This window comes from Micromonospora aridisoli (assembly GCF_056150025.1).
The window spans coordinates 283,273-513,958 of sequence record NZ_JAXCFK010000005.1 but is presented as its reverse complement, the minus strand read 5'-3'; the positions used below and the strand labels follow the sequence as shown (position 1 = coordinate 513,958).

Sequence of the window (230,686 nt, the reverse complement as noted above, 5' to 3'; positions counted from 1 at the left end):
CCCTACGCGGGGTGACCCGCGCCACCCCGACATGCCACGACGAGGCCCCGGGCGATGCTGCCCGGGGCCTTCGGAAACGGAGCGGGGAGGGGCTACCAGGAACCGGCGGTCGGGCCGGCGGATCCGCCCCGGCGGCGCAGGTACTTCTCGAACTCCTGGGCGATCTCGTCCCCGGTCAACGGGGTGATGCCGGCATCGCCGACGCGTTCCTCCAGCTCGCGCACGTACTCGCCCAGCTCGGCGTCCTGCTCGGCGGCGCTGCGCACCCGCTGCTCCCACTCGGCCGCCTCCTCGGCCAGGTCGGCCATGGGTACCGGCAGGTCGAGCACCTCCTCGACCCGGTGCAGCAGGGCGAGGGTGGCCTTCGGGCAGGGCGGGTTGTTGGCGTAGTGCGGCACGTGGACCCAGAACGAGACGGCGTCGACCTCGGCGCGGGTGCACGCGTCGTGCAGGACGCCGACGATCCCGGTGGGCCCGTCGTAGCGGGTGGGGGTGAGCTGGTAGCGGCGCGCCGCGTCGGCGTCGGAGGCGCTGCCGCTGATCGGCAACGGCCGGGTGTACGGCACGTCGGCCAGCAGGGCGCCGAGCAGCACCACCCGCTCGACCTCGAGGCTGTGGCAGATCTCGAGGACCTGCTCGCAGAAGGTCCGCCAGCGCATGCTCGGCTCGATGCCGCGGATCAGCACCACGTCCCGCTCGGTGCCGGCGGGGCTGGCGACGGTGAACCGGGTGGTGGGCCACTCCACGCGGCGGGTCGCGCCGTCGGACATGGCGATGGTGGGCCGGCTGACCTGGAAGTCGTAGAAGTCCTCCGGGTCCAGCTCGGTGACGGGCCGGGCTTCCCACACCTGTTCGAGGTGCTCGACCGCCGCGGTGGAGGCGTCCGCCGCGTCGTTCCACCCCTCGAAGGCGCAGATGGCGACCGGGGACCGCAGCACCGGCAGCCCGTCGAACTCGGTCACGCCGTCACCTCCTGCTCGTCACCGGCGGTCCCGGGAGCGGCCCCGGTCGTCCGCCGACGGTGCGTGGTGGTGTCGCTGTAGTCCTTCACGTCAGTCAGCCTACGTGCCGTGTCCGGACCCGGCCTGTCGGCCGCGCCGGATCGGCCGGGCCTCGGTGCCGTCGTCGGGGAGCGCCGACACCGACCGGCAGTCCACGGTCTGGGGCATTGGCCACCAAAACGGACAGCGTGATCCCGATGACACAATGTGGGATCGGACGGTACGTCGGGGTGCGGGCCCGTCCCGCCGCACTAACCTGAGGTCGTGCGGACTTCGTTGCTCGATGCGCTGGCAGACCGGATCCTCGTCACCGACGGGGCGATGGGCACCATGCTCCAGGCCGCGGATCTGACCCTGGACGACTTCGAAGGTCTGGAGGGGTGCAACGAGATCCTCAACGTCACCCGGCCGGACGTCGTCCGCGGGGTGCACGAGGCGTACCTGGCCGCGGGCGCGGACTGTGTGGAGACGAACACCTTCGGTGCGAACCTGCCGAACCTCGCCGAGTACGACATCCCCGACCGGATCTGGGAGCTGTCCGAGGTGGGGGCGCGGCTGGCCCGGGAGGCCGCCGACGCGTACTCGACCCCGGAGCGGCCCCGTTGGGTGCTCGGTTCGATCGGCCCGGGTACGAAGTTGCCGACCCTCGGCCACGCCTCCTACGCCAGCCTCCGCGACGCCTACCAGCAGAACGCCGGCGGTCTGATCGCCGGTGGCGCGGACGCGCTGATCATCGAGACCTGCCAGGACCTGCTCCAGGTCAAGGCGGCGGTGATCGGATCCAAGCGGGCGATGGCCGAGGCGGGCCGCACGGTGCCGATCATCTGTCACGTGGCGGTCGAGACCACCGGCACCATGCTGCTGGGCAGCGAGATCGGTGCGGCGCTGACCGCCATTGAGCCGCTCGGCGTGGACCTGATCGGCCTCAACTGCTCGACCGGGCCGGCCGAGATGGGCGAGCACCTGCGCTACCTCTCGCAGCACTCCCGCATTCCGGTGTCGGTGATGCCCAACGCCGGTCTGCCGGTGCTCACCCCCGACGGGGCGTACTTCCCGCTCGGCCCCGAGGAGATGGCCGACGCGCTGGAACGGTTCGTCGTCGACTACGGCGTCGCGCTCGTCGGCGGCTGCTGCGGCACGACCCCCGAGCACATCCGGGTGCTCGCCGAACGGATGCGCGACGTCCGCCCGGTGACCCGCGAGCCGCGTACCGACCCGGGTGTCTCCTCGATCTACCACCATGTGCCGTTCGCGCAGGACGCCAGCGTGCTGATGGTGGGGGAGCGGACCAACGCCAACGGCTCCAAGGCGTTCCGCGAGGCGATGCTGGCCGCCGACTGGCAGTCCTGCGTGGAGATCGCCCGTGGCCAGGCACGGGACGGTTCGCACCTGCTCGATCTCTGCGTCGACTACGTCGGCCGTGACGGCACCACCGACATGCGCGAGCTGGCCGGCCGGTTCGCCACCGCCTCGACCCTGCCGATCATGCTGGACTCGACCGAGCCGGCGGTGATCGAGGCCGGGCTGGAGATGCTCGGCGGCCGCTGCGTGGTCAACTCGGTCAACTTCGAGGACGGCGACGGCCCGGAGTCCCGCTACGCCCGGGTGATGCCGGTGGTCGCCGAGCACGGTGCCGCCGTGGTCGCGCTGCTCATCGACGAGGAGGGGCAGGCCCGTACGGCGGAGTGGAAGGTACGCGTCGCCGGTCGGCTGATCGAGGACCTCACCGGCCGGTGGGGTATGCGCCGCTCGGACATTTTGATCGACGCACTGACCTTCCCGATCGCCACCGGTCAGGAGGAGACCCGTCGCGACGGCATCGAGACCATCGAGGCGATCCGGGAGATCGCCCGTCGCTGGCCGGGCGTGAACTTCACCCTGGGCATCTCTAACGTCTCCTTCGGACTGAACCCGGCGGCCCGGCAGGTGCTCAACTCGGTCTTCCTGCACGAGTGCGTACAGGCGGGGCTGACCTCGGCGATCGTGCACGCCAGCAAGATCCTGCCGATGTCGAAGATCCCCGACGAGCAGCGCGAAATCGCCCTCGACCTGGTCTACGACCGCCGCCGCGAGGGCTACGACCCGGTGCAGCGGTTCATCGAGGTCTTCGAGGGCGTCGATGCCGCGTCGGCGCGCGCCACCCGGGCCGAGGAGCTGGCGGCCCTGCCGCTCAACGAGCGGCTCAAGCGGCGGATCATCGACGGGGAGCGTAACGGCCTGGAGGCAGACCTGGACGCGGCGATGGCCGCCGGCACCGCCCCGCTGGCCATCATCAACGACATCCTGCTGGACGGCATGAAGGTCGTCGGTGAGCTGTTCGGCTCCGGGCAGATGCAGCTGCCGTTCGTGTTGCAGTCCGCCGAGGTGATGAAGACCGCCGTGGCGTACCTCGAACCGCACATGGAGAAGGCCGACGACGGCGGCAAGGGTCGGATCGTGCTCGCCACGGTCAAGGGCGACGTGCACGACATCGGCAAGAACCTGGTGGACATCATCCTGTCCAACAACGGCTACGAGGTGGTGAACATCGGCATCAAGCAGCCGATCTCCGCCATCCTCGACGCCGCCGAGCAGCATCGCGCCGACGCCATCGGCATGTCGGGCCTGCTGGTCAAGAGCACGGTCATCATGAAGGAGAACCTGGCCGAGATGGCCACCCGCGGGGTCGCGGAGCGCTGGCCGGTGCTGCTCGGCGGGGCGGCGCTGACCCGGGCGTACGTCGAGGACGACCTGCGCTCGATGTTCCCCGGGCAGGTGCACTACGCGCGCGACGCCTTCGAAGGGCTGTCCCTGATGGACCGGGTGATGGCCGCCAAGCGTGGCGGGGCCCCGGTGGTGGACGCCGAGCGGGAGGCGGCCCTGGCGGCCCGACGGGCGCGGCGGGAGCGGCAGCGCGCGGTGGTCGCCGAGTCGCTGCCGGAGCTGCACGACACCTCGGTACGCTCCGATGTCGCGGTCGACGTGCCGGTGCCGACCGCGCCGTTCTTCGGCACCCGCGTGGTCAAGGGGGTGCCGTTGGCCGACTACGCGGCGCTGCTGGACGAGCGGGCCACGTTCATGGGCCAGTGGGGGCTGCGTGGTGCGCGCGGCGGCAAGGGCCCGTCGTACGAGGAGCTGGTGGAGACGGAGGGCCGGCCGAGGCTGCGCTACTGGCTGGACCGACTGATCGCCGACCAGGTGCTGGAGGCGGCCGTGGTGTACGGCTACTTCCCGGCGTACTCCGAGGGCAACGACCTGGTGGTGCTCGACGAGAACGGGCACGCCGAGCGGGCCCGGTTCACTTTCCCGAGGCAGCGACAGGAGCGGCGGCTGTGCCTGGCCGACTTCTTCCGGCCCCGTGGCGAGGAACTGGACGTGGTGGCGCTGCAACTGGTCACCGTGGGTCAGCCGGTGAGCGAGTACGCGGCGAAGCTGTTCGCCCGCAACGAGTACCGCGACTACCTGGAGGTGCACGGGCTGTCGGTGCAGCTCACCGAGGCTCTCGCCGAGTACTGGCACAAGCGGGTGCGGGCCGAGTTGACGCTGCCCGACGGCCGTACCGTCGCCGACGACGACCCGGCCGACCTGGCTGGCCTGCTGCGCACCGACTACCGGGGCTGCCGGTACGCGTTCGGCTACCCGGCCTGTCCGGACCTGGAGGATCGGGCGAAGATCGTCGAGCTGCTCGGCGCGGAGCGGATCGGCGTGCAGCTGTCCGAGGAGTTCCAGCTGATGCCGGAACAGGCCACCGACGCCATCGTCGTCCACCACCCCGAGGCCAGCTACTTCAACGCCAAGTGACCGCCGCGGGTGCCGTGACCTGCACTTCCGGCACCTGCGGTAGGCGTTGGCCGTTTCACCGGGGCAGCGGGGAGCCTCGGCGGCTAGCCGGCCGGAGACGGTGGGAGCTGCCGGATGGTGTCCCCTGGCTTGATCGTTGCGCCGACGACCACTCGGGCGTTGAGGCCGCGTAGTCGCATCCGCTTGCCCTCGTCGGTCCAGACGATCTTGTGGGCGTCGCGTCCGAACCGGGCGGCGAACTTGGCACATCCGGTGTGCGGCTGGTCGGTCACCTCGATCACGGCCCGATCGCCGATCGCCAGGCGTGAGCCGGCCGGCAGGGCGTCCATGCTCAGGTCGAGATCGACGTAGAGCTGATCCCCTGCGAGCGCCCAGGCGTCCCGGTCGGGACCGGCGATCAGTTCGACGAAACGGGAGTTGATGACGTTCAGCTGCATGTCGGGGTGCGGTGACCGGTCGGCCGTTCGCGAGCTGGGTCGTTCACCCCAGGTGTCACCGACCAGGCCGGCGATGGGATCCAGTTCGGCCTGGGACAGCACCTCGCGGGCGTCGACGGCCGGCCGGCGCACGGCCAGCGCCAGGGTGCCGACACCCCGTGGGGACTGCTGCACCAGGTGCAGTCCTTCCAGGATCTCGTCCATGGCACGATGACGTACGGTGATGGTGTTCTCCATGGTCCGACTCTGCTCCACGGCCATGGGCTGCGTCCAAACAGTTCTCGAAGCACGAGATCGGCTCGCCGTGCCCGGGGGAGCCTCGCCTGGACACCTGGAGTGCGGACGTGAATGGGTCAGCACCGATCCTGCTGCTCGATCTCGACGGCGTGTTGAATCCGTTCGCCGCCCCGGAGTGCCCTGACGGGTACCAGGAACGCGTGTTCTTCGAGGGTGAAGGTGCCGAGCGCTACTGCGCGGCCCATGGCGGCTGGATCCGCGAGCTGGCGGCTGCCGCAGAGGTGTGGTGGGCGACCGGTTGGGGTGAGCACGCCAACGAGCTCTACCTTCCGTTGCTGGGAGTCGAACCGCTGCCGGTGGTCCGTTTTCCGCCGGTGCCGTTCGAGCCCGAGCTCAAGGTGCCGGCGATCGACGCCGTCGTCGGTGACCGGCCGGCGGCGTGGATCGACGACAATCACACCCCGGCGGGCCGAGCGTGGGCCGACAACCGTGCCGCGCCCACCCTGCTCGTGTCGATCGATCCGGCGATCGGGTGGACCCGCGCCGACGTTGACCGGGTGCTCGCCTGGGCGGAGGGGCTGCCTCGCTGAGTCCAGTTCCCCCGGCCTTCCGGGGCGCGGGACAGCCGGCCCGGGGAGTCGGCGTTCGCCGGGGAGAATGTCCGAGGTCGGCGATAGCGTCCCTGCCATGAGCGTGCTCGACCGCCGTGTGCTGAACCGGGCGCTCCTGGCCCGCCAACTCCTGCTGCGGCGGCACGACATGCCGGTCACCGACGCCCTCGAGCGCCTGGTGGGGTTGCAGGCGCAGGAGCCCCTGGAGCCGTACGTCGGGTTGTGGAGCCGACTGGCCGGCTTCCAGCCGTCGGCGCTGGCCGAGCTGCTGGTGAGCCGCCGGGCGGTCCGCACGCTGCTGATGCGCCGCACCCTGCACCTGGTGACCGCACGCGACTGTGTCGCGTTGCGACCCGTGCACCAGTCGATGCTGGTCTCGCGCATGTGGTCGACGCTGCGCCGGACGCTGCCCGGCGTCGACCTCGACGAGCTGACGAGACTGGGCAGGCCGTTGTTCGAGGAGCGGCCACGCCTGCTGACCGAGGCGGCCCGCGCGATCGCCGATCGTTGGCCGGGGGTGCAGCCGCGCTCGTTGGGTGACGCGCTCAGCACGCTCGTGCCGCTCGTGCAGGTGCCGCCCCGTGGTGTCTGGGGTGAGCGCGCCGGCGCGTACAACACCACGATCGAGGCGTGGCTGGGCCGTCCGTTGGCGCCGCCGTCGCCGTCCTCCGTCGATGCGCTGGTCCTGCGTTATCTGACCGCCTTCGGCCCGGCGGCCAGCGCTGACATCCGCGCCTGGTCGGGGTTGAGCGGGCTGCGGGAGTCCGTCCAACGGTTGCGGCCGTCGTTGCGGACGTTCCGCGACGAGCGAGGCCGCGAGCTGTTCGACGTGCCCGACGGTGTGCTGCCCGATCCGGAGACCCCGGCGCCGCCGCGCTTCCTGCCGGCGTTCGACAACGCGGTGCTCGGCTACGACGACCGCAGCCGCGTCATCGATGCCGAGCATCGCGGGCTGAGCGTCACGGGTGCCCGTCTCCTGCTGGTCGATGGCCGGGTCTCGGGCACCTGGGCGGTCTCGGTCGACGACGGCGTGGCTACGTTGCGGGTCACGCTGTTGCGCGCTCTGGCGGCCGGCGAGCGCGATGCAGTTGTCGCCGAGGGCGAGAGCTTACTGAGCATGTTCGAGCCTCGGCCACGATCCGCGAATCAGGTTTCGATCACGGACGCCTCGTAGGCATGATCATGACGCCCGTGACACCGTCGTCGTGCCGCTAACGCCCGCGGGTCTTCCGACGGGTGGTGAGCCAGTCCACGGCGAAGTCGACCAGCGCTCGCTGACGCATCAGCCGGCATTCGGCGCCGCCCACCTGCCCGGTCCGGGCGCTGCCGGTTCCGTCGAAAGCGTCACCGACCTGATCGAAGTCGCTCTCGTCGGTGTCGACGTCCTGCCACTGCGTCCAGGCTCGCCCGGCGGAAGTGCGGATGGCCGAACCTTCCCGCCTGCGTGGTGGGTCGGGCAGCCGGTACTCGGCCAGGTGCAGGGAGGTGTTGCTGCGGTGTCCGACGCCCAGCAGCAGGACGTCACCGTCCAACCGGTACACGGCGCCGACGGGGGAGTGCTCGCCCAGCATCTCGTCGAGTCGATGCCCGGCCACGACGGATTCGGCGGCCGGGCCGACGGCCGCGAACGACACCTGTGGGTGGTCGCTGCGGCATGCCCCCGGCCAGGTACGCACCGTCTCCGCGATCACACCCATCCACCGGCTCGGCGTGACCGCCGGATCGAACCCGGGCATGTGTTCACGGATCATCGGCCACCACGACTCCGGTACGGGCGGATGCCGCCAGCCGGCGGGATCGGTGTTGTCCGGGGTGTGGGTCGGCACCACCAGCGTGCCGTCGGGACCCAGCGCGTCGAGTAGTGCCTGGACCACTGCGACCGGGCCGCCGCAGACCCAGCCGAGTGCCTTGAGGGAGGAGTGCACCAGCAGCACCGACCCGCGTCGCACCCCGAGCGACACCAGGTCGTCGGCGAGTGCGGCGCGCGTGCGCGGCAGATCAGTCTCGATCAGTAGACCCTACTGTCGCGGGCCGACGGTTGTCTGTGCCGGGTGAAAGGGCATCGCCCGGATCCGGGGCCGGACGGTAGGGCCAGCTCGCATCGGCACCCCTAGACTGGGTACCGCGATCGGGCCGGCCGCGCGGTCCCGGGACGAGCCGGCTCGGTCGACGGACCGATGCGTCGTCGGGCAGCCATGCGGGGTCGGGTATGAAGGACGTTCGAGTCACCCATGTCGGAGGCCCGACGGCGCTCATCGAGGTGTCCGGTTGGCGCATTCTCACCGACCCGACCTTCGACCCGCCGGGCCGCCGGTACTCGTTCGGATGGGGCACCAGCTCGCGTAAGAGGACCGGGCCGGCGCTGCGACCGGACGAGATCGGGCCGGTGGACGCGATCCTGCTCAGCCACGACCATCATGCCGACAACCTCGACGACCGGGGACGGGACCTGCTGGCCGAGGCTCCGGTCGTGGTCACCACGCGGTCCGGGGCCCGTCGTCTCGGCGGCCGGGTCCGGGGGCTGCGGGCCTGGGACGAGATGGTGCTTGAGGACGGGGACCGCCCGCACCTCAGGGTCACCGCGACGCCGTGCCGGCACGGTCCGGCGCTGAGCCGCCCCGTCGTCGGTGAGGTGATCGGATTCGCGCTGGAGTGGGCCGGTCAGGAGCACGGCGTCCTCTGGATCACCGGTGACACCGTGCTCTACCCCGGGGTGCGTGAGGTGTCGCGCCGGATGACCGTCGACACGGTGCTGCTGCACCTGGGCGCGGTGCGGTTCCCGATCACCGGCGGGCTGCACTACAGCCTCACCGCGGCCGACGCCGTGGAACTCTGCCGGCTGGTCCGGCCGCGCACCATCATCCCGGTGCACTACGAGGGCTGGTCGCATTTCTCCCAGGGTCGGCAGGCGGTCGAGCGTGCCTTCGCCGCAGCCCCGGACGGGCTCGGCGAGCGGCTGCGCTGGCTGCCGTTGCCGACAGCGCCGGCCGACTGATCCCCGGCCCCGGTCAGCCGGCGTCCTGCCGGCCGCCGATCGGTCAAGCACGGGACGGGACGGGTCGCGTACCCCCTCGGGTGTGACGATCGTTGCACGAACACGCCGGCACACCATCTGGTGTCTTGCGTTGGTGGGCGACCCATATATGGTGTCACCCGTAGCTGGTTCGGGCGCCCATCCGGGGCGGCCGAGGCAACAGGGAACCCGGTGCGAGTCCGGGACTGCCCCGCAGCGGTAAGTGGGAACGACCGCCGTCACACAGCACTGGGCCCCGGCCTGGGAAGCGACGGCCAGTAGGAGCGCGAGCACGCCCACGAGTCCGAAGACCTGCCAGCACGCCGCCCGCACTCGCGGGCGGCGGCCGTAGGCCGCGCGGGACGGCCGACGCCCTCGACGGACCGCGCCCTGCGCGCGGATCCCGTGGCGTCCTCCCGTGCGTTCGAGGCCCTTGAGCAGACGGCGCGAGGAGAGAGACGTGACGGTCGTGCGGGAGATGCCGACGTCCGACCCAGGTGTGTCGGAGCAGCGGCGGCACGTGATGCAGGTCCGCAAGCGCGACGGCGCCACGGAACCGGTGGACGTCAACAAGATCGTCCGGGCGGTGGAGCGGTGGGTGGACGACCTCGACGAGGTCGATCCACTGCGGGTGGCGACGAAGACCATCAGCGGCCTGTACGACGGTGCCACCACCGCCGAACTGGACAAACTGTCCATCCAGACGGCCGCCGAGCTGATCGGTGAGGAGCCGCAGTACTCGAAACTGGCGGCGCGGCTGCTGGCCGCCTACGTGGACAAGGAGGTCCGCGGGCAGCAGGTGGCGAGCTTCAGCCAGTCGATCCGGTACGCGCACGGCCTGGGGCTGATCGGGGACGCGACCGCGGCGTTCGTGGCCCGCAACGCGCGCAAGCTCGACGACGCGGTGGACCCGGACGGTGACCTGCGCTTCGAGTACTTCGGACTGCGCACGGTCGCGGACCGGTACCTGCTGCGGCATCCGCAGACCCGCCTGGTGGTGGAGACGCCGCAGTACTGGCTGCTGCGGGTCGCCTGCGGACTGTCGCGGACGCCGGGTGAGGCGATCGGGTTCTACCGGCTGATGTCCAGCCTGGCGTACCTGCCGAGTTCACCGACGCTGTTCAACTCGGGCACCCGGCACACCCAGATGTCGTCGTGCTTCCTGGTCGACTCGCCGCGCGACGAACTCGACTCGATCTACGAGCGTTACCACCAGGTGGCGAAGCTGTCGAAGTTCTCCGGTGGCATCGGCATCTCGTGGTCGAGGGTCCGGGGTCGTGGTGCGTTGATCCGAGGCACCAACGGCAGGTCCAACGGCATCGTGCCGTTCCTCAAGACGCTCGACGCCGGGGTGGCCGCGGTCAACCAGGGCGGCCGTCGCAAGGGCGCCGCCTGCGTGTACCTGGAGCCGTGGCACCCGGACATCGAGGAGTTCCTGGAACTGCGGGACAACACCGGCGAGGAGTCCCGGCGTACCCACAACCTGAACCTGGCCAACTGGATTCCCGACGAGTTCATGCGGCGGGTCGAGGCGGACGAGGACTGGTCGTTGATCGACCCGTCCGACGCGCCCGAGCTGCCGGACCTGTTCGGCGAGGCGTTCGACGAGGCGTACCGGGCGGCGGAGAAGAAGGCCGTCCGGACGGTCAAGGCCCGCGACCTGTACGGGCGGATGATGCGCACGCTCGCGCAGACCGGCAACGGGTGGATGACGTTCAAGGACGCGGCGAACCGGCTGTCTAACCAGACCGGCGCGCCCGGCAACACGATCCACCTGTCGAACCTGTGCACCGAGATCCTCGAGGTCAACAGCGACACCGAGACCGCGGTGTGCAACCTGGGGTCGGTCAACCTGGGCGCGCACGTCACCGCCGACGGCGTCGACTGGGACCGGCTGCGCGAGACGGTACGCACCGCGGTGGTGTTCCTCGACCGGGTCATCGACATCAACTACTACCCGGCCGAACAGACGGCGGTGTCGAACCCGCGCTGGCGTCCGGTCGGGCTCGGGCTGATGGGCCTGCAGGACGCGTTGTTCACGCTGCGGCTGCCGTTCGACTCGGCGCGGGCGCGGGAACTGTCCACCCGGGTGCAGGAGGAGATCTTCCTGACCGCGCTGGAGACCTCCGCCGGGCTCGCCGAACGTTTCGGCCCGCATCCCGCGTACGCCGAAACCCGCGCCGCGAAGGGCGAGCTGCACCCGGACCTGTGGGGCGCGGAGGTGTCGCAGCCGCAACGGTGGGCCGCCCTGCGCGAGCGGATCGCCGCCCACGGCCTGCGCAACTCGCTGCTGGTGGCGATCGCGCCGACCGCCACGATCGCGTCGATCGCCGGCTGCTACGAGTGCATCGAGCCACAGGTGTCCAACCTGTTCAAGCGCGAGACGATGTCCGGTGAGTTCCTCCAGATCAACACCTACCTGGTGGGTGAGCTGAAGGCACGCGGACTGTGGACGGCACCGGTACGTGAGCAGATCAAGCGGGCCGAAGGGTCGGTGCAGGGCATCGCCGAGCTGCCCGCGGACGTGCGGGAGCTGTTCCGCACCGCGTGGGAGCTGCCACAGCGGGCGCTGATCGATCTAGCCGCCGCCCGTGCGCCCTTCATCGACCAGTCGCAGTCGCTGAATCTGTTCCTGAGCGCTCCGACCATCGGCAAGCTCTCCTCGATGTACCTGTACGCCTGGAAATCCGGGCTCAAGACCACCTACTACCTGCGGTCGCGTCCGGCGACCCGGATCCAGCAGGCCACCGTCGCCATCAAGCCGGTCGTCGCGGTGAGCGACGACGAGGCGTTGGCCTGCTCCCTGGAGAACCCCGAGAGCTGCGAGGCGTGCCAGTGACCACTGTTTCCGAAACCAGCACCAGCGCGGGGCAGCGGCACATGCTGCTCGACCCCGGCATGGATCTCACGCTGCGGCCGATGCGCTACCCGCAGTTCTTCGACCGGTTCAAGGACGCGATCAAGAACACCTGGACGGTCGAGGAGGTCGACCTGCACTCCGACCTCGCCGACCTGGCCAGGCTGTCCCCGGCGGAGCAGCATCTGGTGTCGCGGCTCGTCGCGTTCTTCGCCACCGGCGACACCATCGTCGCCAACAACCTCGTGCTCAACCTCTATCAGCACGTCAACTCCCCGGAGGGCCGGCTCTACCTGTCCCGGCAACTGTTCGAGGAGGCGGTGCACGTCCAGTTCTACCTGAACCTCCTCGACACCTACGTGCCGGACGAGCGGGAACGGTTCGCAGCGTTCGCGGCGGTGGAGAACATCCCGTCGATCGCCCGCAAGGCCGAGTTCTGCTTCAAGTGGATCGACTCCATCTTCGAGCTGCGGGAGTTGCGGACCCGTGAGGACCGGCGGGCGTTCCTGCTGAACCTGATCTGCTTCGCCGCCTGCATCGAGGGGCTGTTCTTCTACGGCGCCTTCGCCTACGTGTACTTCCTGCGTTCCCGGGGTCTGCTGCACGGCCTGGCCTCGGGCACCAACTGGGTGTTCCGGGACGAGTCGATGCACATGGCCTTCGCCTTCGACGTGGTCGACACCGTACGCGCCGAGGAGCCGGACCTGTTCGACGCCGAGCTGCGGCGGCAGGTCCGGGAGATGCTGGCCGAGGCCGTCGAGTGCGAGGTGCAGTTCGCCGCGGACCTGCTCGAACAGGGTGTGTCCGGGCTTTCCCTGGCCGACATGCGCGAATACCTCCAGCACGTCGCCGACCGCCGGTTGGCACAGTTGGAGATCGAACCGCTGTACGGGTCGAAGAACCCGTTCGCCTTCATGGAGTTGCAGGACGTGCAGGAGCTGTCCAACTTCTTCGAGCGTCGGGTGTCGGCGTACCAGGTCGGGGTCACCGGCACGGTCGCCTTCGACGACGACTTCTGACGAGCGCTAGACGGCTGCGCGGGTGGGCCGCCGCACCGACGCCGGGCGGGCCGTGCCCGTCCGGCGTCCGGCGGCGTGGTTCACACCCGGCCGGCGATCAGGTACTGCATCCGGTGCTCGTGGTTCGGGGCGACGCCGAAGCGTCGGTCCAGCTCGAAGATCGACGTCAGCGGTGTGGTCGTCACCCCGGTGAGACCCGCCCGTTCCAGCACGGCCACGGTCTGGTTGATGGAGGTCGCCGTGGCCAGCGGCAGCGCCGCCCGCACCTGGCTGTCGTAGTGGTCGGCGAAGCTCTCCGCGGCATCGTCGAGGCCGCCGGGGAACCAGGTGCTGTCGACCACCGCGACCGTGCCGCCGGGACGCAGCAGGCGGGCCCAGTTCGCCACCGCCGTCTCGGGGTCGCGCAGCGTCCACATCAGGTAACGGCTGACGACGGCGTCGAAGCTGGCGGCGGGGAATTCCGGACGTACCGCGTCGCCGTGCCGGATGACCGGACCGCCCGGCATCCCGGCGGCGTGCCGGCGGGCCTGGGCCAGCATGCCCTCGGCGAGGTCGATGCCGGTGACCCGGTGCCCGAGGCCGGCCAGCACCATGGCGACCTGCCCGGTTCCGGTGCCGACGTCGAGCACGTCCAGCGGCGCCGGCGGCAGGGCCTCCGCCCAGATCTGCGACCAGGCCCGGGTGTCGGCGGCCAGTCGGTCGGGGCGCTGCTGGTACTCGTCGTAGCCGGGCGCGCGCCCGGTCCAGTAGGCGTTGATGCGCTCCTGCGCGCTGAGCCGATGATCCGCTCGCTCGGTCATGCGGCACTCCTCTCGACGGCGGGCTGACCGCTCGGGTGGTACAGCAGGTGGATGGCGCCGTCGAGTTCGAGGCGCTGGATGCCGATGCCGTAGACGGGTTCGAGTACGGCGGGATCGAGGACCTCGGCGGTGGTGCCGGCGGCGGCGACCCCGCCCTGGCCGAGCAGCACCAGGTCGTCGCAGTAGCGGGCGGCGAGGTTCAGGTCGTGCAGCACGACCACGGAACAGGTGCCGAGGTTCCGCACCAGACGCAGGATCTCGTGCTGGTAGCGGATGTCGAGATGGTTGGTGGGCTCGTCGAGCAGCAGGTGGGTCGCCTGCTGGGCCAACGCGCGGGCGATGAGCACCCGCTGGCGTTCCCCGCCGGAGAGTTGGGCGAACGCCCGTGACCCCAGGTGGGCGGCGCCGACCCGGCTCAGGCAGCGCGCCGCGATCTCGTGATCCGTCCGGCCCGTGCGCTGGAACGTGGACAGGTGCGGGCCGCGGCCCAGCAGCACCAGCTCCGCCACCGTGAGGGCGGTGTCGCCGCCGGTTTCCTGCACGACCACGGCCAGCCGGCGGGCGGCCTCCTTCGACGGTAGGGCGGACAGGTCGTCGCCGTCGACGAGGACCTGCCCGGTACCGCTGCGCAGCGCGCCGTAAAGCAGCCGCAGCAGGGTGGTCTTGCCGCTGCCGTTGGGGCCGATCAGCCCGAGCACGCGGCCGGGGCGGGCGGTCACGCTGACCCCGTCGATCACCGGGTTCGCGCCGTAGTGCCAGGAGACCCGGGTCGCCTCGATCACGCGTCGGCCCTGAACCGCTGCACGATCCGCTCCAGGCCGTCGATGGAGAGCGGGGTCGGCGGCTCGGTGAAGTTGAACAGCTGGGTCATCACCTCGCCGTTGCGGACGGCGTTGAGTTTCTCGGCGCCGGGCAGACCGGTCACCGCCTGTTCGACCGCGGCGGGATCGCCGTCGCTGTGGAGCAGGATCAGCACGTCGGGGTTGCGTCCGAGCAGTTCCTCGACGGTGACCTCGAAGACCCGCTGCGGGGTGTCGCCGAAGACGTTGCGGAGGCCCGCCGCCGCCAACTGCGGGTGGGCCATGCTGGCGATGCCGTACGCGTACGTGGTGCCGCCGCCGACGGTTGGGTACAGCACCGCCGCGGTACGTCCGGACGCCGTGCCCGTCCCGGCCTGGATCGTCGCCATCCGCTCCTTGAGCGCGCCGACCGCCGTGGCCGCCTCCGCCTCGCGGCCGAACACCCGGCCGTAGGTCTCCATCTGTCGGTAGATGTCGTCGAAGCTCGGGGTGGTGGTGTTGTCCGGGCACATCGCCGGCTCCTCCAGCAGCGGGATGTCCACGGCCGAGAGGGTGTCGCGGGACAGGTTGTCGACCTCGCCGAGCACCAGGTCGGGCTCCTGGCCGATCACCACCTCCTTGGAGATCTGCAGGTGACCGCTGGTGTCGGTCTTGTCGGTCAGCAGGGGAACCCGGTCCAGTGCGGCGAGCGTCTCGGCGTCGTAGTACTCCCTGGGGTACTGCCCGGCCCGGGCGGTGACCCGGTCCATGACGCCGAGCGCCTGCAGGTACGGCACGGCCGCGCTCTTGAGCAGGACGACCCGCTCGGGCGCGGCGTCGAAGGTCACCTCGACGCCGCAGTTGGTGACGGTGACCGGATACCCGGGGCCGGTCGCCACCGGCTCGTCGGTGGCACCGCCGCAGGCGGCGACCAGCAGCGTGAGGGCGGACGCGGCGGCGGCGACGCCCAGACGGGTTGCCTTCATCGGTTCTCCTCGGCTCATCGGGCGCTCAGGCGCCGGTGGCGTGCAGACGACGGATCAGGATCAGCAGGAAGGGCGCACCGAGCAGGGCGGTGATGATGCCGATGGGGATCTCCTGCGGGGCCAGCAGCACGCGGGCGAGCACGTCGGCCCAGACCAGCAGGATGGCCCCGAGCAACGCGGCGACCGGCACCACGCGCACGTGCGGTGCGCCGACGATGCGGCGGGCGAGATGCGGCACCACGAGGCCGACGAAGCCGATGCTGCCGGCGGCGGAGACCAGCACGCCGATGGCGAGCGACACCAGCACGAGCAGCCGGAGCCGGAACCGGTCGGGTGACACGCCCAGGGTCTGCGCGGTCTCGTCGCCGATGGCCAGCACGTCGAGCCGTCGCCCGACGACGGTCAGGTAACCGATCATGCCGACGAGCACGATCGCGGCGACCAGCAGCAGGGCGTTCCACCGGGCCAGCCCGAGGGAGCCGAGCAGCCAGAACATCACCGATCGGGCGCCCTCGGCGGAACCGGAGGCGAAGATCAGGAAGCTGGTGGTGGCGTAGAGCGCGTATCCGACGGCGACGCCGGAGAGCAGCAGCCGGATCGAGGTCACCCGCCCGCCGCTGCGGGCGATCAGGAAGACCAGCAGCGACGCGGCGAGCGCGCCGAGGAAGGCGCTGGTGGACAGGGCGTACTGCCCGAAGCCGACGCCCGCGCCGAACAGGATCGCCGCGGCGGCCCCGCTGGAGGCGCCGGAGTTGATGCCCAGCAGGTACGGGTCGGCCAGCACGTTGCGCACCATGGCCTGCAACGCCACCCCGCACACGGCCAGCCCGGCACCGACCAGCATGCCGAGCAGCACCCGGGGCAGCCGGACCTGCCAGACGATGGCCTCCTGCGGAGGTGTCCAGGTCACCTCGCCGGGCAACCCGACGAGGTGGTGCCCGATGATCCGGGCCACGGTCGCCGGTGGGATACCGACCGCCCCGGACCCGACCGCGGCCACCCCGGTGAGGATCAGCCCGACCGTCAGGGCGAGCAGCCAGATCCCGGTGCGGCGGCGCTGCGCCGCGACGCCGAGCGGGTCCTGCTGCTTCCGCCGTAGGGCGGTGGCGGTCACCGTACCCCCAGTGCACTCACCTTGCTCTTGCAAATCCTTGGCAACAAGCTAACAGTAAGATCAGGGGAGGGGAAGGCGGATGAGTCGTTGCTCACCGCAGGTTCGCACCGATCGGATCGGCATCACCGCGCCGTCAACGGCCCCAGTCGCGGGCCACGTCGAACGGATCTCCTGCCCTGAACTCGGGCGGATCGTGCATGAGGAAGTCGCGGTGGCTGATGTTCCACGCGTAGGCGCCGGCCATTCCGAAGACGAGGACGTCACCGACCGCGATCGGGCCGCTGGCGACGTCCCGGGCCAGCACATCCTTCGGGGTGCAGAGCTGACCGACGACCGTGACCGGGCCGCCGTCGGTACGCGGCCCGTCGCCGCCCCGGGGCACCACCACGTACGGCTGCGAGTGCCCCTTGGCCGCCGGGGTACGCAGATGGTGGGTGCCGCCGGCGACGATCACGAACCACCGGCCCTGGGACCGCTTCACGTCGACCACCTCGGTGACGTACGACCCGCAGTAGACCGCCACGGCGCGACCGGGCTCGATCCGGAGCCGGACCGTCGGGTGCTCGTCCAGCACCTCGCCGAGCAGCCGTCCGTAGCCGGGCCAGTCGAATCGGTGGTCCGGGCGGCTGTAGTCCACGGCCATGCCCCCGCCGACGTTCACCTCCTCGGCCCCCACCTGCCGTACCGCCCAGTCGGTCACCGCGCGCGCCACCACCGCGGCGGTCGGCGCGTCGAGACCGCTGGCCAGGTGGGCGTGCACGCCGTGGACCCGGACACCGTCCGGCGGGTCGGCGGCGAGTCGGACCGCCTCCTGCGGGTCCATCCCGAACGGGCTCGCCTGCCCACCCATGACCAGGACCGCGCCCGGCGTCGCGACCGGCAGGTTCACTCGCAGCAGCACGTCGACCGTGCGCCCGGCGGCCCGGGCCAGGGCGGCCAGGCGGTGCAGTTCGGCGGCGGACTCGACGTGTACCCGGCCCACCCCGGCGGTCAGCGCGGCCGCGAGATCCGCGTCGGTCTTGCCCGGCCCGGCGAAGGCGGCCGCCCGCCGGTCGGGCAGCACGGCCGCGAGATGACGCAGCTCGCCGCGACTGGCCGCCTCGAAACCGTCGACCGTGGCGGCGAGGGTGCGCAGGATGCCGGGATCGGGATTGGCCTTGACCGCGTAGAGCAGCCCGACCCGGGCGGGCAGCGCCGCCCGGACGGTGGCGGCGTGCGCGGCGAGGGCGGCGAGGTCGTAGACGTACGTCGGACGGGTCATCCGACGCCGCCCAGCGGATTGGGCACCGCCACGTAGGGTGCCTGCTGGTCGGGTGCCCGGTGCCAGCGGACCAGCAGGTTCGCCTTCGTCGCGAGCGGAGCGCCGGCGAGCAGCGGGGCCAGCTCGGCCGGCTCACCCAGGCGCGCGTACGTCGCCTCGACGGCCCGGCGGACCGTCCGCCACAGCCGGGGCTCGACGCCGGGGTGACCGTCGGCGAGCGCACCGGCGAGACCGGCGAGATGGTTGACGAAGAGGCAGTAGATGACGCGGCGGGAGGACTGCGCGGGAGTGTAGGCGGCCTGCCGGGGAACCCGGTCCGGCCAGCTCGCCAACCGGCCGCGGTCCAGCTTGAGTCCCTCCAGGTCACGCAGGATCAGGCGGGTCGGGCGGCCGTCCGGGTCCAGCACCACCAGCACGTTCTGCAGGTGCGCCTCGTGCACCACACCGTGGTCGAGCCACAGTCCCAGGACGGTGGGGACCAGGAGGTCGACGTAGACCCGCCACCAGTCGAGCGGGTCCGGCACGGCCAGCGGCGCGGTGGCCAGCGCCGCCGCCAGGGTCACCCGCTCGCCCGGCCGCAGATGCTCGCGCACCCCGGTGCGCAGGATCGTGCCGTACGCCTCGTCCGCGCCCGGCAGGTCGACGGTCCGGTAGCCGGGCTCGCGCAGCAACCCGACCCGCGCGGGAAGGGGCACGGTGGACAGGAACCGGGTCAGCGCCACCGCCCCGGCCAGCTCGTAGCGGGCATTCTTGCGCAGGCAGTTGGTGATGCGTACGTGCAGGCTGGTCTTGAGGAAGAGGTCGACCGAGGAGGCGTAGAGGGTGCGGACACTCGCGGTCGGCCGCACCGGCACGCCGGCCGGACCGATCCGGCGCAGCCTCGGGTCGGCCGGCGGCACCAGCGAGAGCTGCCACGGGTGCACCGGCAGCAGGTGGTGCCCGGGTGGCGCGGCCGGCGGTTGCAGCGGTGCGATCAGCTCGTCGAAGGGCCCGTCGCCCGCCACCAGGTCGGTGGGCACGGCGAGCCAGCTCAGCCGGAAGGCGCTGCGCAGCTCCGGGGCGTAGCGACACCAGCTCGCCGGATCCCCGCTGCGCCACTTCGGACTCGGGTGGTGCGGGTGCCCGTGCACCAGGGACTGTTCGGAGTCGACGTAGCCGTCCACCACCGGGTCGCCGATCGGGGTGGGGTCGCTCGACGGGCGTCGTCGCAACAGGGTGGCCAGCGCGTCCCGGCTGCCGAGCACCTGTTCGACGAACTCGTCGTTGGCGAGCCCGGTGCGGGCGGTCAGCTCGGCGGCGAGCAGCCGGGCCAGCCGCGCGCCGTCGACCGGTGTGTCGACTGCCGGCGGACCCGGCACGGCCGGGGTGGTCGTTCCCGCCGTCGGTCGGCAGTGGACCGGACCGGTGTAGCGGTGCGCCAGCACGGGGGAGACCCGCGCCAGCCGGCAGGAGAGCGTCAACCCGAGGTGTGGCAGCCGGATCTTGAGAAGCTCACCGACGGTCTCGGCCGCACCGTCGGGCGCGGCGACCTCCCGCAGGTAGCAGGAGAGCAGGGTGTGCGCTGCGGCCAGGTCGGCGCAGTGGTCCGCGGGCCGGGCGGCGGCCTCGGCCGTCCGAGGCGTCACGAGGCGCTCCGCAGGTAGTTGGGGCCGGTGCGGAGGTAGTACTTGTTCACGTCGGTGCAGCCGAGCCGCTGCTTGGGCAGCAGCGTGCCGGCGGTGAGCATCGCCTTGACCGGCAGCCGGTCGGCGGTGAGGACCCGGTCGACCAGCCGTCGCGTGCCGGGTGTGTCGCCCCACCTGTCGCGGGCGGCGCGCAGCCGGGGCGGGAGCGCCTCGGCGGGGGAGGGCACCTCGACGCCCTGCTCCGCCAGGGCGAGCAGGGGTGCCGCCGCGGCCAGGTGCAGGGTGATCGTGACGAACATGTCGGCCAGCTCCCCGGGGTGGCGGATCCACATCCGCTCGTCGCGCAGCCGCACCTGGTCCGCGTACCGGGGATCCAGCCGGGCACCGTCGTTGTCCTTGTAGAGCAGCCGGAGCGGACCGGTGTCCGGCAGGACCAGGTGGATGTTCTGTGGATGTGCTTCCAACGCCACTCCGTACCGTAACCACAGGCAGACGTGCCAGTCGAGCAGGAGATCCAGATAGGACCCGAGCAGCCGGGCCGGTTCGTCACCGCCGATCCGCTGGGCGACCGTGCCGGCGACGGGGTCCGCCGCCGCGAGTGCGGCCACCGGCACCACGGTCGCCCGGTCCAGGCCGGCGGGCAGCCGGCGCAGCAGAAAGGACCGCAGCTCGTCGCCGTCGCAGTGGCCGTGGGTGCCCTCGTCGACGTGGATGATCCGGTCGGCGAACCGGGGCTGCGCCGCGGCGATGCGGCCGAGCAGCGCGGCCACCTCGGCTCCGTCGGACATCGAGTCGGGCGCGAGGGTACGGCGGTTCCGGGCGCCCAGGCTCGCGGTCGGCAACGGCAGCTTCAGATGTGTCGTCGGATAGCTGTCGAGGGCGACGGTCCGCATCGACAGGGTGGGTCGCACGGTCACGACCGGGTGGTCCAGCACCGGCAGGGCCGACCGGTCGGCGGTGAGTGGATGCACCGGCAGCAGGACCTGGCCGGCCCGGCCCGGCGTCGGCCACCAGGCGGGCAGCCGGCCGTTCAGCCGTAGGGTCCGCGCCGGTACGGGCAGCCAACGCAGGGCGAACGTGGGGGCGTGCTCCGGCGCGTACCGGAGCAGCTCGGCGCCGTCGAGGCCGTGGCGGCACCGGTCGGTGGGGTAGACGGCATGGCCGGCGTGCGCGGCGAGCACGTCGTCCAGGAGCGCGCCGCCGAGGCCGGTGGGCGAGCCGACCCGGGCGGCGGTGATCCGGGCGTACGTGTGGGACCGGGTCGCGGTGGCCAGCCGTCGGGCGAGCAGGTCCTGCCGACATTCGTCGGTGAAGGTGCGCCACCCCTGCTCGGCGTCGGGGTCGTCGTGCGGCGCGAGCAGCTCCAGCAGTTCCGCCAGGGTGCCCACCCGACGGGGCGTCCGGCGGGGTGGATGCACGTGCAGCTCGGCGCGGGCGAGCCGGACGGCGTGCTGGAAGCCGTCGGGACGCACCGGCAGTCGTAGCCGGCCGGTGGGGTGCGGTGCCTGCCACCAGCCGTGGCCGTCGGGCCCGCCGCGGCTGCTCAGCCCGAGATGGTCCTCGCGCAGCAGGGCGTTCAGGACGCGGTGGAACAGCTCCTGCTCGTCGGGGTCGGTCACGGGGCGATCACCCAGTCGAGTTCCGCGCGGAACTCGACGAGTGCACGTGCGACGGCGGCCGGATCCGACCCGATGCCGTGCAGGACGGCCAGGTAGTCGCGGTTGGTGCCGGTCCAGCCGGCGGTGCTGCCGACCGCACGTAGCGGGCGGCAGCCGAGCCGCACCCCGGCGCGTACCGCGTCGACGGGGCCGGGGGCGGCGACCAGCATGCCGCCCCGGTCGGCGCAGACGTACTCGACCCGGGCGGTACGTGTGATCGCGGCCGGGTCGGGCACGCCGAGACCGGCCACCGACTCGCCGAGGTGCAGCCGGATGACGTACTCGAACAGGGGTACCCCGAGCAGGTCGGCGAGGATGAGGTCCATCCGGTCACCGATCAGCCGGTCGTTGACCTCGATGAGGCGGGGCCGGCCGTGGTGCACGACGAACTCGGTGTGACATGCGCCGAACCGTACGCCGAGCGCGTCCAGTTGGGCCCGCAGCCCGGCGGCCGCCGCCGGGGAAGCGGGCGCCCACTCCAGACACAGCTCGGTGAAGGTGGGCGGCGCGCCGAGCGTCGTACGCCAACCGCCGAGCCCGGTCAGCGTCTCGCCGTCACCGAGGGTGTCGTGGGTGTGGACGTCGCCGGACAGGTACTCCTCCACCACCAGGAACACGTCCGGGCGGCGACGGCGGATCTCCGTCACCCGCCGGGCCAGGTCGGCCTCGTCGGCCACCAGGTAGGCGTCCTCGCTGGCGACGCCGTCCCGGGGCTTGACCACGGCGGGAAAGACGTCGAAGGTGGCCGGGTCTTCCGGGGCGAGCACCCGGGCGCGGACCACGTCGAGGCCGGCCTCGGCGACGGCGCGCCGCATGGCGGCCTTGTCCTTGCAGCGGCGGGCCGCCTCGGGGTCCTTGCCGGGCAGACCGAGTCGGCGGGCGGCGATCGCGGTCGCGGCCTGGAGATGATCGCTGTTGGAGAACAGACCCACCGCGGCGGGCCCGCACCGGACCGCCTCGGCGACGGCGTACGGGTCCCGCACCGGGCAGCCCCGCACCGGCACCGCGTCGGGCCAGTCGTCGGGCCGGTCGGTCAGCACGGTGACCGGCAGACCGAGAGCGTCGGCGGCCGGCAGGAGGCCGTCGAGCACGGCGTCGGTCGGGTTGAGGGCGGTCAGGTACAGCATCGGAGGCCGGCTCGGCGGTGGCCGGTCACCGCGCGCGCCAGTAGGCGAGCGCCTCCACCTGCTCCTTGCCGACGCTAAGCCCTCGTCTCAGGTGTTTGACGATGCTACGGGTGCTGGCCGCCTCGCAGGCCACCCAGTACAGGGCGTCTTCGCGGCCGGTGCCGAGTGCCGTGGTGACGGTGTCCACCAGGTGAGCGCCGTCGTCGCGGCGCGGCACCCACACCACCTCGTCGTGCGGGCGGCTGCGCAACGGCAGATTCCGTTCGCCGTCGTGGGCGTACTCGAGCCAGACCGTCGCCGACGCGGGCCCGGCGGCGTCGAGCAAGCTGTTGATCGCCGGTAGCGACGCCGCGTCGCCGACCAGATAGAGACGGGCGGGTGCCGGGTCGGGCAGCGTGAACGAACTGCCCTGCACGGTCGCCTCGATGGTGTCTCCCGGACGAGCTTCGGCGGCCCAACGCGCCGCGCAGCCATCGTGCAGGGCGAACACGAGATGGAATTGTCCGCTGTCGGCGTCCGGGTCGACCAGCGTGTAGGCCCGCTGGTGCGGGCGGCCCGCGTTGTCGAACCACAGCCGGATCCACATGGTGGGGTGCACGCCGCAGGTGCGCAGCAGGTCACCCCCGTCGATGAGTAGCCGCTGGTAGCGGTCGCCGACCGGCTCGTTGTCGAGGACGGTGAGTTGGAAATTCCTGCCACCGAAGGCCTTGAGTACGAGAGCTTCCCAGTTGCGTTTCACGTGGTCCTCCACCGTGGATACGTTCGGCTGCCGAAGAGCGTTTCCATCGGCGACGGCATCCCCGGTAGCGGGACGGTCCGTCGCCGGTTGCATGGCTTGTCAGGGCCTGGGATAGAGCGGCAGCGCGCAGACGGCGAAGGTGCGGCCCGGCCACTCGACGGCGAGGTCGGGATCGTCGGACGCGCCCAGGTCACGCCACCACAGCGTCTCCGATGGCAGCGGGCAGCCCAGCACCGTACCCACGAGCCGACCGTCGGCGTACCCGAGCGCCGCCTCGAAGCCGGGAGCCTCGGCGGTCCAGCCCAGCCGTTCCTCCACCGACGGCACGCGGTGGTCGAGCAGGTCCAGGTCGGTGGCGTGCACGCGACGGTAGATCTCGGCGAGCGCCTCGACATCGACCTCGCCGGTGGTGACGACGGTGCTGTCCAGATCGCCGATCGCCTCGGCCACAGCAGGCGACGACATCAGCCCTCCCCGGAGTTTGGTTAGGCATACCTAACCAGGCGATCGGTGACCGGGCAAGTCCCGCCGCGGGTGCGTTCCCGGCCCGAGCCGGTCAGGACGGCCTGATGCCATCTCGCGGCATCCAGGGGCGGGTGGGCTGAAGCACGGCGTCGCGCAACGCGTCCCGACGCAGGTGGGCGATCCGCTGGTAGTCGGGATCGGCGAGCATGCGGCTGAACGCCCGGCGGGTCGGGTAGCGCACCAACAGAACCGCGTCCCACTGCTGACCCGCCGTGGCGACGAGCGGGTCGTCGCCGTCGCCGGCGTAGAGAACCTCCACCCCGTAGCGTGGTGCGACGGTCGTGGCGAAGGCCTTCGCGTACTGCTGGTACCGCGCGCGGCCACCGTCGACGAACCGCAGCAGGTTGAGCATGACCACCGGGTCGTCGGGTCCGGCGGCGAGGAAGCCGTGGGGTAGACCCTCGCTGCTGTCCGCCGTCATCGCTGCCTCCGATCTCGCGACTGGAAGCAGTATTCCGGCGTCGATGGTGGGATCGTCAATGGAAACCAACGTGGGATTTTGCACTAACAGTGCATCTGGTTGATCGTGTTTCGCCATGGGAACGGCAGGCGTCAGCCCGCCGTCCGCAGCTCGGTCAAGAGCTTCTCGACCCGGGTACGGATCTCGTCGCGGATCGGGCGGACCGCCTCGACACCCTTGCCGGCCGGGTCGTCGAGCTTCCAGTCCTCGTAACGCTTGCCCGGGAAGACCGGGCAGGCGTCGCCGCAACCCATGGTGACGATCACGTCGGAGGACTCCGCCGTGGCGTACTCGAGCAGCTTGGGCCGCTGGTCGGTGATGTCGATACCGACCTCCCGCATCGCCTCGACGGCGGCCGGGTTGATCCGGTCGGCGGGCGCGGAGCCGGCGGAGCGGACCTCGACGGTCTCTCCGGCGAGGTGGCGCAGCCAGCCGGCGGCCATCTGTGAGCGGCCGGCGTTGTGGACGCAGACGAACAGGACGCTGGGCTTGTCGCTCATCGGATGCCTCTCGTGTGATGCGGGTCGTGGGTGGCGGGCTGGATGCGTGGAGGTCATGGGCGGTGGCTCGTGGCCGCCTGGTCGTCGGCCGGCACCACGACCTGGTCGGCGGCGGCGCCGGCGTCGGGGTAGAGGGCCGCCAGCAGCCCGACACCGACGGCGAGGCCGGTGACCTGTGCCACCACGAAGCCGGGCACCGAGGTGGGGGCGATGCCGGCGAAGGTGTCGGTGAACGCCCGACCGACGGTGACCGCTGGGTTGGCGAACGACGTGGACGAGGTGAACCAGTAGGCCGCACCGATGTACGCGCCGACGGCCGCCGGTGCCACCGGAGCCCGACCCGAGCGGGCGAGCGCGAAGACGAGCAGGACCAGACCGGCGGTGGCCACGATCTCACCGAGCCACAGGTTGCCGCCGCTGCGGTCCCTACCGGCGAAGCTGATCGCGGCGAGGCCGAACATCAGGTTGGCCAGCACCGATCCGGCGACGGCCCCCAGCACCTGCGCCGCCACGTAGCCGGCGAGCTCCCGGGGGGTGAGGCCGGTGCCGGATCGGCGGCCGAGCAGCCAGTCGGCGGTGGAGACGACCGGATTGAAGTGGGCTCCGGACACCGGCCCGAACATCAGGATCAGCACGCCGAGAGCGAACGCCGTGGCGATCGAATTCTGCAGCAGTTGCAGACCGACGTCGTCCGGAGACAGCGCGGTGGCCATGATGCCGGAGCCGACCACGGCGGTGACCAGCAGGGCGGTTCCGGTGAACTCGGCCAGCAGGCGCCGCCAGAGTGCGATGATCATCGGTTGTGCTTCTCCTCGGTGGGCGGGTGCACCGGCTATCGGGTGGGGACGTTCAACTCGTCGAGGAGGCGTCGTACCCGCCGCTCGATCTCGTCGCGGATCGGTCGGACGTCGTGCACGTCGAGACCGGCCGGGTCGGCGAGCTCCCAGTTCTCGTAGCGGGTGCCGGGGAAGACCGGGCAGGCATCACCGCAACCCATGGTGACCACCACGTCGGCGGCCCGGACCACCTCGTCGGTCCAGGGCTTCGGGAACTCGTCGGAGATGTCGATGCCGCGTTCGGCCATGGCTGCCACGGCCGCGGGATTGATCTCGGTGCCCGGTTCGCTGCCGCCGGACCAGGCCACGGCGCCGTCGCCGGCCAGGTGGGTGAGGAAACCGAGGGCCATCTGCGAGCGGCCGGCGTTGTGGGTGCACAGGAACAGCACGACGGGCCGGCCGTCGCGGTGGTGGCCCTCGACCCGGGCCAGTGCCTGGAGACGCTGCCGGGCGAAGCGTTCCGCGAGCAGCGGGAGGTAGTGGGGGATCCGGCCGTCGACGGCGAACTGGTCGTAACTGCTGTGCAGGAAGCGCTCGATCGTCTCGGCGCCGTACGTGCCGTGGAATTCGGCGGCGAGACGGGTGGCGGCCGTGCGGAGGGCCAGGTGCTGGTCGACCGAGAGGTCGGGGCGCGGGCTGCGGGCGAGGTGGGTCATCGTGGGTCTCCGGGTAGGACGGCGGGCGCGAGCCGGGCGACCCGGTCGGCGAGGTCGGCGTAGGCGGACTCGAACGCGTCGTCGGTGTCCACCCGGACCGGGTCGGGTACCGACCAGTGCAGCCTGGGGCGTAGCTGGTCGGTCAGCCCCTCGTGGGCGTTGTCGCAGACGGCGACGATGAGGTCGTCGCTCCGTACGACGTCCGCGACGTGAGCGGTGCCGGTCGGGTCGAGGTCGAGATGATGGCGATGGGCCACGGCGACCGCGCGGGGGTGGACCCGGGCAGCGGGGTGGGTGCCGGCCGAGGCGGCGGCACCGCGGGTGCGATGTCTCCACAACGCGGCGGCCAGCTGTGAGCGGGCCGAGTTGTGGGTGCAGACGAAGACCACCCGGTTGACGCCGGCCAGTCGAGGGGTGGCCAGGGCGGCGAGGGTCTCGGGGCGCAACTGGAGGTAGGTGCGGCGCCGGTCACCCTCGGACCGGACCCGCACCACCAGGTTGGCCTGGGTGAGGACCTTGACGTGGTGGGCGACCAGGTTCGTCGGCATGTCGAGGCGGTTGGCGATCTCGCCGGGAGAGGCGTCGCCGAGGGTGAGCGCATCCACGATCGCCAGGCGCGCCGGATCGCCGAGCGCCGCATGGGTACGCGCCCGCGCCGCCAGGGAAGAAAGCTCAACCTCCATAGAGTCAAATATCGCTGACTAATCTCGGACTGTCAACCGGGCGGCCGGCCCCCCACCACCCCGAGGTCGATCAACCGGGCAGGCCGCGATCCCGAGGCGGGATCGGGTCGTGGTACGCGCCGGGGCGGCCGGAGTAGCGCCGGCCGTTCAGATAGGGCGACGCGTTGGCCGTACAGCCGTGCAGTCCGAGCGTCTGCTGCTGCATCACCGGCGCGGGCCGGCCCCGCCCCGGACACCGCTCGTGGCCCAGGCCGAGCCGGTGCCCGACCTCGTGGTTGATCACGTACCGCCGGTAGACGGCAAGGCTCGCGCCGTAGTCCGGCACACCCTTGACCCAGCGGGCCACGTTGATGACCACCCGATCACCGTTACGGCAGGAGGTGTAGCCGTCCGGTACGTCCTGGCACAGCACGTCCCGGGTGCCCGGGGTGGCCAGGTAGACGGTGAAGTCCGCCCGCTGTCCTGGCCCGACCCGACGCAGCCGCCAGGTCCCGTCGGCGGTCCAGCCCTGCGGATCGGACAGCGTCCGGGTGACCTCGTCGGCGAACCCGGCCACCGGCAGGCCGCGGATGTCGCGCTCCACCGCGACCCGGTACCGCAGCAGGCGACCCGGACCCGGCGCGCTCGGCGGCTCTTCGTCGGCTACCGCCCACCGTCCACCGCCGTGGGCGGGATAGCTCACCACGCGCGGCGGGGCCGAGGTGCCGGCGACCGGTCCGGCCGCGGTGACCGGCGGCGGCGTGACCGGTCCGATCGGCGCCCCCGTGGCCGGGGGGTCCGGCTGGGCGGGCGGCGGTGGGGTGCAACCGATGAGCACTCCGGTGAGCAGCAACGCTGGCAACAGGTGCGCACGGCCGCGCCCGGGCCGGGCCCGCGTAGTGTTCGGCGACATGCTTCCTCCCTCGGTGCGCGCCGCCGATCGGTGGCGCGCAGGAGGAAGGACGAACGACCGGTCCGAAGAGTTGATCTACCGCAGTCTCAACCTTCTGGGCCTCCCGCCCGTCCTGTCCGGCGTGAGGTGTGCACGAGGTGGCCATGGCCCGGGGTGACGCGGAGTTCGCGGAGTTCGCCCGGGCGGCGTCCGGGCGGCTGGTGCATGCCGCCTTCCTGATGACCGGTGACCATCACCAGGCCGAGGACGCCGCGCAGACCGCCCTGGTCCGCACCTACGCGGCGTGGAGCCGCGTACGCGACGACGACGCCTACGGGTACGCCCGCACGGTGCTGGTCAACCACCTCGTCGACCGCTGGCGGCGGCCGATCCGCGAGTACCCGAGCGACGACATCCCGGAGCGGCGTGGCGGCGACATCGCCGACGAGGTGGCCACCCGGCGCTGGCTGCTCGGTGTGCTCGCTTCCCTCACTCCCCGGGAACGGGCCATCGTCGTGCTGCGCTACTACTTCGACCTGCCGGAGGCACAGGTGGCCCGCGAACTCGGCGTCTCGCTGGGCACGGTCAAGAGCACCGGTTCCCGGGCCCTCGGAAAGCTGCGTACGGCCGGCGCGCAGCCGCAGGCCGTCGAGGGGAGGCACCGGTGAACGAGGTGGAACGCCTCCGTGCGGCCATGCGGGCGACGGAACCGGACGGATGGGAGTCGCTCGACCTGGACGCGGTGATGCGACAGGGCCGGTCGTTGCGTCGCCGCCGCCGGGCCGCTACCGGTGCCGCCGCGCTGCTGTCGGTGACGCTGGTCGCCGTCGGCGTCACCGCCGCGGTACGGTCCGCTCGTCCGCCCGGGCAGCCGCCACCGCCGGCACCTGCCGCCACCGCGCCGCCGACCTCCGCCGCCGTGACCTCCACCCCTCCTCCCGGCGCCGAGAACCGGAAAGTGCTCGGGGCGGTGGTGACCAGCGGCATCAGGTACGGCGACGACGAGCGGGTCTTCTACTTCGTCCGGGTCGAGCTGCCCCGGGCGCGGGACGTCACGATCGGGCTGGTCGCCGGTCGCCGGTCGGACGACGGCACGTTGATCCCGGACTACCTGGTCAACGACGTCGAGGGCAGTGATCGTCGGCCCGGGTTCCACGAGATCGGCTACGAACCGTCCCCCCTCGGGTCGAAACTCGCCCCGGTGCCCACGTTCGGGTACTTCGTGGGCCCCGCTCAGCAGATCGTCGGAACCGTCGACGGTCGCCGGGTCACCGCCCGGATGAAACAGTGGAGCGTGGACACCGACGTGGTGATCTTCTGGTTCGATCCGCAGACGTTGACACCGGGGCGGCGACTGGACGGCATCGTGGCCCGCGACGCGCGGGGCCGCCTGCTCTGAGCCGCCCGTGACCGGGCACCGGGTAGCTGGACGGGTCGATTCCCACCATCCTCAGACGCCGGTGGCGTCCGATGGGCCCGCCACCTCGCGGCGAAAGTAGTCCGCCAACCGTTCGCCCGCGCGGTGCAGGTCGACGACCACCTGCCGGCACTCCCGGACCAGGTCGGCGTCGGTGTAGCGGTCCGCGCCGACGAGCCCGCCGTCGACGTCGTAGCGCAACTCGTAGAGCGTCTCGTCAGCCACCGTGACGAGTTCCGGCAGCGGCTCGCCGCCCTCCAGCGGCGTCACCTGCGACGGCCCGACGACCCGGATGTCGGTGCCGCACTCCGCCCGGACCCGCAGCACGTGCAGGTTCCATCGCACGTACTCGCTCAGCGGCGGCTCCACCACCCGTACCCAGTGCAGCGTGATTCCGTGCCGAGCCATCCGTCGGTGCTCGGCGGCGATCTGCTCTCGATCCACCTCGAGCAACCGCATCGACTCGGGCCAGTCGCCCCGGTCGAACGCCTCCCAGACGCCGTAACCCGGTTCGAGGAAATGCTGCCGCCGTTCCAGTTTCCAGACCTGAGCGCCGTCCACGGCCCAGAACCGGTCCCAGAAGTCCTTCAGGTACTCGTCCCGCCCCAGCCGCCTGCTCTCCGCCTGATCGAGCAGCTCACGCATGGGCTCACCTCCCGTCTCGCCGAGCGGTGTAGAGCAGTTGGCGGTTGAGGTTCGCCAACTCCACGAGGTCCGGACCGACTCAGTGGAGTCGACCGACGTCGCTGGCGGCCAACGTAGCCGGCGTCGACGAAGCGCTGCACGGCGGCGCGAACGCTCGTGGCCGGCTCCTCGGGATGCACCGTCCGCACCCGACGCACGATCTCGTCCGCGCTGCGGCTGCCGTCCATGCTTTCGAGCAGGCTCCAGATCGCACCGCTGGGATCCGCCACCTCGGCGGCTGTGCCGTACGTCGGGCCGCCGATCCGGATCCGGCCGTCGGCGATCCGGTAGGGGGCGTGCTCCGGTTTGACGCGTGGACGCCGCATGGCCTCTCCCCGTGTGCCACTTCGGCTGACTACGTCCTGCCAATCCAGCCTGCCGACGGCCGGCACGCTTGTCAACGCATCGAGGCCGTTCGCTCCGTCCGCCGGGACCGGTTCGGCCGGCGGCGGAGAGTCCGCCGGCCGCAGCGCTCCATCGGGGCTGGTCTCCGGCCCTTCGGGCTAAACTCCGGTGCGGGACGATCGCCCCTGCTCACACCCGCTCCCACGGCCCGCCACGCGGTGGGCCGCCCGCTCGTCCGCGAGCCTCGGAAGGGTCATGACCAGGACGTACGATGTGCCGCTGCTGATGCTGACCGTGGCGACGGGGGCGATCGACGGGGTCAGTTTCCTCGCCCTGGACCGGGTCTTCACCGGCAACATGACGGGCAACGTGCTCTTCATCGGGCTTGGTCTCGGCGGCGCTCCCGGCCTGTCGGTGTCCAACAACCTGGTGGCCCTGCTCGCGTTCGCCGTCGGCGCGATCCTCGCCGCCCGGGCGACCAGTGGGGCGCCGGGTCCGTCGCGGTTGCCCCGTTCCGGCGTGGTGGTGCTGACCGTTGGCGCCGGTCTGACGCTCGCACTGGCCGCGCTGTGGCTGGTCACCAGCACTCTCGGCGACGTCGAGGTGCTGGTCATGACCGGGTTGCTCGCGGTCGTGCTCGGTGCGCAGGCCGCGGTGGTGAGGCACGTCGGGATCCGTGATCTCTCCACGGTGGTGGTGACGATGGCCATCGTGAATCTCGTGGCGGACAGCCGGATCGCGGGTGGTGTCGGGCGGGCGTGGGTGCGGCGGTTCGCCGCGATCATCGCGATGGGCCTGGGTGCCCTCGGCTCCGCGATCCTGACCCTGCGGGTCGACGCGTGGGTGGCGTTGCTCGCGTCCGGGGTGGTGATGGCGGTCGGCACGGCGATGATCGCGGTGGTGCGCCGGCGGGAGATCAGCGCAGCCGACGACGGCCGCTGAACCAGTCGCGGGAAACCCGGGCGTTGAGGGCCCAGACCACCCAGGCCAGCAGGCCCAGGCCGACGATCGTGATCGCGCCGAAGAGGCCCAGCGAGGCGGCGGCCAGCAGACCCGCCAGGGCGTACGCGGGCCAGGGTGCCCAGCGTCGGCGAGCTGCCAGGCTGACCGCGACCAGTCCGCACGCGGCGGCCATCACGGCGAAGAAGACGACGGCGCCGAACGAGCCGGTCGCGGCCAGTAGCCGGTGCACCGTCGCGAGGGTGAACAGCAGTGACAGCAGCGCGAAGGCGAGCACGGTGACCCGTACCGGGGTTGGCGTCGTGCGGGGCCGGAGCATCTCCCCGTAGCCGCCACCGGGCGTGGGTACGACCATACGGACAACGATGGACGTCGACGTCTGCCGGGGCGCGCCACTGTCGGTAAGCCGACAACGGACGGGGGCGCTCTAAGCTTCGGCCCATGGCGAGGTACTTCGACGTGCACCCGGACAACCCGCAACCGCGCATCATCGGCCAGGTGGTCGACATCGTCCGCGCGGACGGGCTGATCGCCTACCCCACGGATTCCTGCTTCGCCCTGGGCAGTCAGCTGGGCAACAAGGACGGCATGGACCGGATCCGCGAGATCCGCCACCTCGACAGCGGTCACCACTTCACCCTGGTGTGTCGCGACTTCGCCCAGCTCGGGCAGTTCGTGCAGCTGGACAACGCGGTGTTCCGGGCGGTCAAGGCGGCCACCCCCGGCCAGTACACCTTCATCCTGCCGGCCACGAAGGAGGTGCCCCGGCGGCTGTGGCACCCCCGGAAGAAGACCGTGGGGGTACGCATCCCCGCGCATCCGGTCACCCGCGCGCTGCTCGACGCGCTCGGCGAGCCGCTGTTGTCGAGCACGCTGCTGCTGCCCGGCGACGAGGAACCGTTGACCCAGGGCTGGGAGATCAAGGAGCGCCTCGACCACGCCGTGGACGCGGTGGTGGACGCGGGTGACTGCGGAACCGATCCGACCACGGTGGTCGACTTCTCCGACGGTGAGCCGGAGATCGTCCGGGTGGGGGCCGGCGACCCGACCCGTTTCGCCTGACAGCGGCGGCTTCCCCCGGCCGCGCCGTCGACGGCCGGACGATGGCTGGCCGCCACGCCCCCGTACCCCGTGGCGGCCGTCACCCCGTCTGATCCCAACACGGCCGCCCTCCCGTCGCGCGAAGTCCAAACGATTCCGTACGGGGGAGTGTGCATCGATTGTTATCGTCGCCAATCGTGGGTGTCATGAAGGCTGCCGCGTCCGATGGGCCACCCGACCCGGGGTCGGCCCACAGCCTCGACGAGCTGATCGGTTACCTGCGGGTACTCAAGCTCTGGGCGGGTGATCCCTCGTACGAGACGATCACCCGGCGGGTCAACGAACGGTGGCGGGCCGAGGGCCGTCCCGCCGACGAACTGGCCCGTCGGGGCACCGTCGTGGACTGCTTCAAGACCGGCCGTCGGCGGATCAACGCCGACCTGGTGCTCGCCGTCGTGCGGGCGTTGCACGACGAGACGGGCTACCTCGCGCACTGGCGACAGGCCCTACGGGTGAGCCTCGCCGAGACGACCGCGGCCGCCCAGGTGCGCGTGCTCGACCGACTTCCCGGCGACACGGGAGCCTTCACCGGCCGTCAGGTGGAGCTGGCGCGGCTCAGCGAGATGGCTGCGGCGACCGGCGGGTCGGCGGCGGCCCCGGACGAGGCCGGGCGCGCCGGGGAGGTCTGCGTGCTCGCCGGGATGGCCGGGGTCGGTAAGACACACCTGGCGGTACACGCCGGCCAGTCGCTGGTCGACGAGGGCCGCTTCGACACGACGCTCTTCGTCGACCTGCGTGGCTACCACCCGGATCCGGGGCAGCCGCCGGCCGAGCCCGGGGCGGTGCTCGACGGCTTCCTGCGGCTGCTGGGCATGTCCGGCCACGAGATTCCGTACGGCCTGGCCGAGCGGGCGACGGTGTTCCGCGAGCGGCTCGCGGGGCGGCGGGCCCTGGTCGTGCTCGACAACGCGGCCGGTGCGGAGCAGGTGCGCCCGCTGCTGCCGCGCTCGGCCGGGACCCTGACAATGATCACTTCCCGTCGCCGGCTCGCCGACCTGGACGAGGGTGTCCATCTCGACCTCGACCTGTTCACCGCGGAGGAGGCGGAGCGGCTGTTGATGCGGTCGGTCCCCGGCGTGGCGGTGGGCAGCGACCCGTCGGCGCACCGGCGCGTCGCGCTGCGCTGCGGGTACCTGCCGTTGGCGCTGAGCGTGGTCGCCGGCCAGATGGCCACGCGGCCCGGGTGGACGGTCACCGACCATGCCGACCGGCTGGACGAGCGGCACCGGCACCGCCGGCTGGACAGCGGGGTCGAGCTGGCCCTGCACCTGTCGTACCAGCATCTTCCCGAGCAGCGGCAGACGCTGCTGCGGCGGATGGCCGCCCATCCCGGCGCGGACCTGGACGAGCACGGCGCCGCCGCCCTGCTCGACACCGACCCGGCCGTCGCCGCGGCGCACCTGCGTCATCTCGCCGCCGAGTACCTGGTCGAGCAGCCCGTCGCCGGTCGGTACGCGTTGCACGACCTCGTCCGCGCCTACGCGGGGGAGCGGGGTCGCGAGGAGGACCGCCCGGCGGACCGTCGTGCCGCCCTGACCCGACTGCTCGACCACTACCTGTACAGCGCGGCGGCGGCGATGGAGGCGTTGTATCCGGCCGAGCGTCATCGTCGGCCGCCCCTGCCACCGCGGTCGCCGGTCGGGCCGCCGCTCGACAAGCCGAGGACCGCCCTGCGCTGGTTGGACGCGGAGCGGGCGACGCTCGTGGCGGTGTGTGTGCACGCGGCCCGCAACGGTTGGCCGCAGCACGCCGTGTGGCTCGCCGGCACCCTCTACGTCTACCTCGACAACGGCGGGTACCCGGCCGACGCGATCACCGTGCACACCGAGGCCGAGCACGCGGCACGGCAACTCGGCGATCCCGTCGCCGAGGCGACCGCCCTGACGAATCTCGCCGTGGTGTGCTGGCAACTGGGCCGTTACCCGGAGGGGATCAGCCATCTGGAACGGGCACTGCCGCTCTTCCGCGCCGCCGGTGACGGGCGTGGGGAGGCGCGGGTGCTGGGCAACCTGGGGGTCGTGCACAGCGCGGCCGGCTACTGGGAGCGTGCCGGTGGCTATCACGAGCTGGCGCTGGACCGCTTCGTCCAGATCGGTGACCGGGTCGGCGAGGCGAACACCTTGACGAACCTTGGTGCCGTCCACGAGCGGTTGGGCCGTCCGGGTGCGGCGGTCGAGCAGAACAGCCGCGCCCTGGCGATCTTCCGTGAGCTGCGGCATCTCGGCGGCGAGGCGACCGCGTTGAACAACCTGGGCGACGCCTACGTCGCGCTGGGCCGGTTCACCGACGCGGTCGAATGTTACGAACCGGCGCTCGCCCTGTTCCGCGACATCGGTGAACGGTACGGCGAGGCCTGTGTGCTCAACGGGCTGGGGCGGGCGTTGACCGGGCAGGGCGCACGGGACGAGGCGATCGCGCGGCACGTCGAGGCGTTGGCCCTGGCCACGGAGATCGACAGGCCCGAGGAGCAGGCCCGTGCCCGTGGCGCGCTCGCCCGCCTCGGCGAGCAGGCCGAAGCGTAGACGCCACCGACCGCCGCCTCCCACCAACAACCGGTCCATGATGTGTTTGCGGTCGAGTGACCGGTGCAGCGGCGTGTCGACTCACTCGACGACAGACGATCGAGGTCCATCCCGGCGCTTTCGTCGGCCTGGGCGAAAGTTCGGTCTTCGACTGCCGAACTATCGACGTCGGTGGTGGTGACGACTACGCTCCCAGGGCAACGACCGTCGATGCGAGGGGTGTCATGTCCCGTCGAACCGGAAGGCCCTCCTATCTGCTGACTCCCTCCGCGCGGCAGACGCGGACGAGGACGTGGATGATCGCTGTCGCCGCGGCGGCGGTCCTGGTGGCGGCACCGGTCGGCGGCGTGGTCGGGCACGCCGTGGGCCGGCCGGACCCGACCGAGGCGAGTGTGGCGCAACTGCGCCAGGCGGACGCCGAGCGGGACGCGCAGCAGATCGTCGAACTCACCGAGATGGCCCACCGCACGGGCGAGGAACTTGCGCCGATCATTCGTGCCGTCAGGCAGGAGGCTGAGGCCGGGCGCACCCCGGACCGGGCGCAGGTCGACCAGTGGCAGCAGACCATGCGGCGGCTGACCGCCCAGTTCGCCGATCCGCCATCGGGCATGACCGCCACGAACGTGGCCCGTGGGGGTCTGCGCAGCGCTGTCGATCAGGTGGCCGTCGCGGTCGACTCCGTCGCTCTGGCGCTGGCCGGTCCCGCCACCGGGCGCGCGGAGCGGATGACGCTGGCGGCGCGGCAGGCGACCCTCGCCGTCACCACGTGGTCGGTGGCCGCGACACAGCTCGACCAGATCAACATCGATGCCGGCCACGGTCACCAGCACGTCCACCTCGACGTCGGCGAGGTGGAGGGTGCCCTCGGCCCCGATGGCACGGCCGAGGGCACCGGCGGCTGACCGCCCGCCGTGGCGGCTGCCGCAAACGGCGGTCGCCGACACTGATCAATTGCCGGGGCCGAGGTCCGATAGACCGGTGCCCGCGTTCGCGTCGACGTCGACACTTGCGAGTCGGTATCGCATCCGATGCATAATGGGCAACGGGCTGAGCGCGTCGGAGCAAGGACCAAAGTGATCTGCCGACTTCAATGGAGGCACCTCCATGGCGTTGATTCCGGCGGCTGGTACAGGTTGCAGTGAACCGGCGACCCCGCCGCCACGAGTTGGGTCCCCCAAGGCGGTCAATTCCGAGGTCGAGTGGGACGGCTTCGACCCGCGCGCCTACGTCCAGCACAACTACTCCGTGCTGCGCGACGATGATCGCGAAATTCTCTGTCGGATCAGAGACTTCTTCGCGGACGCGAAGATTTCCCAGGCGGACTGTGTCGACGTGGGATCCGGTGCCAACCTTTACCCGGCGCTGTCCCTTCTGCCATTCGCGCGCAGGGTCGAACTCTGCGAATATTCCACGGCGAATGTGCGCTGGTTGCGAAACCAGATAAGCGGCTATGACGAGTGCTGGGACGCGTACTGGCAGGTGTGCGCGGAGCACTCGGCGTACGCGGCGCTCGCCGATCCCCGCGAACGCCTGGCGCGGGTGGGCCGGGTCTCCCAACTGAGCGTCTTCGACCTGCCCAGACGGGTCTGGGGCGCGGGCACCATGTTCTTCGTGGCCTGCTCGATCTCGGCGGACCGGGGCGAGGCGGAGCGTGCGATCGGCCGGTTCCTGGAGGCGTTGCACCCGGGCTCACCCTTTGCCGCCGCGTTCATGCTCGGTTCGAACGGCTACCGGGTCGGACAGCACTGGTTCCCGGCCGTGCGGCTGCACCGCGCGGAGGTCGTCGCGAGCATCGCGGCCGGCGCGTACGACGTGGACATGCACGAGGTGCGGCCCACGCCGTCGCTACGGGACGGATATCTGGGCATGCTGGTGGTGACCGGGCGTAGCCGTGGCTGACCTGACGCCCTGAACTCTTCTCGATCTCCCCCGGGGCGGTCGACCCACGGCAATGCCGGACTTCGCGCGGACTCACCACGCGCTCCGGAGCCGGTCGGGTTCATTGCCGAGGGTCGGATTTCCGCATCGCTCCCCGATGGACGCTCGGCCGGCCAGCTGCCCTGGAAGATCGGTACGCACGGGCGTACAGGTGACGCTTCGGCAGGGATACGATGATGGGTGCACGGCATCGTGGGTCATCGTGGGCCAGGCAATATCAGCAGCTCCGTTTCGACGACTACAGCAGACGGTGGTGGACCATGCGGATGCAGCCGCGCCAGGAGATTCTCGACATCTGGCGGGCCACGGTGCGTAGTTGCCTACGCAACGACGAATGGGACTGGGGCGGCCGGAGCGGGTCCAATTCCATCAGCGACGCGGAGCAACTGCTGACCCTGCTGCTGCCGGCGACGAAGATCCCGGTGTTGTCGCTGGACGATCCGGACCGCATCGACGAAGAGGTCATCGAGGCCCTCGGCGCTATCGGCGGCGCGATCGAGATTCCACGCCGCCTGGTCCGGATCATGACCGAGTACTTCGTGCGCTACACGGACGACAGCGGTGCGCCGACCTTCGGTGGCGGCAGCTACCTGACCCCTGTCGAGGGTGGTCCGGACCTCACCGAGGAGCAGCGGTCGATGGACATCGTCGACTCGTTCGCGGTGTCCGTTACGCTGACCCTGGCCACCATCGGTTTCGTCAAGATCTACCGGCCCTCCACGAAGCGACCCGACCTGCGGGCGCAACTGGACAAGTTGGAGGAGATGGCCAGCGTACGACTCACCGCGGCCATGGTCGGGCTGCTGCGCAGCTTCAGTACCTCCGTCTTCGCCGCGACCGACGAGTTCGGCATGCGGTTGTGCGACATGGTCAATCAGGACGAGTTGCCACGCCGCGAGGTGGTGGCCGCGTTGCGCGAGCAGTTGCGGGACACCATGGCGAGCCTGCGTAACGTCGTGGTCGGATCCGGTCAGGTCACCGAGGACCTGGACAACAGCGAGATGCTCTTCGAGTGCGGCTGGTCCTGGGGGACGATCGCCGGGGCCGAGAAGGTGGCGACGAGCGATCCCATCGGCCCGCAACGGGACGGCTCCGCGGAGAACGCACCCTACCTCTACTTCACCGTCATCGCGGTGGACGCCATCGACGATCTCAACTCCGAACGTACCCGTCTGCTCGGCCTGCTCAACGAGGAACAGCAGCGACTGTTCCGGATTCTTCAACTGCGTTGGGAGTTGACCCGTCGGTACTGGGCGACGGTGGCGACCTTCGGCAACCGTCGTCGGTGGCCGATCGAGGACATCCCCTGGCGTACCACCGACGGCGACCGGACCGACTACTACACCCTCCAGGCCACCTCGCTCGCGGTGAAGGGCCTGGTAGCCAGTGGGCGCGGTGGTGACGAGGAGTTCGGGCGGATCGCCAACGTGCTGGTGGAGCTGGCTCAGCGAGGCCGCATCACCCGGCGCGCCTCGCCCAACGAGGCGGCACTGGTCGTGCACGCACCGGGCAAGCAGGTGACTCTCAATGACGCCGAGTCGAAGCCGATCATGACTTGGAACGTCAACGAGTTCTCGACGGTGCTGCTGCAGCGGGCCACCACCGTCGCGGGGCTGCTGAACAATGCCCGGCGACGCAGCGAAGTGCTCGAACTCGCGGACGAGGTGTGGGAGCATCTGCTGCTGCGGCGCATTCCCGAGGGTCGGCACCAGGGGCTGTGGGACCACACCGGGGGAGCGTTCGCCGGACTGGCGCCGCTACCCGAGGCGCCCTCGTGGTACCTCACCGAGCGTGTGGTGCAGGCGCTGGTCAACGCCGGTCAGCTGCTCTGGGAGCGGCCGTTCCCCCGGGCGGGGAGCCTCGCCACGTACGCGCAGAACCTCATCGACGAGGCCGAGTACGTCTTCGACCGTGAACTGATGAGCGGCACGTTCGCCGGTGAGGCGATGCAGCGCACCATGCGCAGCATCCGGGCGACCCTGCGCCGAGCACAGTCGCTGGTGGACGAGCAGCCCGGTACGTCCGCCGCGCTGGCGAACACCCTGCTGCTCCAACTCAACGACATCACCACCGGCCAACAGAAGGCCAGCGAGGGGATCTAGATGCTGGTCTTCGTCACGTCGCACAAGGGTGGCACCGGACGCTCGGTGACCGCGGCGAACATCGCCTACCGCAGCGCCCTGTCCGGCCGCTCCACCTGCTACCTGGACTACGACTTCGGGTCGCCGACGGCCGGCATCACCTTCCAGATCCCACAGGCGACCAACGGCATCGAGGGTGCCGGCCCCAACGGGGGCGGCCTGCACCGATACCTTCGGGGCGAGATCCCGTCACCCGAGCAGTTGGACGTGTGGGGCACCTCGGAGCGGGTCAGCCTGCGGCAACGACCGACCGGGTCCGGCTCGCTGGTGCTGCTGCCCGGGCAGCGGAACGGCAGCGAGTTCGGCTTCACCGACGACATCGGCCGGCGCTGCGCCGAACTCTTCCTGCGGCTGGAGGAGGAGTTCGACCTGACCCTGGTGGATCTGAGCGCCGGTCGGTCGTACGCCAGCCAGATAGCGCTGGCGGCCACCGCCAACCGGACCTTGCGCAAGGTGACCGTACGGTGGCTGGTCTTCCACCGGTGGACGCCGCAGCACGTGATGGCGGCGGCGGACCTCGCCTTCGAGGCCGGTGGGATCCTGGCGATGGGCAAGGAGTACGGCCACGAGCCGGACCGGTTGCGGGAGTCGCTGCGGTTCGTACGGACCGCGGTGATCGATTCACGGGGCCCGGAGGTGGGTCACCTCGACCTGGCGCAGCAGGCCTTTCTCCGCAGGTGCGACGCGGAACTGGCGGAACTGGCTCGTAGGCGGGGCACCGGCCGGACCACGCTACTCGGCGCGGTTCCGCTGGACCCGCTGCTGCAGTGGCGCGAGCAGCTGATCTCGGACAATGACGTACAGACCAAGATCGCCAACGCCAGGACCGTGGACGCCTTCGTGGAGCTCACCGAGCGGCTCTTCGACGAGACGGCATGGGAGACCGTGTGATGAGCGTGGATGTCAGGTTTCAGGAGGCAGCCGCGGTGCGTCGTACGGAGAGCGTGCCGTACTCGCATCTGTCGGTGGAGTTGGGGCACGTCTACGCCGAGGATTTCGGCGACGGGTGCCGGGACCTGCGTCGCAAGTTCGCCCGGATCGCGGACTGGGCGCAGGCGATTCCGGCGGTGGCCCGCCGAGGGCTGCGTCCCCATCGGCAGCCCAGGATCAGCACGTGCTTCCTGGTCGACGACTACTTCCACCGGTTCGCCACCCCGCGCGAGGTGATTCCCCAGGTGCAGCAGGCTGCGGCGGAGCACGGGCTGGTGCTCGACTACGTGGCCCGCGAGTCGAGCTTCGCCCGCCACGACGATGTGGAACTGGCCCGGCTGGTGGTGGACACGCTGGTGGTGGAGCCGCCGCGACACACCACGGGAAGCCGGCCGCCACTGAGCGAGTCCGGCTGGCTGTCCAACGGCAAGCGTTCGCCGGGGCACGTCGACGCCCCCGCGATGACGCTGCCACTGCCGTGGTCCCCGCCGTTGCAGTCCGGCGACGCCCAGCACTCCATCTTCGTCGACGTCGAACTGTGGTCCGACGAGCCGGACCGCCGGGTGTGGGCCTGCGCGTTGCTCGCCTCGGTGTGGCAGATGACCAGGTTGGGTGTGCTGCGGCACCGCGGTCAGACGGTCACCCAGCCGTACCGGCTGTCGCCCGACGAGCCGTTGCCGACCGACTGGGACCGGCTGCCCGCGATCGTCCAGCTGAACCCGGACGCCACGCCGTTCTGCGGGTACCGCACGGTGACGTTGATGGACACCCGGTACCTGCCGGTTGAGCTGGCGGTGCGGACCATTCTCGGTCAGGTGGCGGTGCCACCCGCGGTCGCGCGGCAGGTCGCGAAGCGGGCCGGCAGTGAGGGTCTGGAACTGCCCGACGAACTGGTCGACCGGCTGAGCTACGTGTTCATCGGGGAGTGAACGCTGGCCCTATCCGCGTGGTGCCTGCGCTCCCCGGCCGACCCGTCGGTCCGTCGGGCCGGTGGCGGCGGTCGAGAACGGTTCGTCCAGCGGGGCGTGCGCGCAGGACTGGCTGAGCGCCGCCCGGCCGGCCAGGTCGCGCAGGATGGCCATGTTGCCGACGGTGATCTGGTCTCGGATCCAGTTCACCGACGACTGCCACTGCCGGCTGAATCCGGGCACCTGCTCGAGCCGGTCCCAGATCGGTCGCAGTCGCGGGTCGACCCGGGCTCCCGGCAGCCACAGGTGCAGCAGGTGCTCCAGCACCGGCCGCAGCCGGTCGATGTGCTCCTGTGTCGAGCCGGCCCGGGTAACCGCCGCCTCCACCAGAGCGGACAGCATGGTGAGCAGCCAGTCGTGCAGGGCGAGATCCTCGCAGAGGCCGGCGACCGCCGCCGGCACGTCCTGCGGACTCACCGTGAGTCGTACGGTGCGCAGTGTCGGCGAGTCGACCGCGACGTCCGCGGTGGCGCTCTCACCCGGCTGCTGGTGGACCTGCGCGGTCCAGCGCAACCGGGTACGCGCCGCCCGCAGCGGCGGTCGCCGGTCCAACAGGTCGGACATCTGCACGCTGTCGAGCACCCGGCCGGTGATCGCGTCCAGGTTCAGCACGTCGGCCGCGTTGCCGTGCAGGAAACCGTTGGCCAGATCGTCAGCGTCGAGCTTGCCGACCGTCTCCAGCACGCCCGAGTTGGCCAGGTAGTGCGACCATGGTCGGCGTCGCTCCCCGGCGACGACCTGGATGATGGAGGAGGCCTGCACGATCCGGCCCCCGGTGATCACGGCCCGGGTGACCACCGCGCCCACCCCGCGCAGTTGGCGGTTCTTGGCGCTCGGCAGCCAACAGTCCACACCGGTGCGGACGTCGGGTGAGACCGCGTACAGCGACGGGCGTCGCGAGGTCAGCACGGCCTCGCCCTCGACGAGGCTGAGCACCTCGGCGCTCTGGTCCTGCGCCAGCGCCGTGCTGTGCTGCAGCAGGCTGGTGTGCACCTCGCCCACCGTGAGCATGGTTCCTCCGCATCGGCACCACGGGGGACACCGGCGGGCACCGGCCTGCGGCCGATGACCGGGTCCGAATCCGTCCCGCGGCCATCATAGGCCCATCCGTGGTGGCAAGGCCGATATGTGCCGGTGGCGCCGTGCGCGGGACCGTTGGATGTGACGACGGCTGATATTTTAAGAATGCGGTCGCCAGCCACCCCTGGAGTTTGCCGTCGATGAAGGTCTACATTTCGGCCACCCAAAAGGACCTGCTGGAATACCGTGCGGCCGTGCACGCGGTGGCGCGCCGCCTGGAGATCGAGGACGTCGCCATGGAGGCGTACGGGGCCGACGTCCGCCCGCCGCTGGAACGCTGTCTGACGGACGTCCGTCGATGCGATCTCTACGTGGGCCTTTTCGCGTGGCGCTACGGCTACCGGCCGCCCGGCCAGGAATCCTCCATCACCGAACTGGAATACCGCGAAGCGCTCGCGGCCGGCAAGCCCTGCCTCATCTTCCTGCTGGCCGAGGACACGCCCTGGCCGGTGGACATGATCGACCGCAACGGCGACTGGCAGCAGATCGTGGCGTTGCGGCGTGAGCTGAAGGAACGCCACCTGTGCGCCTTCTTCTCCAGCGTGGACGACCTGTCGGCCAAGGTCACGGTGGCGCTGGCCGATGTGCGCAGCGGCCGGTCACCGGCCCGTGAACCCGGCGACCCCGACACCCATCTGCCGGAGGCGGTACGCAGCCAGTACCACAAGCAGCTCCGGTTGCGGTATGAGGCGGTGCCGCTGGACGCGGTCTCGCCGCGGCCCACCATCGGATACCTCACCGTCGGGCTCTCCAATGTCTTCGTCGAGCCGCGCGTGCACGAGGACGCCCGCCCGGAGATGCCGCTGGCCTGGTGGCGTTGGGCGGGCTCCGGCCCGGACGGAGACGGCGGGGCGCTGCCCGGTGTGGTGGACCCGAAGGACGTGGAACGGCTCTGGGAGGAGTACGCGGCCAAGGAGGCGTCGGCGCTGTTCGACGTGGTGTGCGACCCGGCCCGACGGGCCATCGTGCTGCTCGGCGACCCCGGCTCCGGCAAGTCGGCGGCCGCGCGGTACCTCGCCCTGGCCCTGGCCGGTGTCTGTGAGGAACCCAGGTTGGCGGCGCTGGACCGGTATCTTCCCGTCCTGATCGAGCTGCGGTCCTACGCGGCGCATCGCGGTGACGGCCGGTGCGACGGCCTGCTGGACTACGTCGGTCACCGGCATCAGCAGGGGCTGGCCGGTGTCGACCGCGACGTGCTGGAGGCGTACCTGCGGCAGGGCGGGCAGGCCCTGTTCCTCTTCGACGGGCTGGACGAGGTGTTCGATCCGGCCCAGCGGGAGGAGATGGCCGCGCAGATCGCCACCTTCGCCAACGAGTACCCGGGGGTGCGAACGGTGGTCACCTCGCGGGCCGCCGGGTACCTGCGGCACACCTTCGCCAACGCCGGCTTCGACCACTTCACCCTGGAGGATCTCGACGACGAGCAGATCGCCCGGTTCCTCGGCAACTGGTACCGCTACGTGATGTCGACCCCGTCGGTCGAGGCGGACCGGCAGCGGCGGCAGATCCTCGACGTGGTGCGGCGGTCCCGGGCGATGCGCGAGATCGCCGGCAACCCGCTGCTGCTGATGCTGATGGCGATCGTCGGCCGGGACCGTCCGTTGCCCCGTAACCGACGGCGGCTCTACGCACACGTCACGGACGTGCTGATCTCCGAATGGGACGTGACCAAGCAACTGCGGGAGAGCCACGGCGACGTGCCGCCGCTGGACCCGCAGGCGAAGCTGCGGCTGTTGCGTCATCTGGCCTTCTGGATGCAGTGCCGCGAGTCCGGGCCGGCCGGCAACTACATCGAGTCGGACGAATTGTCGCGGATCTTCCGTGACCACCTGGTCGAGTTCTACGGTTTCGAGAACGAGCGCGCGCACGCCATGGCGTACTCGATGATCGACAAATTGCGTCAGCGAAGTTTCATTCTGGAACGGTACGGGTTGCGACTGTTCGGGTTCGTGCACCGTACCTTTCTGGAATTCTTCTGTGCCGAGGAGATCGTGGACAGGTTCGATCATGACCCGGACACCTGGGGGATCGACCAGCTGCGTGCGCTGTTCCGCGAGAACTGGGCAGATCCGTCCTGGCGGGAGGTGTTGCGGCTGGTGGCCGGCGCGCTGCCCACCGACGCCGCCGACGACCTGGTGACCGTGCTCGCCACCGAGGTGAACCGCCCCTGGCCACCGTTGAACCTGCCCAGTCCACCGTGGAACCTGGTGCTGGCCGCGCAGTGCGTGGCGGAGGCACCGCGGCCGTCCGGGCTGGCCGGCGCCGGCGAGGCGGTGCTACGTCAGGTCGTGCTGCTGATCGAGCACGGCATCTCCACCGACGACCCGAACCTCGTCGAGGTCACCGAGCAGGAACTGCTCTCATCGATCCGGGCGCTCGGGGCGCAGTGGCCGGGCCGTGCCGCCTTCCTGCACTGGTACCGCCGACGTGGCGTGCACACCAGCTGGCGCAGCGGCTCGACGTTCGCCACCCGGGCGGCGGCGGCGCTGTCCACCGCGGACGAGCAGTTGGAAGAGCTGCTGGTCCGGGAACTCGGGCAGGGCCGCGAGCGGCAGGCGCGGATAGCGCTGGTCGCCGGCCTGGCCGAGACCGCCGGCCGGGTGGACAACACCGGCCGCAGCCGGCGTCACTGCCAGGAGCTGCTGCTCGCGCAGGCGCGGGCGGAGGGCTCGACCGCGGTGCGGCAGGCCGCGGTACGCGCACTGGTCGCCAACTTCGGCAGCGGCGGCGACCTCGTCGAGGTGCTACGCGACCTCGCCGGCTCTCCCGACGCCGCGGTTCGTGCCCTCGCGGTGCAGTCCCTCGGCGGGCGGGCGGAACTGGCCGAGGACGTCCGGCGACTGCTGCTGACCCGGGCCACGGAGGACCGGGACACCGGCGTGCGGCGGGCCGCCGTGGGAGTGCTCGCCGGACGCTGCACGGACCTGCCCGACGTCACCGGGACGCTGCACCGGTTGCTGGCCGCCGACACCGACCCGGGCGTGGTGCAGTCCGCGTTGCGCTGCCTGCTCACCCTCCCCGAGCAGAGCGAGACGGCCCGCGGACGGGCACTCTCGCGGATCGCCGGCGACTCCCACGACGAGGTCCGACGCTGCCTGGTGTGTGAACTGCTGCCCGGCAAGGGTGACGCGGAGGGCACCGAGCTGCTGCTCAAGCTGGCCGGCTCGGACGCCTCGGCGCGGGTCCGGGCGGTCGCGGTGCAGCGACTCGTACTGGTCAATGACCCGGACGGGCGGTGCCGGGACCGGCTGGTGGACCGGATCGAGCAGGACGAGGACGCGTCGGTGCGGGCCGCGGCCGTGACGGCGTTGACCGACCGGTACCGGGTGGACGACAGCGGGTGGGTGGTGGCGGCACGGGCGGCGCGCTCGGACGACGACGCGACGGTCCGGCTCGCCGCGGTTCGTGCCCTGGCCGAGGCGTACCCGGACCACCGCACCGGCGAGCTGCTGCGGGAACGGGCCCGCCAGGATCCCACCGCCGGCGTCCGCCTCGCCGCGGTCGAACTGCTCACCGGCCGCCCGTTGCTCGGGCACTCCATCCGGGAGCTGCTCATCAGCCGGGCCGCCCGGGAGCGGGACCCGATCGTCCGGCTACGCGTCACCCGTAGTCTTGCCCGCCTCGGTGAGCCGCTCGACGCGGAGGTGCGGGAGTGCCTCGCCGAGCAGGTTCGCCGGGACCCCGATCCGAACGTGCTACGGGCGGCGGCACAGGCGCTGGCCCGCGACGGTGAGACCGACGGGCTGGTCGAGACGCTGTCCCGGCGGGCTCGCCGGGACAGCTACGCCGGCATCCGACTCGCCGCCGTGGAGACGCTCAGCGCGTACGGCAGGCCGGACATGGTGACCGACGTGCTGCTGGAGTGCATCGAGTCCGACACCGACCCGGCGGCGTTCGACGCGGCGGTGTGCTGCCTGATCGCACGGGGTGAGACCGCGATGGCGGTGACGTTGCGCCTGATGCGCCGGCTGGCCGATCAGGATCCGGCGATCCGCGCCCGCATCGCCGCCGCCCTTGGCGAGCATTTCGGCGGTGATCCAGAGGTACGGGTGCTGTTGGTGGGGCTGGTGCGCGACGATCCCGCGCTGGAGGTGCGGCGCCGGTCCGCGGAACAGCTCGCGGCCAACCTGGCCGACCGGACCGGCGTGCGGGAACTGCTGATGCGGCTGGTGGACGACGAGGACTGGGAGATCCGCCGCACCGCCCTGCTCGCGCTGGCCCGACACTACGGCGAGGACACCCGGACCCGACCGATCCTCGTCCGGCTGGCCGGCCAGCCGGACCTCACGGTACGCAGCCTCGCCGGCCAACTGCTCGCGACGCTGCCCGGCACCGGCCCGGAGGACTTTCCGTGACCGGTGGCCGGCTGGCGCACGCCGAGGCGGTGGGCAGGGACGGCAACCACCGGGCCTCAGGTGCCGGTGCCGGCCGGCGTCGCTCCGGCTGGGTAGACCCGGGTCTCGGCGGCCTTGACGGCGGCCCAGAGCCGCTGCCCGGGCGCCAGTTTCAGGTGGGCGGCGGCGGCCGGGGTGATGTCGGCTGCCACCACGACCGGGCCGTCGAGTTGCACGCGGAGGTTGTCGCCGTGGCGTTGAATGCCGGCGATGGTGGCCGGCCAGGTGTTGCGTGGGCTGCCGTCGGGGCGGCTCGGGTGCAGCGCCACCGCTGACGGTGCGAAGGCGACGAAGACGCCGCCGTCGTGCTGATCGGCGGTGATCAGCTCGAATCCGTCGGAGAGCAGGACACGGTGTCCGTCGGCGTCTCCGCGGTAGAGGTTGAGACCGACCAGGCGGGCGACGTAGTCGGTGCGAGGTTGGGCGGTGACGGTGGCGACGTCGCCCTCCTGCACCACGCGTCCGTGTTCGATGATGACGAGCCGGTCGGCGAGGACGACGGCGTCGATCGGGTCGTGGGTGACCAGCAGTGTCGCGCCGGCGTGACCGGCGAGGTGGTGTTGTAGCTGGGCGCGGGTGTCGAGCCGGGTGCGGGCGTCGAGGGCGGCGAGTGGCTCGTCGAGCAGCAGGAGTGCTGGTTCGACGGCGAGGGCGCGGGCCAGGGCGACCCGTTGGGCCTGTCCACCGGAGAGTTGTCGCGGTTTGCGTCGGGCGTGCTCGGTAAGCCCGACCCGGGCCAGCCACTCCGCTGCCCGCTGTCGGGCCCGGTGCCGGTCCAGGCCCTTGCGGCGTGGCCCGAAGGCGATGTTGTCCAGCGCGGTCAGGTGGGGGAAGAGCAGGTAGTCCTGGAAGACCACGCCGATCGGGCGCTGCTCGGTCGGCGTCCAGATGCGGCTGCCCGGATGGTCGAGGTGGCGACCGGCGAGGCGGAGGTGCCCACCGGCCAGGGGGATCAGGCCGGCGAGGGCACGCAGCGCGGTGGTCTTGCCGGCGCCGTTGGGTCCGAGGAGGGCCACGACCTCGCCGGGACCGATGGTCAGCGGCAGGTCGAGTCGGAACGCGCCACGGTCCACGACGAGGTGGGCGTCGAGCACCGCCCCGTCGGGCCGCGGATCCGTGCCGGGCATGCCCGGATCGACGGTCATGGGCTGCTGAGCCAGCGGTCGCGGAGGCTGGCCAGGATCACGACCGAGACGACGAGCAGGACGAGACTGAGTACGATCGCCGCCTCCAGGTCGGTTTCGAGGGCGAGGTAGACCGCGAGCGGCATGGTCTGGGTACGGCCGGGAAAGTTTCCGGCGAAGGTGATGGTGGCGCCGAACTCACCGAGCGCCCGGGCCCAGCACAGCACCGCTCCGGCGGCGACGCCCGGCGCGACCAGCGGGAGCGTGACATGGGTGAAGGTGGTCCACCGTCCGGCGCCGAGGGTCGCCGCCGCCTCCTCGTAGCGGACGTCCGCGCCACGCAGCGCGCCCTCGACGGCGATCACCAGGAACGGCATGGCGACGAAGGCCTCGGCCAGGACCACACCGGTCGTGGTGAACGGCAGGGTGACCCCGAAGGTGCTGTCGAGCCAGCTGCCGACGATGCCCCGGCGGCCGAAGACGAGCAGCAGGGCGACGCCACCGACCACCGGTGGCAGCACCAGCGGCACGGTGACCAGGGCGCGCACGAGGCGACGGCCCGGGAAGTCGACGCGGGCCAGCAGCCAGGCGAGGGGTATGCCGAGGACGAGGCAGAGCAGCGTGGCGAGGGTGGCGGCCTGCACCGACAGCCGCAGCGCGGTGAGCACACCGGGCTCGGTGAGCCGCTGCGGCAGCGTGCTCCACGGCGTACGGATCAGCAGCCCGGCCAGCGGCAGCACGAGAAAGAGCAGGCCGAGCGCGGCGGGCACAAGCAGTGCCAGGGGTACCCGGCCGGTGCGTCTGGGGCGTGCCGGCGCGGTCCGGCCGGACCGCCAGGCCGCGGCGTCGAGCCGGGACATCGGCTACGGGGCCTGGAATCCGGCGGCGGCGAGGACCGCCTGGCCGGCGTCGGAGAGCACGTGGTCGACGAACGCCCGCGCGGCCGGCCGGTTCGGTGCGTCCCTGAGCACGACGATCGGATACTCGTTGATCGCCCCGGCCGACTCGGGAAATTCGATGCCGTCCACGTCGCCGTCGGCGGACCGCGCGTCGGTCCGGTAGACCAGGGCCGCGTCGACCTCGCCCAGTCTCACCTTGGACAGCGCCGCCGTGACGTCCTGTTCCAGGGTGACCGGGGTGAGGCCTACCCCGGCGGCGTCGAGGGCCTTCTTCGCCGCCGCGCCGCAGGGCACCTGCTCGGCGCAGAGCGCGACCTTGACGCCCGGCCGGTTCAGGTCGACGAGGCCGGCCACTCCGTCCGGATTGCCCTTCGGCACCGCGATCACGAGCTGGTTCCGAACGAAGACGCTCGGGCTGCCGTCGCCGTTGCCGGCGTCGGTGACTGTCGTCATGTTCGCCGGAGCGGCGGCGGCGAACACGTCCGCGGGCGCACCCTGGTTGATCTGCGTCGCGAGAGCGGAGCTGCCGGCGAAGCTGAAGGCGACCCGTACGCCCGGATGGGCCACCTCGAAATTCTCGCCGATCCGGGTGAACGACTCGGTCAACGACGCGGCGGCGAACACCGTGACGTCGCCGCTAACGGCGTTGGCGCCGCCATTCGGTCGCGGGCCGGCGCTCTCGTTCCCGCCGCAGCCGGCCAGCCCCGCCATGATGACGGCGGTGAACACGGCCAGGAACCGTCGCGTCGTCACGAGCCGTTCCTCCTGCTGTCCGCGTTGGCCGGCGGTCTCTCCACGACGACGGTGGTCGACTTGATGACCGCGATCGCCACCGAGCCGACCGCCAAGCCGAGGTCGTCGACCGCCTCACGGCTCATCAGCGACACCACCCGGAACGGACCGGCCTGGATGTCCACCTGGGCCATCACGGCATCCTTGACCACGGCTGTGACGATGCCCCGCAGCCGGTTACGGGCCGAGGACTCCTCCGCCCGGTCGTCGGGGTCGCCGGCCTGCGACCGGACGAACGCGGCGAGATCGACACCGTCGATCACCCGATGTCCCTGCTCGTCGCGGGCGGCGGTGAGACGACCGGCATCGACCCAGCGCCGCACCGTGTCCGCGCTGACGCCCAGCAGTTCGGCCGCCTCGCCCATGCGAAACGTCGTCACGGCGCTCACCCTACCGGACGCATCCGCCAGCCTGGAGGTGGGCGAGACATCGAATCTGCGTGCCGCTCACGCCGTCGGCAGATGGTAGGTGCGGATCAGCAGGTGGCCGGCGAACGCGATCCGGTGGAAGCTCCCGGGCGGGGCGACCGAGAGTCAGGTTTCTTCTGGACGACGGCTGCCGATCGACGGCCGCTGTTTCACGAAGATTTCGGATCAGTCTCGGCCAAGGTCTTGACGATCTATGTTAGCGCTAACAGCATGGAGGCTCCCGTAACGCTCGCGTCTGGAGCCCCTCCATGCCGGTGCCTGACGGCCCTTCCGCCCCACGCCCGCGACGAAGGATCCCCCTGGTGACGGCCGGCGTGCTCGTCTGCGCCGCCGCGATCTCCCCAGGTGGCGTGGCCCACGCCGCCGACGAATGGTCACCCCGGTCGTCGTACACCTCGACCGACCGTGGAGACGGCACGTACAGCGTGCCGTTGCTGCGCTCCGACGTGCCGGACATCAGCGTGGAGCGGGTCCCGGCCGCCGAGAACGACGAGGGGCGGGACGTCTACTACATGATCAGCACGACGATGCACCTCAGCCCGGGTGCGCCGATCATGAAGTCCCACGATCTCGTGAACTGGGAGATCGTCAACTACGTCTTCGACCGGGCCAGCGTCGGCGACTCGTTCTCCCTGCGCAACGGGCAGAACTCGTACGGACAGGGCCAGTGGGCCTCGTCGTTGCGTTACCACGACGGCGTCTTCTACGTCGTGTTCAACACCAACAACCTCGGTGGCGCGTATCTCTACCGCACCGACGACATCGAGAACGGTGCGTGGCAGCGTACGGCACTCGGCCGGGGCCTGCACGATCCCTCGCTCTTCTTCGACGTCGACGGCACGCCGTACATCTTCTACGGCTCCGGCGGAACCAGCGCGGTGCGGCTCAACGCCGACCTCACCGCGATCACCCGCGACTATCCGAACATCTTCACCGCCAGCGACTACGCCGGTCGGCCCTTCATCGGTGGGTTGTTCGAGGGCGCGCAGTTCCACCACATCGACGGCTGGTACTACGCGGTCATCATCACCTGGCCGTCCGGGCAGGGCCGGCAGGTGGTCATGTTCCGCTCGCGGGAACTGCTCGGCCGGTACACCTCGGTCGGTGGCGTGAACACCTACGAGGCCCGGGGCGTGCTCAACTCCAACGGGTTCGCGCAGGGCAGCCTGGTGCCGATCGCCCGCGACGGCGGCGGTACCGACTGGTACGGCATGTTTTTCCGGGACACCTTCCCGATTGGTCGCATCCCGGCACTGATCCCCGCGACGTGGTCCGACGGCTGGCCGACCTTCGGTGACAACGGGGTCGTACCGGTGGACGGTGTCTTCGCCAAGCCGATCCGGCTCAGCCCGGCCGAGGAACTGTTCGAGCGGCAGAAGAGCATCGTCGTCTCCGACGACTTCGCCAACGACGCGCCCCACAAGCCGTACCTGGACGAGCAGTGGTCGGCACCGCCGGGCGTCGAGGAGGAGATCGCGCCGAACGGGTCCCGGCTGGACCTGGCGTGGCAGTGGAACCACGCCCCGGACAACCGGTACTGGTCGCTGACGGACCGGGACGGATGGCTGCGGCTCACCGCCGGCAAGGTGGTCACCGGCGGGTACGTCTACACCAAGCTCGCCAACCGCGCCGAGTTGGCCTGGTTCGAGGAGGCCCGGAACACCCTGTCGCAGCGGACGTTCGGCCCGCGGCAGTCGGTGGAGACCAGGATGGACATCTCCGGGATGAGGGACGGTGACGTCGCCGGGCTGGCCGCCTACAACCGTGGCTTCTCGTACGTCGCGGTCAAGCGGACCGACGGCGTCAACACCCTCGGAGTGGTGAACCGGGGGCAACCGTTCGCCGTCGACCTGGACCAGGCGACGCTGGAGAGCTTCCTACCGGGCAGCACCGTCGCGTTGGGCGACGCGACCGAGGTGCACCTGAAGGCCGATCTCGACTTCGCGTCGCCGACGGGTCAGCTCTGGACGACCTTCCACTACAGCCTCGACGGGCAGCAGTGGCACCAGTTGGGCAGCCGGGTCGGCCCGCAGACGCTGGACGGCAGCCTCGCCCACTTCATGGGGCACCGCGTCGGCCTGTTCAGCTACGCCACGCAGCAGACCGGCGGACACGTCGACTTCGACCACTTCCTGCTCAGCGACACGCTGACCGCACAGGGCCGGCCGCTGGACACGAGCCGACTCGACGCCGCCATCGCGTACGCCGGGACCCTGGACGAGGCCGACCACCCGGCCGGGGCCTGGGCCACGATGCTCGCCCGGCTCGCCGAGGCGCAGGCGGCGCGGGCCGGCGGCTTCGGTACCCAGAACCAGATCGACGCGCCGGAGCGGGCCCTGAGCTACCAGCTGGCCCGGCTCGGCGTACTGCGGGCCGACCGGATGGAACTGCCGGTGACGGTCGATGCGCAGACCCGCTGCGTGGGTGGCAGCGCGTACGTGGCCGTGCGGGCGCGGAACGACCATGACGCCCCGGTGGACATCGTGCTGGAGACCGCGTACGGCCATCGGTCGGTGCCGGACGTCGCTCCCGGCGCCCATGCCTACCAGCAGTTCAACACGCGAGACGCGGCGGTGCCGGCCGGCACCGTCACCGTCCGGGTCACCGGCGCGGTCGACGGCCGGACGGTGACCACCGTGCGTACCGCGAACCACCCGGCCACGCGCTGCTGACCCCACTCGTCCCGGCGGCCACGGCGAGACACGTGGCCGGCGGCGGCACGAGACCCCCGGATCCACCGAAGTGATCAAGGAGGACTGTCAGTGACACATCAGGTGCGAAGGACGGCCGTACGACGGGTCGTCGCTGTCGCCACGGTCGGGCTCATGCTGGCCACGGGGCTCGTCGCCGCGTCGCCGGCCCAGGCGGCCGACACCGACCTCATCGTCAACGGCGGATTCGAGGACGGTCTCACCGACTGGTTCGTCAACAACGGCAACGCGACCGACAGCGCGACGCTTTCGCTCACCGCGGACGCCTACTCAGGATCGAGCGCCGTGCTCGTCACCAACCGGGCGACGACCGGCTCCGGCCCGATGCAGAACCTCAGCGGACGGGTCCAGGCCGGGCAGACCTACACCCTGACGGCCCGGATCAAGTACGAGAACCCGAGCGGGCCGGCGACGAAGCAGTTCTTCGCCACGATGCACTACGGCGCGGCGACCTACACCAACCTGGTCAGCGTGGTCGCCACGAAGGGGCAGTGGGCGCAGTTCAACGGGACCTTCACCATCCCGGCCGGACAGAACGTGTCGACGGCCCGGTTGTTCTTCGAGACGCCGTGGACCAGCACGCCGTCGTCGGACCCGGATCTGCACCTGATGGACTTCAAGCTGGACGACGTGTCGGTGGTCGGTGCCGCGCCGCCGCCCGCGCCGTCGAAGACCATCGAGGTGGTCGGCAAGCTGCCCGGCGAACACAACCCCTTGATCGGGCACAAGTTCGGCGCCGACGGGTTCGGCTTCGTGCACGACGGCCGGGTGTACCTGTACCTGACCAATGACACCCAGGGCTACGCGCCGGACCCGGTCACCGGCGTCTCGCCGGGGATCAACTACGGCGACATCAACCAGATCACGGTGATCTCCTCGGCGGACCTGGTGAACTGGACCGACCACGGCGAGATCCAGGTTGCCGGCCCCAACGGCGTGGCACCGTTCACCAACAACTCCTGGGCACCCGGCATGGCCCGGAAGGTGGTCGACGGTCAGGAGAAGTTCTTCCTCTACTATGCCAACGGCGGCGGATCGAGCAACGTGATCACCGGTGATTCCCCGCTCGGCCCGTGGCGTAGCGAGCGCACCAGCACGCTGATCGACGGCCGTACGCCGGGTGCCGAGGACGTGGCGTGGAAGTTCGACCCGGCACCGTTCGTGGACTCCGACGGAGAGCCCTACCTCTACTTCGGTGGCGGTCCCGCGTTGACGAGCATGCCGCCGGCCGAACGCTTCAACAACCCGAAGAACCTGCGGGCGATCAGGCTCGGTGACGACATGGTGTCGACCGAGGGCCGGGCGGCGGTCGTGGACGCCCCGGTCGCCTTCGAGGCGGCCCACGTCTTCGAGCGCGACGGCAGGTACTACCTCTCGTACTCCTCGCACTTCGGTGGCAACGACTTCGGTGGCAACCAGACCCCGTTGCCCGGGTATCCGGGCGGTGGACAGATCGGCTACCTGATCTCCGACGACCCGATGGTGTGGCCGAAGGAGACCTACGCGGGTGTGCTGTTCCCGAACCAGTCGCAGTTCTTCGGCGCCGGCACCGGTGGCAACAACCACCAGTCGGTCTTCGAGTTCGAGGGCCGGTACTACTTCACGTACCACGCCCCGACGCTGAACAAGCGCATCAACGGCAACACCACCCAGGGGTACCGCAGCCCGCACATCCAGGAATTGACCTTCAACCCGGACGGCACGATCCAGCAGGTAGTGGGGACCTACGCCGGTGTCGACCAGGTCCGCGACTTCGACCCGTACCGGGTGTTCGAGGCGGAGACCTTCGGTTGGAGCAAGGGTGTCGCGACCCGGAAGGTCGGCGGTGGATCGACCCAGTTCGGCGACGCGGCACCGAATCTGGTGGTGACCGACATCGACAATGGCGACTGGACGGCGTTGTCGTCGGTGGACTTCGGAGACGGCGCCGGCAGTGTGTCGGCGAAGGTGCGACCGCTGGCGACCGGCGGGACCATCCAGGTTCGGCTGGACGAGGTCACCGCGCCGGTGGTCGCGACCATTCCGGTCGACGCGCCGCTGGGCGAGTGGACGGAGCTGACCGCGCAACTCGACGGTGTCGCGGGCGTGCACGACGTGTACTTCACCTACGCCGGGCCGGCCGGTGCCGACCTCTTCGAGCTCGACACCTGGGCCTTCGAGGCGGCGGCCGGCGCGGAGGTGCCGGTCACGGTCAGTGCCCAGGCACGGTGCGTCGGCGGCAACGCCTACGTGGCGGTCCAGGCGCGCAACGACCACGACGCGCCGGTGGACCTGGTGCTGGAGACGGCGTACGGGCAGCGGTCGGTCTCCGCCGTCGCGCCCGGCGCCAACGCGTACCAGCAGTTCAACACGCGAAAGTCGGCGGTGCCGGCGGGTGTGGCGACCGTCCGGGTAACCGCTGACGGCACCAACGCGGCGACCGTACGCACCGTCGAGTATCCCGGCGTCACCTGCGGCGCCTGACCCCGAGCCCTTCACCAACGACAACGGAGCGTCGGAATGAGCACATGGAACAGCAAGCGGCTGGTCGCGGCGGGAGCCGCGGGCATCCTCCTGGTCGGACCGGCGGCGGTGTCGTCGCCGGCCCTGGCCGAGCCGGGTGGCAGCGGGGAGGTGGAGGTCACCGTCGACATCGAGGAGATCCGGGAACCGGGGGTGCTGGCGCTGTCGGTGGCCGGTGACTCGGTGGCGCTGACCGAGGACGGGTCGACGCTGCTGGTACGCCAGTTCGTGGGCACCCTGCCCACGGTCACCGTCACCGACACGCGCACTGCGGATGAGGTGCCGGAGGGCGCGGCGTGGGCGGTGCTGGGCAGCGCGACCGATTTTGTCGGCAGCGCCGGTCAGCAGCCCATCGGTGCCGGGCATCTGGGCTGGCAACCGCGACTGATCGACGGTGGCGACACCGGCCTGGTCAGCGCGGGCGAAGAGGTCGTGACGGTGTTGGACGAGCCGACGCAGCCGGGGAACAACGTGGGTCTGGTCGACCAGGAACTGCTGGTGTCGACGTTCGACTCGGGTGCGGTGGCCGGTGACGCCTACTCGGTCGACGCGGACCTGTTCCTGCGCACCCCGGCGGATGTCGCGGCCGGCTCGTACACCGCGACGGTGACCCTGTCCCTGTTCGAGTGACCGCTGGTCCGGGGGTCGCCGCTCGGCGACCCCCGGACCGCGCCTCTTCCAGCCTCAGAGGACTGTGATGATCCGATTCCTGGCCCGGTCGACGGCCGTTCTCGTCGCGGTGTCGGCCATCGTGGCGAGCACGCCCGTCGCGGGGTCGGCGGAGCCCACCGAGGCGACCGTGACGTGGGCTGTGCAGCCGGCGGACGAGCGGGGCCCGGACGGTCGCCGGTGGATCGAACGCACCCTGGACCCCGGTGCGGTGGTGACCGAGCACCTGGCGGTACGGAACTTCAGCGATTCACCGGTGGTGTTCGCGTTGCAGGCCGCCGACGGGTACCTGACCGACAAGGGACGGTTCAACATGTTGTCCTCCGGCCAGAAGTCGGTCGACAGCGGCACCTGGATCACGCTGCCCGAGGCGGTGACCGTCGGAGCGAAACAGACGAAGGTGGTGCCGTTCACCATCACCGTGCCGCCGGACGCCACGCCGGGGGACCATCCCGCCGGGGTCGCCGCCACGGTGACCAGCACCGGCGGGACGGTGGCGGTGCAGAGCCGGGTCGGGTTCCGGGTGATGCTGCGGGCCAGTGGCACGGTCACCGCCGCGATCGCCGTCGACGATCTTGCCGTCAGCTACGAGCCGTCCTGGAACCCCTTCACGGCCGGCCGGGTCCGGCTGACCTACATCGCCAGGAACGAGGGCAACGTCGCGGTGACCGGCGACAGCGGCGTCCGGGTGAGTGAGCTGTTCGGGCTCATGAACCGAACCGCGTCGCGCGAGGTGCCGGAACTGTTGCCGGGCGACGGCCGGCGGATCGAGGCCCGGGTCGGCGGGATCTGGGGACTGGGACGGCTCACCACCACGATCGAGGTGAACCCGTCCGTCGTGTCCGGCGAGCCGGCCGATGCTCAGCTCCGGCCGACCACCGCCAGCGTGACCGTGTGGACGGTGCCCTGGTCACACCTGCTTCTCACCGTACTTGTCGGTTCGTTGCTGCTGATCTGGCGGAGCGTCACCCGCCGACGTCGTCGGCGGCTCGCCCGGCTGCTCGCTCAGGCTCGCGACCAGGGCCGGGCAGAGGGCCGGACGTCGGTGCTCACCGGCGACTGACGGGGAGCGCCGTCCGCATCGAAATCGGTCAGGGCGGCCGGAACTTTTCCCATCTGAACAAAAAGATGATGGCCTATTGCGAAAAGCCGCCTCGTCGCGAGGATGATTCGATGCGTCGTCACCCTCCGGCTCCCGGCCGCCCGGCAGCCGGTCTGCTCGCCCTGATCCTCGCTGCCGGAGTCGTCCTCCTCGGCCCCGGCACGCCCGCCTCGGCGCACGGCACCCTGGCCACGTCCACACCGGCCGACGGTGCCACCGTCGCCGAGGCGGTGACGACCGTGCAGCTCGAATTCACCGAGCGGGTCCGCGACGACGCGTACTTCACCGTCACGGCCCCCGGGGGCGGACGCGTCGACAACGGCTGGACGCACGGGGCTCCCCGCCCACTGGACCGGCCGGTGCGCGAGTACTTCCTGGTTGACGGGGTGTTCGAGCCACGCGAGTACACGACCGGCCATCCCGTGGTGGTGACGCTCGCGCACCTGCCCGCGGCCGGCCAGTACGTGGTGAGCTACCTGTCGGTGGCCTCGGACGGTGACCCGGTGCGCGGCACCGTCACCTTCCGCTACACGGGCGCGCCGACGGCCGCGCCCTCCGGCTGGCAGCCACCCACCGGTCAGCCCGATCCGACGTTGCTGGCCGCCGCCGAGCAACACGGCAACGTCGGGCCGCAACCGGTGCCCGGGACGACGGCCGGTGGCGCGGCAACACCCGCCGTGACGGCGGCACCGGACCCGTCGTTGGCGGCCGCGCCGCCCGCCGCGAACGAGCCGGCGGCCGGCGGTCGGCTCGGCTGGGCCACCGTGGTGGTGGTCGTCGTGGCGGTCGCCGGCCTCCTCGCGTGGCGACTCCGACCGGCCCGCGTACCGCAGGGCCGGAAGGCGGGACGCCGGCCCGGCGCCTCCCGATCCCGAGGGGGACCGGCCGCCAGACCGGACGGTCGCCGCGCCCGGTCGGCCGCCACGGGCAAGGGACGCCGGACGGTGGCCCCGGCGGTTGGCCCGGGCACGAAGGCTGCCGCCGTGTCGACGGCGGCCTCGGCGCGACGGGACGTGACCGCGGCACCGGCGGCGACGACCGTAGCCGCGAATGCCGACGCCGGGACGGTCACCTCCGCGGAACCGGCGGACGGAATCGTGGCCGTGGGCCCGCGACGGCTCGGCGACACGCGCCTCGCGCTGCTGGTCGGCGGACTGGTGCTGACGCTGCTGGCCGGCTTCGCCCTCGGGCGGATCGGCACCGACGTCCGCACCTCCGCAGCCCCCGCTCAGGACACGGCGCCGGGCGACGGCACGCGGGACGCGGGACAGATGGTGTCGGCCGGTGACGGACACCAGCATGAGCCGGGCACCGGCCCCCACACACATCCGGGTGACGGCCAGGACCAGGCGACCGGTACGACCGTGAGCGTCGCCGGGTACACGCTGAAGCCGGTGCTCCGCTCCCAACCCGCCGGCGCGACCCGCGACTACCGGTTCCGGGTGGTGGGGGTCGACGGGCAGGCGGTGACCCGCTTCGCGATCGTGCACGACAAGCCGCTGCACCTGATCGTGGTCGGCCGCGACCTGAGCGGGTACCAGCACCTGCACCCGACGATGGCGGCGGACGGCACCTGGAGCGTGCCGCTGAAACTCACCCGGGCCGGCGGTTACCGCATCTACGCGGACTTCTCCGTCACCACCGGGGACGGCCGGCAGCTACCGCTGGTGCTCGGCGTCGATCACGAGGTGCCGGGCGGCTACGAACCGGCCGGGCTGCCCCCGCCGCAGCCGCAGGCGACGGCCGGGCCGTACGCGGTGTCCATGGTCGGCACACCCACCATCGGCATGACCGTTCCGCTGCTCTTCCGTGTCGACCGGGACGGTGCGGGCGGGCCGGCACCTCTGGAGCGCTACCTGGGCGCGTACGGGCACCTGGTCGTGGTGCGCGAGGGCGACCTGGGCTACGTGCACGTCCATCCGGAGCCGGAGCTGGTCGACGGGGCCGTCAGGTTCTGGCTGACCGCCCCCAGTACCGGCCGCTACCGGGCGTTCTTCGACTTCCAGGTCGACGGGAAGGTGCACACCGCCGCGTACACGATCAATCTGGCCTGAAGTGCTCCCCGGCGCGGGAGCCCGCCGGCGCCGGATCACCGGTGGCCAGGGCGGCACCGAGCGGGGTGTGCCAGTAGAGCACCTCCCGCCCCGAACGGCGTTTGGTCACCATGCCCGCGTCGAGCAGCACCCGCAGGTGGTCGCCGACCGCGCCCAGGGACAGTCCGGTGAGCGCGGCGAGGTGCGAGGTGCTCAGCGGCGTGCCCAGCCGGACCAGGATGGCGGCGCGGTTCGGGCCGATGAGTCTGTCCAACCCGTCCGGCGCGGGCGGAGGCAGGTCGGCGAGGATGCCGGTGGCCGGGTAGACCATGCCGAAGCGGTTCTGGTCCCACACCACCCAACCGCGGGCACAGTGCGCCGGAACGAACACCAGCTGCTCGGCCCGGTCGAGCGGCAGGGGCGCCGCGGGGTGGTCGTTGACCTGGAGCCAACCGTCGCCCAGCCACCGCATACCGGGATTGAGCTCCGCGAGGAGCCCCACCCACCCCTGGCCGCTGAGCCGCGCGGTACGTGCCACCACGTCGGCCCGCAGCCGGCGTTCCCGCTCCGGCCACTCGGGACGTACCGCGTGGGTCCAGACCCAGTCGAGCAGGCGCACCGCCTGCTCGGCCAGCCCGTCGTGGCACAGCACCTCGGCCAGCGGCCCCGGTCGGGTCGCCCGCAGGTCGGCGCGGATCTGCTCGTCGGAGCGGGCGGCGACGACGGCCAGTTCCTCGGCGAAGGTCGGGGCAGCCGTCGCGGGGGGCAGGGTGAGGAAGTCGGCGATCCACCGCGGCGCGAAGGAAGCCGCCAGCAACTCCGGAAGCACCGGCCACCGGCCCAGCATCCGCTGGTAAGCCGTGAGATGGGGCCGCCGCCAGGAGTGCTGCCACGGGTGGCGGGGGCTGTGCAGCGCCTTGAGCGCCGCCACCGTTTCCGTCATCGGTGAGATGACGAAGCGGCTGCCCGCGAGCAGATCCACCGGCACCCGCCACACCGACATGTTTCGCCCCCAGCCGTAACTCTACGCCGTCCGGCTCGACGCCCCGACGATCGTCGGCGTGAGGACGTACTCGGAGCTGTTCTCCGTACCCGAATTCCGCAGTCTCTTCGTGGCCAACTGCGCCGGCATCGCCGCGCACACCACCTCGGCGCTGGCCCTCGGTTCGCTGACCTACGCCGTGACCGGCTCGGCTCTGCTCACCGCGCTGAGCATGTTCGGCGCACCGCTGGCCAGCGTGCTCGGCAGCCTGACCCTGCTCTCCGCCGCGGACAGCCTGCCGCCGCGTCGGGCGCTGACCCTCGCCGCGCTGGTCGGCCTCGCCGGCGCGGTACTACAGGCCGTTCCCGGCCTGCCGCTGTGGGTGCGTTTCGCGGTGATCCTGCTCGTCGCCTACGTCGGCTCGGTCACCGGCGGTGCCCGCTGGGCGTTGATCAACGACATCCTGCCGGCCGGGGCGTACGTGCTGGGCCGGTCCACGCTGAACGTCAGCGTCGGCGTCATGCAGATCGCCGGGTTCGGTGCCGGCGGGTTGCTGCTGGTCTGGCTGAGTCCGTACCAGGTGTTTCTGGTCGCCGCCGTGCTGCGTGCCCTGGCCGTCGCGGTGACCCGGTTCGGGCTGCGGGAGCGACCGGCGCGGGCCGGGGAGCGGACCTCGGCGGCACGCACCAGGCGGGTCAACCGGGAGCTGTGGGCGGATCCGCGCCGCCGGTCGCTCTACCTGAACCTGTGGCTGCCCAACGGGCTGGTCGTCGGCTGCGAGGCGCTGTTCCTGCCGTACGCGGGTGAGCGGGCCGGCTTCCTCTTCGCCGCCGGCGCCCTCGGCATGCTCGCCGGTGACGTGCTGGTGGGACGCTTCCTGCCGGCCGCCGCGCGGCAGCGGTGCGTACTGCCGCTGCGGCTGCTGCTCCCGCTGCCCTATCTGCTCTTCCTGGTCCGGCCGGAGCTGCCGCTGGCGATGCTTCTCACCCTGGTCGCCTCGGTCGGGTTCGCGGTCTCGTTGCCGTTGCAGGAGCGGCTCATCGCCTGTTCCCCACCGCAGGCCCGAGGTCAGGTGCTCGGCCTGCAACAGAACGGGATGTTGGCCGGGCAGGCGGTGTTCGCGGCCCTGGCCGGTACGGTCGCCGACCTGCTGCCGACCCACCGGGCGGTGGCCGTGATGGCCGCCCTGTCGCTGGTCGCCACGCTGCTGCTCACCCGGGGCCTGCGGCCGACCGCGCCGCGGCCGATCGGATGCAACCGATCGGCCTCCGCCGACGTCCGACCGGCATGAGGATTCGTCGAAGCGGGCGGCTCGCGGTCGTCCCCTTGCTGTTGCTGACTTCCGCGGCTTGTGGCCAGCAGACCGACGCCACCGGCTCGGGTGGGGCGGACTCACCCGAGCGGTCGTACTCCGCCGACGCGGTGGTCTTCCGGATGGATCACACCGGTGGCTTCGTCACGCCGGCGATGCTCGCCACCCGCCTGCCCGCGATCAGCGTGTACGGCGACGGTCGCGTGATCACGCAGGGGCCGGTCACCCTGATCTATCCAGGGCCGGCGTTGCCCAACCTCCAGGTGGGCACGATCAGCGCCACCGAGGTGGAGGAGCTGCTCAAGGCGGCCCGCGCGGCGGGTGTGGGCGGCCCGGCGGACCTCGGCACGCCGTCGGTGTCCGACATGCCCTCGACCCGGTTCACGGTGCTCGGCGACTACGGGGTCGAGGAGTTCGAGGTGTACGCCCTCGCCGAGTCCGGCGGCGCGGAGCCCGGCCTCACCGCCGAGCAGCGGGCGGGCCGGGACAAGCTGCGGGAGTTCGCCGAGTCGCTGACCGCCGAGTCCGGTCCGCTCGCCGCCGCGCAGGGCAACGCGCGACCGTACGCGCCGACCGCCGTCGCGGCCGTCGCCGAACCGTGGGTCGCCAACGACGAGGTCGGCGAGCAGCCCGAGGTCGCCTGGCCAGGGCCGGCGCTGCCCGGAGCCGAGCTCGGCAAGGGGGTGGGGCTGGGCTGTGTCACGGTGACCGGTGACGAGGCCCAGCAGCTGCTCACCGCCGCCGCGACGGCGAACGCGGCCACCCCGTGGGCCTCGGACGGAAAGCGGTGGACGGTGACCCTGCGACCGCTGCTGCCCGACGAGACCGACTGCGGCGACCTGGCGACCAACCGCTGAGCCCGTTCCGGGCGGCCGGTCACCGGCCGCCCGGCAGGCCGACGACGCCGGCCGGCTAGGCTGCCGCGCGATGAGCAAGCTGTCTCGCATCCTGGTCTACGGGGTCCACGGCTCCGGCAAGTCCACCCTCGCGCGGCTGCTGTCCCAGCGACTCGGGTTGCCCTGGTACCCGGTCGACGACCTGCTCTGGGAACCCAACTGGGTCGAGGTGCCGGTGACGCTGCAACGCCGTCGGATCGAGGCGATCTGCCGGCGGGACCGCTGGATTCTCGACGGGGCGTACCACGGCTGGCGTGACGTGCCGTTGTCCCGCGCGGACCTGGTCATCGGCCTGGACTACCCGCGCGGGCTCTCCTTCCGCCGACTGCTGCGGCGCACCCTGCGGCGACTGAGGACGGGGGAGGAGATCTGCAACGGCAACCGAGAGTCGTTGGGCAGCGTGCTGTCCGCCGAGTCGGTCCTGGTGTGGCACCTGACCGGGTACGGCCGGGAACGGCGTCGGATGCGCGCCTGGCATGCCGACCCGGCCGGCCCGCCGGTGCTGTTGCTCGACTCTCCCGAGGCCCTCGAACGCTGGCTGGCCGGTCTACCGTCCCGGTGAGAGGTCGACCAGCCGGTCCACCACCCGCCGCTCGGCCAGCCGCTCGGCGAACTCGACCGGATGCCGGTCGGGCATCGTCTGCACCTCGGTCACACCGAGCGCCGCGTACTCGGCCACCTCGGCGACGAACACGTCGACGTCGTCCAGCGGCGGGCGGGTGACCAGCACGGTCTTGGTGACGCTGTCGTAGTCACGTCCCTCGGCGACGCAGTGCTCCCGCAGCACGTCGAGTTTGCGCGCCACCTCGGCCGGGCTGGTGCCGAAGAGGTTGCACAGGTCGGCGTGGCGGGCCACCAGCCGCAGGGTCCTCCTCTCCCCGCCACCGCCGATCATGATGGGCGGGTGCGGTCGGCTGATCGGCGCTGGCACGTTCAGCGTCTCGGCCAGTTGGTAGTGCCGGCCCTCGAAGCGGCCGTTGTCGTCACTCCACATCTGCCGGCAGATCCGCAGCGTCTCGTCGAGCCGCTCGAAGCGTTCGGCCACGGGGACCACCGGCACACCGAGGCCGCGTTGCTCCCGCTCGTACCACGAGGCACCGATGCCGAGCCGGGCACGCCCCCCGGAGAGTACGTCAAGCGTGGTGACGATCTTGGCGAGCAGGCCCGGATACCGGTACATCACGCCGGTGACCAGGACCCCGAGGGTCATCCGTTCGGTGCGCGCCGCCAGGTAGCCCAGCGTGGTGTACGCCTCCAGCATCGGCTCCTCGGCCGACGCCATGCCCTCCATCTGGAAGTAGTGGTCCATGACCGTGAACGCCGAGAATCCGGCCTCCTCGGCGATCTCGGCGGTCCGTGCCAGCGTCGGAGCGATCTCCGACGGAGTGTCCGGTGTGGAGAACTTCCAGTAGTGCAGGCCCAGCCTCATCGCCTGTCCTCCCCGTTGGTCGTCGACCACCCAGCGTACGGCGGCGGTGGCGGGATATGTACCTGTGCGGCAGCGGGCCGCGTGGCACCATCGTTCGGTGAGTCACCGAGGTCAGCCGATGTACGAGCCGTTCGCGGCCGAGTTCGAGGCCCACGCCCGCGACAGCGCCTACAACGCCCACTACGACCGACCCGCGGTGCTCGATCTGCTCGGCGACGTCACGGGTGCCCGGCTGCTGGACGCCGGTTGCGGGCCAGGGCTGTACGCGGAGGAACTGCTGGCCCGGGGTGCCGCCGTCACCGCGTTCGACGCCAGCCCGGAGATGGTGAGGCTGGCCGGGCTGCGCCTGGGTGGGCGGGCCGACGTGCGGGTGTGGGACCTTGAGCGGCCGCTGACCTGGTTGCCGGACGCGACGCAGGACATCGTTCTCATGGCCCTGGTGATCCACCACGTCGAGGATCGGCCGGCGGCGCTGTCCGAGTTGCACCGGGTGCTCCGCCCGGGCGGTCACCTGGTCGTCTCGACCACCCACCCGACCTGCGACTGGCTGCTCACCGGGGGCGGCTACTTCGACCGGGTGTGGGTGGAGGAGACCTGGCAGACGCGGTGGCGGGTGCGCTACTGGCGGCAGCCGCTGGAGGCGTGGTGCCGGGAGTTCACCGACGCCGGATTCCTCATCGAGCGGCTGGTCGAGCCGCAGCCGGCCGGGACCATGGCCGCCCGCCATCCCGAGGCCCACGACAGGCTGGCCCACTCGCCGGGTTTCATCGCGTTCCGGCTGCTCAAGCCGTGACGCCGGGGTGCGAACCTGTCCCGGACGCGGCAGGGGACCGCTGCCGCGTCCGGGACGGTTCCGATCAGGAATCGCCGCGGGGCGCTAGAGGTTGCGCTTGTTGAGCAGCAGGTTCGGGGTGCCGGAGAGGCTGCCGGTCACCACCCCGCTCACCCCGTTCGACACGATCCAGTTGTGCACCGTGGCCTGGCTGGCGTCGCCGTAGGTCGCCTTGTAGAGCGCGGCGGTGCCGGCGGCGTGCGGGGTCGCCATCGAGGTGCCGTTCAGGCTGGACGTGGTCGAGGTGGGGTAGGTCGACACGATGGCCGACCCGGGAGCGTAGATGTCGACGCACGATCCGGTGGACGAGTAGCTGGCCCGCGCGTCGGTGTTGGTGGTCGCGGCGACCACCAACGCGGCGGAGAGGTTGCGCGGCAGCCGGTCGCACGAGTTGCCACCGGTGTTGCCGGCGGAGGCGGCCAGGAAGACCCCGCTGTTCATCATGTTCGTCAGGGCGGTGGCCAGGGTGGAGCTGTAGGTGTAGTTCCAGGAGGCGTTCGCCACCGCCGGCTTGTTGGCGTTCCTGGTGACCCAGTCGACCGCGCCGATCGCGGCGGAGAGGGTGCCGCCACCGGAGCAGTTCAGCCACTTCACGCCGTACAGCCGCACGTTCTTGGCCACGCCGTGGCTGGTGCCACCGACGGTGCCGGCCACGTGCGTGCCGTGCCCGTTGCAGTCGGTGTTGTTGCTGTCGATGGCGTTGTAGGCGAACTGGGCGCGTCCGCCGAAGTCCGGATGGTTGGCCTGGATGCCGCTGTCGATGATGTACGCGTGCACGCCGGTACCGGTCGAGTTGTAGGTGTAGCTGCTCGACAGCGGTCGGTTGGTCTGGTCGATCCGGTCGAGGCCCCAGGACGGCGGGTTGCTCTGGGTGGCGTCGACCACGTCGTACTGGAGCACGTCACGCTCGATGCTCAGCACGTTGGCGTTGTGGGCCAGCTCGGTGACCTGGGCGGTGGTGAGCCGGGCGGCGAACCCGTTCACCGCTCGCTGGAAGTAGGCGGTGGGTGCGGCCTTCAGCGCCCGGGCCGGGACCGTCGCGTCGGTTCCGGGCTTCATCGTGACGACGTACGCCCCGGGGATGACCGTGACATCGCTGGCCGCTCGGGGGGTGGTGATCGGCAGGGCGGCGGCCCGGTAGGGTCCGCCCGCGGCCATCGCGGGCTGCGGCAGCGCGAGCAGGGTGGCGGCGACGGCGGCCGTGGTGATGCCGGCGGCGACCGTGACGCGCCGCAGGCGCGGTAGGCGTGCTTGTGACACAGAGCCTCCTCAACAGCGGACCATCCGGGGGGATGATCAAGAACGCTGAACGGAGGTTATATAGATCAACCAGAAAATATAAGTATGGGAATGTAACAAGTTCGTTCCTTGCTCCGTTCGTGGCGCGCGCTCGGCTCGACGGTGCGTGGGGGACGCGGCGGACGCGCCGGAACCGACCGGGCTACGGTGAGCGGATGGATGAGCTCGTGGCCCTCTACCTGGAGGGTGACACCTCGGGGACGGTCACCGGCGCCGCGCCGCGCAGTACCGTGCGTGCCGACAACCTGCCGCACGCCGCGACGGCGGTGCTGCTGCGGGACGAGCGGGACCGGGTCTACGTCCATCGCCGTACCGACACGAAGGACGTCTACCCGGGCATGCACGACGCCTTCGCCGGAGGCGTCGTGCTGGCCGGTGAGGATCCGTCCGAGGCGGCGGCCCGGGAGCTCACCGAGGAGCTGGGCGTCACGAACTGCGAGATCCGACCCTGTCTGCGCTACTGGTACGCCGACCCGCGCACCAACTACCTGGCGTTCGTCTTCGAGGCACGCTATGAGCGGAGCCGGTGCGGCCCGGTGGTGCACCAGCCCAGCGAGGTGGCCGACGGCTGGTGGCTCGACCTGGCCGAGCTGGTCGCCCGGCTCGCCGATCCGACCTGGCCCTTCGTCCCGGACGGCCGGGTCACCCTCGACCACTACCTGCGGCGGTAGCTTCGGGAATCGTCCCGAATGCGGCTGGCGCAGCGATGAAGATGGGACGATGTGGCGGATCTTCCGAGGGCGGATCGAGGCGACCGGGGAGACGCACCGAGCGACGCTGTACGAGATTTTCTTCGATCTGGTGTTCGTCTTCGCGCTCACCAGGATCACCGCGTACATGGCGGGTCAGGCGTCCCCGCTGACCCTGCTCAAGGGCCTGATCGTCCTGCTGCTGCTGTGGATCTCCTGGCTGATCTACGCCTGGCTCGGTAATCAGGCCCGCGCCGACGTCGGGCTGATCCGGGCCGGCACCACGGCCGTCATGGGTCCCATCTTCCTCATCGCCGTGATCGTCCCGGACGTCTGGAACTCCACGCCGGGCCCCCGATTGATCCTGGTGCTGGCCTACCTCGTGGTACGGGCGATCCACCTGGCTCTCTACCGCCGGGCGGCCGAGGGTGATCGACGGCTGCACCGGACGATCCGCATCTACACGATCACCACCGCACTGTCCTGGGTTCCGCTCGCCCTCGGCGCCGTGCTCGGCGGTTCCGCGCAGCTGCCGCTCTGGGCCGGTGCGCTCGCGATCGACTTCTCCGGCGGGCTGATCGCCTCCATGCTGAGCGGGTGGCCGTTGCACAGCTCGGAGCACTTCACCGAACGGCACGCGCTTGTGGTGATCATCGCGCTCGGCGAGACGCTGATCTCGGTCGGTGCCGGCATCGGATCCGAGATGATCAACGCTTCGACCCTGCTGGCCGCGGTGTTCACCCTCGTCGTCACGGTCTGCCTGTTCCGGCTGTACATGGTGAACTCGGTGGTGGCGGGAGAGGCGCTGATGGTCGAGCGCGGCCCGCGACGGGACCGTCTCGCCGCCAACGCCTACAGCGGGATTCATTTCGCGCTGATCGCCGGCACGATCTATCTGGCGCTCGGGGTCCATGAGGTGATCGCGGCTCTGGCGCATGACCAGCCCTGGCACGCGCCCGGGTCGCGCCTGGCATGGACTCCGGCCGTCGCGCTGTTCGGTGGGGTGGCGCTGTATCTCGCGGGCCGGGTCGCGTTCCTCGGACTCAGCGTCCGATCGGTGACCCCGGCGCAACTGCTCGCACCCGTCGTCGCGGTGGCGCTCCTGCCGGCTGGGCGGTACCTGCCCGGCCTGTTCGCCCTGGGCCTGCTCGCCGTCTTTCTGGTCGTTCTCGTCGGCTACGAGTACGCCTTCGGAGCCGGCCGCCGTCCGTCGTCGCCCTGCGCAAGGTAAATGCATTTACATCTTGCGATGTTATCGCTCACTGGTTACGTTCGGTGGCAGGAGCGAAGGGCACGCTCCGACGTCCCCGCCGGTCCGCGACCGGGCGAGTCGAGGCGCATGACGCACGGCTGACAGCACCGCGGGCCCTGTCGGGGACGTGTCACGCCGCCGGTCCAGGGCGGCTGACGGCGCAACGCGGAAGCCGTGACACACGTCGGAACCTGTCGTCCCGGGTCACCCACCTGACCTGACCACCCGGGGCGTCGCACCGTACCCAGGCGCGACCCCGCGGTACGCCGGCCGTTCCCGGCGAAACCACCCACCGCGTCGCGCCGCATCGCCGCGCGTCCGGACGGACGCGGAATGGAGTACCCACAATGTCCAGGCGTAGATCGATCTTCGGGCCTGTCGTGCTCGCGACCCTGATGGCGCTGGCCGCCGCCGGCACCGCAGTGAGCGCGAGCCTCGACGGCAGCGCCCACGCCGCCCAGCCGGGCGTCATGGCCGCGACCGCCGGTTGCGGCAAGTCTCCGACCCTGCGCAGCGGTACGCACACCATCCAGAGCAGCGGAAAGAGCCGCAGCTTCATCCTGCGGGTGCCGGACAACTACAACAACAACAACCCGTACCGGTTGGTGCTCGGATTCCACTGGCTCAACGGCTCGGCCACCGACGTCGCCACCGGTCAGACCGTGCAGCGCGACACCTGGGCGTACTACGGACTGCTGCCCCTGTCGAACAACAGCACCATCTTCGTCGCACCGCAGGGCCTCAACAGCGGTTGGGCCAACTCCGGCGGCGAGGATGTCACCTTCGTCGACGACATGCTCCGACACATCGAGGCCGACCTCTGCGTAGAGACCACCCAGCGCTTCGCGCTCGGATTCAGCTACGGCGGCGCCATGAGCTACGCCCTCGCCTGTGCCCGGCCGAACGTCTTCCGCGCCGTCGCCGTCTACGGCGGTGCCCAGCTGAGCGGATGCAGCGGCGGTACCCAGCCGGTCGCCTACTTCGGAGCGCACGGCATCCGGGACAGTGTCCTCAACATCTCCAACGGGCGGACGCTGCGGGACCGGTTCGTCCGCAACAACGGCTGCACGGCGCAGAACCCGCCGGAACCGTCGCAGGGCAGCCTCACCCACCGCAGCACCACCTACTCCGGCTGCGCCGCCGGCTACCCGGTGGTCTGGGCGGCCTTCGACGAGGGACACATCGCCGCACCGCAGGACGGCGCCCCCGGTGACAGCGGCTCCCGTACCTGGCTGCCGGGCGAGACCTGGCGCTTCTTCACCCAGTTCGGCGGCGGCACCACCCCGCCCCCGAACCCGACCACCCCGCCCCCGAACCCCACCACGCCGCCGCCGAACCCCACCACCCCGCCGCCCGGTGGCGGGGCGTGCCGGGTCGCCGCCACGGTCAACGCCTGGAACAACGGCCTGACCGAGGAGATCACGATCACCAACACCGGCAGCTCCACGATCAACGGTTGGTCGCTGGTCTTCACGCTGCCCGGCGGTCAGAACATCACCGGCGGCTGGAATGCCAGCTACTCGCCGACCTCCGGGCAGGTGACCGCGCGCAACGTGTCGTACAACGGCACCATCGCGCCGAACGCGTCGGTCAGCATCGGCTTCCAGGCCACCCACACCGGTAACACCGCCAGACCGAGTTCGTTCACCCTCAACGGGTCGGCCTGCACCATCAGCTGACCCGCACAGCCGGCCGGCACGAGTTCCGCCGGCAGGCGTCCTGCCCGCCACATGTGTCGATCGAGTCCGGCGCAGGTGGACGGCGATCCGGCAGACAAGACGCACACCGACGACTGGCTTCGGGTGGTGTTCGGTCTCCACTGGTCGAGCGTCACCGACGTCGCCTGGTGGACGGTCTCGGATCTGACGAGCACTGTCGTCGGCGCCGTGCTGACGGTGGTCCTCGCCGCGCGCCTCGGCGGGCGGGCAGTGACGACGGCACCGGCACGCCAGACCGCACCGCCATGCCACGATTCCCGGGAGGTGGCGAAGGTCGCGCGTACCGCCGCACCGGCGCACCGCCGTCCGGCGCTGTTCTGGAGCACCGCCGCGCTGGTCGCCGCCGTCGGTCTGGCGCTCGTGCCGCTGCTGCCCGGGGCCACCGTCCTCGCCGCGACGGTGGTCCGTTCGCTGCACGTCGCCGGCCTGGCGCTGCCGGCCGGTGCCCTCGCCGTTCGGACTGCGAATGTCGCTCGCTCGAGCTAGATCGGGAAGCGGCCGTTGCGCCACTGCCAGTGCCGACCGGCCTTCAGGTGGTCGATGACCGCGCGTTGGAGCGCGGTGTGGCGTGGCAACTGGTCGAGCGGGGTGGTCAGGCTGCGGAACACGAAGCGCAGCACCTCGACGTCGGCGTCTATCCCTTCCGGCTCCTCGTAGGGTTCCAACTCGAACCGGCGCTGGAACCGGACGATGTTGGAGTCCCCGGGCAGGTACTCCTGCAACTGCGGGTCGAGCAGCCACGAGCCACAGGCGAAGTCCGTGTAGTGCTCGTCGGGGAAGTGGCGTGGAAAGAACGCTCGGGCCAGGTCGAGCGACGCATCGATCGCCTCGGGGGTCATCGGCCCCGACTCGGGGATGTGCAGGCTGATGGCGCTGCCCCCGCGGTGGTGCTGTAGCCGGCCCAACTCGTAGACGCCGCCGCGCGCGTGCAGCGTCAGCCAGCTCTGCATCACCGGCCAGCCCTCGCGGTTCATCCGCCGGTCGATCGCGAGATTGCGGCCCAGGTCCGCGAGGGTCACCCAGGACACGGACTCGGGAATCTCGTGGTCGCGGTGGTACCCCAGGACCACGTCGACCAGGGCCAGGTACGCGTAGACGTAGAGATGCCGCCAGGCGGGACCGCGGTCGCGGGGTAGCGCCGGACCGGGTGGTAGCCACTCGTGGCCGCCGAGATCGGCACGGACCAGGGCGATCGAGCGGTCGAGCAGCCAGCGCAACTCCGGGGTCCACAGCGGGGACCCGGCTTCGGGCCAGCCCGCCATGATTTCGGCGGCGTCGTCCGGCCGCACCGCGAGCCGGTCGAGGAGCGCGGGCGCGTCGGCCCTGGCGGGCAGCGGAGCCGATGCCCGGTCGCCGGCAAGCCGGTGCACTCGTTCGATCTCCTCGACGGGTACCCCGAGCCGGGCGGCGATGTCGTCCAGATCCACGCGGACGACCCTAGCGACCGGTGGGGCCGGCGACAGGCCCGAACCCGCGATCACGGTCGGGACCTCGCTCAACCTGTCCGGAATTCGGCGGACCGACCGCGATGATCGGGGTGGGGGCCACCACGTCGGAACCAACCGCCAGCCAGGAAGACGGGCATCTCATGGATAGTGGGCGCGGTCCCGTGCGTCTGTGGTGGTGAATGAGGCGTACCGGACGGAGCATGAGCGGTTGGACGACAAGGCGAGAGCCAGGTTCGGCGAGTTCGCGCAGAGCCGGAGCGCCGCCCTGATCAGGGCGGCCTACCTGCTCACCGGCGACCAGCATGCCGCCGAGGATCTGGTGCAGTCGGCGTTGGCCAAGACGTACGTCAAATGGCCGACGATCCGGCACGAGGACCCCGAGGGGTACGTGCGCGCGGTGATGTACCGCGAGCGGGTCAGCTGGTGGCGGCGCCGGGGACGACTACGGGAGACGCTGGTCGGCTCGCCGGTCGAGCGGGAACACCCGGACGACAGCGACCACGCCGACCTGCGGCTGGCCATGCGGGCGGCCCTGCTGCGCCTTCCCGTGGCGCAGCGCGCGGTGCTGGTCCTGCGGTACTACGAGGACCTGCCCGAGCAACAGGTGGCCGAGGTGCTCGGCTGCTCGGTCGGGACGGTCCGCAGCCGGACCCACCGGGCGGTCACTCGGCTGCGCGAGGTGCTGCCCGGTGCCGAACTCGCGCTGGAGCTGAAGCGATGAACACCCCGTTCGACGACCTCATCCGATCCACCCTTACCGATCTCGCCGAGGAGGCAGTTCCGATGAATCTGGCAGATCCCGCCGTCGACCGGGCGCGCAGGCGTCGTACCCTCACCGTCTCCGTGGGGGTGGCAGGCGTCGTCGCCGCCCTCATGGTCGGCACGCCGCTGGCGTTCGCGGCGGTGAACCGGGACGCCCCGCCGCCGTCCGCTCCCGTCGACCAGCCGCCGGTGGATCTCCCCAGTCCTGTCCCGGTCAGTCCGGTCCCGTCGCCGCCGGTGGACCTGCCCAGTCCCGTTCCGGTCAGTCCGGTCCCGTCGCCGCCGGTGGACCTGCCCAGTCCCGTTCCGGTCAGTCCGGTCCCGTCGCCGCCGGTGGACCTGCCCAGTCCTGTCCCGGTCAGTCCGGTCCCGTCGCCGCCGGTGGACCTGCCCAGTCCCGTCCCGTCGCCGCCGGTGGATCCGAAGGGTCCGGGCACGGGCTCCTGACTCCAGGAACCGTCAGCACGCGGTCCGGCCCTGGACACAGGTCGGCCAACGCCGGTCTTGCCGGACGGATCGTCAACCGTCCGGCAACGCCGCGTCGGCTGGCGGGTCCAAGACCCGGACGGATCAGCGCCGCCAGGCCGACCAGAGTTCGGCGTACCGGCCGCCGGCCGCGACCAGCTCCTCCGGGCTGCCGAGTTCGACGATGCGGCCGTGCGACATCACCGCGATCCGATCGCAGGCGTGCGCCTGGCTGAGCCGGTGGGCGACCACGACTGCCGTGCGGCCGCGGATCAGGGCGGCGCTTGCCTGGTCGAGCTGCCGCGCCCCGGCGCTGCCCGCTTCGGCGCTGGCCTCGTCGAGGACGACGATCGGCGGGTCGAGCAGCGCGATCCGGGCCAACGCCACCTGTTGCGCCTGACCGGCCGTGAGCGGGTGCTCGCCGTCGCCGACCCGGGTCAGCAGCCCGTCGGGCAGCGCGGTGACCCAGTCGTCGGCTCCGACCAGCCGCAGGGCGGCGTGCAGCTCCTCGTCGGTGGCGTGCGGGGCGGCCAGCCGAAGGTCGTCGGCGAGGGGGCCGGCGAAGACGTGGACCTCCTGGGTGACGACACCGACGGTGTGGCGCAGCTCGGTCGGGTGCAGCTCGTCGATCCGACGGTCGGCCAGCCACACCTCGCCCTCGGCGGCGGGGAAGACGCCACCGAGGATGGCCGCGAGGGTCGTCTTGCCGGCCCCGCTCTCCCCGACGATCGCCAGCGACTCGCCCGCGGCGACCTCGATCGAGACGTTCCGCACGACGGACGGGCCGCCCGGGTAGCGGTGCCACACCGCCTTGGCGGTGATGCCCGTCGGTGACCATGCGGAGACCGGACCGGTCGGCCGGACCGCGGGCACGTCGAGCCCGGCGATGCCGACGAGCCGGGCGAGCGCCGCACCGGCCGACTGGATGTCGTTGAACGAGATCAGCAGCATGCCCAGCGGACCGAAGAGCCGATGGAAGAGCAGCGCGGCGGCGGTGACGTCGCCGACGGTGCTGTCGCCCGCGCGTACCAGCAGGAAGCCGGCGAGCAGCACGGCGGTGAGCCCGATCGCCTCGGCGTAGTTCATCGTGTTCGCGAACCAGAGGAATCCGCGTACGGCCCGCAGCCGCGCGATGAGGGCGGAGCGGGATGCCTGGTCCACCCGCCGGCTCTGGCGCTCCTGCATCCCGTACGCGTGCACGGTGCGGGCACCCGTGAAGGTGGTCAACAGGCTCTGCGTACGGACCGCCGCGGCCTCCCGCTCGGCGGCGTACAGGCGCTTGGCCTGAGGCACGAACCGGCGCAGGCTCATGACGTACACCGGGAAGACGACCAGGAACGCCCCGGCGATGCGCCAGTCGAGGCTCGCGAAGCCGCCGAAGGTGATGACGACGGTGACCAGCGCGGTGAAGATTCCGGCCGCCAGGCGCACCGAGTCGGTGACCCGCTCCACGTCCTCGGTGACCCGGGAGGCGACGTCGCCGGCCCCGGCGCTCTCCAGCCGGGTCGCGTCCATGCGCAGCGCCCGGTCGAGCACCTCCTCGCGGAGGTCGGCGCAGGCGCGCATGCCCCACTCGGTGACCAGCCAGTTGGCGGCGCCGGTGAGTACCGCGGCGGCCAGGCCCGCGCCGAGGATCCACGCCGAGGTCAGCAGCAGTGCTCCGACGGTGTCACCGGCCACCACCAGGTCGACCAGCCGGCCGAGCAGGATCGGCACGACGACCGCCGCCACGCTCGCCGCCGTCGCCGTCCCGACGGAGGTCCAGGCCAGCACCGGGTAGCGCCGCAGCGCCCGCCAGAAGGCGTTGAGGGTCACCCGGCCGGTGGCGACCGGCAGGATGGTGGCGGTGGGGGTCATCGCAGCACCAGCTCCGCGTACGAGGAATCGGCGAGCAGGTCGCGGTGGCGCCCGACGGCCACCACCCGGCCGGCGCGGAGGAAGACGACACGGTCGCACCGGTCGAGCAGCGGTGCACTGGTGGTGACCAGCACGGTCGCCCGGCCGTCGCCGGTCCGGAAAGCGCGTAGCCCTTCGGCGATGGCGTGTTCGGTGACCGCGTCGATCGCCGTGGTCGGGTCGCGGAAGACGGTGACCGGCCGGTCGGCCAGCAGCGCGCGGGCCAGGGCGAGCCGTTGCCGCTGGCCGCCGGAGAGGTTCAGACCGTGGTCGACGATTTCGCGGTCCAGCCCGACGCCGTCGGCGAGGAGGTCGTCCACGGCGGCCGCCGCCATGGCGTTGTGCAGCGCGGCGTCGTCGCGGTCGTCGCCGGTCTGCAGCACCTCGCGCAGCGTCGTACCGAACAGGTCGACCCCGTGTGGCTCGACCAGCACGGTCCGCCGCAACGAGGCCAGGTCGAGTTCCCGCGTCGGCGTGCCGCCCAGCGTCACCTCGCCCCGGTCCGGCGACCGCGTGCCGCCGAGCAGGTCGGTGACGTCGTCGGCGGTGCCGGTCTCCCCGGTGACGATGCCGAGCAGCTCACCGGGGGCCACGGCGATGTCGACGCCGTCCAGACCCGCCGTGTGCGCCCGGTCGAGGGCCAATGTGCCCGCCTGGGCCGGACGTTCCCCGGACGGGGCCAGCTCCGGGGCGGCGAGCACCTCGGCCACGCGGGCCGCGCTGGCCCGTGCCGTCGCCAGCCGGAAGACGCAGTCGGCCAGATTGAGCACCGGATCGGCGAGGAACGTGGCCAGTCCGACCACCGTGATGAGCTGCCCGACCGTGATCCGCCCCTGGAGGGCGAACGAGCCGGCCAGGGCGGCCACGGCGGTGATCAGCAGACCGGTGGTGAAGGTGGAGGCGCCGATGAACGTGGCGCCGGCCTTGACCGTGCCGATGCCGGCGCGCAGCGACGTGCGGCTTGCCGTGCGGTACCGGCGGACGGCCTCGTCGACCCCACCGAAGCCGCGCAGCGGTCGCAACCCGTGCAGCAGGTCCGACGCCGTGGCGGCGGCCCGGCCGACCGCCTGCTGCTGCGCCGAGGTGCGGCGGCCCACGACCGGACCGAGTGCGTTGAGCCCGAGCACCAGAATCGGCACGCCCACCACCAGCCCGAGCCCGAGCGACCAGTCGATCCGCAGCAGGACGATGGTCGACACGGTCAGGCCGACGAGCGCGCTCACCCCGCGACTGCCCAGTTCGAGCAGTTCGGCGGTGGCCTGGGTGTCGGAGGTGGCGATCGACAGCAGTTCCCCGCTCTGGCGTCTGGTCCGGATGCCCCGACCACCGACGACCCGCCGGACCACCCGCATCCGTAGCTCGTGCGATTCCTCGACCACCGCCTTGGAGAGGAACCAGAAACCCGACCGCCAACCCATGGTGAGGGCGGTGAACAGCGCGAATATGCCGAGTACGGACCAGACCATCGCGGAGGTCGACCCGGTCCCGACGGCCTGGTCGATGACCAGGCCGATCGCCACCGGGACGAGCGCCTCACACACCTGATGCAGCGACCAGAACGCGGCGCACAGGGCCGTGTCCCGGCGCTGGCGCCAGAACATCCGGCCGATGAGTCGCCCCGTGGTCTGTGACATACCCCTGCCTCACGTTCGAGTTAGGGTAGCCTAACCGGCGGGCCGGGGTTCAGGCGTCGGCGGGGTGGGGCAGGGGCCCGTCGAGGCCGGCCCAGGAGCGCAGCAGCCGGCCGCCGATGGAGTCGGGTGGTCCCGAGCCCGGACCGTCCACGACCCGCTCGACGATCTCGGCGCGGGTGAACCACCGGGCCTGCGGCAGTTCGTTCCCGTCCACGGCGATGGCTCTCGCCGATCTCGACGGACCCGGCGAGCAGGGAGAAGCCATCCGCGCCGGCGCCGTGATGGCGGGCAAGCAGACAGCGTGGCTGCGGACCGGGGCCTTCCACCAGCACGATGACGGCCGGCTCGATCCGGGGAAACAACTGCCGACCACAGTCGGAGCTCCGGCACACCCGCAGGTGGCCGGCGTCGGCGCTGATCGTGGGCGCGCCACAGGTGCCGCAGTTCCTCGCGTGCCGGTTCCAGTCGAGCAGGCCGCGCGCGTACGCCAGGGTGGCGGCGAGTGGACCGGGCAGCGTGGTGGCGAGTCCGCGCAGGTCAGCGCTGGCCTGTGCGCTGGTCAGGCGCAGCAGGTCGGCGACCCGGGCCGGGTCGGTGCGCAGGCTCGCGGCCCGGTCGTGCGGTGTGGCGGTGTACGCGAGCCCGTGGAACACCATGCCGCCGATGGTGCCTGACGGCTCCGCGACCGGTGGCCGCCGCCACGCCGCCCGACCCCGTGGGCCGTGACACACGACGTCGCGCGGGAGCCCGGGCGGGCCCGCGGCGTAACGCCGCCGCCGGACGTCAGGGCAGGATGGCGTCGACGTAGCCGCCGTCCACCCGCACCGCCGCGCCGGTGGTGGCCGAGGCCAGCGGCGAGGCCAGGTAGACGACCAGGTTCGCGATCTCGGCCGGCTCGATGAGACGTTGCAGCAGCGACTGCGGGCGGTGCCGGAGCATGAACTCCCGCTGCGCCGCGTCCCACGGCAGGTCGTCACCGACCAGCGAGCGGACGAACTGTTCCACTCCACCGGTGTGGGTGGGCCCGGCGATGACGCTGTTCACGGTGACACCCGAGCCGGCGGCCTCCTTGGCGAAGCCGCGGGACACGCCCAGCAGGGCGGTCTTGGAGACACCGTAGTGGATCATTTCGGCCGGGATCGCCACCGCGGAGTCGCTGGCGATGTACTGGACCCGGCCCCAGCCGCGCTCGCGCATTCCCGGCAGGTACGCCCGGGTCAACCGGATCGCCGCCAGCACGTTGACCTCGAAGTACCGTCGCCAGTCGTCGTCGCTGATCTCCAATGCGGGCTGGGCGCCGAAGATGCCGAGGTTGTTGACCAGGATGTCGACCCGGGGAAGGGCCTCGACCGCAGCGATCGCCCCGTCGGCCGTGGTCACGTCGGCGGGCACCGCGACGAAGTCGCCCTCGCCCAACTCGGCCAGGGCCCGGTCGACCGAATCCGACGAGCGCCCGTTGACTCCCACTCGGGCTCCGGCTGCCGCCAGCCCGGCGGCGATGGCCCGGCCGATGCCCTGGGTCGAACCGGTGACGAGCGCCGTCCGGCCAGCAAGATCTATTCGCATACCGGCCATTCTGCCCAACCGGAACGGTACCGGCAGCAGCTCGCGTCGCGTGCTGCGGCCCGGCCGCGTCAGGGCAGCGGCGACGCCGGTCGTGCCGGGCCGGTGTTCGGTGACCACGGCCACGGCAGGTCGCCGTAGGCGGCCTCCACCAGCAGCCGCTCGACGCCGCGCAGAAACGGCTCCACCCGGTCCGCCGGGAAGTACCGGGTGTCGGCGGTCACGACCAGTTCCACCGCCCCGGGGGCGTCGAGCACCTGGAGGCGGCAGCGCCACGGGAACCGTTCCAGCTCCGTCAACCAGCGGAACCGGGTACGGGACACGACCGCCCGCAGGTCGGCCTCGGCCAGGCGGATCGCCTCGGGATCGACGTCCCGCGACAGCCGGGCGTCGTTGAGATAGCAGTACCCGGCCAGGAAGCTTCGGTGATCGTGGCCCAGGTCGGTGAAGGCGCGCTCCCAGTCGGCCGGGTCGTAGTAGGCGTGCCGGTAGGCGTCGAGGGCCGCGCCGCGCGCCCGGCCCAGGAGTTCCGAGAAGCCGGGCCGGTCGGCCAGGTCGAGCCGGCAGAGCCCGATCTGGTTGAGGCTGCCGATCGCCGAGTCGTGTCCGGGCTGGAAGCGGTTGTTCGCCATCACCACGATCCCGCAGGACCGGGGTCCGGTGTCGCCGGTGAGTACGGCGGCGGTCGCCGCCAGCAGCGCGTCGGCGGTGCTGACCCGGTGCCGGACCGCCACCAGCTGCGCGGCGTGGTGCACCGCCGGGGAGACCAGCGAGCCCCGCCGGTGGCGAGCGGGCGTGCCCGGTGTCACCGCGTCGGAGAAGCTCGGCGTGAGTCCCGCCAGCCGCCGGACCCAGTAGTTGACCGCCCGCTGCGAGCGTGCCCGCTCGACGTCGCCCTCCCGCTCGGCCAGGTCGAGCACCTGCAGCCCGGCGGGGGTGGCCACCGACCCGTGGATCAGCAGACACCGCAGGTCGTGCAGGACGATCTGCGCGGCGTGCACGTCGACGGTCGAGTGGCTGAACACCACCACGACCTGTCGCACCCGGTCGTCGACGGTGACCAGCGCGACGCGTAACGGCCACTCGACGACGTGGTCGAAGCGGGTGGCGTGCAGTCGGGTGCTCAGCTCCGCCGCGGCGGACCGGCCGTCGGGATCCTCCGTCGGACGCGCCACCCGGTGGACGACGACGGGAAGTTCGCCCGCCGCCGTGGTCTCCTGGTGCACCTCCTCGTCGCGACGACGGAACCGGGTGCGCAGCGACTCGTGGTGGGCGAGCAGCGCGCCGACCGCCTGCACCGCCCGTGGCACGGCCACCGCCGCCGTCGCGGGAACGGTCAGGGTACGGGGGAGGCTCAGTGCCCGGTACGCGGCCGGGGACTCGAACTCGTCGACGTCGCGCCACATCGCCCGCTGGCCCCAGGTCAGCGGGGCGCTGGCGGCACGTCCACCAGCGAACCGCGCGTACCGCACCTCCTCGGTGTCGCTGGCCGGCACGGCGGGTTGGACGGCACCCGAGGCGGCGGCGTCGACCGGTGACCACGGCCACGGCACGTCGCCGAAGGCCGCTCTGACCAGCAACTCCTCCAGGCCTCGGAGGAACGGCTCGACGGAGTCCAAGGCGAGGTGGCGGGTGTCGACGGTGAGCGTGATACCCACCCCGTCCGGCTCGTCGACGACATGGGCCAGCAGGTGCCAGGACGCCTGGTGCAGGCCGGCCGTCCAGGAGAAGGTGCTGTGGCTCATCGCGGCCCGCAGGCGGGCCGGGGTGGTCTCGGGCACGCTGGCGACGCCGCCGACGGGCAGCCGCACGTCGTTGAAGTAGTGGTGTGGCAGGAAGGCCCGGTCGTAGTCGACACCCTGCTCCTCGAATGTCCGGCGCAACGCGGCCGGGTCGTAGTAGGCGTGCCGCAGGCCGTTGAGGGAGGCGGTCCAGACGCGCGACAGCACCTCGGTGAAATCGGGACGACCCGACAGGTCGACGACGCAGAAGCCGATCTGGCCCAGATTGGCGACGGCGTCGCCGTACTCGGCGCGGAACCGGTTGTGCGCCATGGGAAACAGGCCGGCCAGCTCGCGTCCGGAGGCCGCGACGGCCATCGCCTGGTAGGCGGCCGCCAGCACGGCGGAGACGCTGACCCGCTGCCGGGCGGCGATCATCCGGGCCGCCGTGTCCACGGCGGAGGAGACCAGCACGCCCCGGCGCAGCGGGGGGTCCAGACCCGGCCCGGTCGGGGTCAACGGCGCGGCGGGCAGTCGGTGGAACTCCCGTAGCCAGTGCCCGACCGCGCGCTCGGACCGGCGCCGGTCGGCGCCGTGCTGCAGCCGGGCCACGTCCGCCGACTGGAGGCCGGGCGGCGTGGGCAGGCCACCGCGCAGCAGGAGCAGCCGCAGGTCCCGCAGCACCAGCTCGGCGGCGTGCGCGTCCACGGTGGTGTGACTGAAGACCAGCACGACCTGTCGTACCCGGTCGTCGACGGTGACCAGCGCGACCCGCAGCGGCCACTCGGCGGTGTGGTCGAACGCCACGTCGCCGAGCCGGGCGGCGGCGTCCCGGGCGGCCCGGGTGCCGTCGCCGTCGCCGGCACAGAGCAGCAGCGGCAACACTCCGGCCGCGACCGTCTCCTGGTGCGGCTCGCCGTCGACCACGCACAACCTGGTACGCAGCGCGGAGTGCCGGACGACCAGGGCGCCCACCGCCCGCACCGCGCGGGCCACGTCCACACCGGCCCGAGCGGACACGGCGACCGTCCGCCGGAGGTTGAGGAACCGGTGGTTCGAGCCGAACCGGGTGATCGACCGCCACAGCACCTGCTGGGCCCAGGTCGGCGGCGCGGTACCGGCGTCCGCGCCGACGAACTCGGCGTGGGCCAGCGGGTCCGACGCCCACTCGGCAGGGACGACCACATCGGCGAAGCGCATTCCCGACGGTACGACGATCCGTTTCGACACCGGATCGATCGATCGAGTCTTACACAGTGGACCGATCAGCCGATCCACCGTGTTGCATGCGCCATGCAGACTACTGACTCCCGTCCGTCATCGGAGTGAGGCGCTGCGTGACCAACGTTGACGTACCGGCCCGGAGTGCGACCATCTCGCTGAATACCACCAATCCGACAATCAACCCCCGGCTGTCGTTCGGCCAGGAACGGATCTGGTTCACCGAACAGCTCACCCCCGGCACGGCCGCTTACGTCATCCACGCGACGGTACGACTGCGTGGCCCCCTGGACACGGACGTGCTGAGAGCCGCCGTCGACGCCACCGCCGCCCGGCACGACAGCCTGCGCATGCGGTTCACCGAGAACCCCGACGGTGAACCCGTCGGGCACGTCCTGCCGTCGGTACGGGTGCCGGTCACCGTCACCGCCGCTACGTCGGAGACCCACGCCCGTGAACTGGTCGCCGCCTCGGTGCACACACCGTTCGACCTCACCGCCGCGCCGCTGCTACGGGTGCTCGTCCTCCGGCTCGCCGACCGCGACCACCTGGTGCACGTCGCGATGCACCACATCGTCAGTGACGGCTGGTCACTGGACCTGCTCCTGCGCGAGATCGCCGCCACCTACGGCGCGCTGCGCGACGGCGGCACGCCGCCGGAGGCCCCCGCGACCAGCTACGTCGACTACGCGGCGTGGCAACGCGCCCGCCTCGACGGCCCGGCGAGCGGCGACGGGTTCGCCTACTGGACCGCGGCCCTGGCCGGCGTGCCCCCGCTGGAACTGCCCACCGACCGGCCCCGACCGGCCGTGCAGTCGTACGCCGGGGACACCTGCCGCTTCACGCTCGACGGCGAGCTGACCGCCGCGCTGCGCCGGCTGAGCCGGACCCACCGGGCGACGCTCTACATGACCCTGCTCACCGGCCTCCAGGCCGTGCTGTTCCGCTACAGCGGCCAGCGGGACTTCGCCATCGGATCCCCGGTCGCCGGCCGGGTGGTGCCCGAACTGGAGAACCTCGTCGGCCTCTTCGTCAACACCCTCGCCCTCCGCGCCGACCTCTCCCCGGTCGCCGCGACCGCCGACATCCCGGCGACCGAACCCGGCTTCGTCGACCTGCTGCGACGCACCCGTACCACCGTCGTACGCGCCCTGGCCCACCAGGAGATCCCGTTCGAGCGCCTGGTCGCCGAACTCAACGTGCCCCGCGACGTCAGCCGTGCCCCGGTCTTCCAGGTGCTGTTCACCCTGCAGAACTACGCGCAGGAGGGCGGCCGCTGGCCCGACGGGGTGAGCGCCGAGGGCGTCGGCACCGACGCCGCCAGCGCCCGGTTCGACCTGTCGCTGTACGTCGGGGAGAGCGCGGACGGCCTACGCGGCATGTTCGTCTACAACACCGACCTGTTCGACGCGGCGACCGTACGGCGGATGGCGGCGAGTCTCGAGACGCTGCTGCGGGCCGCGGTCGCCGACCCGGAGCTGCCCGTGGTCGACCTCGACCTGCTCACTCCCGCCGAACGGGACCGGACGTTGGCGCTCGGCCGGCCCGAGCGCGACGACGTCCCCGGGGTGACCGGCCCGGCGCGTACGCTGGCCGACCTCATCATCCCGCACGTCGCCGCCACCCCAGACACCCCGGCCGTGACCTGCGGTCCGGACACCATCTCCTACCGGGAGCTGGACCGCCGGGCCAACCAGCTCGCCCACTGGCTGCGTACCCGGGACGTCGGCCCGGACCGGCTGGTCGGTGTGCTGCTGGAGCAGTCGGTCGAGCTGGCCGTGACCCTGCTCGGAATACTGCGGGCCGGCGGGGCGTACCTGCCGCTCGACCCGGAGCAGCCCACCGGCCGGCTCGGCCTGATGCTCGCCGACGCCCGCCCGACCGTCGTGCTGACCAGCGGCGAGCTGCGCGACCGGCTGCCCGGCGCGGTGACGGCGGTCGACCTGGACGAGATCGACATCGGGAGCGGACCCACCGAGCGCCCGTCGACCGCCACGACCGCCGACGACCTCGCGTACGTGATCTACACCTCCGGCTCCACCGGCACGCCGAAGGGCGTGGCCGTGGCGCACCGGCAGGTGCTGCGCTACCTGGACGGGGTCGCCGACCGGTTCGCGGTGGCACCGGCCGCCCGGTACGGCCTGTTGCAGTCGATGTCCTTCGACTTCAGCGTCACCGTCTTCTATCTCGCCCTGGCCACCGGCGGCACGGTGCACCTGCTGCCGCGGCGGTGCACCGGCGCGGAACTGGCCGAGGCGTTGCGCCGCCACCGCATCGACTACCTGAAGATCACCCCGTCGCACCTGGCGGCCCTGGCGGTCGACGCGGAGCCGGACGGACTGCTGCCGGCCCGTGCGTTGATCCTCGGCGGCGAGGCGTCCGACCTGGAGCGGATCCGCCCCCTGGCGGCCGCCGGGCGGGCCCGGGTGTTCAACCACTACGGTCCCACCGAGGCGACCGTCGGCGTCGCCACGTACGAGGTGACCGCCGACGCGCCGGGTGCCGGACCGGTGCCCATCGGCCGGCCCCTGCCGTACGCCCGGGTGTACGTGCTCGACGAGCGGATGCGTCCGGTGCCGGTCGGGGTCCCCGGCGAGCTGTACCTCGGCGGCGACCGGCTCGCCCGGGGCTACCTCGGCCGGGACGACCTGACCGCCGAGCGGTTCGTGCCCGACCCGTACGGCCCGCCGGGCGCCCGCCTCTACCGCACCGGAGACCTGGGCCGCTGGCGTTCCGACGGGCAACTGGTCTTCCTGGGTCGCCGGGACCACCAGGTGAAGATCCGTGGCTACCGGGTCGAGCTGGGTGAGATCGAGACCGCGCTGCGGGACTGCCCCGGCGTGCGGCAGGCGGCCGTGCTGCTGCGCGAGGACCGGCTGGTGGCCTACCTGGAGTCGGCGCCGGACGAGGCCGCGCCGGAGCCGACGCTGTTACGACGCCGGCTGGCCGACCGGCTCCCCGAGCACATGCTGCCCAGCCGCTGGGTCCACCTGGAGCGGTTGCCGTTGCAGGCACACGGCAAGGTGGATCGGCAGGCCCTGCCCGCACCCACCGACGAGCCGCCGAATGGCGAGCGGGTGCCGCCCACCGGACCGGTGGAGACCCTGGTGGCGCGGATCTGGCGGGACGTGCTCGGCATCGGCGAGGTCGGCGCCACCGACGACTTCTTCGAGCTGGGCGGGCACTCCCTGCTCGCCACCCAGGTGGTCGCCCGGCTGCGGCGGGAACTGCCCGCCGTCGTGGGCGGGGCCGCGCCGGCGGTCAGCGTGATGGACCTGTTCCGCCATCGCACCGTACGCGAACTGGCCGATCTGGTCGCCGGGTCCGGGACGGGCGCGGGTGGCCTGCTGCACGAACTGACCCCGTCGGTGCCCGTCGGGGAGCGGACCGCGACCCTGGTCTGTGTCCCGTACGGCGGCGGCAGCGCGGTCGTGTACCAGCCGTTGGCCGACGCGCTGCCGCCCGGGTACCGGCTGTTCTCGGTGGCGGTGCCGGGACACGACATCGGCCTCGCCGACGACCCGGCACCCATCGACGAGGTCGCCGCCGACGTCGTCGCCGAGGTGCTGGAACGGGTGTCGGGGCCGTTGATCCTGTACGGACACTGCGGTCCCGGTGGAGCCCTGGCGGTGGAGGTCGCCCGGCGGTTGGAGGCCGCCGGGCGGGATCTGGTGGCCGTCTATCTCGGCGCGGTCTTTCCGTTCGGTCGGCCCACCGGTGGCCTGCTCGGCCCGCTGCTGCGGCTGAGGCTGGCCGAACGGCTTCGCAGCGACCGGATCTACCGCACCTGGTTGCAGGCGCAGGGCACCAACATCGGTTCGCTCGCTCCGGACGAGGTCCGGTTCCTGATCCGGGCGATGCGCCACGACGCTGAGGTGTCCGAAGAGTACTTCACCGACCTGATGCGGCAGCGGGTGACGCCGCTGCGCGCGCCGATCGTCTCGGTGGTCGGCGAACGTGACCGCAGCACCGACTTCCACGAGGAACGCTACCGGGAGTGGCACTTCCTCAGCGACCGCACCGCGCTCGCGGTGATCGACGAGGCCGGGCACTACTTCCTGAAGTACCGGGCCGCCGAACTGGCCGAGATCGTCACCGGCGTACACCGGCAGCTCGATGCGCCGGCTCCCGCGATCGGCCCGGTTCCCGCCGACAGCCCGCCGGAGGTGCCGTCCACCGTGCCCGGCGCGGACGCCGCACCGCCGCCCGGCAGCGGCCTGCGCACCGCGACCGCCGCGCCACCGGCCTGGCAACTCGCCGCCGTGTCCCGGCGGGACGGCGACGAGCCCACGACACCCGGTGCGAAGACGGCGGTGGGTGCCGCACCCCCGCCGAGCCTGCGCCGCTTCGGGATGGTCGCCGCCGGTCAGATCGTCTCCGGCATGGGCACCGCGCTGACCACCTTCGCCGTTCCGCTGTGGATCTACACCCAGACCGGCTCGCTCGCCCGGTTCGCCCTCTTCGCCGTGCTCGCGCTGATGCCCGGCCTGCTCCTCGCGCCGCTGGCCGGCGCGCTGGTCGACCGCTTCAGCCGGCGGCGCGTCCTGGTGGCCGCCTGCGCCGCGGCCGGGAGCGCGAACGCGGTGATGGCCGCGCTGGTGCTGGTCGACCGGGTAGAGGTGTGGCACTTCTACCCGTTCACCGCGTGGCTGTCGGTGGCGTTGGCCTTCCAGCGCCTCGCCTTCGTCTCGGCGGTGCCGCAGCTGGTACCCAAGCGCTTCCTCGGCCATGCCAACGGCCTCGCCCAGACCGCCGTCGGTCTCACCCAGTTCACCGTGCCCCTGCTCGCCGTGGCGCTGCTGCAGGCCGTCGGGCTGCGCGGCATCCTGCTCATCGACGTCGCCTCGTACCTGTTCGCGCTCGGCGTGCTGGCCGTCGTGAAGTTCCCCCGCACGCTGGCGTTGCAACGCCGGGAGAGCATCGGCGCGGAGATCATCGCCGGGCTGCGCTACTCGCTGCGGCGGCGGGAGTTCCGCGCCATGCTGGCGTTCTTCGCGGCACTGAACTTCTTCCTCTTTCCCGTGCTGTTCCTGATCTCCCCGCTGGTACTCGGCTTCGCCGACCTCGACCAGGTCGCCCAGGTGGCGCTGACCGGCGGGGTCGGCGCGGCGACCGGTGGACTGGTCATGCTCGTCTGGGGTGGCCCGCGCCGACGCCGGATGCGGGCGGTGCTGCTCGGCACCCTCGGCATCGCGGTGGCCGCCGTGATCACCGGACTGCGGCCGAACCTGCTGCTCATCGCCGCCGGCGCCTTCGGCATGTACCTGGCGCTCGGCATCGTCAACGGCGTCTACAACACGATCATCCAGACCAAGGTGCCGCCCCGCGTCCACGGCCGGGTCTTCGCGCTCAACCAGATGGTCGCGCAGTCCACCCTGCCGCTGGGCTGGGGATTCGTCGCCCCCGCCGCGGCCCGGGTGGCGGAGCCGATGCTGCTCGCCGACGGCGCGTTGGCCGGCACCGTCGGCGTGGTCATCGGTGTCGGACCGGGACGCGGACACGGGCTGCTCTACGTGCTGTTCGGCGTCTGCATCGCACTCACCGCGCTGGTGTCGCTGGCCACTCCCGTGCTCGCCCGGTTCGACGACGAGGTCCCCGACGCCCCACCGGACGACCTCGTCGGCCTTGAGGAACGCCGCACCAGGGTCACCGGCGCGGACGGTGACCCGGTGCCGGCCGCGACCGCGACCGGAGAGCGGGTGGGTCGCCGGTGACCGACGCGAGCACCGCTCCCCGGACCGTGCCCGACCTGCTCGACTGGCGTACCGCCGTGCACCCCGACCGGGTGGCGGTCGAGGTGCACGGCGTGGCCACGCTGACCTTCGCCGAATGGTCCGCCGGTGCGCGGACCGTCGCCGCCGCCCTGGTGCGCCGAGGGCTGCGCCCCGGCGACCGGGTCGGCCTGCTGTTCGGTGCCCGGGACTGGACGCGGTTCGCCGTGGCGTACTGCGGGGTGTTGCGGGCCGGTGGGGTCGCCGTGCCGCTGTCCGACCGGCTCGCCGCCGGACAGCTCGGGTACGCGCTGACCCACTGCGCGGCCACCGCCGTGGTGCACGGCGACGGTACGCCGGCACCGTCGGTGCCGACCGGAATCGTGGTCCACCCCTGTGGCGAACTGCTCGCCGAGGTGCCGACCGTCACCACGTCGAGCGCCCCGACCCCGACCGTACGGCCCGCCGACCTCGCGCAGATCCTCTACACCTCCGGTACCACCGGACGACCCAAGGGGGTGGCGGCCAGCCACGCCAACCTCACCGCCGGCGCGCCGAACCATCCGCGCCGACTCGCGCTGGCCCATTCGGACCGGTTCCTGCACGCCTTCGCCATCGGCACCAACGCCGGGCAGACCATGCTGCTCAACGCGCTCACGGCCAAGGCCGCCGCGCTCACCCTGCCCCGCTTCACGCCGGTCCGGTTCGCCCGGCTGATCGAGGCACCCGGCACCGGAACCCTGTTCGTCGTCCCGTCGATCGCCCATGAACTGCTGGATTCCGGGGCGCTGAACGGCCGGGACACCAACGGCGTACACCTGATCGGCTCCACCGCCGCGCCCCTGGCCCCGGCGGTCGCCGCCCGGCTGGCCGTGGCCTTCCCCGCGGCCACGATCGTGAACTACTACACCTCGACGGAGGCGGCACCGGCCCAGACCACCATGGTCTACGACCCGTCCCGGCGGGAATCGGTGGGCCGGCCGGTCGGTGGCCAGCTCATGGTCGCCGACGCCGACGGCGAACCACTGCCCGCCGGCACGACCGGCGAGGTCTGGCTGCGTGCGCCCCACCCGCGCTCCTACTACCGCGACGACGCCGCCAACCGGGCCACCTTCCGGGCCGGCTGGGTCCGGATGGGTGACATCGGGCGCATCGACGCCGACGGCTACCTGTATCTCACCGACCGGCACCAGGACGTGATCAAGACGGGTGCGTTCAAGGTCTCCACCCTTGAGGTCGAGGCGGCGCTGCACGAGCATCCGCTGGTCGCTCAGGCGGCCGTCGTGGGCGTACCGCATCCGGTGCTCGGCTCGGCCGTCGCCGCGGCCGTCGTACCGCGACCGCAGGCCGACCCGGACGGCCTCTCGCTGCCCGCGCTGCGCGGCTTCCTCGCCGCCCGGCTGGCCGACTACCAGTTGCCAGCCCGGCTCCTGCTGCTGGACCGGTTGCCGCGCAACGAGGGCGGCAAGGTGCTCAAACGGCAGCTCACCGACCTGTTCGACAACTGACCACCACCAGCACAACCATGGGAGCGCATGTGGGCACCGCCGAGGCGACATACGCACAGCACGCCGTCTGGTTCACCGAGCAGGCCGGGGTCGCCGGCACCGCCTACCACATGGCCCTGGGCATCCGGTTCGCCGCCGGACTCGACCGTCGGGCCCTCGTCGCCGCGTGCGCCGCGCTGACCGAGCGACACCCGATCCTGTCCGCGCGGGTCGCCGGGGACGACGACGGCACCCCACGCCTGGCACCCGCCGACGCTCGCCCGCCGGTCACCTCCGGTGAGCTCACCGACGCGCGGATCGCCGAGGAGATCGCTCGCCCGTACGACCTGCGGACCGGCCCGTTGGCCCGGTTCACCCTGCTGGCCGGCACCGACGGCTCCCACCTGCTGCTGGTCACCGCCCACCACCTGGCCTTCGACGGCATGTCCAAGGACGTGCTGGCCCGGGACCTGGCCGCCGCGTACGCCGCCGCCCGCGACGGTGGTCCGCGCCAACCCGCGTTCCCGGTCGACGGGTACGCCGGGCTCGCCGCCGCCGAGCAGCACCGCGTCGCCGCGGACCTGCCCGCCGCCCGCGCGTACTGGGCGCGGCACTGGACCGGTCAGCGGGACGTGGTCCTGCCGGGCCTGCGCCGCCTGCCGACCGGTGCCGAACCGGGTGTCGCCGTGAGCGTCGAGCTGCCCACCGCGGTGGTCGACGGGGTCGACCGGGTCGCCGGATCGCTCGGGGTGACCCGCTTCGAACTGCTCTTCGCCGCGGTGCACGCGTTGCTCGCGCGCTACGGCAACGGAGCCGTCCCGATCGGAGTGTCGCTGTCCACCCGAACCCCGGACCAGGCCGACCGGATCGGGTTGTTCGTCAACGAGCTGCCGGTCACCGCCGACCCGGCCGAGGGCAGCTTCGCCGACCACGCGCGTGCCGCCCGGACCCGGCTGCGCGAGGTGTACCGGTATCGGGCGGTGCCGCTGGCCCACGCGGTCTCCGGTCTGCGACCGGCACCGGCGCTGACCCCGGTCAGCATCGGCTACCGGCGGCGCGCCGCCGATCCGGTTTTCCCGGGCGTGGCCAGCGAGGTGGACTGGACCCTGTTCTGCGGCGCCGCCCGCAACGCCCTGCACGTGCAGATCGTGGACGGGCCCACCGGTCTCACGGTGAGTCTCCAGCACAGTCCGGCGGCCATCGACACCGACGCCGTACGCCGGATCGGTGGTCACCTGCGCACCCTGCTGGCCGCGGCGGTCGCCGACCCCGGTCGGTCGGTCACGGACCTGCCGATCCTGCCCGCCGAGGAGTTCGACCAGGTCACCACCGGATGGAACGACACCACCCGGCCGTACCCGGAGTCGACCGTGACCGCCCTTTTCGCCGCCCGGGTGGCGGAGGCCCCGGACGCGCCGGCCCTGGTCGACGGCGACCGTACGCTGAGCTACCGCCAGCTCAACACCGCCGCCGCGCGGCTCGCCGAGGTGCTGGAGCGGCACGGCGTGGGACCGGGCGCGCTGGTCGCGGTCGCGTTGGACCGATCCTGGCAGGCGGTGGTGACCATGCTGGCGGTGCTGCGCCGCCGCGCCGCCTACCTGCCGATCGATCCCGCTCATCCGCCGGCCCGTCAGGAGATGGTGCTCGCCGACGCCGCCCCGGCCCTGGTCGTCACACGCACCGCCGACGCGACCGCGCGGCCCACCCTCGCCCTCGACCGGATCGACCTCCTCGACGGGCCGGACCCGGCGCGACCCGTGGCGGAACCGGCCGCGCACGACCTGGCGTACGTGCTCTACACGTCCGGTTCGACCGGGCGGCCCAAGGGGGTGGCGGTGCGCCACGGCGCGCTGGCCAACATGCTGCTCGGCGTGCGTGACCTGCTGGGCAGTGGTCCGTCGGACCGGTGGCTGCACCTGACCTCGCTGTCGTTCGACATCTCCACCGTGGAGGTCTTCCTACCGCTGGTCACCGGTGGCCGGGTGATCGTCGCCTCGGGAGTCGGCGCGTTGGACGGCCCGGCCGTGCTGAGGCTGCTCGCCGCCACCGGGGTGACCCACGCGCAGGCCACCCCGTCCGGCTGGCGGGTGCTGCTGGAGGCCGGCCTCGGCGGGTCCGCCGCGTCCGGCGACGACACCGCGCCGCGGCCACTGGTCGCGGTCGCCGGTGGTGAGGCACTGCCGGTCACCCTCGCCCGTGACCTGCGTGCCCGCACCGCCCGCCTGGTCAACGGGTACGGGCCGACCGAGGCGACCGTCTACGCCACCATGGCCGACATACCGGCCGAGGCTTCCGAGGTCACCATCGGACGACCGCTGTCGAACGTGCGCGCGTACCTGTTGGACTCCGGGCGTCGTCCGGTGCCGGTCGGGCTGCCGGGCGAGTTGTACCTGGCCGGTGCCGGGCTGGCCGACGGCTACCGGGGACGGGACGACCTGACCGCCGAGCGGTTCGTGCCCGACCCGTTCGGGTCGACCGGTGACCGGCTCTACCGCACCGGTGACCGTTGCCGGTGGCTGCCTGACGGGCGGATCGAGTTCCTCGGCCGGCTCGACGACCAGGTCAAGGTCAGGGGGCACCGGATCGAGCTGGGCGAGGTGGATGCCCGGTTGCTCGACCATCCGGACGTGGTCGCAGCGGCGACGGTGCTGCGGGACGACGCCGGTGAGGCGTCGTTGGTCGCGTACGTGGTGGGCCGGGCCGGTGCCGTCGTGGAAGCGGCCGAACTGCGCCGGCACCTGGCGCTGAGCCTGCCGTCGGCCGTGCTGCCCACCGCCTACGTCCCGCTCGACCGGCTGCCGCTCAGCCCGAACGGCAAGGTCGACCGGGCCGCGCTGCCGGCTCCCGGCCGGGCGGTGGCCCCGGCCGGCGTCTGCGCCGAACCGGCGGGCGCCCCGGCCCCGACCGCCGCAGCGCGCCCGGCCACCGGTGACGCCGACCTGTCCGACGTCGCTGGCGACCCGGTGGAGTCGCAACTGCGACTCATCTGGCAGGAGGTGCTCCGCATCCCCGACATCGGGGTGCACGAGGACCTGTTCGACCTGGGTGGACACTCGCTGCACATCACCCGGATCAGCGGCCGGATCCAGCAGCGGCTCGGCGTGGAGGTGCCGCTGGACGCCTTCTTCGACACCCCGACCATCGCCGAGATCGCCGAGATCGTCCGGCGGTCCGGAAAGGAGTTCTGAGCATGGCCACCACCGACCTGCGCGAGCGGATCGCGGAGCTGGTCAGCGAGGCCACCGGCGGTGACGTCACGGCGGCCGACGTGCTCGCCGGTGAGTCGATGATCGCTCTCGGCGTCGACTCGCTCGCGTTGCTGCGGCTGGTCGACGCCATCGAGCTGGAGTACGGCGTCGAGGTCGAACTGGCCGGCGCGGGCCGCCCGGTCGACAGCATCGACGACCTGGTGGTGCTGCTCGGCGATCAGGGCGACGGCGCCAACGGCGGCCACGCCAGCGAAGCGTGAGCGGATCACGCTGAACCCGCCCGACGGGCGGCTCAGCGTGTGCGTGCGGCGGTCAGTTCGCCGTGCAGGTGGTCGTCGGTGTGCTGGGCGCACCGGTCGCCGAGCCGAGGAACCCGAACGTGGTGCTGGCCCCTGCGGCGAGACTGCCGTTGTAGCTGACGTTGCGGGCGGTGACCGTCGAGCCCTGGCTGGTGACGGTCGCGTTCCACGCCTGGGTGACCGTCTGTCCGGCGGGATAGGTCCAGGTCACCGTCCAGCCGGTGATCGCCGAGCTGCCGGCGGTGACCCGTACCTCTCCCTGGAAGCCGCCGGACCACTGGTTGGTCACCGTGTACGTCGCGGTGCAGGCGCGTCCGCCGGGCGGTGGGGTGGTCGGTCCCGGCGGCGGCGTGGTCGGCCCCGGCGGCGGCGTGGTCGGCCCCGGCGGCGGCGTGGTCGGCCCGGGCGGGGGAGTGGTGGGCGGGGGAGTGGTGGACCCGCCCCAGCCTGCGGTCGAGTCGAGCCAGGCGGCCCGGCGCAGCATCCAGTCCCGCATGTACTGGACCTGCCCCTGCCAGGTCGGTGAGGTCGGCGTGATGAACGGCCCGATCATTCGCGTGCTCAGGTTGGGCCAGCGCTGGAAGTTGCGTTGCGCGCCATTGGTCAGCGGCCCGGTGAGGGCGTTGATGCGGGACTGCAACGACGCGTCGGAGAGCGGGCCACGGCGCAGCGTCTGCCAACGCACCCGCACCTGGTTGACGAAGGCCGGATCACGCAACAACTGCGTGAACCAGTCGTTGGCGACCGGCTGGCGGGTCTGCTGGTACTGCCAGCCGGAGGTCTGGTCGTTCTGGAAGAAGCCGCCGACTCCGAAGCTGAGGTCGTAGTCCCAGAGCGGACCGGCGAAGATCTTGGTGTCCCGGTCCTTGTAGAAGTACGCGCTGCGGATGTACGAGTCCATCTCCCGGCTCAGCTCGTTGATGATGAGCTGGTCGACGAACGAGTCCACGTCGATGTACGCCCGGTAGCCGGTGACCGGGTCGGCGAAGTTCGGTGCTCGCAGCACGTTGTGGAACTCCTGGATGTGGTTGCGCAACCAGTCCCGTTGCTCGGGCTGCAGCGGCGACGGGTCGGCGACCTCCAGGTAGTTCCAGCAGGTCGCCGCCGGGCCGGTGCAGGGCAGGGTCGGCTCCTCGGCGGCCATCCACTCGAACTTCCAGATGTAGCCGCCGGTGATCCTCGGCAGCGTCCGGTCGTCGGCGCGCAGCTGCTTGAGATCCAGGCGGTTCTTCGAGTTCTTGATCGTCTCGACGATCATGTAGACGCCCATGTAGTCGTCGGCACCGACCGGGCCGGCGTCGGTGTTCAGGTAGAACTCGGCGAAGGCGTAGCGGGGGGCGGGCAGACCCATCTGCCGCCCGAGGTCGTAGACGAACGCCTCCCGGATCAGGGCCTTGTCGCTGAACGGCCCACGCAGCACCCAGTCCGAGTCGGCCGGCATGCCGAGCACCGGATAGTCGGCATCGTCGTTGGTGTTGTCCCGGAACTCCAGGCGGTACGGCGTCTTGTCGAACATCGCCGAGGACTGTCCGCGCAGCCGGACCCCGGCCCGGGTGGCCACGGCGGGAGCAGCGGCCAGCGAGGTGGTCCCGCCGCTCGGGTCGAAGATCATGGTGGCGGCGTCGACGTACTCCCGATTGGGTCGGCCGGTGCCGTACGAGTCGACCAGGATCACCGGCAGGTCGTGCGCGGTGCTGGTGTTGCGCGCGACGTACATGGCGGTGCCGGGCGCTCCCGACGCGGTCTGCCCGACGAAGGCCTGGGCGCGCAGCTGCGTCGTACGCGTCAGGCGCAGCGGTCCGGAGTAGAGCGACGACTGCGCGTTCGGCAGGCGCCCGTCGGTGGTGTAGCGGATCTGGGCGCCACTGACCGTGGTGCTCAGCGACACCGACACCTCGCCGGAGAAGGTTCCACTGGGTACGGAGAAACGGATGTCGCCCACCAGGTCCTCGGCGGCGGCAGCGGCCGCGACGGCGTCCGCCGCTGTCGTGCCGGCGGCGGGACCGGTGGCCCGGTCGATCTTGTTGGTGGAGCTGGTGGACGTGCCGGCGACGGGCTCGGCACCAGCCGGTGCCGGTGACGGGAGCAGAAGCCCGGCGACCAGCACGGCGACGGCCGCGATCCCCGCTGTGCGCAGGGCTGCCGCCGAGGTGCCGGCGCTGCGGTCGGTCAGACGCACGATGCCTCCTGAACGGGACGGTGGGTGGTGGAGGTCGGTGCCGTGCCCACCGACGAGGTGGTGCGGAAGTGACGGCGCAGGGTCCGGCGCCACGGTGAGTCCGGCAGGTCCGGCCGCAGCGCCGCCAGGCCTGTCGCGTACTTGGAGATGCGGGCTGGCCGCAGCCCTCGCTGCCACAGCATCCGGTCTGCCGGCGAGGCGGCGAAGCTGGTCTTGGTCTCGACGATGGCCAGGTCGGGCAGGTGCAGCGAGGTGTCGCCGGCCTGCCAGGCGAGCCCGGTGTCGATGGTGACCCGGCTTTCGGTCTCCGGCAGCAGCAGGGTCGCCCGTCGGTAGGTGGTGACCAGGACCGGGTCGAGAGCGTTGCCGGCCGGCGGGCAGACGGCCTCCCGCACGAGTGCCTCGTCGACGAAGTCCTGACCGGGACGCACGGTGGTGCGGTCGTGCGGGTCGTACGGCAATCGGTGTTTGGTGATGCTGCCCCGTGCGCCGCTGATCTTGACTTCGAGCCAGCACTGAGCGGAGTCGAGGTAGGTGCGGGTACGCACCTTGAAGCGCCGTCGCCGCCGGTAGGCCGCACAGTGGTAGCTGGCCAGCATCGGGGTGTCGAAGTACACCGACTCGTAGCGGAAGCTCCGCTCACCGTCGATCTCCAACACCCGCGCGTGCGGGGTGAGCTGCTCCAGCAGGTTCGGCAGCCGGCCGAGCGGGACGAGGTACTTGCGGTCCACCCTGGTCTGCAACGCGGCCCGGTCGACGAGTTCGGCCAGCCCGATGGTGGCCATGCCCGTCAGCGGCGAGGTGATCGGCGGGAAGCTCATCGGTGGGCTCCCGCCTGGGCCGGCATGGCGGCGGTGGCCGCGGCGGGGCGGCCCTTCACCGAGTATCGGACGTCGACCACGGTGGTCTCGTTGACCAGGTCGAGCCGCTGCACCGTGGCGACGTGCACTCGCGCGCCGAGCAGTTGTTCCAACTGGGCGACGAGGGTGACGTGATCGGTGACGGCCGAGTCGAGCACCATGATCTGATGCCGGTAGTGGCGTAGCAGCCGGGGATGATCGCCGAGGAACATCACCACGATGATGAGACCCATCAGGCCGGCACTGAGCCAGACCGAGGTGGTGCTCAAGGCACCCAGGATTCCCAGGGCCAGGGCGGAGAAGTAGTACGCGACCTCGTGCTGGTCGAGCTCCGTCGAGCGGAGGCGGATGATCGACAGTACGCCGAACAGGGCCAGCCCGAGCCCGAGCCCCGCGCCGACGTTGCTGGCGCTGAGCGCGCTCGCCACCGCGAGGACGCCGACATTGACGCCGAGGTAGGCGACGACGAGGTCGCGACGGCGATGCCTCGGGAAGTAGAGCCCGAAGACGAGCAGCGCCACCGCGCAGATGTCGATCGCGAACAGGACGAGCTGCGACATCTCGTGTCTTCCTCCTGGGTCGCTGCCGCGTCGGCCCGCACCGTCGCCTCGCCGGCGGACGAACCGAGGGCGGGAGCCGAACGCGACCGGAAATCCCGGTAAACTTACGACAACTGTTCCGAGAACAGTAATGCTTTACATCGAAGTACGTCAATGCCAATCTGGCTCAACCTGGACTTTTGGCGCATCGATATGCCTTCGCCGGCGGCCGTCGGTGACCGATGGCGCTGGTCAATGCGGGGTTGAGCGAAAGCAAACGACGCATCGATCAACAATGAACGGACGGCGAACGACGTACGGGTGCCGTGTTCGCCGGGGTGGTGGCTCCGTCGCGGGTTCCGGCGGTTGGCGGGGCCGTCACCACGGCGGAGATCCTCCGCCTTCGTCGTCCCGGTCTCGGCGGATCGGTCCGTGGGTGGGTCGCTGCGGCGGGTGGTGCCGCGCTGGTCCACGGTCGGGTCCGTGGACGATGATCGGTTGGTAACTGTCGAGACGTATTGACATGTTTCGCTAACAGGATCGAAACTTGCCGGGGACAGCTATCGATGTATATCGATAACTCTGTTCGCCTCCTGTGCGGCCTGACCGGAAGGGGACTTCAGTGACCAGCACGTGGGGCCGGTCCCAACTCCGGTCGGCGATCGTCGTACTGGCGGTGGCGACACTCGCCCTCGCCGCGACGACCTGGGCGGTGTCGCGGACAACCGTGGCCCGGGCCGCCGTCGGGCTGGCGGCGGTCGCGCCGGTGGAGGACGAGGGCGTCGACTGTCCGGTCCCGAATCCGGGCTCACCCCCGGCCATCTCCCGACTGCCCGACCCATTCCGCAAGCTCGACGGAACCCGGATCTCGGCGAAGTCCGACTGGCGCTGTCACCGGGCGGAGACCAAGCAGCTCGCACAGCGGTTCGTCTACGGCGAGAAGCCGGCCCGACCTCAGACCGTCAGCGGTACGGTCTCGAACACCAGCATCACGGTGAACGTGGCGCACAACGGGCGCACCGCCAGCTTCTCCGCGAGTGTTCAGCTGCCCAGTGGCGGCAGCGGACCGCATCCGGCAGTGGTGGTGCTCGGCGGGTTCGGAGCCGACACGGCCACCATCCGCTCCGCGGGCGCCGCCGTGATCAACTACGATCCCCTGGCGGTGGGTCGGGAGGGCACCCCCCGCAACAACAAGCAGGGCGCCTTCTACAGCATCTACGGCTCGTCGAGCGGCACCGGGCTGCTGGTCGCCTGGGCGTGGGGCGTGAGCCGGATCATCGACGTCATCGAGCAGTCGGGCGGCACCATCCTGCGCGCCGACGCGACCGGTGTCACCGGCTGCTCCCGCTACGGCAAGGGTGCGTTCGTGACGGGCGCGTTCGACCAGCGCATCGGGTTGACCATGCCCATCGAGTCGGGTAGCGCCGGCTCGCCCATCTTCCGTGGCATCCCCGGTGAATCCGGCGCCCAACCGCTGAGCAGCGCATACGGCGAGCAGCCGTGGCTGGGCGACGCCTTCGGCTCCTACACCGGCAACCCGGCGAACCTGCCGGTCGACACCCACCAGACGGTGGCCATGGTGGCGCCACGGGGACTGCTCATCATGGACAACCCGCACATCGACTGGCTGGCCGCCCGGTCCTCCAGCGTCGCGGCGCTCGCCGGGGCGGAGGTCTACAGGGCGCTCGGCGCAGGCGACAACATCAGCTACTGGTCCGACGTCCAGGACGGCACGCACTGCGCCTCGCGGCCGGAATGGCGTACCCCGTTGCAGCAGCACATCCAGAAGTTCCTGCTCAAGACGGGTAACTCGGCCGGCGTCTTCCGGATCTCCAGCCGTAAGGCAGGCAACCTGTCCGAGTGGCGGGACTGGTCGACGCCGACCCTCGCCGACGGCCCCACCACCCCGCCCACCACGCCCCCGACCACCCCGCCCAGCACGCCCCCGACCACTCCGCCTCCGGCGAGCGGCGGCTGCTCGGCCTCGGTGTCGGTCAACCAGTGGACGGGCGGTTTCGTCGCCACCGTGCGGGTCACCGCCGGCTCGTCCCGGATCAACGGGTGGACGGTGGCCGTCACGCTGCCCTCGGGTGCGAGCGTGACCAACGTCTGGAATGCCGAGCGCAGCGGCACCGGCGGCGCGGTCACGTTCGGCAACGTCAGTTACAACGGGGTCATCGCCGCCGGCCAGTCCACCGAGTTCGGCTTCCAGGGCACCGGCACCGGCACCGGGATGACCCCCACCTGTACCGCTCGGTAGCCTCCGGCCGCCCGGGGCCCGCCGGCCCGGGCGGCCGATGTGAGCGCTCACTGAAGCAGAGCCAAGCGCCCCACCTGGGCTGCTCCGGAACTTTCGGCGAAGTTTCCGGAAATCATTGACGTACGTGAAACCTCGTTGAAATACTTCGGCCCAGTAAGGCCGATGCGATCCTTTGGTCGGGAATCTCATCGTCGTTCCCATTCACCCCACAAGTCCGGATTCATGCTGCCCGAAACCGGGCCACCGGACCCGGAAGGAGTGTCAGATGGCCAACTCTTCCCGAGCGCCTGGACGTCCGAGACGTCTGCGCGTGGCGCTCGTCCTCTCGGCCGTCGGCATGCTGGCCGCCGCGGGCGCCGTGGTCCTGCCGGGCAGTGCCAGCGCGGCGAGCACCCTCGGTGCCTCGGCGGCTGAGCGCGGCCGGTACTTCGGCACGGCCGTCGCGGTGAACAGGCTCAGCGACTCGGCTTACACGACCATCCTGAACCGCGAGTTCAACCAGGTCACCGCCGAGAACGAGATGAAGATCGACGCGCTCCAGCCGAACCAGGGGCAGTTCAACTACGGCAGTGCCGACCGGCTCGTCCAGCACGCCCGCAGCCAGGGCATGCAGGTCCGGGGACACACCCTGGCCTGGCACTCGCAGCAGCCCGGCTGGATGCAGAACATGTCCGGCACCACGCTGCGCAACGCGATGCTCAACCACGTGACCCAGGTCGCCACCCACTTCCGGGGACAGATCGCCTGGTGGGACGTGGTGAACGAGGCGTTCCAGGACGGTTCGAGCGGTGCCCGCCGTGACTCGAACCTCCAGCGAACCGGCAACGACTGGATCGAGGCGGCCTTCCGCGCCGCACGTCAGGCCGACCCGAACGCCCAGCTCTGCTACAACGACTACAACATCGACAACTGGAACGACGCCAAGACCCAGGCCGTCTACCGGATGGTCCAGGACTTCAAGAGCCGCAACGTTCCGATCGACTGCGTGGGCCTGCAGTCGCACTTCACCGGTGGCTCGAACTACCCGAGCAACTACCGCACCACGCTGTCCAGCTTCGCCGCCCTCGGCGTCGACGTGCACATCACCGAGCTGGACATCCGCAACGCGCCGTCCGACGCGTACCGCAACGTGGTCAACGACTGCCTGGCGGTCGCGCGCTGCAAGGGCATCACCGTCTGGGGCATCCGCGACTCCGACTCGTGGCGCTCCAGCGAGAACCCGCTGCTGTTCAACGGCAGCGGCCAGAAGAAGCCGGCCTACGACGCCGTCCTCGCGGCGCTGAACAACGGCACTCCGCCGCCGAGCGGCAACCCGACGACGCCGCCGCCCAGCGGCAACCCGACCACTCCGCCGCCGAGTGGTGGGTGCACCGCGTCGATCACGCCCGGCCAGGTCTGGGGCGACCGCTACAACACCTCGGTGACGGTCAGTGGGGCCAGCACGTGGTCGGTGGTCGTCGCGATCACCGCGCCGCAGAAGGTCTCCTCCACCTGGAACGGCAACCCGACCTGGGACAGCAGCGGCAACGTGATGACGATGCGCTCCAACGGCAGCGGCAACACGTTCGGCTTCACCACGATGATGAATGGCAACTCCAGCGCCCGGCCGCAGATCAGGTCCTGCACCGCAGGCTGATCGGTTCGTGCCACACCGGCCGTGCGGGTTCGCCCCGCACGGCCGGCCCTCGTTCGGTCACGGCGTCGTCGGCGCACCCGGCGCGTCGGTCGCCGCGGGCTGGTAGTCGAACCAGTCGAAGGCGGCACTTCCGTCGGTGACGTAGAGGCCGAAGACCCGGCCGGTGAAGCCGGCGGCGACCTCGGTGGACAGATAGCGGCCGTCGAGTTCGGCAAGCACCACCGGGCCCTGCTCGGTGTCCACCGCGAAGGTGACCATGTCGCAGGCGGAGGGACGTACGCCGAAGGGCGCGCCCGGTGCCGCCGCCTGGTCGGCGGCGGTGGCCGTCGGCGGCAGCAGGTTGTGTGTCCTGGTGGAGATGGTGAGCGTGACCGGCCCGGCCGGCACCTGCCGCTCGCCGAACACCTGGCGGAACGGACCGACTCGGCCGATCATCCGTACGGTGCCGCCGGCGACCTCCAGGTCGTAGTGGTGGGCTTCGTCCAGGCGCAGGGTCAGCCCGGCCCGCCCGGTACCAGGATCGACCCGGACGGCGGCCCGGCAGTCGTGATGCAGTTGCCGGTGGGCGACGAGCGTCGCGCCGGCGCGGTCGAGGGTCGTACCGTCGGCGTGCAGGGTCAGCCATCCCGGCCGTTCGGTGAGCGACAGGCTCGTCCTCGGCCGATGACGCAGGGAGATCCAGCGCGGCGACAGCTCGCCGCCGTCGAAGTCCTCGCGGTACCCGCCAGCGGCGGGGGCGGGGGCGAGCGCGGGTGGGCTGCCGGCGGGGGCGGCCATGACCTCCTCGACCGGGTCTACCACAGGCCAACCGTCCACCCACCGCACCGGCGCCAGAAAGGTCTCCCGACCGAGCACGTGGTACGGCGGCCACTGGCCCTTGGCACGAATGCCGAGCAGAACCATCCACCAACTGCCGTCTCCGGCCTGGACGAGGTCGGCGTGGCCGGTGGCCTGCACCGTACGCTTCATGCCGCGATGGGTGAGGAAGGGGTTCACCGGTCCCGGCTCGAACGGCCCCCGGATACTGCGGGACCGGGCGATGGAGATCGCGTGCCCGGTGTGGGTCCCGCCTTCGGAGACGAGCAGGTACCACCATTCGCCGATCCGGTACAGGTGCGGGGCCTCCGGGTACTGCCCACCGGTGCCGGACCACATCGGCACCGGCCCCTCCAGCACGGTGCCGGCCTGCGGATCGACGCGATAGGACTCGACCCCCGACACGGTCAACCAACAGTCACCGTTGTCGTCCCAGGCCAGCGACGGGTCGACGTGCGGCAGGTCGAAGTAGACCGGGTCCGACCACGGTCCGGCCGGGTCGACGGCGGTGACGAGCAGGTGCCGGCCGAGGGTGACGTCAGTGGTGATCAGCCAGAACCGGCCGTCGTGGTGCCGGATCGTCGGCGCGAAGATGCCGCGCGAGGCGTGCGTGTCCGGCGGGAGCCGCAACTGGCCGGGGCGGTCGAGCACGTTGCCGATCTGCCGCCAGTTCACCAGGTCCCGGCTGTGGAAGATCGGTACGCCAGGAAAGTACTCGAAGCTCGAACAGACCAGGTAGTAGTCGTCGCCGACGCGGCAGATACTCGGATCGGGATGGAAGCCCGAGAGCACCGGGTTCCGGAACGTGGTCGAGGGGGCTTTCATGCCGACCGATGCTATGCACCTCGGCGCCGTCGGCGTCAGCTCCGGACGGGGCCCGATCAGCCGCAGCCGATCGATTCGGTGATCGCCGAGTAGGCCGGCCCCTGGGGGCGTGGGCACAGTTCATTGACTGCCGTCTGGCTGCCGTCGTACCGTCGCAGCGTCAGCCATCGATGATGGGCAGGGCGACCGAGCCGGCGCCGCGTCCCCCGGGCGACTTCCAGGGCAGGGTCGCCGGGCGCGATGGGCCCGCGACGGCCGAGGCCAGCGCCGCAGGCACGGTCCGGCCACGCACACGCCGCTGCCGGCTGCCGCCTCAGTACGTGGTCACAACCTGCCCGGCAGGATTCGGTTGTGAACGCGAACAGTCCCGGTCGCCCGGATGGCGGCCGGGACTGAAGGAGAGAGCAATGGTGAAACGGAAGCGCATCGCCCTGCTCGCCGCCGCGGCGGCCAGCACCGTCGTCACCGCCGCCGTCGGAGTCGCTGTCGCGCACGCCGCAGCGGTCGGCTGCGCGGTGCGGTACACGGTTTCCGCGCAGTGGCAAGGCGGCTTCAATGCCGACGTGACCATCACCAACCTGGGTGACCCGGTGTCGTCGTGGCGACTCACCTGGTCCTACGCCTCGGGGCAGCGGGTGGCGCAGGCGTGGAACGCCACCGTGACCCAGAGCGGCGCGCAGGTGACCGCGACCAACATGTCGTACAACGGGGTGATCGGCACCAACGGCACCGCGAGCTTCGGTTTCGGCGGCTCGTGGAGCGGCAGCAACCCGGTGCCGACCTCGTTCGCGCTCAACGGGGTGACCTGCACGGGATCCAGCAACCCCGGCCCGACGCCGACGCCGACCCTGACCACCCCGCCGCCGATACCCGACTGGACCCCGGTCGGCCCGCTGTGTGACAGCGACGCTGTGATCGACATCGGCAGGTACTGGATTCCCAACAACCAGTGGGGCGCCACCGGCGCGACGGGCAGCCAGTGCATCTGGTCCCACGGTGGGCCGGGGAACCCGATCCGGTGGGGGACCAGCTACGACTGGAGCGGGGATCCCGGCAGCGTCAAGTCGTACGCAGCGGCGATCCTCGGCTGGCACTGGGGCTGGCGGCGGTCCAACACCGGACTGCCGGTGCAGCTCTCGGCGGCCCGCGACGTCAACACCCACTGGCAGTTCACCGTCACCGCCAACGGCGCCTCGAACATGAACGTCGCGTACGACATGTGGTTCCACCCGATGGCGAACCCGGGCTCGGAGGACCAGCCCACCGACGAGCTGATGATCTGGCTCTACCGCTCCAACGCCTCCCCGGCCGGCAGCCGACAGGGCACCGTGACCATCGCGGGCACCACCTGGGAGGTGTGGCGCGGTCGGGTGGGCACCTGGAACGTCTACTCGTACGTGCGAACCGCCAACACCACCAGTGCGAGCCTCAACCTCCGTGACTTCACCGACGACGTGGTCGCCCGAGGCTGGATGAGCAGTGCGAAGTACCTGACCAGCGTCCAGGCGGGTCCAGAGATCTTCACCGGCAGCGGCGAGGTCAACACCTCGTCCTACTCGGTCACCGTCGGTTGACCCCGGCGCGACGGTGCTCATCGAAGTACGTCATTGACCGCTACCGTTAACACTCTTTAAGATTTGGCTTCCTCGAGGAACCAGCACCCGTACGCCACGGCCGGTCATCGGCGGCTCAACAGCGACCGGCCGTGGCGGCACGGCACCGTCACCTGCCAACGGGAAGGCCCTCGATGTCCTCACCACGCCCCCGGCCCCGCTCGGCCCTGGCCGCCGGCCTGCTCGCGCTGATCACCGCCGGCGCGACCCTCGCCTTCACCCCGACCCCCGCGCAGGCGGTCGCCCTACCCAACAACTTCAAGAGTGTCGGCTACCTGCCGTCCTGGACCGGCAACGTCAACTCGGTGCAGTACCACAAGCTCACCCACATCAACTACGCGTTCGTGCTGCCCAACAGCAACGGAACCCTGCGGGCGGTGGAGAACCCGAGCAAGCTCACCTCGCTGGTGCAGCTCGCGCGCGCCAACAACGTCAAGGTCTCCATCGCCATCGGCGGCTGGAACAACGGTGACGACTCGGCGTTCGAGGCCCTCGCGGCCAACGCCAGCACCCGCACCACGTTCGTCAACAGCGTGGTCAGCTTCGTCAACCAGTACGGCCTCGACGGGGTCGACATGGACTGGGAGTACCCCGACCCGGGGACCTCGGCCAACAACTTCAGCCTGCTCATGTCCCAGCTCAGCAACGCGCTGCGGCCACAGGGCAAGCTGCTCACCGCGGCGGTCGTCGCCGAGGGCTACTACCGCGACGGCGTACCCACGGCGGTCTTCAACCACGTCGACTTCCTCAACATCATGGCGTACGACGGCGGCAGTCCACACGCCAACTACGACTGGTCGATCAACGCCGTGAACGGCTGGAAGGCCCGAGGCCTGCCCGCCAGCAAGGCCGTCCTCGGCGTGCCCTTCTACAGTCGGCCCGGCTACTACACCTACGCGCAACTGGTCGGCATGGACCCGGCCAACGCCAACCGGGACTGCACGACCGCGGGCGGCGCCCAGCAGTGCTACAACGGCATCCCGACGGTCAAGCGCAAGACCCAGTGGGCCATGGCCAACGCCGGCGGCATGATGAACTGGGAACTCACCCAGGACACGACCGGGTCGACCTCGCTGGTCAGCGCGATCTACGACACCGTCATGGGTGGTGGCACGCCCCCGCCCAGCGGCCGGACCGGCCCGATCACCGGCATCGGTGGCAAGTGTGTCGACGTGGCCGCCGCTGCCACCGCCAACGGCACCGCCATCCAGCTCTACACCTGCAACGGCACCAACGCGCAGCGCTGGACCGTGGCCACCGACGGTACGCTGCGCGCCCTCGGCAAGTGCCTGGACGTGACCAGCGCCGGCACCGCCAACGGCACCCCGATCCAGCTCTGGGACTGCAACGGCACCGGTGCCCAGGTCTGGCAGGCCCAGTCGAACGGCACGCTGCGCAACCCGGCGTCGAACAGGTGCCTCGACGCCACCGGCAACAGCTCCGCCGACGGCACCCGGCTGCAGATCTGGGACTGCTTCGGCGGTGCCAACCAGGTCTGGCGCCTGCCCGCCTGAGGCACCCCACGAAAGCGTCCCGTCCGACGGCCGGCCAGTCCTCACTGGCCGGCCGCCCGGCGCTGACCCCCCACGCCGACCGATCGAGCCCCCTGACCGCGCCCCTGACCGCGCCCCCGACACATCCTGACCCGCCCACCCCCTGCTCTGCTTCAACCCACGCACCGCTGTGGTGACCCCGACGGGGGGTGCCGGCCGGGCGTCGAGGCGACAACTTCCCTGTTGTTGTCGCCTCCGCGGGCGTTGAGGCGACACTTTCCCTGTTGTTGCGGTCTGGACGACCGTGGCGGCGCGGCGCGGCGCGGTCGGGGTGGTCGGGGTGGTCCCGGGGGGTGTCGAGGGCGGTAGGGAGTGGGCGGGGTTATGCGGTCAGGATGCCGCGCGCCTGGGTGAGGCTGCCGACGGTTTCCCGCAAGGCCGCGACGATCGCCGTTTCGAGCTCCGGTCGCAGCCTGGTCACCGGCACGGAGACGCTCACCGCGTCGACCGCCGGCGACCCCAGCGGTACGGCCATCGCGAAGCACCGGATGCCCTCGGCGTTCTCCTCCCGGTCGACGGCGTGCCCGGTGATTCGCGCGGTCGCCAGGTCGGCGTGCAGGTCCTCGCGGTCCGTGATCGTCTGCGGGGTGAGCTTGGGCAGTGGCCAGTTCAGCATCCGGTCGACCTCGTGGTCGGGATGCTCGGCCAGCAGCGCCTTGCCCAGCGCGGTGGCGTGCGCGGGCAGGCGGCGACCGATCGCGCTGTAGAGACGCAGTCGATGCACCGACTCGCGCTTGGCGAGGTAGACGACCTGGTCGCCGTCGAGTCGACCGAGATGCACGGCCTCGCCGAAGCGCCGGGACAACTCGTCGAGGACACCGGTGAGCAGGCCGACGCGGTCGTCCCCGTCGAGGTAGGCGGCACCGACCCGCAGCGCCCGCAGGCCGAGCCGGAACCGGGTGCCCGTCTCGTCGGTCTGCACCCAGCCGCGGCTGGTCAGGGTACGCAGCAGGCCGTGCAGGCTGCTCTTGGGAATGCCGAGCGCGCGGGCCAGGTCGCCCAGCGCCCAGGGGTGGGGCTGATCGGCGAGCAGTTCGAGCAGGTCGAGGGTGCGCCCGGCCGACTTGACGGGCTGGAAGTCCTCGGGCGCGGTGGACACGGGGTCACTCTAGCGAAGGGCCGAGGACTCCAGTAGGGTCACATACGTGACCAGTGTTCACAGTCTTGAACAGATGTCCGTCGGTCCCGTGCTGCCCGTGGTGGTGCTCGAACACGCACGGCACGCTGACCCACTCGGTGACGCCCTGGTCAAGGGCGGTCTGACGGCGGTCGAGGTGACCCTGCGTACCGCCGCCGGGCTGGAGGCCATCGCGGCGCTCGCCACCCGCGGTGACCTGACCGTCGGTGCCGGCACGGTGCTGACCGGGGAGCAGGCCGAGCGGGCGATCGCCGCCGGCGCCCGGTTCGTGGTGACCCCCGGTTTCGCGCCGGCGGTGGTCCGAGCCTGCCAACAGGCCGGTGTGCCGGTGGTGCCCGGCGCCGCCACCGCCACCGAGATCCAGATGGCGCTCGACGCAGGCCTTGACGTGGTCAAGTTCTTTCCCGCCCAGCAACTCGGCGGCGCGGCGATGATCAAGGCTTTGGCGGCCCCGTTCCGCGACGTCCGGTTCATCCCCACCGGCGGCATCACCGCCGCGGTGATCGCCGAGTACCTCGCCCTTCCGGCGGTCCTGGCGGTCGGCGCGAGCTGGATGGTCGCGACCGACCTTGTCGCCGGTGAACAGTGGGACGAGATCACCGCCCGGACCCGGGAGGCACTGACCGCGGCCGGAGGTCCGGCATGAGCGAGCGGCGGATCGTGTCACCGCGGCCGAAGGACGACTGCCGCTACGACCTGGTCTCGCTCGGCGAGGTCATGCTGCGCCTGGACCCGGGTGAGGGTCGGGTCCGCACCGCGCGGCACTTCCGGGTCTGGGAGGGCGGTGGCGAGTACAACGTCGCCCGGGGCCTGCGCCGCTGCTTCGGACTGCGGACCGCGATCGTCACCGCGTTCGCCCGCAACGAGGTCGGCCTGCTGCTGGAGGACCTGATCCTCCAAGGAGGCGTCGACACCAGTCTCGTCACCTGGCTGCCCTACGACGGGATCGGCCGCGTCGTCCGCAACGGGCTCAACTTCACCGAGCGTGGCTTCGGCGTACGCGGCGCCGTCGGCACCTCCGACCGGGGCCACTCCGCCGCCAGCCAGCTCAAGCCGGACGACGTCGACTGGGACCACCTCTTCGGCACGCTCGGGGTCCGCTGGCTGCACACCGGCGGCATCTACGCCGCCCTGTCGGAGACGGCCGCGCGGACCGCCGAGGCCGCGATGACCGCCGCTCGCCGGCACGGCACGATCGTGTCGTACGACCTGAACTACCGGCCCAGCCTCTGGAAGGCCGTCGGTGGCCAGGACCGGGCCCGAGAGGTGAACACCCGGCTCGCCAGGCTGGTGGACGTGATGATCGGCAACGAGGAGGACTTCACCGCCTGCCTGGGCTTCCCGGTGCCGGACACCGACATCCACAGCGGCGCGCTGGACGCCGGCAACTTCAAGGCGATGATCGAGGCGGTCGTCCAGGCGTACCCCAACTTCCGGGTGGTGGCGACCACCCTGCGCGGCGTGGACAGCGCGACCGTCAACGACTGGGGCGCGGTCGCCTGGGCCGGTGGCGCGTTCGCCGAGGCCACCCACCGGCCTGGTCTGGAGATCCTCGACCGGGTCGGCGGCGGCGACAGTTTCGCCTCCGGGCTGATCTACGGCCTGCTGGAACGCGACGGTGACCTGGCGCTCGCGGTGGAGTACGGTGCCGCCCACGGCGCGCTGGCGATGACCACTCCCGGTGACACGTCGATGGCCAGCCTGGCCGAGGTGGAGGCGCTGATGCGGGGAGCCGGCGCTCGGGTACAACGCTGACCCCCGCCCGGGCGGTCCGGATTCTGCTCAGGGAAGCAGATCGGTCCGCGCGGCACCGGTCGCCGGATCCAACGGGTAGGACAGGTGCTGGTGGACGAGTTGCCAGCCGTCGGCGCGTCGCACGAACACCCGGGTGCCCCGCGACCAGCCCTCGACGGCCTCGCCCTCCGGCGCGGCCGTCCGCACCCGGTTCAGGCCCCAGGCCACTGCGAGGTCACCGTCCACCATGGTCGTCAGGTCGGGCACGTCCCAGCTCACCTCACCGTCACCGGCCGCGTCGAGACCGGCCCGGCAGACCTCACGGACGGCCGGCTCGCCGACATACCGCAGCGGCTCCTCGTGCTCGTACGACACCACGTCGGCGGCGATCGGCTCCATCAGGGCGTCGAGATCCTTGGCGGCCGTCGCGGCGAACCACCGCCGGTGCAGCTCGCGCAACTCACGCTCATCGGCCGCCCGATTCCGGTCCGGTGTCGGGTCGAGCGCGAACGAGTGGTGCTCGTGGGTGACCACCCAGCGGCCGTCCGTCCGGCGCAGACCCAGCGTGAGGCGCAACCGTCGGTCGGGGGTCTCGGCGAAGTCCTCCGGTGTGCCGCAGCGCAGCAGGGCGTACGCGAACGCCACGTCGTCGCCGGCCGTGACGTCCAGCGACTCGATCTCGAACAACGCTCCCTCGGCCTGCCACCGGAAGAACGGCGGCCACGTCTCCCGGTACGCGTCGATTCCCCGTACGCCCCGCTGCGGGGGCGGTACGTCGAACATCACCACGTCCTCGGCATGGTCGGCGAGCACCGTGTCGAGGTCACCCTGGTGCACCGCCTCGGCCCAGCGTTCGATCAGGTCGCGGATCTGTTCCTCATTGGTCGTCATGGCCGGCTGGTCCTTCCGGGTCGATCTGTTCCGTCACACCTACAACCCGGGCCGGAGCGCGAACTCATCGCGGTCCGACGAATTCGTCCTCGACAAGTCGGGCGGGCAGGCCGAAGGCCGGGAACGGAGCCTCGAGGAAGGAGACCACCTCGGCCACCCGGTCGCCGTCCACCGCCAGCAGGTCCAGGCCCGCCGGCAGGTAGCCGCCCCGGGCCCGGTCCCAGAGGTACGTGCCGAACGCGAGCTGTCCGTTCGCCCAGGTCGGCAGGAACCGCCAGCGGTGCGACAGCACCGCCTCGACGAGGAAGCCCCGGATCGTCCCGCGGCCCTGGTACCAGACCCGCTGTGGCGGCATCGAGTACCGCGCGTCCTGGGTCAACATCGCCACCAGAGTCTCGACGTCACCGGTTTCCCAGGCGGCCGCGTACCGGATGGCCAGGTCACGCTGCGCCGCGTCCCCGACTGTGCGCAGGGCCTGTTGCTGGGTTCGGTCCGGCAGCAGGTCGGGGAGCACCGCGCGGGCCCGCCGCAGTGCGCTGTTGACCGCCACGACTGTGGTGTCCAGCAGGTCGGCGACCTTGCCCGCCGGATAGCCGAGCACGTCACGCAGCAGTAGGACGGCGCGTTGCCGGGCCGACAGGTGTTGCAACGCGGCCACGAACGCCAACTCGACGCTCTCCCGGGCGAGCACCCGGGCCTCCGGACTCAGGCGCTGTGTCCAGTCCATCAACCTGTCCGGGTAGGGCTCCAGCCACGCCACCTCGGCCGCCGGCTCCCGGTCCGGCCGCAGGTCGACCGGCAGTTCCCGCCGCCCGCGCCGCTCGATGAGCGTCAACGCCCGGTTTGTTGCGATCTTGTAGAGCCACGGCCGGATCGAACCGCGGTCGTCGAACCGCGCCAGCCCACGCCACGCCCGATCCAGGGTGTCCTGCACCGCGTCCTCCGCGTCGTGCAGCGAGCCGAGCATCCGGTAGCAGTGGGCCCGCAACTCGTCGCGTAGCGGCCCGACGAGACGGCCGAACGCGTCACCGTCACCGGCCCGCGCCGCCGCCAGCCACTGATCGCTCGGCTGCTCGTACCCAGGCTCTCGATCGGGATTCACCATCCTGACGGTACGCCGACAGCGGCCTCCGTCAGCCATCACCCGGACGGGGTGTCACGTCCTCGCCGCGAGCTGTCCGTCGACCGCGCGACCGGGCTGCGCTCCACCCTCGGCACGGTCCGGCAAGTGGCGTCGCGGTGCCCGCGCACCGGAGGTTGCTGGCATGCTGTCGCTGTGTCCATCACACCGAACTCCGTCGAGGACGTACACGACCAGCCGCTGCGGGCCCAGTTCGAGGTCTTCCTCGACCAGCACCGCGCGATGCTCAACAGCTGCCTGGACGGGCTGACCGAAGAACAGGCGCGCCGGTCGTTGGTGCCGTCCCGGACCACCCTGCTCGGGCTGGTGAAGCATGCCACCTTCGTGGAGAAGGTCTGGTTCGACGAGGCGGTCAGCGGTCGGTCACGTGCCGAGATCGGCATCCCCGCGACACCGGACGAGTCGTTCGTGCTCGACGACGCCGACACCATCGACGGCGTCCAGCGGGCGCACCGGGAGGCGTGCGCCGCCGCCCGCCGTGCCACCGCCGACCTCGACCTGGACGACCTGCTGACCGGCAACCGTCGCGGGCCGCTGCCGCTGCGCTGGGTCTACCTGCACGTGCTGCGTGAGCTCGCCCAGCACTGCGGGCACGCCGACATCCTCCGCGAGCAGATCCTCGCCGAGTAACGCCGCGAGCCCCGATCACCCCACATCCGCCGGGCCGGGGGCACGGGACGTTTCGGCCATGGGAGGATGCGCCCTGTGTTGATCGCTGCTGACCTGCGGCGACCGGGGGACCGGCTCGTCGGGTGGGTCGTCGGCACCCCGGATCGGCCAGGAGCGCCGGGGAACGGTTCGGCTGGATCGGACTGCCGGCCGTGCGACCGCTGACCAGGCGGCCGGTCTGGCAGCGACGTGGTGACCGGTTCCGGCATCCGGCGCAGATGATCGCGGTGGGGTTCGCCACGACGATCACGGTGGGGACCGGCCTGCTGTCCCTACCGTGGGCGACCCGTTCGGGAGAGCCCGCGGACCTGGTGGACGCCGTTTTCACCGCCACCTCGGCGGTGTGCGTCACGGGCCTGGTCACCGTCGACACGGGCGGCTACTGGTCCGGCTTCGGGCAGGCGGTCATCCTGCTCCTCATCCAGATCGGCGGCCTCGGGATCATGACCCTGGCCACGCTGTTCACGGTGCTGCTGTCGCGTCGACTCGGGCTACGCGCCCGCTTCCTCGCGCAGGCGGAAACCAAGAGCCTCAACCTGGGCGACGTACGCGGCGTGGTGCGCCGCATCGTCGTCTTCAGCCTCGTCAGCGAGGCGGTGGTGGCCACGCTGCTCACCATCCGGTTCGCCACCGCCTACCAGCGTCCGTTCGGTACCGCGCTCTACGAGGGCGTCTTCCACGCGATCTCCGCGTTCAACAACGCCGGCTTCTCCACGTACGCCGACAGCCTGATGGGTTACGTGACCGACCCCTGGATCACCCTGACCGTCACGGCGGCGGTCATTCTCGGCGGGCTGGGCTTCCCGGTCGTGTTCGAACTGGCCCGCACCTGGCGACGCCCTTCGTACTGGTCGGTGACGACGCGGATCACGGTCGCGCTCACCGCCGCCCTGCTGGTCTTCGGCACGGTGGTGTTCACCCTCGCCGAGTATTCGAATCCCGCCACCTTCGGCCCGCTGGGCGGGCCGCAGAAACTGCTTGCGGGCTTCTTCGCCTCCGCGATGACCCGTACCGCCGGGTTCAACAACGTCGACATCGGCGCCATGCGCCCGGAGAGCCTGCTCGCCAGCGACGTGCTGATGTTCATCGGTGGCGGTAGCGCGGGCACTGCTGGCGGCATCAAGGTCACCACCTTCGGACTGCTCGCCTTCGTTCTGTGGTCGGAGATGCGCGGCGAGACCCAGGTCAACGTGGGCCATCGCCGGATCCCCGCCAGCAACCAGCGGCAGGCACTGGCGATCGTCCTGCTCAGCGCCGGTGCGGTGGCCGTGGCCACCTTCATCCTCCTGGCCATCACCCCGTACCGGCTCGACGCGGTTCTGTTCGAGGTGGTGTCCGCCTTCGGCACCGTCGGCCTGTCCACCGGCATCACCGGTGACCTGCCGGCGCAGGCTGACGTGCTGCTCGTACTGCTGATGTTCGCCGGTCGTATCGGACCGCTCACCCTGGCGTCCGCGCTGGCGCTGCGCGACCGTAACCGGCGTTTCGAACTACCCGAGGAGAGGACGATCGTTGGCTGACATCCGTAACGAGCCGGTCGTCGTGATCGGCTTGGGCCGCTTCGGCAGCGCTCTGGCCCTTGAGCTGGCCAAGCGCGGCACCGAGGTGCTCGGCATCGACAGCCAGCCGAAGACCGTGCAGAGCCTGGTCGGGCAGCTTCCGCACGTGATAACCGCGGACTCGACCGACATCGAGGCCCTGCGGCAGCTCGGCGTGGGCGACTTCCACCGGGCGGTCGTGGCGATCGGCACCGACATCCAGGCCAGCATCCTGACCACCAGCCTGCTGTCGGAACTCGGCATCCCCGACATCTGGGCCAAGGCCATCAGCGGACAGCACCGCAACATCCTGACCCGCGTCGGTGCCCACCATGTCATCGCGCCCGAGCACGACATGGGTGAACGCACCGCCCACCTGCTCACCGGCCGCATTCTGGACTATGTCGAGGTGGACGCGGACTTCGCCGTCATCAAGACCAAGCCGCCGCACGACGTGGTCGGCATGCCGCTGCGTGAGTCCCGCCTGCGCAGCCGGTGGGGGGTGACGGTGGTCGCGGTGAAGCCGGAGGCGACGGTCGGTGGGCGTCCGACCGGCTTCACGCACGCGACTCCCGACACCGTGCTGAGCTACGGCGACCTGATCCTGGTCGTCGGACCGGTCGACAACGTCGAGCGGTTCGCCGCCGCGGAGTGAGCGCCGTGTCTACGACCACGACGGCGGCCCGGATGCTCGGGGAGGCCCGTCGGGTCGTGGTCTTCACCGGTGCCGGCATGTCCGCCGAGAGCGGGGTACCCACCTTCCGGGACGCCCTCACCGGACTGTGGCGGCACTACGACCCGCAGCAGCTCGCCACTCCGCAGGCGTTCCGGGACGACCCGGAGCTGGTGTGGGGCTGGTACGAGTGGCGGCGGCGCACGGTCCTGCGGTCCCGGCCGCACGACGGGCACCGGGCGGTGGCCGCGATCGAGGCACGTCTCCCCGGGACGGTCGTGGTCACGCAGAACGTCGACGACCTGCATGAGCGCGCCGGGTCCGTCGCGCCACTGCACCTGCACGGCAGCCTCTTCGCCCCGCGCTGTTCGGCCTGTGCGCATCCCGCGTACCTTCCGGGCGAGGTCGAGGAGCCGTCCGAGGGCCGGCGCAGCGCGCCGCCGCTGTGCGGGCAGTGCTCAGCGCCGGTCCGGCCCGGCGTGGTGTGGTTCGGCGAGGCGCTGCCACAGCCGACTCTGGACTCGGCCGTGGCGGCGGCCGCGTCCTGTGATCTGCTGCTGACCGTGGGCACCTCGGGCCTGGTCTATCCGGCTGCTGAGATACCCCAGGTCGCCGCGCGGTTCGGTGCCGCGGTGCTCCAGGTCAATCCCGAGCCGACACCGCTCGACGCGGTGGCCGAGGTGAACCTGCGCGGCCCGGCCGCCCTGATGCTTCCCGCTCTCGTCCGGGCCGCCTGGGGTGCCGACGGGACCTGACGCGTCTGCGGAACCGGCGTGGCGGCGGCCGCGATCTGGCATTCCCCCGGTGCGCCCGGCTTGTCGCCGTGGCCTGTCGGACCTGACCGCTATCCTCACCCCCCGTGACGTCACAGCTGAACGAGATGCCGGCCGACCTGCTGGAGCTGTTCGAGGGCACGGACGGCGGCCGAACGCTGCCCGTGCCGCTGCCGTCCGGCCGGACGGTACGCGGCGACGAGGGTGACGCCGACCGACCCACGTTGTGGCTCAGCGACGCCCCGGCGCCGACCGGGCTGTGGGCGCGGTTGCACGCGGCGCACCGGCACTCGGGGCTGTGGCCGTTGCTGCTGGACGGTTACCACGGTGATCCGGCGCGCCCCTGGGACGACGGCGAGTTCTGGCCCGATGGGGCGTCGTCGCCCACGGAGCACGATCCGGAAGGGCTGCTCGCCGGTTGGTGGGCCAGCCAGACCGCTCCCTACGACGGCGATGACCAACTGTCCAACGACCGGCGGATCGCCGTCACCGCCCCGTACGGTCAGGACTGGCCCGGGCTGGCGTCTCCCGCCGAGCCCCGGGTGGCGCCGGAGCGGCACGCCGACCACTGGGCCGAGCAGCTGTCGCTGGCCCAGCCCGCGATGCGTCTCGGCCTGGTCGCCGCCGAGCGGGGCAGCGACGCCCTGGCCGTACTCGGCTGGCAGGGCGCGGTCAACCACACCAACGACCCGGCGCGGCTGTCCGCCGTGCTGCGCAGTTGGGAGGACCGGTTCGGGGTCCGCGTGATCGGAGTCGGCTTCGCCGAGCTGTATCTGAGTGTCGCCGCGCCGCCGACCGGGATCGACGAGGCGCTGCGGGTGGCCGCCGAGCACTTCGCCTTCTGCCCGGACAACGTGTGGCAGGGGCAGCGTCCGTGCACCCTCGCCGCCTACGCCGACCGGATCGTCGACGCCCCGACCTGGGCGTTCTGGTGGGACTGACCGGCCGGCTCAGTGCGCGAGGTCGTCCTGACGGGACAACGTCAGGGTGACCAGGAAGGCGGCGTGGTCGGTGGTCCGGTTCATGCTGATCGACCTGCTGTCCCGGATCGTGACGTCAGCGGTGGCCATGAACTGCTGCACCCCGCCGTCGTGCAGGTGCAGGTGGTCCGCCGGCACGCAGGACCGCACGTCGGGCGTGCCGCCGTGGCGCAGGTTGAGGTCACCGCTGACCACCGTCGGCTGGTAGCGGTGGCGGTCGTGCAGCTGTGGGATGGCGGTGCCGAGCAGGTGCCCGCACTGGGCCAGCGCCAGGGTTGAGCTGGTGTAGGCCAGGTGGGTGGTGCAGGCGTAGAGGACGGTGGTGGCGTCGAGGCAGAGCCACGCCCGCTGCTCGGGGTCGGCCGGGTCCTGCGCCGGATAGATCCCGGCGTGGACCTCGTGTCCGTGGTAGGGCGCCGCGATGTGCACCAGCACCCCGACGCCGTACTGCTGCCCGTTGACGCAGCGGTACGGCTCGCCGTTGCGACCGTTGCGGGCCGGTTGGAAGGCGGCCACCACCGTGCCGTCGTGCGTTTCCGCCATCACCCGTTCCAACGCGTCAACGTCGTCGGAGCAGATCTCGTTGAGGGTGACGATGTCGGGCGCCTCGGCGCGGATCACCTCGGCTGCGCGGGCGACCGAGCGGCCGGTGTAGCAGCCGGTGGCCATGCCGCTGTTGCAGAGGTTGAGCTGGAGGACCCGGATCCGGGTGGTGGTGCCGGTCGGGTCGGCCGGGGAGCAACCGGTCAGCAGCCCGGCGAACGTGATCAGGGCGACGACGGCGACCACCGACCGTGGTGTGCGGAAGCGAGGAGAAAGCATGCACCAGCCCTGGGCTCGCGGAGGGGCTGAAAGTGTATCCGCACCACCGCGCCGGAGAGCCGCGTCCGTCACGGTGCGCGACCGGGGGCCGTCGGGTGCGTGACGGCCGGTGTGCCCGGTCGGGCCGCGCGGCCCGACCGGGCACATCCGGGTCAGGGCGCCCAGGGGGCCGCGATGTTCCAGGTGCTGTCGGCGGCCCAGAGCGCGGGCGTGTTGTACGCCGCCCCGCCGGCGCCGTTGCTCAACCAGACCTCCGAGTTGTGGTGGCGGAGGAACGAACCCCGGTAGTTGTACGACTCCAGGGACACGCCACTGCCGGCGAGCCCGGTGCGGGCGCACCAGGTGGCGTCGGCCCGCAGCAGTGCGGAGCCGTCGTTGGGCGAGTTGCGCACCCGGGACTCGGCGTGGCGCAGGAACTGGCCCGGGTAGTTGACCGACTCGAAGGAGTAGCAGGACGGGTCGGCCAGCCCGGCCCGGATCGTGTAGGTGGCGTCGTTCTTCAGCAGGTCTGGGCTGCTCGCGCTGACCACCTCGGTGTAGGCGAGGCTGTTCTGGTGGCGCAGGTACCGCTGGGTATGGCCCGGCGTCGTCACCTGCAGCGACCGTCGGACGTTCAACGGCAGGGCGACCGGTTGTCGGGGGCCGATCGATCGGGAGGCGGCGATCAACGCCTGGTTCGCCGCCCGGACGCGGGCCTGATCCATCTTCACCACCCGACGGTCGTAGGTGAGGAAGCCGTTCAGCTCGCCCTCCAGATCGGTGATCTCGGTGTAGACGGAGGCACTCAGACCCGTGCCGATCATCAGGTTCTGGGTGCCCTGGACCAACCCGACGTACCGATCGGTCAGGGCCGTGGCGTTGGGCTGCCACTCGTAGGCGAAGAAGCCGCCGCTGGGGCTGTACTCGTGGCCGGGTGTGCGCAGCCCGAGACCGCCGAACTCGCCGAGCACCGCGACCCGGGAGGCGGACGGGGCGGGCGAGGCGGGGCCGAGGTAGACGTGCCAGTCGTCGATGTCGCCGTTGCCCGGGTCGCCGAGCGACTGGCAGCAGTTGTGTCCGCTGTGGGTGTTCACCAGCCGGGTCGGGTCCTGGTCCTTGACGTTCTGCCCGACCCGCCGGGTGTCGCCGAGGGCCCGCTCGCCCCACCCCTCGTTGTAGACGGTGTAGGCGACCACGGACGGGCTGCTGCGGTGCTCGTCGACGATCTCGCGCGCCTCCTGCTCGAACTGGGCCTGCTGCGCGTCGGTGGCGTCGATGTCCTGGGCGGTCAACGACGGGATGTCCTGCCAGACCAGCAGGCCGAGCCGGTCGGCGTGGTAGAACCATCGCTGTGGCTCGACCTTGATGTGCTTGCGGACCATGTTGAACCCGAGGTCCTTGTGTTTCTGCAGGTCGAAGGCGAGTGCGGCGTCGGTGGGCGCGGTGTAGAGGCCGTCGGGCCAGTAACCCTGGTCCAGGGTGCCGGCCTGGAAGACGAACTCGCCGTTGAGCAGTGGGCGAAGAACGCCGCCGACCATCCCGGTGGTGATCTCGCGCATCCCGAAGTAGTGGGTGGTCCGGTCCACCTGCGTGCCGCTGGCGTTGCGCAGCGTCACCCGCAGGTTGTAGAGGAACGGGTCGTCGGGCGACCAGCGGCGGGCACCCGGCACCGGCACCCTGAACTCGGTGAAGCCGCCGCTGGCGGAGCCGACCACCGTGCCGCCGTGCAGCGCCTCGGCGAGCACGCTGTGTCCGGCGACGGTGCCGCTGGTGTGGACCCGCACCCGCAACGTGTTGTCGGCGAGGCTCGGGTACGTGTCGACACGGCTGATCGAGGCGGTGGGCACCGGTTCCAGCCAGACGGTCTGCCAGATGCCGGAGACCGGCGTGTAGAAGATGCCGTTGGGGGTCTTGGTCTGCTTGCCGATCGGCGGAAGGCTGCCGTTCTGCCGGCTGTCGGTCGGGTCCCAGACCTTGACGACGAGCTCGTTCTGGCCGCCGCGTAGCTGCGCGGTGATGTCGAAGCTGAACGCGTCGTAGCCGCCGCGGTGTCCGCCGACCTGTACGCCGTTGACCCAGACCGTTGCCTGCCAGTCGACCGCGCCGAAGTGCAGCAGGGTGCGGCGCCCGGACCAGCCGGCGGGCACGGTGAAGGTGCGCCGGTAGAACAGGTAGTGGCGGTTGTCGTTCGCCGCGCGCCGTACCCCCGACAGGGCGCTCTCGACCGCGAACGGCACGTTGATCCGTTCCGGTAGGTCGGTGTTGAACTGCGGGGCGTCGTCGGTGGCGGACTGGCGCAGCTGCCACTCGCCGTTGAGGTTGAGCCAGTCGGGTCGGGTCATCTGCGGTCGCGGGTACTCCGGCAGCGGGGTGCCGGTGAGTGCCTGGCTGGTCCAGGGTGTGGTCAGCGGCGGCGTCTTCGGCGGCACGGCCTGGGCGGCGGAGACGGGTGCGAGCAGGCCGGCCAGCACGATCAGTACGGCCAGCGGGGACAGGATGCGAGCGTGGTGGGTCATACCGCCTCCGGTGTGGACGGACGGTCGCGAACGGGGTGGTGGGCCGAGGCGACTGCGGTGGCAGAGGCATCGAGGTATGCCTCTATAACGTTATAGAGGCCACCTCGGCGATCGTCAATAATTGGTCGTCGACGCGGAATGAGGGTGGTACGTGGGCGTGACTCTGAAGGCCATCGCCGAACGGGCCGGGGTTTCCCTGGCCACGGTCTCCAACGTGGTCAACGGGTACCGTCCGGTCGGCGAGCGCTCCCGGCGGCGGGTGCAGCAGGCCATCGAGGAGTTGGGCTACACGCCCAACCTCAGCGCCCGGCACCTGCGTCGCGGCCGTACGGGTCTGATCGCGCTGGCCATTCCCGAGTTGACCAATCCGTACTTCGCGGAACTGGCCGAGATCGCCATCCAAGAGGCCGGCAGCCTCGGATACACGCTCGTGATGGAGAACACCGCCGCCGCGTACGACGCCGAGCTGTCGTTGCTCAACGGTGCCCAGCGGCACGTCATCGACGGGCTCATCTTCAGCCCGGTGCGCGTCGGACGCGACGAGGTGCTGGCCCGGGCCAGCGACACCCCGTTGGTGCTGATCGGCGAGGGGGTCCACGACGTCCCCTACGACCACATCGCCATCGACAACGTCGCCGCCGGCCACCTGGCGGTCCGGCACCTGCTGTCGCTGGGGCGGCGGCGCATCGCCTTCGTCGGTGCCCGCCACGGCGACGAGAGCCACGCCGCCCACCTGCGGCTGCGCGGCTACCGGGAGGCGTTGAGCGAGGCGGGCCTACCGTACCGGCCGGAGTTGGTGGCGCTGACCGCCGGATTCGGCCGGCGCGACGGCGTACGCGCGATGCGCGACCTGCTGGCCCTCGGCGAACCGCCGGACGCGGTCTTCGGCTATAACGACCTGATCGCCATCGGCGCGGTACGCGCGGCTCTGGAGGAGGGCCGCCAGGTGCCCGCCGACCTCGCGGTGGTCGGCATCGACGACATCGAGGAGGGTCGGTTCGGCACGCCCAGCCTGACCACCATCGCCCCGGACAAGGAGCGGATCGCCCGGCTGGCGGTACGCCGGCTGGTCGCCCGCATCGAGGGCGCGCAGCCGACCGGGCCGCTCACCCCGCTCACCCCGGCCACGCCGTTCCGACTGGTCGCCCGGGAGAGCACCGGGTTCAGGTTCGCAGCGGGTACGGGATGAAGGTGCTGCGGTTCTCGTCCACGTCCAGCTGCCGGCTGATCGGCGGGGCGGCCCGCTGTGGGCAGGTCATCCGCTCGCAGGTCTTGCAGCCGGGTCCGATCGGTGTCGCGGCCTCCGCCGCGTGCAGGTCCATCCCGGTGGAGTAGACCAGCCGGCTGGCGTGCCGCACCTCGCAACCCAGCCCGATCGCGTACACCTTGCCCGGCTGCCCGTAGCCGCCGTGGTGTCGGGTGATGGTCCGGGCGATCCACAGGTACCGCTGCCCGTCCGGCATCGCGGCGACCTGGGTCACCACCCGGCCCGGCGCGCCGAACGCCTCGTAGACCGTCCACAGCGGACAGGTGCCGCCGGTACGGGAGAACGGGAAGCCGGTGGCCGACTGGCGTTTCGACATGTTGCCGGCCCGGTCGACGCGGACGAAGGAGAACGGCACCCCGCGTGCCCGGGGCCGCTGCAACGTGCTGAGCCGGTGGCAGACCGTCTCCCAGCCCATCGCGTAGTGCTGGGTGAGCAGGTCGATGTCGTAGCGACGTTGCTCGGCGGCGGCCAGGAAGTGCTCGTACGGCAGGATCAGCGCGGCGGCGAAGTAGTTGGCCAGCCCGACCCGGGTGAGGATCTGGGTCTGTGCGTCGTCGAACTCCTCCGACTCGACGATTTCGTCGATCACGTCGGCGAACTCCAGCAGCGCGATCTGCGCCGCCATCCGCATCGCCTCCTGCCCGGCGCGTAACGACGTGGACAGGTGCAGCGTGCGGGTCTGCGGGCGGTACCGGTGCAGTTCCCCGCCGAGCGCGGCGGCGTCCTCGCGGGTGACGCGTACGCCGTGCCGCTGCGCCAGCCGGTCGCGCAACAGGGCGCGGACCTCGCCGCGGCGCAGCCCCATCCTGACCGCCAGCCGTTCGGCCTCCTCGTCCAGGTCCGGTACGTAGTTCTGCCGTCGGTAGAAGAACTCGGTGACCTGGTCGTGTGGGCTGCGGCCGATCCGCTCGCGGTCGCCGACCAGCTCGGCGAGCTGCTCGTCGGCCTGTTGGTAGCGGCGGTGCAGCTCGATGACCGCCGCGGCGACCTCCGGCAGCCGGGTGGCCAGTTCGGTGAGTTCGGTCAGCCCGGCCCGCCCGGGCAGCGCCTCCCGCAGCCCCGCGACCAGCCGCGGGGTGTCGTGCGCGGCGAACACGGTCGGGTCGACGCCGAACAACTCGGTGATGCGCAGCAGCACCGGCACGGTCAACGGCCGGGTGTCGTGCTCGATCTGGTTGAGATAGCTCGGGGAGATGCTCAGGTGCCGGGCCAGCTCCGTCTGGCTGAGCCCCCGCTCCTCGCGCATCCGGCGCAGTCGGGCCCCGGCGAAGGTTCTGGCCACCGTCCGCACCTCCCTGCTGTCGCGCTACGGATCCGGCCACATTAGCACTGCTGCGAATGAGCGCTTTCACAACTTCGCAAAACCGCCTGTTGACTTTTCAATAATTGGCTATTTCCGTCTCTCGACCACCTCCGGCTTGCCATGTGACCGTGGGCTGCACACCCGGCGGCTCGGCGTCTGGCGCAGCGTCACCAGGTGACGACGCAATTCGAAGGGAATGAGATAACGATGGTTACCGCGGTCGAGCAGTTGCAGCACGAATGGGACACCAACCCGCGCTGGCGGGGTGTGCGACGCAGCTACCGCGCCGAGGACGTGGTGCGGTTGCGTGGCGCGATCCAGGAGGAACACACCCTGGCCCGGCACGGGGCGAACCGGCTGTGGCGGCTGCTGAACAGCGAGGACTACATCCACGCCCTCGGCGCGCTCACCGGCAACCAGGCCGTGCAGATGGTCCGGGCCGGACTCAAGGCGATCTACCTCTCCGGGTGGCAGGTGGCCGCCGACGCGAACCTGGCCGGGCACACCTACCCCGACCAGAGCCTCTACCCGGCCAACTCGGTGCCCGCGGTGGTGCGCCGGATCAACAACGCCCTGCTGCGCGCCGCACAGATCACCACCGCCGAGGGAGAGACCTCCGGCATCGACTGGCTGGCGCCGATCGTCGCCGATGCCGAGGCCGGCTTCGGCGGCGTGCTCAACGCGTACGAGCTGATGAACGCGATGATCGCGGCCGGTGCCGCCGGGGTGCACTGGGAGGACCAGCTCGCCAGCGAGAAGAAGTGCGGCCACCTCGGCGGGAAGGTGCTCATCCCCACCGGCCAGCACATCCGCACCCTGGAGGCGGCGCGGCTGGCCGCCGACGTGGCGGGCGTGCCGTCGGTGGTCATCGCCCGCACCGACGCCCAGGCCGCCACCCTGCTCACCACCGACGTCGACGAGCGGGACCAGCCGTTCGTCACCGGTGAGCGCACCGCCGAGGGCTTCTACCGGGTCCGCAACGGCGTCGAGCCGTGCATCGCCCGTGGCCTGGCGTACGCGCCGCACGCCGACCTGCTCTGGATGGAGACCAGCACGCCGGACCTGGAGGTCGCCCGCCGCTTCGCCGAGGCGGTCAAGGAGCAGTACCCGGACCAGCTGCTCGCCTACAACTGCTCGCCGTCGTTCAACTGGCGCAAGCACCTCGACGACGCGACCATCGCCAAGTTCCAGCGCGAACTGGGCCACATGGGGTACAAGTTCCAGTTCATCACCCTGGCCGGATTCCACGCCCTCAACTACTCGATGTTCGACCTGGCCCGAGGGTACGCCACCGACGGCATGTCGGCCTACGTCTCCCTGCAGGAGCGGGAGTTCGCCGCCGAACCGGCCGGCTACACCGCGGTCAAGCACCAGCGTGAGGTCGGCACCGGCTACTTCGACCTGATCAGCACGGTGCTCAACCCGGCCGCCGAGACCACCGCGCTGCGCGGCTCCACCGAGGAGGAGCAGTTCTCATGAGATACGAGATCATCGGCCCGATGGCCGAACGCTTCGACGAGGTCCTCACCGGCGAGGCGCTCGACTTCCTGGTCGCGCTGGACAGCGAGTTCGCCGCCCGTCGGGTGGCGCTGCTGGACACCCGCCGCGCCCGCCGCGACCGGTACGCCACCGGGCAGCTGCCCGACTTCCTGCCGGAGACCGCCAGTATCCGGGACGACCCGAGCTGGCAGGTGGCACCGCCCGCGCCGGGCCTGGTCGACCGGCGGGTCGAGATCACCGGGCCGCCGGACCGGAAGATGACCATCAACGCGCTCAACTCCGGCGCCAGGGTGTGGCTCGCCGACTTCGAGGACGCCACGGCCCCGACCTGGCGCAACGTCATCAGCGGCCAGCTCAACCTGATGGACGCCCTGGACCGCCGGATCGACTTCACCGACGCCCGCGGCAAGCGGTACGCCCTCGGCGAGGAACTGGCCACGATCGTGGTCCGGCCGCGCGGTTGGCACCTGGTGGAGAAGGGGATCGTGGTGGACGGGCGGCCGATCTCGGCCAGCCTCGTCGACTTCGGCCTGTACCTGTTCCACTGCGCCCGGCGGCAGCTCGACGCCGGCAAAGGCCCGTACTTCTACCTGCCGAAGCTGGAGAGCCACCGCGAGGCGCGGCTGTGGAACGAGATCTTCGTCTTCGCCCAGCGGTATCTCGGGCTGCCCCAGGGCACCATCCGGGCCACCACGCTGATCGAGACGATCACCGCCGCCTTCGAGATGGAGGAGATCCTCTACGAGCTGCGGGAGCACTCGGCGGGCCTGAACGCCGGCCGCTGGGACTACATCTTCAGCATCATCAAGAACTTCGGCCAGTGGCCGGACTTCGTCCTGCCGGACCGCGCCGAGGTCACCATGACCGTGCCGTTCATGCGGGCGTACACCGAACTGTTGGTGCGCACCTGCCACCGGCGTGGCGCGCACGCCATCGGCGGAATGGCCGCCTTCGTGCCGGCCCGCGACCCGCAGGTGAACGAGGTCGCGCTGAGCAAGGTCCGGGCGGACAAGCAGCGCGAGGCCGGTGACGGCTTCGACGGCTCCTGGGTGGCCCATCCCGGCCTGGTGGCGACCTGCCGGGAGGTCTTCGACGGGGTGCTGGGCGAGCGTCCGAACCAGCTCGACCGGCGCCGCGACGAGGTGACGGTCACCGCCGCCGAGCTGTTGTCGGTGGACAAGACCCCGGGACAGGTCACCGAGGCGGGGGTGCGGGCCAACGTCGCGGTGGCGTTGCGCTACATCGACGCCTGGCTCGGTGGCGCGGGCGCGGTGGCGCTGTGGAACCTGATGGAGGACGCGGCCACCGCCGAGATCGCCCGCTGCCAGCTGTGGCAGTGGCTGCACCACGGCACCCCGCTGGCCGGCGGGGGATCGGTCACCGAGGAACTGGTCCGTTCGATGCTCGACCAGGAGCTGGCCACGGTGACCGAAGGGCGTGCGGACGCCGAGCGGGAACGCGCCGAGCAGGCCGCGCGGATCGTCGAGGAGACGGCCCTCGGTGAGGACCTGCCGGCGTTCTTCACCACCAGCGCGTACGCCCGGCACCTGCGGCCCACCCGGGAGCCGGCCCTGGCAGCTGCCTAGATAGGTCCACGATCGCGGTCCCTGGCCGGCTGTGGCCCGACCAGGGACCGCGGCGGGCGCCCGGCGCGGCGCCCAGCCGCGGTGGCCATCACCATCCGTAGGCATCCGCTCCGCCCCGCGCCTTCCACCCTGCTCGCTTTGCTCTGCTTCAACCCACGCAACGGTCACACGAAGTGACTGACCGTCAAGCCGGGCTGACGTCATCAGCACGGAGAATGTCCAGCTCAGTCGCGCGTGCGTTGGTTGAAGCAGAGCAAAGCACGGCAAGGGTACGGTGGTCAGGTGCGCGCGGTGGTCGCGGAAAGTGACGGTTCGGCAGCGAGTCTGCTGTTACTCACGGTGAGGTTCAGCCGTCGATGCGGGTGATGTTGCGTATCTTGTTCGACGCGTCCAGGGCGGCCACCTTGTACGCCTCGGCCAGGGTCGGATAGTTGAACACGGTGTCGACCAGGTAGTCCACCGTGCCGCCGCAGCCCATCACCGTCTGGCCGATGTGGACGATCTCGGTGGCGCCGGTGCCGAAGACGTGCACCCCGAGCAACCGGCCGTCCGCCGGCGAGACGAGCAGTTTCAACATGCCGTACGAGTCGCCCACGATCTGGCCGCGCGCCAGCTCGCGGTAGCGGGCGACGCCGACCTCGAACGGCGTCGCGCTGTCGGTCAGTTCCTCCTCGGTCTTCCCGACGAAGCTGATCTCCGGGATGGTGTAGATGCCGATCGGCTGCAAATCGTGCATCGGGCGGTCCGGCTCGCCGCAGGCGTGCTGCGCGGCCAACCGTCCCTGCTCCATCGACGTCGAGGCCAGCGCCGGGAAGCCGATCACGTCACCAACGGCGTAGATGTTGCTCACCGCGGTGCGGTAGTTGGCGTCGACCTCGATGCGGCCGCGCCGGTCCGCCGCGAGCCCGGCCGCGGCCAGGTCCAGCCCGTCGGTCTGGCCCTGCCGGCCGGCGGAGTACATCACCGTGTCCGCGACGATCTTTTTGCCGCTCTTGAGGACGCACAGCGCGGCGGTCTGGTGCTTCTCGACCGAGGCCACCTCCTCGCCGAAGCGGAAGGTCACCGACAGGTCCCGCAGGTGGTATTTCAGCGACTCGACGACCTCCTCGTCACAGAAGTCGAGCATCCGTTCCCGCCGCTCGACCACGGTGACCTTCGTGCCGAGCGCGGCGAACATCGAGGCGTACTCCATGCCGATGACGCCGGCACCCACCACGACCATGCTGCGGGGCACCGCCTGGAGGTTGATGACGCCGTCGGAGTCCACGATGGTCCGGTCGTCGAAGTCGACGCTGTCCGGCCGGGCCGGCCGGGTGCCGGCGGCGATGATGGCCTTGTCGAAAGTGATCTTGGTTTCGCGCCCGGAGCCGCCGTCCACCCAGACCGAGTGGGCGTCGGCGAATCGCCCGGTGCCGGTGATGACCGCGACCCGGTTGCGCGCCAGCTGGTTACGGATGACGTCGGTCTGCCTGTTGATCACATGCTGGGTCCGGGCGGCCAGGTCTCTGACCGTGATCTCGTCCTTGACCCGGTAGCTGCTGCCGTAGAGGTCTCGTTGGTTGAGGCCGGTCAGGTAGAGCACGGCCTCGCGGAGGGTCTTGGACGGCACGGTGCCGGTGTTGATGCACACCCCGCCGAGCATGTCGCGCCGCTCCACCAGACCGACGCGTCGGCCCAGCTTGGCGGCGGCGATGGCGGCCTTCTGACCGCTGGGCCCGGAGCCCAGCACCAACAGGTCGTAGTCATACACGATCACCAGCGTCGCAAGATGTGGCGGTCCGCGCCAGCCCTGTCGGGCATGCGGCAGGCGACGTTAACCAGCTTGGAACACGAACGGCTCCGCCCGACCGGCAGCAGGGTCAGGTGCCGGCCGTGGTCCCGGCGAGAGCGGCCGGACCCACCTGGAAGTCAGGGTCGATCTGCCGGGTGAGGTCGATGCCGGCGCGCTCGTTGGCCCAGGCCTCGGCGTTACGCCGGTGGAACTCGTGGGCCCACCGGGTGAACGCCGCCCAGTCCTGCGCGGTGCCGTCGACGGCGTCGGTCATCTGGCTCAGCACGGCCCGGTTGGCCTCCTCCAGGTCGTGCAGTGGGCCGACGGTGCCACGCTCGGCCCGCCGCACGTACGCCGACCGGCTCATCCAGGTCAGCAGGTCGTCGCCGACGTGCTCGTGGAGGAACTCCACATCGGTCGCGTCCTCGACCTTGTTGCCGATCACGGACAGGGCGACTCCGTAGTCGCGGGCGTAGCCGGCGTACTGGCGGTAGACGCTGACGCTGCGCACCGTCGGCTCACAGACCAGGAAGGTGCGGTCGAAGCGGGTGAACAGACCCGAGGCGAACGAGTCGGCGCCGGCGGTCATATCGACGACCACGTACTCGCCGGGCCCGTCGAGCATGTGGTTCAGCAACAACTCGACGGCACCGACCTTCGAGTGGTAGCAGGCCACTCCGAGGTCCTCGGCGCTGAACTCGCCGGTCGCCGCCAAGCGCACGCCACTGACCATGGCGACGCAGTCCGCGTAGATCGGGTTCTCCTCCACCACCCGCAGCAGTCGTGAACCACGTCCCGGTGGGGTGGTCTTCACCATCTCGGCGGCCGAGCCGATGCGCGGGTTGTCGCCGCGCAGGTACTCCTTGATCGCCGGCAGGTGCTCGCCCAGCGGCCTGGTCGTCGGGGTGTCGTGGGCCGGGCCGCCGAGGGCCACCGCGAGATGCTGGTTGATGTCGGCGTCGATGGCCAGCACCGGCCGGCCCTGGGCGGCGAGGTGACGGGCGTGGAGCGCGGCGAGGGTGGTCTTGCCGCTGCCACCCTTCCCGACGAAAGCGATCTTCATCGGCGCCCCTCCACCCAGATGCTAACGGTAACCGTTTCCATGAGTGGCATGGTAGCCGGTCGCTACCGCGCGCGGCGTCGAACCCGACCAACTCGCCGGTGCCGGCGTGTCCCGCCGCTGTTCGTGACTCGCGGCGAGGTCGAGCACGTCGGTGGCCAACCGGCGGATGTTGGCCAGCCCGACCTCGGGTCCGCCGCCGGCCTCCACCATGAACAACAGATGGCGTACGCCCGGCAGGGCCGCCGCCCGTGCGACCGCCCCTCGGCAGCGGCCGGGTGAGCCCACCGGATGGATCTCGACCAGCCGGTCGACGTAGGCGGCCGGATCCCGTTGCCCGGCCGGTGCGCCGTCCAGGCGGACGTACTCCCGGGTGCCCGCCAGCAGTGGGGGGAGCCCGGCGCGGACCATTCGCGCCGCCGCGGCGTCCGTCTGCGCGACCTGGGCGAGATGGGCGCTGGCGTGGTCGATGCCGGCGAGATCATGGCCGTTCGCCTCGGCCACCCGCGCGTAGCGGTCGAGCAGTTCCGCCTTCTCGTCGAGGTCGGCGTGCAGGCCGAGCAGCAGCGGCAGCCCGTGCCGGGCGGCGAGTTCGACCGTGCCGGTCGAGGTCGCCGCGACCCAGACCGGCAGCCGGCCGCGGGGCCGGGGCACCACCGGGACGGCGCGGAACGGGAAACGGTCGTTGCCGGCCACCGTCGGCTGTCCGGACAACCACCCGGTCAGCAGCTCCAGCGACTCCGGGAAGCCGTGCGCGAACCGCTCCGCTCCGGTCCCGAACACCTCCAGGTCGACCCAGGGGCCACCCCGGCCGACGCCCAGCCGGAACCGGTCACCGGACAGCTCGTGCAGCAGCGCCGCCTCCTCGCCCAGCGCCACCGGGTGGCGGTTGGACAGGATGCACGCGGCGGTGCCCACCTCGATGCGGCGGGTGGCCCCGAGCAGGTGCGCGGCGAAGGTGATCGCCGAGGGGCACACCCCGTAGGAGATGAAGTGGTGCTCGGCGATCCACACCCCGGCGAACCCGACGGCCTCGGCCTCGCGGCCGTAGCGGTGGGCGGTCGCCAGAGCCTCGGCGTGGCTGTCGCCGGGGCGTCGCCCGGCGAGCAGGAACAGGTGCGCGCGTACGCCCTGACCGGCCCGCCGGGCCTCGCTGGAATCAGCAGTCACGCAGCTCGGGGGACTGGTTGAGCAGTTGCCCCCGCACCGAGATGAACCGGCGGTAGGTGTCGGAGTCGACGGCGGCCGGTCGGAACGCCGCGATCCGGTGGCAGTTCTGGAAGGCGAGCTTGACGCCGAAGTGACGCTCCAGGCTGGACCGGATGGCGTCACTGGCCAACGCGCGCAGCAGTTGGCCCCGCTCCGCCTCGCTGGGCGGGGGCACCTGGTTGTCGGCGAACTCGGCGTCGGAGGACGCCAACTCCGCGGCGACCCGGCTGACGGTCTGCCAGGCGTACGGCAGTGACTCGCGGACGCAGGCCACGAACGCCTCGTCGTCGACGGGTCCGGACTCGGCGGCCCGCAGCAGGCTCGGCGGCACGGTGAGAGACATGCTCCTCCTCAGCTAGCGATCACGGTTGTCATTACCGCTACTGTGTGAGCACATCACGTCACTGTCGGCGGTGTCAATGCTCGCCGCGTCGGGTCGCGGAACGGTAGGTTAGGTCTGCCTAACAGGAGGTGCCATGGGGGTTCGCGGCGCGAGTGCGGGACGTGACCAGAGCGGACCCCGGCTCGTCGAGCGCCGCCGGATTCGGGCCCAAACCGCCCGGATGTACCGGCAGGCGTGTGCGTCGCCGCGCGCCCCGACGCCAGCTGACGAGAGCGGGCACACTGATCCGTCCGAGGAACCGACGGTCAGGCGAGGGCACGCAGCCGGGCGGCGAGGTCGTCCTGAAAGAAGTCGAGGAAGCCGTCGGGATCGGGTCCGGCGTTCTGCAGCACGATGTGGTCGAAGCCCGCGTCGACGTACGTCCGCACCGCCTTGACGTGCACCTCCGGGTCGGGCCCGACGGCGAACTGCTGCCGGATGTCGTCCTCGGTGACGGTGCGGGAGGCCGCGTCGAAGTTGACCGGGTTCGGCAGTTCGCTCATCACCTTCCAGCCGGTGACCGCCCAGCGGCTGGTCTCCCAGGCCGCCGCCACGGCCTGCCGCTCGTCGGTGGCCCAGGCGAGCGGGACCTCGGCGTAGCGCGGGCCCTGGCCGCCGAGTCGCTGGTAGGTCTGCACGAGGTCGGCCTCGGGTTCGGTGGCGAACAGGCCGTCGCCGAGTTCCGCGGCGATCGCCGCGGACGCCTCACCGCTGGCGGCGACGGCGATGACAGGGAGTTGCTCGGGCAGATCGAACACGCGGGCGTCGTCCAGCTGGAGGTGCTTTCCCTCGTACGACCGGTAGCCGCCGGACCAGAGCAGTCGGATGATCTCCAGCGCCTCACGGAGCCGTTCGTGTCGTCCCCGTACACCGGGGAAGCCCTGGCCGACCACGTGTTCGTTGAGGCGTTCGCCCGCGCCGACCCCGAGGGTGAACCGGTTGTCGGAGACCAGGGCGAGCGTGGCGGCGGCCTGCGCGATGATCGCCGGGTGGTAGCGCACGCTCGGGCAGGTGACCCCGGTCGCCAGGGCGATCCGGTCGGTCCGGGCGGCGATCGCGCCGAGCACCGTCCAGGTGAAGGACGAATGGCCCTGGCTGTCCAACCAGGGATGGAAGTGGTCGCTCATCTCGACGAAGTCGAACCCGACCTGCTCGGCGCGCACCGCCTGCCGGATGATCTCCTGAGGTCCGAAGCCCTCGCTGGACAGCTTGTATCCGATCCGCATCAGGTCTCCCGATCATGAACCCGGCCCGTCTCTGCCACCTTTGCACTAGTTGGATCGGGTAAGGGGCAGGTTGGATTCACGTCACCCCGCCGCCCGCCGGGTCGATCGCCGGACCGGGATCTCCAGCACGACGGCGGTGGCCCCGTCGCCGTCGGTCATGTGGTCCTCGGTGGTCGGGCCGGCGGGGGAGAGGCGGTGCCGGTGCAGCCAGGCGAACATGTCCTGGCCGGCGCGGACCACGCCACATCCCTGAGGAACCACGGCACGGATGACGGAGCGGGCCGGCAGGGTGAGTGCGCTGCCCTGTCCGTCAGTCGTCACGGCCACCTCGAAGGCGCCAGTGGGCACGCCGGTCAGCCAGGTGACCAGGGTCGACGACGGACCTGCGCAGAGCGCCGGCAGTTCGGCCGCGTCGGCCACCCGCAGGTGGCGTACCCGTAGCCGACGCGGGCCGACGCGGGTCTGCTGCGGTAGGAGCGGGCTGTCCGTGGCGAGCCGGTCCTCGGCCGCGGCCACGGTCTCGTCCAGGGTGGCGATGTCCCGGCGCAGGGCCGTCACCGTCTCGGTCAGCGCCTGGCGCAACTGCGTGTCCGGCGCGTCCGCCAGCTCGGCGATCCGGCGCAGCGACAAGCCGAGTCGTTGCAGGCCCCTGATCCGCTCCAGCCGGGTCAGTTCGACCACTCCGTACCACCGGTAGCCGGTGCTCGGATCCACCGCCGCCGGCCGGAGCAGGCCGACCGTGTCGTAGTGGCGCAGGGTGCGTTCCGACACCCCGGACATCCGGGCCAGCTCTCCGATGCGCCACATGAGTCCTCCTCGTGGCTTGACCTTGCCGCTGCGTCAAAGTCCTAGCGTCGGCGCCCATGAGATGGGTTCACCAGACCGATCCGGCCCGGCTGGCCGGTGCCCTGCTGCTGACCTCGCTGACGGCCATGATTGCCGGTGCGGCCATCGTCGTGCCATCCGGACTGACCCTGAATCCGGCCGAGCCGACCGCCACGCTGGCTGCCGTGCACGCCCGGCCCGGACTGCACCTGACCGAGCTGGCCCTCGACGTCGTCGGCTGGCTGGCGCTGACCGGCGCGGCCCTCTCGGCGCTGGCCGCCGTCGCCCGGACCGGGCGGTACCCGCTGGTGCTGCCCGCCGGGCTGTTGGCCGCTGCCGGCCTGGCCGGCCTGCTGCACGACGCGGGGAACCTGGCGGTCACGCAACTGTCGACCGACCCCACCGACCCGTCGGTCGTCGCCGCGGCCACGGCGATCCTGCTCACCGCGAAGTGGACCGTCAACCTGGCCGGGCTGCTCTGGGTCGCCGCCACGGCGGCCGCCGTGGTCTGCGTACCGATGGCGACCGTCCTGCGGCGCGCCGGCGCGTTCGCCGCGCTGTCCGGCCTCGCCGCGGTCGTCCTGCCCTGGACGACGGGCGTGGCCGGGCCGTCGGCGGCGCTGGAGCAGGCCGGCTACGCCCTGCACCTGCCGGTCATGATCTGGTACGCGATGGTCGGCTGGCGTCTGCGTCAGGGATGCCGGTGAGCCGGCACAGGGCGGCGAAGCCGTCCTCGGTGCCCGGCCAGTGCCGGCGCGCCCTGGTGAGCGTCCCGGCGCAGGGCGAGCACTACACCCGACGTCCGCTGCACACCGTGCGCGAGCTCGGCCTCCCGGTGGTCGCCTCGGAACGGCTGACGTACGGCGCCATCGAACGCGTCCACGCTCGTCGCGCGGAGGGGCCGACAAAAACGTAACCGATGGGTTACGCTTTCTCGGTGGACGACGTGGCCGGCGCGATCGCCGATCCGGTCCGGCGGCGCATCCTCGAACTGCTGCGCGAACGCCGGCTGCCGGCCGGGCGGATCGCCGAGGAGTTCGAGATCAGTCGACCGGCGATCAGCCGCCATCTACGCGTCCTCCGCGCCAGCGGCCTGATCCGCGACACCGTCGTCGGCCGCCAGCGGCTCTACGAGCTGGATCCGACCCGGTTCACCGATCTGATCCGGTGGCTGACCCAGTTCACCCGGACCGACCTCTGGAATCGCCGACTCGACGCTCTGGAGACCGAGGTCCACCGTGCCCGCCGCGACCGCCGCACCGGCGGCTCGCCATCCGCCCCGCAGGAGCGCACCGCATGACCCGCATACCCACCGGTCGACTCTTTGGCGCCGAGAACGGCGTCGATCTGGTCCTCACCCGTACGTTCCGCGCCCCGATCGACGACGTCTGGGCCAGCCTCACCGAACCGGAGCGTACGGCGCGCTGGTTCGGCCCCTGGGAGGGCGACGCCGCGCCCGGCCGCACCATCCGGGTGCAGATGGCCCTCGAGGAGGGAGCGCCCTGGTCCGATCTGCGCATCGACGCGTGCGAACCGCCCCGTCGGCTGGCCGTGTCGATGCGCGACGAGTACGGCAGCTGGGTGCTGGAAATGCTGCTCACGTCGCAGGGCGAGCGGACCGAGCTGCGCTTCGTCCACCACCTCGACGACCTCACCGGCATCGGTGGGGTGGGGCCGGGCTGGGAGTACTACCTCGACTGTCTGGTGGCCGCCCGCGACGGCACCGCGAACCCGGCGTTCGACGACTACCACCCGCCCATGAAGGCGTACTACGAGCAGCTGCGGCCAGCGTGACCAGGAATACCTGACCGCGCGACATTCGACCTGTTTTGCTCGCTCTGTCCCGGGTACCGCCCCTGGCATATGGCTCTCGTGCCCCAGGAGGTACCCGTCGAGATGAATGCCCGCAACCCCGCCAAGGCGGTCAAGGATGTCGTGGAGGCCGCGGCGGACAAGGTGAGTGACGCGCTCACCCCGGAGGTGCCCGGTGCGCCGGGCAGCGCCCCGCCGACGTTCGACGAACCGACGACGCCGCACGACCCGCTGCCGCCGAAGGCCGAGCAGGGCGCCCCGCAGACCCGTACACCGACCGGCGCGGAGACCGGCGCGCCGGCCACCGCCAACGGCCAGCAGGGTGCCTTCCTCACCACCGCACAGGGCGCGCGGCTGCGGGACACCGACCACTCCCTCAAGGCCGGCCCGCGCGGCCCCGTCCTGCTCCAGGACCATCACCTGCGGGAGAAGATCACCCATTTCGACCACGAGCGCATCCCCGAGCGGGTCGTGCACGCCCGCGGCGCCGGTGCCCACGGCGAGTTCACCGCGTACGGCACCGCCGAGGCGGTCACCCGAGCGGGTTTCCTCGCCAAGGGCCGTACCACCGAGGTCTTCGTCCGCTTCTCCACCGTCCTCGGTTCCCGCGGGTCGGCCGACACCGTCCGCGACACCCGGGGCTTCGCCACGAAGTTCTACACCGACGAGGGCACCTTCGACCTGGTCGCCAACAACATGCCGGTCTTCTTCATCCAGGACGCGATCAAGTTCCCCGACATCATCCACGCCGGGAAGCCCCATCCCGACCGCGAGATCCCCCAGGCCCAGAGCGCACACGACACCTTCTGGGACTTCGTGTCGCTGCACACCGAGGCGCAGCACCACACCATCTGGAACATGTCCGACCGGGGCGTCCCCCGCTCGTACCGGACGATGGAGGGCTTCGGCGTGCACACCTTCCGGCTGGTCAACGCCGCCGGGGAGACGGTGCTGGCGAAGTTCCACTGGAAGCCGAAGCTGGGCGTGCACTCCCTGGTCTGGGAGGAGGCCCAGATGCTCAGCGGCATGGACCCGGACTTCCACCGGCGCGACCTCTACGACGCCATCGAGGCCGGCGCGTTCCCCGAGTGGGAACTGGGCCTCCAGGTCTTCCCGGACACCCCCGAGGAGACCTTCGCCGGCATCGACCTGCTCGATCCGACGAAGATCGTGCCGGAGGAACTCGCGCCGGTGCAGCCGGTCGGCAAGCTGACGCTGAACCGCACCCCGACGAACTTCTTCGCCGAGACCGAGCAGGTCGCCTTCCACGTGGGACACCTGCCGCCCGGCATCGACGTCACCAATGACCCGCTGTTGCAGGGACGTCTCTTCTCGTACGTCGACACCCAGCTGACCCGCCTGGGCGGGCCGAACTTCTCGCAGATTCCGATCAACCGGCCGCACGCCCCGGTGAACGACATGCTGCGCGACGGCTTCCACCAGCACGCCGTGCACGCCGGCGTGGCACCGTACCGGCCCAACTCCCTCGACGGCGGCAACCCGTTCCCGGCGGGCGACGACGACCACCCGTTCATCGACGTGCCGGTGCAGGTGGCCCAGGCCCCCAAGGTACGCGCCAACCCCGCCTCGTTCGACGACCACTTCAGCCAGGTCCGCCTGTTCTGGCTCAGCATGTCCCCGGTGGAGAAGGAGCACATCATCCGGGCGTACACCTTCGAGCTGGGCAAGTGCTACCGCCAGTCGATCAAGGAGCGGCAGCTCCAGTGCCTGGCCAACATCGATCCGGTGCTCTGCGCCCAGGTCGCCACCGGCCTCGGGCTGCCGGCACCGGAGCCGACCGTACCGTTGGCCGACGTCGAGCCCAGCCCCGCGCTCTCCCAGGTCGGCCGGCAGTGGCCGGCCGACGGTCGGATGGTCGGCATCGTCGTCGACCCCGACGCCGACCTGGACAGCGTGCGGGCGGTACGCGAGGCGGTCTTCGCCGCCGACATGGTGCCGCTGCTGATCGCGCCGCACGGCGGGACGATCGGCGACCTGCCGGCGCAGCGAAGCTTCGCCACCGGCCGCTCGGTCGAACTCGACGCGCTCCTGCTCGCCACCGCACCCGCGCCGGCACCGGACGCGTTGCCGGCCCGGGACGCCAAGGCGGGTGCCGCCGGCTCCGCCACGGTCGACCCCCGGGTGCTGCTGATGGTCGAGGAGTGCTGGCGTCACGCCAAGGCCGTCGGCGCGTGGGGGACCGGCGTCACCGTGTTGGATCAGGCCGGTGTCACCGGCTCACCCGGCGTCGTCACCGGCGACTCCGCCAGCGTGGTCCTGGACACCGTGCGGGACCTGATGGCCAACCACCGCGTCTGGGAGCGATTCCCCGCCACAGTCGCCTAACCCTCGTTCACAGATCTTGGTCCGTGAGCGCCCCCAGGAGGGCGCTCACGGACCAAGATTCACATGCATTCGCTCGTGTCAGCGGACCACACGGGGCTCGAGGCCGGTCAGGTCGGGCAGCGATCGTTCCGCGATCACCGTGCCGGTCGCGTCGTAACCGACAAGCGTCGGTGGATCGATGGTCCTGTTGGCCACGTACCAGAAGACGAACGAGCCTTCCGCAAGTATCGCCGGCCGGACGGTCCCATCGGAGAGCAGTAGTTCCGCCCGCGCCGCGTTCCCGGCGTTGGCCCACATGGTGTGCCGGTCGTTCTCGTCGGTCGAGGCGCTGGTGCTGGCGAACGGCTCCGAGTCTTCGGGCCGGGCACACTGGCCACCGGCGAGCGTGAAGTTCGCCGGTGCCGGACGGCCCAGGTCGCCGGGCGGCTCGAACAAGGGAGCGATGCAGGTGGTGCCGTCCGGGGCGGTGGCGGACCAGACCGACAGCACCAGGCCGTCGGGGCCTGGCATCTGGGCCACCCGCCGGGCCTGTTGAGCATCCACCGTGTCTTTCGTTTCTGTGGACCAGAACGACAGCGGGCCGGTGAACGACTCCGGCAGCAGCCCACCGGCGGCGGCGACACCCGCACCGGAGGCCACGAAACCGACGGTCAGCGCGGCGGTGAGCAGCATCCGTCGGCCACGCGTGCGCCGACCGGGTGGAGGCAAGGCGTTCAGTAGCCGGTCCAGCGCGGCCTCCCGGGCCGTTGTCGGCCACTGGTCCGTCACGGTGGTGCCCGGCCTGAGCTTCTCCAGAATGTGGATCAAGTCGCGCTTGTCGGTCATGCGGTGCCTCCAGCAAACGGGACCGGACGTGGGGTCTTGGGGTCGGCCAAGGCAGGCGGGTCGGTGTCGGTACCTAGTCGCCGCCGAGCCCGGGAGAGCCGTACGTGAAAGGTCGGAACCGAACAGCCGGCGACCCCCGCCGCTTGCCTCGGGGTCAGGCCGTCCCAGGCGACCAGCAGCACTGCTTCCCGCTCGGTGGGAGTCAGCGTGGCAAGCCGGGTCAGCACCTCCGCGCGTTCGGTGGCGAGCACGTCGGCGGCGGTCGCTGACTCGGCGACGTGCCGGAACCGCTCCAGTTCGACGGCCACCCGGGACTGTCGGTGCGCCGAGCGGCGCAGGTTTGCGATGGTGTTGCGGGCTACCACCAGCAGCCAGGGCAGGGGGTAGTCCGGCACCTTTGTCAGTCGTCGCCAGGCCACCAGGAACGTCTCCGACACCACCTCCTGGGCGGTGTCCGGATCCACGTGTCGCAGGGCGTACGCCATCACCCGGGGTGCGTACTCGGTCCACAGCGTGACGAGTCGCTGCTCCTGCTGCTTGGCTGAATCGTCGCGTTCCACACCAGGTAGTGTCCGAGCGGGCCAAGAACTTACCGCGACACTCAAGCGGTCCCGGTTCTGTTCGGCAAACGAAATCCCCCGGTGACCGTCAGTGGGCTGTGACGATCACCGTCTCCGGCTCCGGTGCGGCGAGCTGGCCCGGGCGTACCACGACGAAGAGCACGACCAGCGCCGAGGCCATCCCGCCGGCGATCACCAGGGCCATCGCCACGGCGCCGGTGCCGATGGCGCCCACCAGCGGCGCGGCGATCGCGCCGATGCCGAACTGCACCGCGCCGAGCAGGGCGGAGGCCGTACCGGCCGCCTCGCCGTGCCGGGTCAACGCCAGTGCGGGTGCGTTCGGCAGCGCCAGACCGGCCGCCGCTAGCACCACCCAGAGGGACGCGAGCAGGGCCGGCAGCCCACCGATCCCGGTAGCGGCGAGGCCGAGCAACACCAGGCTGGCCGCGGAGCCCACCAGCAGAGCGGCCACCAGGATCCGCTGCGGGGACCACCGGCGCAGCAGGCGCACGTTGCCCTGGGTGGCCGCGATCAGCCCGACCGCCCCGGCGCCGAAGGCGAAACCGAACTGCTGCTCGTTGAGCCCGTACTGGCCCTGAAGCACGAACGAGGAGCCACCGACGTAGGCGAACAGGGCCGCCATCGCCAGCCCGGCCACCAGGACCAACCCGACGAAGGCGCGGTCCCGCAGCAGCGAGCCGTAGAGCCGGACGGTGGGCAGCACGCCGCCGCGCTGGCGTCGCAGCGGCGGCAGCGTCTCCGGCAGGCCCAGCATCGCGATCAGCAGAAGCAGCACGCCGAAAACCGCGAGAGCGGCGAACACCCCCCGCCACTGCGTCCACCGCAGCAGCTCGCTACCGAGCGTCGGCGCGAGGATCGGTGCCGCGCCCATCACCAGCAACAGCCGGGACAGCAGCCGGGCGAAGGCCGCGCCGCTGAACAGGTCGCGGACCACGGCCATGGCGATCACCGCCGCCGCGGCCGCGCCCAGGCCCTGGACGACCCGCAGCGCACCGAGCACGGCGATGTTCGGGGCGAGGGCGCAGCACACGGAGGCCACGATGTGCAACGCGGTGCCGGCGATCAGGGGCGCCCGGCGGCCGACGGCGTCCGACAGCGGGCCGATCAGCAGCTGTCCCAGGGCGAGGCCGATCAGGGTGCCGGTGAGCGTGAGTTGGACCGCCGCCGAGGTGGTGCCGAAGTCGTCGACGATCGCGGGCAGCGCCGGAAGGTACATGTCGATGGTCAACGGGCCCACCGCGATCAGCGAGCCGAGGACCAGGATCAACCGCAGCCGCTCGCGGCGGCTCATCAGGTCACCCGGCATCAGCGAAGCCGGCGGCGCGGCGGTGTCGACGGCGCTCACCGGGAGGTCTCCGGCCGGCCCGGAGCCGGCGCGGACTGTGGTGCGATGGTCATATCTTGCTCCAACCCGCTACTGGCGCGCTGATTCCCACCTGATCAAGAGGTAACTCAACTCACACCCATGACGAGCTGCGGCGTCTCCCGGCCCGTCCGGTTGTCGAGGTGGTGGCGAGCGGAGGAGTCAGGCAGCGAGCATGAGATCGGCCGCCCGCCAGGCCAGGGCCATCACCGGGGCGTTGAGGTAGCCGGAGACCAGGATCGGCAGCACCGAGGCGTCCACCACCCGCAGGCCGGTCACGCCGCGTACCCGCAGCTGCGGGTCGACCACGTGGTCGTCGTCGGGGCCCATGGCGCAGGTGCCGATCGCGTGATAGCCGCAGTAGCCCAGCGCCAACCCGGCCTCAATGATATCGCCGTCGTCCTGCACCGCGGTACCGGGCAGGGTCTCCGCCGAGATCCGTTTGGCGAGCGGCGCGGTGGCGAACAGCTCCCGGGCACGCCGGAAGGCGCCGACCGCGACCTGTCGGTCGTGTGCCGCGTCGAAGTAGTTGGCGACGATCCGGGGTGGGGTCGCCGGGTCGGCCGAGGCGATGGCGAGGCTGCCCTCGCTCTCCGGCCGGGTGACGGTGATCTGGGCCATCAGCCCCGACTCGGACTCCAGCTCGATCGCCCGGCCGGGCCGTCGTGGTGCTGCTGAGAACGGCGCGATCAGCAGCTGAGCGTCGGGATGCGCGACCTCCGGCGCGGAGCGGATGTACGCGCCGAGGTCGTACACCGGCAGGGCGAGCGGTCCTCGGCGGGTCAGCAGGTAACGCAGCATCTCGCGGGCCTGTCCCAGCGGGCCGCTCAGCCGTGGGTTGTAGCCGGCCCGTCCGGTCAGCCGGAACTGCATCGGCGTCGTCCGGTGCTCGCGCATACCGGTGCCCACCCGGGGTCGGTCCAACAGCACGGTCACGCCGGCCTCGCGTAGCGTGTCGGCGGGACCGATCCCGGAGACCTGCAGCAGCTGGGGCGTGGCGAGTGCGCCGGCGGCGAGCACCACCTCGGCGGTGGCCCGGTGGTCCACCGTGCTACGACCCTCGCGGGTGCGTACGCCGACCGCGCGACCCTGCTCGATCAGGACGCGCAGCACGACCGTGTCGACGAGGACGGTCAGGTTGGGCCGGTGCCGAACCGGGTGCAGGAAGGCGTCGGCGGCGCTGCTGCGGCGGCCGTCGCGGATCGTCGCCGTCAGGTAGCCGATACGTTCGTCCTCGGTGGCGTTCAGATCGTCGACCCGGCGCCAGCCCAGCTCCTCGGCGGCGGCGATGGTGTCTTCGCACACCTCGTCGGTGCCGGTGGCGGTGGACAGGCGCAGCGGCCCGCCGACACCGCGTGCGTCGGACGCGCCGAGCGGGTGATCCTCCAACCGCTTGAAGATCGGCAGCATGGTGTCCCAGCCCCATCCAGGGTTGCCGAGGCTCTCCAACTCGTCGTAGTCGATCCGGTCGCCGCGCCCGTACACCATGCCGTTGATCGAGCTTGAGCCGCCGATCAGGCGGCCGCGTTGCCAGGTCTCGTGCTGGCCCGGCCGCACCTCGGCGGGGTAGTGCCAGGCGGTACGCCGGTCGTCCATCAACCGGCTGAACCCCTTGGGGATGCGTACCCACGGGCTGCGGTCCCAGCCGCCGGCCTCGATGAGCAGCACCCGCGCACCCGGGTCCTCGGTCAGTCGGTTGGCCAGCACGCACCCGGCCGAGCCGGCACCGACCACGATGTAGTCGAACTCCGCCATACGGGACCTCCGCTCGTCGGCCCGAGTGCCGGACTCACGGTAAGCCCTTGATCACCCTGGGGGAAGGGGATGCCTCACCCAACGACACTGCCAGCTCGCCGAGACGGCCGGTCGCCGGCCCCAACGTCGATGGTGGGACCGGCGACCGGTGGTTCATCTCGGTGGTGGACGGGTGGCTCAGGCGGCGTCGGCCGTCGTGCCGGCGGTCACCTCCCGCCGGGTGGCCGGGTAGCGGATGCTCTCCACCATCTCGACGATCTCGTCCGGTGGCGGTGCCGTCATCTTGGACACCACGATCGTCACGATGAAGTTGACGATGGCACCGATGGTGCCGATGCCCTCCGGGCTGATGTCGAAGATGTGCGGGTTGGCCGCGGTGCCGAACACCGGCAGCGTGTAGATCATGTAGCTGGCGGTGAAGACCAGACCGGAAACCATGCCGGCCGCCGCACCGGTGGCGTTACATCGTTTCCAGAAGATGCCGAGCACGATGGCCGGGAAGAAAGTCGACGCCGCCAGACCGAACGCGAACGCGACCACCTGCGCCACGAACGCGGGCGGGTTGATGCCGGCGTAGATGGAGACCAGGACCGCCAGGCCCATCGCGATCCGGCCGGCGAGCAGCCGCTGCTGGTCGGTGGAGTCCCGCTTGACCCGACGGAAGTACAGGTCGTGCGAGAAGGACGACGAGATGACCAGCAGCAGACCCGCCGCGGTGGACATCGCGGCGGCCATGCCGCCGGCCGCCACCAGACCCACGATCGGTGCCGGCAGGCCGGCGATCTCCGGGCTGGCGAGAACCAGGATGTCGTTGTTGACGATCAGGTCGGCTCCGGAGGTCGCGTTGTTGCTGACCGTGTTGATCGTCGTTGCGCTGTCGCTGACGGTGACCAGGCCGGTGGCCGCCCAGTTCTCGATCCAGCTGGGCAACGCGTCGGCGGAGACCCCGTTGACGTCCCGGAGCAGGTTCAGCTTGGTGAAGGCGCCCACCGCGGGGGCGGTGGTGTAGAGCAGGGCGATGAAGAACAACGCCCAGAACGCCGAGTACCGGGCGCCCCGCACACTCTTGGTGGTGTAGAAGCGGACGATCACGTGGGGTAGTCCGGCAGTACCGATCATCAGCGCCATGGTGACCAGGAAGACGTCGATCTGCGGCCGGGCCGCGAATGCCTCGGTGTACTGGTTCAGCCCCATCTCGACGCTGATCGCGTTGAGTTCGTCGAGGATCTGCCCGAACGACACCTGCGGGATCGGGATGCCGGTCATCTGCTGGGCCACCGCGACGGCGGGGATCAGGTAGGCGGTGATCAGCACGGTGTACTGCGCCACCTGGGTCCAGGTGATGCCCTTCATGCCGCCGAGCACCGCGTACAGGCCGATGATGACCGCGGCGAGGATGACGCCCTGGGTCACGTCCAGCTTCAGGAATCGGCTGAAGACGATTCCGCCACCGCGCATCTGCCCCACCACGTAGGTGAAGGAAATGATGATCGCGGCGACGGCGGCGATGGTGCGTACCGTCTCCGAGTACCGGTCACCGACGAACTCGGGAACGGTGAACTTGCCCCACTTGCGCAGGTAGGGAGCGATCAGCAGGGCCAGCAGCACGTAGCCGCCGGTCCAACCCATCAGGTAGATGGTGCCGTCGCTGCCGAGGAACGCGATGAGCCCGGCCATCGAGATGAACGACGCGGCCGACATCCAGTCGGCGGCCACCGCGGCACCGTTTGCGATCGTGGGGATACCCTGACCGGCCACGTAGAAGCCGGCGGTCTCCTTTACCCGGCTGCGCCAGGCGATGTAGAGGTAGACGGCGAAGGAGGCGACGATGAAGACGAGGGTCCAGGTCTGGATCTGACTCATTTGCCAGCCCCCTGGTTCTCCTGCTCATCGACACCGAACTGGTCGTCGAGGCGATCCATCATCTTCGCGTACACCAGAATCAGAATCACGAAGACGTAGATGGATCCCTGCTGGGCGAACCAGAACCCGAGTGGGAATCCAGCGATGACAATGTTGTTGAGCGGTTCGACCAGCAGGATTCCGAAGCCGAACGAGACGATGAACCAGATGGCCAGCAGGATCACCATGAGCCGCAGATTCCGGCTCCAGTACTCCTTGCGCCAGCCGTTGTCCGGCGGCGACGCCGGTGGTGGTGCCGACGGTGGCGGTTCACCGCCACGGGTTTCCTTATCGGGGGTTACCTCGGTCATGTCTGGAGCCTCCTAGTCGGTATGGAACCGGTTGATCCGGCGAGGGGCCTGCGACACGGCGCCCGGTTGGTGGTGACGCGGTGCTGGTGCCGTGGCCCGATCCGCCCGTCCGTGTCACCGTGCTGCTCGACGCGGTTGTGCGGTCGGTCACACCTTCAGTCTGGGAAGCGAACGTGACGCAGCTTGGCCAGGCAAGAGTTGATCCGGTCAGGTGCGGCTTCAGGTCGCCGAGCGGTCCGTTGGACCCCGTGAACGGTCGACCGGGGCGGTACCGGGCGCCAACTTGTCCGCTTTTGAGGTTCTTCGTGGATTTGCGTCGGCCGCCCACCGATACCGCGCGACCGCTCACCGATCTGTCGGTTCGGTCAACGGCGGTGAGCGCCTAGCATCCGGACATGGCCGACACCGCATCCACCGCCGCTCCGGCTCGCCGCCGCATCCTCCACGCCGGCAGTCTCGGCATGATCGTCGGCGGCTTGCTCGCGCTGGTCGGCTCGCTGCTGCCCTGGGTCATCACGCCGTTCGGTTCGCTCTCCGGCCTGGCCGGGCCCGGCCTGTGGACCCTGAGCGTGGCGTTCCTCGCCATCGCGGGCGCCCTGCTGCCGTACCGGAAGGTGGCCATCGCCCACAGCCTGTTTCCGGGGCTGGTCGTCGCCGTCATCGTCGGCTGGCAGGTCGCCCGGCTGATCAGCCTCAGCGCCAGCACCGGTGCCTGGGGCCAGTTGATGCCCGGCATCGGCCTGGTCATGGCCGCCGGTGGCGCGGTCGTGCTGATCCGCACCGGGATGCGGCTGGTGTCGCTGCGCTGACCGGCTCCGGCCGGTCCGTTCGCGGCACCGACCGGTGCCCGGAATACGGCCTCGAACGGTGAAACCTCCCACCGCACTCACGCGTCATCCCGCTGAACGACCAGGGACCACCCGCCGACCGGGCGGACGGCCCCGGTGCTGAGCGGCTCGGGAGGAATCGTGGTGCTGGGTAGGTGGCTCGCCGGTGCGGGCCTGGTGGTGCTGACCGGCGTCGTCGTAGGGGTGTACAGCGTGGTGCCGGCCTCCGGTGACGGTCCGGCGAGCGCGGCGGGGGACGGATCGCGGCCGGCCGCTGACGCTCCGGCGGGCGTGGCGGTGGGCGGCGGTCTGCCGTCCGGCGACGCTCCGACGGGTGTGGCGGCGGACGGGGCCCGGCCGGCCGGTGGCGCGGCGGCCGCGCCCGCGTCCCGGCCGCAGCAGGTCGCGGATCCGCTGCTGTCCGGCAAGCGTCGGGTCACCATCGTTCGGGTCGGTGCCTTCGAGTCGGGGCTGGCGCTGCTCGACGGCGGCCGGTTGGCCGAGGTGGACGACGACCAGGGCCGGCAGGTGTTCGTACCGACGCCGGTGGGTTCGGGCCAGTTCCTGATCAAGTCGTACTACGGTGGCGGCACCGGGCAGCCGCTCTGCTGGCAGGTACGCAACCCGGGCGACACGCGGCCGCTGTACGTGCGGGGGGCGACCTGCCGGGCGAGCGATCCCGCCCAGCGGTTCGAGATCATCGCCGCGCCCGGCGGCGGGCCCCGCGAATACCTGATCAGCAACCGGTGGGCGTACCTGCGGGACTCCGCGCGGTTCGGGCTGATCATGGAGGAGTTGGGAGATGCCCCTCCGGCGAGTAGCTTCCGGTTCAACGACACCGGGCCGGCTCCCCGACGGTAGTGCGGTCGGCGACGCCCCCGGCACCGGCCCGGGGGCGTCCGTCCGCCATGCGCCGGGGTCACGACCAGCAACGACAGCAGCGGGTGGGAACGTGAGCGATGCGCGACGCTGAGGAGTTCGACGCCTTCTATTCGGCGTCGGCGCAGCGGGTACTGGGCCATCTGTCCGCCATGGTGGGCAGCCGGGCCGAGGCCGAGGACGCGGTGGCGGAGGCGTACGCGAGAGCGTGGGACCGCTGGGCGTCGGTCCGGGAGTGCGACAGCCCGGAGGCGTGGGTACGCAGCGTCGCGTACCGCATCGCGGTGAGCGCGTGGCGCAAGACGGTGAACCGGCTGCGCGCCCACCGACGGGAGGTGGCCGGGCAACAGGTCGAGACGACCTCTGTCGACCATGTGGCGGTGGTGTCGGCACTTCGCCGCATCCCCGCCGAGCAGCGGCGCGTGGTGGTGCTGCATCACCTGGTCGGGCTCGGTGTGACCGAGATCGCGGCGGAGATCGGGAGCAATGTGAACACCGTCAAGACGCGGCTGGCCCGGGGACGCCGGGCACTGGCCGCTCACCTGAGCGACGGGGAGTACGAGACCACCGGCGGGGGAGGCAGGAATGGGTCCTGAGCCGAATCTCGACGACGCCCTGCGCGCACTGGACCGGCACGGCCGGCAGGGAAGGGTGCCGACCGCCGTGGACATCCGCCGCCGCGGCGACACCCGCCGTCGCCGCCGCCAGGCCACCACCGTCGTCGCGGGCGCCGTGCTCGTCGGTGTCCTCGGTGCCGGCGCGGTCCTGGTCCGCCTCGCCGGTGGGCCCGACTCCGCGCCCGTCGAACCGGCCGGCCCGACCACCGCGTCAGCCAGCCCCGGCCCGACCGGAAGCTCCGGCCCACCCGGCGGCACCGCGATCGACGATCCGCTGCTGTCGGGGCAGCGGCAGGTGACCGTCGTCCGCGCGGCCGAGCAGAGCGGCGGGCTGTCCCTGCTCGACGACGGCCGCCTCGCCGAGGTCGACGGCGACGAGGGCCGGCAACTGTTCGTGTTCACGCCGCAGGGCGACGGCACCTACCTGGTCCGGGTGGCCGAGCGGGGTGACGACCTGACCGACACGTGCTGGGAGGTGCGGTCCTCGGGCAGCCAGCCGCTACGCGTGGTCGGTGCCGCCTGCGCGCCGGAGGAACCGAGGCAACAGTTCACGGTCGTCCGGGACGGGCAGCGCGGTGGCGCGCCGACGTACGCGATCAGCAGCAACTGGGCGTACCTGCAGAACTCGCCGACCCGTGGTCTGATCCTGGAGGAGTTGGGTGACGCGCCACTGACCACCCGCTTCCGCCTGGTCGACAACGGCCCCGCCCCGGGCTGACAGCTCACGCGATCGGTGATCTGTGGCCGGGCAGGTGTTCCCTGCCCGGCGTGTCGACTGCTACAACTGCCACAGATCGGGACCTCGGCATCTTCGGGCGGGCATGGACAGGATCGAGCGTGACGAGTTCCGCCGCCTCACGGCGGACTTCAGGCGGTGGACTCGTCTCGCCGAGGACGTGCAAACCTGGCACCGGGCCGTCCAGGGCGCGGCCAGCACCGTGGAAGAGGCCATGCGCGCACGAAGCGTCCTGGTCAGCCGCTCCGGCCGGGCCGGGTGGCGCGTGCTGGCGCTGCGGGAGAGCGATCGCGACGTCGTCCAGCGCCTGCGGGAACGGGCCCTGCTACCCGCGATCGAGCCGGCCGACCGGGCCCTGCTGCGGCTGCTCACCGACGAGGCACCCCGCGCCGTCGCCGACATCGCACCCATGATCGGCGTACGCCGCTTCTTCGCCGGGCCTGCGGTGAGGCAGGCGGCGCTGACCGCTGGCGAGTTCCTGCGTCATCGACACCCGGACGTCATCGGCGTCGGAGGCCCGGAGCGACTGGCGCGCCTCGGCGTGCACACCGGGACTCTCGATCCGGCGCGGGCGAGGATCGAGGACCTGCTCGACCCGACTCTGCGCTTCGCTCTCGTCGCCGAGCGGACGGGACCGGAGCCCGAACTGGTGGACCGGTCGGTCTTCGCCGGTCTGCCGGAGGCGCTGGCCGCCATCGACAAGGTCGTAGCCGGCGAAGCCGCGTACCGCTCGGCGGTACGCGACGCGGGCGAGAAGGTCAGACACGCCGAGGTGCGACGGATCCTGCGGGACATGCCGGTGGACGCGTTACGGAGGGTAACCCGCGACCGGCTCCGACTCGGACCGCTTCCGGAGGCGGGCATCCACAGCGTGCAGGACGTGCTGCAGGCCGACGTGTCCCTCCAGGCGCTGCCGGGCCTCGGGGAGACCTCGGCCCGCCGCATGATCGGCGCAGCCCGCACCCTCTGGCGGACGACGTACGACGAGACACCGGTCCGCATCGACGTCGACCATCGCCACCCGGAGACCACTCACCTGCTGCGGTGCCTCGCCGAGTGGGACGCGCACCGGCGGACCCGCGGTGCGGCGGCCGACCTCGAACGCGCCGCCGAACTCGCGCCGCTGGGCAGGACCATCAACCGCAGGACCAGCCACCTCCTCGTGGTGCCGACCCGAGGGCTCGCCGCCAGCGAGCTGCGCGAGAGTATCCGGATCGTCAAACGGCGAGCCGAACTGCTCCGTGGTTCGTCCGCACCCGGCCGGCGGGGCCGGCGGGTGGACCCGTGGCACGACTTCCTCACCCGACCCGCCGACTACTTCGCCATGCTCGCCGAGCTGGGCTTCGTGACCGACGACGAGAACGCGGTGCACGGCGATCTCCCAGAGGAGATCATCCAGGCGGTACGTGACCAGGCGCTCGACGGTACCCACCTGACCGCCTCGTTGCGTGGTTATCAGAGCTTCGCGGCCCGCTTCGCCCTCGTGCAGCGCAAGGTCATCATCGGCGACGAGATGGGCCTCGGTAAGACCGTCGAGGCGATGGCCGTCCTCGCGCACCTGCACAGCAGGGGAAGCACCCATTTCCTGGTGGTGTGCCCGGCCGCAGTGGTCACCAACTGGGTCCGCGAAATCGCCGGCAAGTCGACGCTGCGTCCGCACCGGGTCCACGGCCCGGGACGCGAGCGCGCGGCCCGTCTCTGGACCCGTGACGGGGGTGTGGCCATCACCACCTACGAGACCCTCGCCTGGTGGGCGCCGGCCCTGCGGGAGCTGTCGAACCTGGCCTGTGTCGTGGTCGACGAGGCCCACTACATCAAGAACCCGCAGGCGCAGCGGACGATCAGGACGAAGGAGATCGTCGTCCGCGCCGAACGGGCCATCCTGCTCACCGGTACACCACTGGAGAACCGGGTCGACGAGTTCCGCAACCTCGCCTCCTACGTCCGTCCCGACCTCACCGTCGACGCCACCGATCTGTCGCCCAAGCGGTTCCGGCGGCAGATCGCCCCGGCGTATCTCCGCCGCAACCAGGAGGACGTGCTCACCGAGCTTCCCGACCTCATCGAGGTCGACGAGTGGCTGCCGATGTCGGCCGCGGACACCAGCCGCTACCGTGAGGCGGTCCGGCGCGGGAACTTCATGGAGATGCGCCAGGCGGCCATGCTCCAGGCGGCCCGGTCCACGAAGATGCGGCGCCTGATCGAGATCGTCGGCGAAGCGGAGGAGAACGAGCGCCGGGTCATCGTGTTCTCCCACTTCCGGGAGGTGCTCGACCTGGTCGCCCGAGCCCTGCCCGGGCCGGTGTTCGGGCCACTGACCGGGTCGGTACCAGCGAACCACCGCCAGCAGATGGTCGACGAGTTCTCGGCCGTCCGCCACGGGGCCGTCCTCGTGGCGCAGATCGTGGCCGGTGGCGTCGGGCTCAACATCCAGTCCGCGTCCGTCGTGGTCATCTGTGAACCCCAGCTCAAGCCGACCACCGAGGCGCAGGCCATCGCCCGCGCCCACCGGATGGGACAGGTCCAGGCCGTGCAGGTCCACCGGCTGCTCTCCGAGGAGGGCGTCGACCAGCGGATCACCGAACTGCTGGCGGGGAAGCGGCGCATCTTCGACGAGTACGCCCGGGTCAGCGACACGGCGGCGTCGAGCCCCGAAGCGGTTGACCTCTCCGAGGCCGAACTGGTCCGAGAGGTGCTGGCCGCCGAGCACAAACGCCTCTTCGTGCCCTCTTGATCCACATCACCTGGGGATCCGTGGCGGTAAAGGTGGCAACTGACCGGCGTGTCGTCTACCCCGGCTGCCACGGATCGGCGAGTGCTTTCTTGATGTTGTGCTCGGCCAGGTTCAGCATCCACTGGCCAGGTCGCGCACGTCGTCCGGCCGCAGGAACGCCCGTTCCATCGTCACCCCATCCTGGGACCCGGCCGGCCGCGACGCCATGTCACAGATCGAGGACGGCGACGGTCTGGCCGCCGCTCTTCTCGCCGGTCGGCCGGAAGCCCAGCTTGAGGTAGAAGGGTTCCGGTCCGCCGGCCCGGGGCTCCCAGGTGACGTACGCCCGGGTGCCACCTCTGGCCCTGATCTCCCGGCAGACGGCCTCGACGGCGAAGCGGCCGTAGCCGCGTCCCTGTGCGTCGGCCGAGATGTTCAGCCGCCACAGGCCGGACCGTCGATCGTCGGGATCGCGCTCGGGGTCCCACGGGATGTCCAGGAACGCCATCAGGAACCCGACCAGGGCGTCACCGTTGTAGATCAGTCTCGGCCAGGCGTGCTCGGGATAGACGTACGCCTCGGCGAGCGACTTGACCACCGGGGCGACCAGATCCTCCTGGTCGGGGCGGACGGACAGGGCGAGTGCCGCCTCGTAGTTCTCCGGTGTGATCGTCTGCAGCCGCATGCGGCGGACCATAGCGGGCGGAGCCGGAGCCGGCGACCCAGTTACCCGTGCACCGTGGGGACGCCGCCGAGCGGGGAGCGCCTGCCTCATCACGGGAGCAGTGCTTCGGACGCAGTCCCACGAGAGGAGACCCGGGCGATGCCGGTGGCGACGACGGTCGCAGCCAGGACGGAGACGGCGGCTACCGGGCCGATCCAGGTCGGGCCGAGCCCGACCGCGAGGACCGTTCCGCCGAGCGCGGCACCGAGTGCTCCGGCGGCCCCGGCGACCGAGATGTTGACGGCGGCGACCAGGCCGGTGGTGCCCGCGTCGACCTGGCTCATCAGCCAGGTCTGGACCAGCGGCACGACCAGGAACGCCGCCGCGCCCAACAGGGCCAGCCCCGCCAGTGCCAGCGGGGCCACCGGCAGCAGGAGCGGCTGCGCCAGCAGGATGAGGGTCAGGGCGCCGACGGCGGCCGGCAGTCGGCGGGTGATCGCGTCGGGGCGTACCCGACCGGCGAGCAGATTGCCGGCGATGGTGCCCAGGCCGTAGCCGACCAGACCGACACTCACCCAACCGGGGCTCAACCCGGTGACGGTGCGCAGCATCGGGGCGACGTAGGTGAAGGCGGCCACGAAGCCGGTCAGCGCCAGCAGGGTGACCGCGAGTCCGGCGTAGACGGTGGGGCGCAGCATCGCGCCGATGCTGTCGCGGACGCCGGCCGGCGGCGGATCGGGAATGCGGGGGCAGAAGACGAGGACGCCGAGCAGTCCGGCGGCGGCCAGGCCAGCCACGGCCACGAAGGTGGCCGGCCAGCCGTACGCCTCGCCGATCAGGCTGCCCAGCGGCAGACCGAGCACGGTGGCCAGGGCGAATCCGCCGAAGAGCCGGGCCACCGCGACGGTCCGCCGCTCCGGCGGTACCGAGGCCATGGCCACCTGGGAGGCCACCGCCATGAACAGCGCCTGGGCCAGCGCCGAGCCCAGCCGCGCCAACAGCAGCATCGCGTACGAGGTGGCCATGGCGCTGACCACCGCCGACACCGCGGCCAGCGCCATGGTGCCGGCGAGCAGTTCACGACGCGGCAGCCGGCGGGTCAGCACGGTGGCCACCGGACCGCCGACGGTCACCACGATCATGTACGCGGTGACCAGTTGCCCGGCGGCGGCAACGGACACGTCCAGGTCGGCGGCGACCTGGGGGAGCAGGCCGACCAGCACGAACTCGGCGGTGGCCACGGCGAATGAGCAGACGAGGAGCACATAGACGATCACGGAGGGACGCTAAAGCCTGACATCGACGTTAGAGTCAAGTGATGCGGATCGGTGAGTTGAGCGCGCGGACCGGCGCCTCGGTGCGGATGCTGCGCTACTACGAGGAGCAGGGCCTGCTGTCGCCCGTACGCACCGAGTCGGGATACCGCAGCTACCAGGAGGACGACGTCGACCGGGTGGCCCGCATCCGGTGCATGCTGTCGGCGTCGCTGCCGTCCGGAGTGGTCGGGCAGGCGCTGAAGTTCCTGCTGGACGGCCGCGCGGCGATCCCCGACGAGCCGGCCGACCGGGCCCGCCTGGCCGACACTCTTCAGGGCGAACTGGACCAGCTGACCGAGAAGATCGAGTCGTTGCGGTCCAGCCGGGACCTGCTGGCCACCATCGTCGCCGACGTCCGCGGCGACGTGGTGGGACCGGGCCATCCCGGTGATCCGGGCTGCGCGGTGGTCCGCCGGTCCGTCCTCAAGGCGGGCCCGGCGGTCGGACGGGTCCACTGAGCACGTGTTAAGAAGGGGCCCCTGCTATACACGAGGCGTTAATAAGGTGCCCTTCCTTACATCGGAAGCCGCAGGCCGTGCATCCCGCCGTCGACGGCGAGCACGCTGCCGGTGGTCGACCCGGACAGCGGACTGGCCAGGTACGCGACGGCGGCGGCCACCTCCTGCGGGGTGGTGAGTCGACCGGTGGGCTGGCGGGCCCGCAACGCGGCCAGTTCCGCCGCCGGATCCTCGGCGGCGTCGAGCAGCCGACGCACCCAGGGGGTGTCCGCCGTACCCGGGTTGACGCAGTTGACCCGGATGCCGGCGGTGACGAGGTCGGCGGCCATCGCCAGGGTGAGGGCCTGGACCGCGCCCTTGCTGGCGCTGTAGAGCGCCCGTCGCGGCAGACCGAGCCAGGCGGCGATGGAACCGATGTTGACGATCGCGGCATGTGCCGAGGCGCGCAGGTGCGGCAGGGCGGCCCGGGTCACCCGGACGATGCCGACCACGTTGACGTCGAGCACCCGGTGCCATTCCTCGTCGCCGTCGGTCTCCACGGTGCCGACCGCGCCGACGGCCGCATTGTTGATCAGGATGTCGAGTCCGCCGAACGCGGTGTGCGCCGCGGCGACCGCGGCCCGTACGGACGCGTCGTCGGTCACGTCGGCGGCCAGCCCGAGCAGCGGCTCCGGTACGTCCTGCGGGTTCAGGTCCAGGCAGGCCACCCGAGCCCCCCGCTCGGCGAGCAGGGTGGCGGTGGCCAGCCCGATGCCGGAGGCGCCACCGGTCACCAGCGCCGCCAGCCCGGCGAACTCGCCCGCGCCGCTCCTGCCGGCGAACCGGTGCTCGACGCCGGTCATGCCGGGGCCAGGGTCTGCCGCTGCCGGCCCAGGCCGTCGATCTCCAACTCGACCACGTCACCGGCGGTCAGATACGGCTTGGGCTCCGGCTGCCCGAGGGCGACGCCGGCCGGGGTGCCGGTGTTGATGACGTCACCGGGATAGAGCACCATGAACTGGCTCAGGTAGCGGACGATCTCGGCCACCGGGAAGACCATGTCCTTGGTGGTGCCGTCCTGCCGCAGCACGCCGTTGACCCACAGTCGTAGCCGCAGGTCCTGCGGGTCCGGGATCTCGTCGGCGGTCACCAGCCACGGGCCGAACGGGTTGAACGTCTCGCAGGACTTGCCCTTGTCCCACTGGCCGCCCCGGTCGAGCTGGAACTCCCGCTCCGAGACGTCGTGGGAGATGGCGTACCCGGCGACGCACGCCAATGCGGCCTCGACCGACGGCAGGTAGCGTGCCGTGCGTCCGACGACGACGGCGAGTTCCACCTCCCAGTCGGTCCTGGTGCTGCCGCGGGGCACCAGCACCGGGTCGTCGGGACCGACCACCGTGTCCGCCGCCTTGAGGAAGACCACCGGCTCGGTGGGCAGCGCCGCCCCGGTCTCGGCGGCGTGATCGCGGTAGTTCAGCCCGATGCAGACGATCTTGCCGGGGCGTAGCGGGGGACCGATCCGCAGACCGGCGCCATCGAGCACCGGCAGGTCGTTCGGGTCGATGGTGGCCAGTCGAGCCGGGCCGTCGGACGCCAGGAAGGCGGCGTCCACGTCACCGATCAGCCCGCGGAGGTCACGCAGCTGACCGACCTCGTCCAGCAGCGCGGGCGATTCCCGCCCCGGCGCGCCCACCCGCAACAGCTTCACGTCGCCCCCAGTCACCGCGTTGCACCCGAGCCGGTCGGACGTGTGATGTCTATCAGGTGATCGTGACCGCTCACAATCCCGGTCCCATGCCCCCTCCCATGGCCGCCGGGACTTCCGGCCCCTCGGGTCAGGACCTCGGCTGCTGGTCCGGGCACCGGTGCGCACGCTGCACTGGAGGCAGACGGAGAGGAGTGAGGACGATGACATACCTGATCGTTGTCGGCGTCGATGGTTCGGACGGTGGGCGGCGCGCCCTGCGGTGGGCGGCCCACGAGGCGGCCGAGCGCAAGGGCACCGTGCAGGCGGTCACCGCCTGGCGGTGGGATGGTCTGGACGGTGGTGCCATGGTCGCGCCCAACCCGATCGAGGAGGAGGAACGGGCCACCGCGCTGCTGGCCAGGGAGATCGCCGAGGTGACCCGGGACGCGTCGGTGACGCCGGTCGCGGCCGAGGTCGTCGAGGGTCGGCCGGCCGACGTGCTCACCGCCGCCGCCCGCGACGCCGACCTGCTGGTGCTCGGCAGCCACGGGCACGGCCGGCTGCGGCACACCGTGCTCGGTTCGGTCAGCGAGGAGTGCGTACGCAAGGCGACCTGCCCGGTGGTGGTGATCCCGGTGCCCGCACCGGTGCCGACAGGTACCGCCGTGCCGGCGGTGCCCGCCTGATGGCGGCCGACGGGGGTTGCCGGCGTCTGCCATGATCGGCAAGTGACCACCGGCCACCCCCGCCCGCACCGCCGCAACCGCCGCACCAGGCTCGGGCTCCTGTCCACCCTCGGTGTGGTGACCGCCCTGGCCGTGGCGGCCGTGATCGTGCTCCGTCCGGCGGGTCCCCGCCCGCTTTTCCAGATGCCGGTCGGGTGCGGCGAGACGTGGCAGGTGGGCACCTACCCCGGCCACGGTGACTACGACGTGGACTTCTTCCCGCTCTCCGGCGACCCGTGGGGTCAGCCGGTGCTCGCCTCGTACGACGGCACTGTCAGCGTCGCCGGGATCAACGGTGAGCTGGGTGGCCGTACCCCGGACAACCCGGACGGCCCACGGGGCCGGGGCGGCGGCTACTGGGTGAAGATCGACCACGGCGGGCGCTGGGAGACCCAGTACCTGCACCTGCTGGAGCCGCCGCTGGTGCAGGTCGGCCAGCGGGTCGTCCAGGGCCAGCAGATCGGCCGCATCGGCAGCACCGGCAACTCCGGCGCCCCGCACCTGCACTACGAGCAGCGGCGCGGCTGGCAGAAGGTGGAGACCTGGTTCGACGGCGTCCCCTCGGGCATCACCCACGACGACGCCGAGTACACCCTGCGGCTGACGAGCAACAACTGTCCGTAGGGGGTGCCGCCCGTGCCCCGCGCGATGGTCACGGAACGGCGGCGATCCCCGCTACCCGGGAGGCGAGACCTGCCGACCGCTGCGTTTGCGGTTAGCGTGGGGCGAGATCGACTGCCGGAAGAATCCCGGGGGAGGACCATGTCCAGGACCAGATTCAGGTTGACCGGCGCGACGATCGCCCTGATGCTCGCCGCCGTGGCCGGCTGCAGCGCGGGCGAGGGCGTCGACGTCGACGGCAACGACACGGGCTCCGGTGGCGTGCTCAACGCCGCGATCGGCGGCGAACCCGACCAGCTCGACCCGCACAAGACCTCCGCCTACTACAGCTTCCAAGTGCTGGAGAACGTCTTCGACACGCTCGTCGAGCCGGACGCGAACCTGGAGATGAAGCCGTCCCTGGCCACCGAGTGGACCACCAGCGAGGACCAGCTGACCTGGACGTTCACCCTCCGCGAGGGGGTCACGTTCTCCGACGGCTCGCCGCTGACCGCCGAGGACGTCGTCTACTCGTACAACCGGATCATCGACGAGAAGCTGAACAACGCGTACCGGTTCGGCACGGTGAAGTCGATAGAGGCGTCCGACCCCCGGACCGTCGTGGTCACCCTCAACGCGCCGACCCCGAACCTGCTGGCCAACCTCGGTGGCTTCAAGGGCGTGGCGATCGTCCAGAAGTCCAACGTGGAATCCGGTGACATCACCACCAAGCCGATCGGCAGCGGTCCGTTCGCCGTGGAGAACTACAGCTCCGGCGACAGCATCCGGCTGGTCCGCAACGACAACTACTGGGGCGAGAAGCCCAAGCTGGACGGCGTGCGGTTCACCTTCGTCAGCGATCCCACCGTCGCCCTGCAGAACCTGCGCGGCGGGGAGGCGCACTGGACCGACAACCTGCCGCCACAGCAGGTGCCCGCGCTGCGTGACGGGGACGACCCGACGGTGCAGTCGGTCCCCTCGACCGACTACTGGTACCTCGCGCTCAACCAGGCCCGCAAGCCGTACGACGACGTGAACGTGCGGCGCGCGATCGCTTTCGCGCTCGACCGCGAGGCGATCACCAAGGCCGCCAAGTTCGGACTGGCGACGGTCAACCAGACGGCCATCCCGCAGAACAGCGCCTTCCACTACGAGTACGCGCCGTACTCGCACGACGTGAACCAGGCGCGACAGCTGCTCGACCAGGCCGGAGTGAGCGGCCTGAGCATGGACCTCATGGTCACCAGCGAGTACCCGGAGACGGTCACCGCCGCCCAGGTCATCGCCTCGCAGCTGGAAGCCGTCGGGATCACCGTCAAGATCCGTACGCTGGACTTCGCGCAGTGGCTCGACGAGCAGGGTGCCGGCAGGTTCGACTCGTTCATGCTGGGCTGGCTGGGCAACATCGACCCCGACGAGTTCTACTACGCCCAGCACCACAGCGACGGCACGTTCAACTTCCACAAGTACGCCAACCCGAACGTGGACCGGCTGCTCGACCAGGCCCGGACGGAAACCGACCAGGCGGCCCGCAAGCAGCAGTACGACCAGGTGGCCAAGCAGATCGTGGACGACGCCAGCTACATCTACCTCTACAACCCCGACGTCGCCCAGGGCTGGTCCAAGAAGGTCACCGGCTACGAGGTACGCACCGACCGGGCGATCCGGTTCCGCGACGTGGCCCTCGCCCGGTGAGCCGGCGGGGGACCTCAGGTGGCCCGCTTCGTCATCCGTCGGCTGTTGCAGTCGGCCGTCGTGCTGCTCGGCGTGACCCTCGTGGTGTTCCTGCTGCTTCAACTGGTGCCGGGTGACCCCGTCCGGGTCGCGCTGGGCACCCGCTTCGACCCGCAGACGTACGAGGCGCTGCGGGCCCGGGCGGGGCTGGACCAGCCCCTCGTCGTGCAGTACTTCGACTACCTGCGGCGGGCGCTGACCGGCGACCTCGGTGTCAGCTTCCGCAGTGGACGCCCGGTCACCGCGATCGTGCTGGAACGGCTGCCGGCGACGCTGTCGCTGGCGCTCACCGCGGTGGTGTTCGCGATGGTGATCGCCTTTCCGCTGGGGATCGTCTCGGCCATCCGCAGTGGATCGCTGATCGACCACGCCGCCCGGGTGTTCAGCCAGTTCGGCGTCTCGGTGCCGGACTTCTGGATGGGCATCATGGGCATCCTGCTCTTCTCCGGGATGCTCGGCTGGCTGCCACCGTCGGGGTACGTCGCGCTCACCGAGGACCCGGCCCGCTGGGCCTCCCACGTGGCGCTGCCCGCCGCCACGGTCGGCCTGGTCACCGCCTCGATCCTCACCCGGTTCATCCGCTCGTCGATGCTGGAGGTGCTCTCCGAGGACTACGTCCGCACCGCCGAGGCCAAAGGGCTGCGGACCCGGGTGGTGGTGCTGCGACACGTGCTGCGCAACGCCCTCATCCCGGTGGTGACCGTCGTGGCGGTGCAACTGGCCAGCCTGCTCGGCGGGGTGATCGTGATCGAGGTGCTGTTCGCCTGGCCCGGCATCGGGCGGCTCACCTACGACGCGGTCCAGGCCCGCGACTACCCGGTGCTGCAGGGCGCGGTGTTGCTGGTGGCGGCGTTGTTCCTCCTGGTCAATCTGCTGGTCGACATCCTCTACGCCCGCCTCGATCCAAGGATCACGGTCAAATGAGCGAGCAGCAGGTCCACCGCGAGGGGCAACTGCGCCGGGCCCTGTCGGCGCTGCGGCGCGATCCGCTGGCCATGACCGGCAGCCTGGTACTGATGGTGCTGGTCGTGGCGGGCGTGGGCGGCTCCTGGCTGGCGCCGTCGGGGATCAACGAGGTCGACGTCGACCGGATGCTCCAGCCGCCCAGTTGGGCACACCCGTTCGGCACCGACGAGTTGGGCCGCGACGTGCTCAGCCGGGTCATGGTCGCCGCCCGGGTGTCGTTGCAGGTCGGCCTGGTCAGCGTCGGGATCGCGCTGGTGGTCGGGGTGACCCTCGGTCTGTTCGCCGGCTATTACCGCGGCTGGCTCGACAACGTGCTGATGCGCTGCATGGACGTGCTCTTCGCGTTCCCGGTCCTGCTGCTCGCGGTGGCCATCGTGGCGGTGCTCGGCCCGGGGCTGGTCACCGCGATGGTGGCGATCGGCGTGGTCTACACACCGATCTTCGCCCGGGTGACCCGGGCCGGCGTGCTCTCGGTGCGGGAACAGGTCTTCGTCCGGGCCGCCGTCTCCGTCGGCGCCTCCGACCTGCGGATCATGCGACGGCACGTGCTGCCGAACATCGCGGCACCACTGATCGTGCAGACGTCGCTCTCCCTGGCCTTCGCGATCCTCTCCGAGGCGGCGCTGTCCTTCCTCGGCCTCGGCGTGCAGCCACCCGACCCCGCCTGGGGGCGGATGTTGTTCGACGGCCGTGGTTTCGTCACCGAGGCGTGGTGGCTGGGCTTCTTCCCCGGCGCGGCCATCTTCCTCACCGTCCTGGCGTTCAACCTGGTCGGTGATGCGCTGCGGGACGTGCTCGATCCCCGCCAGCTCACCGTCAGCGAAGCCAGGAGGAGCACCGCATGACGCCGGTACTGGCCGTCGAGGACCTCACCGTCACCATCGGCACCCGGCGCGGGATGGCCCGGGCCGTCGCCGGGGTCGACTGGTCGGTGCGGCCGGGGGAGACCCTCGCGCTGGTCGGCGAGTCCGGCAGCGGCAAGAGCATGAGCGTGCTCGCCGCCACCGGGCTGGCGCCGCGCACCGCGCGGGTGACCGGGCGCGTGCACCTGCTCGGCACGGAACTCACCGGGCTGACCGAGGAACGCCGCCGCCGACTACGCGGGCGACACATCGGCTTCGTCTTCCAGGACCCGATGACCTCGCTCAACCCGGTGCTCACCGTCGGCCGGCAGGTCACCGAGGCCGCCGAGGAGCACCTCGGGCTGACCCGGCGGGCGGCCCGGTCCCGTGCCGTCGAGCTGCTGGACATGGTCGGCATCCCGTCGGCGGGGCAGCGGGTCGACGCGTACCCACACCAGTTCTCCGGCGGCATGCGCCAGCGGGTCGTGATCGCGATGGCACTGGCCTGCGAACCGGACCTGCTGATCGCCGACGAACCGACCACCGCCCTCGACGTCACCACCCAGGCCCAGATCGTCGAGCTGGTCGCCGACCTGCAACAGCGCCTCGGCACGGCAGTCGTCTGGATCACCCACGATCTCGGTGTCGTCGCCGGCATCGCCGACACCGTGGCCGTCATGTACGGGGGCCGGATCCTCGAACAGGGACCGGTCGACGCCGTATTCGGTCAGCCGTCGCACCCGTACACCGGGGCCCTGCTGGCCGCCCGCCCGGACCCGGCGGCCGGCGACGCGGACCTGGCCACCATCGCCGGCGCGCCGCCCAGCCCGTTGGACCTGCCTGCGGGCTGCGCGTTCTGGCCCCGCTGCCCGGTACGCGGTGACGCGCGCTGCGAGCACGAGGTGCCACCGCTGGTGTCGGTGTCGACCGGGCACCAGGTCCGCACCTTCTACCCGGGGACGCCCGACGGGGAGGGCCGATGAGCGAGCCTCAGCGGGTGGCCGGTGCGCCGGTGCCGACCGACAGCGGGACGCACCCCGCGGTGCCGAAACAGCGGGAGCCGGACGAGGTCGTGGCCGAACTCGACGAGTTGGCCGTGTGGTTTCCGACGCCGGCCGGTGTGGTCCGCGCCGTGGACGGCGTGTCCCTGCGGGTACGCCGCGGCGAGACGCTGGGGCTGGTCGGTGAGTCGGGCAGCGGCAAGTCCACCACGGGGCTGGCGCTGCTGCGGCTGGTGGACCCCACCTCCGGCACTGTCCGCGTGGCCGGGCAGGACGTCACCCGGTGGTCCCGGCGACGGCTGCGGGCACTTCGCCGCCGCGTCGCCATGGTGTTCCAGGACCCACAGGCATCCCTGGACCCCCGGCTCACCATCGGGGCGAGCATCGCCGAACCGCTGATCGTGCACCGGCTCACCGATGGTGGCGTCGCCCGTCGCCGCCGCGTCGAGGAGCTGCTCGACATGGTCGGACTGCGCGGTGACCTCGCCGACCGGCATCCGCACGAACTCTCCGGCGGCCAGCGGCAGCGGGTCGGTATCGCCCGCGCCCTGGCCGGCGAGCCGGACCTGATCGTGCTGGACGAACCGATCGCCTCGCTCGACCTGAGCGTGCAGGCGCAGATCATGAACCTGCTCCGCCGCCTGCAACGGGACCTCGGCCTGACCTACCTGTTCATCGCCCACGACCTCGCCGCCGTCGAGCACATGAGCGACCGGATGGCCGTGATGTACCTGGGCCGGATCGTGGAGAGCGGCACGCCGGAGCAGATCTGGCGCGATCCCGCCCATCCCTACACCGCCGCCCTGTTGTCGGCGGTGCCGGTCGCCGACCCGCAGGTGGAGCGGGACCGTCGGCGGATCATCCTCAGCGGTGACATTCCCAGCCCGGTGGATCCGCCGGACGGCTGTCGGTTCCGGACCCGCTGCCCGCAGGCGCGGCCGGAGTGCGCCCGGACCGATCCGGTGCTGGCCGAGGTCGCCCCCGATCACCGGGCGGCGTGCCTGTTCGCCGGGGAGGCGGTGCGGGCGATGCGCTCGGCCTGATCCGGCAGTCCCGACGCGTCCTCGGACGCGTCACGACGTTGGCCGTCCGAACCCTGCCACTATCCCTACATTTTCTGTCGGGAATGCCGGTGACGGGGGGTGTCGCTGCTCCTCCGTCCAGCGTGGCGTGCCGCTGCGGCCGGGTTCGCCCCACCCGAACTAAGTCTTGAAAACCTGCCGGGTTGGTGGGATATTCGGTGCGCGCTCGACGTGCGCGGCCTCGGCCGACGGGTCGACGCGCGGGTCGAGCGCGACGCGTAGGTTGTCGCGGCGCTGCCGGGCATCGGGGCCCGACCCGACTGTCTCCCACTGCTGCTCCAAGACGCGACTCGACAACGGACGAATTACCTATCTAATCGATCGGATTTATATGGTGCGGGTACGCGCCGGAGGAGGACGGGTTCGCACATGAGGCACCGGATCAGATCAGTCAGCGCCCTGGCCGTCATCGTCGGTCTGGTTCTGGCCGGTTGCGGTGGCGGTGACGCGGCCGGCAGCTCCAGCACCTTGAGCATCGTCGGTTTCGCGGTACCCGAGGCGGCGAACAAGGCGATCGCCGCAGAGTGGAACAAGACCGAGGCGGGCAAGGGGGTCCGGTTCCGGACCTCCTACGGCGCCTCCGGTGACCAGAGCCGGGCGGTGGTCTCCGGCCTGAAGGCCGACTACGTCCACTTCTCCGTCAGCAGCGACGTCACCCGGCTGGTCGAGGCCGGCCTGGTGGAGGAGAGCTGGGACGACGGACCGAACAAGGGGATCGTCTCCTCCTCGGTCGTGGTCCTCGCCGTACGCAAGGGCAACCCCAGGAACATCCAGGGCTGGGACGACCTGATCCAGCCGGGCATCGGCATCGTCACGCCGAACCCCGCCTCGTCGGGTGCCGCCCGGTGGAACGCCCTGGCCGCGTGGGGGCACGTCGCCGCCAACGGCGGCACCGAGGCACAGGCCGAGGAGTACCTCACCAAGCTCTTCGCCAACGTGGTCGCGCTGCCCAACAGCGGCCGCGACGCCACCACCACCTTCCTCGGCGGCACCGGCGACGTCCTGCTCGCCTACGAGAACGAGACGATCCTGGCCCGGCAGAACGGCGAGGAACTGGACTGGGTCCTGCCCGCCACCACCATCCTGATCCAGAACCCGGGTGCGAATCTCAAGGACGCCGATCCGAAGGCCAAGGAGTGGCTCGACTTCGTGCTCGGCCCGCAGGGTCAGCGGCAGTTCGCGCTCACCGGCTTCCGGCCCATCATCGACGGCGTCGACACCACCGGCATCGAGGGCGCGCTCGACCCGAAGAATCCCTTCCCCACCCCCGAGAAGCTGCTCACCGTCGACAACGACTTCGAGAGCTGGTCGGCGCTGTCGACGAAGTTCTTCGACGAGAACGAGGGCATCGTCACCAAGGTCATCGCGGCCTCCGGGAAGGCGAGGTGACCTCGACGCCCCTGGCACCGGACCGCCCGGCGGGCACCCGCCGGGCGGTCCGGGCCGGCCTGCCGTTGACCCGCGTCTCCGGCCTGGGGCTCGGCGTGGCGATGGTCTGGTTCAGCCTGCTGGTGCTGATCCCCCTCGCCGCCGTGGCGGTGACCGCCGCCGAGGGCGGATGGGACGGCTTCTGGCGGACGGTCACCAACGAGCAGACGGCCGCCACCATCCGCCTGACCATCGGCACCGCCCTGCTCGTCACGCTGGTCAACATCGTCATGGGCACCCTCATCGCCTGGGTGCTGGTGCGGGACCGGTTCCCCGGCAGAAGAGCGCTGGAGGTGCTGATCGACGTCCCGTTCGCGCTGCCGACCATCGTCGCCGGCCTGGTGCTGCTGTCGCTGTACGGGCCGGACAGCCCGCTCGGGGTGAACATCGCCAACACCCGGATCGCGGTCTTCCTGGCCTTCCTCTTCGTCACTTTGCCGTTCATCGTGCGCACCGTGCAGCCGGTGCTGACCGAACTCGACCCGGAGGCCGAGGAGGCCGCGGCGTCGCTGGGCGCCAGCCGGCACGTCACGTTCCGGCGGATCATCCTGCCCAGCCTCGCCCCGGCCATCGCCGCCGGTGCCGCGCTCTCCTTCGCCCGCGCCGTCGGCGAGTACGGCTCACTGGTGCTGCTCTCCGGCAACCTGCCGATGCGTACCGAGGTGGCGTCGGTACGCATTCTCAGCAGCATCGAGAACGACAACCCGGAGAGCGCGGCGGCGGTCGCGGTGGTGCTGCTGGCCGTGTCGTTGGTCGTCATCGTCGTACTCGACGTCATTCAGCGGAGGGTGATGCGCCGTGGCTGACCGCCCGATCGCCGCCCGTACCCCCGTCGGTCACCGGCCGGGCCGACACCTCCTGCGCGCCGTGGTGGTGGCGTACCTGTTCTTCCTGGTGGCGTGGCCGTTGTACCTGGTCGGCCGCAACGCCTTCGCCGACGGGTCCGCCAGCCTGCGGGACATCCTCACCGACCCCGACGTCACCCACGCGCTGCGGCTCACCGTGCTGATCGCGGTGGTCGCCGTCGTCATCAACACGGTGTTCGGTGTCGGCATCTCGATCCTGCTGGTCCGCTACGACTTCCCGGGCAAGCGGACGCTCAACGCCCTGCTCGACATGCCGCTGTCGGTCTCACCGATCGTCGTCGGTCTCGCGCTGGTCCTGGTCTACGGCGGACGGGACGGCTGGTTCGGACCGACCCTGGAAGCGGCCGGATTTCAGATCATCTTCGCGGTGCCGGGCATGGTGATGGCCACCGTGTTCGTGGCGCTGCCGCTGGTCATCCGGGAGGTCGTGCCGGTCCTGCAGGAGATCGGCGACGAGCAGGAGCAGGCCGCCCGCAGCCTCGGCGCCAACGCCGTGCAGACCTTCCGCCGGATCACCCTGCCGTCCATCAAGTGGGGCGTGAGCTACGGGGTCGTGCTCAGTCTCGCCCGTTCGCTCGGCGAGTTCGGCGCGGTCAAGGTCGTCTCGGGCAACGTGCTCGGTGACACCCGTACGGCCACCCTCGTGGTGGAGGAGAAGTACCTCAACTTCGACAAGGGCGGTGCGTACGCCACCGCCTTCCTCCTCGCCCTGGTCGCGGTGGCCTGCATCATCGTCGTATCCGTTCTCAGGCCGAAGGAAGAGCGTTGAGCATCGAGATTTCCCACGTCGGCAAGCGTTTCGGAGACTTCGTCGCCCTCGACGACGTGTCGGTGAGCATCCCGGCGGGTCGGCTCACCGCCCTGCTCGGCCCCTCCGGTGGCGGCAAGTCCACGCTGCTGCGGATCATCGCCGGGTTGGAACGCGCCGACACCGGGCGGGTCGAGATCGACGGTGTCGACGCCACCGGGCTGCCACCGCAGAAGCGCAACGTCGGCTTCGTGTTTCAGCACTACGCGGCGTTCAAGCACCTGTCGGTACGCCGGAACGTGGCCTTCGGGTTGGAGATCCGCAAGCGCTCCAGGGACGAGATCCGCCGTCGGGTCGACGAACTGCTCGCGCTGGTCCACCTGGGACAGTTCGGTGACCGGTTGCCCGCACAGCTCTCCGGCGGACAGCGGCAACGGATGGCGCTGGCCCGGGCGCTGGCGGTGGAGCCGACCGTGCTGCTGCTCGACGAGCCGTTCGGCGCCCTGGACGCCAAGGTCCGCAAGGAACTGCGGGACTGGCTGCGCCGGCTGCACGACGAGGTGCACGTCACCACCGTCTTTGTCACCCACGACCAGGAGGAGGCACTGGAGGTCGCCGACGAGATCGTGGTGATCAACGACGGGCGGGTGGAGCAGATCGGGTCGCCAGACGACCTGTACGACCGCCCGGCCAACGAGTTCGTCATGCGTTTCCTCGGCCCGGTCACCCAGCTCGGCGACCGGTTGGTGCGTCCCCACGACCTCCAGCTCTCGGCCGACACCGCCGACGGCGTGCCCGGACGGGTCAGCCGGATCACCCGGATCGGCTTCGAGATCCGGGTCGAGGTCACCACCGCCGACGGTCAGCCGGTCACCGTGACCCTGACTCGCAACGAGTTCCTCGCCCTGGGCATCGACACCGGGGCCGACGTGCGCCTCCGCATCGCCCCCGACAGCCCCACCACGGCTCTGTCCCCGCCCGCCCACCCGGTCGATCTCGCCGCCGCCCGTTAGCGCTCCGACCCATTGACCAAGAAGGTGGCGTCGGCCGTCGAGCCCCGATCCGACGCAAACTTCTTGATCACGGCTGGTTCTGGACGCCGCGTCAGGTCCGGGCGTGGCGCAGCGCCCAGTCGAGGGCGTAGTCGGCGATCTCCTCCCAGCCCTTCTGCGCGGGCAGCAGGTGCGCGTAGCCGGCATACTCCTTGACTTCGGTGAGCGCGTTCGACTTGTAGTGCTTGGCGTTGGAGCGTTGGACGGCCGGCGGCATGATGTGGTCCTCGCTGCCGGAGATGAACAGCAGCGGAGGCCGGTCGTCGTTGTGGTAGTCGACCCAGGTGTCCTGGTGGCCGGGGCGGAAGTTGGCCAGCACGCCGCCCCAGACGACTCCGCCGCTGGCCGGGATGTGGTAGCGCTCGTAGAGGACCCGGGATTCCTCCTCGCTGAAGGTGTTGGTGAAGGCGTAGCGCCACTGCTCAAAGGTGAGCCCGACCGCCTTGTGCCGGTTGGCGGGGTTCTTGAGCACCGGGAACGTGGACTTCAGCTGGGATGGCGGTACTACAAGAACTCCCTCGGTGGGGGCGGAGTTGAGCGCCACACCGACGGCGCCGAGGCCACGGTCGAGCAGGATCTGGGTGAAGGCGCCACCCGCGGAGTGGCCCATGATGATCGGTGGCGCGTCGAGCGCCTCGATGACCTCGGTGAGGTGGGCGATCACATTTGGCACGGTGAGGTCGACGATCGGCGACGGATCCGCGTTGAGTGCCTCGACCTCGACCTCGAACCCCGGGTACGCGGGCGCCAGCACCGTGAAGCCGCGTGATTCGTAGTGGGCGACCCAGTTTTCCCAACTGCGGGGTGTGACCCAGAATCCGTGGACGAGGACGATCGTGTCGGGCGCGGTCATGGCAGCTCCCTCGCGTCTGCATATGCCTGACGACGTCAGGCTCTTCCTCGGCGTGGCACGGAGCATCGCCTCGTAACACGCGCGTGGGAACCTTAGGCGTCCGACGAGCCTGTGCTGGTGCTGTGCGTGCACGGATTTCCGGCCCACAGTGCACACCGGACGTCCGGTGCCGACGTCGACGAGGTGACGCGATGGCGATTGTCCTGGACACCGCGGAGCTGCCGCCTGGTGATCGGGTCGAGGCGGTGCACACCGCGATGGCGGAGGCCTCCGCGCCGTGCCACGTCATTCACGAGGACCCGGGCGGCGACGTGTACGCCCGGATGGGCGTGTGGCGGCTCGGCGAGGCCAGTGTCTTCACCACCGAATCGTCCGGGATCCGGCTGCTGCGTACCGCTCGACAGGCTCGGCAGGACGTGATGCCCGTGGTGGCGCTCTCCGTCCAGCGACTCGGTGACGGCCGTCACGACCAACTGGGCCGACGGGCGCTCGTCGCCCCCGGCGAGCTGATGGCGGTCGACCTGTCCGCCCCCTACGACTTCTCCTGGTCCGGTACGGGAGCGGCCGGCAGCCTCCAGGTGCCCATCGAGCAGCTCGGCCTGCCTGTCGACGTCATCCGTCGCGCCCTGGGCGGCTTGCCGGCCAGTCCGTTGTACCCGCTGGTCACCCGGCACATCGCGGGCCTGGTGACGGCGGTGGGTCGGCTCAGTGCCGACCCTGCGGCACCTGCTCTGGGCGCGGCCAGCATCGAACTCGCCCGGGCCCTGCTGGCGTCAGCCGCCCAGGCCGGGCGTGACGCCGTCGACCCGGCCGCGACGCTGCTCACTCGGGTTCGCGCGTACGTCCGGCGGCACCTCTCCGATTCCGACCTGTCCCCGACGGGCATCGCCGCCGCCCACAACGTGTCGCTGCGCCACCTCTACAAGGTCTGCGCCGCAGCCGATCTGAGCCTGGAGCAGTGGATCATCACTGAACGCCTGGAGGGCGCTCGTGAGGAGCTGCTCCGCCCGCAGAGCCGGGACCGGACGATCGTGGCGGTCGCGCGCCGCTGGGGATTCCGCGATCCGACCCACTTCACCCGCCGCTTCCGTGCGGCCTACGGCCTCACCCCCGGGCAGTGGCGACGCCTCGGCAGGGAAGGCAGCCGGCGGGAGTGACGCTGCCTGGGCTGGTCAGGTCACCTGGCCTCCGGGACCGGTCCCGCCAGCTCGAGCGGCTGCCTGCCGTCGGGGAGCAGTCTCGGCTGTCGGGCGACCAGACCGACGGCGCGGTCGTAGCGGACCGGGACGGGGTCGCTGAGTTCGCCGACGAAGTCGCCGTCGGCGTGCTCGACGAAGCCGATGAGGGACCAGCCGTCGCCGTCGGGGACCAGCCGGGGGGCGTACAGGTGCGGTTGCGCGACCGGCTGGGCGGCGGCGACGTCCCACGGTCCGCGCACGGTGGGGCCGGGGGCGACCCAGAGCCGCTGCCCGGGCTCCCGCTCGGCGCCGAAGGCGTTGGTGCAGAACAGCAGCAGCGGCTGCCCGTCGACGACGGCGACCTGCGGCACCTCCAGGTGACCGAAGCCGGCCGGCCCGGACAGCGGGGGCCGTACCGTCCAGTTCACCAGGTCCGGGGAGGTGGCGTGGCCGACGACGCCGCGCGCGTCACCCGGTCCCTGGTTGGTGCGGGCGGTGATGAGCATGTGCCAGCCGTCGCCCTGCGGGTCCGGGAAGACCCACGGGTCGCGCCAGGCCTGCTCGTACCACATCTCGCGGTCGAGCAGTTCGTACCAGGTGGGGTCGGCCTCCAGCAGCGGCGCGTCGCCGTGCCGGTGCCACGTGACCAGGTCGTCGGAGACGGCCAGGCCGATCCGCTGGACCAGTCCGTCCTCAGCTCGACCCACGCCGGTGTAGAAGAGGTACCACCTCCCGTCCGGGCCGTGAACCGTGCAGCCGGTCCAGGTCGCCAGGTCGTCCCAGGCCGGAGCGTCGGCGGGTACGAGCGCGTCGGCGAGCAGGTGCCAGGAGCGCAGGTCGGGGGAGACGGCGTGGCCGATCGAGGCGCGCCGGTGGCGGCGGTGCGGGTCGAGCAGGGCCCGGGAGGCGCGCAGGAAGAACGCGTGCCAGCGGCCGTCGTCGTCCTGGGCGTACCAGCTGTCCCACACCCAGTGGTCGGGCAGTCGAAGCATGGCCGGAAACGTATCAGTGAATCGGTTTAGCGGCGAGAGTGGGTGCCCCGGCCGCCAGGCGGGGGGCGACGTCAGTCGGTGGGTGCGGCCACCGACCGACGTCGCCGCAGCGGCATCGGCACGTACGACGCGCCGGACTGCCCGCCGTCGAGCAGCACCTCCACCGCGCGACGTCCCATCTGTTCGTGTGGCAGCGCCGCGGTGGAGAGCCCCGGCCGTAGCCAGGCCGCGATCGGATCGTCGTCGAAGGAGATCACCGAGAGGTCGTCGGGAATGGTCAGGCCGGCCTCGCCGAGCGCCTGGTACGCGCCGAAGGCGAGCCGGTCGTTCATGCAGATCACCGCGCTGGGCCGGGTCGCGCGGTCCAGCAGCGTACGCATGGCGGTGTAGCCGTGTTCGGGCAGCCACTCCGGGCAGAAGCCCTCGGCGAGCAGCGAGACACCGGCGGCGGCGAGGGTGCCCCGGATGCCGCGCAGCCGGGCGTCGGCGGCCAGCGAGATCTCGGGGTCGATCTCCTTCTCCCGGTTACGGCCGATCAGGGCGATCCGGTCCCGGTGACCCTGGGCGAGCAGCGTCTCGGCGACCGCCACCCCGGCGCCCTCGTCGTCGGGCAGCACGCAGGGCAGCTGCTCCGGGCTGGTGGCGTTGAGCAGCACCACCTGACCGCCGAGGATGGCCGGGGGCACCGCCAGCCGGCGGGTCGCCATGGCCGCGTAGATCACGCCGTCGACCTGGCGGTCGAGGATCGCCTCGATGGCGTACCGCTCGAACGCCGCGTCGCCCTGGGTCTCGGTGATCAGCAGGACGTGGTCGCGCTCGCGCGCGGCGTCCAGCGCGCCACGGATGAGGCCACCGGCGAAGCGGGTGGTGGCGACGATGTCGGAGACGAACGCGATGGTGGCGGTCTTGCGGGTGCGCAGGCTGCGGGCCGCCACGTTGGGCCGGTAGCCGAGTTCCTCCGCGGCCGCGAAGACCCGCTGGTGCGCCTCGGCGGAGAGCCGGGTGCCCTCGCGCCCGTTGAGCACCATCGACGCGGCGGTCTTGGACAGACCGGCCCGTCGCGCCACGTCGGCCAGTGTCGCTCTCTCGCGGCCCATGAGTCCTCCGATCGCGGCGGTACGTCCCGACGCCGCCGTGGTCCCATCATGATGCGTCGGGTCCGGTCCCGGGGTCACCGGTGACGGACCCGGCCGCGCGTCGTGGCCGGTGAACCAGCTGTTTCCAGACCGTTGCCAACTCGTCCTTGACAGGCCTCCGGCCCCGCGCGCATGCTCTGCTAAATCAGTTTAGCGACGTGATTTGGCTGCTGAGGTGGGCACCGAGGTGTCCGCCGAGGTCTTATTGGACACCGCGAGCCGTGGGCCGGGAGAACGGCGCGTGACGTGCGCGAACGTGGCGGGCGTCACGCCCGGTCGATGGGTGGGGCGCGCGGACGAGTCAAGGAGCATGAGGTGCCGGAGTTCTCGACGAGGTTCACTCGACGCCGGATGGCGCTCTTGGCGCCACTACTGGGCGTCAGCATGGCCATCACCGCCTGTAGCGCGCCGGGTTCGGAGCAGACCCCCTCGGGGGACTCCGACGCCCCGGTCAGCACCGAGCTGGGTGCCGACCCGATCACCCTGGAGATGTACGCCGAGACCGGCTTCCCGCTGGCCAAGGCCCTCGCGGACGAGTTCACGAAGCAGCACCCGAACGTCACGTTCAACATCCGCGAGGACCAGTTCACCGTGATCACGGAGAACGCCCCCCGGGTGCTCGCCTCGGACAACGCGCCCGACATCATCCGGCTGCCCACCATGGTCGACCTGGTCAAGGACGGGCTGCTGAAGAACCTGGACCCCTACTTCGACGCGTACGGTTGGGACAAGTTCCCCGCCTCCTCGCTGATCCAGCTGCGTCTCTCCGACGGTGGGGCGGTTCGCGGCAGCGGGTCGCTCTACGGCATGGGGCTGGGCTACAGCGTGACCGGCGTGTTCTTCAACAAGAAGCAGGCCGAGCAGGTCGGCATGACCGAGCCGCCGAAGACCATCGCCGAGTTCGAGGAGCTGCTGGCCAAGGCGAAGGACGCCGGCCTCCAGCCGATCATGCAGTTCAACAAGAACACCGCCGGCATCAACTTCCCGCACCAGGCCCTGCAGAACCAGTACGGCGACCCGACCGCGATCGCGGACTGGATCTTCCAGAAGCCCGGTGCCACCTTCGACACGCCGGCGGCGCTCAAGGCCACCGAGACCATCCAGAAGTGGGCCCAGGCCGGCTACTTCCCCAAGGACGCCAACGCCATCGACTACACGGCCATGATGGGCGAGTTCCAGAAGGGCAACGGCCTGTTCATGTTCAACGGCGACTGGGAGTCGGGGAACCTGGACAAGAACATGGCCGGTGACGTCGGGTTCTTCCTCTTCCCGGGTGAGACCGCCGACGCCAAGCGGGTCGCGATGTCCGCGCCGAACACGTTCGGTGTCGGTGCCCGGGCGAAGAACCCGGACGCCGCGGCCTTCTTCCTCAACTGGGTGCACACCAATGACAAGGCCCGCGAGATCTCGGTCAACATCGGCGGCTCGCACCCGGGCGGCCCGGCCGACCTCGCCCTGCCGCCCGTGTCGGAGGGAACCGTGCTGGCCGAGACGCTCAAGGCGTCCCAGCAGCTCGGTGCCGACAACGGCGCGGTCGACTTCACCGCGAACGCCACCGGCGGCATCTTCGCTGCGGCCATCACTCCCGAGATGCAGAAGCTGATCGCCGGCCAGCAGACCCCGGAGGGGTACGTGAAGGCGGTCCAGGCCGAATACGAGAAGGAACTGTCCCGATGACGTCTGCCCTCGGCAGCGCCCCGGCCGGGTCGGGCATCGCGTCCCGACCCGGCCGGGGGGACACCCGCTCACCCGCGCGGCCCCACCGGAAGAGGTGGGGCCGCACGGTCCGGTGGACCGGGTGGCTCTGGGTACTACCCGCACTGATCATGTACGGCGTCTTTGTGCTGCGTCCGCTCGTGCTGACCATGCAGTACTCGCTGTACCACTGGAACGGCATCGGCGCGGCCCGCTGGGCAGGGCTGGACAACTACCTCACGGTCTTCACCGACCGGGACCTGTTGAAGATCATTTCGAACGCGTTCATCCTGATCATCTTCTTCAGCTTCATCCCCGTCATCCTCGGCCTGCTGGTGGCCAGCCTGGTTCGGCGGATCACCACCGGCCCCGGCGGCACGATGGTCCGCACGGTGCTGTTCCTGCCCCAGGTGATCCCCCTGGTTGCGGCCGGCATCGCCTGGAGCTGGGTGCTCTCCACCAATGGCCTGGTCAACCAGGCGCTGCGGGCGGTCGGGCTGGACGGGGTCACCCGGGCCTGGCTCGGCGAGTTCGACACCGCGCTGCCGGCGGTGGGCGTGATCGGCACCTGGGTGATGCTCGGCCTCTGCACGATCCTGCTGGTCACCGGGATGAGCAAGATCGACCCCTCGCTCTACGAGGCCGCCCGCATCGACGGCGCCGGTCCGGTGCGCGAGTTCTTCGCGGTGACCCTGCCCAGTCTGCGCCAGGAGATCGGGATCTGCCTGACGGTGACCATCATCGCGGCGCTGGCCAGCTTCGACATCGTCTACATCTCGACCAGTGGCGGCCCGGGGATCCAGACCACGGTGCCCGGCCTGGAGATCTACCGGCTCGCCTTCTCCCAACGTCAGGTCGGACTCGCCTCGGCCCTGGCCGTGGTGCTGATGGCGCTGGTCCTGGTGTGCGTCCTGCCGATCCAGCGGCTGACCCGGGGGGAGAAGTGATGAACATGACCACCCGCAGTGAGCGGCTGACCGGACGGATCTTCCTGATCGCACTGGTCGTCGTCACCCTGCTGCCGTTCCTGAGCATGCTGTCGGCGGCCCTGCAACCGCGTGGCACCGTGCCCACCGGCCTGGCCTGGCCCAGCGACCCGCAGTGGGGCAACTTCGTCGACGCCTTCACCGCCGCGAACATGGGTGCCCTGCTGAAGTCGAGCGCGCTGATCGTGGCCGGCGTGGTGCCCGTCGGCGTCCTCATCGCGACCATGGCCGGTTTCGGGCTCGGTCACCTGCGGGTGCCCGGCGGCCACTTCGCGTTCGGGCTGCTGCTGCTCGGACTGACCCTGCCCTTCGAGGCGGTGGTCACCCCGCTGTACTACCAGATGCGCGACCTGGGCCTGCTCAACACCAGGTGGGCGATCATCCTGCCGTTGATCGGGCTCTACATGCCGTTCGCGGTCTTCTGGATGCGCGCCCACTTCATCAACGTGCCCCGGGAACTGTCCGAGGCGGCCCGGGTCGACGGCAGCAACACCTGGCAGCTGTTCTGGCGGGTGCACGTGCCGCTGGCCCGGCCGGCCGTCGCCTCGCTGACCATCCTGCTCTTCCTGTGGACCTGGAACCAGTTCCTGCTCGCCATCGTGCTCGTCGACGACGCGACGAAGCGGACGATGGCCGGCGCGCTCGGTGCCTTCCAGGGGCAGTGGGGGACCGATCTGGTGCTGCTCTGCGCTGGCTCGCTGCTCATCCTCACGCCTACCCTCATCGTGTTCCTGATCTTCCAGCGACAGTTCATCAAGGCCCTGCTCCAGGGCTCCGTGAAGGGATAACGGGTTGAGCGACAGCCAGATCCACGGTGACGTCGACGAGGGCTTCGGCCGGGTCGCCGACGTCTTCCGTGACAACTTCGCCCACCGTCGGGAGGTGGGCGCCGCGGTCGCCGTATACCTGGCCGGCCGCAAGGTCGTCGACCTGCACGGCGGGGTGGCCGACGCCCGGTCGGGACGCCCGTGGACCGCGGACACCCCGACCGTCGTCTTCTCCTGCACCAAAGGGATCATGGCGATCTGCGCCTACCTGCTGGTCCAGCAGGGGCGGCTCGACCTTGACGCGCCGGTCACCCGCTACTGGCCCGAGTTCGGCCAGAACGGCAAGGCGGACATCCCGGTGCGTTGGCTGCTCACCCACCAGTCCGGCCTGCCGGCACTGGACAAGCCCTTCACCCGCGAGGAAGTCATCGCCTGGGAGCCGGTGATCAGGGCGATCGAGGCACAGGCGCCGCTGTGGCGACCCGGTACCGCGCACAGCTACCACGCGATCACCTACGGCTGGCTGATCGGCGAGGTGATCCGTCGCATCACCGGCGAGATGCCCGGCGCCTACTTCGCCCGCACGCTCGGCGAACCGCTCGGCCTGCGTACCTGGATCGGGTTGCCGGCCGCCGAGCACGACGCGGTCGCCTGGCTGCTGGCGCCGATCGGCGACCCCGGTCCGGCCGTCGACCCGGTCGCCGAGCGCGGCATCACCATGGGCGGCGCCTTCGCCTTCCCCGCCGACGACGACGGCCTGGTCAGCTTCAACGATCCGGCGATACAGGCCGCCCAGATCCCCGGCGCGGGCGGAATCAGCACCGCCGAGAGCCTGGCCCGCCTCTACGGCGCCTGCGTCGCCGAGGTCGGCGGCCCGCGGCTGCTCACCGCGACCTCCGTCGACGACGCAGTCACGGTACGGGTCAGCGGGCAGCAGGTGTACGGGCACCCCGACGCGGGACACCGTTGGGGCACCGGCTTCCTGGTGCACTCGACGCCTCGGCCGATGCTCGGCGGACGCAGCTTCGGCCACGACGGCGCGGGCGGGCACCTCGCCTTCGGCGACGACGCCCACCAGGTCGGCTTCGGCTACGTCGTCAACCAGATGGGCGGGGTCGACGACGAGCGGGCCGAACTGCTCTGCGCGGCGCTGCGCGACTGCCTGGGGGAGTAGCCGGCCACGAGTTACGGCGTCTCGGGCCGCCCCGCCGGGGGCCCGGGACGCCGCGACTCGCGGAGATGACGTGACGGCTCAGGGCTGGCGCTTCTGGATCACCGTCCAGCCGGTCCAGCCACGCTCGGCGATCAGCTCCCGCAGGCGAGCGACAACGGGGTGGGCAGCGGCGGCGTACGAGTCCATCAGGCCGACGAACGCGGTGTCGGGAGTGATTGTGAACTGCTGATCCAGCTCGCCGTTGGCCTCCGCCTGCTCGAACATCTCGATCATCAGGTCGGCCGCCTCGCGTAGCAGGTCCTCGTCCTCCCAGTTCTCCGCGATCCGACCGGCGAGCTGGTAGAACCGCACGACCTTCGGGTTGGACAGCTGAGCCACCTTGTCGACCATGAACGCCGGAATCGATTCCGGCCACCGCGCCGACATCAGGATCCACGCGTCGCGCTCACCCTCGACGGCGGCCTCCGGCGCCCCGATGGCCCGTAGCCGGTCCAGGTAGTCGACCACCTCCTCGGGAACGGCCAGGGACTCGCCGCGGCCCAGCCGCGCGATCCGCCGCCGGTGCTCCTGCAACGTGCGGATCTGCGCCCGCAGTTGCCGGTCGATCTCCGTGGTCGCGGCGGCGAACGTGTCGGGGTCCGCGTCGAGCAGCTCGCGGACGCGGGCCAGCGGGACGCCGGCCTCGGCCAGGGTCCGGATCCGAACGAGTCGCACAACCGCGGCCGCGTCGTACGTCCGGTAGCCGGAGGCGTCGCGCTCCGGCTCCGGAAGTAGTCCGATCTGGTGGTAGTGCCGCACCGTACGGATCGTCACCCCGGCGTAGGCGGCCAGCCGGCCGATCGTCAGCATGCCTTCAGCCTGCACCACGCCGACCCATCGTCAACTGATCTTGCCGCGGTAGACGGCCATGGCGATGCCGTAGGCGACCACGAGCAGGCCGGCGCACCAGCCGAGGGCGGTCCAGATCTCGGCGTCGACCGGCTGCTGGCTGTACAAGCCGCGGATGGCGTTGACGATCGACGTCACCGGCTGGTTCTCGGCGAAGGCGCGCACCGGGGCGGGCATGCTCTCGGTGGGCACGAAGGCCGAGCTGATGAACGGCAGGAAGATCAGCGGATAGGAGAACGCGCTCGCGCCGTCCACGGACTTCGCGGTCAGGCCGGGGATGACGGCGAGCCACGTCAGCGCCAACGTGAACAGCACGATGATCCCGGTGACCGCGAGCCAGGCCAGCGCGCCGGCCCCCGACCGGAAGCCCATGACGAGGGCGACCAGCACCACCACCGCGAGCGAGATCAGGTTGGCGACCAGCGAGGTGAGCACGTGCGCCCACAGCACGGACGAGCGGGCGATCGGCATGGACTGGAAGCGCTCGAAGATGCCGCCCCTCATGTCCAGGAAGAGCCGGTACGCGGTGTAGGAGATGCCCGAGGCGACCGTGATGATCAGGATGCCGGGCAGCAGGTAGTTCACGTAGTTGTCCGATCCGGTCTGGATCGCCCCGCCGAACACGTAGACGAACAGCAACAGGAACGCGATCGGCATGATCGCGGTCGAGATGATGGTGTCCGGGCTGCGGCTGATGTGGCGTAGTGACCGCCCCAGCAGGACGGCGGTGTCGCCGAAGAAATGCCTGTTCATCGAGGACTCCCTAGTTCTTCGTGCCGTCGGGGCTGGCGGCGTCGACCGTGCCGTCCCGGTGTTCGTCGCCGACGATGGCGAGGAAGACGTCTTCGAGCGTCGGCTGCTTCTCGACGTACTCGACCTTGGCGGGTGGGAGCAGTCGCTTGAGCTCCGGGAGGCTGCCGTTGGCGATGATGCGGCCCTGGTGGAGGATCGCGATCCGGTCGGCCAGTTGTTCGGCCTCGTCCAGGTACTGCGTGGTGAGCAGCACCGTGGTGCCCTGCCCGGCCAGCTCCCGCACGGCCTGCCACACCTCGAGACGCGCCTGCGGATCGAGCCCGGTCGTGGGTTCGTCGAGGAAGATCACGGGTGGGTTCCCGATGAGGCTCATCGCGATGTCGAGACGGCGGCGCATGCCACCGGAGTACGTCGACACCCGTCGGCCGGCCGCGTCGGTCAGGGAGAACCGCGCCAGCAGGTCGTCCGCGATCGCGCCGGGGTTGGGCAGATGTCGTAACCGGGCCACCAGCACCAGGTTCTCCCGCCCGCTGAGGATCTCGTCGACCGCCGCGAACTGTCCGGTGAGGCTGATCGACTCCCGGACCTTGGCCGCCTGCCGGCCGACGTCGAAGCCGTTGACGCTGGCCGTCCCCGCGTCCGGCCTGAGCAGCGTGGCGAGTATCCGTACGACGGTGGTCTTGCCCGCTCCGTTGGAGCCGAGCAGGGCGAAGATGCTGCCCCGCGCCACGTCGAAGTCGACGCCGCGTAGCACGTGCAGTTTCTTGTATGACTTCTCCAGGCTCCGGACCTGGATCGCTGGACCACGGACCTGCTCGGGTGGTACCTGGGATTTGATTGACATGGCGTCAGCATGCGGGGTTGACGCTGCGTCAAGGTCAAGCCCGGACGTGGCCGGGGTTGCCCGCCCGGCCGAACCGCCGATGTCCGTGCGAGGACAAGTGCCAGGTCGGTCAGCCGTCGGACCGATCTGGGGGTGGCCTGGCGCAGCGTCGACACCGGCGGGCAGCACACCTGCGGGATGTCCACCAGCGACGTCCTGTACTGCTGGGGCTCGAACGGCAGCGGCCAGCTCGGTCTGGGCGGCTCCGGTGGGATCCACTCGACACCGAAGGTGGTGGGCTGAGAGCCGCGAGGCAAAGCTGGTAACTCAAGTTCCGTCGATGTTAGCGTGCTCAGAGTGTCGGTCCGCACATGTCTCGGCCGCATCCCGGCGTGACCCTGCCGACACCGACCCGGGCGGCAGAATCATCTGATGTTCCGCGCGGCCCGACGGTTGCCGTCGGTGCAAGCCCTCCAGTTCGAGGACGACAATCCCATGCGGCGGGACGTTGACGTTGACGGATGTACACGTCTAACGTCTGATGTCTGAGGCCCTTGAAGCCGCCCACCACCCCGCCGCCCTACGGAGGGATCGCCATGTCCCGTGTCGCCCGTGTCGGCTTCCCGGCCCGACCAGCTAGCTGGATGACCTCTCAGACATGGAGGAACGGCAATGAAGCGTAGGACTGTGCTGAGTGTCGGGCTGGCGACGATGCTGGTCGCATCAGCGACCGTCGCCACAGGCTGCGGCGACGACGCGGACCGCGGGTCCGGCCCGGGTGGTTCCGAGCTGCTCGTCGGGGTGGACTATCCGCGCTCCGACACCGACTTCTGGAACTCGTACATCAGATACGTGCCGCAGTTCGCGCAGGAACTGGGGGTCGAGCTGAAGGCCACGAACTCGCAGAACGACATCGCGAACCTGATCTCGAACACGCAGACGTTCATGAGTCAGGGAGTCAAGGGAGTCGTGATGGCTCCGCAGGACACCGCGGCGATCGCGCCCACACTGGGCCAGTTGGAGAGCCGGAAGATCCCGGTGGTCACCATCGACACCCGACCGGACACCGGCAACGTGTTCATGGTGGTCCGTGCCGACAATCGCGCCTACGGCACCAGGGCGTGCCAGTTCCTCGGCACCAAGCTCGGCGGCAAGGGCAAGGTCGTCATGCTCCAGGGCGGCCTGGACTCGATCAACGGTCGGGACCGCACCGAGGCGTTCAACGAGTGCATGCAGAAGGAGTTCCCCGACATCACCGTCTTCGGCGAGGCCACCGACTGGAAGGCGGACGTGGCGGCGTCGAAGTTGCAGACCCGGTTCGCCTCCGACCCGGATGTCAAGGGCATCTACATGCAGTCGTCGTTCGCTCTCTCCGGGACCCTGCAGATCCTCAAACAGCGGGGCCTGCAGGTGCCGCCGAGCGATCCCGCGCATGTCTTCGTGGTCTCCAACGACGGCATCCCGGAGGAGCTGAAGAACATCGGTGCGGGCCTCATCGACGCCACCGTGAGCCAGCCGGCCGACCTGTACGCCCGGTACGGGCTGGAGTACGTCCGGGCGGCGATCGAGGGCAGGACGTTCCAGCCGGGCCCGACCGAGCACGGCAGCACCATCATCCAGGTGCGCGAGGGTCTGCTGGAGGACCAGCTACCGGCTCCGTTGGTGACCCTGGACGGCGCACCGATCGCGGGCGAGCCCACGACGAAGTTCGACGACCCGTCCCTGTGGGGCAACAACACATGAACGCCACCCGGCGAGCCGCGACCGACGGGTCGGTCGACGACGACCGGCCCGTCGTCGAGGCGGTGAGCATCACCAAGCGTTTCGGATCGACCCTGGCGCTGTCCGAGGCGGGCATCGTGGTCCGGCGGGGGGAGACGCACGCCCTGGTCGGTCGCAACGGTGCCGGCAAGTCGACCCTGGTCGGCATCCTCACCGGACTCCAGGCCGCCGACGAGGGTCGCGTGGCGTTCGACGGCCGGCCGGCACCGTCCCTCGGTGACCGCGACGGGTGGCGACGGCGGGTCGCGTGTGTCTACCAGAAGTCGACGATCATTCCGACGCTGACCGTGGCGGAGAACCTGTTCCTCAACCGGCACGCCCGTGGACCCGGCCGGCTGATCCGCTGGAGCGTCTTGCGCCGGCAGGCGCAGGAGTTGCTCGCCGAGTGGTCGGTGGAGGTCGACGTTCGGCAGCCCGCCTCGACGCTGACGGTCGAGCAGCGGCAGTTCGTGGAGATCGCCCGGGCCCTGTCGTTCGGCGCCCGGTTCATCATCCTCGACGAGCCCACCGCCCAGTTGGACGGCGCGGGCATCCAGCGGTTGTTCACCCGCATCCGCGACCTGCGCGCCCAGGGCGTGACGTTCCTGTTCATCAGCCACCACCTGCAGGAGATCTACGAGATCTGCGACCAGGTGACGGTGTTCCGCGACGCCCGGCACATCGTTACCGCCCCGGTGGCCGAGCTGAGCCGCCCGGCTCTGGTGTCGGCGATGACGGGGGAGGACGTGAGCATGCCCGAGGCGACGTATCGACCGTTGTCCTCCGACGTACCGGTGCTGGTGTCGGTACGGGACCTGGTCACCGCGTCCGGGGCCGAGCTGTCGCTGGAGGCGAAGGCCGGTGAGGTCGTCGGAATCGCCGGCGGCGGGGGCAGCGGCAAGGTCGAGGTCGCCGAGGCCATCGTCGGTCTGGCCCGTCCGGCGAGTGGGACGGTCACCCTCGACGGCCGGCAGTTGCGTGCGGGCAGCGTGCCCGACGCGCTAGCCGCCGGGATCGGCCTGGTGCCGCAGGACCGGCACCGGGAGGGCCTGGTGCCACTGCTGTCCATCGCGGAGAACGTCACCATGACCGTGCCGGACCGGGTGGGTCGGCGTGGCCTGATCTCCCCGGGCCGTCGTGACGCCCTCGCCCGGCGGACGATCGCCGACCTCGCGATCAAGGCCACCGGCCCGCAGGTGCCGGTCTCCGAGCTGTCCGGTGGCAACCAGCAGAAGGTGGTCATGGGCCGGGCGTTGGCCAGCGACCCGAAACTGCTGGTGCTCATCACCCCGACCGCCGGTGTCGACGTGCGGTCCAAGCAGACCCTGCTGGGCGTCGTCGAGGAGGTACGCCGCCGCGGTACGGCCGTGCTCGTCGTCTCCGACGAGTTGGACGACCTGCGGATCTGTGACCGCGTGCTGGTGATGTTCCAGGGCCGGGTCGTCCGCGAGATGGCCTACGGCTGGAGCGACAACGAGCTGGTAGCCGCCATGGAAGGGGTGGATCTCCACCATGTCTGAGACGCTGTCCACCGCCGCGTCGTCGTCGCCCCCAGCGTCGTCACCGCCACCATCGGCCGCACCGCCGTCGCGGACCCTGGCCATCGCCCGGCTACGGGATCTGGCCCTGGTACCGGCGATCATCGCGGTCGCGGTTGTCGGGTTCGTCGTCAACCCGGTCTTCCTCAGCGCCGACAACATCATCAACGTGCTGCAGAGCATGTCGGAGATCGCCATCGTGGTCCTCGCCCAGACCATCGTGCTGATCACCGGCAAGATGGACCTGTCCCTGGAGTCCACCTTCGGACTCGCACCCGGTGTCGCCGCCTGGCTGATCGTCGACCCGGCACTCACCCACGGCCTCGGGCTCGACGTGCTGCCGTCGGCCTGGGCGGTCCCGGTCGTGCTGGCTGTCGGCGCCCTCGTCGGCGCCTTCAACGGCCTGCTCATCGTCCGTTTCGGCCTCAACGGGTTCATCGTCACGCTGGGCATGCTCATCGTGCTCCGTGGTCTGCTGACCGGCATCTCCGGCGGCAAGACCTTCTTCGCCCTGCCGGAATCGATGACCTACCTGGGCTCGGCGAGCTGGTTCGGCGTGCCCGCGTCGATCTGGGTGTCACTGCTGCTGTTCGCCGCCGGTGTCGTCGTACTGGGCTACACCCGGGCCGGTCGCGCGCTCTACGCCATCGGCGGCAACGTCGACGCGGCCCGCGCCGCCGGTATCCGCACCGACCGGGTGTTGTGGATCGCGCTGATCGTCGCCAGCATGCTCGCCGCCCTGGCCGGGCTGCTGATCAGCGGCCGGCTCGCGGCGGTGCCCGCGGCCCAGGGTAGCGGCGCCATCTTCCAGGTGTTCGCCGCCGCGGTCATCGGCGGAGTCAGCCTCAACGGTGGCAAGGGAACGGTGTTCGGCGCCTTCACCGGCGTACTGCTGCTGTTCATGATCATAAATGTGTTGACCCTGGCCGGAGTACCGGCCCAGTGGACCAACTTCCTCAACGGCACGGTCATCCTGGTGGCCCTGGTGGTCTCCCGGATCACCGGAGGCAAGGCGCAGACCTGACTCGGCCCCTCCGCCGTCCGGCTGGAGGGGTTCCACGATGCCCGGCACCGGCAGGTCAGCCGTCCGATCCCCACAGGAGTCCAGGTGACTGAGCTCGTCTCGTCCGTAGAAACCACCGACGTGCGGTTCCCGACGTCCCGCCACCGTGACGGATCCGACGCGATGAACCCCTTCCCGGACTACTCCGCCGCCTACGTCCTGCTACGCACCACCGCCGGAGCCGAGGGGCACGCCCTGGTCTTCACGGTGGGTCGTGGTACGGAGATCCAGGTCGCGGCGGTGCGGTCGCTGGCCGCCATGGTGGTCGGTCAGCCGGTCGACGACCTGGTCGCCGACCCGGGCGCGCTGGCCCGCCGACTCGTCGGTGACAGTCAGATCCGCTGGCTTGGCCCGGAGAAGGGGGTGGTGCACATGGCCGCCGGTGGCCTGGTCAACGCCGTGTGGGACCTGGCGGCCCGGCTGGCCGGCAAGCCGCTGTGGAAGCTGCTGGCCGACCTCACGCCGGAACAGCTCGTGGCCCAGGTGGACTTCCGTTACCTGCGCGACGCCCTCACCGAGCAGGACGCGTTGGGGCTGCTGCGGGCGGGCGCGGCCGGCCGTACCGAGCGTGAGCGGGTCCTGCGGGCCGAGGGGTATCCCGCCTACACCACCACCCCGGGCTGGTTGGGCTACGACGACGAGAAACTGGACCGGCTCTGCCGGGAGGCCGTCGAGGCGGGATACGACCTGATCAAGCTCAAGGTGGGTGGGAACCTGGCGGACGACGTCCGTCGGATGCGCATCGCCCGGCAGGCCGTCGGGCCGGACATCCGCATCGCGGTGGACGCCAACCAGGTCTGGGGCGTACCCGAGGCGATCCGGTGGATGCGTGAACTCGCCGCGTTCGAGCCGTACTGGATCGAGGAGCCGACCTCGCCGGACGACGTGCTCGGTCACGCCGCCGTACGCAGAGCCCTCGCTCCGGTCAAGGTGGCCACCGGTGAACACGTGCACAACGCGGTGATGTTCAAGCAACTGCTCCAGGCCGAGGCGGTCGACGTGGTACAGATCGACGCCTGCCGGGTCGCCGGCGTCAACGAGAACCTGGCGATCCTGCTGCTCGCCGCCAGGTTCGGGGTGCCGGTCTGTCCGCACGCCGGTGGTGTCGGCCTCTGCGAGCTGGTGCAGCACCTGGCCATGTTCGACTTCGTCGCACTCAGCGGCAGCACCGACGACCGCGCCATCGAGTACGTGGACCACCTGCACGAGCACTTCGTGGACCCGGTACGGATCAGGGGCGGGCGTTACCTGCCACCCACCGCGCCCGGCATGAGCGCCCAGCTCGTCCCCGCCACGCTCGACGACTACCGCTACCCGGACGGTCCCGAGTGGGCGGCGACCACCGTGGCCGGCGGCCCCTCCCACCGGGGCTGACCGCGAGCACGTCGATGCGGTACGTCTGATGTCTGGCCCGACCCGGCCGGTGCTGCTGTTCGGATCGGGCCGGTCCGGAGCGTCCGGCGGGCGCTGCCGGCTGCGCTACGTGTCGGCCGCCTGAGCCGCGAGCACCGTGCGCAACCACGCCTCGGACGTGTTCACGTGCATCAGCGCGCTGGCCTGGGCGAGCAACTGATCGCGTGAGCGCAGGGCGAGGTAGATCGCGTGGTGTTCGTCGATCGTCTTGTGTGCCGCGTTGCCCTCGATCAGGCCACGCCACACCCGGGCCCGCAGCGTCCGGCTGGACAGCCCGTCCAGCAGCGAGGTGAGGGTCTCGTTGCCGGTGGTCGCGATGACGGTGTGGTGGAAGGCGGTGTCGAACCGGATCAACTTCTCGGCGTCGTCGGCCGCCGCCCGCATGTCCTCGAGTATCCGGGCCAGCTCGTCGAGCTCGGTGTCGGTCATCCGCAGCGCCGCCAGGCCGGTGGCCACCGGCTCCAGCATCCGGCGCACCTCCATGACCTCCAACAGGGTGTCGTCGCGCAGCAGCTCCACCGCGACGCCCAGTCCTTCGAGCAGCAGCCGGGGGGCGAGGCTGGTGACGTAGGTGCCGTCGCCGCGTCGTACGTCGAGCACCCGGGCAGACTCGAGCACCTTCACGGCCTCCCGGACCCCGCTGCGGGACAAGCCCATCTGTGCGGCCAGCTGCGGCTCCGGTGGCAGCCGCGCCCCGGGCGGCAGCTCACCGCTCTGGATCATGCTCCGGATTCTCGCGATCGCGTCGTCGGTCAGTGCCATCCCGCCCCCTTCGGACCGCTCGGCTCGTCCCGCGTGACGTGCATCCGCCGTCCGCTGCGGCGACACCGGCAGCCCTCGTCACTATAGAGACGTCGGACGTTTGTCGCCGTCGCGGTTCGCCTCGCCGTCCGGGCGGCGTGCCGGCGTCGCGTTCCGTCGGCGGACGAGCGGCGACCGGAGCGCGACCATCGATCCGGGGGCGGCGGCACCGGGTCGGTCAGGCTGCCGGTCAACCATCTCGCCCTTGCGATGTTATCGATAACATTATACTTTTCGATAAGGGTTCGAGGCCCTCACCGCCCGCGGCGTCTGCCGTCGGGCACCGCCGGCATGGGCGCCAGGCCGCGGAGGTCCGCCTCGACACCGGTTCCGGGTTGGCATCACCGGGCGGGCGATGGGCGGCTCGCCGACCGCGGTGAAACGCGGGCAGGTCGGGGCACTGCTCCTCCCGCTTCGGGCGGCGTACCACCGTCCGACGGGTCGAGTGTCGGGCGCCGGACGGCAAGGCAACCTGCGACGGACCATCACCGTGATCTGCACCCGATCCGCGCCGGTGCGCCGGCGCCGGTCGGACCGACTCATCGACGAAGGGACGGGACGGCTCCGAACGGAGACCCTCCCCGGGCCCAGCCAGTAGAAGGGAACTCCATGCGGCTACCGGGCCGGTACAGGGACACGGCGCGAGCGTCGACGGTCATCGGCTGCGAGCCGGAGGCTGGCCGGCGACCGCCGGGGACCCTCACCCCAGAGCGGGCCGCCGCGCTGCTGATCCGCCGGGCCGGGACCGTGGCCCAGCCTCTCGATCTTGCCGAGGTCGATCGGCTGGTGCGGATGTGCGGGCATCTGCCGCTGGCGATCGGCCTCGTCGCCGTTCTCCTGCGAGCCGATCGTGGCCGTACCGTCGCCAACCTCGCTGAGGAGTTCGAGCACGCCCGGCAGCGGCACCTCGAACTGCATGGGAAGGAACTGGCCGTGGCCGCCGCCTTTGACCTCGCCTACCGCGACCTGCCCGCCAGTGGGCGGCGGTTGCTGCGCTACCTGGGCCTCTGCCCAGGCTCGGACTTCGACGTGTGCGCGGCCGCGGCGTTGGGAAACCTGACCCCCGTGCACGCCCGGCGGACCCTGACCGACCTGTGTGAGCGCCAACTGATCGCGGAAAGCGGCACCCGCTACCGGATACCCGACCTGATCGCCGAGCACGTACGCCGGCTCGCCGCCGACGAGTCCGCAGTACTCCGCACCGCCGCCCTCGACCGGCTGGCCCACATCGGATCGATCTACCGCCCGGACCGCCCGCCGCGCCCGGGTCAGGAGGCCGCGACTGATCAGCCCTGATGCCCTGGACGCGATGACATCTGATGTCTGCGTCCAAACCTGTCTCGCCTGTCCGACCGCTCGGCGTGCCTGAGGGTTGCCGACGGTTGGTCGATCGCTGCCCGAGATCGGGCTGTCGGCAGGCATTTCAACGCAATGAGCGGGTGGGCGGCGAGGAGGGCATCGACCGTTGCCCATCGCCTGGGCCGGGAGTAACATTCGCGCAACACATCAGACGTATGCCGGCTACCGACCGCGACCGGCGCATGGCGACCGCTCCGACGGGCTGGTTCAGAAGTCGGCTCTCACAGTTTCCGCGCTTCGAGTGGCCGGGACCGGTCACCGGTTGGAGGATCGATGTCAGACCTGACCCGACGGCAGGCCCTCAGAATCGGTGCGGCGGGTGCCGGCGGCGCCCTGCTGCCGCTGCCGTGGAACGCGATCGCCCGGGCCGACTCGGTGGCACCCCCGCAGGTGCTGGCCGCCGGCGACCTGGCGCTCTGGTACGACCGGGCGGCCGGCACCGACTGGCTGCGTGCGCTACCCATCGGCAACGGCAGGCTCGGCGCCATGGTGTTCGGCAACACCGACACCGAACGACTGCAGCTCAATGAGGACACCGTGTGGGCCGGCGGACCGCACGACCCGAGCAATCCCAGGGGGCTGGGCGCCCTCCCGGAGATCCGGCGGCAGGTCTTCGCCAACCAGTGGACCCGAGCCCAGGACCTGATCAACCAGAACATGCTGGGCAACCCGGTCGGACAACTGGCCTACCAGACCGTGGGCAACCTTCGCCTGGCCTTCCCCGCCTCGGGCGGGGTCTCGCAGTACGACCGGCAGCTGGACCTCACCACCGCGACCACCTCGGTCACCTACGTGGCGAACGGGGTGCGCTACCAGCGGGAGGTGTTCGCCAGTGCGCCGGACCAGGTCATCGCGATGCGGCTGACCGCGGACCGGTCCGCGTCGGTCACCTTCACCGCCACCTTCGACAGCCCGCAGCGGACCACCACGTCCAGCCCGGACGGGGCCACGATCGCCCTCGACGGCGTCTCCGGCAACCAGGAGGGCGTCACCGGCGCGGTACGGTTCCTCGCCCTGGCGCACGCCACCGTCAGCGGCGGCTCGGTGACCAGTTCCGGCGGCACGTTACGGGTCACCGGCGCCACGAGCGTGACGCTGCTGATCTCGATCGGCTCCAGCTACGTCAACTACCGCAACGTCGGTGGCGACTACCAGGGCATCGCGCGGCGGCACCTCACCGCCGCCCGCGCCAGCAGCTACGACCAGCTGCGCGCCCGGCACGTGACCGACTACCAGGCACTGTTCGGCCGGGTGAGCCTCGACCTGGGGCGTACCGCCGCCGCCGACCAGCCGACCGACGTGCGGATCGCCCAGCACAACAACGTCAACGATCCCCAGTTCTCCGCGCTGTTGTTCCAGTTCGGCCGCTATCTGCTGATCTCGTCCTCCCGGCCGGGCACGCAGCCGGCGAACCTGCAGGGAATCTGGAACGACTCGCTGACCCCGGCCTGGGACTCGAAGTACACCCTCAACGCCAACCTGCCGATGAACTACTGGCCGGCCAACACCACCAACCTGTCCGAGTGCCATGCCCCGGTCTTCGACATGATCAGGGACCTCTCGGTGGCCGGGGCCCGCACCGCCCAGGTGCAGTACGGCGCCGGAGGCTGGGTCACCCACCACAACACCGACGCCTGGCGGGCCACCTCCGTGGTCGACGGCGCCTTCTGGGGCATGTGGCAGACCGGCGGCGCGTGGCTGGCCACCATGATCTGGGATCACTACCTGTTCACCGGCGACGTCGAGTTCCTCCGGGCCAACTACCCGGCCATGAAGGGCGCCGCGCAGTTCTTCCTGGACACCCTGGTGACCGAGCCGAGCCTCGGCTACCTGGTCACCAATCCCTCGAACTCGCCGGAGATCGGCCACCACGCCGACGCCAGCGTCTGTGCCGGCCCGACCATGGACAACCAGATCCTGCGGGATCTCTTCGACGGCTGTGCCCGGGCCAGCGAGATCCTCAACACCGACGCCACCTTCCGCGCCCAGGTGCGGGCCACCCGCGACCGGCTCGCCCCGACCCGGATCGGCTCGCGCGGCAACATCATGGAGTGGCTCTACGACTGGGTGGAGACCGAACGCAACCACCGGCACATCTCCCACCTCTACGGCCTGGCGCCCAGTAACCAGATCACCAAGCGTGGCACCCCTCAGTTGTTCGAGGCGGCCCGGCGGACCCTGGAGATCCGCGGCGACGACGGCACCGGCTGGTCACTCGCCTGGAAAATCAACTTCTGGGCCAGGATGGAAGAGGGCAGACGGGCCCACGACCTGATCCGCTACCTCGTCACCCCCGCCCGTCTCGCCCCCAACATGTTCGACCTGCACCCACCGTTCCAGATCGACGGCAACTTCGGCGCCACCGCCGGCATCGCCGAGATGCTGCTGCACAGCCACACCGGTGAGCTGCACATCCTGCCGGCGCTGCCGCCGGCCTGGCCCAGCGGGCGGGTCAGCGGCCTGCGTGGTCGGGGTGGGCACACCGTCGGCATCACCTGGAGCAGCGGTCAGGCAACCGAGGTTCTCATCCGGCCGGACCGCGCCGGCACGGTCCGGCTGCGGGGTCGGTTGTTCACCGGCACCGTCACCGTGGTCGACGCCGCCGACGGCACGCCGGCCCGGACCACGCGGATCGAGTCCGACCTCGTCGAGGTCACCGTCGCGGCCGGGCGCACCTACCGGGCCACCGGCTCCGGGACCGTGCCCACCCCGCCCACCCTGGAGCAGAGCTTCACCAACGCCAGCACCACCAACGACAACAACACCGGCGCCGGGAACTTCGACGGCAACGGTGCCACGCTCTCGGCGCAGGCCCTGGCTCAGGCCGGGGTCACCCCGGGCAGCACGGTGAGCCGAAACGGGGTCACCTTCCGCTGGCCCAACGTCGCGCCGGGCGGTGCCGACAACGCCATCGCCTCGGGGCAGTCGATCAGCGTGACCGGCACGGGGCGTACCCTCGGCTTCCTCGCGACCGGCACCTACGGTGCCGTGTCGGGAACCGCCACCGTGGTCTATGCCGACGGCACCCGCCAGAGCTTCACACTGAGCACCCCGGACTGGTACGGCGGACCGCACGCCGGTGGCACCGCCGCCATCGTGACGGCGTACCAGAACCGGCCCGGCAACCAGCGGCAGAACGTCGCCGCCTGTGTCTACTACGTCGGGGTGGCCCTGCAGAACAAGCCGGTGAGCCGGATCGAGCTGCCCAACATCAGCGCGCGTCCCGCGGCGAACGTACCGACCATGCACATCTTCGCCATCGCGGTCGGGGGCTGACGGCTCCCCGGGGTGGTCGTGCCCGCGGCGATCGCGGGCGGGACCGCCGGACCGGGGCTCGCCGGCTGCGGCAACGGGTACCGCGGCCGGCGAGCCCTCGTCGCGCTCGGGACGCTCCGGTGAACCGGGTCGTCAGCGCTGGGCCAGCAGCCACCGCAGGATGCCGCTGTCGTCGTACGTCGGCCCGTAGGCCGCGTGGTAGTCGGGCAGCGAGAACGCCTCGTTGCCGTACTCCGTGTAGCGCAGCAGTTCGGCGATCCGCTGGGGTGACGTGCCCCGGGCCTCGTACGCCGAACGCAGCGCCGCCTGCGTGTTGCGGGCCAGCGAGATGTTGAGCAGGTGGTCGTTGACGCCGTGGGTGATCCACAGCGGGATCTCGGCGGCGGCGATGGCCGTCGCCTGGCTGGCGCTCACCTGGAACCCACCGGTGACCAGGCCCGCGGTGAACAGGTCGGGACGCTTCGCGAACGCCTCCCACAGCAGCCGCGAGCCGTACGAGACGGTGGTGGCGTACACCCGCCCGGTGTCCACCGCGAAGTCCCTGCTGAACTGCTCGACCAGCTTGACCAGCAGGTCGGCCTCGGCCACGTCGCCCACCCGCTGGTGCTGCGGGGCGAGCACGATGACCTCCTCCGAGCTGCCGGTGACACTCGGCTGGAGCCAGGCCGTCGCCGGGATGTCGGCGGCGATCTGCACGCCCGTGTTGTCGCCGTCCCAGCCCATGCCGTGCCCGGGCAGGACGACCATCAGCGGGTACTTCCTGCCGGGCTGGTAGTTCTCCGGCAGGTGGTAGTGGTACGGCAGCACCATGCCGCCGCTGAGGTACGAGCCGTAGCGGAACTCGTCGACCAGCAGGTTCACCGGTGCCTCGGTCACCCCGTGTGAGGTGCCCGGCGCGCCCTTGGCCAGCACCGGACCGGCGCCCTTGCCCTTGCCCGGCTGGGCGTGCACGTTCTTGCGCTGGGTCACCCGGGTCGGCAGGTCGGGGTTCACCTTCACCGTGCACAGGAAGGTCGGACACTTGGAGACGATGACGGTCCAACCTGCGTTCTGGTCGGGGTCCAGCTCGACGATGACGTACCGGCCGGGCACCGACCGGCGATCGGCGCGGGTGGTGGCCGCGTCGTTGGTGTAGGTGTGGGTGACCTTGCGGTCGACCAGCTTGGGTAGGTCCTCGATGGGGTTGAAGCGGAAGTTGTAGCTGGTGTCGGAGACCGAGAAGGTCGAGTTGTCGAGCTTGTGGGGGTTGACGGTCGCGCCGTATTCGACGGCGACGGCCGAGACCTTCTGGCCGTAGGTGTAGACCGTGGTGATCGGTGTGACGCTGCGGATGCCACCGGTGCCGTCGCCGTGGTCCCGGGTCGCGGCGTAGGCGGCCGTGCCGGACGTGGCCAGCAGCAGCATCGCGACGACGGAGACGAGCGTCCTGCGCAGTCTCATCGGCTCTCCTCGTTGGACGCGTCCGTCCGGTCCGGCTTGCGCCGGCGCGGCTCTGCCGAGCCGTGAAGCAACGGGCGCTAAACTGATTTAGCAGAGCATCGACGGCCGCCTGGTCGATGTCAAGGTCACGTCGGTGACGGAGCGGAAACCGAGCGTTCACCTCGCCGGCTCCTCCCGGAGGTGACCGATGCCGGCGGCGACCGGGCGCCTCGGGCGGCGACCCTTGGTGGGCCGGGGGTCGGGTGTGGACGAAATTCGGCGGCGGGATGTTCGTCGGCCCTGGCGTGCCGTATTCTCTGACGTCGATGGCGGCCGCCCGGCTCGGCCCGCCGGCTCCGCGGCTGCACCCGTGATCACCGTCTTGACCTGGGACGACTCGACCGCTCGGAGGAGTGGAGCGTTCGTTACGAGACCGTGACCGCGGTATTTCCAACCAGGTGTTGACCAATGCATTGTGAGCGCTAACACTTGGGCCCCAAGTGCGACCCGCGCAGCCGGTCCGACGGCGCGAGTTCCAGATTGGGGAAGCCAGTGAACAGAAGAGTCCTGGCCGCTCTCGGCAGCGCCGTCCTGGCGCTGAGCATGGCGGCTTGCAGTGGTGAGGGTGCCGGCAGCGGTGGAAACGACGGTGACAAGCCCGCCGACCTGACCATCGGCGTCTCGATGCCGACCCAGACCTCCGAGCGGTGGATCGCGGACGGCAACTCCGTCAAGGAGAAGCTGGAGGCCAAGGGTTACAAGGTCGACCTCCAGTACGCCGGTGACGACATCCCCACGCAGTCCCAGCAGGTCGATCAGATGATCACCCGGGGTGCCGACGTGCTCATCATCGCGGCGATCGACGGCACGGCGCTCAGCGGGCAGTTGCAGGCGGCGGCGGACGCCAAGATTCCGGTCATCGCGTACGACCGGCTCATCCGGGACAGCCCCAACGTCGACTTCTACGTCAGCTTCGACAACTACAAGGTCGGTGTCGCCCAGGCCACCGCGTTGCTGGTCGGCCTCGGCGTGCAGAACAAGGACGGCGCCAGGGGCGAGGCGAAGGGTCCGTTCAACGTCGAGTTGTTCGCCGGCTCGCTCGACGACAACAACGCCCACTTCTTCTTCAACGGCGCCATGGACACCCTGAAGCCGTTCCTCGACGACGGCACCCTCAAGGTGAAGTCCGGGCAGACCGCGATCGACAAGGTGGCGATCCTGCGGTGGCAGCAGGAGGGCGCGCAGAAGCGGATGGAGGACCTGCTGACCTCCAGCTACAACGACGGCACCAAGGTCGACGGGGTCCTGTCGCCGTACGACGGCCTGTCCCGCGGCATCATCACCGCGCTGCAGAACGCCGGCTACCGCGGGGCCGACTTCCCGGTGGTGACCGGCCAGGACGCCGAGATCGCCTCGGTCAAGCTGATCGACGACGGGGTGCAGAGCTCCACCATCTTCAAGGACACCCGCCTGCTGGCCGAGCAGGCCGTCGTCGCCGCTGAGGCGTTCCTGACGGAGAAGACCCCGGAAGCCAACGACACCGAGACCTACAACAACGGCAACAAGGTCGTCCCGTCGTACCTGCTGCCGGTCCAGACGGTCTTCAAGGACGACATCAAGCCGGTCCTGATCGACTCCGGCTACTTCACCGCCGAGGAGGTCGCCGCCGGCCAGGCCAAGGGCTGACGGCGATCCCGGGCTCGGCGGCGGTGCCCGCCGCCGAGCCCGGCGCTACCCTGCCACTCACGATCTAGACGCTCAGGACGGTGAGCATGGACGACAACATCCTCGAGATGCGTCGCATCACCAAGACCTTCCCGGGGGTGGCGGCGCTCCAGGACGTCTCACTGGCCGTGCGCCGTGGGGAGATCCACGCCATCTGCGGCGAGAACGGTGCCGGCAAGTCCACCCTGATGAAGGTGCTGTCGGGCGTCTACCCGTCCGGCAGCTACGACGGGGAGATCCTCCTCGACGGCGAGCCGGTGCACTTCCGGGGCATCCGGGACAGCGAGGACCGGGGCATCGTCATCATCCACCAGGAACTCGCCCTGGTGCCGTACCTGTCGATCGCCGAGAACATCTTCCTGGGCAACGAACGTCGCGGGCCCGGTGGCCTGATCGACTGGAACCGCACCAACGCCGAAGCGGCGAAGCTGCTCGCCTCGGTCGGGTTGCCGGAGAACCCGGTGACACCGGTGGTGCAGCTCGGCGTCGGCAAGCAGCAACTGGTGGAGATCGCCAAGGCCATCTCCAAGAAGGTCCGACTGCTCATCCTCGACGAGCCGACCGCGGCGCTCAACGACGTCGACTCGGCCCACCTGCTCGACCTGATGCGCCGACTGCGCGACGAGGGCATCACCTGCATCATGATCTCGCACAAGCTGAACGAGATCACCGCGATCGCGGACTCCACCACGGTGCTACGTGACGGGCGGACGGTGGAGCGGCTGGACATGGCCTCCGGAGAGGTGACCCAGGAGCGGATCATCCGGGGCATGGTCGGCCGCGACCTGGACAGCTTCTACCCCGACCGGGTCTCCACGCCGGGGGAGGAGGTGCTGCGCATCGAGGACTGGTCGGTGCGACACCCGACCCAGGACCGGATGGTGGTCTCCGGCGCGAGCCTGAACGTCCGGGCCGGCGAGGTGGTCGGTATAGCCGGGCTGATGGGCGCCGGCCGGACCGAACTGGCCATGAGCGTCTTCGGGCGCTCCTACGGCCGGGACATCACCGGTCAGCTGTTCATGCACGGCCGCCCGATCAGAGCGCGTACGGTCGCGGAGGCCATCCGGCACGGCATCGCGTACGCGACCGAGGACCGTAAGCGCTTCGGACTGAATCTCATCGAGGACATCCGCCGCAACATCTCGGCGGCCGGGCTGCGCCGGCTCGCCCGGCTGGGCTGGGTGCACGACAACGAGGAGATCAAGGTCGCCGAGACCAGCCGGCGCGACATGAACATCAAGGCGCCGAGCGTGATGTCGGTGGTGGGCAAGCTCTCCGGCGGCAACCAGCAGAAGGTCGTCCTGTCCAAGTGGCTGTTCACCGATCCGGACGTGCTGATCCTGGACGAGCCGACCCGGGGCATCGACGTCGGGGCGAAGTTCGAGATCTACACGATCATCAATCGGCTGGTCGCGGACGGCAAGGCCGTCATCATCATCTCCTCCGAACTGCCCGAGCTGCTCGGCATGTGCGACCGCATCTACACGTTGTCGGCCGGCCGCATCACCGGCGTGGTGCCGGTCGCTGAGGCGACCCAGGAGAAGCTCATGGAACTCATGGCGAAGGACAAGGAAAGCGTCGGATGACCAGCACCAAGCCCTCCTCGGCGGACCCGAAGGCGGCCGAGCGCGCTCCCGCCGCCGCACTGCACGTCGGCACCAGCGACCCCCGTACGCTGATCATGAACAATCTGCGGCAGAGCGGCATCTTCGTCGCCCTGGTCGTCATCGTCGCCCTGTTCGCGTTCCTGACCGACGGTCTCTCGCTGAGCCCGGGCAACATCACCAACATCGTCCTGCAGTACTCCTACATCCTGGTGCTCGCCATCGGGATGGTCATCGTGATCATCGGCGGACACATCGACCTGTCGGTCGGGTCGGTGGTGGCGCTGACCGGCGCGGTCTCCGCCGTGGTCGTCATCCGACAGGGGCAGCCGTGGTGGGTCGGCGTGCTGGCCGCTCTGGCGGTCGGGATCGCGGTGGGCGCCTGGCACGGCTTCTGGGTGGCGTACGTCGGCATTCCCGCGTTCATCGTGACCCTCGCCGGCATGCTGCTGTTCCGTGGCCTCACCCTGCGGGTGCTGGACAACGTCTCGCTGTCGCCGTTCCCGGCCGAGTACAACCGGATCGCGGCCGGATTCCTCAACGGTCTGATCGGTGGTGACGGCTACGACGCCTTCACCCTGCTGATCGGCGGCATCGCGGTGGCCGGCTACGTGGTGAGCTGTTTCCGCACCCGGGTGGCCCGCATCCGCTATCAGCAGCCGGTCGAGTCGTTCGCGCTCTTCGTCGCGCGGATGGCGCTGGTCAGCGCCGTCGTCATGTGGTTCGCCTGGCAACTGGCCCACGCGCGGGGCCTGCCGATCGTGCTGATCATCCTGGCCGTCCTGGTGCTCGTCTACGGACTGCTCACCCGGCGTACCGTCTTCGGCCGACAGGTCTACGCGATCGGCGGCAACCTGTCGGCGGCGATGTTGTCCGGCGTCAAGGTCCGGACCGTGAACTTCTGGATTTTCGTCAACATGGGCTTCCTGTCCGCGGTGGCCGGCATCATCTTCTCCTCGCGCTCCAACGGCGCGCAGCCCGCTGCGGGGAACATGTTCGAACTCGACGCCATCGCCGCGGCCTTCATCGGCGGTGCTGCGGTGACCGGTGGTGTCGGCACCGTCGTGGGCGCCATGGTGGGCGGGTTGATCATGGCGGTGATGAGCAACGGGATGCAGCTGATGGGGGTGGACCAGTCGTTGCAGTCGGTGGTCAAGGGCCTTGTGCTGCTGGTCGCCGTGGCCTTCGACGTCTACAACAAGCGGCGGGCCGGCGCGAGCCGCTGACCGGCCAGGGTGCGGGCCGGAACCGGCCCGCACTTGACTGGGCGTCACTATGTGGAAACACTCCCTGGCGTCGGCTCCGCGCTCCAGCGGAGCCGGTGCCCGGAGGTCGGATTGGTCCAGGAGGAGATTCGCCGACGCAACGCCGGCACCCTGCTGCGGCACGTGCATCTCCGCGGCCCGCTCTCCCGAGCCGAGTTGGGCGAGCTGATGGGCCTGAACCGCAGCACCATCATGGCGTTGACCACCGAACTGAGCCGGTTCGGCCTGGTTGGCGAGGAGTCGCCGGCAGACACCCGTCGTGCCGGCCGGCCGTCGCTGGTGGTCCGGCCGGCGTCCGACCGGTGCTACGTGCTGGCCTTCGACGTCGCCGTGGACCGGCTGGTCGCCGCCCGGGTGGGGCTCGGTGGAGCGATCCTGGACCGGCGGGAGGCGACGCGTCCGCGCGCCGGTCCGGACCTGCACGATGTCGTCGCGGTCCTCGCCCGCTTCGGTCGTCAGCTGCACCGGGCGGCACCGCCGGACGCGAGATGCGTCGGCGTGGGCGCCTCGTACTGCGGCATGATCCGGCCGGGTGACGGGATGGTGCGTTACGGACCCGACCTGGGCTGGGTCGACCAGGCGTTCGGCGACGAACTCGGTCGCCGCCTGGGCCTCGGACTACCGGTGGTGGTGGGCAACGAGGCCCACCTCGGTGCGCAGGCAGAGCAGCAGCGCGGCGCGGGAGTGGGCCTCGACAACCTGATCTACCTGCACGGTGACGTCGGTGTCGGCGGCGGAATCATCGTCGGTGGGCGACTGCTGGGCGGCGACGGCGGTTACGGCTGCGAACTGGGGCACATGGTGGTCAACCCGTATGGCGGCCGGCCCTGTGGTTGCGGCTCACGAGGTTGCCTGGAGGCGGAGGTCGGCGAGCGGGCGTTGCTCGACGCCGCCGGTCGGCCCACCGAGCTGTTCGGCCGCGAGGCGGTCCGGTCCGTCGCCGACGACGCCGACCGAGGGGACCCGGCGGCGCGGCAGGCGCTGCGCCGGATCGGCGACTGGCTCGGTATCGGGGTGGCGAACCTGATCAATCTGTTCAACCCGGGCATGGTGGTCTTCGGCGGGATGCTGTGCGACCTCTACCCGGGTGCCGTGGCGCAGGTGCGCGCCCGCATCGCCCGCAACGTGCTGCCCGTGGCCCGGGAGAGCGTACGGCTGCGCACCGCGGCCCTCGGCGACGACGCCACCCTGGTCGGCGCGGCGGAACTCGGCTTCGCTCGGCTGCTCGGCGATCCGTTGGCGGTATTGGCGGAACCGCCGCCGCCGGAGACCGGCGGGCAGGCCGTAGCGCCGTCGGGTGCCGGGTTCCAGGCCGCGACAGGAGGTGTGAGAAGGCGCGCCGGGACCTGATCGCGCGGGACCGGGGTAGCCGACCGGTGGGTGTGCCTGCGACCATGCAGTCCGTTACGTAGCTGTTGCCGGGAGGTGTCTTGACGACATCGGATGTGAGCGTTAACACTGAGGTCCGTCATCGGCCGGAGGTAGAGATGAGCGGTGAGGCAGCGGGCGACCGGTACGTCGTCGGCGTGGACTACGGCACCCTTTCGGGGCGCGCCCTGGTGGTCCGCGTCCGCGACGGTGCCGAGCTGGGAACCGCGGTGCACGAGTACCGCCACGCGGTGATCAGCTCCGCGCTGCCGGACGGTGGCACGCCCCTGCCCCCGGACTGGGCGTTGCAGGACCCGGAGGACTACCGCGAGGTGCTGCGGCACGCCGTTCCGGCGGCGGTGGCCGCGGCCGGGGTCGACCCGGGTGACGTCATCGGCATCGGCATCGACTTCACCGCCTGCACGGTGCTGCCGACGCTGGCCGACGGCACGCCGCTGTGCGAGGTGCCGGAGCTGCGCCAGCGGCCACACTCCTGGGTGAAGCTCTGGAAGCACCACGCCGCCCAGCCGCACGCCGACCGGATCAACGCGCTCGCCCACGAGCGTGGCGAGCCCTGGATCGGCCGCTACGGCGGCAAGATCTCCGCCGAATGGCAGTTCGCCAAGGGCCTGCAGATCCTGGAGGAGGATCCGGAGATCTACCACCGGGCCGAACGGTTCATCGAGGCCGCGGACTGGATCGTCTGGCAGCTGAGCGGCGTCGAGACCCGCAACGTCTGCACCGCCGGCTACAAGGGCATCCTGCAGGACGGCAGCTACCCGTCGGCGGACTACCTGACCGCCCTCAACCCGGACTTCGGCGACTTCGTGGCCAAGTTGGACGGTCCGCTGATGCCGCTCGCCGAGCGGGCCGGGGGACTGACCGCGCGCGCCGCGGCCTGGACCGGGCTGCCGGAGGGGATCGCGGTCGCGGTCGGCAACGTCGACGCCCACGTGACCGCGGCCGCCGCCCAGGCGCTCGACCCGGGCCGGTTGGTGGCCATCATGGGTACCTCCACCTGCCACGTGGTCAACGGCAGCCGCCCCGCCGAGGTGGCCGGGATGTGCGGCGTCGTCGACGGCGGCATCAGCGCGGGGGCGTGGGGCTACGAGGCCGGACAGAGCGGCGTCGGCGACATCTTCGGCTGGTTCGTCAAGCACGCCGCCCCCGCGGGCGTCGACTCGCACGAGCGGCTCACCGAGCTGGCCGCCGCCCAGCCCGTCGGCGCGCACGGCCTGGTCGCGCTCGACTGGTGGAACGGCAACCGGTCGCTGCTGGTCAATCACGACCTCAGCGGGCTGATCGTCGGGCTGACCCTGGCCACCCGCCCGGAGGACATCTACCGGGCCCTGCTGGAGGCGACGGCGTACGGCACCCGGATGATCATCGAGGCGTTCGTCGAGGCCGGCGTGCCGGTCGACGACCTGGTGATCGCCGGTGGCCTCACCTCGAACGAACTGCTGATGCAGATCTACGCCGACGTCACCAACCGACCGCTCGGCATCATCGGCTCCGCGCAGGGGCCGGCGCTCGGCTCGGCGATCCACGCCGCCGTGGCCGCCGGCGCCTATCCCTCGATCCATCAGGCGTCGCGGGCGATGGGTCGGATAGCGGCGGCGGTCTACCGGCCGGATCCGGACCGGGTACGCGCGTACGACGCCCTCTACGCCGAGTACCGGGCGCTGCACGACCACTTCGGTCGCGGCGCCAACGACGTGATGCTGCGCCTGCGGGCGATCCGTAACGCGGCCGTGGAGTCGGCCGTCGCACCGCAGGAGGTGTTCGCGTGAACGGCGACCTGGCCCGGCAGATCAGCGAGCTGCGCGAGAGCGTGGCCCGGCTGCACGGGGAGCTGACCCGGTACGGGCTGGTCGCCTGGACGGCCGGCAACGTCTCGGCGCGGGTCCCCGGCCACGACCTCATGGTGATCAAACCGAGCGGCGTCGACTACGACGACCTCTCGGCGGACAACATGGTGCTCTGCGACCTCGACGGTGCGCCCGTCGAGGGGGAACTGTCGCCGTCGAGCGACACCGCGGCGCACGCCTACGTCTACCGCGCCATGCCCGAGGTGGGCGGCGTCGTGCACACCCACAGCACGTACGCCACCGCCTGGGCCGCGCGGGGTGAGTCGATCCCGTGCCACCTGACCGCGCAGGCCGACGAGTTCGGCGGGGAGATCCCGGTGGGCCCGTTCGCGCTGATCGGCGGCGACGACATCGGCAAGGGGATCGTCAGCACCCTCACCGGGCACCGTTCGCCCGCGGTGCTGATGCGTAACCACGGCGTCTTCACCATCGGGCGCAACGCCCGAGCGGCCGTCAAGGCCGCGGTGATGTGCGAGGACGTCGCCCGGACCGCGCACCTGGCGCGCGCGCTCGGGCAACCGGTGCCGATGGCGCAGGCCGACATCGACGCCCTCTACGACCGCTACCAGAACGTCTACGGCCAACGTTCATCGCCTCCGGCGAACTCCTGAACCGGCCCCGGCGTGCCGGGGTCGCTCCGCACCACCTGACGCACAGGATCCGCACCACCAGCGCCGGCCCGCGCACCTCGGCGGCCGGCGTGGACAACCGCACCCCACCCGAGGAGATCCGATGAGGAACATGCGAATTCCGATGGCGCGTCGGCGCGCCATCGCGGTCGTCGCCGCCGTGCTGCTCGCCGGCGGCGTGGCGGCCTGCGGCAACAGCGACACCGGCGGCGGCGGCAACGGCGGCGACGACGGCAAGCTCGTCCTGGGCTTCTCCCAGGTCGGCGCGGAGAGCGGCTGGCGTACGGCCAACACCAACTCCATCAAGGAGGCGGCGGCCGAGGCCGGCATCGAGCTGAAGTTCGACGACGCGCAGCAGAAGCAGGAAAACCAGATCAAGGCCATCCGCAACTACATCCAGCAGAAGGTCGACGTGATCGCCTTCTCGCCGGTGGTGGAGTCCGGCTGGGACACCGTGCTCAAGGAGGCCAAGGACGCCGGCATCCCGGTCATCCTGACCGACCGCGCGGTCGACTCCGCCGACAAGTCGCTCTACAAGACCTTCCTCGGCTCGGACTTCGTCAAGGAGGGCCGGCTCTCCGGTGAGTGGCTGGTGGAGAACAAGAAGGACGCGACCGGCGACGTGAACATCGTCGAGTTGCAGGGCACCACCGGCTCGGCCCCGGCCAACGACCGGAAGAAGGGCTTCGCCGAGGCGATCGCGGCCGACCCCAAGCTGAAGGTCATCGCGTCCCAGTCCGGCGACTTCACCCGGGCCGGCGGCAAGCAGGTGATGGAGCAGTTCCTGAAGGCCCACCCGAAGATCGACGTGCTGTTCGCGCACAACGACGACATGGGTCTGGGTGCGCTGGAGGCGATCACCGCCGCGGGCAAGGAGCCGGGCAAGGACATCACCATCATCACCATCGACGCGGTCAAGGACGGCATGCAGGCCCTGGCCGACGGCAAGTTCAACTTCATCGCGGAGTGCAGCCCGCTGCTCGGCCCACAGCTGATGGACCTGGCCAAGAAGGTGCACGCCGGCGAGGAGGTGCCGGCCCGGATCGAGACCGAGGAGACCACCTTCACCCAGGAGCAGGCCAAGGAGGCCCTGCCCAACCGCAAGTACTGATCGACGCGGGGGCCGCCGCACCGGCGTGGCGGCCCCACCGCGTCGCCCATTCCGACGGACTGGGCGTCTGGCCCGACACTCCGTGCCACGCCGCCCGGCCGGCCCCGCAGGCCGGCCGGGCGGCGTGCCGGGGTACCTGGCCCTTCCACATCGATGAAAATTAGAAGAGGATCGATGGGATGACGGATGGTCGTCCGGTCCTGACGATGACCGGGATCAGCAAATCCTTTCCCGGGGTGCGCGCACTCCACAACGTCGACTTCCGGCTCTTCCCCGGCGAGGTGCACGCCCTGATGGGCGAGAACGGCGCCGGCAAGTCGACCCTGATCAAGGTGTTGACGGGGGTGTACGGCATCGACGAGGGCACGGTCACCCTCGGCGATGAGCAGGTGGCATTCACCGGACCGATGCAGGCGTCCGCGGCCGGAGTCAGCACGGTCTACCAGGAGGTCAATCTCTGCCCGAACCTGTCGGTGGCGGAGAACATCTTCATCGGCCGGGAGCCGCGTCGCTTCGGCGCCGTCCGCTGGGGCGAGGTCCGGCGGCGGGCCCGGCAGCTGCTGGCGCGCCTGGACCTCGATATCGACGTCACCGCGCCGGTGGCGAGTTTCTCGCTGGCCGTGCAGCAGATGGTCGCGATCGCCCGGGCGATCGACGTGCGGGCCCGGGTGCTGATCCTGGACGAGCCGACCTCCAGTCTGGACGCCGGCGAGGTCGCGCAACTGTTCCGGATCATGCGGCAGCTGCGCGACGAGGGCATCGCCATCCTCTTCGTGACCCACTTCCTCGACCAGGTGTACGGCATCGCCGACCGGATCACCGTGCTGCGTAACGGCGCGCTCGTGGGGGAGTACCCGATCGCGGAGCTGCCGCAGCTGGCACTGGTCGAGAAGATGATCGGCAAGGAACTGGACGTCCTCGAACGGCTCGAGGAGCAGCCCCGGCGGGAGCTGACGGCACTGGAGGGCGACACCCCCTTCGTGCAGGTGTCGCAGCTCGGTCGCAAGGGCGCGGTCGCGCCGTTCAGCATGACCATCCACGCCGGCGAGGTGGTCGGTCTGGCCGGACTGCTCGGCTCCGGGCGTACCGAGGTGGCGCGGCTGTTGTTCGGCGCGGATCGGGCCGACCGCGGCGAGGTCGAGGTGGACGGCAACCGTACCGGCCTGCGCAATCCGGTCCAGGCCATCGAACAGGGCATCGGTTTCTGCTCGGAGAACCGCCGGGCGGAAGGGATCATCGCCGACCTGTCGGTCCGGGAGAACATGATCCTGGCCATGCAGGCGGCCCGGGGCTGGTTGCGCCCGATTCCCCGTCGCCGCCAGGACGAGCTGGTCGACCGGTACATCAAGGCGTTGAGCATCCGCCCGGCGAACCCGGACGTGCCGGTGCGCAACCTCTCCGGCGGCAACCAGCAGAAGGTCCTGCTGGCCCGCTGGCTGATCACCGAGCCTCGGCTGCTCATCCTCGACGAACCGACCCGAGGCATCGACATCGGCGCGAAGGCCGAGATCCAGAAGCTGGTGGTGCAGCTCTCCGACGGCGGCATGGCGGTGTTGTTCATCTCCGCCGAACTGGAGGAGGTGCTGCGCCTGAGCCACAGGATCGCGGTCATGCGCGACCGGGAACTGGTCGCGCACCTCGTGAACGACGACACTGTGGACGCCGACCGGGTGATGCAGACCATCGCCAGCGGAACCGAGCGTGAGGAGGCGAGCCGATGAGCGACGCCGGGAACCGCTTCCGTACCCTGCTTGGCCACCGGCTGTTCTGGCCGGTCGCCGTGCTCGTGGTCATGCTGGCGGCCAACACGATCTACCGTCCGGGTTTCCTGGCCGTCGAGGTCAACAACGGGCACCTGTACGGCACCCCGATCGACATCCTGCGGTTGAGCGCCCCGCTGATCCTGGTCGCGCTGGGCATGACCCTGGTCATCTCCACCGGCGGCATCGACCTGTCCGTCGGCTCGCTCTGCGCGATCAGCGGCGCCATCGCCTGCCTCTACATCAGCCGGGCACCCGACCAGAACAACATGGTCACCGTGCTGACCGCCCTCGCGATGGCGCTCGGTGTCGCGCTGGTGCTCGGCGCCTGGAACGGAGTCCTGGTCGCCGTCATCGGCATCCAACCGATCATCGCCACGCTCATCCTGATGGTGGCCGGCCGAGGGCTCGCGCAGCTGATCACCGAGGGTCAGATCATCACCATCAACTCCGGCCCGTACCGGGCGATCGGGCTGGGTCACCTGCTGACCCTGCCCCTGGCGATATTCATCGCCCTGGCCGCGGCCCTGCTCGTCGCGGCGTTCACCCGCCGCACCGCGCTCGGCATGATCGTCGAGTCGGTGGGCGGCAACCGGGAGGCCAGTCGGCTGGCCGGCATCCGCTCCGGTCGTGTCGTCTTCCTCGTCTACGTCGTCAGCGCAGCCTGCGCCGCGATCGCCGGGTTCATGATGACCGCCAACGTCTCCAGCGCCGACGGCAACGCCGCCGGCCTGTGGGTGGAACTCGACGCGATCCTCGCGGTCGTCATCGGCGGTACCTCGCTGGCCGGAGGCCGGTTCTACCTCAGCGGCACCATCCTCGGCGCCCTGATCATCCAGACCCTCACCACCACGGTGTACGCCATGAACATCTCTCCGCAGACGGCCCTGCTGTTCAAGGCGGTCGTCGTCATCGCCGTCTGCCTCATCCAGGCACCGGCCTTCCGCGCCAAGTTCCGCCGCCGACGGCACGGGCCACCGCCGTCGCAGTCGTCGCCGCAGCGGCAGAAGGAGCAGGTGCCGGCATGAGTACGACGTCCTTGACCACCGGGCCGAGCTGGGCCCGGCTGCCCCGGCGGCACGTGCCGGTACTGGCCACCCTGGCCCTGCTCCTGGTGATGTACGGCATTGGAGTCTCCCAGTACCGGGCGTTCTCCAACATCCAGGTAGTCTTCAATGTCTTCATCGATAACGGTTTCCTTCTCGTCATCGCCGTCGGGATGACCTTCGTGATCCTGACCGGCGGCATCGACCTGTCGGTCGGCTCGGTGGCCGCGATGACCGCGATGGTCTCGGCGTCGCTGTTGCAGTCCGGCCTGCCCGCGTTGCTGGTGCTGGTCATCGCCCTGTTGATCGGACCGACGCTCGGGTTCCTGATGGGCTGCGTGATCCACTTCTTCGACATCCAGCCGTTCATCGTCACCCTGGCCGGCATGTTCTTCGCCCGTGGCATGTGCACGTTCATCAGCAACGCGTCGATTCCGATCACCGACGGGTTCTGGACCACGATGTCGCAGTACCGCATCGGAGATCCGCGGGGCAACTTCGTCTCGGTCAGCGTGCTGGTGGCGTTCGCGGTGGTGCTGATCGCCGCCTACGTGCTGGCGTACACGCGGCTCGGGCGCAACGTCTACGCGATCGGCGGCAACCCCCAGTCGGCGCTGCTGATGGGGCTCCCGTTGGGGCGTACCCGGATCGCCGTCTACACCATCAGCGGCCTCTGCGCGGCGATCGGTGGGATCCTGCTGTCGTTCTACACGCTCTCCGGCGCACCGCTGATCGCCATCGGGATGGAACTGGACGTGATCGCGGCCGTGGTCATCGGTGGCACCGTGCTCACCGGCGGCTCGGGCTACGTCTTCGGCACGGTGCTGGGCGTGCTGGTGCTCGGCGTGATCCAGACCTTGATCACCTTCGACGGAAGCCTCAACTCCTGGTGGACCAAGATCGTGATCGGAGGCCTGCTCTTCGCGTTCATCCTGCTCCAGCGCCTCATCGGCATCCGCTACAAGTGACCGCCCCTCTCGCGGAAGGCAACTCCCATGGCAACACACCCTGAACCCGAGGTCTGGTTCCTCACCGGAAGCCAGGCAATGTACGGCGAGGACACGCTCCGGCAGGTGGCCGACCAGTCCCGTCAGATCGCCGCTCTGCTCGACGAATCGCCGCACATCCCCGCCCGGGTGGTCTGGAAGCCGGTCCTGACCACCAGCGCCGACATCCTGCGGATCTGCCGGGATGCCGCGACGCAGGGGGCGGTCGGGGTGATCGCCTGGATGCACACCTTCTCGCCGGCGAAAATGTGGATCTCGGGCCTGGACGCGTTGCAGACGCCACTGCTGCACCTGCACACCCAGGCCAACGTCCTGCTCCCGTGGGACGAGATCGACATGGACTTCATGAACCTGAACCAGGCCGCCCACGGCGACCGGGAGTTCGGGTTCATCCAGACCCGGCTCGGGGTGGCTCGCAAGACCGTTGCGGGGCACGTCTCCGATCCGCGCGTCACCGCCCGCGTCGGTGCCTGGACCCGGGCCGCGATCGGCTGGTCGGCGATGCGTTCGCTGCGGCTGGCGCGATTCGGCGACAACATGCGCGACGTGGCGGTGACCGAGGGGGACAAGGTCGAGGCGGAGCTGCGCTTCGGGGTCTCGGTGAACACCTACGGGGTCAACGACCTGGTGCGGGTGGTCGACGAGGTGGCCGAGGCGCAGATCGACGACCTGGTGAAGGAGTACGACGACACGTTCCGGGTCGCCGCCGAGCTTCGGCCCGGCGGCGAGCGGCACGACTCGCTGCGATATGCCGCCCGGTTGGAACTCGGCCTGCGTACCTTCCTGGACGCCGGCGGCTTCCGCGCGTTCACCACCAACTTCGAGGACCTGGGCGGGCTGCGTCAACTGCCCGGTATCGCGGTGCAGCGGCTCATGGCCGACGGCTACGGCTTCGGTGGTGAGGGGGACTGGAAGACCTCGGTGCTGGTGCACACCCTCAAGGCGATGGCCGTCGGCACCGAGGGCGGGACCTCGTTCATGGAGGACTACACCTACGACCTCACCCCGGGCGAGGAGCTGGTGCTCGGCGCCCACATGCTCGAGGTGTGCCCGTCGATCGCCGCCGACGTGCCGAACGTGGAGATCCATCCACTGAGCATCGGCGGTCGGGAGGACCCCGTCCGGCTGGTCTTCGACGCCGAGCCGGGGCCGGCGGTGGTGCTCGGCCTGGCCGACATGGGCGAGCGCTTCCGGCTGGTGGCCAACGAGGTCGACGTGGTCTCCCCGCCGCACCCCCTGCGCCGGCTGCCGGTGGCCCGGGCGGTCTGGCGGCCACGGCCGCACCTGGCCGGCTCCGCCGAGGCCTGGATCACCGCCGGCGCTCCCCACCACACGGTGCTGTCGCAGGCGGTGGGCGTGGAGGAGTTGCACGACCTCGCCGAGATGAGCCGGACCGAACTCGTCGTCATCGACGCCGACACCGATCCTCGACGGTTCGCCGACGAACTGCGCTGGAACCAGGCGTACTACCGGCTCGCCCGGGGGTTCTGAGCGCCACCCGACGCCGGTGGGGTGACGGACCGGGTCGCAGCGGCCCGGTCCGTCACGCCGTCGACCGTCCGTGCCTGCGAGTGGCCGGCGGCCCGGCCGGCGGGTCACCCCGCCGGTCGGCAAGCCCTGGCAACGTCAGCAGAATCCTCCAGCCGGCTCCTGAGTCGTCGATGTTACGTCTTGACGAAGGCCGTGTTATCGCTCACAGTCGATAGTGACGACGGGCGATATTTGCGGCCGTCCGGGACGCCTTGCGTCGCTCTACAACTGGTGGCCATCCTGATCTCTCCCTTGGGCAGAGCGGTCATGTTAGCGATCACAAGCCAAACCGGAAGAGCGACGCCGGGCCGCAGCGCGACCGTCGAGCTGTTCGTTCTGCTCGCAGGGCTGAAGGAGGATCATGATTGCCATTGGTGAGGTCCCACGGCTCCGGCCGGGCCGGCGCGGCTGGTTGTCCCGTGCCGTCGCCGTGCTGGCGGCGACAGTGGTGGGCGGCGCCCTGGCGGCGGTCGCGCCGTCACCGGCATCGGCGGCCACGGTGGACACCAACGCCTGGTACGTGCTGGTCAACCGCAACAGCGGCAAGGCGCTCGACGTCTACAACCAGGCCACCAACGACGGTGCGCGGATTACTCAGTGGGCGCGTAACGACGGCGCGTGGCAGCAGTGGCAGTTCGTCGACTCCGGTGGCGGCTACTACCGGCTTCGCTCGCGGCACTCGGGCAAGGTGCTCGACGTGTACAACTTCTCCACCGCCAACGGCGCGTCGATCGTGCAGTGGAGTGACCACAACGGAACCAACCAGCAGTTCCGGTTGGCCGACTCGGCCGGCGGCTACGTCCGCCTGATCAACCGGAACTCGAACAAGGTGATGGAGGTGCAGAACGCCTCCACCGCCGACGGCGGCAACATCGTGCAGTACGACGACTGGGGTGGCGCGAACCAGCAGTGGCAACTGGTCCAGGTCGGCAGCGGCGGCAACCCCGGCACGCCCCCGGGCGGCAGCTTCACCAACCCGGTGGTCTGGCAGGACTTCGCCGACGTCGAGGTGATCCGGGTCGGCGAGGTGTACTACATGACCGCCTCGACCATGCACTACTCGCCGGGCGCCCCCGTGCTGCGCTCGTACGACCTGGTGAACTGGGAGTTCGCCGGGCATTCGGTGCCCCGCCTGGACTTCGGCACCAAGTACGACCTGCCCAGCGGACAACAGGCGTACGTGGACGGCATCTGGGCCTCCACGCTGAACTACCGGCCGAGCAACCGGACGTTCTACTGGGCCGGGTGCATCGACTTCGCCCAGACGCACATCTACACCGCGTCGGCCGTCGACGGCACCTGGAGCCGGCACGCCACCATCCCCAACTGCTACTACGACGCCGGAATGCTGATCGACGACAACGACACCATGTACGTCGCGTACGGCAACGGCACGATCAGCGTGGCCCAGCTCTCCGCCGACGGGCGTACCCAGGTGCGGGCCCAGCAGGTCTACCAGACCCCGTCGAGCATCGGCACCCTGGAGGGCGCGCGCTTCTACAAGCGCAACGGCGCCTACTACATCTGGCTGACCCGTCCCGCCAACGGCCAGTACGTGCTGAAGTCCACCAACGGCCCGTTCGGTCCCTACGAGCAGCGGCAGGTGCTGCTCAACATGCAGGGGCCGATCTCCGGTGGTGGGGTGCCCCACCAGGGCGGACTGGTGCAGACGCCGAACGGCGCCTGGTACTACATGGCCTTCACCGACGCGTACCCGGGCGGCCGGATGCCGACCCTCGCGCCGATCAACTGGACCGCGGACGGCTGGCCGCAGGTGCAGACGGTCAACGGTGCCTGGGGGGTGAACTACCCGAACCCGCTGCCGCTGCGGCCGGTCAAGCCGCTCACCGGCGTCGACACGTTCGCCGGCACCACCCTCGGCCCGCAGTGGGAGTGGAACCACAACCCGGACAACAGCCGGTGGTCGGTGAACAACGGGCTGCGCCTGCAGACCGCCACCGTGACCAACGACCTCTACCGGGCCCGCAACACGATCACCCACCGCATCCAGGGGCCGACCTCGACCGGCACGGTCGAGATCGACTACTCGACCATGCGCGACGGCGACCGTACCGGCCTGGCCATGCTGCGGGACGTCTCGGCGTGGATCGGAGTGCGGCGCGACAACGGGGCCACCCGGGTGGTGATGACCAACGGGCTGAACATGAACAGCAACTGGGACACCAGCAGCACCGGCAGCGAGATCGCCAGCGCCCCGGTCTCCGGCGGGCGGATCTGGTTGCGTGCCAACGCCGACATCCGGCCCGGCACCGGGCGGCAGGCACGCTTCTCGTACAGCACCGACGGGGTCACCTTCGTCCCGCTGGGCAACGCCCTGACGCTGAACAACAACTGGACGTTCTTCATGGGATACCGGTTCGCCATTTTCAACCACGCCACCCAGGCGTTGGGTGGTGCGGTGACGGTACGGCGGTTCGAGCTGACCACGCCGTGAGATAGCGGTGACCGGCCCGACACCGTACCTGTTGAGGCCGGTTGGTCACCCACAGGCTGGGGCCTGTCGTCTGCCCGCCGAGCGGACGACAGGCCCCTTCTCGTCTGGCGGGCCTGCCCGCACACCGCCTCGTTGATCGGTCTCGCAGGACCGCGCCGGCACCACCGCCCGCAGTGGCTGTTGCGGACCGTGGCCGAGGTGAGCAGGTCGACCCGGCTGGCGCTGTCGAGCTGAGAGCCCAAACGACTCACGCCGCCGAGTGAGAGCACAAACGATTCAGCTCGACAGGACGCGCGCAACCCACCGACGGCCCCCCACCACCGCGCAGCGACGGGACCCACCGGACGCGGGCAACCCACCTCCGACCGGATCCAGGGGCAGGGCAACCTGGCCGCCGGAGACGCGGATGCCGGGTGGGAGGATCCCACCCGGCACCCCTCCGCGCGCCAAGGGTCAGGCGGTGCGGGACCACTGCATGCTGGTCGCGGAGCCGCAGGTCCGTTGCTCCAGGGCGGCGCCGAGAGCGGTGGAACCACCGACCACGTTCAGGCACTTGTTGCTGTTGACGTTGACCAGCTGGTGGTAACCGTCACCGGTCGAGCGCCAGCTGAACACCTGGTTCAGGCCGTCGTGGCAGGTGTACTGGATGATCTGCGCCCCGTCGGCCGTGGAGACGTCGCGCACGTCGACGCACTTGCCGCTGTGCACGCTCTGCAGCCGTACGTTGCCGTTGCCGGCGTCGAGGAAGCGCCACTGCTGCCAGGCGGCGCCGTTGCTGCTCCACTGGCCGATCACGGCGAGATTGTCCAGGTTGGGCTGCTGGACGTCGACGACCTGCCCGCTGTTGCGATTGGTGATCCGGTAGGCGGTGGGGGTGCTGCCACCGCCGGCGAACTGCCACCAGTTGACGTTGAACAGGTTGCCGCTGCCACCGGCGAAGCGCAGGTAGAGGTCGCGGGTGCCGGTGGCCCCACTCACGCCGCAGCTGGTGGTCGTCCAGTTCTGCCAGCCGCCGGTGCCGGCGACCGTGCAGGTGCCGACCACCGGTCCGCTGGCGCTGTCGAGCCGTACCTCGATGCGGCCACCGCTGGTGGCGGAGGCGACCCGCGCCGAGAAGGAGGTGGCTCCGGTGCCGAAGGCCACTCCCTTGACCTTGATGTAGTCGCCGTTCTCGATCCAGCCGACGTTCATGCCACCCTCGCTGGACGGCTCGGTCTCGATGCCGGAACCCCAGGCGATCGTCTCGGCCTCCTGGCGTACGTAGGGGTTCAGCGTGCCGACCTGGGGAGCGCCGGCGGTGGTCATGTTGATGGTGGGGATGGTGCCGTTGGCGTTGTAGGTGAACTTCTCCACGGCCACCGACCGGGTGTAGCCGCCGCCGCCCGGCAGCGCGCCGTTGTGGTAGAAGAAGTACGACCCGCCGTTGAAGTCGATCACGCCGGGATGGTTGGTGAAGCTGGAGCCCTGCCGGGGCATGACCGTTCCCCGGTAGGTCCACGGTCCGGTCGGGCCGGGGGCCGTCGAGTAGGCGATGAACTCCGAGCAGCATTCCGCGGCGAACACGTTGTAGTAGAGACCGTTGCGCTTGTAGACCCACGGCCCTTCCTCATAGAGGGTCGGGCGGCTGGCGTTGCCGGTGCGGGTGCCGAACCCGGCGGTGGTGAGCGGGATCTGGGTCGGTCCACCGGAGAACGAGATCATGTCGGGGTTGAGCCGGACGTACCACAGGTTCGGGTTGCCCCAGTACAGGTACGCCTGTCCGTCGTCGTCGATGAAGGCGTGCGGATCGATCTCGCCGTTGCCGACGAGTGGGCGGCCGAGCGCGTCGCGGAACGGACCGGTCGGGCTGTCCGCGACGCCCACCCCGATGACCATCTGTCCGTTCGAGCGTTGCCGGACCGGCACGTACCAGTAGAACTTCCCGTTGCGGGCGATGACGTGTCCCGCCCACGCGTTCGCGTCCGCCCAGGCGAACGTGGCCAGGCTCATCGGTACGCCGTGGTCGGTCCAGTTCACCATGTCGGCCGAGGAGAAGACCCGCCACTCACGCATGGTGAAGTAGGTGGACCCGTCCTCGTCGTGGCCCGTGTAGACGTACACCCGGCCGTTGTGCAGCATCGGTGCCGGGTCGGCGGTGTAGATGTGCTGGACGAAGGGGTTGTCGGCCCGCGCCACGCCCGGCAGCAGGGCGATCACGCAGGCCACGCTGGCGATCACGGCGAGGGCGCGCCGCAGCGCAGCGGCGCTCATGCCCGGCTCCACCGCTGGTTGGTGTTGCCGTGGCAGGACCAGAGGATCACCGCGGTCCCGTTGGCGGTGCCCGCGTTGTTCACGTCCAGGCACAGCGACGGGAAGCGGACGTTGCTCACCGTGCCGTTGCCGTTGAACGTCCACTGCTGGTTGGTGCCCCCGTTGCAGTCCCAGATCTGCACCCGGGTGCCGTTGGCCGCGTTCGTCGGCACATCCAGGCACTTGCCGAGGATCCGCAGCGTCTGGCCGTTCTGGGTGATCTGCTGGTTGGGGTTGCCGTGGCAGTCCCAGATCAGGGTTCCGGTGCCGTTGGCGGTGTTGGAGTTGTCGAGATCGAGGCAGCGACCGGCCGACTCGCTGCGCAGCCGGAAGGTGGTCGGGACCGGCGGGTTGGTGGTGCCGCCGCCGCTGACCCGGTACACCACGGTGCCGTGTGCCGGAACACTCGCGGAGATCGCCCCGGTGGTCGTGGAGGTGCCGTTGGTCCACGCGTCGCGCAGCGTGAACGAACTGCCGGTCTTGCCGATCGCCGCCGCCGTGGTGGAGACCGTCGTGGTCGAGTTGCCCTGGTTGAACAGGGCGACCGCGACGTCGCCGTTGGCCAGGCGCTTGGCCAGGACGCGCCGGGTGCCGTCATGGGAGATCTGGACGGCCTGGAGCCCCAAGGTGTCCTGGTTGATCGCGACCAGGTTCTGGTTGCGCAGGATGTCCAGGGTCGCCGCGCTGGCCGAACGCAGGTCGTTGCCCATCATCAACGGCGCCGCCATGATCGCCCACAGTGCGAAGTGGCTGCGCATCTCGGTGTCGTTCATGCCGCCGTTGCCGACCTCGAGCATGTCCGGGTCGTTGAAGCCGCCCGGCGCGGCGTACCCGGCCAGCGGCACGTTCACGTTGACGATGTTCTGGATGCCCATCGGGTATCCGTTCGTCTGGCCGGTGTCCCACGCGTTGGTGATGTCCTCGGTGGTCCGCCAGAGATTCGCCACGTCGCTCCAGTTGCGCTGCGGCCCGGTCTTCTCGTGGATGCTGTTCGGGTTGATGCTGTAGACGATGGGCCGGCCGGTGGCCGCCAGCGCGTCGCGCATGATGCCGAACCGTGCCACCTGGTCGTTGATGGTGCCGGTGGGGGAGCACCAGTCGTACTTGAGGTAGTCGACGCCCCAGGCGGCGAACTGCCGGGCGTCCTGGTACTCGTGCCCGAGGCTGCCGGTGGCGCCCGGGAAGGAGTTGAAGTACTGGGCGCAGGTCCGGTCCAGCGGGACCTGGTAGATGCCGAAGAGCAGACCTCGTGCGTGCAGGTAGTCGCCGAGCGCCTTCATTCCGCTCGGGAACCGTTGCGGGTGGGCCTGGAGGTTGCCCTGCGCGTCCCGGTTCGGGTTGAACCAGCAGTCGTCGACGACGACGTACTTGTACCCGAGGTCGCGCAGTCCGTGGCTGACGATCGCGTCGGCCATCTGGCGGATGAGTGTCTCGTTGATGTTGCAGCCGAACGTGTTCCAGGTGTTCCAGCCCATCGGCGGGGTCCGGGCGACGCCGTTGTTGAGTGCCTCTGCCGGCCTGGGCGCGACGATCCCGTCGGCGACGCTCGCGGTGAGCGTCAACGTCAGGATGCCCAGGAAAGCGGTCAACCACCTTCTTGCGCTACGCACGTGAGTTCCTCCTGTCGGTGGTGGGGAGATCGGCTCGGCGACCGGGTGCCGACATCGCGGCGATCGCGGGTGTGGCCCCTGGCCCCGCTGACGGATCATGGCCACACCGCGCGGCTGGCGGGCGCTGCCGTCGGAGCGTCGGTGTGGAAGGCCCGGTGGTCACAGCCGTCGCGGACCTGGACGGCTCCAGCCGTGCCGTACCGGGCGGAGGCCGTTCAGATGACCAGAATGTTATCGCTATCATCAACGCCTGTAAATTGTGTGTTGCTGCCCGCGACCGATGCCAGCTTGGAGGTTTGATGCGAAGCGAGCAGTACGGAGGCCCATAGCTGTGATCGCTAACAGAAGGCGCCGACGGAGATTGCTCCCGGGACACCAACGCGCGGAAGTGGCCGCCCGGGTGGCCCTCGATCGCCGGACGGGACGACGTGCTCCGGGATGAGGTCGGTCGATTCGCCGGACAGCCGCCGACTTCTGCGGTCGGGCCGGCGGCCAGCGGGGCGGCTGCTGGGGCTAGACTGTGCGTGATCTAGCGCTCTCCACCCGGACGGCACGGGCCGGCGTGGGCACCGCGCGAGGGGATCTGTACCTGAGCCGTGCCAGTCATCGCCGACGGGCTGCGGCGACTTACTGGCTTGCGGGGAGTGTGAGATGGCCGTACGCGATCCTGCAATGACGGACGTGGCCCGCCTCGCCGGTGTCTCCCACCAGACCGTGTCGCGGGTGCTCAACGGGCACCCGAACGTACGCGAGCAGACCCGGCTCCGCGTCCAGGCGGCCATCGCCGAGCTCGGCTACCGGCCGAACCGGGCGGCCCGCGCACTGGTGACCGGCCGATCACAGGTGATCGGAGTGGTCGCCCAGAACACCACCCTCTACGGTCCGGCCTCGCTGCTGGCCGCGCTGGAGCAGACGGCCGCCGAGGCGGGGTTCGCGGTCAGCGTCGGTAGCGTGCGGGACCTCGACCACCGGTCGATCTCGGCGGTGGTCGAGCGGCACCTGGCCCACCGGGTCGCCGGCATCGTGGTGATCGCGCCCGTGGAGTCGGCCGGTGAGGCCCTGGAACGCCTGCCCAAGGACGTGCCGCTGGTCACCGTCGACGGGGACCCGCACCGGCCGATGCCGCTGGTGACGGTCGATCAGGCGGCCGGCGCCCGGGCCGCCACCCAGCACCTGCTCGACGCCGGCCATCGTACGGTCTGGCACGTCTCGGGTCCGTCGGACTGGTTCGACAGCGCCGGTCGTATCGAGGGTTGGCGGGATGCACTGAGCGTGGCCGGTGCGGAGATCCCGCCGCTGGTGCCGGCGGACTGGTCCGCCGCGGCCGGCTACCGGTGCGGGCAGATGCTGGCCCGGATGCCCGATGTCACCGCGGTCTTCACCGCCAACGACCACCTGGCCCTCGGGGTGCTGCGGGCCCTGCACGAGCATGGCCGCCGGGTGCCGGACGACATCAGTGTGGTCGGCTTCGACGACGTGCCGGAGGCCGCCTACTTCATCCCGCCGCTGACCACCGTGCGACCGGACTTCGGCGCGGTGGCCCGGGCGAGCCTGGAGATGCTGCTCGCGCAGATCGAATCGGTCAGTGGCGGCGCGTTGCGCGAGACCATCGCACCCACCCTGGTGGCGCGCCGAAGCGTCGGCCCCCCGCCCCGTCGCTGACGAGCCCTCAAGGGTTGATCAAGAAGTTCTGGTCGCGCCCAGCTCGAATTCCGACCAGAACTTCTTGATCAACCGACGTCACCGGGCCGGGGGAGCGGATCAGGTTGCGGTGCAGGTGGGGGTGCCGGACGGGCCGACGCCGGTGCCCTGGAAGCCGAACTCGGTACTGCCGCCCGCGCCGACCTGGCCGTTGTAGCTGACGTTGCTGAAGTTCACCGTCCCGCTGCTTCCGCTGGCCTGTGCGTTCCACGTGCCGGTGACCGCGGTGCCGCCGGGCAGTGTGATCCGCACGGTCCAGCCGCGGATCGCGGCGTTGCCGGCGGTGACCCGTACGGTGGCCACGAAGCCACCGTTCCACGAGTTGAGCGACACCGTGGCCGAGCACGCCCCGCCGGCCGCCGGCGGTGGTGTGGTGGTCGGCGGCGGGTTGGTCGGGTTGGGTCCGCTGACACTGTTCAGCGCGTTGAGCACCGAGGTGTACGCGGGCTTCTTGTTCCCGTTGCGGTCGAACAGCAGCGGGTTGTCCGAGCGCCAGGAGGCGGCGTCCCAGACGCCCCAGACCGTGATCCCGGTACACCGGGCCACCGCCAGGCAGGCCCGGGTCACCCGCTCGTAGATGCTGGCCTGGTTGGCGCCCTCGGCGACGTCCAGCTCGGTGATCTGGACGTCGACGCCGAGATCGGCGAAGCGTTGCAGGTTGGCCTGGTAGTCACCGGCGAGCGTGGTGCCCAGGTGGGACTGGAAGCCCACGCAGTCGATCGGCACACCACGTTGCCTGAAGTCCCGGACCATGTTGTAGATGCCGGTCGACTTCGCGTTGATCCCGTCGGTGTTGTAGTCGTTGTAGCAGAGCTTGGCCCCGGGGTCGGCCGCGCGGGCGGCGCGGAACGCCGCCTCGATCCAGTCGTTGCCGGTGCGTTGCAGGTTCGAGTCGCGCCGGGCACCGCTGCCGCCGTCGGCGAACGCCTCGTTGACCACGTCCCACGAATGGATCTGCCCGCGGAAGTGGGTGGCCACCCGGGTGACGTGGTTGATCGCGGCGTTGCGCAGCGCGCTACCGGACAGGTTCTGCGCCCAGCCGGGCTGCTGGGCGTGCCAGAGCAGCGTGTGGCCACGGACGGACATGCCGTTGGCCCGGGCGTGCGCCACAAGTCGGTCGCCCCCGGTGAAGTTGAAGGCGTTCTGCTGGGGCTCAGTGGCGTCCCATTTCATCTCGTTCTCGGCCACGATCGAGTTGAACTCGCGGTTGAGGATCGTGGTGTAGGACGCGTTGGAGAGTTGGAACGAGTTGGTGGCGGCGCCGAAGTAGCGTCCGCTCTGGGCCGCCGCCGCACCGAGCGTGCTGGCGGCGGCATTGGCGGCCGTGGCGACCAGCACGGTCGACGCCAGCAGGGCGGTCCCGGCCGCGAGCGACATCAACACGGTGCGCGGCCGGAGCCTCGGGGATGTTCGGTGGGCGGATCTGGTCTTCATGGGTGAACCTTCCGGTGGTGGGTGCCGGCGGAGTCGGCCTGAACACGCCGAGCCGTCGGAACAGGCTGGGTGGCGCCCACGTCGTCGGTGGCGGTCCGGGGCGGGACAGCGGAACCGGTTCGCGTCGATCATGAAGTTGTTGTCGCCGGGGAGCGCTCTCCGGGGTAAGAACATCATGATCAACGGGGCGAGGGCGGACGCGGCGGGGCCGCGCGACGCGGACTGGCCGCGCCGGTGCCGTGCCGATGTGGGTGGATGTCCTCGTGGCTGCCGGCCGTTACGAGGCGGATCGGTGACTGCCTACGTCGAGGTGGCCCTTCCGCGCGGACAGCGCGGTGCCTCGCGGAGGCGAACCCGGACAGGTCGCCGATGATCGGCGGTGTGGCGGAACTCCGCCTCGGCCTGATGGCCGGCGACCAGGATGCAGGAGCGTGCCCGTTACTCCTGCCGGAAAACTAGCATGTTATCGATAACAATCTCAAGTGACGATGGTGAATATGGAGACGGTGCGCGACCCGGCGAGGACGGCCGGATCGCGCACCGTGGCGGCTAGATGAATCGCCAGCGGTGGTCGCTGGCGCCGTTGTCGTCCCAGATGACGATCTGGGTGCCCTGGCTCGACGAGGCGTTCAGCACGCCGAGGACCCGTCCACCGTTGGCGGACTGGATGCGGAAGTAGCCGTTCGCGGCGTACCGCAACCGCCAGCGGTTGCTGGCCGCGCCGTTGTCGGCCCACTGCACCACCCGGGCGCCGTTACCGCTGCCGCCGTTCTCCACCCCCAGCACCTTGCCGCTGTGCGAGTTACGGAAGCGCAGGTAGCCCCCGCTGTCCACGATCGCGGTCCAGAGGTGGTCGGCGGTTCCCGTGTCACCCCACTGGATCACCAGGCCGCCGTCGGCGGTGGACATGTTCTGTACGCCGAGCACCAGGCCGGTGGCCAGGTTCTGAAGTCGGCGCGCACCGTTGGGCAGGAACCGCCACTGGTTGTCCGGCGTGCCGTTGTCCGGATCCTGCACCACGCGGGCACCCTGCGCGGTGGAGCCGTTCAGGACGGCGAGCAGCTTGCCCGTGTGCCCGTTACGGATCTTGTGCGAGCCGTCACCGACGTCCACCACCGTCCACCGGTGGTCGGCCGTGCCGGTGTCCGACCACTGCAGGACCTGCGCGTTGTCGGCGGTCGACATGTTCTGCACGCCGAGCACCTTCGCGCTGTTGGCGTTGCGGAACTTGACCGCGTTGCCGTCGACGACGAGCTGCCAGTCGTGGTCGGCCGTGCCGTTGTCGGCCCACTGCAACGCCGGTGCCCCGTCGGCGGTGGACATGTTCTCGATGCCGAGCACCAGGCCGCTGGCGACGTTGGCGAGCCGGAACGTGGCGGCGGAGGTGCCGCCGCCCTGACCGTTGGCGTTCCAGTAGACGGTGTAGTTGTGGCCGTGTGCGTCGTAGAAGGGGATCAGATTGACCGATGAACCGTTGGCGGTGGCGGTGAAGGCGAGGGAGGTGCCGCTGGTCCGGGTGACCGAGGTGGTGGCCAGGGCGGGCAGCGCCGAGAGCGAGGTGTTGCCGTAGTTGCCGGAGAGCACCGCCGGGCCGTAGGTCAGCGCCACCACGTTCGGATCGTCGTTGGCCGGCTGCACGATCACGCGCATCGGCAGCCGCACCGTCACCGTGTCACCGGAGGTCCAGGACCGGGTGAGGGTGGCGTAGGTCCCCGGGGTGGTGGCGATGTTCTGCGCGGTGCCGTTGACGCTGACCGTCGCGCCCTGCGTCCAGGCCGGGATGCGGATCCGCATCGCCCAGGAGCCGCTGACGTTGCCGGTGACGGTGAGGGTCGTGGTGTCGCCGACCGGGTACGTGGTGGTCTGGGTGACCGTGATGCCGCGCTGCGACCAGGTGAGCACCGAGGGCATGAAGAGGTTCACGGTGAGCGTGCTGCCGTTGTGGAAGTAGATCGCGTCCATCAGCGTGGTGTTGCTCTCCAGCCCGGTGCCCTGGCAGCACCAGAAGGAGTTGTAGTCGGTACTCCAGGTGCCACCGCCCCACGCCGGTCCCACGCCCCGCCGGGCGCCGGGATTCAACGGCGTGAAGTAGGTGATGTGTCCGTGGTTGTCGGCCGGGTTCTGCGCTCCGACCAGGTGGTTGAGCAGCGCCCGCTCGTAGTAGTCGAAGTACGCCACCCGGTTCGGATCCAGCAGCCACAGCTCCCGGGTCAGCTTGAGCATGTTGTACGTGTTGCACGCCTCGCAGGTGTCGTTGCGCAGGTATCCGGCGATGGCGTTGGGTGCCCGGAAGTGTTCGGCCTGGCTGTTGCCGCCGATGACGTAGGTGTGCGCGTTGACCGTCATGTTCCAGGCGTTGCTGGCGATGTCCCGGTACCGGGTGGTGCCGGTGGCCTTGAACTCCCTGGCCGCGCCGATCCACTTCGGTACCTGGGTGTTGGCGTGCAGCCCGTTGAGCTGGTCGGAGTTCGCCGCGAGGGGGTTGAACACGGCGGCGTGGTCGAAGCGCTGGGCGGCGGTCAGCCAACGGGCGTCGCCGGTCTGCTGGTACAGGTCGGTCAGCACCGCGTTCATGCCGCCGAACTCGGTGCCCAGCATCGCCTGCATCTGGGCGGAGGTGAGCCGGCTGGTGCGCCAGTCCACCCAGCCGGCGAGCGCCAGCAGGACGTCGCGGGCCTGGGTGTTGCCGATGTGCCGCCACACGTCGAGCAGACCGGCCAGGGTCTTGTGGATGGTGTAGTACGGCACGTTGCCGTTGCTCAGGGTCCGGGCTTCCAGGGCGGTGAAGTCGGATTCGGGATAGCCGGACAGGTAGCCGGTGTTGAAGCCCGCCGCCGCGTTGTTGGCCTGGCACTTGGCCAGCTCCGCCACCATGTGGTTGGCCTTGTCCCGGCAGGTGGTGTCGCCGAGTACCGCCCACATCTGCGCCCACGCGGTCAGGAAGTGCCCCTGGGAGTGGGTACGGAACGGGAAGTTGGGTGCCTCCCAGCCGCCGAGTGCCGTAGCGCCGGCCGTGGAGAGGCGGTGGTTGGCGCGGAAGGTGTAGAGCAGCCGGTTGACGTCGACGAAGCGCAGGTAGTTCAGGGTGCGGTTCTGGTTGTCCAACCACCGGCTGGCGGTCAGCCGCACCTGGCCGGGTTCGAAGGCGTAGGCGGAGACGCCGAGGTCAGGCCGGGCCGGCGGGATCGCCGCCCCGGCGGTACCGGTGCGCAGGACAGGGCCGACCGCGGTGGCGACGGCCGCCGCGCCGGCGGCGCGGAGTACGTGTCGACGGTTGAGGGACGGGTGGGGCATCACGGCCTCCGGGTTCCGTTCGGGGGAGACGAGCAGTCGTGGTGAAAGGGGCGGTGGCGGGGAAAGCGGCCCGCTCGACGTCGGTAGGTGCGCGATCGCTGTGCCCGGTGCGACCGCGTCTCCTGTGGCCGAAGCGCGTCGTGCTGTTCCGGGCAGCTGCCGGAGGTCTGTGCGAATCCAAACCCATGCGGCCCGGTCGATGTTATCGTTAACATAGCGGCAGTGTGAACGGCCGCGCAAGACCGGATTTCGGTAGGTCGTCCATCGGAAACAGGCCGGAAAATTCCGCCGACGACCGGAGGGGTCGCCGGCCCTTCGGACTCGTTGTGACCGGTCGGCGATCGCCGTGGCCCGGAGCTTGACTCTCCACCTGGTCGAGATCGAACAGTGCTCCCCGTGGACAGCGGAGAGTGGGAGCGGCCCCGGTGACAGTGACGGTGACACGGATCGGGGCGGCGGTACCCGGCGGATACTGGACCTGGCTGGGCGGCACCGCGCTGAGCCTCGTCGCCACGCAGGCCATGGCGTTCGCGATGGGCTGGGTCGCGGCCGGGCAGGGCGGCAGCTTCGCCGCCCTGGTCCTCACCGCGATCACCCTGCCCCGGGTGCTGCTGCTTCTCACGGGTGGGGCGCTCGCCGACCGGGTCGGAGCCTGGTCGGTCCTGGTCGGCGCGGACGCGACGATGGTCGTGGTCACGACGGCGCTTGCCATGGCGGTTCGGTCGACGGAGGACCCGAGGCTGCCCCTGCTGCTCGCCGGCCTGGCCATCGGGATCGTGGATGCGTTCCACCTGCCGAGTGCGGGATCGATGCCTCGGCGCCTGGTGCCGCCGGCCGCCCTTGCCCGGGCGATGTCGGCTCGCCACCTGGTCGGGCAGTTGGCGCTGTTCGCCGGACCGCCGCTGGGGAGTCTGCTCCTCGGCGCCGCCGGGCTCACCGGTGTGGCCCTGGCCAACACCGCGACCTTCCTGGTGATGCTCTCCGTCCTGATGGTCCTGCGCCGACGGGTGGCGGGCGTCGCGGACGCCACGGTGGGCGTCGCGGACGCCGGAGCGGGCTCGACGGCGGGCGGGCCGGCCGACGGGGCGGGTCCGGGTTGGCCCGCGCCCCTGGACGGCCTGCGCCTCGGCTGGCAGCACCGCACGCTGCGAGCCGCGCTGCTGGTGACCGGGGTCGCCGCAGGATTCCTGCTGCCGGTGGCCGCGTTGCTCGTACCGCTGCTGGCCAGGGAGCGGGCGTGGTCTCCGCAGGCCGCAGGCGCGCTCGTCGCAGCCGTGGCGCTGGGCACGGCCGCCGTCGCGGTGCTGGTGCTGGTGCGCGGCACACTGTCTCGGGGGGCCATGGCGGCCGGGGCGGGTCTGCTGACGGCCGCCGTCGGCGTGGCCGTGCTGGCGAACGGGTACGTGGCGAGGTCCACGCTGGTCGCGGTCGGTGCGGGGGCGGTCGTCGGGGTCGGTGCCGGACTGTTCGCCACGCACATCGGTCCGCTGGTGCTGGCCGCGACGCCGGTGACGCACCTGGCCCGGGTGCAGAGCGTGCTCGTGCTCGTGCAGAGCCTGGCGCTGCTGCTGACCACCAACGGGCTCGGGCGGCTGGCGGAGCTCGCCGGGGCCGCGGCGGCGCTCCACGTCTGTGCGGGCGTGCTGGCGGTGAGCGCTCTGGTGACCTTGACCTCGTCCGCCCGGTCGGGAGGCGCCGGAATCGGCGTGGAGACGTCGGTCCGCGCCCAATCATCCCGGGGGGACCTCCCCGGAAACGATATCGCTGACTAAAGTCAGCAATCATGGATCGCGCACTTGTCGACGTGGTACGGCGCTTCAACCGCACGGTGACCCAGCGCGTCGGCGCGCTGGACGACAGCTACCTCGCCCGTGACCGGCCCCTCGCTCAGTCGCGGCTGCTGTGGGAGATCGGTCCCGACGGTGCCGAGGTCGCGGCCCTGCGGACCCGGCTCGATCTCGACGCCGGCTACCTCAGCCGGCTGTTACGCACCCTGGAGGGGGCGGGTCTCGTGGTCGTCGGACCCGGCGAGGGCGACGGCAGGGTACGCACCGCGCGCCTGACCGAGGCCGGTCGCACCGAGTGGGAGATGCTCGACCGCAGCTCCGACGACCTGGCCTGGTCGGTGCTGGCGCCGCTCAGCGACGGCCAGCGGAGCCGGCTCACCGCCGCCATGGCCGAGGTCGAGCACCTGCTCATGGCGTCGCTGGTCACCATCGGGCGCAGCCATCCGGGCGAGCCCCACGCGCGGGCGTGCCTGCGCGCGTACGCGCGGGAGCTGGCCGAGCGGTTCGACGCCGGCTTCGACCCGGCGGGCAGCGGTGTCGACGATCACGAGCTGGTGCCGCCGGCCGGGCTGTTCCTGGTGGCCACTCTCGGGACCGAGGCGGTGGGCTGCGGCGCACTGCGCCTGCCGCCCGGCGAGCCCGCCGAGATCAAACGGCTGTGGGTGTCGGCGTCGGTGCGTGGGCTCGGCGTCGGACGCCGCCTGCTCAACGAGTTGGAGCGGTACGCCGCCACCGCGGGCGCGGGCAGCGTACGCCTGGACACCAACCGCACTCTCACCGAGGCGATCCAGCTCTACCGCAGTGCGGGTTACCAGGAGATCCCGCCCTACAACCGCAACCCGTACGCACACCACTGGTTCGCCAAGTCGCTGGCCTGATCAGCCCCGGTGATGCCCTTGCCGTGAAGAAATGAATGATGGTTCAATTCTTGGGTGGCGTATCGGAGCACCGAGCGGGTGAAGGCGCGGCTGACCGCCTCGCGCGAGCGGCTCCTCGACGCCGCCCTGGCCATCCTGGCCGAGCACGGCTACGCCGGCTGCTCGGTCGCCGCCGTCGCCGAGCGGGCCGGCGTCGCGACCGGCAGTGTCTACCGGCACTTCCCGACCAAGGCCGACCTCTTCACCGAGGTGTTCCGCACCGCCAGCCAGCGCGAGATCGACGCCGTCACCCAGGCCGCCGCCGTGGAGGCTTCCGCCGCCACACGGATCCGGGCGGTCATCGAGACCTTCTCCGGCCGGGCCCTGCGATCCCCGCGACTGGCCTACGCGCTGCTCGTCGAGCCGGTCGATCCGGCGGTGGAGGCGCAGCGGCTGATCTTCCGGCGCGCCCACGCGGCGCTGATCGCCGGCTACGTCGCCGACGGCGTGGCCGCCGGGGAACTGCCTCCGCAGGACCCCGAACTCACCTCCACCGCCGTGGTCGGTGCCCTGGCCGAGGCGATGGTGGGTCCACTGGCCGCCGGTGTCGCCGGGCCGGACACCATCGGCGGGCTGACCACCTTCATCCACCGCGCGTTGGGAGTTCCGTCGTGAGCACGCACGAGGTGTTCAACCAGGTTCCGCCGCTGGTCGGCCACGACACCGCGGACGACCCCGCGCTCCTCGACGCGCTGACCCGGGAGGGGGCCGGCTGGGCAGCGGCGGAGCTGCACGAACTCGGCCGGCTGGCCGGCACCGAGGAGGCCGCCGAGCACGGCCGGCTGGCCAACGAACACCCCCCGGTGCTGCGTACCCACGACCGGTACGGCAACCGGGTCGACGAGGTCGAGTTCCATCCCTCCTGGCACGAGTTGATGCGTACCGCCGTGGAGCACGGCCTGCACGCCGCGCCCTGGGCCGACGAACGGCCCGGCGCCCACGTGGCCCGGGCCGCGAAGTTCCACGTCTGGCGTCCGGACGCCGGTCACGGTTGCCCGATCTCGATGACGTACGCGGCCGTGCCGGCGCTGCGGCACGCTCCCGATCTGGCCGCGCGGTACGAGCCGTTGCTCACCACCCGCGGCTACGACTTCGGGCTGCGGGCACCGCTGACCAAGCGGGGGCTGCTGGCGGGCATGTCGATGACGGAGAAGCAGGGTGGGTCGGACGTCCGGGCCAACACCACCACGGCGCGCCCCGCGCCCGACGGCAGCTACCGGCTGGTCGGGCACAAGTGGTTCACCTCCGCGCCGATGTGCGACCTCTTCCTCACCCTCGCCCAGGCGCCGGGCGGGCTCACCTGTTTCCTGGTGCCGCGCGTGCTGCCCGACGGCACCCGCAACCCGATGCGGCTGATGCGGCTCAAGGACAAGCTCGGCAACCGTTCCAACGCCTCCAGCGAGGTCGAGTACGACGACGCGGTGGCCTGGCGGGTGGGCGACGAGGGTCGGGGCGTACGCACCATCATCGACATGGTCAACCTGACCAGGCTGGACTGTGTGATCGGCGCGGCCGCGGGGATGCGGCACGGGGTCGTCACCGCCGCGCACCACGCCGCCCACCGGCGGGCGTTCGGCCGGTACCTCGCGGACCAGCCCTTGATGCGTAACGTCCTGGCGGACCTGGCGGTGGAGTCCGAGGCCGCCACCGTGCTGATGATGCGGCTGGCCGGGGCGACCGACCGCTCCGCCCGCGGCGACGCGACGGAGACGGCGTTCAAGCGGATCGCCCTCGCCGTCGGCAAGTACTGGGTCTGCAAGCGGTGGCCGGGTCACGCCGCGGAGGCCCTGGAGTGTCTGGGCGGCAACGGCTATGTGGAGGAGTCCGGGATGCCGCGACTGTTCCGTGAGTCACCGCTGAACTCCATCTGGGAGGGTTCCGGCAACGTGGCCGCGCTGGACGTGCTGCGCGCGCTGGCCGGCCAGCCCGAGGTGATGGCGGCGTTCCAGGCGGAGGTGGACGTCGCCGCCGGAGCCGACGCCCGGCTCGACGCCGCGGTTCGCCAGGTGCGGGCGGCGCTGGCCGATCCGGCCGATCTGGAGGTACGCGCCCGTCGGGTGGTCGAGCAGTTGGCACTGGTGTTGCAGGGTGCGCTGCTGGTGCGGCACGGTCATCCGGCCGTCGTCGACGCCTTCTGCGCGTCCCGGCTCGCCGGCGACCGGGGGCAGGCGTACGGCACGTTGCCGGCCGGCGTCGACTTCGCCGCGATCATCGACCGGGCCACCCCGAAGGTGGGCTGACCGGCCCGGCGCCGCCGGGGGTGTGGCGGCGCCGGAGCTTGGGGTCAGCAGTAGAGGTTCGCTCCGGCGGGCACCCCGAGGATGCCCACGAACTGCTGGTACCGGGTGACCCGACTCTGCACCTGGGCGGGGTTGCCGCCGTTGCACTCGATCGAGCCGTTGATGCTGCGGATGGTCTGCCCGAAGCCGGCACCGGTCACCATCGCGTGGTGCGCGGTCATCGTGCCGGGCCCGTTCTGCGTCATCCAGTACCAGATGGCGGTCTTCCAGGCCACGGCGGCGTCGTTCTGGACCAGCCAGGGGTTGGTCAGCAGCGGCAAGCCCAAGGCGTTGCCCGCCGCGTGGTAGTTGAAGTTCCAGCTGAGCTGGATCGGGCCACGGCCGTAGTAGGCGGCCTGCCCGGCGGGGCAACCGTAGGGCTGGGTGCGGTCGCAGTAGTGCGGGTAGTTGGCCGTGTTCTGCTCGACGATGTGCACCAGGCCGCCGGTCTCGTGGTAGACGTTGGCCAGGAAGGCGGCGGCCTCCTGGCGCTGCACGGTCGCGCTACCGGTGCGAGCGAACGCGGGATAGGCGCCCAACGCGTTGACCAGCCCGGAGTATGTGTAGAAGGAGTTGCGGCCCGGGAACATCTGGTTGAACTGGGCCTCGCTCACCACGAAACCGCCAGGGTTGGTCGGCGGCGTGCTGCCGCCGCAGGCCCCGAGATCCTGCCAGACCCCCGAGGTGCCCGGCGGCGCCTCGTTCTGGGTCCACCACTTCGCCTGGTAGTTGCGTCCGTTGTGGGAGACCTGCATGCCTCCGGTGTAGACCGCCGAGGACTGCCACGGCGTGGCGCAGGTGGCGGCGGAGGCAGGGGACGAGGGAACGACCGCGAGCAGCGCACCGGTGAGCGCCAGCGCCATGAGCGTGGCCAGTCTGCGCGATCTCGACATGTGACCACTCCTTCCGATGGGTACGGGACGTCGAAGGTGAGGCTTCCATCGACGTACGTGATGGTAACACCTACTGTTCACAAACCTTACTAATGGTCCCGATGGACGAACGGGTCGTTGAGTCGAGCCCGATGCTGTGGGATTCTTGAACGCCGATGCGTTGTCGCGCGTGAGTAGCCGTCGCCCGATGGGCAACCGGGGCCGGTCAAGGCCCCGGGGGACGACGGTGGATGACTGGATCCGTCTCCGTTCCACCGCCCCCGAGCCGTGTCAACCGGCTCGGGGGCGGTGGAACTCCGCATGACCGACGAAGGACGGCCATGGCAATCTCGGACCGGCACGGTGTTCGACCCCTCGCCCCGCCCCCGCGCCCCGCCCGGCGCGCCCACGCCGCATTCGCGGTCGGCCTGCTGCTCGGCACGGCCGCTCTGGTCGGGCTCGACCAGCCGAGCGCCGCCGCGGCGACCACGCCGGTGGCGGTGACCGTGAACGCCCGGGCCGGGCTCGCCACCGTGCCCGACACCGCCCTCGGCGTCAACCACGCCATCTGGGACTCCCAACTGGGCACCACCGAGACGTCGGACCTGCTGCGGGCGGCCGGCGTGCAGATGATGCGCTACCCGGGCGGTTCCTACGCCGACATCTACCACTGGCGGGACCACACCGCGCCCGGCGGGTACGTCGCACCCGGCACCGACTTCGACACCTTCATGGCCGGGGTCCGGCGGGCCGGCGCCCAGCCAATGATCATCGCCAACTACGGCACCGGCACCCCCGAGGAGGCGGCGGAGTGGGTGCGGTACGCCAATGTCACCAAGGGCTACGCCGCCCGGTACTGGACGGTCGGCAACGAGAACTACGGCAACGGCCATTACGGCTCGGCCTGGGAGGCCGACCACCATCCCGACAAGAGCGCCAGCTACTACGCGAACCTCGTGGTCGCGTACGCCGACGCGATGAAGGCGGTCGACCCGACCATCAAGGTCGGCGCGGTGCTCACCATGCCGGCGAACTGGCCCGACGGGCTGACCGCCGGTGACGATCCGGGCCCGTGGAACCAGACCGTGCTGGCCATCGCCGGCCAGAAAATCGATTTCGTCGACGTGCACTGGTACCCGGGCGGGACCGCCGCCGAGTCGCTGCCCCGGACCGGCCACATCACCGACGCGGTCCACCTGCTCCGGCAGCAGATCACCCGGTACGCCGGGCCGAACGCCGGGCGCATCGGCATCAGCCTCACCGAGGTGAACGTGACCTCCGAGGGGATGACCAGCCAGCCGGCGGCACTGTTCCTGGCCGACGCGTACAGCGGGCTGCTGGCCAACGGCGTCTTCACCGTCCACTGGTGGAACGTGCGCAACGGCATCGGCCGGGTGTCGACCGTGGCCGGGCAGACCGACTACGGCGACTTCGGCATGCTCTCCAGCGGCACCTGCACCTCCGACGGGTCGGTCTGTGAGCCCCCGTTGAACACGCCCTTCGCCGCCTACCACGGGCTGTCCATGATGGGCCGCTTCGCCCGCACCGGCGACCAGTTCATCCGGGCCGCCACGAACGAGCCGCTGGTCGCCGCGCACGCGGTGCGCCGGGCCACCGGGGAGGTCGCGGTGCTGCTGGTGAACAAGGATCCGGACAACGCGCGTGAGGTCGCCATCGACTACACCGGCTTCGCCCCGTCGAGTGGGGAGCCGACGGTCCACACCCACACCAACGGTGCCACCGCCATCGCCACCAGCCGGTCCGGCAGCGCGACCAGCCGGACGCTGCCGCCGTACTCGCTGACCACGCTCGTGGTGCGTCCGGCCGGTGCCACCACCGGGCAGCCCGGCGCACCGGGGCAGCCGACGGTCGCCGAGGTGACCGACCGGACCGCGACGATCTCCTGGCCGGCGGCGGCCCGGGGGAGCAGCCCGATCGCCAAGTACGAGGTGTACCGGCAGTACGGGGCGGTCAGTGAGCAGCTCGGCGAGACCTCGGGCACCTCGCTGGCCGTCGGCAACCTCGTCGCCGGCACCAGGTACACCGTCAACGTGCTGACCCGGGACACCGCGGGCCGGGTCTCCTGGGCCTCGCCACCGCTGACCTTCACCACCGGCAGCCCGGCCACCAGCACCTGCGGCGTCCGCTTCACCCGGACCACGGACTGGGGCAACGGCTACGTCGCAGGCGTCGACATCGTCAACAACGCGAGCACCGCCATCGACGGCTGGACGCTGACCTGGACCTGGCCCACGTCCTGGCAGCGGGTGGGCAGCGGCTGGAGCGCGAACTGGGAACAGGTCGGCACCACCGTCCGGGTCACCGGCACCGACGACAACCGCCGGATCCCCGCCGGGGGCGGCACCAGCGCCGGCTTCGTCGGGGAGTACAGCGGCCCCAACGTGACGCCGACGGCGTTCCGGCTCAACGGCACGCTCTGCACCGTCCTGTGACACCGCCGCCGTCGCCGGTGGGGCAGTCGTGCTCCGCCGGCGACGGCGCGGCCCGGTGACTGGTGATTTTGCCGATGCGGTGCTGGCGGACCACCCCAAACACTGATCGCAGTCGATACCGCTCCGACCCAAGGGAGTATCCGACGTGCGATCTACCACCACCACCCGTCCCCGTTCCGCCTCGATCCTGGCCCGGCTGGCGATGGCCGCCGTCCTGGCCTCCGGTGGCGTCGTCGCCACCTCGTCCCCCGCCCAGGCCGCCAACCCGTACGAGCGGGGACCGGCACCGACCAACGCGATCCTGGAGGCCAGCCGCGGCCCCTTCGCCACCTCGTCGACCACCGTCTCCTCGCTGGTCAGCGGCTTCGGTGGCGGCGTCATCTACTACCCGACCACCACCACCGCGGGCACCTTCGGCGCGGTGGCCATCTCGCCCGGTTACACCGCCTCCTGGTCGAGCCTGGACTGGCTGGGGCCGCGGATCGCCTCGCACGGCTTCGTGGTCATCGGCATCGACACCATCACCCGGCTGGACCAGCCGGACAGTCGCGGCCGCCAACTGCTGGCCGCGCTGGACTACCTCACCCAGCGCAGCTCGGTACGCGGCCGGATCGACGCGAGTCGACTCGCCGTGGCCGGTCACTCGATGGGTGGCGGGGGCAGCCTGGAGGCCGCGGCGAGCCGGCCGTCGTTGCAGGCCGCGGTGCCGTTGGCGCCGTGGAACCTGACCAAGAACTGGTCGAACCTGCGGGTGCCGACGCTGATCATCGGCGGTGAGAGCGACTCCGTCGCCTCGGTCTCGACGCACTCCAAGCCGTTCTACAACAGCATCCCGGCCTCCGCCGAGAAGGCGTACCTGGAGCTCAACAACGAGGGTCACTTCTTCCCGAACACGGTCAACACCCCCACGGCGAAGCAGATGGTGGCCTGGCTGAAGCGGTTCGTCGACGACGACACCCGCTACGAGCAGTTCCTCTGCCCGGGCCCGAGCGGCCTGGCGATCCAGGAGTACCGCAACACCTGCCCGCACTGACGCCCTCCGGGGCGGTCGCGGCGCGGTCGCCCCGGATCGTCCGGCCGCCGGTCTTCCGTCCCATGGACCGGCGGCCGTATATTGCATCGGGAGTGCAATAACATTGGAGGTGGCCAGTGTCCGACCACACGGCCGACGGACTGCGCGGGCTGGTCGCCGCGTTCCTGCGGACGCACGACCCGGGTGCTGATCGCACCGGCTTCCTGCGCGCCCGGTTCGACGCCGGCCTGGCCTGGGTGCACCATCCGCCCGGCCACGGTGGACTGGGTGCGCCGCCGCACCTGCAGGCCGTGGTGGACGAGGCCTTCGCCGAGGCCGGCGCGCCGGACAACCGGCCCCGGCGCAACAGCATCGGACTCGGCATGGCCGCGCCGACCCTGCTGCGGCACGCCAGCGAGGCGCAGTGCCGGCGCTGGCTGCGCCCGCTGTGGACCGGCGAGGAGGTCTGGTGTCAGCTGTTCAGCGAGCCCGACGCCGGCTCCGACCTGGCCAGTCTGCGCACCCGGGCGGTGCCCGACGGCGACGACTGGGTGGTCGACGGGCAGAAGGTGTGGACGTCGCTGGCCCACCAGGCGCGCTGGGCGATCCTGCTGGCCCGCACCGACCCGGCCGCGCCCAAGCATCACGGCCTCACCTACTTCGTCTGCGACATGACCGCGCCGGGGGTGCAGGTGCGCCCGCTGCGCCAGATCACCGGAGAGGCGGAGTTCAACGAGGTCTTCCTGACCGGCGTCCGGGTGCCCGACGCCCACCGCGTCGGCGCCGTCGGGCACGGGTGGCAGATCGCCCGCACCACGCTGATGAACGAACGCGTCGCCATCGGTGGCCGGCCGCTGCCCCGGGAGGGCGGCATGGTGGGCGTGCTGGCCCGACTGTGGCGGGACCGGCCGGAGCTGCGCACCTTCAGCCTGCACGAGGAGGTGCTGCACTCGTGGGTGCGCGCCGAGGCCGCCCGGCTGGCCGCCCTGCGTCTGCGCCAGCTGATCGCCGCGGGCCAACCCGGCCCGGAGGGCTCGGCGGTCAAGCTCTCGTTCGCCGAGCTGAGTCAGCGCATCAGCGGGCTGGAGGTCGAGCTGCGCGGCGCCGAGGGGCTGCGGCACGACGACTGGACGATGCGTCGTCCGGAGGAGCCCGACCTGCTCGGCCGTACCGCCACCTACCGCTACCTGCGCGCCCGGGGCAACTCCATCGAGGGCGGGACCTCGGAGATCCTGCGCACCATCATCGCCGAGCGGGTGCTCGGGCTGCCCGCCGAACCCCGGGTGGACCGATGACCGACCTGCTCTACGACGCCGACGAGGAGGCGCTGCGCGACAGCGTACGGGCGCTGCTGGCCGCGCACGCACCGTGGCAGCGGGTCCTCGCCGCGGTCGACGGCGATGCCGCGTACGACGCCGAGCTGTGGCGCCGCCTGGTCGACCAGCTCGGCGTGACCGGCCTGGCCGTACCCGACGAGCACGGCGGCGCCGGAGCCGGCTTCCGGGAGGTCGCGGTGGTGCTGGAGGAGCTGGGCCGGGCGGTCGCGCCGGTGCCCTTCCTCGGCACCGTCGTGGCCATCCGGGCGTTGCTCGCCTGTGGGGAGTCCACTCTGCTGCGCCAGGTGGCCACCGCCGAACGCGACGTGGCGCTGGCGGTCGGCCTCGCCACCGCCCCTGGCGTACCGCCCGGGCCGGTCCGGGTCGACCTCGGGCCGACGCTGTCCGGGCGGGTGACCGGCGTGGCCGACACCGTTCCGCACGGCCTGCTACTGGTCCCGGCCGGCGACGGGTTGTACGCCGTCGACGCCGCGGCGCCGGCGGTGCGGACGACCCCCGTGGTGTCGCTGGACGCCACCCGACCGCTGGTCGACATCGACTTCATCGGCGCGCCCGCCCGCCTGGTCGCGGCCGGCGCGACGGCGACCCGGGCGGTGACGTCGGCGTTGACCGCCGGCGCGGCGCTGCTCGCCTCCGAGCAGGTCGGGCTGGCCCAGTGGTGTCTGGACGCGACGGTGGCCCACGTGCGGCAGCGCCGCCAGTTCGGCCGTCCGATCGGCTCGTTCCAGTCGGTCAAGCACCGGCTGGCCGACCTCTGGGTGGAGCTGACCGAGGCCCGGGCGGTGGCCCGGCACGCCGCCGATCGACTGGACGCCGCCGACCGGTTTGACGCCGCCGACCGGTTCGACGCCGCCGAGGCGGCACTGGCAGCCGCGCTGGCGCAGGCCTACTGCGGCCCGGTGGCGGTCCGGGCGGCGGAGGTCTGCGTCCAGTTGCACGGCGGGCTCGGCTTCACCTGGGAGCACCCCGCGCACCTGTATCTCAAGCGGGCCAAGAGCGCCGCGATCGCCTTCGGCACCGCCGACCGCCACCGGGCCGCCCTGGCCCGGCTGGTCGACCTGCCCGGGCCGGGCACCGTCGGCGGCGTCACGGATCGCGGTACCGGCAGGTAACAACCAGGCATCGAGGGTGTTGACGAAACACCTGAGAAACGTACACTCCGAGTGTAATAAGTTCGGTCGTGAGGCGAGGGGCGGGTTGATGGCGGACGGTCTCGCACTGCACCGGGTCGGCGTCCGCTTCGGCGGCCTCACCGCCCTCGACGACGTCTCGCTGCGGGTCGGTCCGGGCGAGGTGGTCGGGGTGATCGGGCCCAACGGCGCCGGCAAGACCACGCTGTTCAACGTCGTGTGCGGCTTCGTCACCGCGCACACCGGCACGCTGACCCTCGACGGTCGGCCACTGCGGCCACGCCCGCACCGGTTGCCCCGGCTGGGCATCGCCCGGACGTTGCAGGGCACGGGCCTGTTCGCCGGGCTGACCGTGCTGGAGAACGTGATGACCGGGGCCACGCACACCGCCCGGGCCGGGCTGCTGCCCGCCCTGCTCGGGCTGCCCCGCAGCGACCGCGACGAACGCCGGCTGCGCGAGCACGCCCGCGCCGTGCTGGCCGAGCTGGGCATCGCGGCGTTCGCCGACGCCGCGCCGGACACCCTTCCCTTCGCGCTGCGTCAGCGGGTCGCGCTGGCTCGTGCGCTGGCCGCCCGCCCCCGGCTGCTGCTGCTCGACGAGCCGGCCGGCGGCCTCGGCGCCGACGACGTGGACACCCTCGCGGAGCTGATCCGGGGGCTGCCGCACCGGGCCACCGACCCGTGCGCGGTGCTGCTGGTGGAACACCACATGGACCTGGTCATGGCGGTCTGCGACCGGATCGTGGTGCTCGACTTCGGGCGGGTCGTCGCCGCCGGGCCGCCGGAGGCGGTCCGCGAGGACCCGGCGGTGGTGGACGCCTACCTCGGCGCGGCCGTCGACGAGGCCGCGTAGTGGGCGCCGACCTGCTCACCGCCGAGGCCCTGGCCGCCGGCTACGGACCGGTGCCGGTGTTGCACGGCATCGACCTGCGGGTGCCCGCCGGCACCATCGCCGCCGTCATCGGCGCCAACGGCGCCGGCAAGACCACTCTGCTGCGCACCCTGTCGGGCATGCTGCGTCCGACCGCCGGCCGGATCCTCCTCGACGGGCGGGACCTGCGCGGCACCCCGGTCGAGCAACTCGTCCGGCGCGGCGTGGCACACGTGCCGGAAGGGCGCGGCGTGATCGGCGAACTCACCGTCGAGGAGAACCTGCGCCTCGGCGCGTTGTGGCGGCGGGACCGCGGCGCCGCGTCCCGCGCGCTCGACGAGGTCTACCAGTTGTTCGAGCCGCTGGCCCGGCGTCGTCGACACCTCGGCCACCAGCTCTCCGGCGGCGAACGGCAGATGCTGGCGCTCGGCCGGGCCCTGGTCGCCCGTCCCCGCCTGCTGTTGCTGGACGAACCGTCGCTCGGCCTCGCCCCCCGCGTGGTGGCCCAGACCATGGCGTTGCTGCGCCGACTGCGCGACGACACCGGGCTGACCGTGCTGCTGGTGGAGCAGAACGTGCGCAGCGCCCTGGCCGTCGCCGACCAGGGCATCGTGATGTCGCTCGGTCGGGTCGCCCTGGCCGCTCCGGCCGCCCGGCTGCGCGACGACGCCGACCTGCGCCACGCCTACCTCGGATTCTGAACGCAAGGAGGACCGTGGACCGCTTCCTCTTCCTCACCCTCGACGGCCTGTCGAGAGGCGCGGTCTACGCCGCGTTCGCGCTCGCCCTGGTGCTCATCTGGCGGGCCGGTCGGATCGTCAACTTCGCCCAGGGCGCGATGGCGGTGGCCGCCGCCTACGTCGCGTACAGCGTCACCGCCGCGACCGGTTCGTACTGGCTCGGCTTCGGTGCGGCACTGCTCGCCGGGCTGCTGCTCGGCGCGGTCGTCGACGTCGCGGTGATGCGGCTGGTGGACCACCGGTCACCGCTGAACCCGGTGATCGTCGCGCTCGGTCTGGTCCTGCTGATCCAGGCGGTCCTCGGCATGGTCTACGGCAACGAGTACCTGCCCGCGCGGGCCCCGTTCAGCCGTACCGCGCTGACGGTGGGCGGCACCGCCGTGCTGTCCCCGTACGACCTGTTCGTCTTCGCCACCGTCGGGGTCGTCGGCGCGGCACTCGTCTGGATCTTCACGCGGACCGCGATCGGGCTCCGGATGCGCGCGGCGGCGTTCGCCCCCGAGGTGTCCCGGCTGCTCGGGGTGAACGTCGGCGGCATGCTGACGCTCGGCTGGGCGCTGGCCTCGGGCGTCGGCGCCCTGGCCGGGATGCTGGTCATCCCCACCGAGCTGGGCCTGCATCCGCACGCCATGGACCTGGTCTTCGTCACCTCGTTCACCGCCGCGGTGCTCGGTGGGCTGGACAGTCCGCCCGGCGCGGTCGTCGGCGGCCTGGGTGTCGGTCTGCTGCTGTCCTACGTGAGCGGGTACGCCGGCGGCGACCTCATCCCGCTGGCGGTGCTCGCCCTGCTGCTGACGGTGCTGCTGCTGCGCCCCGGCGGCCTGTTCGCCCCGGTCACCGCGAGGCGGGTGTGAGCGCCACCCGGGCGTCGGCGCCGCCCGCCCGGCACGCCGCCGCCGAGCCCACCCGACCTGGCCGTCCGGTGCCGACCCTGGTGCGCCACCTCGCCGTCGCGGTGGGCGCCGCGCTGGTGGTGCTGGCCGTCAGCTACCAGCTCGACTCGTTCCGCAACTTCCAACTGGCCACCGTGGCCGCCTACCTCTGCGCCACCGCCGGGCTGACCGTCCTGACCGGGCTCTGCGGGCAGCTCTCGCTCGGCCACGGTGCGCTGATGGCCACCGGCGCGTACGCGGTCGCGCTGTGCCAGAACGCCTTCGCCGACCGGGGCGTCACCTCCGGCTGGGTGCTGGTCCTGTCGTTGGTCGCGGCGGTGCTCGCGGCCGTCGCCGTGGGCCTGGTCGTCGGGGTCGCCGCCGCCCGGCTACGGGGGCCGTACCTGGCCGGGCTCACCCTGGCGGTGGCGGTGGTGGTGCCGGCGCTGACCGTCACCTTCGACGGCGTCTTCAACGGCGAGCAGGGTCTGGCCGTGCCGGTGGCACCCGCACCGGAAGGGCTGGGCGTCTACTTCCCACACGAGCGGTGGCAGCTCTGGGTGGCCGCCGCGGCGACGCTGCTCTGCCTGGTGCTGCTGGCCAACCTGGTCCGCAGCCGGTACGGCCGGTCCTTCCGGGCGGTACGCGACGACGAGGTCGCCGCCCGACTGGCCGGCATCCACGTGGCGCGAACGCAGGTCATCGCGTTCGTGGTCAGTGCGGCCAGCGCCGGCCTCGGCGGTGCCCTGCTGGCGGTGCTCGCGCAGAGCGTGTCACCCGGTGCGTTCGGCCTGACGCTGTCGCTGTTCCTGCTGATGGCCGTCGTCATCGGCGGTCTCGGCCGACTGGCCGGGGCGGTGTGGGGTGCCTTCCTGCTGGTCGCCCTGCCCGACCTGACGCATTCCCTGACCAACCTGTTCACCCTCTCGCCCGCGGCGGCGCAGCGGCTGGAGGGCAACCTCCCGCTGGCGATCTTCGGGATCACGCTGATCGTGGTCATGATCGCCGCGCCCGGCGGCGTGCAGGGTCTGCTGTCCCGGCTGACCCGGGTGCTTCGCGCCCGCTGGCCGGTCGGGCGGTCGTAACCGTCCCACCCGCCCCCAACCATCCACCTCGCACAACCGGACCGATGAAAGGTCGGTGTCCCATGCGAACCACGGCACGGCGCGGTCTCGTGATCGCCACCACCCTCACCCTGCTGCTCAGCTCCACCGCCTGTGGCTCCGACGACGGTCCCGGCTCGGGCGAACCGGTTCCCGGTGTCACCGACACGGAGATCGTCGTCGGCACCCACATGCCGCTGACCGGGCCGGCGTCCGCCGGCTACTCGAAGATCGCCCCGGCGACGAAGGCCTACTTCGACTACGTCAACGCCAACGGCGGGGTGCACGGTCGCAAGATCACCTACAAGGTCATGGACGACGGCTACAACCCCGCCACCACCCAGCAGGTCGTCCGTCAACTCGTCCTGCAGGACAAGGTCTTCGCCATCCTCAACGGGCTCGGCACGCCGACCCACACCGGCGTGCTGGACTTCCTGCACACCAACCGGGTGCCCGACCTCTTCGTCGCCTCCGGCAGCCGCAACTGGGACCAGCCCGACCGCTACCCGAACACCTTCGGCTTCAATCCCGACTACACCGTCGAGGGCAAGATCCTGGCGAACCACGTGAAGACCGCCCTGCCCGGGCGCAAGGTCTGCTTCCTCGGCCAGGACGACGACTTCGGTCGGGACGCGCTGGCCGGGGTGGAGAAGGTGCTCGGCGCCGACGGTGTGGCGGCGCGTCAGACGTACGTCACCAGCAACACCAACGTCGCCCCGCAGATCGGTGCCTTCAAGGCGGCCGGTTGCGAGGTGGTCATCCTCGCCACCGTCCCCGGCTTCACCGCCCTGTCCGTCGGCACCGCCGCCCGGCTGGACTTCCGCCCGCAGTGGCTGGTGTCCAACGTGGGCGCCGACCATCCGACGCTTGCCCGGCAGCTCGGCGACGCCGCCGGACTGCTGGAGGGGATGATCGGGCTGAACTACCTGCCGATGCAGGGCGACGCCGACGATCCGTGGATCCAGCTGTTCACCAAGGTGAACGCCGAGCACAACGGCGGTGCGGAGTTCGACGGCAACACCGTCTACGGGATGGCCGTGGGTTACCTGTTCGTGCAGGTGCTGCTGGCCGCCGGCAAGGACCTCACCCGCGAGTCGCTGGTCGAGGCCGTCCGCAGGGGCGGCTACCAGGGACCGGGTGTGGCGCCGTTGCGCTTCTCCGCCACCGACCACTCCGGCTACGGCGGTGGCCGGCTGACCCGGGTCAGCGGGGGAGAGCAGCGCTACTTCGGCCCGACGTACGAGACCGACGAGTCCGACGGACCCGTCAACGAGTACGCCGGCACGTCGGTGCCGCCGCCGGCCAACGGCGTGCCGACCGCCTGAGCCGGTCGTCCGCGTGGTCCGCACCGCCTTCCGGGTGCGGACCACGCCCACGGCGTCGGGCCGGACCACGATCCGCGAGGGGACCGCATGGACTTCCGCCACGACGAGACCACCGAACGGCTGCGCGAGCGCCTGAGCGACTTCATGACCGAGTGCGTGTACCCGGCCGAGCCGGTCTTCGACGCCCAGACCCGAGTTCCGGGGGAAGCGTGGACGGCGCCGCCGGTGGTGGCCGAACTCCAGGCCGAGGCCCGCCGGCGCGGGTTGTGGAACCTCTTCCTCCCCGGCGAACACGGCGCCGGCCTGACCAACCTCCAGTACGCGCCGCTGGCGGAGATCACCGGCCACTGCCCATGGCTCGCGCCGGTGGCGCTCAACTGCGCGGCCCCGGACACCGGCAACATGGAACTGCTCGCGCAGTTCGGCTCGGTGGAGCAGCGGGAGCGATGGCTCCGGCCGTTGCTGGCGGCCCGGATCCGCTCGGCATTCGCGATGACCGAGCCGGCGGTCGCCTCGTCCGACGCCAGCAACATCGCCACCCGGATCGAACGCGTGGGCGACGAGTATGTGGTCAACGGCCGCAAGTGGTTCGTCACCGGCGCGATGGACCCCCGGTGCGCGATCTTCATCGTGATGGGCCGGACCGACCCCACCGCGCCCCGGCACCGGCAGCACAGCCAGCTCCTCGTGCCCCGCGACACCCCGGGCGTCACCGTCCGGCGGGGCATGACGGCCTTCGGGTACGACGACGGCGACCACGGAGGCCACGCCGAGATCGACTTCGTCGACGTGCGGGTGCCGGCGCGGAACCTGATCGGCGCGGAGGGCTCGGGTTTCGCCATCTCGCAGGCCCGGCTCGGTCCCGGCCGGGTGCACCACTGCATGCGGCTGCTGGGCATGGCGGAACGGGCCGTCGAGCTGATGTGCCGGCGGGTGAGCGGCCGGTACGCCTTCGGTGCGCCCCTGGCCGAGCAGGGCGTGGTGCGGGACTGGATCGCCCAGGCCCGGGTCCGCCTGGAGCAGGCCCGGCTGCTGGTGCTCAAGACGGCCTGGCTGATGGACACCGTCGGCAACCGGCAGGCCCACGCCGAGATCCAGGCCATCAAGATCGCCGTGCCGGAGACGGTCGAATGGATCATCGACCGGGCGGTCCAGGCGCACGGCGCGGCCGGGGTCAGCCAGGACACCCCGCTGGCCCGGCTCTGGGCCCGGGCCCGGGCGGTCCGGATCGCCGACGGCCCCGACGAGGTGCACCGGCAGTCGTTGGGGCGTCGGGAACTGCGCCGGCACCGGGACGACGATGCCCTGTCGACGCGCGTACCGGCCCGGTCCCGCCGATCATCGCCGGGCGGCGCCTCGCCCCGGCATGATCGACAGGACAGGGCCTAGACTCGGCTGGCACGAATGGGACCGGGACGGGGGAGGAGACGGGCGCGGATGGTCAGTGCCGAGGCGACCGGTCGGATCGACGGGCGGACGGCCCGGGCCGAGCGCACCCGGGCGGCGATCGTCGAGGCGCACCTCGCCCTCATCTCCGAGGGCGACCTGCGCCCGACCGGCGAGCGCATCGCCGACCGGGCCGGCATCTCCCTGCGTACGCTCTGGACCAACTTCAAGGACATGGAGACGCTGTTCGAGGCGAGCGGTGTGGAGCTGCTCCGCCAGCAGGACGCCGTCTGGCGGCCGATCCCGCCCACGTTGCCGCTGGCCAAACGGGTCGACGCGTTCTGTCGGCAACGGGCGAAGCTGCTGCAACTGATCGCGCCGTCGGCCCGGGCGGCGCAGATGCGCGAGCCGGTCTCCGCGCAGTTGCGCCGCAACCGGCTCAAGCACATCGCCCGGGTACGCGACGAGGTCGAGCAGCTCTTCGCCGCCGAGCTGGAGCGCTCCGGGGCGACGCGGGAGCAGGTGGTCAACGCCGTGGTGGCCGCCAGCACCTGGCCGGCCTGGTCGACCCTGCGCGACGGTCTCGGGCTGGGTGTGGACGCCGCCCGGGCGGTGATGGCCCGTACCGTCGGCGCGCTGCTGGCCGAGGCGGGCGACCGCTGACCGGGGCACGGGTCATCGCGACGGCCTGCGGCGGGCCCTGACCACCAGGTCGTGGATGGTCCTCCGGGTCGCGCCGTGGCTGACCAGACGGGTGCGGGGTTCCGCCACGGCCACCTCCCACAGGTCGTCGCTCAGCGCGCCGGTGACGGCGTCGAGACCGATCGAGGCCTGCCGGGGAGCGTGGGCGGCCGAGTGCCGGTCGGCGTGGTCGTGACCGACGACCAGCAGCGTTCCGCCGGGGATCACGGCCCGGGCCAGCCGGGCCACGAAACCGCTGAACGGCATGTCGGGATGAACGTACTGGCTGACCACCAGGTCGTACTGCCGGGGCGGCTCCCAGGTGGTCAGGTCGGCCACGACCCAGGAGATCCGGGCGGCGATCTCGGGCTGCTGCTGGGCCGCGAGGGCCCGGGCCGCACTCACGGCGGTCGACGAGACGTCGACCGCCGTCACCTCCCAGCCGCGCCCGGCGAGCCAGAGCGCGTCGACTCCGCGCCCGCAGCCCGCGTCCAGTGCCGTCCCGGCGGGCAGCTCCGTCACCTCGGTGACCAGGTGCGAACTGGGTTAGCCCGGTCCGGCCTGGTGGCCCTGCCGGTAGTGGCGATCCCACCAGTGTGGGCTGAATGCGGGCTGTTCCGGGTGCGTCTCGTCGCTCATGACTCGACGGTACGAAGACTTCCGCTGACCGCAAGGATCCATGCCATTTCAGCAAATTCATGCCTGTCGACGGAGCGCGACGGGTGATCCGGGTCGTTACCGCAGCGTTTCGGTCCTCCTCTTCTCAACGGGTGGACGATAGGCGAAACTCGATGCATGGTAAGTGCATCAACAGTGCAAATAACCACGCTGCGGGGCCGGCAGGCGGAGTGCCGGGAGATCCGGACCCTGCTCGCCGCTCCGGCCGGGGGAGCGCTGCTGCTGCACGGCGAGCCCGGCTCCGGGCGCACCGCGCTGCTGGCGTACGCGCACCGCCACGGCGGGGGTCGCCGGCTGCTCACCGCCGCCGGCCTGCCCGACGAGGCGATGCTGCCGTACGCCGGGATGCAGCGGCTGCTCGCCCCCGTGCTCGACCGCGCGACCGCGCTGCCCGAGCGGCAACGGCAGGTGCTCCGCCGCGCCCTCGGCGGCGAGGGCTGCCCCGACCAGGAC

The 230,686-nt window shown here is 71.0% G+C and carries 187 protein-coding genes, 3 pseudogenes and 1 riboswitch (1 of these 191 cut by a window edge); of the genes and pseudogenes, 114 read left to right on the top strand and 76 right to left on the bottom strand.

Annotation, left to right across the window (positions count from 1 at the left end):
• Window positions 1–92 precede the first annotated feature (92 nt).
• The gene (locus SM447_RS14320; protein WP_093402074.1) at window positions 93–962 is read right to left on the bottom strand and encodes a PAC2 family protein; all 870 of its coding nucleotides are present in this window, start codon (window positions 960–962) and stop codon (window positions 93–95) included.
• A 303-nt stretch (window positions 963–1,265) separates the two neighbouring features.
• Here SM447_RS14320 and metH point away from each other — a divergent pair, with 303 nt between their 5' ends.
• Window positions 1,266–4,781 (top strand): methionine synthase, encoded by a 3,516-nt coding sequence (metH, locus tag SM447_RS14315; RefSeq protein WP_474573251.1) that lies wholly within the window; start codon window positions 1,266–1,268, stop codon window positions 4,779–4,781.
• An 83-nt stretch (window positions 4,782–4,864) separates the two neighbouring features.
• Here metH and SM447_RS14310 read toward each other — a convergent pair whose 3' ends face one another.
• The gene (locus SM447_RS14310) at window positions 4,865–5,455 is read right to left on the bottom strand and encodes an MOSC domain-containing protein (protein ID WP_474573250.1); all 591 of its coding nucleotides are present in this window, start codon (window positions 5,453–5,455) and stop codon (window positions 4,865–4,867) included.
• Between the two features lie 107 nt (window positions 5,456–5,562).
• On the opposite strand from SM447_RS14310, the gene SM447_RS14305 reads away from it, so the two are divergent.
• Together SM447_RS14305 and SM447_RS14300 are read left to right on the top strand one after the other, a co-directional pair.
• On the top strand, window positions 5,563–6,045 hold the full coding sequence (locus SM447_RS14305) for an HAD domain-containing protein (RefSeq protein WP_474573249.1): 483 nt from the start codon (window positions 5,563–5,565) through the stop codon (window positions 6,043–6,045).
• Between the two features lie 97 nt (window positions 6,046–6,142).
• A complete protein-coding gene (locus tag SM447_RS14300) occupies window positions 6,143–7,240 on the top strand; it encodes a winged helix DNA-binding domain-containing protein (RefSeq protein ID WP_474573248.1) in 1,098 nt (365 codons plus the stop codon).
• 37 nt (window positions 7,241–7,277) lie between these two features.
• Here SM447_RS14300 and SM447_RS14295 read toward each other — a convergent pair whose 3' ends face one another.
• Window positions 7,278–8,027: an AAC(3) family N-acetyltransferase gene (locus SM447_RS14295; protein ID WP_474573247.1), complete on the bottom strand. Its 750-nt coding sequence runs from the start codon at window positions 8,025–8,027 to the stop codon at window positions 7,278–7,280.
• A gap of 248 nt (window positions 8,028–8,275) precedes the next feature.
• Between SM447_RS14295 and SM447_RS14290 the strand changes: the two genes are divergently transcribed.
• From SM447_RS14290 to SM447_RS14280, 3 genes are all read left to right on the top strand, one after another.
• Window positions 8,276–9,061, top strand: coding sequence for an MBL fold metallo-hydrolase (locus SM447_RS14290; protein ID WP_474573246.1), 786 nt, complete (start codon window positions 8,276–8,278; stop codon window positions 9,059–9,061).
• A 148-nt stretch (window positions 9,062–9,209) separates the two neighbouring features.
• Window positions 9,210–9,413, top strand: a riboswitch (cobalamin riboswitch).
• Between the two features lie 144 nt (window positions 9,414–9,557).
• On the top strand, window positions 9,558–11,918 hold the full coding sequence (locus SM447_RS14285; RefSeq protein ID WP_474573289.1) for a ribonucleoside-diphosphate reductase subunit alpha: 2,361 nt from the start codon (window positions 9,558–9,560) through the stop codon (window positions 11,916–11,918).
• 41 nt (window positions 11,919–11,959) lie between these two features.
• Window positions 11,960–12,955, top strand: a complete 996-nt coding sequence (locus tag SM447_RS14280) for a ribonucleotide-diphosphate reductase subunit beta (protein WP_474573288.1) — start codon at window positions 11,960–11,962, stop codon at window positions 12,953–12,955.
• Between the two features lie 80 nt (window positions 12,956–13,035).
• Here the strand turns inward: SM447_RS14280 and SM447_RS14275 are convergent, their stop codons facing one another.
• The 16 genes from SM447_RS14275 to SM447_RS14200 form a co-directional block, all read right to left on the bottom strand.
• On the bottom strand, window positions 13,036–13,755 hold the full coding sequence (locus SM447_RS14275; RefSeq protein ID WP_474573245.1) for a class I SAM-dependent methyltransferase: 720 nt from the start codon (window positions 13,753–13,755) through the stop codon (window positions 13,036–13,038).
• Window positions 13,752–14,537: an ABC transporter ATP-binding protein gene (locus SM447_RS14270; protein WP_474573244.1), complete on the bottom strand. Its 786-nt coding sequence runs from the start codon at window positions 14,535–14,537 to the stop codon at window positions 13,752–13,754. Before SM447_RS14270 ends, SM447_RS14275 begins: the two co-directional genes overlap by 4 nt.
• Window positions 14,534–15,520 carry an ABC transporter substrate-binding protein gene (locus tag SM447_RS14265; RefSeq protein ID WP_474573243.1) on the bottom strand — a complete coding sequence of 329 codons (987 nt, stop codon included), beginning with the start codon at window positions 15,518–15,520 and terminating at the stop codon, window positions 14,534–14,536. The genes SM447_RS14270 and SM447_RS14265 overlap by 4 nt, the downstream gene beginning before the upstream one ends.
• Window positions 15,521–15,545: 25 nt before the next feature.
• A complete protein-coding gene (locus tag SM447_RS14260) occupies window positions 15,546–16,634 on the bottom strand; it encodes a FecCD family ABC transporter permease (protein ID WP_474573242.1) in 1,089 nt (362 codons plus the stop codon).
• A gap of 133 nt (window positions 16,635–16,767) precedes the next feature.
• On the bottom strand, window positions 16,768–17,895 hold the full coding sequence (locus SM447_RS14255; RefSeq protein ID WP_474573241.1) for an alanine racemase: 1,128 nt from the start codon (window positions 17,893–17,895) through the stop codon (window positions 16,768–16,770).
• A complete protein-coding gene (locus tag SM447_RS14250) occupies window positions 17,892–19,520 on the bottom strand; it encodes an IucA/IucC family protein (protein ID WP_474573240.1) in 1,629 nt (542 codons plus the stop codon). The genes SM447_RS14255 and SM447_RS14250 overlap by 4 nt, the downstream gene beginning before the upstream one ends.
• Complete coding sequence (locus tag SM447_RS14245; RefSeq protein WP_474573239.1) at window positions 19,517–21,139, bottom strand: IucA/IucC family protein; 1,623 nt, start codon at window positions 21,137–21,139, stop codon at window positions 19,517–19,519. The genes SM447_RS14250 and SM447_RS14245 overlap by 4 nt, the downstream gene beginning before the upstream one ends.
• A complete protein-coding gene (locus SM447_RS14240; protein WP_474573238.1) occupies window positions 21,136–22,305 on the bottom strand; it encodes an ATP-grasp domain-containing protein in 1,170 nt (389 codons plus the stop codon). Before SM447_RS14240 ends, SM447_RS14245 begins: the two co-directional genes overlap by 4 nt.
• Before the next feature lie 25 nt (window positions 22,306–22,330).
• On the bottom strand, window positions 22,331–23,044 hold the full coding sequence (locus SM447_RS14235; protein WP_474573237.1) for a siderophore-interacting protein: 714 nt from the start codon (window positions 23,042–23,044) through the stop codon (window positions 22,331–22,333).
• Between the two features lie 99 nt (window positions 23,045–23,143).
• A complete protein-coding gene (locus SM447_RS14230) occupies window positions 23,144–23,509 on the bottom strand; it encodes a hypothetical protein (RefSeq protein WP_474573236.1) in 366 nt (121 codons plus the stop codon).
• Window positions 23,510–23,600: 91 nt separating this feature from the next.
• Window positions 23,601–23,990 carry a DUF1330 domain-containing protein gene (locus SM447_RS14225; protein ID WP_474573235.1) on the bottom strand — a complete coding sequence of 130 codons (390 nt, stop codon included), beginning with the start codon at window positions 23,988–23,990 and terminating at the stop codon, window positions 23,601–23,603.
• 131 nt (window positions 23,991–24,121) lie between these two features.
• The gene (locus SM447_RS14220) at window positions 24,122–24,529 is read right to left on the bottom strand and encodes an arsenate reductase ArsC (protein ID WP_474573234.1); all 408 of its coding nucleotides are present in this window, start codon (window positions 24,527–24,529) and stop codon (window positions 24,122–24,124) included.
• Window positions 24,530–24,582: 53 nt separating this feature from the next.
• Complete coding sequence (locus SM447_RS14215) at window positions 24,583–25,326, bottom strand: aquaporin (protein WP_474573233.1); 744 nt, start codon at window positions 25,324–25,326, stop codon at window positions 24,583–24,585.
• 35 nt (window positions 25,327–25,361) lie between these two features.
• Entirely contained in the window at window positions 25,362–26,021 is a 660-nt protein-coding gene (locus SM447_RS14210) for an arsenate reductase ArsC (RefSeq protein WP_474573232.1), read from the bottom strand.
• Window positions 26,018–26,704: an arsenate reductase/protein-tyrosine-phosphatase family protein gene (locus SM447_RS14205; RefSeq protein ID WP_474573231.1), complete on the bottom strand. Its 687-nt coding sequence runs from the start codon at window positions 26,702–26,704 to the stop codon at window positions 26,018–26,020. The genes SM447_RS14210 and SM447_RS14205 overlap by 4 nt, the downstream gene beginning before the upstream one ends.
• 70 nt (window positions 26,705–26,774) lie before the next feature.
• The gene (locus SM447_RS14200) at window positions 26,775–27,596 is read right to left on the bottom strand and encodes a DUF3152 domain-containing protein (protein WP_474573230.1); all 822 of its coding nucleotides are present in this window, start codon (window positions 27,594–27,596) and stop codon (window positions 26,775–26,777) included.
• A 143-nt stretch (window positions 27,597–27,739) separates the two neighbouring features.
• Between SM447_RS14200 and SM447_RS14195 the strand changes: the two genes are divergently transcribed.
• Window positions 27,740–28,243: a SigE family RNA polymerase sigma factor gene (locus SM447_RS14195; protein ID WP_474573287.1), complete on the top strand. Its 504-nt coding sequence runs from the start codon at window positions 27,740–27,742 to the stop codon at window positions 28,241–28,243.
• A complete protein-coding gene (locus tag SM447_RS14190; protein WP_474573229.1) occupies window positions 28,240–28,974 on the top strand; it encodes a hypothetical protein in 735 nt (244 codons plus the stop codon). Before SM447_RS14195 ends, SM447_RS14190 begins: the two co-directional genes overlap by 4 nt.
• Before the next feature lie 51 nt (window positions 28,975–29,025).
• On the opposite strand, the gene SM447_RS14185 is transcribed toward SM447_RS14190, so the two are convergent.
• A complete protein-coding gene (locus SM447_RS14185) occupies window positions 29,026–29,637 on the bottom strand; it encodes a DUF6879 family protein (protein WP_474573228.1) in 612 nt (203 codons plus the stop codon).
• 639 nt (window positions 29,638–30,276) lie between these two features.
• On the opposite strand from SM447_RS14185, the gene SM447_RS14180 reads away from it, so the two are divergent.
• Window positions 30,277–30,963, top strand: a complete 687-nt coding sequence (locus tag SM447_RS14180) for a YoaK family protein (protein ID WP_474573227.1) — start codon at window positions 30,277–30,279, stop codon at window positions 30,961–30,963.
• Here SM447_RS14180 and SM447_RS14175 read toward each other — a convergent pair.
• The gene (locus SM447_RS14175; RefSeq protein WP_474573226.1) at window positions 30,938–31,336 is read right to left on the bottom strand and encodes a hypothetical protein; all 399 of its coding nucleotides are present in this window, start codon (window positions 31,334–31,336) and stop codon (window positions 30,938–30,940) included. The two genes, SM447_RS14180 and SM447_RS14175, sit on opposite strands and share 26 nt — an antisense overlap.
• An 86-nt stretch (window positions 31,337–31,422) precedes the next feature.
• Between SM447_RS14175 and SM447_RS14170 the strand changes: the two genes are divergently transcribed.
• The 7 genes from SM447_RS14170 to SM447_RS14140 all read left to right on the top strand — a co-directional run bounded on the left by SM447_RS14170 (window position 31,423) and on the right by SM447_RS14140 (window position 40,542).
• Entirely contained in the window at window positions 31,423–32,043 is a 621-nt protein-coding gene (locus SM447_RS14170; RefSeq protein WP_474573225.1) for an L-threonylcarbamoyladenylate synthase, read from the top strand.
• Between the two features lie 185 nt (window positions 32,044–32,228).
• Window positions 32,229–34,604 carry a tetratricopeptide repeat protein gene (locus SM447_RS14165; protein ID WP_474573286.1) on the top strand — a complete coding sequence of 792 codons (2,376 nt, stop codon included), beginning with the start codon at window positions 32,229–32,231 and terminating at the stop codon, window positions 34,602–34,604.
• Between the two features lie 296 nt (window positions 34,605–34,900).
• On the top strand, window positions 34,901–35,506 hold the full coding sequence (locus SM447_RS14160) for a hypothetical protein (RefSeq protein ID WP_474573224.1): 606 nt from the start codon (window positions 34,901–34,903) through the stop codon (window positions 35,504–35,506).
• 202 nt (window positions 35,507–35,708) lie between these two features.
• Window positions 35,709–36,503: an SCO2525 family SAM-dependent methyltransferase gene (locus tag SM447_RS14155; protein WP_474573223.1), complete on the top strand. Its 795-nt coding sequence runs from the start codon at window positions 35,709–35,711 to the stop codon at window positions 36,501–36,503.
• A gap of 299 nt (window positions 36,504–36,802) precedes the next feature.
• Complete coding sequence (locus SM447_RS14150) at window positions 36,803–38,644, top strand: SCO2524 family protein (protein ID WP_474573222.1); 1,842 nt, start codon at window positions 36,803–36,805, stop codon at window positions 38,642–38,644.
• On the top strand, window positions 38,645–39,574 hold the full coding sequence (locus SM447_RS14145) for an SCO2523 family variant P-loop protein (RefSeq protein WP_474573221.1): 930 nt from the start codon (window positions 38,645–38,647) through the stop codon (window positions 39,572–39,574).
• Window positions 39,574–40,542 (top strand): SCO2522 family protein, encoded by a 969-nt coding sequence (locus tag SM447_RS14140; RefSeq protein WP_474573220.1) that lies wholly within the window; start codon window positions 39,574–39,576, stop codon window positions 40,540–40,542. Before SM447_RS14145 ends, SM447_RS14140 begins: the two co-directional genes overlap by 1 nt.
• A 9-nt stretch (window positions 40,543–40,551) precedes the next feature.
• Here the strand turns inward: SM447_RS14140 and SM447_RS14135 are convergent, their stop codons facing one another.
• Window positions 40,552–41,592: an SCO2521 family protein gene (locus SM447_RS14135; protein WP_474573219.1), complete on the bottom strand. Its 1,041-nt coding sequence runs from the start codon at window positions 41,590–41,592 to the stop codon at window positions 40,552–40,554.
• 209 nt (window positions 41,593–41,801) lie between these two features.
• Here SM447_RS14135 and SM447_RS14130 point away from each other — a divergent pair, with 209 nt between their 5' ends.
• Window positions 41,802–46,016 (top strand): HEAT repeat domain-containing protein, encoded by a 4,215-nt coding sequence (locus SM447_RS14130; protein WP_474573218.1) that lies wholly within the window; start codon window positions 41,802–41,804, stop codon window positions 46,014–46,016.
• A 56-nt stretch (window positions 46,017–46,072) separates the two neighbouring features.
• Here the strand turns inward: SM447_RS14130 and SM447_RS14125 are convergent, their stop codons facing one another.
• From SM447_RS14125 to SM447_RS14110, 4 genes are read right to left on the bottom strand one after another with little or no spacing between them, the layout of a single operon-like run.
• Complete coding sequence (locus SM447_RS14125; protein WP_474573217.1) at window positions 46,073–47,200, bottom strand: ABC transporter ATP-binding protein; 1,128 nt, start codon at window positions 47,198–47,200, stop codon at window positions 46,073–46,075.
• Window positions 47,197–48,039, bottom strand: a complete 843-nt coding sequence (locus SM447_RS14120) for an ABC transporter permease (RefSeq protein WP_474573216.1) — start codon at window positions 48,037–48,039, stop codon at window positions 47,197–47,199. Before SM447_RS14120 ends, SM447_RS14125 begins: the two co-directional genes overlap by 4 nt.
• 3 nt (window positions 48,040–48,042) lie before the next feature.
• A complete protein-coding gene (modA, locus tag SM447_RS14115) occupies window positions 48,043–48,789 on the bottom strand; it encodes a molybdate ABC transporter substrate-binding protein (protein WP_474573285.1) in 747 nt (248 codons plus the stop codon).
• Window positions 48,790–48,827: 38 nt separating this feature from the next.
• Entirely contained in the window at window positions 48,828–49,250 is a 423-nt protein-coding gene (locus tag SM447_RS14110; protein ID WP_474573215.1) for a TOBE domain-containing protein, read from the bottom strand.
• 350 nt (window positions 49,251–49,600) lie between these two features.
• Between SM447_RS14110 and SM447_RS14105 the strand changes: the two genes are divergently transcribed.
• From SM447_RS14105 to SM447_RS14085, 5 genes are all read left to right on the top strand, one after another.
• On the top strand, window positions 49,601–51,970 hold the full coding sequence (locus tag SM447_RS14105; RefSeq protein ID WP_474573214.1) for a glycoside hydrolase family 43 protein: 2,370 nt from the start codon (window positions 49,601–49,603) through the stop codon (window positions 51,968–51,970).
• A 90-nt stretch (window positions 51,971–52,060) separates the two neighbouring features.
• Window positions 52,061–54,472, top strand: coding sequence for a family 43 glycosylhydrolase (locus tag SM447_RS14100; RefSeq protein WP_474573213.1), 2,412 nt, complete (start codon window positions 52,061–52,063; stop codon window positions 54,470–54,472).
• A 36-nt stretch (window positions 54,473–54,508) separates the two neighbouring features.
• The gene (locus SM447_RS14095) at window positions 54,509–55,141 is read left to right on the top strand and encodes a hypothetical protein (RefSeq protein WP_474573212.1); all 633 of its coding nucleotides are present in this window, start codon (window positions 54,509–54,511) and stop codon (window positions 55,139–55,141) included.
• Window positions 55,142–55,208: 67 nt separating this feature from the next.
• Window positions 55,209–56,243, top strand: coding sequence for a hypothetical protein (locus tag SM447_RS14090; RefSeq protein WP_474573211.1), 1,035 nt, complete (start codon window positions 55,209–55,211; stop codon window positions 56,241–56,243).
• Between the two features lie 110 nt (window positions 56,244–56,353).
• On the top strand, window positions 56,354–58,336 hold the full coding sequence (locus SM447_RS14085) for a copper resistance CopC family protein (protein WP_474573210.1): 1,983 nt from the start codon (window positions 56,354–56,356) through the stop codon (window positions 58,334–58,336).
• On the opposite strand, the gene SM447_RS14080 is transcribed toward SM447_RS14085, so the two are convergent.
• Window positions 58,323–59,318: an ArsR/SmtB family transcription factor gene (locus tag SM447_RS14080; RefSeq protein WP_474573209.1), complete on the bottom strand. Its 996-nt coding sequence runs from the start codon at window positions 59,316–59,318 to the stop codon at window positions 58,323–58,325. The two genes, SM447_RS14085 and SM447_RS14080, sit on opposite strands and share 14 nt — an antisense overlap.
• 58 nt (window positions 59,319–59,376) lie before the next feature.
• Here SM447_RS14080 and SM447_RS14075 point away from each other — a divergent pair, with 58 nt between their 5' ends.
• From SM447_RS14075 to SM447_RS14065, 3 genes are all read left to right on the top strand, one after another.
• Complete coding sequence (locus tag SM447_RS14075) at window positions 59,377–60,588, top strand: MFS transporter (RefSeq protein WP_474573208.1); 1,212 nt, start codon at window positions 59,377–59,379, stop codon at window positions 60,586–60,588.
• On the top strand, window positions 60,585–61,466 hold the full coding sequence (locus SM447_RS14070; protein WP_474573207.1) for a hypothetical protein: 882 nt from the start codon (window positions 60,585–60,587) through the stop codon (window positions 61,464–61,466). Before SM447_RS14075 ends, SM447_RS14070 begins: the two co-directional genes overlap by 4 nt.
• Window positions 61,467–61,536: 70 nt before the next feature.
• Complete coding sequence (locus SM447_RS14065) at window positions 61,537–62,067, top strand: AAA family ATPase (RefSeq protein ID WP_474573206.1); 531 nt, start codon at window positions 61,537–61,539, stop codon at window positions 62,065–62,067.
• Here the strand turns inward: SM447_RS14065 and SM447_RS14060 are convergent.
• Complete coding sequence (locus SM447_RS14060; RefSeq protein ID WP_474573205.1) at window positions 62,053–62,934, bottom strand: LLM class F420-dependent oxidoreductase; 882 nt, start codon at window positions 62,932–62,934, stop codon at window positions 62,053–62,055. The genes SM447_RS14065 and SM447_RS14060 overlap by 15 nt on opposite strands.
• A 97-nt stretch (window positions 62,935–63,031) precedes the next feature.
• On the opposite strand from SM447_RS14060, the gene SM447_RS14055 reads away from it, so the two are divergent.
• On the top strand, window positions 63,032–63,727 hold the full coding sequence (locus SM447_RS14055) for a class I SAM-dependent methyltransferase (RefSeq protein WP_474573204.1): 696 nt from the start codon (window positions 63,032–63,034) through the stop codon (window positions 63,725–63,727).
• 84 nt (window positions 63,728–63,811) lie between these two features.
• Here SM447_RS14055 and SM447_RS14050 read toward each other — a convergent pair whose 3' ends face one another.
• Window positions 63,812–65,026 (bottom strand): S8 family peptidase, encoded by a 1,215-nt coding sequence (locus tag SM447_RS14050; protein ID WP_474573203.1) that lies wholly within the window; start codon window positions 65,024–65,026, stop codon window positions 63,812–63,814.
• Window positions 65,027–65,220: 194 nt separating this feature from the next.
• Here SM447_RS14050 and SM447_RS14045 point away from each other — a divergent pair, with 194 nt between their 5' ends.
• The 4 genes from SM447_RS14045 (at window position 65,221) to SM447_RS14030 (ending at window position 69,210) form a co-directional block, all read left to right on the top strand.
• The gene (locus SM447_RS14045; protein ID WP_474573202.1) at window positions 65,221–65,736 is read left to right on the top strand and encodes an NUDIX hydrolase; all 516 of its coding nucleotides are present in this window, start codon (window positions 65,221–65,223) and stop codon (window positions 65,734–65,736) included.
• A gap of 49 nt (window positions 65,737–65,785) precedes the next feature.
• Window positions 65,786–66,985, top strand: coding sequence for a low temperature requirement protein A (locus SM447_RS14040; protein ID WP_474573201.1), 1,200 nt, complete (start codon window positions 65,786–65,788; stop codon window positions 66,983–66,985).
• Window positions 66,986–67,353: 368 nt separating this feature from the next.
• Entirely contained in the window at window positions 67,354–68,685 is a 1,332-nt protein-coding gene (locus SM447_RS14035; protein ID WP_474573200.1) for a CE1 family esterase, read from the top strand.
• A gap of 51 nt (window positions 68,686–68,736) precedes the next feature.
• Window positions 68,737–69,210: a hypothetical protein gene (locus SM447_RS14030; RefSeq protein ID WP_474573199.1), complete on the top strand. Its 474-nt coding sequence runs from the start codon at window positions 68,737–68,739 to the stop codon at window positions 69,208–69,210.
• On the opposite strand, the gene SM447_RS14025 is transcribed toward SM447_RS14030, so the two are convergent.
• Entirely contained in the window at window positions 69,207–70,151 is a 945-nt protein-coding gene (locus tag SM447_RS14025) for an acyltransferase domain-containing protein (RefSeq protein ID WP_474573198.1), read from the bottom strand. The genes SM447_RS14030 and SM447_RS14025 overlap by 4 nt on opposite strands.
• Window positions 70,152–70,380: 229 nt before the next feature.
• Between SM447_RS14025 and SM447_RS14020 the strand changes: the two genes are divergently transcribed.
• Together SM447_RS14020 and SM447_RS14015 are read left to right on the top strand one after the other, a co-directional pair.
• The gene (locus tag SM447_RS14020; protein WP_474573284.1) at window positions 70,381–70,893 is read left to right on the top strand and encodes a SigE family RNA polymerase sigma factor; all 513 of its coding nucleotides are present in this window, start codon (window positions 70,381–70,383) and stop codon (window positions 70,891–70,893) included.
• Window positions 70,890–71,381, top strand: coding sequence for a hypothetical protein (locus SM447_RS14015; protein WP_474573197.1), 492 nt, complete (start codon window positions 70,890–70,892; stop codon window positions 71,379–71,381). Before SM447_RS14020 ends, SM447_RS14015 begins: the two co-directional genes overlap by 4 nt.
• Window positions 71,382–71,504: 123 nt before the next feature.
• On the opposite strand, the gene SM447_RS14010 is transcribed toward SM447_RS14015, so the two are convergent.
• The 3 genes from SM447_RS14010 to SM447_RS14000 are packed head-to-tail and all read right to left on the bottom strand — an operon-like array spanning window position 71,505 to window position 75,143.
• Entirely contained in the window at window positions 71,505–73,256 is a 1,752-nt protein-coding gene (locus SM447_RS14010) for an ABC transporter ATP-binding protein (protein WP_474573196.1), read from the bottom strand.
• Window positions 73,253–74,929, bottom strand: a complete 1,677-nt coding sequence (locus SM447_RS14005; RefSeq protein WP_474573195.1) for an ABC transporter transmembrane domain-containing protein — start codon at window positions 74,927–74,929, stop codon at window positions 73,253–73,255. Before SM447_RS14005 ends, SM447_RS14010 begins: the two co-directional genes overlap by 4 nt.
• A 49-nt stretch (window positions 74,930–74,978) precedes the next feature.
• Complete coding sequence (locus SM447_RS14000; protein WP_474573194.1) at window positions 74,979–75,143, bottom strand: hypothetical protein; 165 nt, start codon at window positions 75,141–75,143, stop codon at window positions 74,979–74,981.
• A 4-nt stretch (window positions 75,144–75,147) separates the two neighbouring features.
• Between SM447_RS14000 and SM447_RS13995 the strand changes: the two genes are divergently transcribed.
• Window positions 75,148–75,603, top strand: coding sequence for a hypothetical protein (locus tag SM447_RS13995; RefSeq protein ID WP_474573193.1), 456 nt, complete (start codon window positions 75,148–75,150; stop codon window positions 75,601–75,603).
• Window positions 75,604–75,712: 109 nt separating this feature from the next.
• Here the strand turns inward: SM447_RS13995 and SM447_RS13990 are convergent, their stop codons facing one another.
• Entirely contained in the window at window positions 75,713–76,495 is a 783-nt protein-coding gene (locus SM447_RS13990) for an SDR family NAD(P)-dependent oxidoreductase (RefSeq protein ID WP_474573192.1), read from the bottom strand.
• 68 nt (window positions 76,496–76,563) lie between these two features.
• The gene (locus SM447_RS13985) at window positions 76,564–79,443 is read right to left on the bottom strand and encodes a condensation domain-containing protein (protein WP_474573191.1); all 2,880 of its coding nucleotides are present in this window, start codon (window positions 79,441–79,443) and stop codon (window positions 76,564–76,566) included.
• 107 nt (window positions 79,444–79,550) lie between these two features.
• On the opposite strand from SM447_RS13985, the gene SM447_RS13980 reads away from it, so the two are divergent.
• The 4 genes from SM447_RS13980 to SM447_RS13965 are packed head-to-tail and all read left to right on the top strand — an operon-like array spanning window position 79,551 to window position 90,101.
• Window positions 79,551–85,148, top strand: a complete 5,598-nt coding sequence (locus SM447_RS13980; protein ID WP_474573190.1) for a non-ribosomal peptide synthetase/MFS transporter — start codon at window positions 79,551–79,553, stop codon at window positions 85,146–85,148.
• Entirely contained in the window at window positions 85,145–86,653 is a 1,509-nt protein-coding gene (locus SM447_RS13975) for a class I adenylate-forming enzyme family protein (protein ID WP_474573189.1), read from the top strand. The genes SM447_RS13980 and SM447_RS13975 overlap by 4 nt, the downstream gene beginning before the upstream one ends.
• A gap of 17 nt (window positions 86,654–86,670) precedes the next feature.
• Window positions 86,671–89,820, top strand: coding sequence for a non-ribosomal peptide synthetase (locus SM447_RS13970; protein WP_474573188.1), 3,150 nt, complete (start codon window positions 86,671–86,673; stop codon window positions 89,818–89,820).
• A gap of 2 nt (window positions 89,821–89,822) precedes the next feature.
• Window positions 89,823–90,101 carry an acyl carrier protein gene (locus tag SM447_RS13965; protein ID WP_474573187.1) on the top strand — a complete coding sequence of 93 codons (279 nt, stop codon included), beginning with the start codon at window positions 89,823–89,825 and terminating at the stop codon, window positions 90,099–90,101.
• A 52-nt stretch (window positions 90,102–90,153) separates the two neighbouring features.
• Here the strand turns inward: SM447_RS13965 and SM447_RS13960 are convergent.
• From SM447_RS13960 to SM447_RS13945, 4 genes and pseudogenes are all read right to left on the bottom strand, one after another.
• Window positions 90,154–90,582, bottom strand: a pseudogene (locus SM447_RS13960) (cellulose binding domain-containing protein); the annotation flags it as partial.
• 30 nt (window positions 90,583–90,612) lie between these two features.
• Window positions 90,613–92,082, bottom strand: a pseudogene (locus SM447_RS13955) (CotH kinase family protein); the annotation flags it as partial.
• A gap of 227 nt (window positions 92,083–92,309) precedes the next feature.
• Complete coding sequence (locus SM447_RS13950; RefSeq protein ID WP_474573186.1) at window positions 92,310–93,140, bottom strand: polyphosphate polymerase domain-containing protein; 831 nt, start codon at window positions 93,138–93,140, stop codon at window positions 92,310–92,312.
• Complete coding sequence (locus SM447_RS13945; protein ID WP_474573185.1) at window positions 93,137–93,739, bottom strand: DUF4956 domain-containing protein; 603 nt, start codon at window positions 93,737–93,739, stop codon at window positions 93,137–93,139. The genes SM447_RS13950 and SM447_RS13945 overlap by 4 nt, the downstream gene beginning before the upstream one ends.
• A gap of 601 nt (window positions 93,740–94,340) precedes the next feature.
• Here SM447_RS13945 and SM447_RS13940 point away from each other — a divergent pair.
• Both SM447_RS13940 and SM447_RS13935 read left to right on the top strand, forming a co-directional pair.
• On the top strand, window positions 94,341–95,978 hold the full coding sequence (locus tag SM447_RS13940; RefSeq protein ID WP_474573184.1) for a glucuronyl esterase domain-containing protein: 1,638 nt from the start codon (window positions 94,341–94,343) through the stop codon (window positions 95,976–95,978).
• A 265-nt stretch (window positions 95,979–96,243) separates the two neighbouring features.
• Window positions 96,244–97,614, top strand: coding sequence for an endo-1,4-beta-xylanase (locus tag SM447_RS13935; RefSeq protein ID WP_474573183.1), 1,371 nt, complete (start codon window positions 96,244–96,246; stop codon window positions 97,612–97,614).
• A gap of 57 nt (window positions 97,615–97,671) precedes the next feature.
• Here the strand turns inward: SM447_RS13935 and SM447_RS13930 are convergent, their stop codons facing one another.
• Window positions 97,672–99,255: a glycoside hydrolase family 43 protein gene (locus tag SM447_RS13930; protein ID WP_474573182.1), complete on the bottom strand. Its 1,584-nt coding sequence runs from the start codon at window positions 99,253–99,255 to the stop codon at window positions 97,672–97,674.
• 407 nt (window positions 99,256–99,662) lie between these two features.
• Here SM447_RS13930 and SM447_RS13925 point away from each other — a divergent pair, with 407 nt between their 5' ends.
• Together SM447_RS13925 and SM447_RS13920 are read left to right on the top strand one after the other, a co-directional pair.
• Complete coding sequence (locus SM447_RS13925) at window positions 99,663–100,829, top strand: glycoside hydrolase family 12 protein (RefSeq protein ID WP_474573181.1); 1,167 nt, start codon at window positions 99,663–99,665, stop codon at window positions 100,827–100,829.
• Between the two features lie 173 nt (window positions 100,830–101,002).
• Window positions 101,003–102,382 carry a glycosyl hydrolase family 18 protein gene (locus SM447_RS13920; RefSeq protein ID WP_474573180.1) on the top strand — a complete coding sequence of 460 codons (1,380 nt, stop codon included), beginning with the start codon at window positions 101,003–101,005 and terminating at the stop codon, window positions 102,380–102,382.
• 361 nt (window positions 102,383–102,743) lie between these two features.
• Here SM447_RS13920 and SM447_RS13915 read toward each other — a convergent pair whose 3' ends face one another.
• Window positions 102,744–103,520: an IclR family transcriptional regulator gene (locus SM447_RS13915; protein WP_474573179.1), complete on the bottom strand. Its 777-nt coding sequence runs from the start codon at window positions 103,518–103,520 to the stop codon at window positions 102,744–102,746.
• A 73-nt stretch (window positions 103,521–103,593) separates the two neighbouring features.
• Between SM447_RS13915 and eda the strand changes: the two genes are divergently transcribed.
• Window positions 103,594–104,205, top strand: coding sequence for a bifunctional 4-hydroxy-2-oxoglutarate aldolase/2-dehydro-3-deoxy-phosphogluconate aldolase (gene eda / locus SM447_RS13910; protein ID WP_474573178.1), 612 nt, complete (start codon window positions 103,594–103,596; stop codon window positions 104,203–104,205).
• The gene (locus tag SM447_RS13905; RefSeq protein WP_474573177.1) at window positions 104,202–105,314 is read left to right on the top strand and encodes a sugar kinase; all 1,113 of its coding nucleotides are present in this window, start codon (window positions 104,202–104,204) and stop codon (window positions 105,312–105,314) included. The genes eda and SM447_RS13905 overlap by 4 nt, the downstream gene beginning before the upstream one ends.
• A 27-nt stretch (window positions 105,315–105,341) precedes the next feature.
• Here the strand turns inward: SM447_RS13905 and SM447_RS13900 are convergent, their stop codons facing one another.
• Together SM447_RS13900 and SM447_RS13895 are read right to left on the bottom strand one after the other, a co-directional pair.
• The gene (locus SM447_RS13900; RefSeq protein WP_474573176.1) at window positions 105,342–106,184 is read right to left on the bottom strand and encodes a YybH family protein; all 843 of its coding nucleotides are present in this window, start codon (window positions 106,182–106,184) and stop codon (window positions 105,342–105,344) included.
• 64 nt (window positions 106,185–106,248) lie between these two features.
• Entirely contained in the window at window positions 106,249–107,286 is a 1,038-nt protein-coding gene (locus SM447_RS13895; RefSeq protein WP_474573175.1) for a sigma-70 family RNA polymerase sigma factor, read from the bottom strand.
• Between the two features lie 174 nt (window positions 107,287–107,460).
• On the opposite strand from SM447_RS13895, the gene SM447_RS13890 reads away from it, so the two are divergent.
• The 5 genes from SM447_RS13890 to SM447_RS13870 all read left to right on the top strand — a co-directional run bounded on the left by SM447_RS13890 (window position 107,461) and on the right by SM447_RS13870 (window position 111,919).
• A complete protein-coding gene (locus SM447_RS13890) occupies window positions 107,461–107,955 on the top strand; it encodes a DinB family protein (protein ID WP_474573174.1) in 495 nt (164 codons plus the stop codon).
• Between the two features lie 257 nt (window positions 107,956–108,212).
• A complete protein-coding gene (locus SM447_RS13885) occupies window positions 108,213–109,514 on the top strand; it encodes a TrkH family potassium uptake protein (RefSeq protein ID WP_474573283.1) in 1,302 nt (433 codons plus the stop codon).
• Window positions 109,507–110,187, top strand: a complete 681-nt coding sequence (locus SM447_RS13880) for a potassium channel family protein (protein ID WP_474573173.1) — start codon at window positions 109,507–109,509, stop codon at window positions 110,185–110,187. The genes SM447_RS13885 and SM447_RS13880 overlap by 8 nt, the downstream gene beginning before the upstream one ends.
• Window positions 110,188–110,219: 32 nt before the next feature.
• Window positions 110,220–110,960 (top strand): SIR2 family NAD-dependent protein deacylase, encoded by a 741-nt coding sequence (locus tag SM447_RS13875; RefSeq protein ID WP_474573282.1) that lies wholly within the window; start codon window positions 110,220–110,222, stop codon window positions 110,958–110,960.
• Window positions 110,961–111,064: 104 nt separating this feature from the next.
• On the top strand, window positions 111,065–111,919 hold the full coding sequence (locus SM447_RS13870; RefSeq protein WP_474573172.1) for a DUF4253 domain-containing protein: 855 nt from the start codon (window positions 111,065–111,067) through the stop codon (window positions 111,917–111,919).
• A 9-nt stretch (window positions 111,920–111,928) separates the two neighbouring features.
• On the opposite strand, the gene SM447_RS13865 is transcribed toward SM447_RS13870, so the two are convergent.
• Both SM447_RS13865 and SM447_RS13860 read right to left on the bottom strand, forming a co-directional pair.
• Complete coding sequence (locus tag SM447_RS13865; protein WP_474573171.1) at window positions 111,929–112,780, bottom strand: endonuclease/exonuclease/phosphatase family protein; 852 nt, start codon at window positions 112,778–112,780, stop codon at window positions 111,929–111,931.
• Window positions 112,781–112,932: 152 nt separating this feature from the next.
• On the bottom strand, window positions 112,933–115,275 hold the full coding sequence (locus SM447_RS13860) for an AbfB domain-containing protein (RefSeq protein WP_474573170.1): 2,343 nt from the start codon (window positions 115,273–115,275) through the stop codon (window positions 112,933–112,935).
• Between the two features lie 157 nt (window positions 115,276–115,432).
• On the opposite strand from SM447_RS13860, the gene SM447_RS13855 reads away from it, so the two are divergent.
• Window positions 115,433–116,464 (top strand): LacI family DNA-binding transcriptional regulator, encoded by a 1,032-nt coding sequence (locus SM447_RS13855; protein WP_474573169.1) that lies wholly within the window; start codon window positions 115,433–115,435, stop codon window positions 116,462–116,464.
• Here the strand turns inward: SM447_RS13855 and SM447_RS13850 are convergent.
• A complete protein-coding gene (locus SM447_RS13850; protein WP_474573168.1) occupies window positions 116,439–117,824 on the bottom strand; it encodes a short-chain fatty acyl-CoA regulator family protein in 1,386 nt (461 codons plus the stop codon). The genes SM447_RS13855 and SM447_RS13850 overlap by 26 nt on opposite strands.
• Before the next feature lie 228 nt (window positions 117,825–118,052).
• On the opposite strand from SM447_RS13850, the gene aceA reads away from it, so the two are divergent.
• Entirely contained in the window at window positions 118,053–119,324 is a 1,272-nt protein-coding gene (gene aceA / locus SM447_RS13845; protein ID WP_474573167.1) for an isocitrate lyase, read from the top strand.
• Window positions 119,321–120,931 carry a malate synthase A gene (aceB, locus tag SM447_RS13840; protein ID WP_474573166.1) on the top strand — a complete coding sequence of 537 codons (1,611 nt, stop codon included), beginning with the start codon at window positions 119,321–119,323 and terminating at the stop codon, window positions 120,929–120,931. Before aceA ends, aceB begins: the two co-directional genes overlap by 4 nt.
• Before the next feature lie 346 nt (window positions 120,932–121,277).
• On the opposite strand, the gene sthA is transcribed toward aceB, so the two are convergent.
• The 6 genes from sthA to SM447_RS13810 form a co-directional block, all read right to left on the bottom strand.
• Window positions 121,278–122,681: a Si-specific NAD(P)(+) transhydrogenase gene (sthA, locus tag SM447_RS13835; RefSeq protein WP_474573165.1), complete on the bottom strand. Its 1,404-nt coding sequence runs from the start codon at window positions 122,679–122,681 to the stop codon at window positions 121,278–121,280.
• Window positions 122,682–122,790: 109 nt separating this feature from the next.
• Complete coding sequence (locus SM447_RS13830; protein ID WP_474573164.1) at window positions 122,791–123,765, bottom strand: ATP-binding protein; 975 nt, start codon at window positions 123,763–123,765, stop codon at window positions 122,791–122,793.
• Window positions 123,766–123,786: 21 nt separating this feature from the next.
• Window positions 123,787–124,932: an LLM class flavin-dependent oxidoreductase gene (locus tag SM447_RS13825; RefSeq protein WP_474573163.1), complete on the bottom strand. Its 1,146-nt coding sequence runs from the start codon at window positions 124,930–124,932 to the stop codon at window positions 123,787–123,789.
• Window positions 124,922–125,314 (bottom strand): SCO5389 family protein, encoded by a 393-nt coding sequence (locus tag SM447_RS13820; protein ID WP_474573162.1) that lies wholly within the window; start codon window positions 125,312–125,314, stop codon window positions 124,922–124,924. Before SM447_RS13820 ends, SM447_RS13825 begins: the two co-directional genes overlap by 11 nt.
• A gap of 305 nt (window positions 125,315–125,619) precedes the next feature.
• On the bottom strand, window positions 125,620–126,579 hold the full coding sequence (locus SM447_RS13815) for a TIGR03557 family F420-dependent LLM class oxidoreductase (RefSeq protein ID WP_474573161.1): 960 nt from the start codon (window positions 126,577–126,579) through the stop codon (window positions 125,620–125,622).
• 81 nt (window positions 126,580–126,660) lie between these two features.
• Window positions 126,661–127,386, bottom strand: a complete 726-nt coding sequence (locus SM447_RS13810) for a MerR family transcriptional regulator (protein ID WP_474573160.1) — start codon at window positions 127,384–127,386, stop codon at window positions 126,661–126,663.
• Window positions 127,387–127,442: 56 nt separating this feature from the next.
• Here SM447_RS13810 and SM447_RS13805 point away from each other — a divergent pair, with 56 nt between their 5' ends.
• The 5 genes from SM447_RS13805 to SM447_RS13785 all read left to right on the top strand — a co-directional run bounded on the left by SM447_RS13805 (window position 127,443) and on the right by SM447_RS13785 (window position 131,562).
• Window positions 127,443–128,111, top strand: coding sequence for a hypothetical protein (locus SM447_RS13805; protein WP_474573159.1), 669 nt, complete (start codon window positions 127,443–127,445; stop codon window positions 128,109–128,111).
• Complete coding sequence (locus SM447_RS13800) at window positions 128,108–128,320, top strand: hypothetical protein (protein WP_474573158.1); 213 nt, start codon at window positions 128,108–128,110, stop codon at window positions 128,318–128,320. The genes SM447_RS13805 and SM447_RS13800 overlap by 4 nt, the downstream gene beginning before the upstream one ends.
• 21 nt (window positions 128,321–128,341) lie before the next feature.
• The gene (locus tag SM447_RS13795; protein WP_474573157.1) at window positions 128,342–128,704 is read left to right on the top strand and encodes a metalloregulator ArsR/SmtB family transcription factor; all 363 of its coding nucleotides are present in this window, start codon (window positions 128,342–128,344) and stop codon (window positions 128,702–128,704) included.
• Window positions 128,701–129,198 carry an SRPBCC family protein gene (locus SM447_RS13790; RefSeq protein WP_474573156.1) on the top strand — a complete coding sequence of 166 codons (498 nt, stop codon included), beginning with the start codon at window positions 128,701–128,703 and terminating at the stop codon, window positions 129,196–129,198. Before SM447_RS13795 ends, SM447_RS13790 begins: the two co-directional genes overlap by 4 nt.
• 102 nt (window positions 129,199–129,300) lie before the next feature.
• Complete coding sequence (locus SM447_RS13785; protein ID WP_474573281.1) at window positions 129,301–131,562, top strand: catalase; 2,262 nt, start codon at window positions 129,301–129,303, stop codon at window positions 131,560–131,562.
• Between the two features lie 78 nt (window positions 131,563–131,640).
• Here the strand turns inward: SM447_RS13785 and SM447_RS13780 are convergent, their stop codons facing one another.
• The 6 genes from SM447_RS13780 to SM447_RS13755 all read right to left on the bottom strand — a co-directional run bounded on the left by SM447_RS13780 (window position 131,641) and on the right by SM447_RS13755 (window position 138,299).
• Window positions 131,641–132,387, bottom strand: a complete 747-nt coding sequence (locus tag SM447_RS13780; protein WP_474573155.1) for a hypothetical protein — start codon at window positions 132,385–132,387, stop codon at window positions 131,641–131,643.
• Window positions 132,384–132,947 carry an RNA polymerase sigma factor gene (locus tag SM447_RS13775; RefSeq protein WP_474573154.1) on the bottom strand — a complete coding sequence of 188 codons (564 nt, stop codon included), beginning with the start codon at window positions 132,945–132,947 and terminating at the stop codon, window positions 132,384–132,386. Before SM447_RS13775 ends, SM447_RS13780 begins: the two co-directional genes overlap by 4 nt.
• Before the next feature lie 88 nt (window positions 132,948–133,035).
• Entirely contained in the window at window positions 133,036–134,259 is a 1,224-nt protein-coding gene (locus tag SM447_RS13770; protein WP_474573280.1) for a multidrug effflux MFS transporter, read from the bottom strand.
• A gap of 234 nt (window positions 134,260–134,493) precedes the next feature.
• Window positions 134,494–136,086 (bottom strand): GMC family oxidoreductase, encoded by a 1,593-nt coding sequence (locus tag SM447_RS13765; protein ID WP_474573153.1) that lies wholly within the window; start codon window positions 136,084–136,086, stop codon window positions 134,494–134,496.
• A gap of 177 nt (window positions 136,087–136,263) precedes the next feature.
• On the bottom strand, window positions 136,264–137,949 hold the full coding sequence (locus tag SM447_RS13760; protein ID WP_474573152.1) for a sodium:solute symporter family protein: 1,686 nt from the start codon (window positions 137,947–137,949) through the stop codon (window positions 136,264–136,266).
• Complete coding sequence (locus SM447_RS13755) at window positions 137,946–138,299, bottom strand: DUF4212 domain-containing protein (RefSeq protein ID WP_474573151.1); 354 nt, start codon at window positions 138,297–138,299, stop codon at window positions 137,946–137,948. Before SM447_RS13755 ends, SM447_RS13760 begins: the two co-directional genes overlap by 4 nt.
• A 395-nt stretch (window positions 138,300–138,694) precedes the next feature.
• On the opposite strand from SM447_RS13755, the gene SM447_RS13750 reads away from it, so the two are divergent.
• From SM447_RS13750 to SM447_RS13730, 5 genes are all read left to right on the top strand, one after another.
• Window positions 138,695–139,108 carry a hypothetical protein gene (locus SM447_RS13750; protein WP_474573150.1) on the top strand — a complete coding sequence of 138 codons (414 nt, stop codon included), beginning with the start codon at window positions 138,695–138,697 and terminating at the stop codon, window positions 139,106–139,108.
• Between the two features lie 159 nt (window positions 139,109–139,267).
• Entirely contained in the window at window positions 139,268–139,987 is a 720-nt protein-coding gene (locus SM447_RS13745) for an RICIN domain-containing protein (protein ID WP_474573149.1), read from the top strand.
• Between the two features lie 98 nt (window positions 139,988–140,085).
• Complete coding sequence (locus SM447_RS13740) at window positions 140,086–140,601, top strand: sigma-70 family RNA polymerase sigma factor (protein WP_474573148.1); 516 nt, start codon at window positions 140,086–140,088, stop codon at window positions 140,599–140,601.
• On the top strand, window positions 140,591–141,340 hold the full coding sequence (locus tag SM447_RS13735; RefSeq protein WP_474573147.1) for an RICIN domain-containing protein: 750 nt from the start codon (window positions 140,591–140,593) through the stop codon (window positions 141,338–141,340). Before SM447_RS13740 ends, SM447_RS13735 begins: the two co-directional genes overlap by 11 nt.
• Window positions 141,341–141,443: 103 nt before the next feature.
• The gene (locus SM447_RS13730) at window positions 141,444–144,092 is read left to right on the top strand and encodes a DEAD/DEAH box helicase (protein WP_474573146.1); all 2,649 of its coding nucleotides are present in this window, start codon (window positions 141,444–141,446) and stop codon (window positions 144,090–144,092) included.
• A 208-nt stretch (window positions 144,093–144,300) separates the two neighbouring features.
• Here SM447_RS13730 and SM447_RS13725 read toward each other — a convergent pair whose 3' ends face one another.
• Both SM447_RS13725 and SM447_RS13720 read right to left on the bottom strand, forming a co-directional pair.
• Window positions 144,301–144,756 (bottom strand): GNAT family N-acetyltransferase, encoded by a 456-nt coding sequence (locus SM447_RS13725; protein ID WP_474573145.1) that lies wholly within the window; start codon window positions 144,754–144,756, stop codon window positions 144,301–144,303.
• Window positions 144,757–144,845: 89 nt separating this feature from the next.
• A complete protein-coding gene (locus tag SM447_RS13720) occupies window positions 144,846–146,012 on the bottom strand; it encodes an MFS transporter (protein WP_474573144.1) in 1,167 nt (388 codons plus the stop codon).
• A 41-nt stretch (window positions 146,013–146,053) separates the two neighbouring features.
• Between SM447_RS13720 and SM447_RS13715 the strand changes: the two genes are divergently transcribed.
• On the top strand, window positions 146,054–146,509 hold the full coding sequence (locus tag SM447_RS13715) for a MerR family transcriptional regulator (protein WP_474573143.1): 456 nt from the start codon (window positions 146,054–146,056) through the stop codon (window positions 146,507–146,509).
• 56 nt (window positions 146,510–146,565) lie between these two features.
• Here SM447_RS13715 and SM447_RS13710 read toward each other — a convergent pair whose 3' ends face one another.
• Together SM447_RS13710 and SM447_RS13705 are read right to left on the bottom strand one after the other, a co-directional pair.
• Complete coding sequence (locus tag SM447_RS13710) at window positions 146,566–147,351, bottom strand: SDR family NAD(P)-dependent oxidoreductase (protein WP_474573142.1); 786 nt, start codon at window positions 147,349–147,351, stop codon at window positions 146,566–146,568.
• Window positions 147,348–148,211: a fumarylacetoacetate hydrolase family protein gene (locus tag SM447_RS13705; RefSeq protein ID WP_474573141.1), complete on the bottom strand. Its 864-nt coding sequence runs from the start codon at window positions 148,209–148,211 to the stop codon at window positions 147,348–147,350. The genes SM447_RS13710 and SM447_RS13705 overlap by 4 nt, the downstream gene beginning before the upstream one ends.
• Before the next feature lie 185 nt (window positions 148,212–148,396).
• Here SM447_RS13705 and SM447_RS13700 point away from each other — a divergent pair, with 185 nt between their 5' ends.
• From SM447_RS13700 to SM447_RS13650, 11 genes are all read left to right on the top strand, one after another.
• Window positions 148,397–148,861 (top strand): universal stress protein, encoded by a 465-nt coding sequence (locus tag SM447_RS13700; protein WP_474573140.1) that lies wholly within the window; start codon window positions 148,397–148,399, stop codon window positions 148,859–148,861.
• A 42-nt stretch (window positions 148,862–148,903) separates the two neighbouring features.
• Window positions 148,904–149,524, top strand: coding sequence for a M23 family metallopeptidase (locus SM447_RS13695; RefSeq protein ID WP_474573139.1), 621 nt, complete (start codon window positions 148,904–148,906; stop codon window positions 149,522–149,524).
• 138 nt (window positions 149,525–149,662) lie between these two features.
• Complete coding sequence (locus SM447_RS13690; RefSeq protein WP_474573138.1) at window positions 149,663–151,195, top strand: ABC transporter substrate-binding protein; 1,533 nt, start codon at window positions 149,663–149,665, stop codon at window positions 151,193–151,195.
• 18 nt (window positions 151,196–151,213) lie between these two features.
• On the top strand, window positions 151,214–152,158 hold the full coding sequence (locus SM447_RS13685) for an ABC transporter permease (RefSeq protein WP_474573137.1): 945 nt from the start codon (window positions 151,214–151,216) through the stop codon (window positions 152,156–152,158).
• Window positions 152,155–153,045, top strand: a complete 891-nt coding sequence (locus tag SM447_RS13680; protein WP_474573136.1) for an ABC transporter permease — start codon at window positions 152,155–152,157, stop codon at window positions 153,043–153,045. The genes SM447_RS13685 and SM447_RS13680 overlap by 4 nt, the downstream gene beginning before the upstream one ends.
• Window positions 153,042–154,025, top strand: coding sequence for an ABC transporter ATP-binding protein (locus SM447_RS13675; protein ID WP_474573135.1), 984 nt, complete (start codon window positions 153,042–153,044; stop codon window positions 154,023–154,025). Before SM447_RS13680 ends, SM447_RS13675 begins: the two co-directional genes overlap by 4 nt.
• Window positions 154,022–155,086 (top strand): ABC transporter ATP-binding protein, encoded by a 1,065-nt coding sequence (locus SM447_RS13670; RefSeq protein ID WP_474573134.1) that lies wholly within the window; start codon window positions 154,022–154,024, stop codon window positions 155,084–155,086. Before SM447_RS13675 ends, SM447_RS13670 begins: the two co-directional genes overlap by 4 nt.
• A gap of 408 nt (window positions 155,087–155,494) precedes the next feature.
• A complete protein-coding gene (locus tag SM447_RS13665; RefSeq protein WP_474573133.1) occupies window positions 155,495–156,514 on the top strand; it encodes a sulfate ABC transporter substrate-binding protein in 1,020 nt (339 codons plus the stop codon).
• A complete protein-coding gene (cysT, locus tag SM447_RS13660) occupies window positions 156,511–157,359 on the top strand; it encodes a sulfate ABC transporter permease subunit CysT (RefSeq protein WP_474573132.1) in 849 nt (282 codons plus the stop codon). The genes SM447_RS13665 and cysT overlap by 4 nt, the downstream gene beginning before the upstream one ends.
• Window positions 157,352–158,188, top strand: a complete 837-nt coding sequence (locus SM447_RS13655) for a sulfate ABC transporter permease (protein WP_474573131.1) — start codon at window positions 157,352–157,354, stop codon at window positions 158,186–158,188. The genes cysT and SM447_RS13655 overlap by 8 nt, the downstream gene beginning before the upstream one ends.
• Window positions 158,185–159,180 (top strand): sulfate/molybdate ABC transporter ATP-binding protein, encoded by a 996-nt coding sequence (locus SM447_RS13650; protein ID WP_474573130.1) that lies wholly within the window; start codon window positions 158,185–158,187, stop codon window positions 159,178–159,180. The genes SM447_RS13655 and SM447_RS13650 overlap by 4 nt, the downstream gene beginning before the upstream one ends.
• Window positions 159,181–159,271: 91 nt before the next feature.
• Here the strand turns inward: SM447_RS13650 and SM447_RS13645 are convergent, their stop codons facing one another.
• Window positions 159,272–160,072, bottom strand: a complete 801-nt coding sequence (locus tag SM447_RS13645; protein WP_474573129.1) for an alpha/beta hydrolase — start codon at window positions 160,070–160,072, stop codon at window positions 159,272–159,274.
• A 191-nt stretch (window positions 160,073–160,263) separates the two neighbouring features.
• Here SM447_RS13645 and SM447_RS13640 point away from each other — a divergent pair, with 191 nt between their 5' ends.
• Window positions 160,264–161,229, top strand: coding sequence for a helix-turn-helix domain-containing protein (locus SM447_RS13640; protein WP_474573128.1), 966 nt, complete (start codon window positions 160,264–160,266; stop codon window positions 161,227–161,229).
• A 20-nt stretch (window positions 161,230–161,249) separates the two neighbouring features.
• Here SM447_RS13640 and SM447_RS13635 read toward each other — a convergent pair whose 3' ends face one another.
• Window positions 161,250–162,317 (bottom strand): glycoside hydrolase family 68 protein, encoded by a 1,068-nt coding sequence (locus SM447_RS13635; RefSeq protein ID WP_474573279.1) that lies wholly within the window; start codon window positions 162,315–162,317, stop codon window positions 161,250–161,252.
• Window positions 162,314–163,339 (bottom strand): LacI family DNA-binding transcriptional regulator, encoded by a 1,026-nt coding sequence (locus SM447_RS13630; RefSeq protein ID WP_474573127.1) that lies wholly within the window; start codon window positions 163,337–163,339, stop codon window positions 162,314–162,316. Before SM447_RS13630 ends, SM447_RS13635 begins: the two co-directional genes overlap by 4 nt.
• A gap of 354 nt (window positions 163,340–163,693) precedes the next feature.
• Here SM447_RS13630 and SM447_RS13625 point away from each other — a divergent pair, with 354 nt between their 5' ends.
• The 4 genes from SM447_RS13625 to SM447_RS13610 are packed head-to-tail and all read left to right on the top strand — an operon-like array spanning window position 163,694 to window position 168,000.
• A complete protein-coding gene (locus SM447_RS13625) occupies window positions 163,694–165,055 on the top strand; it encodes an ABC transporter substrate-binding protein (protein ID WP_474573126.1) in 1,362 nt (453 codons plus the stop codon).
• Window positions 165,052–166,020, top strand: coding sequence for a carbohydrate ABC transporter permease (locus SM447_RS13620; RefSeq protein ID WP_474573125.1), 969 nt, complete (start codon window positions 165,052–165,054; stop codon window positions 166,018–166,020). The genes SM447_RS13625 and SM447_RS13620 overlap by 4 nt, the downstream gene beginning before the upstream one ends.
• The gene (locus tag SM447_RS13615; RefSeq protein ID WP_474573124.1) at window positions 166,020–166,847 is read left to right on the top strand and encodes a carbohydrate ABC transporter permease; all 828 of its coding nucleotides are present in this window, start codon (window positions 166,020–166,022) and stop codon (window positions 166,845–166,847) included. The genes SM447_RS13620 and SM447_RS13615 overlap by 1 nt, the downstream gene beginning before the upstream one ends.
• Before the next feature lie 4 nt (window positions 166,848–166,851).
• The gene (locus SM447_RS13610) at window positions 166,852–168,000 is read left to right on the top strand and encodes a serine hydrolase domain-containing protein (protein ID WP_474573123.1); all 1,149 of its coding nucleotides are present in this window, start codon (window positions 166,852–166,854) and stop codon (window positions 167,998–168,000) included.
• A gap of 78 nt (window positions 168,001–168,078) precedes the next feature.
• Here the strand turns inward: SM447_RS13610 and SM447_RS13605 are convergent, their stop codons facing one another.
• The 3 genes from SM447_RS13605 to SM447_RS13595 are packed head-to-tail and all read right to left on the bottom strand — an operon-like array spanning window position 168,079 to window position 170,485.
• Window positions 168,079–168,849 (bottom strand): MerR family transcriptional regulator, encoded by a 771-nt coding sequence (locus SM447_RS13605; RefSeq protein WP_474573122.1) that lies wholly within the window; start codon window positions 168,847–168,849, stop codon window positions 168,079–168,081.
• Window positions 168,850–168,879: 30 nt separating this feature from the next.
• Complete coding sequence (locus tag SM447_RS13600; RefSeq protein ID WP_474573121.1) at window positions 168,880–169,641, bottom strand: ABC transporter permease; 762 nt, start codon at window positions 169,639–169,641, stop codon at window positions 168,880–168,882.
• A gap of 10 nt (window positions 169,642–169,651) precedes the next feature.
• Window positions 169,652–170,485, bottom strand: a complete 834-nt coding sequence (locus tag SM447_RS13595) for an ABC transporter ATP-binding protein (RefSeq protein WP_474573120.1) — start codon at window positions 170,483–170,485, stop codon at window positions 169,652–169,654.
• A 132-nt stretch (window positions 170,486–170,617) separates the two neighbouring features.
• Here SM447_RS13595 and SM447_RS13590 point away from each other — a divergent pair, with 132 nt between their 5' ends.
• The 5 genes from SM447_RS13590 (at window position 170,618) to SM447_RS13570 (ending at window position 176,200) form a co-directional block, all read left to right on the top strand.
• Window positions 170,618–170,767 (top strand): hypothetical protein, encoded by a 150-nt coding sequence (locus tag SM447_RS13590; RefSeq protein WP_474573119.1) that lies wholly within the window; start codon window positions 170,618–170,620, stop codon window positions 170,765–170,767.
• Between the two features lie 369 nt (window positions 170,768–171,136).
• Window positions 171,137–172,207, top strand: coding sequence for a sugar ABC transporter substrate-binding protein (locus tag SM447_RS13585; RefSeq protein WP_474573118.1), 1,071 nt, complete (start codon window positions 171,137–171,139; stop codon window positions 172,205–172,207).
• Window positions 172,204–173,745 (top strand): sugar ABC transporter ATP-binding protein, encoded by a 1,542-nt coding sequence (locus tag SM447_RS13580; protein ID WP_474573117.1) that lies wholly within the window; start codon window positions 172,204–172,206, stop codon window positions 173,743–173,745. Before SM447_RS13585 ends, SM447_RS13580 begins: the two co-directional genes overlap by 4 nt.
• Window positions 173,738–174,787: an ABC transporter permease gene (locus SM447_RS13575; protein ID WP_474573116.1), complete on the top strand. Its 1,050-nt coding sequence runs from the start codon at window positions 173,738–173,740 to the stop codon at window positions 174,785–174,787. Before SM447_RS13580 ends, SM447_RS13575 begins: the two co-directional genes overlap by 8 nt.
• Window positions 174,788–174,871: 84 nt before the next feature.
• On the top strand, window positions 174,872–176,200 hold the full coding sequence (locus tag SM447_RS13570) for an enolase C-terminal domain-like protein (protein ID WP_474573115.1): 1,329 nt from the start codon (window positions 174,872–174,874) through the stop codon (window positions 176,198–176,200).
• Window positions 176,201–176,305: 105 nt separating this feature from the next.
• Here the strand turns inward: SM447_RS13570 and SM447_RS13565 are convergent, their stop codons facing one another.
• A complete protein-coding gene (locus SM447_RS13565; RefSeq protein ID WP_474573114.1) occupies window positions 176,306–177,001 on the bottom strand; it encodes a FadR/GntR family transcriptional regulator in 696 nt (231 codons plus the stop codon).
• Between the two features lie 648 nt (window positions 177,002–177,649).
• Here SM447_RS13565 and SM447_RS13560 point away from each other — a divergent pair.
• Window positions 177,650–178,336 carry a hypothetical protein gene (locus SM447_RS13560; protein ID WP_474573113.1) on the top strand — a complete coding sequence of 229 codons (687 nt, stop codon included), beginning with the start codon at window positions 177,650–177,652 and terminating at the stop codon, window positions 178,334–178,336.
• A 336-nt stretch (window positions 178,337–178,672) separates the two neighbouring features.
• A complete protein-coding gene (locus tag SM447_RS13555) occupies window positions 178,673–181,675 on the top strand; it encodes a glycoside hydrolase family 95 protein (RefSeq protein ID WP_474573112.1) in 3,003 nt (1,000 codons plus the stop codon).
• 132 nt (window positions 181,676–181,807) lie between these two features.
• Here the strand turns inward: SM447_RS13555 and SM447_RS13550 are convergent, their stop codons facing one another.
• On the bottom strand, window positions 181,808–183,115 hold the full coding sequence (locus SM447_RS13550; protein ID WP_474573111.1) for a hypothetical protein: 1,308 nt from the start codon (window positions 183,113–183,115) through the stop codon (window positions 181,808–181,810).
• Window positions 183,116–183,646: 531 nt separating this feature from the next.
• On the opposite strand from SM447_RS13550, the gene chvE reads away from it, so the two are divergent.
• The 12 genes from chvE (at window position 183,647) to SM447_RS13490 (ending at window position 200,462) form a co-directional block, all read left to right on the top strand.
• Window positions 183,647–184,780, top strand: a complete 1,134-nt coding sequence (chvE, locus tag SM447_RS13545) for a multiple monosaccharide ABC transporter substrate-binding protein (RefSeq protein WP_474573110.1) — start codon at window positions 183,647–183,649, stop codon at window positions 184,778–184,780.
• Between the two features lie 86 nt (window positions 184,781–184,866).
• Entirely contained in the window at window positions 184,867–186,405 is a 1,539-nt protein-coding gene (mmsA, locus tag SM447_RS13540) for a multiple monosaccharide ABC transporter ATP-binding protein (protein ID WP_474573278.1), read from the top strand.
• A complete protein-coding gene (mmsB, locus tag SM447_RS13535) occupies window positions 186,402–187,649 on the top strand; it encodes a multiple monosaccharide ABC transporter permease (RefSeq protein WP_474573109.1) in 1,248 nt (415 codons plus the stop codon). Before mmsA ends, mmsB begins: the two co-directional genes overlap by 4 nt.
• 111 nt (window positions 187,650–187,760) lie before the next feature.
• On the top strand, window positions 187,761–189,038 hold the full coding sequence (locus tag SM447_RS13530; RefSeq protein WP_474573108.1) for an ROK family protein: 1,278 nt from the start codon (window positions 187,761–187,763) through the stop codon (window positions 189,036–189,038).
• 137 nt (window positions 189,039–189,175) lie between these two features.
• Window positions 189,176–190,846 (top strand): ribulokinase, encoded by a 1,671-nt coding sequence (araB, locus tag SM447_RS13525; protein WP_474573107.1) that lies wholly within the window; start codon window positions 189,176–189,178, stop codon window positions 190,844–190,846.
• On the top strand, window positions 190,843–191,535 hold the full coding sequence (locus SM447_RS13520; RefSeq protein WP_474573106.1) for an L-ribulose-5-phosphate 4-epimerase: 693 nt from the start codon (window positions 190,843–190,845) through the stop codon (window positions 191,533–191,535). The genes araB and SM447_RS13520 overlap by 4 nt, the downstream gene beginning before the upstream one ends.
• 121 nt (window positions 191,536–191,656) lie before the next feature.
• Complete coding sequence (locus tag SM447_RS13515) at window positions 191,657–192,664, top strand: ABC transporter substrate-binding protein (RefSeq protein ID WP_474573105.1); 1,008 nt, start codon at window positions 191,657–191,659, stop codon at window positions 192,662–192,664.
• Between the two features lie 179 nt (window positions 192,665–192,843).
• The gene (locus SM447_RS13510) at window positions 192,844–194,385 is read left to right on the top strand and encodes a sugar ABC transporter ATP-binding protein (RefSeq protein WP_474573104.1); all 1,542 of its coding nucleotides are present in this window, start codon (window positions 192,844–192,846) and stop codon (window positions 194,383–194,385) included.
• Window positions 194,382–195,452: an ABC transporter permease gene (locus SM447_RS13505; protein ID WP_474573103.1), complete on the top strand. Its 1,071-nt coding sequence runs from the start codon at window positions 194,382–194,384 to the stop codon at window positions 195,450–195,452. Before SM447_RS13510 ends, SM447_RS13505 begins: the two co-directional genes overlap by 4 nt.
• Window positions 195,449–196,438, top strand: a complete 990-nt coding sequence (gene yjfF, locus SM447_RS13500; protein ID WP_474573102.1) for a galactofuranose ABC transporter, permease protein YjfF — start codon at window positions 195,449–195,451, stop codon at window positions 196,436–196,438. The genes SM447_RS13505 and yjfF overlap by 4 nt, the downstream gene beginning before the upstream one ends.
• Before the next feature lie 27 nt (window positions 196,439–196,465).
• Window positions 196,466–197,968, top strand: a complete 1,503-nt coding sequence (gene araA / locus SM447_RS13495; RefSeq protein WP_474573101.1) for an L-arabinose isomerase — start codon at window positions 196,466–196,468, stop codon at window positions 197,966–197,968.
• Between the two features lie 400 nt (window positions 197,969–198,368).
• On the top strand, window positions 198,369–200,462 hold the full coding sequence (locus SM447_RS13490; protein WP_474573100.1) for a family 43 glycosylhydrolase: 2,094 nt from the start codon (window positions 198,369–198,371) through the stop codon (window positions 200,460–200,462).
• A 453-nt stretch (window positions 200,463–200,915) separates the two neighbouring features.
• On the opposite strand, the gene SM447_RS13485 is transcribed toward SM447_RS13490, so the two are convergent.
• Both SM447_RS13485 and SM447_RS13480 read right to left on the bottom strand, forming a co-directional pair.
• Window positions 200,916–202,712, bottom strand: coding sequence for a family 43 glycosylhydrolase (locus tag SM447_RS13485; protein WP_474573099.1), 1,797 nt, complete (start codon window positions 202,710–202,712; stop codon window positions 200,916–200,918).
• Window positions 202,709–204,226: a glycoside hydrolase family 27 protein gene (locus tag SM447_RS13480; RefSeq protein ID WP_474573277.1), complete on the bottom strand. Its 1,518-nt coding sequence runs from the start codon at window positions 204,224–204,226 to the stop codon at window positions 202,709–202,711. The genes SM447_RS13485 and SM447_RS13480 overlap by 4 nt, the downstream gene beginning before the upstream one ends.
• A gap of 807 nt (window positions 204,227–205,033) precedes the next feature.
• On the opposite strand from SM447_RS13480, the gene SM447_RS13475 reads away from it, so the two are divergent.
• Entirely contained in the window at window positions 205,034–206,023 is a 990-nt protein-coding gene (locus SM447_RS13475) for a LacI family DNA-binding transcriptional regulator (RefSeq protein WP_474573276.1), read from the top strand.
• 99 nt (window positions 206,024–206,122) lie between these two features.
• On the opposite strand, the gene SM447_RS13470 is transcribed toward SM447_RS13475, so the two are convergent.
• Together SM447_RS13470 and SM447_RS13465 are read right to left on the bottom strand one after the other, a co-directional pair.
• The gene (locus SM447_RS13470) at window positions 206,123–207,496 is read right to left on the bottom strand and encodes a glycoside hydrolase family 10 protein (RefSeq protein ID WP_474573098.1); all 1,374 of its coding nucleotides are present in this window, start codon (window positions 207,494–207,496) and stop codon (window positions 206,123–206,125) included.
• Window positions 207,497–208,045: 549 nt separating this feature from the next.
• On the bottom strand, window positions 208,046–210,790 hold the full coding sequence (locus SM447_RS13465) for a beta-L-arabinofuranosidase domain-containing protein (RefSeq protein ID WP_474573097.1): 2,745 nt from the start codon (window positions 210,788–210,790) through the stop codon (window positions 208,046–208,048).
• Between the two features lie 425 nt (window positions 210,791–211,215).
• Here SM447_RS13465 and SM447_RS13460 point away from each other — a divergent pair, with 425 nt between their 5' ends.
• The 4 genes from SM447_RS13460 to SM447_RS13445 are packed head-to-tail and all read left to right on the top strand — an operon-like array spanning window position 211,216 to window position 215,734.
• Complete coding sequence (locus SM447_RS13460; protein ID WP_474573096.1) at window positions 211,216–212,562, top strand: MFS transporter; 1,347 nt, start codon at window positions 211,216–211,218, stop codon at window positions 212,560–212,562.
• A gap of 11 nt (window positions 212,563–212,573) precedes the next feature.
• A complete protein-coding gene (locus SM447_RS13455; RefSeq protein WP_474573095.1) occupies window positions 212,574–213,455 on the top strand; it encodes a bifunctional helix-turn-helix transcriptional regulator/GNAT family N-acetyltransferase in 882 nt (293 codons plus the stop codon).
• Window positions 213,456–213,509: 54 nt separating this feature from the next.
• Window positions 213,510–214,109 carry a TetR/AcrR family transcriptional regulator gene (locus SM447_RS13450; RefSeq protein WP_474573094.1) on the top strand — a complete coding sequence of 200 codons (600 nt, stop codon included), beginning with the start codon at window positions 213,510–213,512 and terminating at the stop codon, window positions 214,107–214,109.
• Window positions 214,106–215,734, top strand: coding sequence for an isovaleryl-CoA dehydrogenase (locus SM447_RS13445; RefSeq protein ID WP_474573093.1), 1,629 nt, complete (start codon window positions 214,106–214,108; stop codon window positions 215,732–215,734). Before SM447_RS13450 ends, SM447_RS13445 begins: the two co-directional genes overlap by 4 nt.
• Before the next feature lie 44 nt (window positions 215,735–215,778).
• Here SM447_RS13445 and SM447_RS13440 read toward each other — a convergent pair whose 3' ends face one another.
• Entirely contained in the window at window positions 215,779–216,666 is an 888-nt protein-coding gene (locus tag SM447_RS13440) for a glycoside hydrolase family 19 protein (RefSeq protein WP_474573092.1), read from the bottom strand.
• A gap of 320 nt (window positions 216,667–216,986) precedes the next feature.
• Here SM447_RS13440 and SM447_RS13435 point away from each other — a divergent pair, with 320 nt between their 5' ends.
• From SM447_RS13435 to SM447_RS13385, 11 genes and pseudogenes are all read left to right on the top strand, one after another.
• Entirely contained in the window at window positions 216,987–219,098 is a 2,112-nt protein-coding gene (locus SM447_RS13435) for a cellulose binding domain-containing protein (protein ID WP_474573091.1), read from the top strand.
• Window positions 219,099–219,300: 202 nt separating this feature from the next.
• Window positions 219,301–220,131: an alpha/beta hydrolase family protein gene (locus SM447_RS13430; protein WP_474573275.1), complete on the top strand. Its 831-nt coding sequence runs from the start codon at window positions 219,301–219,303 to the stop codon at window positions 220,129–220,131.
• Window positions 220,132–220,247: 116 nt separating this feature from the next.
• Window positions 220,248–221,405, top strand: a complete 1,158-nt coding sequence (locus SM447_RS13425) for an acyl-CoA dehydrogenase family protein (protein ID WP_474573090.1) — start codon at window positions 220,248–220,250, stop codon at window positions 221,403–221,405.
• Window positions 221,402–222,559 (top strand): acyl-CoA dehydrogenase family protein, encoded by a 1,158-nt coding sequence (locus SM447_RS13420; protein ID WP_474573089.1) that lies wholly within the window; start codon window positions 221,402–221,404, stop codon window positions 222,557–222,559. The genes SM447_RS13425 and SM447_RS13420 overlap by 4 nt, the downstream gene beginning before the upstream one ends.
• A gap of 88 nt (window positions 222,560–222,647) precedes the next feature.
• Window positions 222,648–223,430, top strand: a complete 783-nt coding sequence (locus SM447_RS13415) for an ABC transporter ATP-binding protein (protein WP_474573088.1) — start codon at window positions 222,648–222,650, stop codon at window positions 223,428–223,430.
• On the top strand, window positions 223,430–224,149 hold the full coding sequence (locus tag SM447_RS13410; RefSeq protein ID WP_474573087.1) for an ABC transporter ATP-binding protein: 720 nt from the start codon (window positions 223,430–223,432) through the stop codon (window positions 224,147–224,149). The genes SM447_RS13415 and SM447_RS13410 overlap by 1 nt, the downstream gene beginning before the upstream one ends.
• 14 nt (window positions 224,150–224,163) lie before the next feature.
• Window positions 224,164–225,042, top strand: a complete 879-nt coding sequence (locus SM447_RS13405) for a branched-chain amino acid ABC transporter permease (protein ID WP_474573086.1) — start codon at window positions 224,164–224,166, stop codon at window positions 225,040–225,042.
• Window positions 225,039–226,145: a branched-chain amino acid ABC transporter permease gene (locus SM447_RS13400; protein WP_474573085.1), complete on the top strand. Its 1,107-nt coding sequence runs from the start codon at window positions 225,039–225,041 to the stop codon at window positions 226,143–226,145. The genes SM447_RS13405 and SM447_RS13400 overlap by 4 nt, the downstream gene beginning before the upstream one ends.
• A 62-nt stretch (window positions 226,146–226,207) precedes the next feature.
• Window positions 226,208–227,488 (top strand): ABC transporter substrate-binding protein, encoded by a 1,281-nt coding sequence (locus SM447_RS13395; RefSeq protein ID WP_474573084.1) that lies wholly within the window; start codon window positions 226,208–226,210, stop codon window positions 227,486–227,488.
• An 87-nt stretch (window positions 227,489–227,575) separates the two neighbouring features.
• A pseudogene (locus tag SM447_RS13390) lies at window positions 227,576–228,778 on the top strand (acyl-CoA dehydrogenase family protein); the annotation flags it as partial.
• 147 nt (window positions 228,779–228,925) lie between these two features.
• Window positions 228,926–229,537 (top strand): TetR/AcrR family transcriptional regulator, encoded by a 612-nt coding sequence (locus SM447_RS13385; protein ID WP_474573083.1) that lies wholly within the window; start codon window positions 228,926–228,928, stop codon window positions 229,535–229,537.
• Window positions 229,538–229,549: 12 nt separating this feature from the next.
• Here the strand turns inward: SM447_RS13385 and SM447_RS13380 are convergent, their stop codons facing one another.
• Window positions 229,550–230,089 (bottom strand): class I SAM-dependent methyltransferase, encoded by a 540-nt coding sequence (locus tag SM447_RS13380; RefSeq protein WP_474573274.1) that lies wholly within the window; start codon window positions 230,087–230,089, stop codon window positions 229,550–229,552.
• 279 nt (window positions 230,090–230,368) lie between these two features.
• Between SM447_RS13380 and SM447_RS13375 the strand changes: the two genes are divergently transcribed.
• Window positions 230,369–230,686, top strand: partial view of a helix-turn-helix transcriptional regulator gene (locus tag SM447_RS13375; protein WP_474573082.1) — the 5' end (the start) only. It continues 2,517 nt past the right edge of the window; the window shows 318 of its 2,835 coding nt (coding positions 1–318); it begins with the start codon at window positions 230,369–230,371; its stop codon lies off the right edge, out of view.

What these genes read in the sequence shown, in the direction of transcription:
- araB (WP_474573107.1), top strand. Translation starts at nt 189,176, where the DNA reads ATGAGCGGTGAGGCAGCGGGCGACCGGTACGTCGTCGGCGTGGACTAC.
- SM447_RS13750 (WP_474573150.1), top strand. Translation starts at nt 138,695, where the DNA reads ATGGCCGACACCGCATCCACCGCCGCTCCGGCTCGCCGCCGCATCCTC.
- SM447_RS13830 (WP_474573164.1), bottom strand. Translation starts at nt 123,765, where the DNA reads ATGAAGATCGCTTTCGTCGGGAAGGGTGGCAGCGGCAAGACCACCCTC.
- SM447_RS14165 (WP_474573286.1), top strand. Translation starts at nt 32,229, where the DNA reads ATGAAGGCTGCCGCGTCCGATGGGCCACCCGACCCGGGGTCGGCCCAC.
- SM447_RS13470 (WP_474573098.1), bottom strand. Translation starts at nt 207,496, where the DNA reads ATGAAGACCAGATCCGCCCACCGAACATCCCCGAGGCTCCGGCCGCGC.
- SM447_RS13865 (WP_474573171.1), bottom strand. Translation starts at nt 112,780, where the DNA reads ATGCTTTCTCCTCGCTTCCGCACACCACGGTCGGTGGTCGCCGTCGTC.
- SM447_RS13485 (WP_474573099.1), bottom strand. Translation starts at nt 202,712, where the DNA reads ATGAGCGCCGCTGCGCTGCGGCGCGCCCTCGCCGTGATCGCCAGCGTG.
- SM447_RS13480 (WP_474573277.1), bottom strand. Translation starts at nt 204,226, where the DNA reads ATGGGCTGGAACACCTGGAACACGTTCGGCTGCAACATCAACGAGACA.
- yjfF (WP_474573102.1), top strand. Translation starts at nt 195,449, where the DNA reads ATGAGTACGACGTCCTTGACCACCGGGCCGAGCTGGGCCCGGCTGCCC.
- SM447_RS14080 (WP_474573209.1), bottom strand. Translation starts at nt 59,318, where the DNA reads ATGTCGGTGTGGCGGGTGCCGGTGGATCTGCTCGCGGGCAGCCGCTTC.
- SM447_RS13700 (WP_474573140.1), top strand. Translation starts at nt 148,397, where the DNA reads ATGACATACCTGATCGTTGTCGGCGTCGATGGTTCGGACGGTGGGCGG.
- SM447_RS13680 (WP_474573136.1), top strand. Translation starts at nt 152,155, where the DNA reads ATGAGCGAGCAGCAGGTCCACCGCGAGGGGCAACTGCGCCGGGCCCTG.
- SM447_RS13670 (WP_474573134.1), top strand. Translation starts at nt 154,022, where the DNA reads ATGAGCGAGCCTCAGCGGGTGGCCGGTGCGCCGGTGCCGACCGACAGC.
- SM447_RS14220 (WP_474573234.1), bottom strand. Translation starts at nt 24,529, where the DNA reads ATGAGCGACAAGCCCAGCGTCCTGTTCGTCTGCGTCCACAACGCCGGC.
- SM447_RS14275 (WP_474573245.1), bottom strand. Translation starts at nt 13,755, where the DNA reads ATGACCGAGCGAGCGGATCATCGGCTCAGCGCGCAGGAGCGCATCAAC.
- SM447_RS13600 (WP_474573121.1), bottom strand. Translation starts at nt 169,641, where the DNA reads ATGAACAGGCATTTCTTCGGCGACACCGCCGTCCTGCTGGGGCGGTCA.
- SM447_RS14150 (WP_474573222.1), top strand. Translation starts at nt 36,803, where the DNA reads ATGCGGATGCAGCCGCGCCAGGAGATTCTCGACATCTGGCGGGCCACG.
- SM447_RS14210 (WP_474573232.1), bottom strand. Translation starts at nt 26,021, where the DNA reads ATGACCCACCTCGCCCGCAGCCCGCGCCCCGACCTCTCGGTCGACCAG.
- SM447_RS14180 (WP_474573227.1), top strand. Translation starts at nt 30,277, where the DNA reads ATGACCAGGACGTACGATGTGCCGCTGCTGATGCTGACCGTGGCGACG.
- SM447_RS13925 (WP_474573181.1), top strand. Translation starts at nt 99,663, where the DNA reads ATGGTGAAACGGAAGCGCATCGCCCTGCTCGCCGCCGCGGCGGCCAGC.
- SM447_RS14065 (WP_474573206.1), top strand. Translation starts at nt 61,537, where the DNA reads ATGAGCAAGCTGTCTCGCATCCTGGTCTACGGGGTCCACGGCTCCGGC.
- SM447_RS14290 (WP_474573246.1), top strand. Translation starts at nt 8,276, where the DNA reads ATGAAGGACGTTCGAGTCACCCATGTCGGAGGCCCGACGGCGCTCATC.
- SM447_RS13615 (WP_474573124.1), top strand. Translation starts at nt 166,020, where the DNA reads ATGAACATGACCACCCGCAGTGAGCGGCTGACCGGACGGATCTTCCTG.
- SM447_RS14035 (WP_474573200.1), top strand. Translation starts at nt 67,354, where the DNA reads ATGTCCAGGCGTAGATCGATCTTCGGGCCTGTCGTGCTCGCGACCCTG.
- SM447_RS13970 (WP_474573188.1), top strand. Translation starts at nt 86,671, where the DNA reads ATGGGAGCGCATGTGGGCACCGCCGAGGCGACATACGCACAGCACGCC.
- SM447_RS13780 (WP_474573155.1), bottom strand. Translation starts at nt 132,387, where the DNA reads ATGACCGACAAGCGCGACTTGATCCACATTCTGGAGAAGCTCAGGCCG.
- SM447_RS14185 (WP_474573228.1), bottom strand. Translation starts at nt 29,637, where the DNA reads ATGCGTGAGCTGCTCGATCAGGCGGAGAGCAGGCGGCTGGGGCGGGAC.
- SM447_RS14230 (WP_474573236.1), bottom strand. Translation starts at nt 23,509, where the DNA reads ATGTCGTCGCCTGCTGTGGCCGAGGCGATCGGCGATCTGGACAGCACC.
- SM447_RS13740 (WP_474573148.1), top strand. Translation starts at nt 140,086, where the DNA reads ATGCGCGACGCTGAGGAGTTCGACGCCTTCTATTCGGCGTCGGCGCAG.
- SM447_RS14030 (WP_474573199.1), top strand. Translation starts at nt 68,737, where the DNA reads ATGTGTCGATCGAGTCCGGCGCAGGTGGACGGCGATCCGGCAGACAAG.
- SM447_RS13555 (WP_474573112.1), top strand. Translation starts at nt 178,673, where the DNA reads ATGTCAGACCTGACCCGACGGCAGGCCCTCAGAATCGGTGCGGCGGGT.
- SM447_RS13645 (WP_474573129.1), bottom strand. Translation starts at nt 160,072, where the DNA reads ATGACCGCGCCCGACACGATCGTCCTCGTCCACGGATTCTGGGTCACA.
- SM447_RS14170 (WP_474573225.1), top strand. Translation starts at nt 31,423, where the DNA reads ATGGCGAGGTACTTCGACGTGCACCCGGACAACCCGCAACCGCGCATC.
- SM447_RS13420 (WP_474573089.1), top strand. Translation starts at nt 221,402, where the DNA reads ATGACCGACCTGCTCTACGACGCCGACGAGGAGGCGCTGCGCGACAGC.
- SM447_RS14285 (WP_474573289.1), top strand. Translation starts at nt 9,558, where the DNA reads ATGCCGACGTCCGACCCAGGTGTGTCGGAGCAGCGGCGGCACGTGATG.
- SM447_RS13995 (WP_474573193.1), top strand. Translation starts at nt 75,148, where the DNA reads ATGGCTCTCGCCGATCTCGACGGACCCGGCGAGCAGGGAGAAGCCATC.
- SM447_RS14265 (WP_474573243.1), bottom strand. Translation starts at nt 15,520, where the DNA reads ATGAAGGCAACCCGTCTGGGCGTCGCCGCCGCCGCGTCCGCCCTCACG.
- SM447_RS14120 (WP_474573216.1), bottom strand. Translation starts at nt 48,039, where the DNA reads ATGTCCCGGCTCGACGCCGCGGCCTGGCGGTCCGGCCGGACCGCGCCG.
- araA (WP_474573101.1), top strand. Translation starts at nt 196,466, where the DNA reads ATGGCAACACACCCTGAACCCGAGGTCTGGTTCCTCACCGGAAGCCAG.
- SM447_RS13630 (WP_474573127.1), bottom strand. Translation starts at nt 163,339, where the DNA reads ATGGGCCGCGAGAGAGCGACACTGGCCGACGTGGCGCGACGGGCCGGT.
- SM447_RS14300 (WP_474573248.1), top strand. Translation starts at nt 6,143, where the DNA reads ATGAGCGTGCTCGACCGCCGTGTGCTGAACCGGGCGCTCCTGGCCCGC.
- SM447_RS13415 (WP_474573088.1), top strand. Translation starts at nt 222,648, where the DNA reads ATGGCGGACGGTCTCGCACTGCACCGGGTCGGCGTCCGCTTCGGCGGC.
- SM447_RS13815 (WP_474573161.1), bottom strand. Translation starts at nt 126,579, where the DNA reads ATGCGGATCGGATACAAGCTGTCCAGCGAGGGCTTCGGACCTCAGGAG.
- SM447_RS13595 (WP_474573120.1), bottom strand. Translation starts at nt 170,485, where the DNA reads ATGTCAATCAAATCCCAGGTACCACCCGAGCAGGTCCGTGGTCCAGCG.
- SM447_RS13785 (WP_474573281.1), top strand. Translation starts at nt 129,301, where the DNA reads ATGAATGCCCGCAACCCCGCCAAGGCGGTCAAGGATGTCGTGGAGGCC.
- SM447_RS13665 (WP_474573133.1), top strand. Translation starts at nt 155,495, where the DNA reads ATGAGGCACCGGATCAGATCAGTCAGCGCCCTGGCCGTCATCGTCGGT.
- SM447_RS13490 (WP_474573100.1), top strand. Translation starts at nt 198,369, where the DNA reads ATGATTGCCATTGGTGAGGTCCCACGGCTCCGGCCGGGCCGGCGCGGC.
- SM447_RS14130 (WP_474573218.1), top strand. Translation starts at nt 41,802, where the DNA reads ATGAAGGTCTACATTTCGGCCACCCAAAAGGACCTGCTGGAATACCGT.
- SM447_RS13430 (WP_474573275.1), top strand. Translation starts at nt 219,301, where the DNA reads ATGGCCGCCGTCCTGGCCTCCGGTGGCGTCGTCGCCACCTCGTCCCCC.
- mmsA (WP_474573278.1), top strand. Translation starts at nt 184,867, where the DNA reads ATGGACGACAACATCCTCGAGATGCGTCGCATCACCAAGACCTTCCCG.
- SM447_RS14145 (WP_474573221.1), top strand. Translation starts at nt 38,645, where the DNA reads ATGCTGGTCTTCGTCACGTCGCACAAGGGTGGCACCGGACGCTCGGTG.
- SM447_RS14240 (WP_474573238.1), bottom strand. Translation starts at nt 22,305, where the DNA reads ATGCTGTACCTGACCGCCCTCAACCCGACCGACGCCGTGCTCGACGGC.
- SM447_RS13950 (WP_474573186.1), bottom strand. Translation starts at nt 93,140, where the DNA reads ATGAGCTTCCCGCCGATCACCTCGCCGCTGACGGGCATGGCCACCATC.
- SM447_RS13920 (WP_474573180.1), top strand. Translation starts at nt 101,003, where the DNA reads ATGTCCTCACCACGCCCCCGGCCCCGCTCGGCCCTGGCCGCCGGCCTG.
- SM447_RS13640 (WP_474573128.1), top strand. Translation starts at nt 160,264, where the DNA reads ATGGCGATTGTCCTGGACACCGCGGAGCTGCCGCCTGGTGATCGGGTC.
- SM447_RS13465 (WP_474573097.1), bottom strand. Translation starts at nt 210,790, where the DNA reads ATGCCCCACCCGTCCCTCAACCGTCGACACGTACTCCGCGCCGCCGGC.
- SM447_RS13765 (WP_474573153.1), bottom strand. Translation starts at nt 136,086, where the DNA reads ATGGCGGAGTTCGACTACATCGTGGTCGGTGCCGGCTCGGCCGGGTGC.
- SM447_RS14140 (WP_474573220.1), top strand. Translation starts at nt 39,574, where the DNA reads ATGAGCGTGGATGTCAGGTTTCAGGAGGCAGCCGCGGTGCGTCGTACG.
- SM447_RS13770 (WP_474573280.1), bottom strand. Translation starts at nt 134,259, where the DNA reads ATGAGCCGCCGCGAGCGGCTGCGGTTGATCCTGGTCCTCGGCTCGCTG.
- SM447_RS14015 (WP_474573197.1), top strand. Translation starts at nt 70,890, where the DNA reads ATGAACACCCCGTTCGACGACCTCATCCGATCCACCCTTACCGATCTC.
- SM447_RS14010 (WP_474573196.1), bottom strand. Translation starts at nt 73,256, where the DNA reads ATGACCCCCACCGCCACCATCCTGCCGGTCGCCACCGGCCGGGTGACC.
- SM447_RS14005 (WP_474573195.1), bottom strand. Translation starts at nt 74,929, where the DNA reads ATGTCACAGACCACGGGGCGACTCATCGGCCGGATGTTCTGGCGCCAG.
- SM447_RS13620 (WP_474573125.1), top strand. Translation starts at nt 165,052, where the DNA reads ATGACGTCTGCCCTCGGCAGCGCCCCGGCCGGGTCGGGCATCGCGTCC.
- SM447_RS13900 (WP_474573176.1), bottom strand. Translation starts at nt 106,184, where the DNA reads ATGACGACCAATGAGGAACAGATCCGCGACCTGATCGAACGCTGGGCC.
- SM447_RS14070 (WP_474573207.1), top strand. Translation starts at nt 60,585, where the DNA reads ATGAGGATTCGTCGAAGCGGGCGGCTCGCGGTCGTCCCCTTGCTGTTG.
- SM447_RS13990 (WP_474573192.1), bottom strand. Translation starts at nt 76,495, where the DNA reads ATGCGAATAGATCTTGCTGGCCGGACGGCGCTCGTCACCGGTTCGACC.
- SM447_RS14175 (WP_474573226.1), bottom strand. Translation starts at nt 31,336, where the DNA reads ATGGTCGTACCCACGCCCGGTGGCGGCTACGGGGAGATGCTCCGGCCC.
- eda (WP_474573178.1), top strand. Translation starts at nt 103,594, where the DNA reads ATGTCCGTCGGTCCCGTGCTGCCCGTGGTGGTGCTCGAACACGCACGG.
- SM447_RS14310 (WP_474573250.1), bottom strand. Translation starts at nt 5,455, where the DNA reads ATGGAGAACACCATCACCGTACGTCATCGTGCCATGGACGAGATCCTG.
- SM447_RS13605 (WP_474573122.1), bottom strand. Translation starts at nt 168,849, where the DNA reads ATGCTGACGATCGGCCGGCTGGCCGCCTACGCCGGGGTGACGATCCGT.
- SM447_RS13455 (WP_474573095.1), top strand. Translation starts at nt 212,574, where the DNA reads ATGGATCGCGCACTTGTCGACGTGGTACGGCGCTTCAACCGCACGGTG.
- SM447_RS14045 (WP_474573202.1), top strand. Translation starts at nt 65,221, where the DNA reads ATGGATGAGCTCGTGGCCCTCTACCTGGAGGGTGACACCTCGGGGACG.
- SM447_RS13905 (WP_474573177.1), top strand. Translation starts at nt 104,202, where the DNA reads ATGAGCGAGCGGCGGATCGTGTCACCGCGGCCGAAGGACGACTGCCGC.
- SM447_RS13930 (WP_474573182.1), bottom strand. Translation starts at nt 99,255, where the DNA reads ATGAAAGCCCCCTCGACCACGTTCCGGAACCCGGTGCTCTCGGGCTTC.
- aceA (WP_474573167.1), top strand. Translation starts at nt 118,053, where the DNA reads ATGGTTACCGCGGTCGAGCAGTTGCAGCACGAATGGGACACCAACCCG.
- SM447_RS13475 (WP_474573276.1), top strand. Translation starts at nt 205,034, where the DNA reads ATGACGGACGTGGCCCGCCTCGCCGGTGTCTCCCACCAGACCGTGTCG.
- SM447_RS13875 (WP_474573282.1), top strand. Translation starts at nt 110,220, where the DNA reads ATGCTCGGGGAGGCCCGTCGGGTCGTGGTCTTCACCGGTGCCGGCATG.
- SM447_RS13515 (WP_474573105.1), top strand. Translation starts at nt 191,657, where the DNA reads ATGAGGAACATGCGAATTCCGATGGCGCGTCGGCGCGCCATCGCGGTC.
- SM447_RS14125 (WP_474573217.1), bottom strand. Translation starts at nt 47,200, where the DNA reads ATGACCGTCGATCCGGGCATGCCCGGCACGGATCCGCGGCCCGACGGG.
- SM447_RS13435 (WP_474573091.1), top strand. Translation starts at nt 216,987, where the DNA reads ATGGCAATCTCGGACCGGCACGGTGTTCGACCCCTCGCCCCGCCCCCG.
- SM447_RS13575 (WP_474573116.1), top strand. Translation starts at nt 173,738, where the DNA reads ATGTCTGAGACGCTGTCCACCGCCGCGTCGTCGTCGCCCCCAGCGTCG.
- SM447_RS13945 (WP_474573185.1), bottom strand. Translation starts at nt 93,739, where the DNA reads ATGTCGCAGCTCGTCCTGTTCGCGATCGACATCTGCGCGGTGGCGCTG.
- modA (WP_474573285.1), bottom strand. Translation starts at nt 48,789, where the DNA reads ATGGCGGGGCTGGCCGGCTGCGGCGGGAACGAGAGCGCCGGCCCGCGA.
- aceB (WP_474573166.1), top strand. Translation starts at nt 119,321, where the DNA reads ATGAGATACGAGATCATCGGCCCGATGGCCGAACGCTTCGACGAGGTC.
- SM447_RS13935 (WP_474573183.1), top strand. Translation starts at nt 96,244, where the DNA reads ATGGCCAACTCTTCCCGAGCGCCTGGACGTCCGAGACGTCTGCGCGTG.
- mmsB (WP_474573109.1), top strand. Translation starts at nt 186,402, where the DNA reads ATGACCAGCACCAAGCCCTCCTCGGCGGACCCGAAGGCGGCCGAGCGC.
- SM447_RS13395 (WP_474573084.1), top strand. Translation starts at nt 226,208, where the DNA reads ATGCGAACCACGGCACGGCGCGGTCTCGTGATCGCCACCACCCTCACC.
- SM447_RS14135 (WP_474573219.1), bottom strand. Translation starts at nt 41,592, where the DNA reads ATGCTCACGGTGGGCGAGGTGCACACCAGCCTGCTGCAGCACAGCACG.
- SM447_RS14160 (WP_474573224.1), top strand. Translation starts at nt 34,901, where the DNA reads ATGATCGCTGTCGCCGCGGCGGCGGTCCTGGTGGCGGCACCGGTCGGC.
- SM447_RS14060 (WP_474573205.1), bottom strand. Translation starts at nt 62,934, where the DNA reads ATGAGGCTGGGCCTGCACTACTGGAAGTTCTCCACACCGGACACTCCG.
- SM447_RS13565 (WP_474573114.1), bottom strand. Translation starts at nt 177,001, where the DNA reads ATGGCACTGACCGACGACGCGATCGCGAGAATCCGGAGCATGATCCAG.
- SM447_RS13810 (WP_474573160.1), bottom strand. Translation starts at nt 127,386, where the DNA reads ATGTGGCGCATCGGAGAGCTGGCCCGGATGTCCGGGGTGTCGGAACGC.
- SM447_RS13675 (WP_474573135.1), top strand. Translation starts at nt 153,042, where the DNA reads ATGACGCCGGTACTGGCCGTCGAGGACCTCACCGTCACCATCGGCACC.
- SM447_RS14155 (WP_474573223.1), top strand. Translation starts at nt 35,709, where the DNA reads ATGGCGTTGATTCCGGCGGCTGGTACAGGTTGCAGTGAACCGGCGACC.
- SM447_RS13560 (WP_474573113.1), top strand. Translation starts at nt 177,650, where the DNA reads ATGCGGCTACCGGGCCGGTACAGGGACACGGCGCGAGCGTCGACGGTC.
- SM447_RS14195 (WP_474573287.1), top strand. Translation starts at nt 27,740, where the DNA reads ATGGCCCGGGGTGACGCGGAGTTCGCGGAGTTCGCCCGGGCGGCGTCC.
- SM447_RS14255 (WP_474573241.1), bottom strand. Translation starts at nt 17,895, where the DNA reads ATGACCCGTCCGACGTACGTCTACGACCTCGCCGCCCTCGCCGCGCAC.
- SM447_RS13965 (WP_474573187.1), top strand. Translation starts at nt 89,823, where the DNA reads ATGGCCACCACCGACCTGCGCGAGCGGATCGCGGAGCTGGTCAGCGAG.
- SM447_RS14200 (WP_474573230.1), bottom strand. Translation starts at nt 27,596, where the DNA reads ATGTCGCCGAACACTACGCGGGCCCGGCCCGGGCGCGGCCGTGCGCAC.
- SM447_RS13820 (WP_474573162.1), bottom strand. Translation starts at nt 125,314, where the DNA reads ATGTCTCTCACCGTGCCGCCGAGCCTGCTGCGGGCCGCCGAGTCCGGA.
- SM447_RS14205 (WP_474573231.1), bottom strand. Translation starts at nt 26,704, where the DNA reads ATGGAGGTTGAGCTTTCTTCCCTGGCGGCGCGGGCGCGTACCCATGCG.
- SM447_RS13725 (WP_474573145.1), bottom strand. Translation starts at nt 144,756, where the DNA reads ATGCGGCTGCAGACGATCACACCGGAGAACTACGAGGCGGCACTCGCC.
- SM447_RS13885 (WP_474573283.1), top strand. Translation starts at nt 108,213, where the DNA reads ATGATCGCGGTGGGGTTCGCCACGACGATCACGGTGGGGACCGGCCTG.
- SM447_RS14280 (WP_474573288.1), top strand. Translation starts at nt 11,960, where the DNA reads ATGCTGCTCGACCCCGGCATGGATCTCACGCTGCGGCCGATGCGCTAC.
- SM447_RS13585 (WP_474573118.1), top strand. Translation starts at nt 171,137, where the DNA reads ATGAAGCGTAGGACTGTGCTGAGTGTCGGGCTGGCGACGATGCTGGTC.
- SM447_RS13735 (WP_474573147.1), top strand. Translation starts at nt 140,591, where the DNA reads ATGGGTCCTGAGCCGAATCTCGACGACGCCCTGCGCGCACTGGACCGG.
- SM447_RS13710 (WP_474573142.1), bottom strand. Translation starts at nt 147,351, where the DNA reads ATGACCGGCGTCGAGCACCGGTTCGCCGGCAGGAGCGGCGCGGGCGAG.
- SM447_RS14215 (WP_474573233.1), bottom strand. Translation starts at nt 25,326, where the DNA reads ATGATCATCGCACTCTGGCGGCGCCTGCTGGCCGAGTTCACCGGAACC.
- SM447_RS13440 (WP_474573092.1), bottom strand. Translation starts at nt 216,666, where the DNA reads ATGTCGAGATCGCGCAGACTGGCCACGCTCATGGCGCTGGCGCTCACC.
- SM447_RS14040 (WP_474573201.1), top strand. Translation starts at nt 65,786, where the DNA reads ATGTGGCGGATCTTCCGAGGGCGGATCGAGGCGACCGGGGAGACGCAC.
- SM447_RS13730 (WP_474573146.1), top strand. Translation starts at nt 141,444, where the DNA reads ATGGACAGGATCGAGCGTGACGAGTTCCGCCGCCTCACGGCGGACTTC.
- SM447_RS13755 (WP_474573151.1), bottom strand. Translation starts at nt 138,299, where the DNA reads ATGACCGAGGTAACCCCCGATAAGGAAACCCGTGGCGGTGAACCGCCA.
- SM447_RS13690 (WP_474573138.1), top strand. Translation starts at nt 149,663, where the DNA reads ATGTCCAGGACCAGATTCAGGTTGACCGGCGCGACGATCGCCCTGATG.
- SM447_RS14090 (WP_474573211.1), top strand. Translation starts at nt 55,209, where the DNA reads ATGATCCGATTCCTGGCCCGGTCGACGGCCGTTCTCGTCGCGGTGTCG.
- SM447_RS13790 (WP_474573156.1), top strand. Translation starts at nt 128,701, where the DNA reads ATGACCCGCATACCCACCGGTCGACTCTTTGGCGCCGAGAACGGCGTC.
- SM447_RS13860 (WP_474573170.1), bottom strand. Translation starts at nt 115,275, where the DNA reads ATGACCCACCACGCTCGCATCCTGTCCCCGCTGGCCGTACTGATCGTG.
- SM447_RS14095 (WP_474573212.1), top strand. Translation starts at nt 54,509, where the DNA reads ATGAGCACATGGAACAGCAAGCGGCTGGTCGCGGCGGGAGCCGCGGGC.
- SM447_RS14225 (WP_474573235.1), bottom strand. Translation starts at nt 23,990, where the DNA reads ATGACGGCGGACAGCAGCGAGGGTCTACCCCACGGCTTCCTCGCCGCC.
- SM447_RS13550 (WP_474573111.1), bottom strand. Translation starts at nt 183,115, where the DNA reads ATGAGACTGCGCAGGACGCTCGTCTCCGTCGTCGCGATGCTGCTGCTG.
- SM447_RS13505 (WP_474573103.1), top strand. Translation starts at nt 194,382, where the DNA reads ATGAGCGACGCCGGGAACCGCTTCCGTACCCTGCTTGGCCACCGGCTG.
- SM447_RS13510 (WP_474573104.1), top strand. Translation starts at nt 192,844, where the DNA reads ATGACGGATGGTCGTCCGGTCCTGACGATGACCGGGATCAGCAAATCC.
- SM447_RS13805 (WP_474573159.1), top strand. Translation starts at nt 127,443, where the DNA reads ATGAGATGGGTTCACCAGACCGATCCGGCCCGGCTGGCCGGTGCCCTG.
- SM447_RS13760 (WP_474573152.1), bottom strand. Translation starts at nt 137,949, where the DNA reads ATGAGTCAGATCCAGACCTGGACCCTCGTCTTCATCGTCGCCTCCTTC.
- SM447_RS13580 (WP_474573117.1), top strand. Translation starts at nt 172,204, where the DNA reads ATGAACGCCACCCGGCGAGCCGCGACCGACGGGTCGGTCGACGACGAC.
- SM447_RS13385 (WP_474573083.1), top strand. Translation starts at nt 228,926, where the DNA reads ATGGTCAGTGCCGAGGCGACCGGTCGGATCGACGGGCGGACGGCCCGG.
- SM447_RS14085 (WP_474573210.1), top strand. Translation starts at nt 56,354, where the DNA reads ATGCGTCGTCACCCTCCGGCTCCCGGCCGCCCGGCAGCCGGTCTGCTC.
- SM447_RS13715 (WP_474573143.1), top strand. Translation starts at nt 146,054, where the DNA reads ATGCGGATCGGTGAGTTGAGCGCGCGGACCGGCGCCTCGGTGCGGATG.